This is a genomic window from Bifidobacterium asteroides, assembly GCF_048001765.1.
GTDB classification, from domain to species: domain Bacteria; phylum Actinomycetota; class Actinomycetes; order Actinomycetales; family Bifidobacteriaceae; genus Bombiscardovia; species Bombiscardovia asteroides_K.
Genome location: NZ_CP181447.1, coordinates 1,902,464 through 2,133,149 on the forward strand (window position 1 = coordinate 1,902,464; position 230,686 = coordinate 2,133,149).

Here is a 230,686-nt window from a genome sequence, read left to right on the forward strand (position 1 = left end):
TGGTGGTGGCCGAGGTGGAGCGGACCGGGCCGGTGACCGACCTGACCATCCCCGACTTTTGCGCCACCGAAATAACCGACGACCCGCGGTTCTCCAACGACGGGCTGGCCGACCACCCCTTTGGCGACTGGGCGACCGACTTCGACCGGGAGCTGAAGACCAGCGGACCGCGCTTCCTGACCAACTTCGATGGGAACCGTGAGTCCTGACCCAGGAACGATTCAGTACATCAATGTGGACAGACGGCGACGGGCCTTGGCCAGCCGGGGATCAGTCGGTTCAGGAATGACGAAGTACTCCAGCAGACGGCGACGGATGGGATCGGTCTGATCCCGGTGTCCGGCCAGAAAGTCCAGCAGGCGATCAAAGGCATCCTGAATCTGGCCGCCAATCATGTCCACATCAGCCACATCCAACTGGGCCTGCAGATCATCAGGGGCATCTGCAGCCGCCTGACGGACCTTGCGGACATCGGCCTTGGCTGAACGGGCCATCAGCAGGCACTTGGCCTGTTCACGCTTGGCCAGATCGTCGGTCGAGTCGGCCTGGACCAGCTTGCCGTAGGCCTCGGCTGCAGCTGCATAGTCGCCCTCCTGGGCCAGCCGATGGGCCTCCTGATGGGCAGGAGGAATGGCATCAGCAGCTGCCTGGCCAGCCTGCTCGTCCTGTCCCTGGTCGTTGGTCTCCTGGTAAGGGGCGCTGCCGGTGATACCGGCCTTCTGCGCCATCTGAATCACCTGGGGAATGAGCTGATCGGTGATCTGGTTCATCTCCTCATCAGTGGGCAGCCCCTGCAGAATCGGCATGGGTCTGCCGGCCAACAGGGCGAAGAGGGCCGGGGCACCCTGCACCTGGAAGGTCTGGGCAATCTGCGGATTGGACGCGATGTCGATGCGGGAGAGCTGGATGCGCCCCTCCTGGGCGTTGACGGCCTGGGCCAGACGGGTGGCCAGGGGGAAGAGGCGATCGTCGGTGGGCACCCAGAGCAGGACCAGAATGGGGAAGGTGGTCGAGGTCTGGACCATGGCCTGGAAACTGGCCTCGGTGGTATCGATCACGTAGCCACCGGCTGCGGGCGCACCTCCCTGCTGGCCTGGCTCGGCATCAACCTGGTGCTTGAGCGCGCCCAGGTCAACCGCTCCTGCCAGCGAGACGCCCGGCTGCCCCTGCCCGTTCTTGTTCGCCATGTCAGTCCTCCTTAACCCCGCGGTCGCCGACTGCAGCTTCGGCCCGCCATCGAATGCAAACTCCTGGAAGCCAATCTAGTCCAAGGCACGGGCGTTCACCCAGCGCAATCCCGCCCCTCAGACCGCTTCCACCTTGATGGGCTCACGTTCGGCACCCACGGCCCTGATGGGCTCATGCGAGTCCGCAGAAGGCACGTAGAGGGCGATCACGTTGACATAAGTGACCTTCATAGTGCTGGTGGGTTTGCCCTGTCCGAAGAGGGCCGTCTCGGCATCCGAGGCCGGGGAGGATTCACGACCCTCACCTGCCTGCCTGGTCCAGACCGAATCGATCCGGGCCACGACCAGGTCGCCTCCATCGGAGGAGTGCATGACCCGCAGCTGCCCCTGTGCCGGGGTGAAGGTCTGCGACTGGCTGCCCTTGTTGGCCTCGATCCCCTGCTGGACCACCTGAGTCAGCGTGCCCAGGGAGTTGCGGAAGTCATCCTGGGCAAATTCCTTGGCATACTTGCTGCCCTGGGGATTCTGCAGGAGGTCGGCATAGCGGCGCACGGCCTCCACCGGCGTAGCCTTGAGCCCCTGATCGTCGCCCTGCCCCATCCTGGCCCCGATGGTGGCCACCGGGAACTTTGGCAGCTGGGCTCCTTGGAAGAGCCGCGCAACACCCCAGAGCTTGTAGTTGTCATGCGCGGACTCCTGGTCCAGAACCAAGAGGCGCTTGGACTGCTGATCCTGCGTAGTAGTGGTAATCGAAAAGACCGAACGTGGCCAGCCCGGATCGCCGGGAATGACCGTCTGGGCGATGGTGGTAGGAATGGTCGTCTTGGGATCCAGCTGCCCGGTAGCCCGGGCTATGGTCAGCTCGCTGGTGCGGATCTCCAGCTGAGGGCCGCTGACCCGCTGGTCCAGCCCGGCCGGGTCCTTGGCCTCGTTGGCCTGATCCAGAACAGCCCCGATGTTCTTGCGGATGCGTGCCTCCTGGGCCGGGGTTAGGTTGGGCGCGGGAGCAGTGGTTGCAGTACTCTGAGGCTCGGTCCGGCTGGCCTGGGGAACCTGCCCTTCGCAGGCTGACAGAACCGGCAAAAGAGCCAAGGACAAGGCCAGCGCCGCTGCAACCCCTACCTTGTTCATCGGTTTGTTCATACTCATTGGCGCTCCTCCTCCCCCTCGTGGGCAAGCCTGGCCAGGTAGGAGGCCATCTCCTGGCTACTGATGACCCTGGTGGACGACGCATCGTCGGCTCTTCGGTCGTCACCCTCCTGTTGGTCAGCAACCAGGTTCCGATTGCGCGGATCAATCACCACAGGTGGCCTGGGCGGGGGTCCTGGATCCCCCTGCCGCGCCTGGCCGCGAGCGTGACGCAGGCGTCGGCCGGAAGCCGGGCTACGCCGATTTCCGAGACCAGGCAGAATGGCGCTGCCCAAAGCCTGGGCCACGCTGACTTCGGGGGTCTCTTCAGCCTCCTGTTCAGGATCGGTCTGCTTACGGCGTTTGACCGGATCCATGGCGAAGACCGTAGCCGAAAGAACAGCCAGCAGGGCCAGAAGCCCACCGGCAAAGTAGAAGGGCATGGCAAAGTTGGGCAGTTTGTCACGCTGCCAGAGCATCTCCAGCCCCAGGGAATGAGAGCCTTGGGGAACCGCCACCAGCAGAACAGCCTGCGGATCGTCGGTCTTCAAGGACATGGACACGCTGCTGTCGGAGCAGGTGACCTGTTGCCACATATCCGAATCCTGAAAGGCCACGCCCTGATCGCTTTTGACGGCCTTGCCAGGACTGGTGTCCTTGCCGACAGACAGGGTCTGCCAATTATCCAAGCCGCGCACACGGGCCACATCGTTTCCAGCCGTCCAGCCAGCTGCATCCTTGGCCGTGGTCAGGGCCATACAGACGGTAGGCTTTTGTGAATTCTGATCTGCTGACGCAGCAGTCCCGGTCGATGCCACATCCACTCGCATGGTCACTTTGCTGTCCACCAGGGGAAGCACGCCTGGATCGGTCACTACATAGGCCGCCTTCGTGCGCGCATGCGCATCCACATGGGCGGAAGGCTTCCAAACCGTGGCGTTGAGAATACCCAGCACAATGGCCGTTACAGCCAGCAGTCCGAAGATGGGGGTGACGATGCCGCGCATGATCATGCTGTGACGCGAGGGCTTGTCAGGCCGCGTCATCTCATCTTTTTCCTCGGGTACTTGCTCCATATTATCCACATTCTACCGTCGGCACCCTATGAGATGGTTTCCAGCACCGGGAAATCACCCATAAGCCCTAAACTGGTCTTCCATGACCATCATCACAAGAAAATCAGGCAGCAAGCGTCTGCTGGGCGCCATGACCGCTCTGGCCCTATGTCTCGGACTGTCAGCCTGCAGCGGGAAATCCGACGCAGGTGGCCACTCGGGCGACACCATGCAGGGCGTATCAGCCAGTGGCAAACTCGGCAGCAAGCCCGACATCAGCTTCAAGACCCCCTTCAAGGTCGAGAACCAAACCCATCAGGTCATCCAGGAGGGCAACGGTGAGGTCATCCGCGACGGGGATCGCGTATGCACAAGAAGCCTGGCCCTGGACGCCAAGACTGGCAAGGTGATCAACTCCACCTGGGATAAGAGCAGCCCGGAGTGCTCCATCGTCATCAGCAAGAAATCCATCCCGGCCTACTACGACACCTTCAAGGGCCTCAAGGTCAACTCCACCGTGGCCGTGGGCATCGATGAGTCAGGCTCCGGCAGCAGCCAGTCGAGCGACTCCTATATCATGGCCCTGACCTTCGTCTCCCGGTCCAAGAACCTGACCCGCGCCCAGGGTCAGAAGGTGACCGACCTGCCCAGCGACCTGCCCAAGATCAGCCTGGACGACAAGGGCAAGCCCTCCTTGGATCTCAACGGGTACAAGCCCAAGGGAGGACTGGTCGTCCAGCCTCTGATCAAGGGCGAGGGGGCCAAGGTCGGCCAGCATCAGAGCGTCAGCGCCAACTACACCGGGTGGCTGGCCTCCGACGGCAAGCAGTTCGACTCCTCCTGGGACAGGGGTGAGGCCAGCGACTTCAGCCTGGACCAGGTGGTCAAGGGCTGGCAGCAGGGTCTGGCAGGCCAGACGGTGGGCTCTCAGGTTCTTCTGGTCATTCCGCCTGAACTAGGCTATGGCAGCCAGAAACAGCAGAGCATTCCGGCCAATTCGACCCTGATCTTCGTCGTCGACATTCTGGCCGCCTACTGACCAGCCAATCCACCAACTCAGACAGACAGGGGCCCGTACCCATCCAATCGCATTCGGATGGGTACGGGCCCCTGTCATGAACCAGATGGTCGAGTCAGTCCTTGCCACCCTCGACCACGATCTCATCGGGGTTGGCTGCGCTGCCGTAGACCGGCTCCAGGGTCTTGCGGTAGTCCTCATGGAAGAACTGCTCCTGGCCCAGCTTGACCAGCTCCTTGTTGATGTAGTCCAGCAGGGGCTTGTTCCCCTTGCGCACGGCCGGGGCGATGACCGCCTCGTCCCCGAGCTTGGTGATGCCCACCGAGAAGCCTTTGTTGGCCTTGGCCCAGGCCAGCACCTCGGTGTTGTCGGTGCTCATGGCATCACCACGGTGGTCCAGCAGAGCGTTGTAGGCATCGGCGTACTGGTCGTACTTCTGCAGCTTGACTTCCGGATAGTGCTGTTCGAAGTAGGGTTCGGCCGTAGTCCCCTTGGCGATGATCAGGGTCTTGCCGTTGAGTTCCTTGACATCCTTGATCGGCGCCGAATCCGGGGAGACCACGCCCAGGAAGACCTTCATATAAGGCTTGGCGAAGTCCACCTTGCGAGCGCGATCATCGGTGACAGTGAAGTTGGCCAGGACCACGTCCACCTTGTTGCTGGACAGCACGTCCACCCGGGCGGCCGGGTCCACCGAGGTGTATTCGGGCTTGACGCCCAGGTCCTTGGCCAGGCGCTCGGCCAGGACAACATCGTAACCTTGGTTCTTGCCGTCCTTGTCCACGTAGCCGAAGGGGGCCTTGTCGGTGAAGACCGCCACCTTGAGCTTCCCGGACTTGGTGATCTGCTCCGGGGTGCGTGCAGAACCGGATGCCGCCGAGGAGCCGGAGCTGCTCCCCGAGCCGCTACCAGCGTCACTGGGGGTGGCCGCCGAAGGGCCGCAGGCCGCCATGGAAGCCATCATCGCGATCGTCGCCCCCGTAGCCAGTGCCGCCCGTATCAATCGGTTCATTACCCTTGCGGTCATGATCCCTCTTTTCCTATTCTCTTTCCTTTGTCCGCCCCTGGGGACGGTTCCGGCGAATGCCGCCGGACGAATATGCGGAGTCCTCATCGGGACTCCTGATTCTGGTCCTGATCCCGTCTGCGCTCATAGGTGAAGGTGGACAGGAAGCGTTGCGCCCGGTCAGTGGCCGGGTGGCTGAAGAAGGCCTCCGGATCGTCGGACTGCTCGACCAGGGTGCCTCCATCCAATAGGACGATATGGTCAGCGATGCCCCTGGCGAAGGCCATCTCATGGGTGACGATCATCATGGTCAGCCCCTGGTCGGCCAGCTCCAGAATGACCTGAAGGACCTCGCGTACCATCTCCGGATCCAGAGCCGCGGTCACCTCGTCAAAGAGCATGATCTCGGGATGGAGGATGAGCGCCCGGCAGATGGCCACCCTTTGCCGCTGACCGCCCGAGAGCTGGCTGGGCCAGGCATCACGACGGTCGGCCAGACCAACCCGGTCCAGCAGCTCCAGAGCCTCCTGACGCGCCTGGTCCCGCTTGCGCTTCTGAACCAGGACAGGCGCCAGGGTCACGTTGTCCAGCACGGTCCTGTTGGGGAAGAGGTCATAGCTCTGGAAGACCATCCCGATCCTGGTGCGCAGGTCGGAGCTGCGGCTACCCGACATCAGGCCTCCAGGACCTCCGCTGCGCTTGCCCAGGGGGTGACCGGTCTCCACCACCTGACCGTCCAGAAGGATGCGGCCGCCCTGTATGGGCTCCAGTCCGGCTATGGTCCGCAGCAGGGTGGACTTGCCTGAGCCCGAGGGACCCAGAACCACAAAGACCTTGCCCTTGGGCACCTGGAAGGAGATGTCGTTGAGCACAGGGCTCTGAGCCTGCGGATACTGCTTGACCAGATGCTCGACGGTCAGCACCGCCCGCTCCTCCTGTTCGTCCTGTGGCTGGTTCGCCGTCGTCTGCCCCTCAGTCATGGGCCCACCTCTTTTCCAGATGCCGGGCCACCAGGGACAGAGGCCAGCAGATGAAGAAATACATGAAGAAGATCACCCCGTAGATCCACAAGGTTGCCTGCGGATAGGCGAAACGGTTGGCATCGATGATCTGCTGACCGACCTTGATGACCTCGATGACGCCCAGCAGGGCGGCCAGGGAGGTGGTCTTGACGATCCTGGTGGCCAGGTTGACACTGGCCGGCAGCAGTCGGCGCAGGGCCTGCGGAAGGATGATCCTGGAGAAGGTCTGCCAGGACCCCAGCCCCAGAACATAGGCCGACTCCACCTGGGTGCGGGGAATGGACTCCAGGGCACCGCGGACCAGGTCGCCCAGCTCGGCCCCACCCCAGAGCACAAAGACCAGCAGGCAGGCGCCGGTGGCATCCAGATTCAGGTTCCATGCCCTGGACAGTCCGTAGAAGGCGATGAAGAGCAGGGCCAGCTGGGGCATGATGCGGATGAAGTCCAGGTAGATCCTCATCAGGAAGCGAATCAAGGGGTTGCGCAGAGTCATCAGCCATCCGACCACCAAGCCCAAGGGCAAGGAGAGCAGGACCGAAACACCGGCTATCCAGACGGTCACCCAGAGCCCCTGGAAGAGCCTGGGCATGACCCCTGGCTGGAAGAGCACCTCAACGCCGTGCATAGTCGAACCTCCGCTCAAGAACCGTTCCGATGACGGAGATGGGCAACAGGATAACCAGATAGGTGACGATGAGCAGAGTCAGGGACTCGTAGGTGTCATAGGAGGTGCCCATCAGGTCCTTGGTGACATACATGACGTCGGCCAGAGCGATGGCCGAGACCACCGATGACTCCTTGATCAGGAAGATGATGTTGGCCACCACGCCCGGTATGGCGCTGCTCAGGGCCTGGGGCAACACGATTCTGGACAGGGTCTGGGCTCGCGTGAATCCCAGGACGCGGGCTGACTCGATCTGCACCCGAGGCACCGCCTCCAGTCCGCCACGCATGGCCTCGGCCATGTAGGAGCCACCCAGGAAGGTCAGCCCGACGATGGCGCAGGTCTGGGCGCTCCAGTTGACCCCAAGCTTTGGCAACCCGAAGTAGAGGAAGTAGAGCTGAACCAGGAGCGGGGTGTTTCTCGACAGTTCAATGTATACCCTGGCCACCTGCGAGAGCAGGGGAATCCTGAAGACCTCCAGCCCGGCGCAGACCAGCCCGATCAGCATGGAAAACACCACGCCGAAGAAGGAGATGAAGACCGTGACATAGGCCGCGTTGACGAAGAAGTGCAGATTCTGCGCCATAAAGGTCCAATTCATGCCCCCACCCCCCTACTTGCTTGAGTCCTGTTCATCGTCTCCTCTTCACTGCTTCTCGCCCGCTTCCCGCCGCCTGCGGCATATAGTGGACCATCCTAGGGAACGCGAGCCGGTTTCCTCTGCTTTTGGATATACGAATACCGGATACCGCGTTATCATCCGCTCTCACAGCAACTTCGACGGCGATTCGTATTCATACCGCAAGCAAAGGGCACCAATGAGATGACCACTGGTCGGCAAAGGCCAACCGACACCTGCAAATCATGCCTTATGAAACTGTCGGATACACTCCAAAACCACAGATGGCCTCTCTGTCATTGCAACACATATCAAGTAGGCAGTGCCCAATCAAACAAGTCCAACTGATTCAGCACTTGCAGAACAAAATCAGCCAATTACTTACCTACCAAGCATCTATTAACCAAGTAGGCGCACAACACGATTTGCACTAACCCGACTGCTGGCCAGGCTATGAAAAAAAGCCCGGTCCACATATTCGTGAACCGGGCTCCGAGTGTTTTGATCAGGCAAAGACCTTGGCGCTCTGTGCTACCTTCCTGATCAGATCGGGGCGATACCCGCTCCACGTCTCCTGGTCAGTGACTACGATGGGGGTCTGCTTGAATCCCTGGGCGATAAACTGGTCGATCAAGGTCTGATCCTCGGTCAAATCCACCTGCTCGAACTCCAGCCCCTGCTTGGTCAACTGACGCTTGGTGGCATCACACTGGGGACAGTGCGCCTTGGTGTAGACCGTGATGGACATAATCGCCTCTCCCTTAAATGTAGCCGTGACATTCCAAGCCCTATAGCCCTCTGCTTGGAACCTGTTGTTTGCACTCTACACAATCCCAGACGCGATCACAATACCACCTGTAGTGGCGTGTCAGGCCATAAACCCCAATATCTAGTAGCTTTTCGGGTCTTATAGAGCCAAATGAGAATCCATGTGAGCTGCCTGACATATTGACTATGCAAGACGATACAAGACTGAAAACTGTCTCAGAAGAGGGTCAGTTCATCGCTGTCAGCGCCCTTCATGGCCTCGTAGTCCAGGATCAGGCACTCGAATCCCCTGTCCTCGGCAAGAACCCTGGCCTGGGGTGTGATGGTCTGGGCCGCGAAGATTCCGCGGACAGGAGCCAGCAGGGGGTCGCGATTGAGCAGGCGGCAATAGCGGGTCAGCTGTTCCACCCCGTCGATGCCCCCATGCCGCTTGATCTCGATGGCCACATGCCGTCCCTGGCCATCCATGGCCATGATGTCCACCGGGCCGATGGGAGTGGGATACTCCCGGCGGACCAGGGTGGCTCCCGGGCCAATGCGGTCAATCTGCTCAGCCAGGTAGCGCTGCAGATGCGCTTCCACGCCGTCCTTGACCAAGCCGGGATCCGTCCCCAGGTCGTAGCTGTCATCGGCATAGACCTGGTAGAGCCTGATGGTGAGTACATCGCTGGATTTGACCGCCGAAACACGCAGAACCTTACGAACAGGCCGAGCCTGGTCCTGATCCTGCTCCTGGGCGATCAGCGCATCGGGCGCGGCAGCTTCGACTACCTCCTCCGGACCGGTCCCGGCCACGGAACCAGCCTTGACACCTGTGCCGTCCTTGCCCGCCTCCTCGGGTTCGATCTCCCTGATGGTACAGGGAGCGCACATCCAGTTCAGGGGCTTGTAGGAGCCCAACTCCGAAAAAATCAGACAGCTCATGTCGGCCTTGATCAGCAGAACGCGTCTGGCCGGCGGCAGACTGGCATTGAGACGCCCGGAGTATTCGGCGGAGCAGTCGGCAACAATGATTCGCACAGGTGCCAATATATCAGTCGCTGTTCCAGGCGAAAAAGAAAAACCCGGCCGATGCAAGTGCACCAGCCGGGCAGAAGAGGAAAGGAAGTCAGGACTGTTGTCCCTGATCAGCATCCTCCAGGTAGTGGTCCACAGCCACAGTCAGCTTGTTGCTGTCGAAAGAGGCGAATCCGCTGTCCACATGGAAGGACTGACGACCGCCATCGGTGGCCTGAACCCGGATGTTGCCCTCCTGCAACAGGGCCAGCACCGGCTCATGATCGGGCATGATGCCCATGGACCCCTGGGTGCCGGGCACGGTGACCGACCGCGCCTGACCCGACCAGATGGGCCTGTCCGCCGAGACGATGTTGACCTGCATGGAGGCCTTGCCTGTGTCCGCCATGACTACCGGTATTCCTTCTGCATGTCGTGCCACTTGTGCTCAAGGTCGTCGATTCCGCCAATGCCGGAGAATGCCTGCTCGGGCACATCGTCGTAGGCGCCGTCGCAGATGCGGGTGAAGGCCTCGATGGTCTCGTCCGCAGGCACATAGGAACCCTTACGGCCGGTGAACTTTTCTGCCACGTAGAAGTTCTGACCCAGGAACTGCTCGATCTTGCGGGCGCGGTTGACGGTGGTCTTGTCCTCCTCGCCCAGCTCGTCGATGCCGATCAGTGCGATGATGTCCTGGAGCTCCTTGTTCCTCTGCAGGATGGCCTTGACCCGGTTGGCGCAGTCGTAGTGGGCCTGTCCCACATAGCGCGGGTCCAGAATCCTGGAGGTGGAGGCCAGCGGGTCCACAGCCGGGTAGATGCCCTGGGAGGCGATGTCACGGCTGAGCTCGGTGGTGGCGTCCAAGTGGGCAAAGGTGGTCGCAGGCGCCGGGTCGGTGTAATCATCGGCCGGCACGTAGATGGCCTGCAGGGAGGTGATGGAGTGGCCCCTGGTGGAGGTGATCCTCTCCTGCAGGGCACCCATCTCGTCGGCCAGGTTGGGCTGGTAGCCCACGGCCGAGGGCATGCGGCCCAGCAGGGTGGAGACCTCGGAGCCGGCCTGGGTGAACCGGAAGATGTTGTCGATGAAGAGCAGCACATCCTGGTTCTCCACATCGCGGAAGTACTCCGACATGGTCAGGGCGGTCAGAGGCACACGCAGACGGGTCCCCGGGGGCTCGTCCATCTGGCCGAAGACCAGTGCGGTCTTCTCCAGAACGCCAGCCTCGTCCATCTCGCCGATCAGGTCGTTACCCTCACGTGTACGCTCGCCCACGCCCGCGAAAACCGAGACGCCGCCGTGGTTCTGTGCCACGCGCTGGATCATCTCCTGAATGAGCACGGTCTTGCCCACGCCTGCGCCGCCGAACAGGCCGATCTTGCCGCCCTCCACGTAAGGGGTCAGCAGGTCGATGACCTTGATGCCGGTTTCGAACATCTGGGTCTTGGACTCCAGCTGATCGAAGGCAGGCGGGTTGCGATGGATTGGCCACCGTTCGGTGACCTTGATCTGCTCACCCTCCTTCTTGTTGAGGATGTTGCCGGCCACATCGAAAACGTGCCCCTTGGTCACGTCGCCCACGGGCACCATGATGGGCCCGCCGGTGTCGGTGACTGTAGCGCCACGAACCAGGCCGTCGGTGGGCTTCAGGGCCACGGTGCGGACCGTGGAGTCGCCCAGATGCTGCTCCACCTCCAGCATGATGGTGGTCAGCGACTCGCCCTCGGTGTCCGAGGACTTGCTCAGATTTACGGTCAGGGCATTGTAGATGTCCGGCAGGTGACCTGCCGGGAACTCCACATCGATGACCGAACCCTGGACTCGGGTGACGCGCCCCTTGGAGGCCGAATCCGGCTTGCGGCTCGCTGTGGTCGGCTGTTCTTGCTGTGCAACCATTGGCGTTCCTACTCTTCCTCTTTGTTGAGCGCATCGGCGCTGCCGACGATCTCGGTAAGTTCCTGCGTGATAGCCGCCTGACGGGTGGCATTGAGCTTGCGGGTCAGGTCGTCGATCAGCCCCTTGGCGTTATCAGTGGCGGTATGCATGGCGTTCTGCCTGCTGGCGGTCTCCGAGGCGGCCGAAGTGAGCAGGCATTCATGGATGCGCGACTGAATGTACTTGGGCAGAACGGCATCCAGCACCTCCTGGGAGCTGGGCTCGAAGTCGTAGAGGGCCGCATAGCGGTCGCCCTGGCGTCCATGCTCGTCGTCCGGTACGGGGGCATCAATGGCCTCCTCGGGCTGCTCCTGGTCAGGTCTGATCAGCTCCAGGGGCAGCATGCGCAGCACCCGAACCTTCTGCACCACCATATTGATGAATTCAGTGAAGACGATGTAGAGCTCGGAGACGCCCCCCTTGGCTGCTGGAGTCATATAGGTCTCCAGCAGCGCCTGGGAGATCTCCCTGGCCACATCCACACCGGGCCGATCGCTGTCGCCCTCCCAGGTCTTGACGATGCTGCGGTTGCGGTAGCGGTAGTAGGAGACGCCGCGACGGCCGTAGACGAAGAGTTGGGGCTGTCGACCCTGCTGGTCAAGGCGAGTCAGCAGAGACTCCGTCTCGCGGATGACCGAGGAGGTATAGGCCCCGGCCATGCCACGGTCGGCCGTCAGCGCCAGCACAGCCACGCGCGGGTTCTTCTCGTCCTTCCTGACAATGGGGTGGCGGATGTCGTCAGTGTGGGCCACCAGGGCCTGGACTGCATCGAAGATCGCATCGGAGTAAGGCTTCGCCTCCAGGGCCACGGTCCTGGCCTTGGCTATATGCGAGGAGGCTATCATCTCCTGGGCATTGAAGATCTTCTCCAATGCCGATGTGGAGGCGATCCTTGACTTGAATGCGAGTTGTGAGGCCATGGTCTACCGCTTCCCGGCCTTGCTGCCGCTCTTGCCCTCGGCCACCAGCTTCTCCTGCTGGACGGCCACCGGCTGCTCCTGATCCTGATCGGCCTTGTGACCATCCAGGGTCTCGCCCTTGTGGGTCACGAAGGTCTTGGCGAACTCGTCCACGGCCTTATCCAGGGCCTTTTCGGTATCGTCGGTGAAGTCCTCCGTGTCGCGAATGGTCTTGAGGATGTCCGTGTTGTGGTCCAGGTAGTCCAGGAGCCCGGACTCGAAGGGCAGCACGTCCTCCAGGTCCAAATCATCCAGCTTGCCGTGGGTGCCCACCCAGACGGAGACAACCTGCTTTTCCATGGAGTAAGGGGTGAACTGAGGCTGCTTGAGCAGCTCGGTCAGCCTGGCGCCACGGGTCAGCTGGGCCTTGGAGGCCGCATCCAGATCCGAGGCGAACATGGCGAAGGACTGCAGAGAGCGGTACTGGGCCAGGGAGATCTTCAGGGTCGAGGAGACCTTCTTCAGAGCCTTGGTCTGTGCGGCGCCGCCCACTCGGGAGACGGAGATGCCCACGTCCACGGCGGGACGCTGGTTGGAATTGAACAGATCGGACTGCAGGAAGATCTGGCCGTCGGTGATGGAGATCACGTTGGTCGGAATGTAGGCCGAGACGTCGTTGGCCTTGGTCTCGATGATAGGCAGTCCGGTCATGGATCCGCCGCCTAGGTCATCGGAGAGCTTCGCGCAGCGCTCCAGCAGACGCGAATGCAGGTAGAAGACATCGCCAGGATAAGCCTCGCGCCCCGGCGGACGACGCAGCAGCAGGGAGATGGACCGGTAGGCCTCGGCCTGCTTGCTCAGGTCGTCAAAGACAATCAGGACGTGCTTGCCGCCATACATCCAGTGCTGGCCGATGGCCGAACCGGTGTAGGGGGCTATGTATTTGAAGCCTGCGGAGTCGGAAGCCGGGGAGGCCACGATGGTGGTGTACTCCATGGCGCCGGCTTCTTCCAGGGAGGAACGGACCGAGGCGATGGTGGTGCCCTTCTGGCCGATGGCCACGTAGATGCACCGTACCTGCTTCTTGGGGTCTCCGGACTCCCAGTTGCGCTTCTGGTTGATGATGGTGTCGATGGCGATGGCCGTCTTGCCGGTCTGCCGGTCGCCGATGATCAGCTGGCGCTGACCGCGGCCGATGGGTGTCATGGCGTCGATGGCCTTGATGCCGGTGGCCAGGGGCTCATCGACGGGATGCCGGTGCATGACGTCGGGGGCCTGAGCCTCCAGGATTCTGCGGCCCTCGCTCTTGATTTCGCCCAGGCCGTCGATGGGCTCGCCCAGAGGGTTGACCGTACGCCCCAGATAGCCGTCACCGACAGGCACTGAAAGCACCTCACCGGTCCTGTGGACTTCCTGGCCCTCTTCGACACCTGCGAAGTCGCCCAGGATGACCACGCCGATCTCTCGGGCGTCCAGGTTGAAAGCCAGACCCAGCGTGCCGTCCTCGAAGGTCAGCAGCTCGTTGGCCATGCAACCAGGCAGTCCCTCCACATGCGCAATGCCGTCACCGGCCGTACGGACGTAGCCCACCTCCTGGGTGGGGGTGTCAGTCGGCTTGTAGGACTCGACGAATTGGTCGAGCGCCTTGCGCACCACGGCGGGATCAATGGTCATTTCTGCCATGATCACTCCTTATTTCTGTTCTTGTTCAAGTCTGTTGGTCCCCTGCTTATCCTGCCACGGCCATTCGCCGCTTCAGGTGCTTGAGCTGGGTGGCCACCGTGCCGTCGGTGGAGACCGATCCATACTGGACCTTCATGCCGCCTAGGACCGAGGGATCGACCACCGAGTTGATGTGAACCGGTTTGCCCAGCTTGCGCCCGTAGACCTCCTGCAGGCGGCTGACCTGCTCGTCCTTCATGGAGACCGCCGTGGTGACGGTCACCATGACTTGGTCCATGTGCTCGGAGAAGCGATCCACCAACCAAACGATGGTGTCGGGGAAGCGCCGTCCGCGCAGATCGATGGTGGCGTTCAAGGCCATCTGCTCAGTGACCGGATGCATATGCTGCCCGTCAAGGAGCGTCCTGAGCAGGTCAGCCCGGGCTTTGGAATCACTGTACTCGTCCGAGAGCCGGAAGAGCACCAGAGGCATCCCGAGCAGGGCCGAATGAATCTCAGCCAGCTCGCCGGCCACCTGGTTGGTGATGCCCAGCGCATCGGCGTAATAGGCGGCGGCATCCACTGACATGTCCTCGGCCGCGTTGGCGATGTGCACCACGCGACTCCACTGATGATCGGTCAGATCATGGAGGATATCCACGGTCAATGGGTCGGCCTTATCAGCCAGGATAGTGTCGATCACACTCCACTTGTCCTCTGCCGGACGGGAGGGGTCGGTCAGCGCACGCTCCAGGGGTCTGTTGGCATCAAGCAGGGTCACGAAGGTATAGAGCTCCATGGCCACGCGGAGGGCATCCTTCCCCTTGCTCTTGAGCAAAGGGGCATACTTGGCCCTGGTCTCCTTATCGGAGCTCAGCGAAGTCTCTCCTCGCATGTCACCTCCCCTTTCGCGGAATCAACGTACCCATCGTCCGCCAATCAGTCATCATGCCTGCCGCTTGTCAGAAGACTGGCCGCCCTGGTCCGCAATGATCGAGTCAATCATGGAAGACTGCACGGCATCATCCTGAAGCTGCGAGCCCAGAATTTTACCGGCAAGAGCCGTAGCCAGCGTGCCCACCTCGCCCTTGAGCGAGACCAGCGCCTGCTGCTGCTGGGACTTGAGTGATCGTTGGGCGTTCTCGGTGATCTGGTTGGCCTCGGTCTCGGCCCGGGTCCTGGCATCGGCCACGATCCTGGAGGCCTCAGCGCGGGCATCATCCCGGATCTGGGATGCCTCCACACGAGCCTTGCTCAGCTGATCCTGATACTGCTTACGGGCCTGATCCGCCTCTTCACGAGCCTTGGCGGCCTTCTGGATGTTGCCCTCGATCTTGGACGAGCGCTCATCGAAGATGGCCTGGAACTTGGGCATGAAGAACTTGTAGAAGAAGACGGCCAGGATGACCAGGATGACCAGCGACCAGAAGATGTCGTAAATCGGAGGAATAAACAGCTTGATCCCTTTGCCTGCCGCTAGAGCGTACATTGGCTCCTCCTTTCCTTTATCGAAGCCGGATCATGCAAGAATCGCACGGCTCAGGCGATGAAGAGCGCCACGAAGCCCAGCAGGGCCAACACCTCGATCAGAGCCAGGCCGATGAACATAGTGGTGCGCAACTGCCCGCTGATCTCAGGCTGGCGAGCCATGCTCTCGACGGTCTTGCCGACGGCGATGCCCAGACCCAGCGCAGGGCCGAGAGCTGCGATGCCGTATCCCAAGATGCTCAGATTGCCGGAGACCGCAGCAAGTGTAATGATGTCCATTTATTTTCCTTTCCTCCACCGTTGCCGGTTCTTGGATTATGGTTCAGCCCCGACCCCCGTCTACTGGTCGGGACCAACGAATATGTGGGCTGCGACCGCTTAAAACACCGACCGCGGCTTGTTCTTTTCGCTCAACCTTCTTCAGGGTAACTCATAGAGATGTAAACCGTGGTCAGGATGGCGAAGATGTAGGCCTGAAGGGCCGCCACAAAGATTTCAAAGGCCGTCAGGGCGAAGCCCAAAACGAACCAGCCCACGCCAGCCAGGGCCAAAGCCTTATTGCTGACCTCAACAATGTAGAACTGGGTAAAGGCTAAGGTGACCGCCACCAGCAGATGGCCGGCAATCATGTTGGCGAAGAGTCGAATGGTCAGAGAGGCCGGCTTGACGATGACCATCTCCAGAAGCTGGATGGGCGTCAGAATGATATAGAGAGGCCAGGGCACGCCCGCCGGGAAGAGCTCCGACTTGAAGTAGCCCCAGACGCCCTGCTCCCGGAATCCCGTTACCATGTACTGGCAGAAAGTCCAGATGGCGAAGACCAGAGGCATGGTGATAGTGGCCGTGGCCGCTATGTTCATGCCTGGCACGATGCCACAGAGGTTGAAGACCAGGATGGTCAAGAAGATGGTCGTGATCATGGGCACGTAGCGCTTGCCACGAATCTCGCCCAAGGTGTCATAGACGACCGAGTCACGGATGAACTCGATAACCCACTCAATTGCCCCCTGCCAACGGGATGGAATCAGCTTGGCCCTTGCGGCAGTAATCCCCAGCACCAGAAGAATGATGACCATGGCTACGAACCTGATCAGGATGATCCGGTTCATGGCAAAGGGCGTTCCCTGGAAAAGAATCTCAGGAGGCAGGAAATCATCGATGGAAGGCAGCTCACTCGGCTTGGCCATGGCCAGACTGAAAGCTTCACTTCCCATTGCCTCTAGCATCTATCGCCTCCTGAACGACACAGTGAACACTATAGCGCGCATGCGACTCATGGCTGCACCGTATGGGTAGTGTAGCCCACACCAAGAGCCACGGTAATCATAGATTCATCCAGTGTGTCACAAATAGTGGCCGCAGGTCCAATCCGCACCGCGACGTGGACAAGTTGATGATGAACTTAATGCAATCGTTATTAACTCTTAACAGCACCCGGAATAAGCCCGTACCCGTCACCCATCAAGGGCCGATAACCGTCGGTGCGTGGGCAGCCAGGGGCGTGTCTGATGGATCGATCGGTGCCTAGCCGACCAGCAGCCCGCAGAGTCGGCACCTGGTCCAGGTCGTAAGGAGTGGTCTCGTAGACCCAGTTCAGCCAGTTGCGCCAGAGCAGGTTGGCGTGGGCTCGCCAGGAGAAGACCGGCTCCAACGTCGGATCATCGTGAGGGTAGTAGTTGACCGGGAAAGGCACCTGATCCAGGCCCTTGGCCATGTCACGCTGGTACTCGTGGGCCAGAGTGTCACGGTCGTACTCCCAGTGACCCAGCACGAAGATCTCTGAGAAATCCTGGGTGCTGATAAGCCCGGGACCGGACTGGGGACCCCAGGTGAGCACCTGTAGATCCGGACAGGCCCGCACCTGGTCCTCGTCCACCCCGGCCCAGCGGGAGTGGGGCTGCAGGGCGATCTCGTCGAAGCCATTGGTGATGAAGCAGTACTCGTCCTGCAGATACTGAGGAAAGACCCCGAAGACCTTGCGATCCAGGTCGCGCTTGGCGATGCCGTGGCGGTAGTAGAGCCCGGCCATGGCCCCCCAGCACAGATACATAGTGGAGAAGACGTGGGTAGAGGCCCAGTCCAGAATGCGGGTCAGTTCATCCCAGTAGTCGACTTGCTCGAAGTCCATCTGCTCCACTGGAGCGCCCGTCACGACAAGACCGTCATAACAGTTGTCCTGGAAGGAATCCAGATTCTCGTAGAACTTGACCAGGTGATCCATGCTGGTGTGCACGGCCTGATGGGTGGAAGTCTTCATGAAGTCGATCTCCACCTGAAGCGGCGACTTGGAGATCAGCCGCAACAGCTGGGTCTCGGTCTCCACCTTGGTAGGCATCAGGTTGAGGATGACCAGCCTAAGCGGACGCATCTCCTGGCGCTCCGCCTCGTGGCTTTCCAGGGCGAAGATGCGCTCCGAATCCAGGATGGATCTGGCCGGCAATCCGGTGGGGATGGTGATAGGCATGACTCTATTATGGCCCAGCGCAGGCCTTCCCACACACGGACTTGACAAGTGCGCTGGAATCCGTAACATAGATAACTGCTGTGTTGAACAGCCGACGCGGGGTGGAGCAGTTCGGTAGCTCGCTGGGCTCATAACCCAGAGGTCTCAGGTTCAAATCCTGACCCCGCTACCAATAAGGCTCGGAATCGTTTGAATTTTGAGCCTTTGTTAGATTTGGCATTTTCCGTTTAAACACAAAAGGGGGCCTGACCAGGTCGCCAGACACAACTAAATGGACAGTTTTCCTGACGCTAGACAGTTTTGGTTGTGTACGGCTTGCATGATCATCGACCAGGTAATAATATGCCTTATCGCGCCGCAGGCCCGTCGACAGTCTTTTTCCTTCTTTGCCTCTTCGAAAGCTTCGGCAACTTTTGATTTGCAAATGCCGACTGTCTCGGCAATCCAAAGCAGGGATGCAGCATTTTTCAGATTACCGAAGCACCTTTTCGCACTGTAATTCGGTTCCTTCCTTGAAAAGGGCTCTGAACCGAGAGTTGAATTGTCGATGAACCATGGCACCATAACTTGTTTCTGCGTTTTTCCACGTGTATTCTGCGATTGGTGCACTTGCTGGTCATACATGGCGGAATATTTATAGGGATCGCACGATTTCTTAGTGCTCATCTTATTCTTAGCGCTCATCTTAGCACTCGCCATAGTGTTCAATAGATTCGAAAATTTACTGCAAGTCATATCTTTTTGACACATCGTATAAACCCCTTCAACAAAGGATATTTTGATTCGATTACAATCATATCATTGGCGAAAAGCTCGAACAACCGATTAAGATCCAGCAAAGAATCATCGGCATAGGCATAGCTAAACTTGAAAGACCCCAGAGTTAAAACCAGGGCGTTATCACCTCAATGGAACCGGACAACAATCAACCGGCTAAGCCAATTGAAGTGAATCAATGAACCCGTAAACTCACATTGCTGATTATGCCGTCATATATCGGTTTCATAACCAGAGCACTATCGTGGGCGAGGCAAACAGCCATGTCTTGAGACCGCTCAAGCATGTTGCATCCGATAACTGCTAAAAATATGAACAAGGAATGTACCACAGATACCAGCGACGTGCTCATTTAAACAAGATATCAGCCTGCAGGCGCGCACAGCCGACTGGAACGCAGTCACATATTAAAGCAGACAGCATTGCAATATCTGAGAAATATCAATGAACTTACCTGAATCAAAAACCCGACGCGCTTGATACTTAATATTAGAATCCTGAAGTTCTATACGGAAGAGACTACGATCCCGGGGATTAGAGAGTTCTTATCTCCTGGCGTATCCTCGATTGCTGTATCTGCAATCTTCAATGAGTTTGCATTCCCAGACAAGAGGCCAGAATCGTGAGAAATCCGCCGATTCGATAACGCAGCTTGACCAATCCTATTTTCCGCAGATGCTACAAGAAGTCCCATAGATGGAAGACATGATAATCGTTCATTGTATGTTACGCCAAAGCTCTATCGCGCTAATGCACGCAGAAGATAAGGATCAGCAGTCATTGGACTGCCGGATGGATTCTTGCTTGCTATCCTATTTCTGGCTGAGTGCGGTGGAATGTCGGCATTTTCAGCGGTGTCATCCTCGGGAAGGATACACATGGGGACAATACTCTGGGCTTTGTTCTTCATAGCTCGGGTAATTATCTGGTGAATATGGGCAGCCTCAACTTTGCTCGCACGCTGCATGGCACCTATAAGCTCGTCCTCGAAGTAGTAGTGAATGCAGTTGTTGGCCTGGCTTACAGGGTCATCTATGGAGGTAGACCTGCTGTGGTTTTCTCTACAATGGTATTTGTATGTATTTGCAGCCCCGTTATTCCATACCATTCAAGCTTTGCCTGGATTCGTCACAAATGAACAACTGTATTAACGCGCGCCTGGTGTCAGTGGCAAATTCACAACAACAGTCACAGCTTTGACCACCATATCCGACCATCGGTCTGATCATGCTGATGGCCGAACCTCTATACCCATCAGCCGAAAATCTTCGAATTCAAATACGAGAACCACATGAACTCAAACCGGTAAACCAGTATCCGAACCCAAAAGCCACTCGCTCAGAGTCGTAACCACCACAGCTACCTGATAAGTAGACTTCCACCGACTCGAACTTGCTAGCATGATTGCATCAGCACCAAGGAAGGCCGAGGGGGCTCATCATGCAATACACACAACTGGGTAAAACGGGCATCAACATATCGAAAATCTGCGTGGGGTGCATGAGTTTCGGCAAACCAGGCACCATGCACGACTGGACATTGGATGAGGAAGGGACTGACGCGGTCGTTGCGCACGCACTGGATCTGGGCATCACCTTCTTCGATACGGCCAACGGCTACTCCGCCGGGACCAGTGAGGAATATCTGGGAAAGGCGCTTAGAAAGCATACAAGCCGCGACCGGGTGGTCATTGCCTCCAAGGTCTATTTCAATGAAGGGCGACTTTCATCCAAGGCCATCCATCGGGAGATTGATGGGACGCTCAAGCGACTGGGCACCGACTACCTGGACCTCTACATCATTCACAGGTTCGACTATGAAACCCCCATCGAGGAGACCATGGAGGCGCTGAACGATCTGGTCCAGGCCGGCAAGGTGCGAGCGCTGGGCGCCTCAGCCATGTACGCCAGCCAGTTTCAGGACATGCAGAAGGTCGCCCAAGACAACGGCTGGACCCCTTTCAGCGCCATGGAAAACCATTACAACCTGCTCTACCGGGAGGACGAGAAGGACCTGATACCCTTCTGCAGAAAGACGAACGTATCGCTCATGCCTTACAGCCCTCTGGCCGCCGGACATCTGACAAGGCCTACCTGGACCGCCGACACTCTGCGCAGCGCCACTGACAAGGTCTCGCGCGGCAAGTACGACCGGGCCGAAGACAACGACCTGACCATCATTAACCGCGTACAAAAAGTGGCGGAGCAGCACAATGTTCCTATGGCCCAGGTAGCCATAGCCTGGCAGTGGGCCAAAGGCGTTGCTTCACCGATCATCGGAGCCACCAAAGCCCGGCACCTTGACGATGCGGCGGCTGCGATGGATTTGGAACTCACACCCGAGGAAATCGCCTCCATGGGGGAGCCCTACCTGCCACATGAGACCGTAGGAGCCATCGACAGCAATCCTCCCCAGGGCGTGGTGTTGCTGGATGCAGAGGAGAATTGACTCTGCCGACCTCCCTCCGCGTCAGGACTTTCTCCGGCAAACGCTTCGAGGTCGGCTTCCCCAGCTGTGCGCAGGTCTGACGGACTGCAGAACCAACAGCTTTGGTGCCAAACATGATGCGGACACCTCACTAAGGGTCCGATCCCGCAGAAACGCGATGAGCCGGAATCTCCGTCCAATGCGCTTTTGTAAGGTACAAGGCCATAGCATGTCCTTTCTTCATCAAGTGGGATACGAGACGCCGAAAGGATAGGCTCGCTAACGCTGGAAACCGGACCAGACGGCCTGCGGCCGGATTCTGAGCAGAAACTCCGACACTGGTCAGGGTAAGAAGAAAATTTGTTAAATAAAAAGATTTCTGGCAGTTAAAGAGCGAAAGACTCGCTTGTGTCGGTAAGGTCGCGACTGTATGACCCTCTGAAATCTGCCGACGGACTGCTTCACAACGGCATTCTGGTAGAGGCTCGCTGGACTAGCGTGCCCTTGACACATTCGACGCCCTGGTGATCTCGGCCGTCCATCATATCTGCCAGGCAACAGGCCGCCCTGGTACCGATGGCCTTCAGGTTCAGGTCAACGCTGGTTAGCGGGGGACGCGAGTTGCCGACAATGACCTGCCGATTGTCAACCCCAACCACCGATACTCTATCCGGAACGGCAATATGCCGATCATGCAGGATATCCAGACATCCCCGGGCTATCTCGTCGTTGCCGCAAACCACCCCATCGAAGTCGATACCCTCATCCAGCAAGCCAACCATGGTGCGGCGTCCGGTCTCTTCGTTCCAGCCTCCATATCGAACCGTACGCACGGCAGCCAACCCACGGCTATCCAGTTCGGCCATCTCACCCTTGAGTCGCCTGACTGAGGACTGAAAGGCCGGATCGCCGGCAATCAGCACGATTTTTCTGGATCCACCCTCGACCAGATGCCGTACCATCAGCCGCCCGATATCCTCGTTGTCAGTGACGACCGAGCAGTCATGGGGATCCAGGGACGCCTGGTTGGCATAGACAACCGGCACCGGGCAACTAGTCAGCGCAGGCCGCGGATCGGTACGCCATCCGACCATCAGCAGACCTTTGACGCCGTAGGCCAGCAGATTATCTATATGGTGCTGTTCAAGAGCCGGATCCCTGCCGGCGTTGCAGAGAAAAACAGGAATGGACTCGACTCCGAAGTAACTTTCCGCGCCGATCAGGATGGGCATGGAAAACTGGCCGTCCAGGTCCGAAGTGACCAGGCCTACCGATTTGGGCAGGCTTGGGGGCTGGGACTGCTTCTGACGCTCATTGAGTGAAAAGGAGAGTTCTGCGGCAGCCTTGAACACCTTGGCCCTCGTCGGGCCGCTGACCTGTGCGCTGTTGCGCAGCGCCTTGGAGGCCGTGGACACAGCAACCCCCGCCTTGGCAGCAACGTCGGCCAGCGTCACTTTCTTGCTCATCGGATCGCCTCCCGGCTCTGCTGTACTGTAAGCGTCTCCAACCATGGTAACGGAATGAAGCGGCGGTCATGCTCTCCCAGTCACGCTTATTTTTCCTCATTGAAAATTTTCCTAATCCGGTGTTAGCCTATGGGTGTCCGAACACGGGCGGCAGATCAACCGCCTGATCAGCAGACAGTGGGAGCGCCACCATGGTCACCTTATTTCACCCCCAGCCCGGAACCATACCAGTGACCACCGAGTCGGGCGCAGTTCTGGCCGATTCAGGGGTCCGGCCTAATTGGCTGCTGGATCATGGGGAGGATTCTGCCGTGCAAATTGCGGTCGGCAATCTCATGAGGGATTTTGCGACTGTGACTGGCCGGGCACAGAGGTCAATCAACCAGATTGATGAGAGCAGCCCGACCATCCGCTTGGGCACTCTGGACCATTCCAGCTGGATCGATTCAGCTGTCTGCTCCGACAAGATTGATCTGACCCCGCTAAAAGACCCCCAAGGAGGGTATCGCTGGGAAGGCTTCACCTTGCAGGTTGTCGACGGCACCCTCTATGTCGTCGGAACCGACCGACGCGGAACAATCTACGGAATCTACGCCCTAAGCCGGGCCATCGGCATCTCACCCCTGCACTGGTGGGGGAACGTGCCGGCACGTCACCATGAACGGATATGCCTGCCTGATGATCTGCGCGTCTTCGACTGGCCCTCGGTCCGATACCGAGGCTTCTTCATCAACGACGAGGAGGAGCTGGATGACTGGGCCCGCCTGCACACTCCGGACGGAACCATCGGACCGACGACCTACGAAAAAGTCTTCGATCTTATTTTGCGACTGGGTGGTAACTATCTGTGGCCGGCCATGCACGTCAACGCCTTCAACGCCGATTCGCGCAACGGTAGGCTTGCCCAGAGCATGGGGGTGGTCATCGGGAGCAGCCACTGCGACATGCTCCTGCGGAGCAACCAGCATGAATGGGACCCCTGGGTAGCCTCGCAGGGCAGGCATGTGGACTATGACTATTCGCTGCCCGGGCGCAACCGGAATATGATTCGGCGCTACTGGTCACAAAGCGTGGACATGAACCGGAACTACGAGGTCACCTGGACCCTGGGCATGCGAGGCATTCACGACACGGGCCTGACAACGCGTACCATCGACGAGGATCCGAACCTGGACCAGGAGGGCCGCCTGCAAGCGCGGGTCGATCTGCTCGGTCGGATCATTCATGACCAGAGAGACATCCTGCGTCAGCACCTGGGCCGACCTCCACAGGAGGTCCCCCAGCTCTTCATTCCTTACAAGGAAGTACTGCCCCTCTACGACGCAGGCCTGGACCTGCCTGAAGACGTGACCATCATGTGGGTCAACGACAACTATGGGTATATGCGCCGCTTCCCCAATCAGGACGAACGGGCACGCAGCGGGGGCAATGGGGTCTACTACCACAGCTCCTACTGGGCGCCGCCGAGGACCAGCTACCGGTGTACTTCATCCACTCCCCTGGCTCTAATGAACGACCAGCTGGGCAAGTGCTGGGATCGGGGCATCCGCCGGGTATGGGTGGATAATCTGGGAGCCATCAAACGCCTGGAGCTGGAGGGGTCCTACTTCCTCCACCTGGCCTGGAACGCGGACGAGGATCACCACAGTCTGTCAGCCCGGGACTTCGTGGCCGCCTGGTTCAATCAGACCTTCGACGACGATCGCGGATCTGAGGCTGCCGACCTGTGCATGAGCTACTACCGGATCAACAATCAGACCAAAATCGAACACCTGCACGAGGACTCCTTCACCCAGACAGGCTACGACGACGAGGCAGGCGGCCGCCTGGCAGCCTTACGGGAACTGGCTGAACGCTCGCACAATCTTGGCAGGAACTTGAAACCAGAGTTTCACGAATCCTACCGGTCGTTGGTTGATCTGAAGATTGCCATGGCCTACTACGTGAACGCCCAGTTCTACCATGCGGACCGCAGTCGTCTCGAGGCCGCCCGGGGCGCCATGCCGGCCGCCGACAGACAAACGAGAATCTCCCATCTCTTCCAGGGGATGATTCGGGCCCTGCTCCATTGGTACAACAAGGAGCTTGCCCAGGGTGGCTGGGACGGCATCCTCACTCCTAACAGGTTCCCTCCTCCTACGCTGCCTCAGTACCCGGCTTGCAGACCGGTGAAGGTCCAACCGGACCAGGGGCTGATCCTGACGCCACAGAGAGCAGAGGAAAGCGTTAAGATCGCCGGCAATAACGATCACGCCAGGCTGGTCTTTGACCCCTATGGCATCGACGACCGGTGGTTTGATCTGGACCTTATGGGCACCCCTACGCAGGAAGTGTGCGTCAGCGCCGATCAGGACTGGATCCGTCTGCCAGAGCAGCGGAGGATCGTCAGGGACGAGTGGCGAATCCATGTACAGGTCGAGAACGCCCCAACCCATGCAGGCCGTCAAGGCACGTTGACCATCATCACTCGTCCCTGCAACCCGGAGGCAACCGAAGAAGCCTGGTCTACCCCGATCAGGGTCGATGTTCTGGTAGGCGAGGACCCTCGTCTCGAGCGAGGATTCACCGGCTACGTTGAGGCGGATGGCCACATCAGCATGGACCCCTCACGCGGACGCGTCAGCCCCGACCTCACGGAGGCCACTACTTGGCTGGCGACCCAAGACCTGGGCCGTTTCGGCCCGGACCTGATGCAGACCAAGGGCTGGAGCGACCCGGAATCGGGAAGCGGGGCCTGTCTGAGCCTGGACTTCTGGCTGAAGACCCCCGGCCGTCATCGTCTGGTAGTTCACCGGCTGCCCACCCTGAACTCACGTGGACGAATTCGCCTGCGTGTCAGCCTTGATGGCAACCGGGGCAAAATCCTGGAATCGCCCACCATTGACGAATTCCGTGGCAACTGGCAGGAAACCATCGTATACAACGCCGAGCAACTGACCATGATCCTGCCCTATTTGGAGGCAGGACCCCACCGGCTGCAGCTGATTGCCGTGGACGACTCCTTCGGCATCGACAAAGTCGTGATCAACACCGGTCTGGAACGACCCAGCCGGCTAGGACCGGCCTTCAGTACCTGGATGGCAAATGACCGGCCCCCCGAACAGGCTGATAACAGTAGTTCTCACGCAACCCACATAGACAGGGCTCAGACCAGCAATCAGATTGCAGACCTTCAGCCAACGCCCACGGTCGAGACCTTGGACCGCCCTCTGCGGAACCTGGCCATCAAGGATTACGGAATCGACCCGGACTGCACTCCGGACGAACCTGTACCCTACTTCGATCAGGACTACTGGCTGCACGGCGGTTTGTATACGCGGCCGAAGCTGGTCTGGCCAGACGAACATCAGCACAAGCAGGACCCCAGCCAGAACAGCGACATCAACAAGACACCAGATCGCATCTACCTTGAGGCCTCCGACTGCCTGAGACAGGATGAGAACGCCTGGCTGTCACAGGATGGGCCACACAATGGCAAACCTCGGAGGGGCTGTTGGGTCCCCACCGATGCCCCCACTCACAGGGGCCGTGGACTGGCCATGCGGACCGAGCCGAGGCAACGGCTCTGGCCCGATCCCGGTCAGGCTCCCGGCATGAACATGGCTTTCCAAATTAGCAAGCCAGGCAATTACCGGATCTGGCTCCTGACCCAGTTCGCCTCCGACCTGGAGGACTCCTGCCATTTGATTCTGGACGGCGATCCGCTGGCCCGGACCGACCTCTTCCCCCGAGGAGGAAGACTGATGACCTTTGCCACCGAGCATGTCTGGGAATGGTCGGAGATGACCGACGTCCAGCTGACCGACGGTCGACACGTTCTGACCTTGGAGCCGGAACGGGCCGGCATGCGCATCGCCCGTGTCTACCTGGCCTGCGATGGATCACGGCCACCTTTGGATGAGCAGTGGCCCCGTTAGAAAGACCACAGACCAGGGGACACGAATGGGCTGGACGCCTGAGATCAGCGGTCAATGCCGACTCCCATGACCCTTAGACACCCGCCTGACCAAGCCGGAGAGAAGCGAGCCGGTCCCGACCGCCGCTGCAACGATGGCCAGCGGAAGAGCCACTGCTGCCCCGGTTTCGGGCAGTGCTTCCCCAAGGGCGTTCCAATCGTCGCTATTGGAACGGACGGCCCGATCCGAGCACAGCAGATGACCTTCGACCATCACGCCCCGAGAATCAGGCTGCAGAGAAGCCTTGCCGGTATCTTCCCGTTCAGGAAGGGACGCCTCCTCTTCTACCGGACAGGGCACCAGCGGACTGCCGATCACCCTGGCCCTGTCGGTGTGCCGACCTGATATGCCCGTCACCGTAGCATGCACGTCCACTGACTGGCCAGGACGGAGCATAAGGGTCGACCAATTATCCGGATAGTGGATCCCGGTCACACGTCCCTGACCCACGATTGTCTGATCCTCCAAATGCAGTTGCCGTGCGGGGAAGATTGCTCCAATCCCATCGCTGGGGTCACGAGGAGAATCATTGGTGATCCGGAAGACAATGGGAACATCGTCATGAGTCCGGAGGGCCTGTTCCGGCTGGTCCCGATCGCCCTTGGGCATACCGCCAGTCTGATCAAATTTCTCTATGTGCAGAGCCGGTGTCATATCGGGCGTTCTGGTCCAGACCGTGTTGGAGACCAGTGTCTTGTCCTGATAGAACTCAGTGAATCGGTTCTCATGATGTTCCACGTTCTTCAGACGCCTGCACTGCAGATAGGCCCTCCAACCGACCGGGCGGTCGCCTGAAGCGCCGACCAAGGCCAGATACCGCGGTGTAGCCTCCACTTTGACAAGACCTGCAGGGTCTGCGGTCATCGTAAACAAAGGACCGCCATGGACATCTGCGGACATGCCCGAACCAGCCATAATCCGTCCATGATGAATCAGGATGCGTCCGTTCTCGTAGAGATCCTGGGTTGCGTAGACGGCCCAATGGCCAGTGAACCGATCCACCGCTGGGTCCAGCCGATCCTCAATCCGCCAGGTTTTCACCTGCGGATAGGCACGTCCGGCCGGCAGCAGACTGGAGTCCAGACGGTAGAGGAAGAGCCGGTCACGGTAGATACTGCCACCATGAGCGCTTCCTCCACCCACGGCGACCACCACATCCTTGGCAGGATTGAGCGGCTTGACCGGATTGGTGACCACGTTGGTCGCTTTGTGCAGGTCGTTGACGATCTGGGTCGCCTGGTTGCGAACCACGTGACCGGTTTCCGCACGGATGACCGTGTAGGGCAAGGCCAGATCGTAGGTGCGTCCCAGCAACCCTTGGTCAATAGACGGTTCTAGGAGGGGATTATGGCCTCGGGCAGCGGCATAGGCAGCCAGATCGGCAGGCTGGGGATACCCTTTGAGGGTCACGCCTGTGGCCGGAACATAGGTATCCACGGTTTTGGCGAAGACCAGGACTGTACCGTTTTTTACCTGAATGTTGAAAGCCTTGGTGTAATCGCGGCCATCGGAACCCAGAACCTCGATGCCCTTGGGATCGATATCCAGGTGACGAGCGTCGTAGCCATCCGTCATGCCCAACCGCCAGACCGGATAGGCGGTGTCTTTTCGGCGGGCGTCCAGACTGATCCGATAGACACCACGGTCGCCCACAAGAAGCACCTTGCCATCGATGCTGATGCCTGGATCATGCGTGCTGACATCGCTCTTTGAAGGATGGAAGTCAGCCGGCGGATTGCTCACCTGGTTGGAGGGAGTCAGCGAGTTGTTCAGCGTCAGCACCCATTGATTGTCCACACGATGATCCGTTGGGGCCTTGGGATCAACCCTGCCCTCGAAGCGCAGGCGGATTCTGGGTTTGCCCCCGGCCCGCCACTGTCTGATACGGGCGGGATCGGTAATGGTTACCCGCAGAATATGATCCTTGTCCTTCCACTTTGTGGCATATCCGGTCTTGGCGATGACATCGCCGCTCTGCAGGTCAGTCACCTCAAGAGTCTGTTTGTCGGGCAAAAACCAGCGGTCATAGACATCCGTCAGGATGATTGATTTGACTGGATAGGCCAGATTGTCAGGCAGGCTGGGCTGGGTATCCAACTGATACTCCAGCCGCTGACCAGGAAAGACCACCTTGCCGTCAACACTGGCCTGCTCCCCGCCCTGACCGGCCTCCGAGATGACATCCTTGCGCAGCGGAGGCAGATACCCGCAGATGCCTGGCTTGTTGGTCTGTACACTCTGCCTGTTGACAGTTTGGGAGCCTGAGTTGGTCAGGGCCTCGCCTTGGTTTCCATGGCCGTCTGGCGCCTTGCAGAAGGTCAGCTCCTGGTCGGGTGTTCTGCCCAGATCCTTGCGAACCTGGGCCGCGCCACCGCCGTTGGCGAATCGGACCGTGAAGGGAACCAGCATGGTGACCTGCATAGGGTCCTCCATCCCCTTGAGACCGCTCAACCATCCGCTCTTGGCCTGGGCCCGCGCGCGAGTGCCTGTCACGCTGATCTCAAAACGGTCGGTCACATCCCTGCCTTTGGTCACGATGTCTCCGACGCTGCTGCGGCGGTAGTGCCCGTCTGCATCCGCCTTGGCCTTGGACACAAAAATGCGGATAGCCCCAGCCCCATCCTGATCAACCAGATAGTCGGCAGCGCTCCAGTCGTCAGTCAAGGCGAAAACCTTAGGGGCCTCAATCAAATGGGCTTCGACAGTAGCGTTGACCACCGACCCCACCCGGTCGCCGTCCAAAAAGACATGTCCGTCAGCACCAGTCCCGTTACTCCATTGGGGGTCTATTACGCTCTTCCACGCCCCCGTGGCAGTGTCTCGTAGGATCCAGGATTTGTCCGGCCTGGGCTTCCAGGTGGGCGTACGACGCTCCGGGGTCGACTGGTCAACCTGCCGGGCAGCGCCCTTCCAGTGGATTCCTCCCTGGTCCAGGATCACCCCGGTCTCCGGCCGGTCGACAGTCACATCCAACTGCCATGCCCAGCGGTGTTCCTCCGGCAGAGCCCCGCCCTTCCAGGTGGCTGTGGCCCGGTCACCAGGCGGCCTGGTCCCTTCGGCGGTGTTGAAAACGAATTGGTCGGTCAGGTCTTCGCCGCTGGTCTGGTCTCTGACATGCTGACCACTGATACGGTACTGCTTGCCCTGAGGGTTGAAGACATCGCTAAAAGTCAATTCGCGACCGCCCCGACCGGTTCCAGTGACGATATGGGTGCGATTGGTCATCCCATCCGCGCTGGTGCCCCTATCCACTTGCTTATCGGGTGGATCCGGTGGCAGATCGGCCGGCTTGGGCTCGTAGTCGTTGAGCATGATCACTACAAGGGAGATGCCCTTTTCGTCGCCTGCATACTCCTCAGCGAATTTGTCCAGATTGTCGTTGGACTGATCCCAGAAGGAGTCGCTGGTCCGGTAGGTCACCCCACGGTTGCTGAAGGTGCTGTTGGCCACCTGGCTACGCCAGTTATCCATCCAAAGCTTGTGAATAGCCACGGAGATTCCATCAAAGATACGTTGGGATCCACGGTAGCCGGCAACCACGCCCACGCCGGTCACCCGGCAGTGGCCCTGTCCGGACTGGTCGGCATGGGCCTCGTTAAAGCGCGCCTGGCAATTGCCGTTGGCCTCATCCAGAGCCTGCCGCTTGACCCGGGCCGTAGTGGCATTTCCTCCGTCCACCACCCCCATCTGGGAGAACGCCCTGTCTACGCTGCCTATCTCATAGCCGCCAAAAGCCCCCTGGTCGTCATCTTTGTAGGCCCAACCCTGCCAGAGCCGGACCTTTTGGCCGCCGGGGGGCACTGGTCTGCCGCCGGCATGACCTGATCCTCCGCCAGCCATGGCAGGAGCAGCCGGCCCGGCAAGGGTCGCCAGGGCAGCCAGAGCCGCCAAGAGGCCGATCCATCTATACTTGTTCATACTCGTCCTCACTCTTCGCCCGCCCCATGCCTTGAGTATGAGCGGCCGCTGGGCATATAGGTGCGTGAGCGGGAGACTGTGGTCGAATGTGCCGCGGGACGGTTATGCTGTGTATGAGACATACCTATGCCGTCCAGACCGAAAAGGAGACAGGACAATGGCAGAGACATTCGACGTGTTGGTCGAGATCCCCCGGGGCTCCCGCAACAAGTACGAGATGGACCACGACAGCGGCCATATCAGGCTGGACCGCACCCTCTTCACCTCCATGGGCTACCCCGATGACTACGGGTACATCGACGGCACCCTGGGCGAGGACGGGGATCCCTTGGATGCCCTGGTCATGATTCCCGACTCGGTCTTCCCGGGCTGCATCATTGAATGCCGCGCCGTAGGCCTCTACCACATGGTCGACGAGGCCGGCGGGGATGACAAGGTCCTCTGTGTGCCCGCCGACGTCCGCTTCGACGCCATCAAGGACATCGACGATGTCTCCGATTTCCACAAGCAGGAGATCAAGCACTTCTTCGAGCAGTACAAGGCTCTGGAACCGGGCAAGGAGGTCATGCCCGGCGACTACTGGACCAACGCCGAGGCCGCCGAGACCCAGATCAGGGCTGCACGCGAGCGCCTGGCCGCCCAGCACTGACCACTCAAGACTGGTCAGCAGTCATAACCACCCCGGCAAGGGCCCAACCGAGCGCCCAAACCGGGGTTTTGCATGCCCAAATCCTCCCAAATTGCGTCTGGCCGTCTACGATTGCGAATTGCGGGTGTGCGCGCAAGGGCAGGAGCGGCTATGACTTTCTATACGTACCAATACCTCAAGGGCGGGCAGACCAACTGGACCATGATCAGGATCATCGTGGTCGTCGTTCTGGCCCTGGCCTTCCTCTTCTTCCTGTTCATGTACTCCCGCCATCGCTGGAACCACAAGTACAAGGATCTGTCCATCATCCTGGCCACCCTGCTCCTCTTGGCTGCGGCCATCCAGTACAGCGACTACACCAATCTGCGCACGGCCAGCCTGCAGAGCGGACAGCTGACCACGGTCATCGACAAGTCCGCCGCCAAGCTCAAGGTCAACCCTGAACAGATCAGCATCAACGACACCTCGCGCAACAACGACATGATCATCAAGACTCCCAAGGGCTACTACACCTTGGTATTCAACAGCTCCGGCTCCGAGTTCCTGCTGCAACGCGCCGACCTGTACCACCCAGACATCACCGTGATCGGAGAGTGACCCATGGATATCAATTTCTACGTCAACGTGGCCCTGAAGCTGATCGTCGGGCTGCTCTTCATCACCCTGCTCATCAATGTGACCGGCAAGGGGAACCTGGCGCCCACCTCGCCCATGGACCAGCTGCAGAACTATGTTTTGGGCGGCATCATCGGCGGCGTCATCTACAGCGACAGCATCTCAATGGCCCAGTACATTGTCATCCTGCTGATATGGGCGGCGCTGATTCTCATCACCCGGTACGCCAAGACCCACATCCATGCAGTGGGCAAGTACATCGACGGTGAACCGGTCACCATCATCAAGAACGGCAAACTGCTGGTCCAGAACTGCCTCAAGGTCAACCTGACCGCCAAGGAGGTGGACTTCAAGCTGCGCACCAAGGGCATCAACGACATCCGCGACGTCAAGCGGGGCATCGTCGAGCAGAACGGCAGCCTGACCATCATCTCCGAGGGTGACAAGGACGTGCGCTATCCGGTGGTCATGGACGGGCGGGTCAATCCCGACGTTCTTGACACCATGGGACGGGACGAGGACTGGCTCGACGAGCAGCTGGCCAAGCAGGGCATACACAAGGTCAGTGATGTGTACATGGCCCGATACCAGAACGGTGAGTTCTACGCCGTCACCTACCAGGACCAATAGCTCCATCCACGCATCAGGAGACAGCCTGACGGCGACCATGGCCCATTGGGCAGGGCCGCCCGGCCTCATGTCATGCTTGATTGTTCCAGCGCTGACAGGTAAAATCTATGTCCATATTGTTATGGCGTAGCATGTGAACGGCATTCGACGAATTCAAAGCCGACTCCAATCGGCAGTTCCGCGCTCGACGCTCCCGAGGCGTAGGCGGGTTTGAGGAGACCTGGTCGAGGCCCATCCCACCGGGGATGAACCCTTTCAAGGAATGCCGTGTTTTTGAAATTGCTGTTTATCGCTTTAGGTGTATCTTCTGACGCTTTTGCCGTCTCCATCAGCAAGGGACTGTCCGTGGACCGACTGCGAGCCCGACATCATTGGCTGGTCGGACTTTGGTTCGGCGGGTTCCAGACTCTGCTGCCCCTGCTGGGATACTTCGCCGCCTCCATGTTGCAGGACTCCCTAGCGGCCGTGGATCACTGGATCATCTTCGCCATACTTGCAGCCATCGGGGTCAATATGATTCGCGAGAGCGTCTATGGCGAGGAAGAAGGAGCGAAGGGCGAGGAAAGCTTTTCCTGGCGACAGATGCTCCCTGCAGCCATCGCCACCAGCATCGACTCATTCGGCGTCGGCGCAGGCCTTGCCTTGTTGGGAATCAACATCTGGCTATCCGCATTGGTCATCGGGCTGGTGACGGCTGCGGCCTCCATTCTGGGGCTGCGCATCGGATACGCGGTCGGGTCCCGCTGGCGCAAACCTGCCAGAATCGCTGGCGGCATCATTCTGATTGTCCTGGGCATCCAGATCCTTCTGGATCACCTGATGAATGCCTGACTCAGAACGTCGTCTGCAAGACCATAACGGCCAGAACCACGATGGAGCCGGCCAGAAGAACCGACATCAGCGCCAGGCCAACGGCCCCACGCCGATCAGCTGCCTCTTGAGTCCAGCGATAACCGGAGGTCATGAGCCCACCCAGCAGCAGCAAGGCCACAAGCACCACCAGAATCGGCATCAGGTCAGGATGCAGGCTTCTGACCAGCTCCGGCAGAAAGACCCACCCCGAGGCGGCGACAGCGGTCACACCGCCCATGGCCGTTGCAGAAATGCCTCGGATAACCATCCGCCGGTCCCGACGCAACATCTGACGAACGAACATAAACACGGCCAGGAGGGCCAGCAGGAATGCCGCAGTCGACAGCCAGGCCCAGAGGGCACCAGGCCCCTGCACGACCAGGGACGGCACCAGAGCGACCAAGACCAGCAAACCAGACACAGCTCGGTCAGGACCGGGTCGGATGCCCCGGCCCACCAGAGGCCAAGAGACCAGCATGGCCAATGCCAGCACCAGGACCAGAACGGCCTGCACCCATCGAGCGACCCGGGGCTCGACCAGCAAACCCGCCGCCACGCCCGGCAGAATCAGGGCCGCCAGGGCCAGCAGCTGCGTCAGGGCGGGCACGCGTCCATCCCGGGTTTCGTTTGAGGTCTGCGCCATGGGTCCTCCTGCCTGTCCCCGTCGGGGAGCCATACGTCACCATCCTAGGGCAAGGCCAACCTGTGAACTCAGAGCCCTGGTGACGGCCCGATTGTACAATGATGACGACTGTTCAAGGAATCCACCCCCGCTATGGACGAACGGACAGGGAAGAAGGTACCGCCGTGACGGATCTGACCTTGATGACCTGCGCCGAGGACCCGGCATCGGTTCTGCCAGCCTTGGCCCTGCTCTCCCATCGAGTGCGCGTCCTGCCCCTGGATGCCGCCTCCCTGGTAAGAATGCCCGAGGACACCGTGCTGCTGATTGACGCCAGCGACGACCTGGCCGAGGCCAAGACCCTCTGCAACCTGACCCGGGCATCGGGCCTGTCCACGCCCATCATCCTGATTCTGAGCGAGGGCGGTTTCACCGTGGTCAATGCCGGCTGGGGCGTGGCCGATGTGATCATTCAGTCCGCATCCCCCGCCGAGGTCGAGGCCCGACTGCGGCTGGTCTGCCAGCGTGTGACACCGACACGCAAGCCGGATGTCCAGCCGGAAGAGGTGGAAGATCAGGTACCCACCGGTCAGGTCCGCTCGGGCGATCTGGTCGTGGACACCGAGAGCTACACGGCCCGAATCCACGGCCGTCCCATCAACCTGGCCTACAAGGAGTTCGAGCTGCTCAAATATCTGGTTCAGCATCCCGGCAGGGTCTTCACCAGAGCCCAGCTCCTCCAGGAGGTCTGGGGCTATGACTACTACGGCGGCACCAGGACGGTGGATGTGCACGTGCGGCGGCTCAGGGCCAAGCTGGGCAGCGAGTACGAGCACCTGATCGGCACGGTCCGCAACGTTGGCTACAGGTTCGACCCGCCCTCCTCGGCAAGGACGACCTCAGCGCCTAAACCGGAGTCGGATGCCGGGACCAATCCAGACCCAGCCGCGCAAAAGGACAGCCAACCCGAACAACCCCAGGATTCCAAGAAGAAGAAAACCAATCAAAGTGACTGATGCATCATCAAATCGAAAGCGCCCCCAGGGCAGGGAAAGCAAGGCCCGGCGCCTGGCCCGCATGCACGAGGAGTACCGCATACTCTGCCAGGTCTTTCCCGAGGCGGTCTGCGCCCTGCACTTCCGCAACCCCTTCGAACTGCTAGTTGCCACGGTCCTGAGCGCCCAGACCACTGACAAGAGGGTCAACTCAGTGACCCCCGAACTCTTCGAGCGCTACCCCGACCCTGCAACCATGGCCCAGGCTCAGCCGGCCGAACTGGAGGCCATCATCCACCCGGTGGGCTTCTATCATGCCAAGGCCCGACACCTCTTGGGGCTCTCCCTGATGCTGACCGAAGACTACGGGGGCGAGGTCCCCCAGACCATGGAGGAGCTGACCAGCCTACCCGGCGTGGGACGCAAGACCGCCAACGTGGTCCTGGGCAATGCATTCAACATCCCCGGATTCCCGGTGGACACCCACGTCACCCGTGTCACCGGTCGTCTGCGCTGGCGGACTGACTGGCGCAGCGCCCACCCCGATCCTGTGAAGATCGAGCATGAAATTTGCGACTGCTTCCCGCCCGAGGACTGGACCAATCTATCGCACAGGCTGATTCTGCACGGCCGGGCCACCTGCCACGCCCGCAAGCCCGACTGCCTCCACTGCCCCTTGGCTGAAACATGTCCCAGCGCCGAACTCCTGGCCGGACCAGCCTCTCGGTAGAATCAAAACCATGGCACGCGGCAGACACAAACAAATCAGATCCGGAATCATCTTTTTCCTGGTACTGGCGGTCCTGACCGCGGGCACCTACATGGCCTGGCCCCTGGTGACAGGCCAAGGAGGCTGGCGGCTGCCCTGGGCCCAGGAGGGTTCAGGCCGAATCGTACGCATCCGGGCGCGCCAGGCCCCCATTTCCCTGGACATCCGCACCGAACCAGGACACGCCACCGACCAGGCCCTGATGGGCAACGTCTACCAGACCCTGACCAGGCCCGACGCCAAAGGTCGGCCGACGCCCGGCCTGGCCCAGAACTGGGAGGTCTCCGCTAACGGCCTGCTCTATACCTTTCATCTTCGCAATGACGCCCGCTTTGCCGACGGGCGCCGCCTGACCTCGGAGGATGCCCTCTGGTCCCTGCACCAGATCATCGACCACCAGTACCAGGGCCATCGGGACTTGGACGGACTGGCCAGGGTCACCAACCCCGATGATGCCACACTGGTGATCGGTCTGAAGAGCCCGAACGCCAGACTGCTGACCGCCCTGAGCGGTCGGGCGGGCATAGTCTACGACCGCCAGGCCCGGGTAAACTATTCCACTCGATCAGCCGGCTCAGGCCCCTACCAGGTGGATGACTGGCAGCCGGGCACCAGCCTGACCCTGACTGCCAACAAATCCTACCGAGGCCCGGACAAGGCCGCCATCGGCAAGGTGATATTCACCTATACCGGCAGTCCGCAAGAGACCGTCAAGGATCTGGACCAGGGACGCCTGGACGCCGTAGTGGACATGGATCCTGCCACCGCCGCACAGGCCCACAAGAAGCCGACCGCCACGCCCAGTACAGACAATGTGGTCCTGGCCTTCAACAACATAGCAACCAGCCCGCTGTCAGACCAGCATATGCGTGAGGCCGTCCGCTACGCCCTGGACCGGGAAGCCATTGCCAAACTGGAGGGAGGCGGAGCCAAGGCGCTGGGCGGACCGCTCAACCAGCTGAGCCCTGGCTACGATCCGGCTCTTCAGGCCTTCCCCTTCGACCGGGCCCAGGCGATTCATCGGTCCTCCTACTACCGCCCCTCCTTCTTTAAGAACGGACTGCGTCTGGTCTATCCCAGCGAATTCGGCAGCCAGGTGGGCGAGCTGATGCGCACACAGCTCAAGGCAGCAGGCATCCCCACCCAGGTCTCCATGGTGGATCAGCCCACCTTCCGTGACCAGGTACTCAACCGCCGCGACTACGACATGGCCCTGATGGTCATGGACAATGATGAAATCGACCGCTTCGCCGACCCCGACTCCACCATGCTCTTCGACAACATCGATGTCCAGAACTCCTGGAAGCAGGTGACGGACTGCACCGACCAAAACACCTATGCCGAGCGACTGAAGGCCTTTGCCCGACAGGTCAGCGACCTCTCCCCCAGCGACTGGCTGTATCAGCGCACGCCCCTGGTCCTCACCGCCCCCCGCCTCCAGGGCATGCCCAGCTCTCTGCTGGACCGCTACCTGCCCCTGTGGAACCTGCGCATCCAGAGGTGAAAAGGCCGGTGCCCCTTGTCACTGTTCGTCCATAAAATGCTGGTATGTCTGCTGAACACCAAGGAATCGTCAATGCCCATCTGACCCCCCTGCCCGACAGGGTGGGCGTGGATGGCCTGGAGGAAAAGTGGTGCCGCGACTGGGATGAGTCCGGCGTCTACCGCTTCCGCAACACCCGCGAGCGCTCCGGCGTCTACTCCATCGACACCCCGCCGCCCACGGTCTCCGGGCATTTGCATGTGGGACATGTCTTCTCATACACCCATACCGACGTGATCGCCCGGTTCAAGCGGATGCAAGGCTACGATGTCTTCTACCCCATGGGCTGGGACGACAACGGGCTGCCCACCGAGCGGCGGGTCCAGAACTATTACGGGGTCCGTGTGGATACCTCGCTCAAGTACGATCCGGACTTCAAGCCCCCCTTCCACGGGACCAAGGGCAAGAAGATCAGCGCCAAGGATCAGGTGCCCGTTTCCCGCCAGAACTTCATCGAACTATGTGAGGAACTGACGGCCGAGGACGAGAAGCTCTTCGAGCAGCTCTGGCGGTCGCTGGGCCTGTCGGTGGACTGGTCGCAGACCTACCACACCATCGGCGAGCATCCCCGACGGGTGGCGCAGAAGGCTTTCCTTCGGAATCTGGCCCGGGGCGAGGCCTACCAGAAGGAGGCCCCGGGGCTCTGGGACGTGACCTTCCAGACCGCCGTGGCCCAGGCCGAGCTGGAGTCGCGCGAGTATGACGGCTTCTACCACAGGGTGGCCTTCCGGTTCGCTGACGGCACGCCAATATACATCGAGACCACCAGGCCTGAGCTGCTGGCGGCCTGCGGCGCTCTGATCGCCCACCCGGACGACAAGCGCTACCAGAAGTATTTCGGGCAGAAGGTCTACTCCCCCCTGTTCAAGGTGGAGGTGCCCATTCTGGCCCACCCCGCCGCAGAGATGGACAAGGGCGCCGGCATTGCCATGTGCTGCACCTTCGGCGACGTGACCGACGTGCAGTGGTGGCGGGATCTGAACCTGCCCACCAGGTCCATCATCCAGCGCAACGGACGAATCATCATGGACGTGCCGGATTGGATCACCGATGAGGGCGGGCGGCGCATCTTCGAACAGACCGAGGGCAAGACCACCTTCTCAGCCCGCAAGATCATCGTGGACGCCCTGCGCGAGTCCGGCGACCTGGACGGTGAGCCCAAGCCCACCAAGCGCATGACCAACTTCTACGAGAAGGGCGACAAGCCCCTGGAGATCGTCACCTCCCGCCAGTGGTACCTGCGCAATGGCGGCACCGACCAGAAACTCAATAAGGAGCTGCTGGAGCGCGGCAAGGAACTCAACTTCCACCCGGACTTCATGCGGGTGCGCTACAACAACTGGGTCGAAGGACTGAACGGCGACTGGCTGATCTCCCGCCAGCGCTTCTTCGGAGTCCCCTTCCCCCTCTGGTATCCCGTCAAGGAGAACGGGGAGACCGACTACGGTCATCCAATCACCCCGACCGAGGACAGGCTCCCCATCGACCCCAGCAGCGATGTGCCCGAGGGCTTCGAGGAATCCCAGCGTGACCAGCCCGGCGGCTTCACAGCCGAGAAGGACATCATGGATACCTGGGCCACCAGCTCCCTGACCCCCCAGATCGTGACCCACTGGGCCGAACCGGGCGAGCAGGACCAGGCCCTCTTCAAAGCCACCTTCCCTATGGACCTGCGTCCCCAGGGCCAGGACATCATCCGCACTTGGCTCTTCAGCTCCATGGACCGCGCCCACTTGGAAAACGGCTGCCTCCCCTGGAGTGATACCACCCTGTCGGGGTGGATCCTGGACCCGGACCATAAGAAGATGAGCAAGTCCAAGGGCAATGTGGTGGTGCCGGACGAGCCCATCAAGAAATATGGTGCCGACGCCGTGCGCTACTGGGCATCCTGCGCCCGGCTGGGCCTGGACGCCACCTACGATGAGGGGCAGATGAAAATCGGCCGCCGTCTGGCCGTCAAACTCCTCAACGCCGTCAAATTCGCCCTGGCCATCGGGCGAGAGGACGAGAACCACAAGGTCACCCAGACAGCGGAGGCCACCTGGAACCCTGCCGACGTAACGGTTCCCCTGGATCGCTCGGTCCTGGCCGGCCTTGCCCAGGTGATCGACCAGGCCACCAGGGCCCTGGAATCCTACGAGCACTCCAAGGCCCTGGAAGTGACTGAGTCCTTCTTCTGGGACTTCTGCGACAACTACATCGAGCTGGCCAAGAACCGGGCCTACGGGACCGCGGATGCCACCGGCAGGACCCCTGACGAGGCCCAGGTGCTCAGTGCCCGCACGACCCTGGGATTGGTCCTGGACGCCCTCGACCGTCTCTTGGCCCCCTTCCTGCCCTTCGCCACCGAGGAAGCATGGCAGTGGATGCACCAGGGGGACGGATCGGTTCACCGGTCCTCTTGGCCACGTTCGGAATCCTATCGTGCAGCTGCCCAGGGTCAGGATCCGGCTCTTTTGGCCTGGGCAGGCATGGCCTTGGCCTCACTGCGACGGATCAAGTCCGAGGCCAAGGTCTCCATGAAGACACCCATTCTCTCCGCCTCCTTGAGCGTGGCGCCGGAGGGCCTGGAAGCCGTCAAGGCCGCCCTGGACGATATAGCGGAAGCAGGCAGGGTCACCGGAGATTTGGATCTGGTCGAGGAGGCCCCCCAGCCTGAAGCAACGGAAGCCGGCGAGGATGAGTCGGGCATCCGGGTGACCGCCAGCCAGCTGGGCGAGCCCCCTGCCAAGAAGCCTCGTAAGTAGGCTCTATAATTCCCAATACAACCGGGGCGGTTCAGCCATAGGCACCGCCCCGGTTTTCTATCCGTGTCACTGGTGACAAGGGTAATCTGCAATGTCAATCGAACCATCGTCGCTCATGTGAAAAGTGCGACTTCCATAATCAACAGCATGCCGCTTGCAACGAATTTGCCCTGCAAGAGCCTGATCACGTCACTATGAATTGCCCGAAGAGTGTAATGCTATAGTAAAGGTCATAGAGGGACTTTATTTTAGTGTGCATCGACGCAGATTTTGGGGCCACGATCTGGGGAATCGGCACGCTTGGGGAGGAAGAATCGAATGGGGAATGCTCATGGCATACGCAGACTGGTGACGTTGACAGCCATGATTGGGCTGGCGCTGATCGGAGCATCAACAGGCGCATACGCAACCACCGGCGACATGACACCTGCACCTACCACAGGAAGCAACGACGCAGCTGAGCCGGAGGCTCCCTCTCCCACGCCATACAACAGTGCGAGTCCATTGCTCAGGACGGGCGGCGAGGCAAAGACTGGAGCCGTTGCTCCGACTGCCTCACCATCGCCGCTGGTCACCAACAATCCCTCGCCGTTCAAGTCCATCCAACTGTTCAACAGCAAAAGGGCGGACAAGCCGTTCAGGGACACCTCACCGAGAGCCAAGTCACCGCAGACCAGGGATTCATCCTCATATACCCTGACCTTCGAGCCCGACGGGGGCTCGCTGGTATCCGGCTCGCCTGCCCTGAGCCAGACAGTAACCTCAGGTCATCTGGCATCCCCACCTGCTGTCAACAAATCAGGCTACCTGTTTGACGGATGGTTCCTCAAAGGTTCCAACGTCGCTTATGATTTCGGTAAGCCGGTCACCAGCACGCAGTCGCTTACGGCCCATTGGTCATCGGTCAACGATAGTCAGTGGACGACAACCGACGTCAGCGGCGACGACACCGGCGGCTCTGCTATCACCCTTACACCCCCCAAGCCAAGAGGGGTCAGGTTCGCACAGGTCAGCGCCGGCCATGACCACACCCTGGCCGTAGGCTCGGATGGCCACGTCTATGCCTGGGGCGACAACAGCAAGGGCGAGCTTGGCGACGGCACCACAACCAACAAAAACACGCCGGTGCGGATCACTGAAAACGAGGCCATCAAGGGAAAGACCTTCATATCCGTCAGCGCGGGAACCACATTCTCCATGGCCCTAGCCTCGGACGGCACCGTCTACACCTGGGGCGACAACAGTCGCGGCGAACTCGGCAACGGGTCCACCACGAATTCTTCAGTACCGGTAAAGGCGAATCTCAACGCCACCATCACCGCCATCAGCGCCGGATACTGGCATGCCATGGCCCTGTCCTCCAGCGGGACGATCTACACATGGGGAGACAACGAATACGGCCAGCTCGGCAACGGGCACACGGGCGTCAACGTCAACTCTTCACCAGCAGCGGTCTCTTCATCCGGCGTCACCTTCACCACCATCAGTGCCGGATACGATTTTCAAACGGCGCTGGACAGCCAAGGACATGCCTACGCCTGGGGACGCAACCAGGGCGGCCAGCTTAGCATCGGCACCATGGACGACACCAGCAGCGGTTCCAATGTCTACAAACCAACGCGCATTTACGGCGACTCGACCGGCAACCCAGACAGCACTGTCTACACCGACATCGATGCAGGGTACCTGCACGTCCTGGCACTGAGCAATACAGGCAAGGTGTACTACTGGGGTTATCCCCTGACCAAGGGCAAGGACGCCAATACCGACAGCGTTCACTCCTTCTACCCCAGTCTGTTAAGCCTGCTCCCGGGAGCGGCGACGCCTGTTTCAGTCAGCGCCGGGGACTACTCCTCTGCGGTGGTCGACTCTGCGGGCAGTCTGTACATGTTCGGCAGCAATTCCAGCGGTCAGCTGGGCGACGGAACCACAATTCCTAAATCAAAAATGACCAAGGTGAGCCTGACAGGCGTCACAGTCGCCGCATTCGATGTCTGCCGGCACAGCTTGGCCATCGGATCGGACGGGCTCCCCTACAGCTGGGGGGAAGCGAAAAACGGCAAGCTGGGACAAGGCAGCAAGGGACCTCAAAGCGGTTCGCAGACCAAGCCTGCAGCGGTCGGCCCACCCCAGATAGACCTGGCCAAGGTAACCTTCGGTAGGACGGATGTAGCCAAGACCGACACCAACAGCCCGATTAACCGAACTACAGCAGGCGACGACACCTGGAGTTCAAATACCCCATGGACGGTCACTACCCCGCACCACACTTACGGAACCACCAAGATCAGGATCAACGACGGTCAATGGTCCATTGGCGGTGCTGCACAACAGGGGCAAAGCATTGGCAACTATACATTCGCACCCACTGCCCAGAAGATCACCTTTGATTCGGACGGGGGTTCATCGACCCCGGACCAGTCCGTCACCGCAGGCAAGCAGGCCTCGCCTCCCACCGTCACCAAGGCAGGCTTCCTGTTCGACGGCTGGTTCATCAAGGAGGCAGACGGCAGTTCCAATGTGGCCTACGACTTCAGCAGTCCTGTCACCGAGCCACTGAATCTGAAAGCGCATTGGTCTTCGTCAGATATGAAATGGAAGACCTCGGATGCCCTCCATGGCGACGACACCGGGGGCTCCAAAATCACCCTGACTCCCCCCAAACCCAGAGCAGTGAGGTTTGCCCAGGCCAGCGCCGGGCGCTACCACACCCTGGCTGTGGGTTCTGACGGACACGTCTACGCCTGGGGAAATCAGGCCAGCGGAGGACTGGGGAACAGCAAAGACTCAGGCACGTCGGCCACACCAGTACGGATCACCGAAAATGAAGCCATAAAAGGAAAAATCTTCATAGCCGTCAGCGCCGGGGATGCTTATTCCATGGCCTTGGCCTCGGACGGCACGGTCTACACCTGGGGCAGCAACGGCAAGGGACAGCTCGGCAACGGCACCACCGATAATTCCAACGAACCAGTAAAAGCGCAGACAGACAATGCCAAAATCACCGCCATCAGCGCAGGACGGGCATACGCCATGGCCCTGGCCTCGGACGGCACGGTCTACACCTGGGGCAGCAACGACAAGGGACAGCTCGGCAACGGCAGCTCAGACCGTGTCAGCCACTCCTCCCCCGCCAAGGTCGCGGCGCTGTCCGACATCACCGCCATCAGCGCAGGATTCACCTCGGGCACGGCCCTGGACAGTCAAGGCCATGTCTGGACCTGGGGCGAAAACAGCAAGGGGCAGCTCGGCAACGGCACCCTTGCTGGCAATCCGACCCCGACACGTGTCCAAGACCTAGGCACCGGACAGCCTGATACCCGGTTCTATATCGCCATCAGCGCGGGCTACCAGCACGTGCTGGCGCTGGATACGAATCATGACCTCTATGGATGGGGTTCCGGCACCGCCATCGGCTCCACCACAGATACCAATGTCAGTACGAGAGGATCCACCGCGATCAGTTTCGGAACCGATGCTGTCAACATCACCGCCATCAGCGCAGGCGACGATGGATCGGAAGCCATAGATGACAGCGGAAGGATCTATACCTGGGGCAAGGAGGGTTACGGCCAGCTGGGCAACGGCGTGAACGATAATACGGCATGGCAGACCAATCCGAAAGCCATCACCCTGGCTCAGTCAATAAAGGCTTACGCAGTGTCCACCTCCAGCCATCACCAGACGGCCATCGGGTCTGACGGATTGCTCTACACCTGGGGATACAGCTACTACAAACAACTCGGACGAACCGGAGCGACCTCAGTGCCGGGCACCACACAGTCGCCGCAGATCACCCTGATTAAGGTCGTCTTCGGCACCATGGCCAGCAGTACTAAGCCAGCCACGAACCTGACCCGGACAGGCACAGACACCTGGGATGCAAACCAGGATTGGACCTTCGTCACGCCCGCGTACCCGTACGGCCCCTCCAGTTTCACCATCACATGGACTATTGCCGACGATACCGGAGACTCAAGGCAGACACAGCAATTCGACTACACCTTCGATCGGACCAAGAAACGCATAACGCTTGACCCTGAAGGAGGTACTGGAGCTGCATGGACAAGCAAGGACATCGAGGAAGGCGAATTGGTACCCCGACAGACCGTGGCCAAGACGGGCTTCCTCTTTGACGGGTGGTTCGTCAAAGCGGATGACGGCAGTTCCAATGTGGCCTACGATTTCGGCAAGCCGGTCACGGACCCGTTGACCCTGGTCGCGCACTGGACGACTTCGGCTCCAACTACTGTCGACCCAACCGTTAGTCCATCTACTGGCGGATACCAGGTCACCATCACTCCGCCCTCGCAGCGCGGCATCCGCTTCGCCCAGGTCAGCACAGGCAAAAACCATACCCTGGCTGTCGGCAGTGACGGCAACGCCTACGCCTGGGGAAACAACAGCACGGGACAGCTCGGCAACGGTAGCAAGGACAGCAGCAAAACGCCCGTCCAAGTGAAGAAGCCATCCGGTGCAGGTACCGACTTCGCCTACACCCAGGTAAGCGCAGGATATGGATTCTCGTTGGCCCTCGGCAGTGACGGCAATGCATACGCCTGGGGAGACAACGGCAGGGGGCAGCTTGGCAAGGGCGCTGCAGGCGGCACCAATACGACGCCCGTCCAAGTGAAGAAGCCATCCGGTGCAGGTACTGACTTCGCCTATACCCAGGTAAGCGCAGGAGGCTATCATTCCCTGGCCGTCGGCAAGGATCACCAGGCCTATGCCTGGGGGGACAGGAGCAACGGCGGACAGGTAGGCGACGGTAACACGACCGGGAACGCCCCTGCTCCTGTAGCCGTCAACGCAAGCGCCACCAGCCCTGGGTTCCAAGTCAGACAGGTCAGCGCGGGATATCAGCACTCTCTGATCATCGGCATAAGCGGGCAAACCTACGCTTGGGGATACGGCGACAGCGGCAGACTGGGCAACAATGCCAAAGTCTCAAAGGCCACTCCTGTGTCGGTGTCGTCACCCATGCAATACGAGGACGGATCGACAGGATTCTTCGCCACCCAGGTCAGCGCGGGAGGCTCGCACTCCCTGGCCATTGGCAGAGACGGCAAAGCCTACGCCTGGGGTGCGAATACCGACGGGCGACTGGGTACCGGAGACACCAATGATGCCGCAATACCAACCCTGGTGGCCGATCCCGACGGAGGCAGCGATGGATTCAAACCCACCGAGATCAGCGCCGGAGGGTGGTTCTGCGCAGGAATCGACGACAAAGGGAAGATATACACCTGGGGAAACAACGGTCAAAACGCCCTGGGCAATGTCTCCGTCACGGGATCCATCAGCGCATCCCCCGTTCTGGTGAGCAAGGACGGCAGCACCATACAGATCAGTGCAGGCGAGCGCCAAGTCCTGGTTATCGACTCCAACGACATGGCCTATGGCTGGGGCGACAACAGCAGCAGACAGCTAGGAACCAATTTGGACAGCACTTCCGTCAAGGCAGCCACCTTGGTCTGCCCGCCACAATTGACCATCAGCTCGGTCACAGTCGGCACGGATCCGGATACTGCCGCAGTTCTTGAACTGACCCGGAGCGGCACAGCCGACGCATGGGGATCGTGGAATACCTGGACCTTCTATACCCCAGCGTTCAAGGCGGGCCGGACAACAGTCAACATCACCTGGAATGTAGGCCAAGGCAGCTCTCAGACCGAGAGCCTGCCTTTTACCTACAGGGATATTCTGCCCCTGACCGGCAGCCAGGGTCTGCTCGTCATACTGCTTGTAGGACTTTTCGTGACGGTGACAGTCCTGGCAGCGAGGCGACATTACATGGAAACAGCCCATCAGACTCTAGCCAGTACTCACTGATACTTCATGGCCGATGGCATAGGAGTTGACCCGAGCCATCGGCCATAAGAGCAGGTTTTCTTGTAACTTCGTACTTGAAAAACTCTTTATAATGATGATCCGCCAAACAGGATCCTTCCTGACCGCTATCTACCCCTTTGAGGTGACAGACGGCCAGCTAACGCCTTATTGATATAAGCGCAGGTGCTCTGCTAAACTATTTAATGTAATGCCTGTTTCGCAGGCGGCACATTTTAAGCTCCAATCGGGGATTTTGGGCTGGTCTGTGCCTTGGAGGAGGAACTCATGGGGAAGCAACAGCTTATTCGCGGCGTTTTCACGGTATTGACCACGCTCGGCCTATGCACTGTTGCTGGTTTGACCTGCGCTAACGCGACTCAGGATTTTGCTCCCGCTTCCCAAGAACTAAGTTCATATGAGAATCAGGGGGGGGGGGGGGTCGAAGTTAAATATACCTTATTATCCTAATAATATTGAAGCAGGAACTAACGATAAAACCCCCAATTCATCTCCTATCCCCTCACCATCCTCCTCGCCGCTGAACTCGTATTCGCCGTTTCCATCATCCCCGACTCTATCGTCTCCCTCGCCTCTGAGTATCCAATCTGCTCCAGTCTCGCAAATCGAATCCAACTACCAAGTATCGTTCAATACGGCAGGCGGATCACCTACTCCGGAAACACAAAATCCACAAAGCGGGCAAAATGCCCAACGACCTGCTGACCCCACCCGTCAGGGCTTCTCCTTCGATGGCTGGTTCAATGGCGATGTCGCCTATGACTTCAGCCAGCCTGTGACATCAAATCTTGCTCTGACGGCTCATTGGACACCAGTTCAGGGCATCTGGAGCATGAATCCAGACCACGGAAGCACCCAGGGAGGCACCGAGGTGACCCTGACACCTCCTCAGCCTCGAGGCATACGCTTCACCCAGATCAGTGCAGGAGCTTACCACAACCTGGCCTTGGCGTCCGACGGAAGCACCTGGGCCTGGGGACTCAACGGCTCCGGGCAACTAGGCAACGGTCAACACGCTACTGGGAATAAGAACATAAGCTATACGGACAATAGCGCCAGTAAGGCAACACCTGTCAAGATCCAGTCACCAGCCAATATACGTTTTACGAAAGTCTCCGCCGGCTTCTACCACTCCTTGGCCTTGGATGACGACGGTAACGCCTGGGCCTGGGGACTCAACGGAACAGGACAGCTGGGTATCGGCGTTGATCCCGGAACAAGTGCCACCAGCAATTTCAACAATACCGCAGACAAGGATCAGCCCACCAAGGTAGTCATGCCAACTGGAGTTCACTTCACCCAAATCAGCGCCGGAGGGGTAGAATCGCTGGCCCTGGACGATCAGGGCAGAGTCTGGGCCTGGGGACTCAACAATGCCGGGCAACTTGGAACAGGGGCGGGAGACAAAAACAATCCGGTACAAAACAAACCTGTTCAGATACGGATTCCCGACGACTCCCGAATAATTGCCATCAGCACCGGTTGGTTCCATTCCCTGGCCTTGGATGAACAGGGCAGGGTCTGGGCCTGGGGACTGAACGGATCAGGCCAAATCGGCAACGGAAAGAATGGCACCAGCTATATGGATGGGAGCGTCAACGCCCCCACTCCCACCCTTTCGCAGTTACCGAATACTGTCGTCATAAAGCGGATCAGTGCCGGAGCCTACTATTCCCTAGCAATCGACAACACAGGACAGGCTTGGGCCTGGGGACTGAATAGTTCAGGCGCACTAGGCAACGGCGCTAAGGGCAGCAAAGGAATCTGGGATGCGGAAAGCACAAGCGCGGATACAAACAAGCCAGTTCAAGTTCAGGCACCAATCGGCACCAAGTTCGTGCAAATCAACGCCACCGCCTACCACACCACAGCCATTGACGAGACAGGTCAAGCCTGGGCCTGGGGACTCAACGGCTCTGGACAACTAGGCAACGGACAAAGCGGGAGCAACTATATCGACAATTCAGTCAGCGCCGCCAAGCCGAACAAGGTGGAGATGCCCAATAACATCCATGCCGTCCAGATATGTGCTGGATACTCACACTCTATTGCTCTTGGCAGCGATGGGCAGACATACTCATGGGGGTACAATGCCTCTGGCCAATTAGGCAATGGAAATACGATTCAAGGCGGGATCTGGGATGATACCAGCGAGGAAGAGGACACTTCCCATCCAAATCCAGTGCTCTTCCCGGAACCAGCACGTATCACCGGCGCCAAATTTGACGGGATACCCAGTACGACCATCCCATCCAGGCAAGCCGATGGGACGTGGAAGATAACATCACCTGCCCACCCCGAGGGACTGGTGAAGCTGGATGTTGACTGGAGTATGGAGGGAACCCGCCCAACCGAGCAATTCGATTATCGCTACCTCTCTGCCACCAAGCACAAGGTCACCTTCATGACCAGCGAAGATTCATCCGCGCCTCCATCCCAGTGGGTTGACGATGGCGGGCAGGCAGTTCGCCCTGTTTCCGATCCCGTCCGAGCAGGCTGGCTATTTGACGGATGGTTTTTAAATGAGGTCGCATACGATTTCGCTGATCCTGTGGTCAGTGATATGACCTTGGCCGCGCATTGGACTAAGGGGGATGGATCATGGAGCACAGATCGCAAGCAAGGGGCAACAACTGGCGGTGACAATGTGATCTTGACACCTCCGGCTGCCCGAGGTATCAAGTTCAGCCAAGTCAGCGGCGGTGATGCCTTCTCCTTGGCCCTTGGCAGCGATGGAGCCTTGTACTCGTGGGGGTCGAATGCTAAAGGCCAGCTTGGGATCGGCAGTGCTGGTTCAAAAGACAATTCCGCATTGAGGGACACTCCTACCAGGGTTCCAGCACCCCAAGGGGTACGTTTCATTGCTGTCAGCGCGGGAGGTTTGCATTCTTTGGCCTTGGACAGTTCTGGACAAGCCTGGGCTTGGGGCATGGACGGTTCGGGGCAGCTAGGGGATGGCCGAAACGGCTCGGGTACCACAGATGATTCCGTCAACAGTACTGCTCCTATAAAAGTCCAGATGCCAACGGGTGTCCGATTCACACGAATTGCCGCTGGCTACTATCACTCCCTGGCCTTGGACGAACAGGGCGGGGTTTGGGCCTGGGGACTGGATGGTGCAGGTCAGCTAGGCGACGGACATCTGGGATCAGACCGAGATGACAATACGGTCATTGCCAATGTCCCAACTAAGGTGAAGTCACCCACCGGAGTCAAATTCACGCAAATCACCGCTGGAGCATACCACTCACTGGCATTGGATGACACTGGCAAGGTCTGGGCCTGGGGACTGAACGGAGTAGGACAGTTGGGCAATGGCGAGAATGCCGGTGCTGTTGGTCTTAACTCAAAAAGCAAGAGCCTGCCGACGCGCGTTTCAATGGATGGGAACACCCGAATCACCCAGCTCGCCGCAGGGGCCTACCACTCACTGGCCTTGGACAACACAGGACAGGTCTGGGCCTGGGGACTCAATAGCTCAGGTCAGCTGGGTATGCGCACGAGCGCTTCCTCCATATGGGACTATACCAAGGCAAGCTTGAGCAAACCCACAGCGGTCAAGCTGCCTTCCGATGTCACCGCGACCCGCATTGCATCTGGCTACTATCATTCCACGCTCGAAGGCACCGACGGGAAGTGGTACACCTGGGGACTGGACGCGTCAGGCCAATTGGGCGATGGGAGAAACAGTACCTCGTGGCGGGCTAACGATGTCATTACTACCAGCCCGTCATCTCCTCAGACTCTCGCCGGACACGCATTTAACAGACTGGAAGCAGGCGGATACCACACCGTGGGGATCGGTGAAGATGGCGAGCTGTACGCTTGGGGACAGAACAGCTCCGGACAACTCGGCAACAAAAAGCATGGCGACCCATCTGTATGGGACGACCCTTCCACCTATATGAACACCCCCGTAAAGGCTATCTTCCCTGGCGAGCCCAAAGCTGAGAGCGTCACTTTCGGACAGACCCCCAGCCCAGGCGCTCCGACCGATCTTCACAATGGCACCTGGCTGGTCACCACTCCCTGGCATGCACCTGAGGAAGTCACCGTCACCATTGCATGGAGCCTGAACGGTTCAGCGGAACCAGACGACACCACTAACACTTACAAATACATACAGTTAGGGGTTCTTCCCCTGACTGGTCAGCAAGGCATCATGACCGCTCTTCTAGTCGGACTCATGCTTGCTAGCAGCGGACTGGCCGCCAAACGACATCGCATGAGCCAAAAAGTCCACGGTATCATGTGAACCTCAAGCCGTCCCACTACCATTCTTGACACGAGTAAGGAAAGTCGGGAGCACACTCAACAATCCCGACACGGGGGTGGTCCCGCCAACCCCCAAATACAACGGGATCACCCCATTACTCCACTATGAGTAAGGCCAAATCCCTCCCAAGCTTCATAATTCCACAGACAGCAAGGGCAAGCGTGACACCTTTATCACTATCGGCCAAGAAGCTCAGGCGCTGACTATTCCGCAGAGCCGGAGGCTATGCATTTGAGTCACCTCAGCGTGAGTTGGCCTGACTAGCCAGCCGTTCGTGGTCGCGCTTGGCGGCATCGGCCACCAGATGCAGATAGGCCTCAGCTAGATCAGGATCCAGCCCGTAATCTTCAGCCCTGCCTCGCAGGACCGCTATTTGTGCGCTCTCCCGATGCATATCCGCCGAGGCGAATCCTGCCTGAGCCTTGAGCAGCCCGATGCGGCGGGTTACCCGGAACCGTTCGGCCAGCATGGCGACAACGGCGGCATCGATGGTGTCCACATCGGCACGCAGCTCCTCCACCTGGCGGGCGGCCTGGGCCTGCGGACCCCCGCTCTGCGCCTGGTCATCGATCACTGTTTCCATCTTTGCATCGCTCATAAAATACCAGTCTAATCAAGCACCCTAAGCGACTATGCAGGGCTCCTCTCCACCTTGCCAGTGGTGTTATTGTATTGGATGGGATTATTGACTCTTGGGGAGAGTCTCGTACGCCTACACCTGCCTATGCAAGTGCCGGACGCATGGGGGAGGATGCCTTCACATGAAGATGGTACGTAGTCGTCGCGTCACAGTGCTCGTCAGCCTATGCTGTGTCTTGGTCGCATGCAGCATGCTCGGCCTGCAGATTGGTCAAGCAGCGCCGGAATCCAATGGGACCACAGTCGCAACTCAGGGAACTGGAGCAGTTGGTACTGGAGCCAATACTCCCGGACAGATTCCTTCGGTTTCCCCCGGTCCGTCATCATCACCGTCGGGTATGCCCACCCTGTCCAACGGCACTCATGCGACGGCAACAGAACAATCAGCGCCTGCCGCCAGCACATCGCCGACCTCGCCGTCCTCATCATCACCCGGCACCGCAGGTTCCCCGGAGCCGACTTCAACCGCCTCTTCCCCAGCGAATGCCACCAGCCACACAGTCACTTTCGACTACAACATGCAGTCTGCAACTCCGACAACCACGACTGTGGCCGATGGTGCCCAGGTTGCGCGCCCCAGTCCTGAACCCACCCGCCGAGGCTTCGTTCTCGAAGGTTGGTTCGCGGGCAAGGTAGCCTACGACTTCTCCGCTCCTGTGCACGCGGACCTGACCCTGAAAGCCAAGTGGGCCCGCGTCGACCAGACCTGGACCATGCAGCCGCAAGAGGGACCCGAATCAGGAGGCACCGGGGTGACACTTACCCCGCCCCCGCCCTCCGGTGTCCGTTTCAGCCAGGTCAGTGCGGGCATCCGGTTCTCCCTGGCTTTGGGATCGGATGGCAACGTCTACGCCTGGGGCTTTAACCGTGCTGGCCAGCTGGGCGATGGCACTATTGTCGACAGGTCAACGCCCATCAGGGTGCCCCGACCCGAAGAAGTCCGCAATGACAAGGATTTTCGGTTCGTCAGCGTCAACGCTGGTCAGTTCTTCAGCATGGCCCTGGACAACCATGGCACCCTCTGGTCCTGGGGTTACAACTATCTGAAGACCTTGGGCAACCCCAATGTGGCCGACAGTGGCATGCATAACTACTCGGAATACCCGGTCAAGGTGATGTTGCCTGAAGGGGCGCCGGCCGGATTCACCTACAAGGCCGTCAACGGCAATTACACCCACACCTTGGCCATAGGATCGGATGGCAACGTCTACGCCTGGGGCACCTGCGGCGACGGAGAGAGCGGCAGAGATGACTGCAACGGCATATGCGACTACAGACCCAACCTCATCAAGGGATTCGACCAAAACCATAAAATCGTAGCAGTGCAGACCGGACTGGACTACTCAACGGCTCTGGACGACGCTGGCACCGTATGGTCATGGGGAAGCAATCTTTTCCACCAGTTGGACCCATCCGCCGGTGCGACCGTTGGCAACTATAAGCCGATCAAGATCCACGGCCTTGACAAGGTCCACGTAGTGGCTATCGCAGACGGCTTCGAGAACACCCTGGCCCTGGATGACCAGGGAAGGGTCTGGACCTGGGGAATGAATGAAACCGGCCAAATCGGCAATGGGTCAAGTGCCAACAAGACCGACGTGTTCAAAGACCCCGTCCAGGTCAGCTTCCCCCAGGGGACCAGAATCACCGCCATCACTGGCGGCGGCCATTACCATCTCAGCCATGCCATGGCTCTGGATTCCAATGGCGATATCTGGACCTGGGGCGACAACAGCTACGGACAAATGGGCGACGGCAAAACCCCTGCAGCAGACAGCCCTCAGACCACTCCGGAACGCCTGGAGGATCCGAAGCTTGCCGGTCGACACTGGATCAGCATCGATGCTGGCGAGGATTATAACCTGGCTATCTGCGACGACGGCCAGACCTACAGCTGGGGACGTGACGATTTGGGTCAGTTGGGTCAGGGCACCAGCGGCGACGCCGGCCATAACCGGCCCTCCGCGGTCGCCTTCCCCTGGCCGACAAAACTGACCGGACTCAAATTCGACACTACGGATATCACCACCGGAATGCAGACGCAAAAGAACGGGACCTGGACGGCTACCACCCCGCCGCACGCCCCAGGGCTGGTGGATGTGACCCTGACATGGACCTTGAACGATCAAGAACAGACCGAGGTCCATCTGCCCTTCCGTTACCTTTCGGGCGGGGTGAGCGTAACCTTCCAGTCGGAGAGCGATTCACCAGCGCCACCCAGCCAGAGTCTGGAAGCAGGAGAGCGGGCAGTCCGTCCCGGCACTGATCCGACCAAGGCAGGCTACCGCTTCGATGGCTGGTTCCTAGGCAAGACCGCCTACGACTTCTCCAAGCCAGTCACCAGCTCCGTGACGCTCAAGGCCCACTGGAGCCCTGAGAGTCAGAACTGGAGCATGACACCAGACCATGGAACCGAGTTGGGCGGAACGAAGGTCACCTTAACGCCGCCAGCCCTGCGGGGCATTCGCTTCAGCCAGGTCAGTGCCGGTTCCCACTGGTCCCTAGCCCTGGGATCCGATGGGATGGCTTACGCCTGGGGCAAGAACAACAACGGCCAGCTGGGCAACGCGAACATTTCCAAGGGCAGCGCCAGCACTATGCCGATCCGAGTGGATAGGCCCGAGAAGGCGGAGACCGACTTCGTCTTCACTCAGGTCAGCGCAGGCGGTGACTATGGCCTGGCCCTAGGCTCCGATGGAAAGGTCTATGCCTGGGGCAACAACGATGTCGGCCAGCTGGGCGACTCCACCTTGGACGCCCAAAGCAGGCCCCACCTGGTACCCGGCCTGCCAGCCAAGATCCAGTCCATCAGCGCCGGCGGCGGACATGCCCTGGCCTTGGATTCCCAGGGACGAGTCTGGTCCTGGGGCGCCAACCAATACGGTCAGCTGGGCTTGGATAATGCCGGCGGCGATGCCGTCTCGCCAGACGGGCGAACCAGCCCTGCCATGGTGACCGGAATCCCGACGACCACAACGGCAATCAGCGCCGGAAGCCGGTATTCACTAGCCATGACCGTGGATGGACAAGTCTACGCCTGGGGCAGCAATGATTGCGGCCAGCTGGGCGATCCCGCTCTGCCGGTCAAGGCTGACGGCGCCAACCCCACGCCATCTGCGGTTCAAGGACTGACGGGCGAGATGAGCGCCATCAGCGCCGGAGACCACCAGGCTCTGGCCCTGGATTCCCAAGGACGCATCTGGACCTGGGGACAGGTCAAGGGCGAGAGCAAGAAAGTCCCCGCCCTATTGGCCCTTCCCGACGGACTGCCGACAGGGTTTGCAGTCACGCAGATCAGCGCCGGCACTGGAGCATCCTCCGCTCTGGGCTCCAACGGGCGGATCCTGACCTGGAGCAATGCCGCAGAGAGTGCAGACCCCACATTCTTGACCGAACCCAAGGACGTGCCTGCAGATTTCAACTTCACTGCCGTCAGCACGGGTGACTCGAGCTCACTGGCCCTGGGCTCCGACGGCCTGACCTACGGATGGGGCACCAACGATGCCGGTCAGCTGGGTGACGACCAGTCCGGACCGGACCTGAACAGCAAGACGCCACAGGCTGTCGTGATCAGAAGCCTGGTTAAGGCGGTCACCTTCGCTGGACTGTCTGCGGAGGGAACACCGCAGTACCAGAATGGCACATGGTTGGCACTCACTCCACGCTACAGGCCCGGACAGGTGGACACCGTCATTCAATGGAGCCTGGTAGGCGTAGATCAAAAGGATCAAACCCTGCCTTACACCTATGATCAGTTGGCCGTACTGCCCCTGACCGGCAGCACTGGCATGGTCCTGCTGGTCTTAGCTGGCTTGCTGGCCATGGGTGCGGCCATGGCTGCCAGATTCCAGCGGCGGGAGAAGAGGATGGCAGCGTGACAGAATGGCGACGATACTATGAAAAACCAGGGCCGACAGGCTTCGAATGGATCATCGTCCTGAACGGCTGTCTTGTTTCGTAGCTGCCTATGCATTGGGCCCCATCCGTGAACTGAATCGCGGATGGGGCCCAATAAACGTGTCAGGCGTCAGACCCGAGTCACTTTTGTGCCAACATGGACTGGTTGATGGCCGCCAGGAAGTCCCGGTTGGTGGCCGTCTTCTTCAGCCTGGGTACCAGGGTCTGGTAGGCCTGCTCGGTCTCCATGCCGCCCAGGAGGCGACGCAACCGGTAAACCACAGCCAGCTCCTCGGGCGCAGTGATCAGCTCCTCGCGCCGGGTGCCGGAGGCATTGATGTCGATGGCGGGGAACATGCGCTTGTCGGCCAGATCCCTGGTCAGCCTCAGCTCCATGTTGCCGGTGCCCTTGAACTCCTCGAAGATGACCTCGTCCATCTTGGACCCGGTCTCCACCAGGGCCGAGGAGATGATGGTCAGGGAGCCGCCGTTCTCGATGTTGCGGGCGGCGCCGAAGAAGCGCTTGGGCGGATAGAGGGCCTGCGCGTCCACACCGCCGGAGAGGATGCGACCGGAGGCGGGGGCTGAGATGTTGTAGGCACGTGCCAGGCGGGTCATGGAATCCAGAAGGACCACCACATCCTGCCCCAGCTCCACCAGACGCTTGGCTCGTTCGATGGCCAGCTCGGCCACGGTGGTGTGATCACTGGCGGGACGGTCGAAGGTGGAGGAGATGACCTCGCCCTGGACCGTGCGCTCCATGTCGGTGACCTCCTCGGGCCGCTCGTCCACCAGGACCACCATCAGGTGCACCTCGGGGTTGTTGGCGGTGATGGAGTTGGCGATGGACTGCAGGGTCAGGGTCTTGCCGGCCTTGGGCGGCGAAACGATCAGACCGCGCTGACCCTTGCCAATGGGGGCGACGATGTCAATCAGACGACCAGTGATGTTCTTGGGCTGAGTCTCCATCCGCATGCGCTCCTGCGGGTAGAGGGGGGTCAGCTTGTTGAAGTGAGGACGCCCCGCGGCATCTTCCACACTCATGCCGTTGATGGTGTCGATGGCCTGCAGAGGAACGAACTTCTGCCGCTGGTTGCGGTGCTCGCCCTCGCGAGGGGGACGAATGGAGCCGTGCACGGCATCACCCTTGCGCAGACCGTACTTCTTGACCTGGCCCATGGAGATATAGACGTCGTTGGGACCGGGCAGGTAGCCAGAAGTGCGCACAAAGGCGTAGGAGTCCAGCACATCCACAATGCCTGCCACGGGGACCAGATCCTCGGGCTTGAAGTTCTCCCTGGGCTCATAGTCACGATCCCGGCCGCTGCTGCGATGGTTGTTGCGGTTGCGTCGGTCATTGCGATCATTACGGTCATTACGATCGCCCCGGTTTCGACGATCATAGCCGTTGTGACGGTAGTCACGCCCCTCTTCACCGCGATCCTCATAGCTGCGCCGACGGGGCCGGTCATTTCGTGAGGGCAGTGCTGCCAGAATGTCGTCCAAATTGCGCACTGAACCGGAGCCGGAGCCTTCGCGCTCCTCATCATGCTCACGCTCGCTCCGACCACGGTTGGTGTGGGAGCCTCGGGATGAATCCGTGTTACGGTGACGGCGACGGGATATGACCACGTTCTCCTCGTCGGCCACGGTATGCGGGAAGCGGTTCCGGCGCTCGCTATGGCCGCTCTTATGATCGTCAATACCCAAAACATCGAAGAGGTCGCCGACAGGACGATCGTCCTTGGACCCCTCGGATTCCTTGGTATCTATGGACTCCTGTCCACCTTCCGCGGAGGAGTTCGCCTCCTGCTTCGTCGGCTGCCGTTGATCTGCGGCCTGGCCCCCCTTGGCCACGGCGGCCGCAGCCTTGGGCTTACCAACGGTTACTCCCTCAGGAGCCTTGCCGCCCGAGCGTGCCGCCTCGATCGTCTCGATCAGGACCGGCTTGCGCATGCCGGAAATACCGCGCAACCCCAGCTGCCTGGCCAATTCCTTGAGTTCGGGCAGCTTCATGGAATGAATATCTTGGCTTGTTGCCACTGTTGTAATGCCTTTCCTTCGCTATGCCTAATTAGGCTAGGCAAATAGCTTGAGAATAGTGCGGGGGTACCGCTCATGAAAATTCGATGCCGACTCGGCTTATCGAACTTCCATAAGCCTACAACGAGTGCCCGACCGGTGCAAGAATCGGCCTGCGTGTCCAGAAATTCATGGGTAAACCTTTAGACTGGGCATATGAATGACCGATCATCTCTGCGTGAGCAACGGCGGAGCGAATTCGTAACCACCGCCATGCGGGTCTTCGACCGGAAAGGCGCTGCGAACACCTCACTGCGTGACGTAATCCATGCCATGAACCACGGCAAGGGCGTGGGCATGAGTGTTTTCTATTACTACTTCAAATCCAAGGACGACCTGGTAGATGCCTGCGTGCGTACCTACCTGGCCTCCTACGTGGACCATGTAGTCGACATTCTGCAGAATCCTGACCTGAGCGTTCAAGAGGCACTGGACGACATATGCCCGCATCTGATAAGGGCCATCTGGAAGATGGACGTCATCTTCGCGGATAAGGCCAACTGGTACAACTACCTAAGCACCAACAGCAGTGTGATGGAGGGCTTCGTCAGGCAGATCATCGACCCTTTGGACAAGGCCCTGGACCGCTGGCTGGATCGGGGCGACCTGCCGCAGACCCAGCTGATCCAAACAGCGGGCACCCGCACTGTGGCCTGGCTGATGGCCGACGGGCTCTCGTCCATCGTCAGCAATGGCAGAGGAGCCGCCGGACATCCGCAAATCAGAGAGGTGGTCCGCCAACGTGTCCGCGAGAGCGTGGCCTTCTTCTCGCAGCTGTTGGGCTTGCCCCTGAAGGCACCCGCCATCGCCCTGTCGTAAATGACAAAGCCCCCGACCCTGCGGTCAGAGGCTTGAAGCGAAACAAAGGCTGAGGTTTGCTTACTTCTCCTCGTGGTAGGACTTCTCGGTGTTGACGTTCCAGACATTGGTCTTGTCGGTACGCCCCGATTTGATATTGGCCACGGCCTCCATGGATGTGGCCATGGAGTGGTCCTGGTTGTTGTAGTGGTGCTGCCCGTTGCGGCCCACGCAGTAGAGGTTGCCGAAGGAGTCCAGCCATTTGACCAGCTCAGGCATCTGGGCGTAGGTGTCGAAGTAGGCCGGGTAGGCCTTAACCACCCGCTCCCGGTGCGAGTCCAGCACGTCGGCAGGGCCGTTGATGATGCCCATCCGGGTCAGCTCCTTGATGGCGAAGTCGGTTGTCTCCTGATCGCTCATGCTCCAGAAGTCATCGCCCTCCTTGCAGAAGTACTCCAGACCGATCCAGACAGTGCCGTCCACATTCTTGACCATGTAGGGGCTCCAATTGTTGAAGATCTGGATGCGGCCCATCTTGTAGCCGGGATCCTGCACATAAATCCAGCAATCGGGAACGATGGGCGGATCGCCCAGGGTCTTGATGGAGGTGGTATTGCGGATGCGCAGGTGGCGGACCAGCAGGCCAACGGTTACGAAGTCGCGGTAGGGCAGGCCCTGAGCCACCCTGACCATCTCCTTGTCAGTGGAGGGCTCCTCGTGGGCGATGGCCTCCACCAGGTCCTTGATGGGCATGGAGGAGATGATCTGGTCAGCCTGCAGGGTCACTTCCTTGCCATCAGCATTGCGATAGATCACACCGGTCATGTGGCCTTCGCTCTGGGTCAGTCCAATCACGCGGGCATCGGTGATCACGTGGACTCCATGCTCCACATTGCGCCGCTCTACGGTCTCCCAGAGCTGTCCTGGACCAAGCTTGGGGTACCAGAACTCCTCGATCAGGCTGGTCTCGACCTGGTGGGCGTCGCGCTTCTTGGGCAGCAGCTTCTGGAAGGCGTTCTTGAGCACGCCCATGATGCTGAGCCCCTTGACACGCTGGGCACCCCAGTCGGCGCTGATCTCACGGGGATGGCGACCCCAGAGCTTTTCGGTGTAGCCCTCGAAGAACATGGAGTAGAGCTTGCGGCCGAAACGGTTGATATAGAAGTTCTCCAGGTTGTCCTCAGGCAGCTTGTGGACGACGGACTTGAGGTAGCTGAACCCGGCCTGCATGGTCAGCTTGAAGCCCATGGCCCTTAATGTGTTGAGCGTCAAAGAGATGGGATAGTCGAAGAAGTGGTGGTTCCAGTAAATCCTGGAGACACGATGACGCTTGAGCATGACCCTGTCGGTCTTCTCCGGGTCGGGGCCGCCGGGCTCCAGGTCGTGGTGGCGGCCAAGTTTTTTATCGTCATAGGAGGGCGCGCCCTGCAGAGGCAGGACCTCCTTCCACCAGTCCATGATCCGGTCATCCTTGGAGAAGAACCGGTGTCCACCAATATCCATGCGATTGCCGTTGTGCCGAACTGTGCGGGAGATGCCGCCAAAGGCATCAGTGGCCTCCAGCACAGTGACGTCATAGCGCTCGTCGCCGCCGTCCTTGACCAGTTCCCATGCCGCTGTCAAGCCGGCGGGCCCTCCGCCGATGACGATCACGGACTGCTTGCGCTCCATGCCAACCTCCTGAAAACCGTATGAAATCATCACCACTGTACCCGGCTCGTCCCCAGTCAGATGCTGCCGAGCGACTTCCCACACGAATTCCCGCCATTGCGTGGAACAAACGTGATGATGCTCGCCCCTGGGCGCTGTTTAGCCCAGCGAGTCAGGGATATCGATGTCCGTTTTCTGCACTTCTTCTACATTGACGTCCTTGAAGGTGACGATGCGGACGTTCTTGACGAACCGGCTGGATCGGTAGACGTCCCAGACCCAGGCATCGGTCAGCCGAACGTCAAAGTAGACATCCTGCCCGGCGGATCGAACGTTGAAGTCCACCTTGTTGGCCAGGTAGAACCGCCGTTCGGTCTCGACAACGTAGGTGAACAGCTTGATCACGTCCCGATACTCGCGATACAGGGCCAGTTCGGCGTTGGTCTCGTAGTTGTCGAGATCCTCAGCACTCATCGACTACCTCCATTCGCACGATCGCGGCCATGGCCAAGCGTACGCCACCAGGCGCGCTTGGATCGCTTGGCCTCAGCCGACCCATAGGCCCAATCCGACGCTGTATGCTCCTCGTCAGACTGCTCGGCAGCGGATTCTGCGGAAGCAGACTCCTCACCCGCATCCTCGGCGTTCGTCTGACCAGGGCCCGCCTTCTCATCCTGACTGCTGTTGGGACCTGCATGGCCATCGGCAGATTTCTCTGAATGTGAACCACTCTTCGGGGTCAGATTAGCCTGGTCGTCTGATGGCTGCGAATCCTGAACCACTGGAGTGGACTCCTCAGACTTGGCTTCGCTGATACCGCCATCCTCATCCGCAGCGTATCCGTGTGCAACAAGGGCTTCAGCCACACCGGGATTTTCGCGGATGACATGCATGCCGAAAGCGTTCAAAGAACGGATGGGATCATACTCGTCGACCAGAGCGTCCATGACGATCTGATCCTGATACTTGCCGTTCTCGGCATCCCAGAGGGCATCACGAGAGGTGCCCGAGATCATGAATCCAAGGGACTGATAAACGGAGATTGAGCGTGTGTTTTTCTCTGGTACAGCCACCCAGATCCGGTGCAGGCCCAGACCCGTAGGAGCAGCCGCGTACCCGTAGGTCATGATTCTAGGCATGGCATCCCGGGAGTAGCCGCGCCCGCGGAAATGTCTGCCCAAAACCACCTGGATCCTGGCCGAGCGGGACCAGCCGTCCACATCAATCAGGAAGATCATGCCGATGACTCCCTTTGTGGCATCGGCATCGGGCGAGCCGTCCTGGTCGGTATCCGCATCTGTGACCATGGCCCAGGCCAGGGTGCGACGGGACTCTGGATCGCCCACGCCTGAATCACGGGCAGCCAGACCCTTGGACCAGGCCACCGACCGACGCACCCAGGCGTTGACCACTGCTCGTTCGGCGTTAGGTCCCTTGCCGGTGATGCCAGTGGAATTGTAGAAGGCCTCCAGCTGGTCCATTGCCGTCAGATCGGCGATGACAGCCGGCCGCAGGTGCAACATTTCGCCCCTGATATAGGGAATCTCAATCCGATCGGGCAGCTGTCTGTTCGCCGCTTCTTCGGATCCCTCGGATTGCGTTTGCGGTCGGTCATTGCCCCTGCCGCTCATAGACATCACGTCACCTCCATGATCGCCACCTTGCGATGGCAATCAATTGTAATCCCTCGCCCCTGGGAAAACCATGAGAAGCCGGGCAGGTCCGCCGGTCCGAACCCGATGGAATCAGGCCGACGGACCGGGTGCGGTCAGGACTTGGCGATGCGCTCCATGACGATCTTGCTGACCGCCTTGGCATCGGCCTGACCCTTGGTGGCCCGCATGACCGCTCCAATAATAGCGCCCATGGGCTTCATATTGCCGCCCTTGAGTTTGGCCACGATGTCCGGGTTGTCCTTGAGGGCCTGATCGACGGCTGCGTCCAGAGCCCCGTCATCCGAAACCACCTGATAGCCGTGCTTCTTGACGACCTCGGCTGGCTTGCCCTCGCCTGCCAACACGCCGGAGACGGTCTGCTTGGCCAGCTTGTCGTTGAGCTTGCCATCAGCGATCAGCTGCTCAACATCAGCGACATCCTGAGCCGAAATGGACAGCTCCTGCAGGCTGACACCACGAGCGTTGGCCTCACGGGAAATCTCGCCCAGCCACCACTTACGGGCTCCGGCGGCCGTGGCTCCGGCCTTGACCGTATCCTCGATCAGATCCACGGCATCGGCGTTGACCGCGTCCTGCATCTGCCGGTCGGTGAAATCCCACTCCTTCTTGAGGCGGGCGCGGCGTTCGCGAGGCATCTCCGGCATCTGGGCCTTGAGCTCCTCGATATGATCCTTGGTCACATGGACCATGACCAAGTCAGGATCGGGGAAGTAGCGGTAATCATTGGCATCGGTCTTGACCCGGCCGCCGGCAGTGGTCTGCGTGGACTCGTCCCAGTGACGGGTCTCCTGCAGCACCTCCCCACCGGACTCCAGCAGGGCGGCCTGACGACGGATCTCGTAGGTGAGGGTCTTCTCGATGCCCTTGAAGGTGTTGACATTCTTGGTCTCCGACCGGGTTCCCAGAGGGGCATCCGGCCCGGCGTGCAGGGAGACGTTGACGTCGGCACGCATGTTGCCCTGCTCCATCCGGGCGTGGGAGATGCCCAGAGCGCGGACGATGTCGCGAATGGCCCGGACATAAGCCCCGGCCACCTCGGGGGTCCGTGCCCCGGCGCCCTCGATGGGCTTGGTCACGATCTCGACCAGTGGAACGCCGGCACGGTTGTAATCCACCAGGGAGTGATCGGCGCCCTCGATGCGCCCGTCAGCCCCACCCACGTGGGTGTTCTTGCCGGCGTCGTCCTCCACATGGGCACGCTCGATGGGCACGCGGAAAATGCTGCCGTCGTCCAGCTCCACATCCAGGTAGCCCTCGCCATTCAGAGGCTTGTCATACTGGGAGATCTGATAGTCGCGGGGCATGTCCGGGTAGAAGTAGTTCTTCCTAGCGAACTGGCTCCACTCGTTGATCTTGCAGTGCAGGGCCAGACCCAGCTTTACTGCATAGTCGATGGCGGTCTTGTTGACCACGGGTAGGCTGCCGGGCAGGCCCAGGGAAACCGGGGTCAGCTGGGTATTGGGCTCGCCGCCGAACTCGATATGGGCCGGGCAGAAGAGCTTGGTGTTGGTGCAGAGCTCGACATGGACCTCAAGGCCGAACACCGGGTCGTACTTGGCCACGGCATCGGCGTACTTCATAAGTTTTTCAGCCATTGTGATTCCGTTTCCTTCCGATGCCTATTTGGTCGATCCTTGAGCCGGGCCATCCAGCCAGGGAGTGGACAGCTTCTTGGAGATGGGCCCGCCCCACTGCTCCTCCAATGCCGCCTCAAGAGCCGCGGCAGGCCGGTACATGACCTCGTCGCGCATCTGGGGGGCGAAGAACTGGAAGCCGACAGGCAGCCCATCGTCACTGAGCCCAGCGGGAATCGACATGGCCGGAGTGCCGGCCAGGTTGGCCGGAATGGTGGCTACGTCGTTCAGGTACATGGCCAGTGGGTCATCCATCTTCTCGCCGAAGCGGAAGGCCGTGGTCGGCGAAGTCGGCGATACCAGGACGTCAGCCTGCTCGAAGGCCTTCTCAAAGTCGCGGATGACCAGGGTGCGGACCTTCTGGGCCGAGCCGTACCAGGCATCGTAGTAGCCGGCAGACAGGGCATAAATGCCTAGGATGATCCTACGCTTGACCTCGTCGCCGAAACCGGCCTCACGGGTGGCAGCCATCATGTTGGCAGCCGTCTGGGGGACGCCCTCGGGGGGCATGACCCGCAGTCCATAGCGCATGCCGTCGTAACGGGCCAGGTTGGAAGAAACCTCGGAGGGCATGATGATGTAGTAGGCGGCCAGCGCGTAGGGGAAGTGCGGGCAAGAGACCTGGACCACCTCGGCGCCCATGGATTCCAGCAGCGATACAGCCTCGTTGAAGCGGGCCTCGACGCCGGGCTGGTAGCCCTCGCCGCCCAACTCCTTGACCAGACCCACCTTGAGGCCCTTCAAATCGCGATTCTGGCCCTGACGAGCGGCCTGGGCCAGAGGGGGAACCGGCTTGGGAATGGAGGTGGAGTCTCGGCGGTCATAGCCACCGATGACCTCCTGCAGCAGGGCCGCATCCAGCACGGTCCGGGAAACCGGACCAATCTGATCCAGGGAGGAGGCCATGGCGATGGCCCCGAACCGGGAGACGCCGCCATAGGTGGGTTTGACACCCACGGTGCCGGTCAGGGATCCAGGCTGGCGAATGGACCCGCCGGTGTCGGTGCCCAGGGCCAGCGGGGCCTCAAAGGCGCCGACAGCCGAGGCCGAACCGCCGCCAGAGCCGCCTGGGACCCGCTCGGTGTCCCAGGGATTGTGTGTGGGTTTGAAGGCCGAGTGCTCAGTGGAGGATCCCTGAGCGAACTCATCCAGGTTGGTCTTGCCCAGAATGGGCATCCCTGCGGCCTTGAGCTTCTTGATGACGGTGGCATCGTAAGGAGGTACCCAACCCTCGAGGATCTTGGAGGCAGCCGTGGTGGGAATGCCCTTGGTGACGATCATGTCCTTGATGGCAATGGGAACGCCGGCCAGTTCCGGCAGCCCTTCGGCACCTTCATGGGCCAGACGCTGGTCGAAGGCGTCGGCTTGTTCCAGGGCCTGATCAGCACTGACCTGCAGAAACGCATCAATGCTGGGCTCAGCAGACTCAATCACATCCAGATGAGCCTGGACCAGTTCACGGCTTGAGACCTGCCCCGACCGCAGCTGCGCGGCCATGTCGGAGGCGGACTGCTTGACCAATTCTTCCTGTGCGCTCATCGTCTCACTCCTCACCCAGAATGCGCGGGGCCACGAACATACCCGACTCGGTGACCGGCGCCCCCGAAAGGGCGGCCTCCTGGGTCAGCGGTTCCTCAGCCTCATCAGGACGCAGGTAGGCCTCCAGGGGAATAGGATTGGCAGTCGGGGGCACGTCGTCGCCTGCCACTTCCTGGACCTTGGTGATGGAATCGGCGATCACGTTGAGCTCGCCCTTGAGGCGGTCAGCCTCCTGATCGGTCAAGGCAATCCGGGCCAGATCGCCCAAGTGCTTGATCTCTTCACGTGTAAAAGTTGGCATACCACTTATCATATGGGTGCTCTATGACACGCAAAAGACAGGGTCAATCGATGTCTGCGCGCCGGAAGACCAGGGTTCCCAGAGCACAGCATAGGGCCGTCCAGACCATCATGATCAGGCCCGCCTGCCACCAGGTAGGCCACCATTCGATACCTGTCTCTGCCACCCGGCCAAGGTCCAAAAGGAAGGTGCTCAGCAGGCTGGCTGGTGTCAGCTTGAAGGAGACCTGCAACCAGTCAGCATGAGGGACCAATCCCCCCAAGAGCCCCAGAAGCAGTGGCAGGATCAAGGTCAGCCCAAGGAACAGGCCGATCCCGCCGGCCTTGGATCGGCTCAATGCCCCCAGACCCAAGCCCATCCAAGCAAAGAGGACCAGCATGAGTGGTCCGCCCAACAGATCAATCAGAGCCAGCCCGGGCTTGGAGGCAGGCAAGGTGCTGTATCTGCCCGGCAGAAGCAGGGCTGCCAGGATCCAGCTGAGCAGCAGGCCCACCTGCGCCGCCAACCAAGTCAATAAGGCCAAGGCAAGGCCCTTGGCCCGCAGGACCATGCCCCGACGAGGATTGGCCGTCAGCGTGCTCTCAATGGTGGCGCCGGAAAACTCGCGGGTAAGGACCAGAACACCCAGAATGCCCGCCACAATCATGGCCGGGAACAGGCCGGAAACGACGGCCGACCAGAAAACGTCAGTGGATGCAGGCGGCAAGTGCGCCAGAAGGTGGTTGGTCTGCCAGCCCAAGGCAGCCAGGACCCGGGTCGCGCAGGCCATCAGGCCGGTGCTCAACGGCTGCAGCAGCATGACGATCAGGAGCAGGACCCAAGTCGATCGCAGGGAGAGCATCTTGCGCAGCTCTCCTCGAACCGCCCCGAAAAGGGTCAGCTGACCGGATGGACGACGCGAATCCAGGAAGGACAGCCCCGAGGTCCGACGCAGCCGAGTGAAGGCGGAACCATGCCGCGGAGTTGCCTTATCAGGTCCTGTGGATATCTCTCGCCGACTTCGGCGGACCCGGCGACCGCTGTCGGCACTCATGGCCGTGCCCCCTCTCTTCCGTGGATGATGTCCTTGTAGGCCTGTTCCAGGGAAACTTCCTCCGGCTGGAAGTCATAGAGAACCACTCCCTCCTGGGCCAGAATCGAGGCTGTGGAAGCCAGGGGCGCACCCTGGATGCGGAAACGGGCAGTATCAGGCGGACAGCTCTCGTCTGGCGGCAAACGGGTGATGCTGATTCCGGCAGCCGTGGCCAGGGCGGCTTTTAGTTGGTCGGGCTGCGGCGTCACCGCATAGATGGAGTCACGGGAGTGCTCGCCAATAAACCGGGCCACAGTCGTTCTCTCCAGGATCCGTCCCTTGGCGATGATGACCAGATCGTCGGCGATTTGAGCCACCTCGTTGATCTTACGGGAGCTCAGGAGGACTGCCCTGCCCTGTGAGGCAAGACCGCGCCAAATGTCCCTCACCCGCTCGGCTCCACCCGGATCCAGACCATCAAGGGGATCATCCAGAACCAGGTTGTGCGGGTCGCCCAGAAGGGCTGCGGCCAGGGCCAGCCGCTGACTCATCCCGAGGGAAAGGGATCCCGTCAACCTGTCGGCGACCGATTGCAGACCAACCATCTCAAGCACCTGGTCCACCCGACGTCGATCAATGCCATTGACTGCGGCCAGGGCCAGCAGGTGGTCCCTGGCCTTGCAGGCAGGATGGGCGTTGCGTGGATTCAGTACCGCTCCTGCTGTCCGCATGGGCGATAAGAGCCGGACGAAAGGCTGGCCATCGAACAGGGCCTTTCCTGCATCAGGGCGAACCAGCCCCAGAGCAGTGCGCAGTGTGGTCGACTTGCCGGCGCCTTTAGGCCCCACAAACCCGGTCACCCGACCATCCGCGGCCGTAAAGGAGACGCGGTTCAGTACCTTGCGGGAGCCAAAGCGCTTGGTCAGCGAGTCGATGACAATCATGGCCCCGCCACCTCCGCGTGCTGGCAGATCCAGGAATGCATGGCCACGGCAGCCGCGGCACCGGCGTTGATGGAGCGCACCGATCCGAACTGGGAGATGTAGACCACATCGTCCGCCAGCTCCAAGGCCTTCTCGGACAGGCCCGGCCCCTCGGCGCCGAACATGAGCAGGCAGCGGCGAGGAAAGCGATAGGTCTCCATGGGAACAGCCCCTGGGACGTTGTCGATGGCGATCATACGGGGGGCGGACTTCCCCTGCCCGGCTGCCTCTTCTCGCAGGGTGGTCGTCATGGTCGCTATGTCGGGGTCGTGGACCACGTGCTGGTAGAGCTCGGTCATCAGCGAGCCCTTGCGATTCCATTTGTGAGGACCGACTATATGGACGCGGCGGGCGGCGAAGGCGTTGGCGGTTCGGACCATGGAGCCGATGTTGAAGTCGTGGGTCCAGTTCTCCACAGCCACTTCGAAATCGTGACGGCCCCGGCGATCCAAGTCGTCCCGAATGGCCTCGACCTTCCAATAGCGGTACCGGTCCAGGACGTTGCGCCGATCCCCCTGCTCCAGCAGTTCGCAGTCATAGCGCTGGTCCGTCGGCAGGGGCTGCTCAGGATGCTCTTCCTGCCAGGGGCCGACCCCCACCTGGCGGAAGACCGGCTCATCTGAGGCCATGGCCGCTCGGGTCACCGGATCAGGCTCCCTCATGATCGCTCCGGAGAATCGTCGGCCGCACCGACGAATTGATCCTCCTGGTAGGCACAGATGAAAGGCAGCCTTTGCCGAGAGCCGTCCACTGGATCGACCACCTGAATGCTGCCATCGGTCCGGCCACCCACCAGCGAGGCGATGGCCAACGTCTTGGCACCCTGACGCTGGATGATCCCGCAGTCAAGATTGAGTTCGTTATTCTTGCCCAAGGTAACCAGGGACGAGGTCTGCACGTAGGATTTCCGGCCCAGCCAGGCATCCAGCAGGATAACCCGCCTACCCTTGATGGATGGGCCTTTGATGGAGGGGTAGACGAAGTCCATAACGAAGGCGTCCAGATCCTGCCCACGCGAGGCTGCGGCATGAAGCACGGCATCAGCCAGTGGCACGGCAGCGGAGGTCAGGGCCCCGACCGCATCGAAGTCGTCGACTGAATAGCCCGCATCCTCCAGGGTGTCCAGAAGCACATGACCGGCAAGTTCGGCCCCGCGATGATGGAAGGTAACCCCGCTCAGCTCGGTGAAGGGACGCCCGTCGATCTCCTGGGCCAGGAGTTTACGTAGCTGATCGATCGGCTCAGGCAGATCCGCGTCGGATTCGCGCCCGACCAGATCAGGCGACCCAGTGGGCCTGAAGAATGAACCCTCTTGTCTCTTCGTTGCCTCGTTCATGCTTATCAGACTAGCGCCGGAGGCCCCTAAGCGGCACTCACTGCCCTTGGTCAGGCAAAACTTCCGGAGCGGTCAGCTCCCTGATATTGCCCTTGTCTGAATCGATCATATCGACCGAATCGATGACCTTGGAGGGATCCATCTGCTGCAGCTTACGGGCGGTGACCAGAACGCGCGACTCCAAAGAGGAGGCGAATTTGTTGTAGGCGGTCACCGTGGCAGTGATGGAACGGCCCAGTTTGTTGGCCCGATCACCCAAGACCACAAAGCGGTCATAGAGCTCGTGGGTGAGCGTAAAGAGGGTGCGGGCGTCCTCGGACAGATTCTGCTGCTGCCAGGCGTAGGCCACCGACTTGAGCACAGCCCAGAGGGTCACCGGCGAGGTCAGGGCCACCTTTTGGGCAAAGGCATCATCCATCAGGGTGGGGTCCACCTCCAAGGCGGCCTGCAGAAGGGAGTCGTTGGGAATGAAGGCCACCACGAAGTCCGGGGCTGTTTCGAAGGCGTTCCAGTATTCCTTGTCGGCCAGGGCCTTGACGTGCTCTCGCAGGGCCCGGGCATGCGCCTTGAGCAGTTCGTCCCGGCGGCGCAGCTCGTCGTCCGAGGCGGTGTCGGGGATCTCGCAGGCGCGTTGGTAGTCGGAATAAGGGGCCTTGGCATCAATGGGAATGGTCTTGCCACCGGGCAGGTGGACCACCATATCGGGGCGCAGGACGCGGCCATCCGAGGCGGTGACCACAACCTGGGTGTCGAAATCCACATGCTCCAAGAGCCCAGCGGACTCGACGATGTTCCTGAGCTGGGCCTCTCCCCAAGCACCGCGCACCTTGTTATTGCGTAGGGCCGAGGCCAGGGAGCTGGTCTCCTTGTCCAGCCTCCCCTGCTGCTCGCCCAGACTCTTCAGCTGCTGGCCCAGGGACCCCATCTCCTGCTTGCGGCCCTCTTCGATCTGGGCCACCTTGTGTTGAAGGGCATCCAGATTCTTCTGCACGGGGGCCAGGGCCGAGAGCACCTTGCTCTCCTCCTCCATGCTCTCAGCCTGCCTGCGCCGCTTCTCTTCCTCCTGAGCCTGGGCGCGACGGCGCTCCTGCTCGATTCTGATCTGTTCGGCCTGCTGGGCCTGGGCCAGCTGGGACTTGACAAAGGAGAGCTCGCGGTTCAGACCGTCCACCTTGGTCCGTGCCTCAACAAGAGCCGCATCGGATCCATGGAGTCGTTCCTGGGCCTGATCCAACTGCGAGCGCAACTCATCCACCTGACCGTCGGACCCCATGCCGACGGCCGTCCGTCCCTGGGTGCGACCCAGCACATACCCGGCCAGTCCTCCCAGGACTATACCGATCAGCAGGAGAAGGACCACCATGACCACTGATGACGTAGAATCGAACACATGTTCTAGTAAACCTCCAAGACTGGACCCGCGAACCAGGTCGGCATGACGGAATGTCGGCGATAGTTCGAGAATTCGTTTTTTCCGCAAGGAATCGGCCTTAAGACCGGTGCCGGGCCACGATAAAGGGCAGAATAGGAAATACTAGGGGTTGGAGCAAGACCGAAGGAGATCCGTGGGTATCGATATCTTCCTGGCGATAGCCGATCTGGTCGTGGCCTGTGCGGTCACCTGGCTGATCATCTGGTACTTTCTGATGCCGCCGGCTCACGTCAGTGACCAGGATGCAGGTGCGGACTTCCCGGCCAACCGCCCTTGGCGCGATCCCGAGGATTGGGACAAATGGGGAGCCGACCTGGACTCCCGCAGCCACCGCCTGCTCAGGCCTACGATCATTAGTGCCCTGCTGACCGCACCCGTTCTGGTTCTGGATTTGTTCGACCGTTTCGGCCCTGATCTGATTCCCTCCTGGCTGGCCAGCCCCTGGGTCCAGGCTATTCTGATAACCCCGGTCATCTTCTACTGCGGCCGTGGAATACTCATGGATGGCTGGAAGTCCATGACCGAGCACCGCTGCAGCCCCGATCTCCTGGCCATGCTGGCCACAAGCCTGGCCTACCTGTACAGCCTGGCCACCTGTCTGGCCGGATCCCTGCTGCCGGAGGGATCACGATCCCCATACTTCGATCTGATTGGCGTGGTCATCACCCTCCTCTTGCTGGCCCGGGTCATCGGCACCAAAATGGAAGCATCCTTGGTGGCCTCTCTGAACCATCTGACGGAGATCCGGCCAGCTTCTGGGTTAGTGGCCGATTCCGAGCATCCGCAGACAGTTCCCGCCCAGATGCTTGCACGCGACCGGATCCACCCAGGCGATCTGCTCCTGGTACGCACAGGAGAGCGTCCAGCCGCCGATGGGGTTGTGGAGTCAGGGTCGGCCCTGGTGGACGACAGCGAACTGACCGGCGGCGACCGACCCCGGTCATGCGGACCCGGCGACCGGATCCTGGCCTCCAGCAAAGTCCTGGAGGGTCGACTGTCCATCCGCGTGGATGCCGCCGGCGATAATACCTATGCAGCCAGGCTCGTGAAGATCATTCCTCAGGCCCTGGTCGAACGCTCCCCCGAGATGCGCAGGATGGATCGAATCATCCACACAGCCATCGCCCTGATCATGATCCTGGCTGTCTGGACCTTCATGCTCTGGCTCATGCTGGGACCACAGCCCCACCTGGCCCATGCTGTAGGCAATGCCGTCTGTGTGCTGACCATCGCCTCTCCCGCCGTCGCAGCCATGACCATCCCCATGGCCTTTCGAACCAGCCTGGAGACGGGCCTGGCCCATGGTCTGCTCTTCACTTCACCGCGGGCCATGAACCACCTGGGGCGGGTGCGCACCCTAATTCTCGACGACTCCTCTCTGCTGGCTCCCGACGACTCGGAGGGCCAAGGTGTCCACACGGAATCCCTGACCAGGACCGCCACCCATCTACGCTCCCTGCGGGTGAGCAGCCTGATCCTGGATGGAAGCCACCAGCCGGACGACAGGATTGAGCGGGCGGCCCGTCAGGCGGGTGTGGATATGCTGATCACCCGGCTGACCCCCGAGCGCAAGCGCGAGTGCATGGATCGGCTCAATCACGACCTGACCCGGACCAGCAGGGGCGTACCAGCGGATCGAACTGGTCAAGACACCACATCAGGCTCAAAGCAGGACCGCACCAGCCTCGTGGCTCTGGCGGCTGGAACCGCAGCGGATCCCGAACTGACGGCCAGGGCTCAGGTGGGTATCACTTTGGGTCCAAAACTCCAAGCCGACAGGGACCATGCCGAGGATGACACCGATCCGCCGCAGCCGGACCTGATCCTGCACCAGGGCGACCTAGACGGGACCAGTAGGGCCATAGAACTGAGCCGAGCCACCACCCAGGTCATCAGGCAGAACCTGACCTGGTCCACCGTCTACAACATCATCGCCCTGGTCATTGCCACCGGAATCTGCCAACCTTTCCTGGGCTGGATGCTCAACCCCATGATCGCAGCAGTAACAGGGGCCTTGTCAACCATCCTGGCCATGCTCAACGTTCGTCGTCTGCACCGGCTGCGGCACCTGCGCCGCCGCTGGCTGCACCTGGCCCTGATCGACACGGATCAACTCCCGACAGTCGCTGCACGGCGCCCTCAGATCATCGTCGACAGCCAGTGGGAGTCCATGCAAGAGGGCAAGGACCCGGCTGCAGCTATGGACTGAATCCACAGAACACAGTAGGTGATACAAAAAGGGCCGGTGCCCGGGGAACATCCCGGGCACCGGCCCCAATTGATCTCAGCGAGACTGGGACTGACCCTGATCGTCGCCGCGAGCGGCATGACGGCCACGACCACCATCGCTTCCGCCATCGCCTGCATCAGCATCGGCGTCGCCATCAGCCGTCACATCATCGACCGTGACCGAGTCATCGACCAGATTCTCGGTGGGCCAAGCGGTCAACTCCAGGTGGTCGCCGCCGGTCTGGTCCACCAGGACCGTGTCGCCATCGTGGACCTTGCCAGCCAGCAGCATCCTGGCCAGCTGATCGCCAACCTCGGTCTGCACCAGCCGACGCAGGGGACGAGCGCCGAAGGCCGGGTCATAGCCCATGTTGGCCAGCCACTCCCTGGCAGAGTCGGTGACATCAAGGGTGATGCGCCGATCGGTCAGCCGCTGGGCCACCTGCTTGACCTGGATGTCCACAATGGAACCCAGCTCGTCGCGGGTCAACGGATGGAAGATGACCAGATCGTCCAGCCGATTGATGAACTCAGGCTTGAAGTTGGCGTGCACCGCATCCATAACGGCCTTGCGCTTGCCCTCCTCGTCCAGGTCGTCACGAACCAGGAACTGCGAGCCCAGGTTGGAGGTCATGATCAGGATGGTGTTCTTGAAGTCCACCGTCCTGCCCTGGCCATCGGTCAGCCTGCCGTCGTCCAGAACCTGCAGGAGCAGGTCGAAGACCTCGGGGTTGGCCTTCTCCACCTCATCGAAGAGGACCACCGAGTAGGGCCGCCTACGCACGGCCTCTGTCAGCTGGCCACCCTCCTCGTAGCCCACGTAGCCAGGGGCAGCGCCAATCAGCCGGGAGACCGAGGCCTTCTCCATGTACTCTGACATGTCGATGCGGACCATGGCCTTCTCGTCGTCGAAAAGGAAGTCGGCCAGGGCCTTGGCCAGCTCCGTCTTGCCCACGCCGGTGGGGCCCAGGAACATGAAAGATCCTGTGGGCCTGTCAGGGTCGGCGATGCCGGCACGCGAGCGACGTACTGCGTCGGAGACTGCATGGATGGCCTCCTGCTGGCCGACCACCCGCTTGCCCAGGTAGTCCTCCATATGCAGGAGCTTTTCGTTCTCGCCCTCCATGAGCCGCCCCACAGGGATACCGGTCCAGTCAGAGACGATCTCCGCCACGGAATCCGCATCCACATGGTCAGGGACCATGGGCTCCTGGGCCGGACCGCCGGCGATATCAGCTCCATCGGGGCCGGCGTCATTGGAGGCGTTCTTGGCCTGCTCGGCAGCATTCTCTGCCTGGGCCAGCTGCTTGCGAATGCCGGGGATCTCCCCGTAGAGAATGCGGGAGGCCTTCTCCAGGTCCCCTTCGCGGGTGGCCTTGTCGGCCTCGACCCGCTTGGCATCCAGCTGGGCACGAAGGTCGCCGACCTTGTTGTGGCCAGCCTTCTCATTCTCCCAGCGAGCCTTGAGGCCGCCCAACTTCTCGCGGGAGTCCGCCAGCTCGGCCTGCAGCTTGCTCAGACGGTCCTTGGAAGCCGGATCATCAGCCTTCTTCAGCTGCATCTCCTCCATTTCCAGACGGGTGACGCGGCGTTGAAGCTCGTCAATCTCCTCAGGCTGTGAGTCCAGCTCCATCCGCAGATGGGCAGCGGCCTCGTCAACCAGGTCGATGGCCTTGTCAGGGAGCTGACGACCAGAGATGTACCGGTTGGACAGTGTGGCCGCAGCCACCAGGGCGTCATCACCGATGGTCACCTTGTGGTGGGCCTCGTAACGCTGCTTGAGACCACGCAGGATGGCCACAGTGTCCTCCACGGATGGCTCACCCACGAAAACCTGCTGGAAGCGGCGCTCCAGAGCCGGGTCCTTCTCGATGTTCTCGCGGTACTCGTCCAAGGTTGTGGCGCCGATCAGGCGCAGTTCACCCCTGGCCAGCATGGGCTTGAGCATGTTGCCCGCGTCCATGGATCCCTCGGCGGCACCAGCACCGACGATGGTATGAATCTCGTCGATGAAGGTGATGACCTGACCGTTGGCACTCTTGATCTCATTGAGGACGGCCTTGAGTCGTTCCTCAAACTCGCCACGGTACTTGCTGCCGGCCACCATGGAGCTTAGATCCAGGGAGATCAGCCTCTTGCCCTGCAGGGTTGTGGGTACGTCACCGGCCACGATACGCTCGGCCAGACCCTCGACCACGGCTGTCTTGCCCACGCCAGGCTCGCCGATGAGGACCGGGTTGTTCTTGGTGCGCCGGGACAGAATCTGCATGACACGACGAATCTCCTGGTCCCTGCCGATGACCGGATCCAGCTTGCCCTCCTTGGCTTGGGCGGTCAGATCGGTGGAGTACTTCTCCAGGGCCTTATAGGTGCCTTCGGCATCCGGGCTGGTCACCTTGGCGCCGCCACGCACCTGGGGTACGGCCTTGCGCAGGGTATCGGCCTGCAGACCGTTCCGGTTCAGAATATCGGCGGCCTGCGAGGGACCTTGGGCGATGGCGATGAGCAGGTGCTCGGTGGAGACGTACTCGTCCCTCATGGCCTGCATTTCCTTCTCAGCCTGGGCCAGGGCCACGCTGAGCTGACGACTGGCGTCGGGCTGTGAGGCCGTGGATCCGCTGGCTGACGGCAGAGCCACCAGAGCCTGACGGACCTCGGCGCCGACTCTTTGGCTGTCGCCGCCTGCGGCCTGGATCAGTCCAGGAACCACGCCGGACTGCTGACGCAGCAGGGAGTCCAGCAGATGGAGCACATCCACCTGGGGGTTGCCGGCTGCCGAGGCCGACTGGATAGCATCGCCTATGGCCTGCTGAGCCATGGTGGTGAAGTTTTCGTTCATAGAGCATCCTCCAACATTCTTCGACGGGGTCAGCCGAATCCCTCGACCAGACCCCGTCACGGGTTCATCTGTCTTCTACAACAGCGAAAGAAGGACACCTATTCCCAAACTTGAGCCTAAACGACTCAAGTTTTTATATCGTTTGTTTTCCTGCTACTTGCTACTCGTCGATGACCACATTGCGCAGGTAGCCGATTCCTTCTATCTGGACTGTGGCCTCGTCACGGTTTTTCAAGGAACCCGTGGCGTGCGGGGTACCGGTCATGATGACATCGCCGGGCAACAGGGTGGCGAAGCTGGAAATGAAGGCAATCTGCTCGGGAATGGAGTGGATCAGATTAGCAGTGGTGCCGCTGGCCTCGGGCACCTCTTCCCCGTTGAGCTTGAATGAAATCTTCGCATCCCGATAGTCCAGGTCGGTCTCAATCCAGGGCCCGAGGGGGCAGGCGGTGTCAAAGCCCTTGCAACGGGTCCACATGGGATCGTTCTTCTGCAGATCGCGCAGGGTCACATCGTTGACGCAGGTGTAGCCCAGCACATAGTCCATAGCCTCATTGACGCTCACCTTTCGGGCCATCCTGCCCATGACGACGGCAACCTCGGGCTCGTAGTTCATGTCCTTGCTGTAAGAGGGCTTGACGATGGGGTCGTCAGGGCCGATGACCGAGGTGGAGGGCTTCATGAAGAGCATGAGCTTCTCTGGTGGCTCCGGGTCCGAGGACTGGCCATGCTCGGCCATGTAGGCGGCGTGAGCTCGGTAGTTCTTGGCTGCTCCGTAGATCTTGGAGGGGATGACCGGGGCCAGCAGCCGCACATCCTCGTCGTCCAGAGGGTAGCGCTTGCCGGTGGGTTCGACCTGCTGGCCGGTCAGTGGGTAGCCGCTCAGCTCGACCAGGTAGTCCTTGCCGTCCTTCTTGTCAGTTTGGACGAAGGCATATCGTGGGGTGTCCTTGTAGGAAAAACGCGCGATTCTCATAGGGCACAGTCTAGCCCCAGCCCGAGCCCCTTGACAGAATCGGGTTCCAAAACAGACAGTGGCTGGTCAGATAAAAGCCCGTGGGCCGAAGATGGCTGTGCCTACACGGACCTCGGTCGACCCTTCAGCAACCGCATACTCCATATCTCCGGTCATTCCCATGGACAGCATGGTGCAGGTGTCAGTGCCCCGCTCCCCCGAATCCCTGATATGGTCGCGCAGGCCTCGTAAATGGGCGAATCCGCTCCTGATGACGGCCTCGTCGTCCACGTGTGCACCGACGGTCATCAGGCCCTTAAGCCGAATCCCCTTCATAGCGGCCAGCTCATAGGCCAAGTCCAAAGCCTGATCGGGGGCACATCCCGACTTGGCCTGCTCGCCGGACTCGTTGACCTCCAGAAGTATGCCCACGGTTCTGCCGGCAGCCAGTGCCCGCGTGGCCAGCTTTCGGGCCAGCGAGGGCCCATCGACAGACTCGACAGTATCGACATACGGCAGGATCTTATTGATCTTGTTGGATTGGAGCTGCCCAATAAGGTGGAAGCCCAGGCTGGCGCTTGATGAATCACTGTCTACAAGGTCGGCGCCAAGAGCCAGTCCCCTGTCCCGACAGAGCTCCAGCAATCCCTGGGCCTTGGCGGTGACCTCCTGGGGACGGTTCTCGCCGATCCGACGCACTCCTGCATCAATGGCTGCCATGATCTCGCCCACATCGCGGGTCTTGGCGGCCGCCAGCAGCGTCACTGAGCCTTCTTTTCGGCCGGCGGAGTTCTCCGCCTTGGCGATCCTGTCAGCCACACGCTTGACCCCATCCGCAATCTGCACGGCCCGTTCCCTGCTGATCTGCCGATTGCCCAGATTCTTGTGGTCCATATAGGCGACCATGACCCGCTACCTCCTTAAAAATCCGGAAGCCCTGACTGAGGCCATGGTAGCCAGTGGCTCATACCGGCAAACCCACAAGCCCGGGAGAGAGCAGATATCGGAAATCAGCGACCAAATTCAGAATCGAAGAGCTTACAGACCCGGCTTTGCGTCAGAAACGTTCAGCTCACTCAGGTCCAGCTGCCGGTCCCTGCAGTCAGCAGCCAGAGTGTTCCACGTGAAACCATCCAGCAGTTCCTGCGCACTGGCAGGTCTGGGACGGTCCAGGAGTCCAAGGAGCCAGCCGCAGACTCCCAACACCTGCCTGGACGACCAGCCGTCTCTTCTCAGTGATCCCAGGTCCGGCGATCCGAAACGCTTGGACATCCTCCTGCCGTCCGCGCCGTCGATCAGCGGCAAATGCGCATATTGAACGCGAGGAGCCTGTGGCTGAAGATGATTCCGGATCCATATCTGAATGGCCGTGGACCTCAGCAGGTCCCGACCGCGCACAATCTGATTGACACCCATGGCCAGGTCATCCACCGTCACCGCCAGCTGGTAGGAGACCAAGCCGTCCGAACGTCTGACGACCACATCGCCGACCTGTCTGGGCAAATTGAAGGACTGCGCGCCAAAAATCAGATCGTCGAAACGGCAGATGGCATCCGACTCGTCGGGCTGATCAGGGACTGCGATCCGAAGGCTGTGCCGCTGCCCTCGAGCCATCCTTTCACTAACCACCTCAGGGGAAAGTCCTCGGCAGGTACCCGGATAGACGATGAACCCGTCGCCTTCATTAGGCGCCGATGCCGCACGGATATCGGCACGGGAGCAGAAGCAGGGATAAATCAGAGGCTGCCCACCGACCAATTGCTGCGATTCCAGCAGCTTCAATGCATGGGTGTAGGCATCGGCGCGCTGGGACTGGTAGACCACCTCGCCATCCCAATCCAATCCCAGCCAGGCCAGGTCATCCATGATCCAATGATCAGCGTCCTTGACCACCCGTGGCGTATCTATGTCTTCGATGCGAAGCCGCAGAACCCCGCCAGGCCCTTGCGACCTGACACCCAGCCAGGCCGCCAGACAAGCATAGATATTGCCCAGATGCATCCGCCCAGTCGGCGAAGGCGCCAACCTTCCTACGACCTTTACCTGGCCGGCCTGGTCCGCTCTCAGTTCTCCCTTGTGCATACCGACATGCTTGCATACCATCCGGTCATCACGGAACCATCAGTGAGCCAAACTCTTGCAAGCCCTTGAATGGCCCCAAGGCAAATGCTCAGAAGCTGTCGAGCAGGCGATCAATCTCCTCGAAGTGCTTGACCTCAGGCCGCCATACCGGCTTGCCGCGGACGATTACCAGCTTGGGATCAGCCAGGGTCCGCACATTCTTGGCAGGGTCCTCGTCAAGGACGATCAGATCCGCATCCTTGCCCGTGTCGACCGAACCGGTGACATTATCGAAGCCCAGGTTTCGTGCATTGACCTGAGTGGCGGCGTGGAAGGCCTGCGCCGGGGTGAAGTCAGCATACCGCACCAGATAATCGAGTTCTCGCCAGGTACCGTACTGGGGCACGAAGGTCATGCCTGTGTCGGTGCCGACTCCGACGGCAATGCCGTTCTCATGAGCCTGCTTGGCGCTCTTGACCATGCCGTCAACGACCAGCTCAGAATTGCCGCGAACTATATCGTTGATCCCCAGCTCCTGCTGACTGATCTTGACCAGAGGCAGTCCGGCGGACAAGGTGGGGTCCAAAGCCGAGAAGCCACGAAGCGAGCGCGGATTGTCAAGGAAGAGACCGATCATCTCGTCATCCAGAGCGCTGCCATGCTCGATAGTATCCACACCTGCCTTGAGAGCGGCCTTGACACCCTCAGGGCTCTGGGCGTGTGCTGCGACCAACACACCAAACTCATGGGCCTCATCGCAGACGGCGGCCATCTCCTCCTCGGTCATCTGCGGGCTGCCGGCCTCGCCAAGCTTGGTGGCATCGGTTACGCCGCCGGTCGCAGCCACCTTGATGGCATTGACCCCATGGTCCAGGTTCTCTCTGGTCCGACGCCTGGCCTCTTCTGGAGAGGAGCAAGAGAGGGCGATGAAGGGATCGCCATGCCCTCCTGGAGTCGCCAGGAGTGGACCGGCAGCCAGCATGCGCGGACCGGTCAGTTCATCGGCATCGATCTTGTCGCGCAGACGAACAGCCTCATAGCCCACATCGCCCAGGGTACGAATGGTCGTGACGCCCGACTTCAACAGTGTAGAAACGTTGCCTTTGATCCTGGCATCCATGAGGACTCTGCCGGCAGGGCTGTGCACTACCTTCAAGCCGGCACTGACCACACGCGGAGACAGGTCGGTTCCCCCAGACAGCGGCTTGCCGTCAGCAAAGAGATGAGTATGCGCATTGATAAGTCCAGGCGCCACAAACTTGCCCGTAGCGTTGACCCGGCGATATCCGGAAGGCACATAGGCCAGTGGCGTGGGACAGACCTGCTCTATCCGGCCATCCGTGGACACTAGAACAGACATATCCTTCTGGACCGTGCCTTGTTCGTCCCCAGTCGCGATATTGGCATGCTCCAGCACAAACGGCTCGCGCTTTGTCCTGCCTAGAAGACGCCCCATGGTCGTACCTGCCTTCCCATCTCCGATGTACTCATTGCGAGAAATCGGGCATATATGGTCAATAATATCCATGGCAGGACGAACCATTCAAGCTTGACTACACACAAGCTTGACAACGCAATAAATAAGGTCCTGAACCTCCATGATGAAGCACGGGACCTTGTTATCAAGCTGCCGATCAGGCAGCGAAAAGACTCTTGAAAATCACGGCTCCGACGATGGCGCCGATGATGGGCGCCACTACGGGGATCCAAGCCTCGCCCCAGCGTGAGTCTCCCTTATTGGGCACGGGCAGAATCCAGTGCAGGAAGCGCGGCACCAGGTCTCGTGCAGGGTTCAGACCAGGGCCGGTTGGGCCGCCCAGAGAGGTGACCAGCCCCCAGACGATCAAGCCGACGACGATGGAGGCGGCAGCCAACCCCTTAGACCCCCATGGACCCTGCAGACAGCAGAGGGCTCCCAAGACCAACACCAAGGTGCCAAAGAACTCATTAACGAAATAGTTGACAAGCGAGCCCGAGGCATCAGTTGTACAGAAGGTGCCCAGAATCGGCGCTGGCTCCTTGGTCATGCGGTAGTGCGGGAAGTAGCAGACATAGACAACCAGCTGACCCAGGGCTGCTCCAATCAACTGCGCAAGAATATAGGGCAGAACCTGACTCCAGGGGAAGATGCCGATGACGGCTTGCCCCAGAGTCATGGCCGGGTTGATGTGGGCTCCGGATACCCCGCCGAACATGAGCACTGGAAACATGACTCCGAACCCGTATCCCATGGCGATGGTGAGCCAGCCGGAATGGTGGCCCTTGGTGCCCTCCAAATCCACGTCGGCGACCGCGCCGTTGCCGAAGATCATCAATATGGCAGTGCCGACACATTCAGCGGCCAGCTTGGTCATGAGCGAATATTCCATTCGACCCTTCACCCCTCTCTCGATGCCGCCTTGTGACCAAGGCACGGGCATCATTCAATAGAAACAGGTGATGACACTAGACCGAGAAGCGCTCATGATCTCCATTGATTCAAGTAATTCGTTGAAATCCCATATCGCGCCAGCCCCAACCGCGTGTCACCATCAACACGACTGCACTTAAACCGGCATAAATATTCTATGCCAGTCACTGCTGATTTTGACGCATTGAGAATCGCATGGAATGCACCGCCTCTGAGCGAAACCAGCAGAATCCCACTCAACCCAGTCCCATAGACTGCATTAACCTCAGGAACATTATCCCTGGGGGGGGGGGGGGGGCAGTGTCACTGATTTGTCAGTAACGATGTCTGCGGCAGGACCGCCATGAAATCCTCAGAGGTGAGCACGTCATGGAAGCCCCAAGCCTGTGCCAGCTGTGCCAGGTAAGGACGTGCCAGATGAGCCTGTTCAAGCAGATCATCGTCCCCGAAGATCCGAGCGATGGGTCCATCCACGAGGATCTGTCTGTCGGCCATGACAATGCCCCGCTGGAAATGACGAGTGACGAACTCCATGTCATGACTGATGGTGATGACCGTCTTGCCCATTGCCGTCACCTGCTGGATTATCCCTGCCAGCAGGTCCGTAGCGACCCTGTCCTGACCGGCGGTAGGCTCGTCCAGAATCAACACCTGGGGGTCCATGACCAAAGCCGAGGCTATGGTGACGAACTTACGCTGCGAGAAGGGAAGATCATAGGGATGGGAATCCAGACTGTCTTCCAAACCGCAGACTTCAGCGGCCCAGGCGACCCGCCCCCCGATACGGTCCCGGGCAACATGCTTTTTGACCAACCCATAAGCTATTTCCCGACGGATGCTGTCCTGGAAGATCTGATCATCCGGATTCTGAAAGACATAGCCGACTTTGGCTGCCACATGGGCGGCATCCTCTTGATCGGTCGCGGTCCCGTCCACCATGACGCGACCATGAGTGGGCTTGAGCAGTCCATTCATGAGTTTGACCATGGTGGTTTTGCCGGCCCCATTGCGGCCGATGATGGCAACAGCTTCCCCGAGCTCGCAGGACAGGCTGACCTCCCGAAGAGCCTGATACCCATTTGGATAGGTATATCCGACCTTGTCCAACTCAAGATAGGCCATCTTCAGGCCCCTTTCCGTCCGTAACGTTTTATGGCATCCTCGACCGAGAGTGGCACAGGATCATTCAACCCCAGCTTCTGGTTGCGTTCCAGGAAGAAGCGGGTGACCTCGGGCAACTGACCGCCGTGATCCAAGACCTGCGGATTGGTCAGCACACGACGCGCTGGCCCACTCATGGCCACCCGGCCATCTTCCATGAGGATGACCAGGTCACAGTAACGGGCCACCAAATCAATCTTGTGCTCAACCAGGATGACGGTCTTGCCCTGGCGCTTGAGCAGAGCGATGATGTTGAATACATCCTCGGTGCTCTGCGGATCCAGCTGAGAGGTGGGTTCGTCCAAGACAACGATGGGCGGGTCCGTCACCAGCACCGCGGCAATGGCCACTCGCTGCCGTTGACCCCCGGATAGCTCCAGAGGATTGGCATCGGCGATGTCGCCCAGGTGAAGCAGATCAATCATGGCGTCCACGCGCGCGGCCATCGCCTCCCTCTCCACGCCGAGGTTCTCCAGCGCATAGGCGATCTCCTCCCGTACATTATCTTTTACGCCAGACATCTGCGTAAAAGGATTCTGAAAGGAGTAGCCGACGGTTTCGGTCAGTTCCGCGTCGTCGTATTGCTCCACAGGCCGTCCGGCCAACTGAACCTGACCCGTCGGCTCTCCCCGGTAAAAGCGCGGTATGAAGCCGCGGATCAGATTGCAGATAGTGGTCTTCCCTGACCCATTGGCACCCAGAAGCGCACAGACCTGCCCCTGCTCCACCTGGAAGGAGACATCATGCACGGCATCCTCACGGCCCAGAGGATAACGGTATCCCACATGTTCCAGACTGATGACACTCATTTCCAGACCCTCCATACGACGAACAGGATCAACAGCAGCAAGCAGATCACCTGAATCACCCGGTCGATCGTGTGTTTGTCCAGGCGATAAAGGGAGGTCTTGGGAACAGGCGCCAGAAAAGCCCGTGACTGCAGTGCCAGAGCGTGTTCCTCGGTTTGCTGAATCAGGGAGAAAATCAATGGTCCCAACATGGGCACGAAGGACTTCACCCGCGCCCAGGCGTTGCCCTCGGTCTCGATGCCACGGGATTTCTGCGCATCCATAATGGTCCTGGAACGATTGATCACCTGAGGGACCATGCCAATGGTCGACATAATCACGAACGTGACCTTCTTGGGTAGATGCGCCTGTTCCATGGCGTAGACCATGTCCTTGGGCGTGGTCACCTGGAAGTACCACATGATGGCCGAAGCGCTGGATACGATCTTGGAAGTGATTCCCAGGCTCTTGTCCAGACCGGTAGGAGACAAGGCAATGAATGCCCATACATGCGCGCTGTCTGGGTAGCGGACGATGAAGACCTGCACCAGGAAGATCACCAGGACGACCGTGCCGACGGACGAGAGGAAGGCTTTGAAGAACCTCATACCGTTACCAGCCATGATTGCCAGCAGCAGGAAGACCGGGAACATGGCATATTGCAGAATGTACCCAGGGGTGAAGATGCCGACAATGATGGCAAGCAGCACCATGGCCGCCTTGGAGGAGGGATACAGTCGGTCTATGAAACCAGTCATGATGCCACGGCAACCTTCCTGACATAGGGAGATCCGTAATTGAACTTGATCAGGAACCTGTCGGGCAATTTGCGCAGAATCACCCAGCTGACCGAGACATCGATGGCTGTGGAGGCCACTGCGGTAAATATACTGGTCGAAAAAACCGACTTGATCAGGCTGGTCCCCGTCACCAGCAAGGCCGCTGTGAGCAGATCGCTGCCGGCGCCAGTGACTCCGCCAAAGACAGCTATGGTGACCGGTGCCTTGACTATGGCCGCCGCAATGCTAATCACGAAGCAGGCGGCCACTGCGCCGACGATGTTCGTATACCACCGCCAGCGGGAGAGGAGCCCAGCCACAAACCCTGTAGTCATGGCGACCAAGGCGTAGGGGAAGGCCACAGGATTGAGCATGCCGTTGATCACATTGCCCATGAGTCCCGTCACCAAGCCCACCCAAGGGCCGCCGAGCATTGACACAAAGAGGGTGCCTATCTGGTCGATGAAGATAGGGAATTTCAGAATCGAGGACAGCTGATAACCCACCACGTTGACCGAAACGCCTACTGGTATGAGCAGGAGGGCCAGCAGCGAGAAGTCATATCGCAAACCACGTTTCATCATGGTTCCTTCCCGCGCCAAGAGATACACTCCCGGCGCTACGGGTCCATGCCAGGTTCCCCACCGGTCCAAAGGACAGCAGGGAACCAGTCATGGAATGCCGATGAATTCGCAATATTCCCGTCAGGCCTGCTGCTTGTCCTCTTTCACGTTCTTGAAGACGAAGTAGTAGGACACCATGCCTATGACAATGACCACCGCAAAGATGAAGCAGACATTGGAATAGATGAATGACTTATCTGTGTGGCCCATGGTCGGCACCAACCGCTTGCCCAGAGCAGAGCCAGAAATGAGCACACCTGAGGCGGCAATCATAGCCGTAAGCACCAGTCGCTTTAGCAGATTGTTGACCGCCATACCACGTCCGACTACCTCATTGGGCAACGCATTAGGCAGGATTGAATTGTAGGCAGGATAAATGATGGTGTACCCAACACCGAAGAGCACCAACGCCACCCACATAAAGGCGATATTGCCACCCATGAAGAAACCAAACATTAGCTGCGAGAGCAGAATAACCGTGCACCCGATCTGGAAGCCTTTCTTGGCACCCACCTTATTGGTGATAAAACCTGAGGACATGCCTGACAAGAAGGCACAGATATTAGCCGGTAGATACATCATGCCGACTGTAGCGCTGCTGACATCATAATTGGCCTGCATCAGGAACGGGAAGACGAAGAAGAAAGCCGACTGCGTCCCATAGACGATGGCACCTACCAAAGAACCCGTTACCAGCTTGGGCACCTTGAACAGCGCAATATCAATAATGGGATTGGAAACAAGTTTCGAGCAAATCACGTAAACAACCACACCCAGCACGGCTATTCCCCACCATAGAAGAGTGTTCTTGTTAATGGCCAGCAAGATCAATGCAAACGCTGCAGAGAAAACAACGACCGATGGAATATTGATTCGCTGGGCCGTATGTCCCTCATCAGCTTTGGCTGTGTCAGGCAAATACTTGCGCAAAGCAGGAAGTGCAACCAGCACCAGAACAGGGATGATCATCGTAACCTGCCAAGACATGTACTTGCTGATCATCCCGCCAAACACAGCGCCCAGAGCGGCTGAAAGCTGGAACATGGCTGTATTGAAGCCTAGATACTTCGCTTGTTTATCAGCAGAGAGATACTTGCGCACAAAAACCACGAAGCAACCCGGTATAACCGCTGCGCCCACTACTTGGATGGATCTAGCGACGATAATCAGCCAGAAGGAGAACTGCAAGGCCACCATCAACAGAGACCCCAAGCCGAACATCACAGTTCCAAAAGTAAATAATTTCCGGGGTGACACATCATCTGACAGAGTCGAGTAAATTGCTCCTCCGACTCCGAAAACCAGCGAGGCGATAGTCGTCAACCAACCTACCTGAGCCGGCGTCAGTGCAAAAGTTTTTGCGATATCAGGCGACACAATCCCAAACATCTGATCGCTGAACACCTGCATGAAGCAGAGGAAAATCATAAAAGGCATCGCCTTGAGAATCAGCGACTCCTCACGCTGCTCTTGAGTTGTCTCGTTCATTGCATTCCCTCTACTCACTGCAGGGCCGCGTTGACGTGGCCATAGAAATCCTTCATGAACCGGTCAGCATCGACCAGCAGTGCGACTTTGGTCGTCGGCTTTTCCGCGACCTTGTCGAGATTTTCAATAGTGTTCCCAGTCGCTTCACCGGTCGTAGTCACAGTCATATTCATGGGAATTGTGGTGACAAGGCTCGGATCGATGGCCACACCGACGGCCAGGGGATCGTGTAATGCGCATCCAGCCAGATACGGATGATACTTCTTATACTCAGCTAGGTAGAACTCAACAGCCTTGCTCAGCACATGCGCCATGGGCGTATCGTAACCTTGCCAGACTTCCAGATTTTCCTTGGTCAGCAGAGTCTTCCTAGTGACGTCCAAACCAACCATGGTGAGGTTTACACCAGACTCCAGCACGATTCTAGAAGCCTCCGGATCGGCCTTGGCGTTAGCCTCACCATAGGGACCGCTGTTACCGGGCGTAATAGCCGCCCCCGCCATACTCACTAATGTAAAAGTTGGTACGGTGCCTTCGGGAAAGCGCATGAGCACCTTGGCCATATCAGTCATGGGACCTGTGGTGATAATCTGCAGATCATCACCATACTGTTTGATGCTGTTGATGATGAAGTCTATGGATTCTTCGGGTTGGGCGCCACCACTGATATCGGGCAGATTCTGATTACCCAGACCATCCATGCCATGAAACATGCCGTTGTATTCACGGGTACGGCTCAAGGGCTTCTCACTGCCCATATAGACTGGGATGTCTTCTCGGCCCATCATGTTCACAATGTGCTTGGTGTTGGAGTAGGTCTTGGGGACAGTAGCCATGCCATAGGAGGCACAGATCCCGATTAGGTCAAGATCCTCGTGAGACAGGGCATAGCAAAGTGCGAGGGCATCGTCCACACCCGTGTCAACGCATAGAATTGATTTCTTCCGGCTCTCCATTGATTTCCTCGTTTCCGTTCCTCTCGGAACTCCCGTCAACCGGAATCAGACGAGCAGCCACGCGACATTCTCGTCAGCATCGATTCCCGCATCAGCGGTCATCCACCGCCCGGTCGCCGTGACCGTGAGGTTGATGGCCGGCATTACTCTCCCCCGCAATTCCACGGAAAATCGACGCTTCATCATCATCCGGTGTACAGCGTTCACGCCATTGGTTTAACGTTTTATCGCTGTCGTAAGATTACGATAAAACGTTAAATCATTGCTGTCAACAGAGGCGTGTCAATACCAGATTTCCGATATCAGGGATGGTACAGAGCCCTGCAATCAGTCGCGATGCAGTGGGCCGACCGAATCCCTGGCAATGAAGATGGTAGGAATAGCTACCATGTGCCGCTCCCTGCTGTCATTGGCCTCTTGTGGCGAAGCGGCCTTCCCGTCGTCGTCAGCGGCTTCCTCGCGGGCCCCGATCAGATCCAGCACTTCCCGAACACCTCGGCGACCCATCTCCTGAGCCTGTTGGGATATGACCGACACCTGCGGGGTCATAAGCCGAAAGACCTCGATGTCATCAAAGGAAACTACCGAGATGTCCACGCCAATGACGAGCTGACGCTTCTGCATCAACCCGATCATGGTGATGGCATCCGGCGAGTAGCCGAAGATGACAGCCGTGACGTGGTGGGCCATCAGCACATCCAGCCCCGCCACACGCGAGTCATACTCCCCCTGGCAATCCACGACCGGGCAGTCACAATCCGGCATCATCTCGGCAGTCAGCTCACGGAAGGCGCTCTCCCGCTCATAGAGGGTGGTCGAAGCCAGTGAGGAATGCGAGACGAAGCCGACGCGTCGATGACCTTTCCGGAAAAGGGCCTGCAGTGCCTGACGTATACCCTGGCTGGGGTCCGAAACGATGTAAGGCACCGAAGTCAGACCAGGCACCCGTCGGTCCACAAAGACCAGAGGCAGCCCCCATCTGACTACGTCCTCGATGCCATGGGTGGGCACCCCCTTGGGCACAACGATGGCCCCGTCGATCCGCTGGCCCATGATATTGCGCAGAAAAGAATCCTGTCGGGCCGAATCCTCGCCGAAAGAACCAATCAGCGTCGAAATGCCGCGGGCATAGAGCTCCTCCTCCATGGAGGCAACCATGTCGGCGAAATAGGCGTTGCGCAAGTCCGGCACCAACAGCCCCACCGTCTTGACCGGATCAGAGCGCATGGCCCGGGCCCGGGAGTCGGGCACGTAACCCATGGACTTGACCATACTCAGCACAAAGTCTCTGGTCTTGCTTGAAAAGCGGCCTTTGCCGTGCAGGATCTGCGAGACAGTGGTAGGCGATACCCCCGCCCGCTCGGCCACATCGCGAATGGTCACATACGTCAACGCCAGCCCCCTTATGCCTGCCCAGGAGAGCAGGCTCCCTGCCCTTCTGCCATCATTAAGATACCTCACGACCATCGCCGTGCCCGTGAAAGGATGCAGACAGGCGAAGCGAGGAACACGCCACCCGATTCATCGTCAGACCCCAGTGTGTCCCGTTTCGGCAAGGTCTCGTTTTAGGCCGAGAGTGCCGGAATTCCCTGATGCTATTTGGTATACATTTAGCATACATTTTGGGTTCATCGAGGATTGCCACGATATGAAGAAAGCCCCGCAGCCTTTGCGGCTGTAGGGCTTTGACTCTGTGCCCCCACGGGGGCTCGAACCCCGGACACGCTGATTAAGAGTCAGCTGCTCTAGCCAACTGAGCTATAGGGGCAAGGCACTTTCAAGAGCCAAGTAGATACTATACACGGTTTCGGCAGGCCCGCAACACGGCGCGTCACAGACCTGTCGAATCCATGCATAGTCTGCTCAGACGATCTTGGGCATGGGCGTGGTCAGGGAAGTGGTCAGGTTCACCTGCAGGAGGCCGGCACCCGTATGGGCCTCGACCTTCTTCAAGGTGACTGTGCGCTTGTCCTGGTCGGCCCGGTCATCGTCAGTCATGGTAGCCGGCGATTTGACCGCCACCACCACCAGATCCTCGAGGGAAATGCCCGCCTTGCTGCACAGGTCGGAGGCCGCCTGGAGGCTGTCCCGGAAGCCTTCACGCTCGACGACCCGATCAGCCGGCACGCCGTAAGCGCTCTGGGCAATCCAGCGGATCCGATCCGGCACGGACATATCATGCAGGCTGGCTGTATCCGCCTGGGCGTTCGTGGGCTCCTGCAGGGCCTTGATCAGATCGTCCAGCTGAGGCTCAAGGGCCTTACCCCCGTCGCGGAAGAGGTTGCCCGCGATGGGCCTGCGGAAGCCCAGACCATCGGCGGTCTCCCGCAAGGAATCCACCTGGTCGTCCTCGCCCTCCCAGAGGTTGATCAGCGGGAAGGTGGGGATGCCCAGTCCCTCCAGACGATGCACATGGAAGGGATAGCGCCAGCTCAGCTTGGGATCGTCCTGCCAGGTAGTGGCACGCGTGACGACCACGGCGGCGGCCGGCCACTGGGCCCCATACTCGCGGGCGGCGATGTCCAGCCATTTCTGGGCACCGGCATCGGCTCCGTAGCCCGCCTCGACGACGACCACGTCATGCCGGGCGCAGGCCATCTCCACGGACACCAGGCTGGGAATGCCGATGGAGACGTTGGCGAATGGCCCGCCATGCACGTAGACCGGGGAACCCTCCAAGGTCTGAGTGAAGGCTGGCTTGACAGCATCGGTCAGAATGCCGGTAATACGCCAGAGATCCACAAATTCTCCGAAGGTGACCGGGCGGCCATCCAGGGTTCCCGCGACCATGGCAGCCACGCGCCGTTCAATCTCCTCCATACTCCTGGAGAGCACCACGATCTGCATGAGCTCGCAGGTGGGCGTCAGCACGGTCCGCTCAGGCAGGTCGCCCTTGCCTCGGTCCACGGTGATCTGCCGCAGGGACCGCGAGGGCACCTCGCTGACCCGGGGCACCAGGACGGTATCCAACCGACCCTCGTCCACAGCCTTCTCAGCAAAGGAAACCAAGAGGTTCTGGGCGGATTCGATGGCCGCCATCTCCCCGCACAGACCCCAGTCCACCAGCTCAGGATGAGTCAGGGAGGACTTGCCCCCACCCGAGGCGCCACCCTTGGATCCGGCAGCGGTAATGCCCATGCTGGGCTGGCGCAGGACGGCCGCAGCATCCACTCCCCGGGCGCGCAGGGCATCGATCAGGGCGATGGTGGTAGTGGTCTTGCCCTCCCCACGCGATGCCTTCAGCGGGGTGTCTGCGGTAACCAGCAGCACCTGGCCATGCTTGCGCGGCATATCCGGATGATCCTGCAGACCCTTCAAGTAGCCGAAGGCATCAATCTTGTCAAACAGGCCATATGGCCTGACGTAATCGTCGAAGCCTGTCATGTGGCTCTCCTCCTTTATGATCCTTGTCGATCGGATGACTCAGTTGTCGGACAGGTGGTATCCGTTGCGCATGCCCATGCTGACCGTATAAAGCACCTGGCCCAGCAGATCATCGGTCTCCTTGCGCAGACGGTCGGCCATGTCCTGGTTTGCAGCTTCCAGAACCTGACGGACCTCGGGGTTGTCCGTACCCTTATCGGCGCCCTCCAGCCTGGCCACCTGTTCGTCTGCAGCAGCAATCAGACGATGGCCCTCGCCTCCGACGCTCTGCTGGTAGCGTTCGACTGCAGCTAAAGTGCCGGCGAAGGCCGAGTCGCACAGTGCGGCGATCAGCCGATCGGACCAATAGAGGCTGTCGGTGGAGACACGATCCGTAGCGTTGGCGAGATAATCAGGCGTTCTTTCCACATTGACATAGAAGGGAACCAGGGCATTGAAAGCGTTGGACCCGTAGGACATCCACTGGATGGCCCGGCAGGATTCAGGCCGGTAGGGGCGCAGCTGAATCAGGGCCAGCTGGTCATTGCGGTTGATGCCGATGGGCCGATAGAGCCCCTTGGTGTGCTCATCGCCGGTCCGCCCATAAGGATCGTAGGGCGTGCCCTGATAGTGGGAGCTGAGCAAGTATTTGACATCCTCCACGGTAATCAGACGCTCGGGCTGGCGGCACCAGGGGATGTTGTCGCTGGTGGGGGCATGGTCAGCGTCCGGCCCGTCCCAGATCTCGTCATAGGGATTGAGGAAACGCTGCATGTACCAGGCGCGAGGCGTGTTGTATACATGGTCTGAATCGCTATGGGAGCCAAAGGCATCACGGGGGTTGAAGGGCGAGGCCGACTCCACAGCCAGGTTCAGGTGGTTGTCGGCAATGAACTCCCGCAGGTCGGCCGAGCAGAGGTGGTCGGTTTGGTCCCCGAAAGCGTCGTCCAGATCGAACTCGTCGATGCCCAGCTGGTTGGGCATAGTCACATAGGAGTCATCGGGCACCCGCTTGGCTATCCAATGGTGGCCGCCCACGGTCTCCATCCACCAGATCTCATCCACGTCGCTGAAAGCGATGCCGTTCATCTCATAGGTGCCATAGCGCTCCAACAGAGAGCCCAACCGCTGAACACCCTCCCGTGCCGAGTGGATATAAGGCAGGACGATGGTGACCAGATCCTCCTCGCCGATACCTCCGGGCACCTCGGCCAGGTAGTCCTCATCGCCGGGACGGCCCTGTGCAGGGGTGAACTCCACCAGCGGATCGGCACCCAGAACACGCTCGTTGGTAGTTATGGTCTCGGTGGCTGACATGGCCACGTTGTCGCTGTTAACGCCCGCTTCAGCCCAGAGCCCCTGATCGAGCACGGCGTTGGGCACCGAAGTGTAACGCATAGGATCCTTGGGCAGATCCATCTCCAGGTGGCTGATCACGCTGCGGTAGTGCTGGGGTTGCTGGTCGGGAGTGACCAGAACGAAACGCTTGGGACGGAACTCTCCGTTGGCTGAATCCTCATTCCGAGCGATGATGGTGGACCCGTCGTAACTGGCGTTCTTGCCTATCAGAAGCGTGGTGCAGGGCATGTAAGCGTCTTCCTTTTATCTGGTCGCGGTCAACTGTCATCACCAGCCCGGAGGTCGGAGGATGCTTATCCAACCGACTGCGTGTGTAGACAGGGATGACGTCCATCTGCGCACTTGGGGCATGGCCTCACTCTAGTGCCAGACAACCCCAATATCAGCCCCAATATCAGCAGATGTGTGCTAAATCAAATCCTCATGCATCGGCAGGCAGCCAGGCCCGGGCTGCCGCGGCCACCGGCTGGGCGGAATGGATGGCATGGGCCAGGGCGTTCAGCCAGAATCCCTCTTCCAGATCAGGAAGAGCCTCCTGCGTGGCCCAGACCGAGAGCACATAGTCATGGGCCTGGTCAGGAGGGGTGGGGCCGTTGTAGCGCATGAGCACGGCGGGATCGTCGGCGATCTCCTCCTCCATGACCAGCGGCGAGGCGGCCGAAGTCCGGCCCTGAGGCACACCAGGAATTAGATTGGGCAGGTTTCTGGAGAAGTCCTCGGGAATGGCCAGCACAGTGCTTCCGGCTCCCTCAGGCTGCAAGTTAAGCAAATCCTCGAAGGGCAGATTGGCCAAGGACCAGTGAATCCAGGGGAAGCCACACACGGGCACGGAGTCAGGATCCACCAGCATCCAGTGCAGGTAGCGGGCCTCCCGAGGCACATCCTCGAGCCGGAAGGGGAAGGAGACTACAGGACGTCCCTTGCGCGTGAGGGACTGAGGGGCGCGCTTGGCGTACCGATCGGGAATAGTGCCGAAATCAGTGATAATCATCATGATTCGATTCTCGCCCGCCCACCTGACGAGGTCAAGTTCGTCCTTGGCCGACAATTGCGGCAATTGTGTCATACTCAGACCAGCAGGTTGCAGAAGAGGGCCTCGAAGACCAAGAGCGGGGAACCGTTGGCAGCCAGCCTCTTGCGAGCCCGGGCGATCATCTGAATGCGGTCAATGGCCCCCTGCCTGGAGAGTCTGACAGACAGATCGGCAATTGCCGCCCGATTCTCCAAATTGACCAAGCCGGCCTTCTCCTCGGCGCCGTTCTGCAGGACGCCCACATCCCGGTAAACGCTGGACAGAGTGCTCAGGTTGCGGTCCAGCACATCCCGGGTCAGTCGGGTGACCCGACGGCGGACCTGGTCCTTGCCCCCCAAGGCATGATAGGCCCCACGAAGCTGCCGGGGAATACGTTCCTTGTCCCTAAGCCCGTTGATCTGCCGAAACTCCCGCTCGTCCCTTGCCACCTCATCGTCCACGGTGGCGGTGGCCTGATCCCGGGCCGCGTCCACCACCCGGCCGGCCAGAATCACGGCATCTGAAGCACGTCTAAGGCCCAATAAGCCCACGACCAGCTCATCACGGTCGGCCAGAACCTGATCCCTGGTGGCATAGAGACGGGCGATGCCGATGTGCCCCTGGGCCAGACGGGCAGCCTTGGCGGCCAGGGGCGGGTCCACCCCCACCTGATTAGTCAGGAAATCGGCCACTGCAGTGTTGGATGGCACCGCCAGGTTGAGCACCCTGGTTCTTGAACGGATGGTGGGCAACACGTCCTGAGCGCTGGGTGCGCACAGAAGCCAGATGGTATGCTCGGCCGGCTCCTCGATCTCTTTGAGGAGCACATTGGTGGTCCGCTCCAGCATCCGGTCCACATCTTCAATGATGATGACCCGCCAACGCGAGGTTGAGGGCATCTGCTCGGAGGTCATGATCAGCTCCCTGACCTCGTTGATGCCGATGGTGACCTTATTGGTGGACAGTATGGTCACATCCGGATGGGTTCCGGCCAGAACCTGCTGAGTGACGCGGGTAGGCTGGTCGCTCAATCCCTGATCCGGACTGATCAGGGCTGCCGCGAAAGCCCGGGACAGATTGGAGCGACCTGAACCAGGAGGGCCACAGATCAGCCAGGACTGTGCCACCTGGTCATGGCCCTGCGCCTGAGCGGCCACCGTCCGCTTGAGTAGCTCGACCGTGGGCTGCTGGCCCACAATGGCATCCCAGACGCTCATCGGCTCTTCCGCAGGAGCCGGGACCGGAGCAGCCAGCGAGCGCGGGAACCTACAGGAACCGAATCATCATCTGCATCACCGCCGACTGCCCCTGCCTCCATGGACTGGTCGTCCTGGTCAACTTCAGCCTCCGGTGCCTGATCGGAGGTATCCGCAGCCTCGGTCCAGTCCGGCTCGGCACCTTGCGCATCGTCCTCATATCCTGCCGTCGATTCATCTTCGTCGGCATCATCCTGGGCATCAGCGTCGTCAGTGTCATCATCGACATCCGGGAGTTCATCGTCGACCTGAGGCAGATCTGGCTCGCGTCCTTCGACCAACTTGTCCAAATCGTCCTGGATGATCTGCCAGACCCGGTCGATGGATTGGGTGGCGTCGATAACCAGGAACCGGTCGGGCTCCCTCTGAGCCAGCTGCAGAAATGCCTGACGCACATGCTGCTGGAAGTCATCGCCAGCCGACTCCAGCCGATCGGGCTCATGATCAAGACGCAACTTGGACTGAGACGGATCCGCGTCCAGCAGATAGGTGCGCCTGGGCAGAAGGCCCTGACTCGCCCATAGGCTCAGCCGACGAATCACATCCACTGACAGATCACGACCTCCGGCCTGATAGGCCACTGAGGAATCCAGGTAACGGTCGCAGAGCACAATATCTCCACGATCCAGAGCCGGACGAACTACCTGGGCCACATGCTCAGCCCGATCCGCCGCATAGAGCAGAGCTTCGGTCCTGGGAGCCAGATCATCAGAGGCATCAACCACATCGGTACCTCCGGTCACGGCGACCGAGGGAAAGGCGGCCAAGCCATGAAGGACGAGTTCTCGGATGGTCAATCCGACAGGGGTGCCGCCTGGCTCGCGGGTGACCAGGGATCGCAGGCCACGCTCCTGCAGATAGTTGTGTGCTTGTTGGACCTGGGTGGTTTTGCCTGCACCATCCACGCCCTCGAAGGAAATGAACAAACCATCGCTCATGCCTGATGCTCCGTAGTCTTGGAAGTCTTGGTAGTTTTAGTCTTCTTTGTGGTTTTGCGGGCGCGAGTGGCCGACTTGGCTGCTGTAGATTTGCTGGACGTCGACTTCCGTGTTGCCGACTTTCGTGCGGTCGACTTGCGAGTGGTCCGGCCGCGCCGCTTGGCGGGCCCGGCAGCGCGCTTCTCTGCCAGCAGACGGAAGGCCACCTCCGGCTCGATGGACTGGGCCGTGTACTGCTTGGGCAGGGTCCTGTTGGTCTGCCCGTCGGTGATGTAGACACCATAGAACCCGTCCTTGATGGTGACGGGTTTACCGCTGTCAGGGTCCGTCCCCAGCTCACGAAGAGGAGGCTTGGCGGCGCTCCGGGAACGCCGCCCGTACTTGGGCTGGTCAAAGAGGGCCTTGGCCCCGGCCTGGTCAATAGTAAAAATCTGTCCCTCGTCGGTCAACGAACGCGTCTCGGTGCCGCCGTCGGACTTGGTGGCCGTCAGATAGGGACCATAGCGGCCGTTGCTGGCTGTGACGGTAGCCTGGCTGGTTTCTCCCGTCTTGGCATCAGTCAGTTCGATGCTGCCCACCGTCCTAGGCAGGCTGAGCAGCTTCAGAGCATCCTCCAGGGTGACCGTGTCTGGATCCATGGTCTTGAAGAGCGATGCCATCTTGGGCTTAGGACCAGTAGTTTGTTTGGTTGTCCGCGCAGACTTGCCAGTCGGCTTTTTCTGCTCGGCAGCTTCTTCCGCGGGGCTGATCAGGGCCACATAGGGCCCGAATCTGCCCTTGCGCACCTCGACCCGACCGCCGGTCTGCGGATCCTTGCCCAGCTGACGGGGGCCGCCGGCGTTGGCGGCAATCAGTTCATGGCCCGCCGCCACGGTCAGCTCGTCCGGAGCCATGGTAGGCGGCAAGGAGGCCCGCTTGGGATTGCCGTCGGCATCCAGGTCAGCCGTATCCTCAAGATAGGGGCCATAGCGGCCGACCCTCACCTGCAGACCATCGCCTATCTCGATGGTGTTGATCTTACGGGCGTCGATGTCTCCCAGCTGGGCCACCTGCTCCTGCAGGCCCTGATGAGCCTGGTCAGCGTTTTGAGCGGCACCCGGGCCCGAGCCGAAGTAGAACTGTGTCAGCCAGTCCTTGCCTCGCTCCTTGCCATGGGCAATCATATCCAGGCCGTTCTCCATTTGCGCCGTGAATTGATAGTCCACATACTTGGGGAAATTGGTCTCCAGCAATCTGACTACCGAAAATGCCAGCCAGGAGGGGATCAGGGCACGGCCGCGCTCGTAGACGTATCCGCGATCGATGATGGTCGAAATGATGCTGGCATAGGTGGAAGGCCTGCCGATCTCCTTGGCCTCCAGGGTCTTGACCAGAGATGCCTCGGTGTAACGGGCCGGCGGCTGGGTCTCATGACCCTCGGGATCGACGGAGACAGCACGAAGCACGTCCCCTTGCTGGACCGGGGGCAAGGAAGAACCCTCATCAGTCTGCTCAGAGCCTGCGCCCATGGCCTTGAGGAATCCAGGGAACTTGATGACAGTGCCTGAAGCCTGGAAGAGGGCCGTACCTTCCTTGCCCGCCTGCGCCGACAGACGGATGGTGGCTGTGGACCCGGTGGCGTCGGCCATCTGCGAAGCCAGGGTGCGACGCCAGATCAGGGTGTAGAGCTTGAGCTGGTCAGGGGCCAGACGGTCGGCCAGATCCTGGGGCCTGTGGAAGGTGGAACCGGCGGGCCGGATGCACTCGTGGGCCTCCTGGGCACCGGCCGTCTTGGTCACATACTGCTTGGACTCCGCCGAAAGGTACTCGGCCCCGTACTCACGCTCGACCCCCTTGCGGGCAGCGGCAATGGCCTCCTGAGAGAGGGTGACCGAATCGGTACGCATGTAGGTGATGAACCCGTTCTCATAGAGCCCCTGGGCAGCGCGCATGGTGGCCCGCGAACTCATGCCCAGCCGGTTGCCCGCCGTCTGCTGAAGGGTAGACGTGGTGAAGGGGGGCTGGGGGCGCCGCCGATATGGCTTGGTCTCCATACCCGTCACCGTGAAGTCCCTATCCTTCAGCGTCTCAGCCAGTTTCCGGGCCTGCTTCTCATCCAGCTGCAGGACCTGCTCCTTGGCGGCCGCTTCCGTCAGCTGACCCTTGGAGGTGAAGTCCTTGGAACCCGCCAGCCGCTGCTCCCCCAGGCTGATCATCCGCGCCTGAAAACCGCCAGACGACGCCGATTCCCCGGTATCCTCCTGCACTAGATGCGCCAGCAGATCCCAGTAGGAGGCCTTGACGAAGGCCATGCGCTCACGCTCGCGCTCCACAATCAGCCGGGTCGCCACAGACTGGACACGCCCGGCGCTCAGCCCCGGACCCACCTTGCGCCAGAGTACCGGTGAAAGCTCGTAGCCATAGAGACGGTCCAAGACCCTGCGGGTCTCCTGGGCATCGACCATGTGGGCATCCACGTCCCTGGTGTGCTTGAGCGAATTCTTGATGGCCTCTGGGGTGATTTCATGGAAGACCATGCGCTTTACCGGCACCTTGGGTTTAAGGGTCTGGACCAGATGCCAGGCGATGGCCTCCCCCTCACGATCCTCATCAGTGGCCAGGTAGAGCTCGTCGGCGTTCTTCAGCGCCTTTTTAAGCTCGGACACCGTGTGCTTCTTCTTGTCGTCCACAATGTAGTAGGGCTTGAAGCCATCGTTCACGTCTACGCCGAACTTGCCGTAGGCCTTCTTCTGGGAGGCCGGGATCTGCGACGGTTGAGCCAGGTCACGGATATGGCCCACCGAAGCCATGACCGTATAGCCCTTGCCCAGGTACCCGCCGATCTTCTTTGCCTTGGTTGGCGACTCAACAATGACGAGCTTATTGCCGGATGCCATGGCCTCTCCTTATATTGTGGTCTTTCGCACGCCATCTTACTCACGAGGTTCCGTCACCGTGCAAATCAAGGGGCCATGTGCACGGGTGTGGATCCCCGAGTTTGATGGTGGATGAATCAGGTGTGTTCAGTACGCCAAAAAACAATCTCAGTCATTTTGGGGCGGAGCCGGAGGCCGACCGACAAGGCCCATCCTGGTCAGAGGCGAAGCTGTGATCTGTCTCATCGCCAGAACCAGTCCCAAGGTCAGCGACAGAACCGAAGCCATCATTATGACAGCCGAACAGTGAACCCCGTAGGCCGTCCACCGGGCGCCGATCTCCAGACCGGGGCTGACCTGCCAGATGACATAGCAGGCATAGAGAATCCCCAGGAACCCTGCTACCAGCATCAGAGTGGAGACAATCTGAATCGAAGCTGAGGACATTCTGGTCCCAGGAACATCCATCCCGGTGCCACGGGTGGCGGCCAGAGCAATAAGGCAGAGACCAGCCGGAATAAGAATGCCCATGACCACGTCTGAGGGGCGGTGCCAGCCGCCCTGTACCAGCGAACAGCCCACGGACAAATCAAAGGCGAACCCCACCAAGGCGACCGGGGCCCTCCAAATGCGCGGCACCACACAGAGCAGGGCCAGTACCACCGCCAGAGCCAGGATGGTGTGTCCCGAGGGAGCTGAGTTGGCTGCAGAAGCCTGAGCATGGATCAACACAGGGCGTGGCAGGAAGCGTTTGAGAATGCGTGCCGCCCCGTAGACCACCAGAGCATAAACTGCAACCTGACCGAGCAGCCACCGCCGGCGCCGGGCCAGTACCACCGCCAGGGCTGCAAGACCCAGCACCACACAAATCGCCACGGTCACATAAGGAATGGTAAACAGCCCCAGATAAGACTTGACCAGGGGCGCCTGGTCAAGAAAACCTCGGAAGTTCGCTAGGGCCATGTCGTCGTAGGTCTGCCCGGGAACAGTCCAGACGGCCGCCCACCAGACCAAGGCCGCCAGACCCAGGCAGACCAGGCCGGAGACCAGGCACAGGACCAGGGCTGAAATCCGTGGGCGAGAAGTCAAGGGATCCCGGTCAACATGACTGCCATCCTCTTCGGTTTGCTCATTCGGGCTCCGGTACCAGGTCTGTTGTGCTTCGCCCTGCTCGCGCTTGTTGGTCATACCTCAAGACTCTATCCAACCCCTGGGTCGACAGCCGACACCCCGTCCGACTAACGTGTTCAATTCACCATCTTTATGATATTTCAGCGGGCAAAATGGCAATATACAAGGAAACCAACCCTGCCAATCAACCGTCTCCTTGATTCCGCTGTCTAAGAGAAATCTTCAACTCGTCCCAATTTGTGTATAATGTTAACAAAAAGATATTGGCATGGCAGTTATTCGCCAGCATCGGAGCCGGGGGCGGTCAGCGCGGTGTTGGCGTATTCCAGCAGACTCTAAGGAGCGTCATGTATCTCAACGTGGAGCGAGAACTTACCAAGTGCGAACGCGTAATTCGTCAACGCGTCAGCCCTTATGTGGACACGGCCCTGTCAACATGCCAGGTCCGCAGCCACGAAAATCCCGGAGAACCTGTACCGCCGGCGCTCTTTCTGGAGGACGCACGCAGCGGAAGAGCGGAATTCCAACCATTTAGGCTCGGAACCACCTGGGGAACCACCTGGGGAACCACCTGGTTTGAGCTGAAGGGAAAGATACCCGTCGACATGCTTAACCCTGTGCCCGACCGGCCCATTGAATTGAACATCGATTTGGGCTGGCATCCCGATTTCGTAGGCGGGCACATAGAAGGGATGGTCTTTCGACCTGACGGGACGGTCATCAAGGCCGTCCATCCGCTGAACACCTGGGTACCTCTGATAGGCCCAGCCGGAGTCGATTCAGCCATTGCTGCCGATGGCTCCTTCACCCTCTACCTGGAAGCAGCCTGCAACCCTGTCATTTTGGGAGTACCGTCCTTCGCCAGGACTGAACTCGGCGCTGGGCCTACAGGCAGGCCCGATCAGCCCTATACCTTCCGAAAAGCAGATGTCTGCCTGCATGACCGACAGCTGGATGCCTACAGGGCCGACTTGGATGCAGTCAGCCAACTCATCGGCATCCAGGATAAGGACTCTCTTTGGTACTGGACGCTGGCCAAATCCCTCCAGGCATCCATGAACCTCTATGACGACCAGAACAGAGCCCAGACCGTAGGCCCAGCCCGTCAAGCCCTGGCCAAGGTGCTGTCGACTCCTGCCGAAAAAGTTGGGCTCAGGCACACAGCCATAGGCCACGCCCATATAGACTCCGCCTGGCTCTGGCCCGTCAGGGAAACCCGCCGCAAGGTGGCAAGAACCGTCTCAAATGTCTTGGCTTTGATGGACGAGGATCCGGAATTCACCTACGCCATGAGCTCCGCCCAGCAATATGCCTGGCTTGAGGAAGGCTACCCGGATCTGTTCGCCAGGGTCAAGGCACGAGTAGCCGAGGGCAGGTTCATTCCCGTGGGAGGAATGTGGGTTGAATCCGACGGTATGCTGCCCAGCGGTGAATCCCTAATCCGACAAATATCCTACGGACAACGGTACTTCCGGGACAGGTTCGGACTTAGCCCCAAGGGAATCTGGCTGCCTGACAGCTTCGGCTACACCGGCGCTTTCCCGCAAATCGCCCGGCGCAGCGGCTACCAGTGGTTCCTTACGCAGAAGATCGCCTGGTCAGACACCACCCGCTTCCCCCATCACTCCTTCCTCTGGCAAGGAATCGATGGGTCGCAGATCCTCACCCATTTCCCGCCCTCCGACACCTATGGGGCCCAGGTCAGTGCCAAGGAACTGCAGTACTCAGAGCACAATTTCAAGGACAAGGACCTTTCGGACCAGGCCATGATTCTGTACGGCTACGGCGATGGCGGCGGGGGTCCTACAAGGCAGATGCTGGGCCGGGTCCACAGATTCGCTGATCTGCAAGGGGTGCCGCCGGTGACCATCGGCACTCCGGATGAGTTCTTCGAGTCTCTTGGCCGGAAAATGCCGGCAACCGCCAGAGCGGAGATGCCGGTCTGGAAGGGCGAGCTCTATCTGGAACTCCACCGGGCAACGTTGACCTCTCAACAGGACATGAAGCGGGAATGCCGCCAGGAGGAGTCCCTTCTGCGCATGGCCGAGTATCTATGCGCCATGGCGGCGCTGGACGGAGGGTCATACGTCTATCCCCGCCAGGACCTCGACCGGATCTGGAAGACCCTCCTGCTCAACCAGTTCCATGACATTCTGCCCGGATCAGCCATCGCCTGGGTGCATCGCCAGGCCCGGGAGGCCTACAAGCGAGACCTAGCCAAGCTTGAAACCCTGATCCAATCGGCCTGCGACGCTCTGACGGCAAACCATCCCGACCTTCCGATCCTGCCTCAGGCGCAATTGCTTCCCTTTGCGCAGACAGGCGGCTCCTGGATCCCACAGTCCCCAATCCGTCAAGGTCGGGCAGTCAACCTCACCCAGACCGAAGAAGGCTGCTTGCTAGACAATGGGTTCCTGCGGGTTCGGCTGAATGCCGCCGGGGCAGTCACCTCCTGCGTGGATACAGCCCGAAACCTAGAAATGGTCGCCGAGGGCGAGGCCATGGGCGTCTATGAGCTCTTCATCGATCAACCCTCCATGTGGGATGCCTGGGATATCGAGCGCGATGCGCTCCTGACCGGGAAGACCGTGACCGACTCCAGAATCGTCCAAGCGAAAGTCAATCAGAACGGTTCGGCCGAAGTCACTGTAGAGGCCGGATACGGAACCAGCAGCTTCCGCACCATGATCAGCCTGTCTCCCGGGTCAAGCTCCCTGGACTTCTCAGCTCGGATCGACTGGCGCGAGAAGGAGCGCTTCCTGAAGGTCCGCATGCCGGTCTCAATCATCGCAGACCAGGGCCAGTTCGAATGCCAGTATGGGTATGTGAATCGGCCTGTGACCAAGAACACGCCTGGAGACGAGGCCAAGTTCGAAAGCTGCACACATCGATTCGTCCGAATCGCGGATTCGCGCCAAGCCGTGTCGGTGGTCAACGCCAGCACCTACGGGGCCGATGCCTACCCGCTTCGGAATGATTCGAACGAACCATCCGGCACCATGGTCAGGCTGTCTCTTCTGGAATCGCCGATTTTCCCCGACCCGGACACGGATACAGGCATTCACGACTTCCACTGGACCGTCTCGGCCGGTAACAACCTGGCCGACACCCTGGACGAGGCCAATCGGGTCAACGCGCCGATCCTGAACGACGTGCCCGGAATCGAGCCGCCGGTGACCCTGGACACCCTGGAAGGAACCGTGGTCATCGATTGGATCAAACTGGCTGACGACGGGAGCGGAGACCTGATCCTACGCCTCTACGAGGCGGCTGGATCCACCGCCAAGGTCCGTTTGAAACCCTCCTCGACCTTCGCCGGGGCCGTCGTGCGCGAAACGGACACTCTTGAGGGTGATAACCTGCCCGCTGACGAACATAAAGCCCTCACCTGCCCTAACGGTTCAGCAATCAGTTCAGCCGAACTCGTCTTCTCCCCCTTCCAGCTCGCCACCCTGCGAGTGACCCGCTGACCAAGTACCTCACCTCATATACCGATAGTTAGGAAAGGAAACGCAATCATGAATGCGACCAGAATCACGAAACTCATAGCAGCCTGCGGGGCTCTTGCCATGATGACAGGACTGGCATCCTGCGGATCGTCAGACAAGAGCGCCGACAAGGAAAACAGCACGATCAGCTTCCAGACCAAAAACCTTGAAAGCGTCTACAAGGACTACTTCAACGGGCTCATTGCCAAGTTCGAAAAGCAAAACCCCGGCATCAAGGTCAAGTGGATCGATCAACCCGGCGACGGATACGCCAACAAACTCTCGACCGATGCCGCTGCTAACCAGCTGCCTGACGTAATGGACATGATGCCCAAGGATGCATACATCCTGGCCAAGTCCGGAGCCATCGACAATGTCTCCAAAGCCAATCCGGACATCGAAAAGGAGTACACCAAGGGGACTTGGAAGAGTGTGACCTTCAAGGGCTTCGGCGACGACGGAGCCTATGCATACCCCTGGTACCTGACGCTTGGTCCGACTTTCTACAACAAGAAGATCCTGACCGAATGCGGCATGGACACAGCCAAGCTTCCGGACTCCTGGGAATCCTACTTCGAGGCCTCCCATCAGATGGCCGCGACCTGCAAGGGCAAGTACCAGTGGTCCGCAGCTCTGCCCACCATCGGCACCTTCGGCGAGTACGGCGCTGAAATCATGAACAAGGACCAGACCAAGTTCACTTTCAACTCGCCCAAGGGCGTGGAGCTGGTTCAGCACTACGTCGATATGTACAAGGACGGCATGATGAGCAAGGAGGCCGTCGCCGCGTCGGGATCGCAAACCACTGACTTGTTCAAGCAAGGATCTGTAGCCACCCGCAGCGGTTTCATGTACGACCTGAAGGACTTCAAGCAGAATGCGCCCGAAATCTATAAGAATCTTGCCGTGGCTCCAGCCATCACACGCGGGCATCAAAGCCTCAATGCGGAGGTTCTGGCTGTGAGTTCACAGTCCAAGCACAAGGACGCCGCCCACAAGTTCGCTGCCTTCGTGACCAACAACACCAACCAGGTGGACTTCGCCAAGAGCTCCCAAACCTTCCCCTCCACAGCCAAGGGCGTGGATGACCCCTACTTCCGGAAGGATGATGGGAGCCTCGAGTCCAAGACCCTGGTCATGCTGGCTGCCAATATCAAGAACGGCGAGGTCATGGATCCTCCACAGTTCATCCAGTCCGACCTGGATGAACTGGGCGAGCAGCTTCAGCAGGCCGTCATCGGGCAGATTTCTGCCAAGCAGGCCCTGGACACCGCCGTCAAGGACGCCAACGACAGGCTGGCCCAATGAGCCTGGCCGCCAACCAGAAAGCGGGGGCCCGTGTGACCCCCGCCCATGATGCTGATCAGCATCAGCCAGAGAAGGGCAAGGGCTCCAGGTCCATTTCGACCATGAAGCCTTGGTCCCCCTGGCTCTTCCTGATCATTCCCATCATCTTTACCCTGGTTTTTACGATTTATCCGTTCCTGAACACGATCCGGCTCTCTTTCACGAATTCGACGCTCCTGCGTACAGGGAAATTCGTGGGACTTAGCCAGTACTCGGCCGTTCTGGCTGACACCAAGGTTCACACAGCCCTGCTGAACTCAACAATCTACGCCCTATGCATGGCTCCCTGCATGGTAATACTGCCTCTTATCCTGGCTGTACTGGTCAATAAGAAGACTAAGATCATGAGCTTCTTCAGGACGGCCTTCTACGTGCCCGCAGTAGCCGGATCGGTCATATCAGGACTGATCTGGACCAATATGATGAGCGCCAAGGGCCTGGTCAACGCAATCTTCATGGGCCTGAAGTGGATCAAAGAACCCATTCCCTTCCTCCAGGATCGTTGGCTGCTCCTCTTCAGCGCCATGCTGGTCACCATTTGGGGAGGCCTGGGATACTACATGGTCATCTATCTGGCGGCTCTTGCCAACATCGACGACAGCCTTTACGAAGCTGCCTCCATCGACGGAGCCGGTCCGGTTCGCCAGTTCATTTCGGTGACCATGCCCGGCTGCAGGATGACCATGGTGCTCATCCTGCTCCTTTCATCCATCGCAGCCTTCCGAGTCTTCAATGAGGTCTACATGCTTACCGGTGGCACCGGAGGAATGGGCGGGAAGGACGTTACCATGTCCATGCTGATCATGCGCGAGGGCACGGGTCTGACCGCCAGAACCGGCTATGCCAGCGCCCTGAGCATCATCATGTTCTTCATCCTGGGCATCATCACCTCAATCGAGTTCTATGTGCAGAGGAAGGCGGACAACTGATGCGCGCGAACAGAATCACCCCGGGGACCGTTATCCGGTACTTGGCATGCACCGTCTTGTTCATCCTTCTGGTGGGTCCCATCATCTGGCAGGTCTCATTGGCCTTCAAAGGACGCGGAGACAACATCTACGCCATCCCGCCCTATTTCATCCCCAAGGACTTCACCTGGGACAACTTCATCAGGGTCTTTCATCAGATCCCGATTCTGCATTATGCCCTCAACTCGCTGATCGTCACCATCATCAACGTCGTAGGCAATCTGGTGACGGCCACACTGGCGGGATATGCCCTGGGCAGGCTCAAGTTCCCCGGCAAGAAGCTGGTGGCCGGATTCATCTTCGGATGCATGCTGATCCCCGGCGAAACCGTTCTGGTCTCGCAGTTCCTGACCATTCGGGGACTACACCTGAACAACTCCCTGCTGGGAGTCGTCCTGCCCGGACTGTGCGGAGCCATGAACATCCTGCTGATGATGACGGCATTTGCTTCGATCCCTCACGAACTGGAAGAGGCGGCCGAGGTGGACGGCGCCAATGTCTGGCAGAGGTTCATCCACATCTGCCTGCCCCAGGTCAGAGGCACGGCGATGGTAGTCGCCATCTTCTCTTTCGTGGGAGCATGGAACGACTTCATGTGGCCTCTGGTGGTCATCGGAGACGAGTCCAAGTACACCCTGACCATAGGGCTGAACAAGCTCAAGGGCGCCTTCGTCACCGACCCGCGGTTGATTGCAGCCGGAGCCGTTATTGCCCTAATCCCAATCATCATCTTCTTCGTGGCCTTCCAACGCTACTTCTTCGACGGCGTGGAGACCGGCGGAGTCAAGGAGTAAGCAGGGATGAGATTCGGCGTCAACTACACACCCTCACACGGATGGTTCCATACCTGGCTGAACCCTGACTGGCAGGCAATCGGCCGAGACCTGGACCAGATTGCCTCTCTGGGGGCAGACCACATCAGGGTCTTCCCCCTCTGGCCAATCCTTCAACCCAACCGAACCTTGATCAATCGTCAAGGGTTGGACGACCTGCATCAAATGGTCGACATGGCCGGGCAACGAGGTCTTGACTCCTTCGTGGACGTAATCCAGGGGCACCTGTCAAGCTTCGACTTCCTGCCTTCTTGGGTAACCACATGGCATGCCAGGAACATATTCACTGACGAACCGACCGTCCAGGCCGAAGCCGACCTGATCTTCCAGGTCTATCGGAGCCTCGAAGACCTGGACGGGTTCCGGGGGCTGACAGTGGGCAACGAGTGCAACCAGTTTCTTGGAACAGCCCACCCGCTAGGCATGACGGCGACCAGCGAGCAGATTGAAGCCTGGATTGACGCCTTGATCAGCCCTTTGGCTGCCCGCGCTGAGCAGGACCATCGCATTCTGGTCCATAGCGAAGACGATGCGGTCTGGTACCTGCCCGGCCATGCTTTCAACCCGGTTCAACAGGGGCATATCGGCAGCCTGTCTACGGTCCATGCCTGGGTATTCAACGGCGTCGCCAGCAAATACGGGCCCGTCAGCCCGGAGTGTCTGAACCACGGCCGCTACCTGATTGAACTGGCCAAAGCCTACGAGGATCAAGCCCATCGGCAAGTTTGGGCCCAGGAGATCGGTGCCCCGCTCAACGTCATGACCGCCGCCCAGGCACCAACCTTCATGCAGGAATCCGTCAGAAGGATGGCGCAGGCCGAGGATCTGTTCGGCATCACCTGGTGGTGCTCCCACGACGTGAACCGTGGCCTGGCCGACTTCCCGGATCTGGAGTATGACCTGGGGCTGATTGATCAGGAAGGACAGGTCAAGGAGCTCGGACGACTCTTCGCCAGTCTGGCCGAGGAGATCCACAGCCTCCCGAATGACCGGCAGGACGATGGCGACGCAAATCGGGATCGCGTCGCCATCGTCCTTCCCTCGGACCCAGAGGGAATGTCGCAAATCCGAAGTGCTTGTGCACCTGGCGGGCGTATTTTCGAAGCCTGGATGAATGACGCAGACTCGGGCGAATCCCCCCTCTTCACTAACCAGGATCGCGCGAACGATACTGCATACCTGGCAGAACGCAGGATTGCCAGGCTGGTCCCGGCCGAATCGCTCTAGCAGCGGTCTGAGCCGAAGCTACTGCTCGACCCGGATACCGAAATAGTCCATGGCAAGTTCGCAGAACATCATATTGGCCCAGCTGAACCAAGGACGGGTGTACTTGCTCGGATCGTTGACGTCGAATCCCTCATGCATCAGATGAGTGCCGGCATCAGTTTGAACCAGGATGTCTAATATTCTGCCCTGTTCATCACGGTCCTTGGTTGTCAGTCCCTCCATGGCCAGCGCTATAGGCCAGACGTAGTCGGCTGGAGTGTGAGAGGATCCGATTCCCCTGGCCCAGGATCCTTCGTAGTAGTATGGATTCTCCTGGCTGAGCAGGGTACGGCGCGTCTCCAGATAAATCGGATCGTCATAGGTACAGAACCCTATATAAGGAGCCGAAATCAGGTTGGGAACATTGGCGTCGTCCATGACACTGACCCCGCCCAGTCCATCCACCTCATAGGCATAAATGGCTTTCCCGGCCGTATTCCGGGTGATCCCATGCTGTTCAATACCCAGGCGGATGGCCCGTCCGAGCCTGTCTGCACGGTCTGCCAACCCTGCATCATCCAAGGGGCCAGTAAAGATTCGTTTCAGGAGTTCCATGGCCACTGAGGCGAACATATTGGATGGAACAAGATAGTTGTAGGTGCAGGCATCATCGCTGGGGCGGAAACCTGACCAGGTCATCCCTGTCGGAGCCACCGGATGGCCACGACCCTCTTCGGACGAAGTATCCTGGGCAAGATCGGTCTTCCTGATGAAGAAATAAGGCGAGCGGGCATGATCCTGTTCCAGCTCGAAGACATCCAGAATTCGGCGGACCCCCTTGATGAAGTTGGCGTCAAATTGGTCCGTCCGTCCCGTATTGCGATAGAGCAGCCAGGCCAACTGAACCGGATAGCAGAGGGAATCCACCTCATACTTGCGCTCCCAAAGCCAGGGGCTGGCAAAGTCCGACCGGTCATCGGGATCCCAGGCAGCCCCTGAGGGGGTCTCATTGAAGGCGTTGGCATACGGATCTATGCAGATGTAGGCGAATTGCCTTCTGACCAGGCCCGATATCATGGCAGCCATATCGTCATCGTCGCGCGCGATGACCAGATAGGGACGTACCTGCGCCGTGGAATCTCGCAGCCACATGGCCGGTATGTCTCCAGTGAGCAGGAAAGTAGTGCCGTCATCCTCCCTCCTGACCGTGGTTGAAAGCGTGTTGGCGAAAGCCTCCTGGAAAACCCTGGCCCAAGCCGGATGCCGGTCCCCGCATAAATCGGTCATCCGCTCGATGAATGACGACACTGAAACGGGAATCTTCTGATCGGTCATAGTCGCGCCCTTGCCTCTTGCGTGGCAGTGGATGCCGCCGATGCCAACCACGCATCAGGACAACCCCTAGCCAAAAGCCAAACATGGAAAACTCCCACGCACCCGCCAGAGGCCACTTACCCTTGCTGCATTCCTGCCCTGGGGGGATTGGGTGACATAACGCCACGTGAGAGCAAGTCACCATGATAGCAGATGGGCTCCACTTGTCCACTGGAAAGCACCGACCCATCCATGTCAGGTGCGCATTCGGTCGATATTGCCGCCCGCGGCTCCCCTGACCAGACCTGTCCGCTAACATGTAGGCAACAGGATCGCCGTACTCCAGCGGTCGATCACGGATCATGCCGGACGATGGCAATAGATAGTGAATAGTCCGGCATCACAGCGACAAGGGATGGATGGCTGAAGACGAATGGCTGATATGGATGCTGATTTGGTGATTGTGGGCGCTGGCCTATTCGGTCTGACCGTGGCCCAGCAGGCGGTCGAGCACAGCGGGGCCCGGGTACGGATCATCGACGTGCGCGACCACATCGGCGGCAATGCTTACTCCTACATGGACGAGGAGACTGGGGCCGAAATCCACAAGTATGGGGCCCACCTCTTCCACACCTCCAACCGCAAGGTCTGGGAATACGTCAATCGCTTCACCGAATTCACCGACTACACCCACCGCGTCTACACCACCCACAAGGGCGAGGTCTACCCCCTGCCCATCAACCTGGGCACCATCAACCAGTTCTTCCACGCCCACTACACCCCCCAGCAGGCCCGGGAACTGATCCGGGAGCAAGCCGGCGAGCTGGCCGGGACCGACCCGGGCAACCTGAACGACCAAGGCATCTCTCTGATCGGTCGCCCCCTGTACGAGGCCTTCATCAAGAGCTACACGGCCAAGCAGTGGCAGACCGACCCCTCCCAGCTGCCCGCCTCAATCATCAAGCGGCTGCCTGTGCGATTCAACTACGACAACCACTACTTCAAAGACACGTGGGAGGGCCTGCCCAAGGACGGCTACACCGCCTGGTTCGAGCGGATGATCGACGATCCCCGCATCCAGGTGAGCCTGAAGACCGATTTCTTCGACAACTCCCAGCCCTGGAATCGGGATGCTTTGGTGGGACAGGTTCCCGTGGTCTACACCGGCCCGGTTGACCGCTACTTCGACTACCGTCTGGGCGAGCTCAAGTGGCGGACCGTGGACTTCAAGGAGCGCCGCTACGACGAGGACGACCACTTCGGCTGCCCGGTCATGAATTTCTCGGATCCTGACGTGCCCTACACCCGCGCCATCGAGTTCAAGAACTTCAACCCCGAACGTTATGACCGGCAGAACCATGAGCGCACCGTGGTCTGGGAGGAATACAGCCGCTTCGCCGGCAAGGGCGATGAGCCCTACTACCCCATCAACACCAGCGACGACCGGGCCCTCTACACCCAGTACAAGCAACTGGCAGCCCAGCAGCCAAAGGTGATCTTCGGCGGCCGCCTGGGCACCTACGCTTACTACGACATGCACCAGGTCATCAACTCAGCTCTGGATGCCTGGGACAAGCGGATCGCTCCCCTGGTAGGCCCCACCAAGGACTGAAACCGAACCCGATTCCTGTCGACCCTCTAGCGGCAATCATCCCACTGGGGTGACGGGAAGAGGATGGGTTCCGCCTTTGCCCAAAGGGCGATCATGTCGTCGTCGGGATTGGTCAGTGCCTGGATCTGCACTCCATCCATGGTGCAATAAACGGTTCTAATCAACCGATGGAAGGCCGACCGATCCCGATAGGGCTCAGGCAGCTTCCAATGGATCCCATCCATAAAGTCAATCATCCGGGCATGGCGATTACGGTAGTACTCGTGTGCGGGATGAGCCGGATCGTGAGCCTCAACAGCCAAATGCATGAAGAGCATGACCAGGACCATACGTTCGGCGTTCTCCTTGACCAGACGACGCAGATAACCCGGCAGCGAATAGAGGGGATGCCCCTCCTGGTCTCGACCAATGGCCAGCTCATCGCGCTCGCCGGGCTTGGACCCAAAGGTGAAGGAACCCTGGTCGTAGTAGACCTGGATGACCAGGGAGAGCAGCTCCTCGCGCGTGCGGACGTAATGACGCAATCCCGGCAAGGTCAGACCGACGGCATCCGCAATGGCCTGCATGGAGACACCGTAGGTGCCGTAGTAGGCGATCATCTGGGCGGCGACCTGGGCTATCTGTCTGCGGCGTTCATCAGGGGCCATCCGCTGACGGGTGCCGATCGGGCGGCCCGGAAGGCGTCCGACCTGGTCTCCGCCCGCCCTACTGGTGGTCTTCCTATTCGCATCACTCATCAGAATCATCATACCGTTGGCCGACAGACCGTCCTAGGCCGTACATAGCCTCTTTCCCTAAACGTTCCCATGATGGGAACCGCCCACAAGGACCTGCCCTCTTGCTTATTTCATATATTTAAGATATAAAACGATACAGGAAGCACGGCGCTTCCCCACTGTGCACAGACGCACCGAAAGAGAGGGAGTCGGATAATGACACAAGCCGATTCAGCAGGCAGGCAGGAGCTCGGCACCGCAGCTAAAAGTCGATACTGCATTGCCTTCTTCGTTTTCAATCTGTTCTGGATGATGGCCCTGTCCATCGTCGCCTCGGTCCTGCTGCCCCAACGCCTGACCGACATCGCTCCGGGGTCCAAGGTGGCCATATCCGGGGTCTTCAACGCCACCACGGCTCTGACCTCCCTGGTGTCCAACCTGATCGTGGGCAACCTGTCCGACAGGACCCGTTCCATCTTTGGCCGCAGAACCCCCTGGGTTGTTTCCGGCGGCCTCATAGCCGGCATCTCACTCTTCCTCATGGGTGTCATTGCCAATGTCTGGGCCATCGGCATCTTCTACTGCCTGGCCATGGTCGGCCTGAACATGATGATCTCGCCAGTGGTCGCCTCCCTGTCAGACCGTGTTCCAGAATCGCAGCGGGCCACCATGTCGGCATTCATATCGGCAGGCAATCTGGTGGGCAACTCCCTGGGCACCCTGGTCGGCGCCCGCTTTATCACCATGCAGATTCCCGGCTGGATCATGTCCGGCATAGTCATGGGCGTGGCCGGACTGGTCACAGTGGTCATCTGGCCCAAGGAGCCCTCCTCAAAGGACATGCCCGCCTTGAGCAGCAGCCTGCGCTCCATCCTGGAATCCTTCCGTCCGCCTCGCCACGCGCCCGACTTTTGGATGGCCTTTGCAGGACGTTCCCTGCTCCTTTTCAGTTATTACATGATTCTCAACTACCAACTCTTCATCCTTCAGGACTACATGGGCCAGTCCGTCAAGGACTCGGCAGCCACCATGTCGACCATGTCCCTGGTGCTGATCGTGGTCTCCATGATCGCAGCCCTGGGAGCAGGCCCGATCTCCGACAGGATCGGCCGCAGAAAGATGCCCGTGGTCATCGCCAGCCTGCTTCTGGCCCTGGGCTATGCCATGCCTTGGATCATCCACAGCCCCCTGGGCATGATTCTGTTCACCGCCATCGGCGGCTTCGGCTACGGAATGTACGGGTCGGTCGACCAGGCACTCAACGTTGACGTTCTGCCCAACGCCGAGGAGGCCGGCAAGGATCTGGGCATCCTCAACATCGCCACCACACTGGGCCAGATGGTGGGACCCATGGTGACCTCGCTGATCGTCTCGGTGACCAAGTCCTACCAGTTGGTCTTCCCCACCGCCATCGTCCTGGTGCTGCTGGCCTGCATCTTCATCAGCCGCATCCGCACCATCAAGTAAGGAGTCCAAACAGTGAGTATCCACATCGACCCGCGTCTGACTACCGGCACCATCAGCCCCTACCTGCACGGCCAATTCATCGAATTTCTCGGCGAATGCATCGATCAGGGACTATGGGTGGGCACGGATTCCCCCATCCCCAACACCGATGGCATCCGCACGGACGCTCTCAAAGCCCTGAAAGCTCTGAAACCTCCCCTGCTACGCTGGCCCGGCGGCTGCTATGCCGACACCTACCACTGGCGTCAGGGGGTCGGGCCCCGCAATCAGCGTCCGGTGGGATACAACGAGAATTTCGGCACCTATCAGCCTGACGGGCATGGTTTCGGCACCGACGAATTCCTCCGCCTGTGCCAGGCCGTTGGCGCCGAACCCTGGATCAACGTGAACATGCTGAGCGGATCCGTGGCCGAGATGCGCGACTGGATGGAGTACTGCAACCGTCCATCGGGCACGGCCATGTCGGCCATGCGGGCCTCCAACGGCCACCCCTCCCCCTATGACGTGAAATTCTGGGGTCTGGGGAACGAGCCCTGGGCCGGCGGGGGGACGATGACCCCGTCCACGTACGCGGACCGCTATCGGATGTTCGCCTCGGCCATGCCCACCTTCGCCGAGAACGGGGACCAGCCCCCGATGATCCGGCCCATCGCCTGCGGCCCAGACGGAAACAAGCCTATGGAACGGGTGCGCTGGACCAGGGACTTCTTCCAGGCTTTGGCCCAGTACCGCCAGCCGCCCATCGCCGCCTACGACCTGCACTTCTACAACTGGAACATCGACCACCCCGACGACACTTCCACTCAGTTTGATCAGGATGGCTGGGAGCGGGTGATTCGAGGCGCCCTCGAGCTCGGTGAGGTCATCGACCAGCAGTGGAATCTGATGCAGGACTGCCTGGCCACCATGCCCCACCCTGAGAGCACCCTGGATTCCAGGCTGACAAGGGTCGATCTGGTCATGGGCGAATGGGGCAACTGGCATGGCGATGCCTTCACGGCCCGTCCGGCGCTCCGGCAGCAGGTGACCATGCGCGACGCGGTCACCTCGGCCCTGACGCTGGATATCCTCCAGTCCAGATGCGACAAGGTGTCCATGGCCTGCAATGCCCAGACCCTGAACGTCCTCAACTCGCTGATCCTAACCGAGGACGACGCCACCATCCTGACCCCCAACTACGACGTCTTCATGATGTACCGGTGCCACCAAGGGGCCCGCGCGATTCAGAGCCTGCCGGAGGCCGACAACCCGGCCCTGCACGTCTTTGCCTCGGTCAAGGACGGACACATCATGGCGGACCTGGTCAACGCCGACATGGCCTCTGCCACCGAAGCGACGCTGACCTTGCCCGAGCCCGTGCGTCCTGCGGGCATGCAAAGCCTTTCCGCACAGGATCCACATGCCTGCAATACCCGATCCGACCCGGACCAGGTCAGGGCTCGCCAGGTCGATGTCTCGGACATCTCCGAAGGACGTGAAATTACGGTCCGTCTGGAACCGGCCTCAGTGAATGTGCTTGACCTGGCCATGGTCTGAAAATCAAGAGCAGCGATCGGCGGGCTGGGCACTATGCCTGCAGCCCGCCGGTTCAAATCCAGGATCCAACTCTATAAACCAAACCAAACATATAAACAGCATGTGGCCGATCCCCGAAGGAGGGACCGGCCACATGCTCATATCAGATGCCTGACGACAACTGGCGGAATTCTACTCAGGCGTGCCAGACGTCCTTGCCGTTCTCCTTGGCGGCCTTGACATCGGCATCCAGGGCGCTCTCGTCACCCTCCACCTTGCCGGCGATATAATCCTCGACCAGTTGGCGGGCCTCGTTGTCCTCATGCTGGACAGCGGGCGACTTCATGAAGTATGAGCTGGGTGCCAGCACCGGGCCGGCCAGGTGGCGGTCCAGGGCGATCTTGGCGGCGCGCAGGGCATCGATGACGATGCCGGCCGAGTTGGGCGAATCCCAGACCTCCAGCTTGTACTCAAGGTTCAGCGGAACATCACCGAAGGTGGTGCCCTCCAGACGCACGAAGGCGAACTTGCGGTCATCCAGCCAGGCCACATAGTCGGAGGGACCGATGTGGACGTTGTGGGGATCCATGTCGTGAGGAACGATGGAGGTGACTGCACGGGTCTTGGAAACCTTCTTGGACTCCAGACGAGTACGTTGCAGCATGTTCATGAAGTCCATGTTGCCGCCCACGTTCAGCTGATAGGTGCGGTCCAGACGCACGCCGCGATCCTCGAAGAGGCGGGCCATGACCCTGTGGGTTATGGTGGCGCCCACCTGGCTCTTGATATCGTCACCCACGATGGGCAGGCCGGCATCGCGGAACTTCTGGGCCCACTCGGGGTCGGAGGCGATGAAGACAGGCAGGCAGTTGACGAAGGCGCAACCAGCCTCAATCGCGGCGGCGGCGTAGGCCTTGTCGGCCTGCTCCGAACCGACGGGCAGGTAGGAGACCAGCACATCGACCTTCTTGTCGCGCAGAACCTGGGCCACATCCACGGGCTCGGCATCCGACTCGGTGATCATCTTGCGGTAGTACTCGCCCAGTCCGTCGCCGGTCGGCCCGCGCAGGACCTCCACGCCCTTGTTGGGGACGTCGCAGAACCTGTAGGTGTTGTTTTGCGAGGCGAAGATGGCCTCGCTCAGGTCCTTGCCGACCTTGAGTGAATCCACATCGAAGGCGGTCACGAACTCCACGTCACGAATGCGGTAGCCACCGAAGTTGGCGTGCATGATGCCGGGGATCTTGTCATCATCCTTGGCGTCCTTGTAATACTCGACTCCCTGTACCAGCGAGGAAGCGCAGTTGCCCACGCCCGCTATAGCTACACGGATGCTCATACAAACTCCTCTGATTTACTGAGTTATTCCAACCTAAGCATACCTTCTCCCGGTAGATAGCATGGTGGAATGGGCCTCATATGCGCGCCCGCGGGCAGTACAAACCTCCAAAGATGGCGCAAAAGTACGAAAATGATGAACGTTCAGCCTTAGGTCGAACAGTTTTCAGCCCCGCCGGATAGCGTGGTTGGCATGGCCAATCAGACTCGTTCAGTCAGTTCGACCTCGCCCACACGCAGGACCCAGTCCGGAGCGCGCAGAAACGGGAATCGCGCCGACAGACTCACCTCGCGGCACGCCGACCGGAATCCCCGGGGCGGCGGACCCCGTCGCGGACGGCCCCACAAGTCGCATCGTGTGCTTAAGTGGACCCTGGCCCTGCTGGGGCTGGTGCTGGTGGCCGGGGCGGCGGCCTTCGCATACCTGTATCTGACCACTGAAATCATCCCGCCGGAGAAGCAGGCCCTGGCGCAAAAAACCACTGTCTACTATGCGGACGGCACCACCCCCATCGGAACCTATGCCAATCAGAACCGGGAAATCATCGACTGCTCGGTCCTGCCCAAGTATGTGGGCAACGCGGTCGTCGCCTCGGAGAACCGCACCTTCTACAAGGACAACGGCATCGACCTGAAAGGCATCAGCCGAGCGCTCTTCAACAACGTGACCAAAGGCACCCGTCAGGGCGGATCCACCATCACCCAGCAGTATGCCGAGCGCTACTATCTGGGCGAGACCACCACCTACAAGGGCAAGCTGCGCGAGGCAATCCTCTCCTTGAAGATTTCCAGGACAGAAGACAAGGACACCGTCCTTTGCAACTACCTGAACACCATCTACTTCGGCCGTGGCGCTTACGGGATCCAGGCCGCGGCACAAAACTACTTCGGCAAGGACGCCAAGGACCTGACCTTGCCTGAGTCAGCCATGCTGGCTGGCATCATCCCCGCCCCAGCCTCCTGGGACCCGGCGGTCAACCCCAAGCAGGCCGAGTCGCGCTTCCGCCGCGTGCTGGCCATCATGGAGGAGGACCACTACATCAGCCACCAGGACCGGGCCAGCGCCCAAATGCCGCAGACCATCAAGTACATGCCACAGAACGTCTACCAGGGACCCAACGGCTACCTGCTGCGCATGGTCCGCAACGAACTGTCCTCCGGCAAAAAGGCCCCCTTCACAGCCGACGACCTGGACACAGGCGGCTACCGGATCATCACCACCATCCAAAAGGACAAGCAGGATCTGATGTTCCAAGTGGCCAGTCCGTCCACAGGCAACAAGCATCTACCGGCCACTCTGCAAATCGGGGGGCTCTCGGTCGACCCCAAGACCGGGGCCATCATCTCCCTGTACGCCGGTGACGACTACCTGACCCACCAGCTCAACAATGTTGATCAGGCGACCTTCCAGGTCGGTTCGACCATGAAGGCCTACACGCTCCTGGGCGCCATCCAGGATGGGGTCAGCCTGAACACGGTCTTCAATGGCAATTCACCGCGTACCTTCTCCAGCGTGGGTAAGTCCGTCGCTAACGCCGGAAATGTCAGCTATGGGTATATCAACCTCTACTCGGCTTTTGCCAACTCGGTCAACACGGTCTTCATGGATCTAGGCGAACACGTGACCTCGCAAAAGGTTGCCCAAGTGGCCCACACGGCCGGCATCACGGGAAAGATCGACGATACGACCACTTTCGACACCCTTGGTGTGGACGCTCTCTCGGTCTACGACGTGACCCAGGGCTATGCCACCCTGGCCAACGGAGGGCAACGACCCAAGTTGCACCTGGTGGCCCAGGTCAAAGACACCAAGGACCAAGAGCTCTACACGGCTGCAATCCAGTCGGATCAGGTCTTCAACGCCGATCAGGTGGCCCTGCTGCAGAAGGCCATGACCACCACGGTCCAGCGCGGCACCGCATCCTATGCCCGTTCCCTGGGACGGCCCATCGCTGGTAAGACCGGCACGGCCAATGACCAGACCGCCATCTCCTTCATCGGATTCACCCCCTCGCTCCTGACCACCTTCGCCGTTTGGAACCAGGGACAGGACGGCGGCGCCCTGAAGGTGCCGGATCACTATCACGACAACTTCTATGCGGTCCAGCTGTTCACCCAATATATGAAGTCGGCCCTGGGCAACAGTCCAGTGGAGCGTTTCCCGGATGCCGAGGACCACGGCAAGATCGGTGGCCCGGAAGGCAACTGGGGCACTGGATCCAGGCAGAGTAGCTCGTCCACGCGCAACCGTGAATACTCATACGCGCCCCAGCAGCGCTCCCAGCGCCAGAACTCCGAGCAGGGGCAGTCCGGTTCCGGCAGTGGTTCGGGCGCTGGCACTGGAGGCGGAACGGAGAACGACAGCGGCAGCGACACCAGCGAGGGCGGCAACGAAGGCAGCACCCAGGGCAACTCCGGGGCCGATTCATCACAACAGTAAACCAGCCAGCTGTGAACCAGTTCAGACAATTTGGTCCGACCCGGGCGTAGTTGTGCGTCCGGATCGGACCTACAGGACTGGTATTGGATCTTCTGACCTTCAGCCGCGCTGGAAGCGGTTGAGCGCCGAGATGATGGCCTTGAGTGAGCTGGTAGAGATGGACGAGTCGATGCCCACACCCCAGATCACCCGGGACCTGGCCGGTTCGCCCACCTGGCATTCCACGTAGGAAGCCGCCAGAGCATCCGTACCGGCGGTCATGGCGTGCTCGGCGTAATCGAGGACCGAAACAGTCTGATCCAGCGACTTGAGTGCATCCAGGAAGGCTGCAATAGGACCGTTCCCATGTCCCTGAACACGACGACGCACCTCAGGATCGCCTGGAGCAAGCCCCCGGTCCAGCAGGGTGGCATCGAGAACCGTGTCGGAGCCGTCCTCGCCGGAGGTGACTGCCACATTCAGCAGCTTGAAGCGTCCCCACTGATGCAGGGTCTCGTCGCGCTGATCGGCCATGGACTCGCCGCCGACCACGCTTCCACCGGCCTCCACGGGCAGGTACTCGTCCTTGAAGAGCCGCCAGATGTCGGCATCCTTCACCTCGCGCTTGGTCCTGTCGGCATAGCTCTGGACCAGCCGATCGAACTCAACCTGGAGGCGCTTGGGCAGATCCAGATGATGGTTGGCCTTGAGCAGGTAGGCCATGCCACCCTTGCCCGACTGGGAGTTGACCCGAATGATGGCCTCGTAGTTGCCGCCCACATCCTTGGGATCGATGGGCAGGTAGGGCACCAGCCAGAGGAAGTCGTCGGGGTTGGCGTTGGCACGCAGAGCCGCCTGCTGCCGGGCGTCCAGCCCCTTCTTGATGGCGTCCTGGTGGGATCCTGAGAAGGCTGTGAAGACGAAGTTGCCCACATAGGGGTGCCGCTCGGAGACGGCGATCTGATTGCAGTACTCCACCGTCCGACGGATGCCGGGCATGTCGGAGAAGTCCAGCTGGGGATCGATTCCCTGGACCAGCAGATTCAGTCCCACCGTGCAGATGTCGACATTGCCTGTGCGCTCGCCATTGCCCAGCAGGCAGCCCTCCACCCGGTCAGCCCCAGCCAGCAGGCTGAGCTCGGTGGCGGCCACGGCCATACCCTCGTCGTTGTGGGGGTGCAGGGAGAGCACCACCGCGTCCCGATCCTTGAGGTTGGTGGATATGTACTCCACCTCGTCAGCGAAGACATTGGGTGTGGTCATCTCCACGGTGTTGGGCAGGTTGATGATCATAGGGTGCTCCGGTGTAGGCCGGATCACGTCGATGACCGCGTTGCAGACCTCCAGGGAATACTCGGGCTCGGCACCAGAGAAGGACTCGGGCGAGTACTCATAGGAAAGATCCGTGCCCCCGGCATCGGCCTCCAGGGAGCGGCAAAGTTCGGCGGCGTCGGTGGCCAGCTTCTTGATCTCGGCCTTGTCCTTGTGGAAGACGACCTCCCGTTGCAGGACCGAGACCGAGTTGTAGAAGTGGACCACAGCCCGCTTGGCCCCACGCAGGGCCTCGTAGGTACGGCGAATCAGATGCTCGCGGGCCTGGGTCAGGACCACGATGGTCACGTCGTCGGGAATCAGCTCGCGCTCTATCAGGAGGCGGATGAAGTCGTAATCGGTCTCAGAAGCCGAGGGAAAGCCCACCTCGATCTCCTTGAAGCCCATGGAGATCAGCAGATTCCAAAATCTCAGCTTGCGCTCGGAATCCATGGGGTCGACCAGGGCCTGGTTGCCGTCACGAAGATCTACCGAGCACCAGCGGGGCGCCCGCTTCAGGGTCTTGCCCGGCCAGGTGCGCTGCGGATAGTCAAAGGGAACCTGCTTGTTGTAGGCCACATATTTGTTGTAGGGCATGTCACTGGGCTTCTGCGGCGAACCCACGAATCTGGGGGGAGGCAGCAGCAGGTCGTTATTCCCTCCATTGGACGCCGCAGCCTGGGCCGCAAGATCAAACACGGATGCACGATCCTGATCCATCTCTCCTCCTTCTTTCGTTCGTCGGAAACCACAATGTCGCCCGGCCATAGGTGTTCGGGCAGGCCGAAACCGTACCGGGGGTGCCATTATCTTACCGGAGGAGAGCCAGGACATGCGGTCCGGGTCCGCATTCCGACGCAGAGGAAGGCGAACACACAGGGTCTGACTTAGTTCGCAAGGTTGCCCAAGTTGCAAACACCAGACGATGCAAGCACTGACAGAGTGCTCACTGGAAGAGGGAGACGCCGCGACGGCCCTCGCAGTAGGCGTTGCCCAACCATGTGTGGCGCGAGTTGGGCCAGACCGAGCCCAGCCGGGGAGCGTTCTGGCTCATCCAGATGCTGGGAACGCGCCCATCGGCGCTGTGGGAACCCAGCAGATTGAAGCCGTTCTTGACCGCCAGCCAGTCAGGATGCTGTGTGGCGATGGCCAGCCCTTCTTCAAGGGTCAGAGGGAGGCGGTCGTCTGAGTCAATCAGCTTGCGGGCCACGTCAGGCTCGCGGTTGGTGTAGCAGGTGCCGGTGTGCGGCTCCAGGACGATGTAGAAGGGCCCCTCGGGCGGCTCGAACCCGTTCTGGGGCAGGAAACTGGCGATGTCGCGCGGTGGCATAGTGGTAAAGCCAGCCATGCGATTGATGCTGGTCCGGGCAATCAGCGACTCAGGCGAGACCAGCTCCCGTGTGGGGATGAGCAGGATCTGCTCGCCCAGCTCAGTGGATTCCAGAGCGGAGATCAGGGGCTGTGCCAGGGCTCTGAAAGCAGCGGCGCTGATGTCCGCCACATCCGGATAGCCCAGGGCCACGATCCGATCCAGTTGCCGCTGCACTTCTTGGGAAGATCTGGTCATGGTCTCCAGTCTAATCGGTGCCCCGCAGACGAACCTGTCATCTCAGATTCTGTCGGCAAAGTGCTTGCGGGCGATCAGCTCGGCGATCTGCACGGCGTTGAGGGCGGCTCCCTTGCGCAGGTTGTCGTTGGCCACGAACATGGACAATCCCCTCTTGCCTTCCACGGCCTGGTCCTGGCGGATGCGACCCACGAAGCTGGGATCCTTGCCGGCTGCGTCCAGAGGAGTGGGTATTTCCGCCAGACTTACTCCGGGGGCCTTGGACAGCAGGTCGCGGGCCTGGTCAGGGGTGACATCGTGCTCGAACTCGGCATTGATGCTCATGCCGTGGGCTGTAAAGACCCCTACCCGCACGCAAGTGCAGGAGGCGGCCAGATCGGGCAGGTGCAGGATCTTGCGGCTCTCATTGCGCAGTTTCTGCTCTTCGTCGGTCTCCCCGCTGCCGTCATCGACCAAGTCACCTATAAAAGGAACAGCGTTGAAGGCGATGGTACGCACCACCTTGGTGGGCGGGGGGAACTCAATGGCCGATCCGTCGAAGACCAGCCGGTCAGCGCCCTGCTCCACAGCTGTCCTGGTCTCGTCGCGCAGCTGGAGGACGCCGGCACGACCAGCTCCCGACACGGCCTGATAGGAGGAGACGATCAGGCGGCGCAGACCATATGCCTTGGCCAAGGGGCTCAGCACCGGCATGCAAGCCATGGTGGTGCAGTTGGGATTGGCTACGATCCGCCGGGGGATAAGATCCAGGTCCTCAGGATTGACCTCAGACACCACCAGGGGGACCTCGGGATCCATCCGCCAATGAGAGGAGTTGTCGACCACGTAGGCTCCGGCCTCGGCGAAACGCGGGGCCCAGGTTCCTGAGGTCGAACCGCCGGCGGAGAAGATGGCCAGATCGATCCCGCTCAGGTCGGCCTGCTCTACATCCTCGACCGTGATGGTCCTGTCACGCCAGCGCAGCTGCTCTCCGGCAGACCTGGAAGAGGCCATGAACCGCAGATCGGCCACAGGGAAGTCCCGTTCGTCCAGCATACGGCGCATGACCATGCCTACCTGGCCAGTGGCGCCCAGAATGGCTACATTGATGCCGCAGCGACCATCATTCGCAGAATCGACCTTATCCGTCATTGCTCTCTCCTCTCCACTCAGCGACCCGTGCCGCCGTAAACGACCGCCTCGACCTGATCGGCATCCAAATGGAAGGCCGTATGGATGGCCCGTACCGCCTCGTCCAAGTCCTGAATAGGCACCAGAGCGGAGATGCGGATCTCGGAGGTCGAGATCATGAGCACGTTGATATGCCGGTCGCTCAAGGCCCTGAAGAAGGTGGCGGTGATGCCCGAGTGGGTCTTCATGCCCACCCCTACCAGGGTCACCTTGCCCACCTCAGGATTGATGTCGACCGAGCGGAACCCCAGTTGCTCGCGGGAGTCATCCAGCATGGGGACCACCTGATCAGCCTGAGCGGACGGCAGCGTGAAGGAGATGTCCACGGTTCCTGTGGCCGCCCCAGCCTGGACGATCATGTCGATGTTGATGCCGCCCTCGGCAAGGATGGTAAAGAGCTGTGCGGCTACGCCGGGGCGGTCGGGCACAGCCCGCAGACTGACCTGGGTCTCGCTGCGGTCGTGGGCAACCCCTGAGATGATGGGTGACTCGGGACCGTTCAGGTCCGGGAACAGGTCGCCCATGGATTCGCCGTTGGTCATGACTTTCCTTCCGTCATATCCCGTTGCCTGTCGGTGTGTGCAGCGGGGCGATCCGGCAGCTGGCCGGTCTCCAGATTGGGAATCTTGTCAACATCGACATCGTCAGGCATGATCAACGTGCCCGGACGATGAGAAAAGGAACTACGCACGTGGATGGGCATATGAAAGCGCTGCGCATATTCCACGCAGCGCAGAGCCAGCACCTTGGATCCGCCGGCCGCCATCTCCAGCATCTCTTCGTATGAGATGCGAGCGATTCTTCTGGCGGTGGGCACAATGCGCGGATCAGCGGTAAAGACGCCATCCACATCGGTATAGATCTCGCAGACATCCGCCTTGAGGGCCACAGCCAGGGCCACAGCCGAGGTGTCCGAGCCGCCGCGGCCCAGGGTGGTGGCATCGCCGTCAGCGTTGACCCCCTGGAAGCCTGCCACAATCCCCACTTCGCCTCGGTCCAGGGCCTTCATGACCCGTTGGGGTCGAACATGGCGGATATGGGCTGCGCCGTAACGTGCATCAGTCATGAAGCCCGCCTGCGAACCGGTGAAGGAATGGGCGTGCTCGCCTTGCGCATGGATGCTCATGGCCAGCAGGCTCATGGAGATGCGCTCCCCCGCCGTCATGAGCATGTCCATCTCACGGGCCGGAGGATTGGAATCCACATCCATGGCCTGATCGATCAGATCGTCAGTAGTGTCCCCCATGGCGGAAACCACCACTGCGATGTCATTGCCAGCGCGCTTGGTATCAATGATGCGCTTGGCCACACGCTTGATGGAGTCCGAGTCCGCCACTGAGGACCCGCCATATTTCTGAACGATAAGTGCCACTGCTGTTCCATCCCGCGACGGTTAAGCCACTAGACCATCATCTGCAACATATTGATTATATGGATTATACGAACGACACCGTTTTATCAGACCCTCTCCACCAACATGCGAAACCATGATTGCAGGCCTTACAGATCACGGCGGCCGGAAATCGCCCGGCCAAGGGTGATCTCGTCAGCATATTCCAGATCACTGCCGACAGGCAGACCGCTGGCCAGCCTGGTGACCCGAAGATCCAGAGGACCCAGCAGCCGTCCCAAGTAGGTGGTGGTGGCCTCGCCTTCGATGTTGGGATCCAGGGCCAGCATGACCTCTTTGACCTGATCAGTGCCCAACCGTTTCAAGAGCTCGGGAATGCGCAGATCGCCGGGCCCAACGTTGGACATAGGATCGATGGCCCCACCAAGCACATGATAAAGACCCCGGTATTCTCCGGTACGTTCAATGCTCATGACGTCCTTGGGTTCCTCGACTACACAGATGATGCTGCGGTCACGCCTCGGATCCTGACAAATGGGGCATGGGCTGGTCTCGCAGACATTGCCGCAGATCTCGCAAAACCGGACCTTCTCCTTGGCGGCGACGATGGCATCGGCCAGATCCTGAGCACTACGCCGATCGGCCCCCAGAATGTAGAAGGCGATGCGCTGTGCCCCCTTGGGACCAATGCCCGGCAGTTGAGCAAAAGCATCAATCAGCTCTTGAATGGCTCCATCATAGGTAGCAGCCATCATTCACCTCCCTGTCGCTGCGCCTGTTCCTGCCGGCGCTTTTGGACATTGATCGGATTCTGGGGATCATCGGCGGCAAAATCCTCCACCTTGGTCACGTCAAATAATTTGGTCAGTTCATCCTGATTCATGGCATTGTCCGCCCCGAGCCTGGCATCGTCCATGGAATAGACATCGTCCTCGGGATCCACGGAAGGCCCTGAGGCCTGGGAGGAGCTAGAGGCTGAACTAGCGAAGCCAGCTGCCATTCTCCTGTCATCAGATCCGGATGCATCTGCCGTTACTCGGGAACCATCCGAGCCGCCGGCGGTACCCGAACCGCGATCGTCATTCCGCACATCTGACGAGATTGAGATGCCAGCTGCCATGGCTCCGTCAGCGGAAACCGGTTCGGTCCCCAATGCTGGAGCCGAGGTTGCACCCGATGCGCTTCCCTGGCCGGACGAATCAGCCGACTTCGAAACAGCAAGCCCTTGATCCGCAGTTTCATGGCCCTGACTGTTGGAGGACTCTGCAGAGGCTGGGGCACTGGTCCCGGAATCGGGCACGGCCCAAGGATCCGTGTCATCGCTCATGTCCGGCAGAGCTACTTTTTTGGACTCATGGTCCTTCTGGCCATCGGCTTTCCGGCCATCGGATCCGTCGTTGCCCTCACCGGGCTGCCGGACCTTTTGCTGCGCATGAGTCGCTGGCATGGGGTGGGCCCAGGGATCATCGTCCGGCAATACCGTAGAAGCAGTTGAGCCAAAGCCCGCCGTCGGCAACGGTTCCGGCGACGATTGGACCGGACCGCCGACCGGGTGGTGGGCGTCGTCGGAGTTCTCGTCGCCTGCAGCTTTCCCAGGGGCGGATCTTCCCTCCGATGCCGATGCTCCGGTCTCACCTTGATGACCAGTCGAAGCCGTCATCTCCCTAGGGGCATGCCCCTGCTCCGTGGCCGCATGAGGCATGACCGCCGCTCCAAGATTCATGGTGGCTAAGCCAGCACGTGCCAAAGCCACTTCCTTCTTGACCTCTGCCCGGCGCTGGGGAGACATCTTATTGACGGACTCTACCGTCTCGCCATTGGCAGCTGTCCCCGATGGAGCGATCATGGTGGCCTGTCCAAACTCCTGGCGAGCGCGGACCATGACGATACGCGGCACCTTGGTCTCCCCGTCAACCGACTGCGCAGCCACGGCCATGGCGAAGGCATGCTGGCTGAGTGGACGGTCGAAGGTCATAGACAGTCGCTTGCGGCCGGAAGGGTCTGCTTTCATGGCCACGGTAGGCACCCGGTCCCGCACCACATACTGGCGTACCTCATCCGGCAGGGCAGCTACCAGGGCATCCCAACGCTTGTCCAGTTCCGTGCCGGTCGGAATCCCTGTTTCCTGTCCCCGCGTAGCCTCTGGCTGTGCAGGCCGAGGCGGTTCTGTAGATCGGACGGGTGCGGAAGAACCGGGTGATCCGGCCTGCCCCGCCGGCGAGGAGGGGGCTTGCTTGCGCTCGGGTTGGGCAGAGCCTGAGCCGGAATGGGTGGGCCGTCCTTCGCCCTCCTGCTGTCCACCAGCGGAGGAATCGGGATGGGGCCCTGACATGTTCTGCGGCCTAGCAAAGGTGGCGGGAGCTGCAGCAGATGACGAACCTGCCCTACCAGGGTGTTCATGGCGATCAGCCCCGCCGGCACTTCCAGATTGGGATGCACTGGACGGCCGACCGTTCTGCTGAGACCTGTTAGCGCCAATGAACCCGCCGCGGGCGGGCGACGGGGTCGCGCCAGCGGTGGAAGCTGCTGCTTCAGCCGGTGCCTGCTCCATAGGCTCGCAGCCAATTGCCAGCAGCCTGGCGGCCAGCAGCTCCAAGCGCATCCTGGGCGAGGTGGCCCCATTCATTCCTGCCAGCGCATCGTTGATGATGTCAGCCATTCTGGTCAAGACCTGCAGATTCAAAGCATTCGCCTGACGATGCAGATCGGCCACCTGGTCGTCGTCCGCATCCTCGCTAAGCACGCTTTCGGCCCGTTCTCCCGCCAATTTGAGAACCAGCAGGTCGCGGACATGGGCCAGCAGATCCTCGACGAAGCGCTGGGGTTCGAATCCGCCGACGACAACCTTTTGAATGACCCCATAGAGGCCAGCCCCATCGTGGGCGATTAGTGCGTCCACGGCTTCGCCGATCAGTTCGGCAGGAGTGAATCCCAGCAGAGCTACAGCCGCATCATAGGTAATGGTTTGCTCGTCAGCGCCTACCATGAGCTGGTCCAGCACGGAAAGGGTGTCACGCACCGATCCGCCGCCAGCCCGCATAGCCAGCTTGAGCACACCGGGCTCGGCCTTAATGCCCTCCTTAACGCAAATCTGCTCCAGGTAGGGCCCCATGACTTCCTGGGGAACCAGACGGAAGGGGTAATGGTGGGTGCGGGAGCGGATGGTGCCAATCACCTTCTCCGGCTCTGTGGTGGCGAAGATGAACATGACGTGTTCCGGTGGCTCCTCGACGATCTTCAGCAGGGCGTTGAATCCTTGCTGGGTGACCATATGAGCCTCGTCCAGAATGAAAATCTTGTAGCGGTCACGCACGGGGGCGAAGCCTGCCCGCTCCCTGAGTTCCCTAGCATCGTCAACTCCATTGTGGCTGGCGGCGTCAATCTCCACCACATCGATGGAACCAGGGCCTCCTGTGGCCAGATCCTTGCAGCTGTCGCATTCGCCGCAGGGATGGCTGGTCGGTCCTTTGGCGCAGTTGACGCAACGGGCGAAAATCCTGGCACTGCTGGTCTTGCCGCATCCCCTGGGACCAGAAAAGAGGTAGGCATGGGTCAGCCGGTTCTCATCCAGAGCTCGGGTAAGGGGCACCGTGACCTGCTTCTGACCGATGATGCCGTCAAAAGTGTCAGGCCGATACCGCCGATAGAGTGCTAGTGCCATGGTTCAAGGCTATCCATTTCTTTAGACACGTTCGCTTTCCTTCCTAAGGCTTTCGCCCCGCTTCCTCCTCTCATCCACAGGGCTCTGGACCTGCCCGGGCAGACTGGACCAAGCGGGACATCATCGGGACTCCGGTGTCTACTCCCACCGATACCCTCACGTCGCCTCCATCCACCTGACAATCCGTTAGGACACCACGGTTGAGACGGGCAACCCGGGAAGCCAGAGTACAGGGCTTCGTCTGTCCTTCGTCCAGGGCAGAAGCTGCGGCAAGAGCCGAAACATCGGCGCCGGTGCGTGCGCGTGTCCGGCAGATCATGAGATTGCCCAGTAGTGCTGCAAGAATCAGACCCAGGCTAACCAGAGCCATCAGCATGATGCCCAAAACCGTGCCGGAGCCCGGATCCGAACACCTTATCCATGAATCGGCACGCTCGACGCGCGTCTTTCCGACATGTCCGTGCATGACTCATTCCTCCAATATGGCCACGGCATCGCCATGAACCTGTGCAGGCAGCACGCCCATGGGGCCGGAAACCACTGGGCATGACACCCTGACTGCCGTCTGCCCCGCCGATGGACTCAACCTCACCTGGGCATGTGGACCGGCCATCCGGTGCACCAGCTCTTGGGAATCGCCCTCGCCTCGGGTGACGATCAGGTCTCTGGCAGCCGCGTTGGCCGCATCCTGACAGACCATGCCGATCCTGATCGTCTGAGTCAACGTCAGCAGTATGAGAGCCAGAACCATGACAGCGGGAAGAACGATGGCGAACTCGGCCGTTACAGTACCGTTGTCCGATCGCCACCGTCGTCTCCACTCGGACCGTCTCTCAGCCGACGGCACTGAGCGCCTTCTTAACCAGCCCCATCAGCAAGGTGCGTGTGGAAGATGATTTGACAATGGCAAGGAGCACACCAGCCAGCGTGGCGGCCACCACCATGATCACGGCGTATTCAGCGGTGATGGCCCCCGATTCAGGCCTGGCCAGCACCACGCTCAGCCGCCCATGCAGGGCACGCACTCCTGCATCCATAGCCTGGCTGACGCGAACGTACAAAGCCGTCATGAACCGGTTGGAACGCTGCCTTATTCTTTGCAACCACCCGGATCCGGCACCTGCAGCAGGCCATGTCGCAGCCTGCACCAACTGACCTCCTGCCTGCCCGGTCTGCAGATGGAAGACCGTCGCAACTTCTTGTGAATATGTCATCGTTCTCACCTTTGCCTTTTCTTGTCTTCCCCGCCCCAGCGAATGGCCGTTCCCCAGGGAATCGGCATCCGGTACCTTTCACTGTGCCCGTTCCGGTCCGTCTCTGTCGCCTTGTCCGATACATGTGGACGAGCGAAGCTGAATCGTCAACCTGTGGACAACTGTGTCCGCGAGAGCTCCATACCCTCAGGACATCCCACCCGCAAAAGCCGCAATGCAGGGGATGACTCCGATCAGTACGAAGGCCGGCAGAATACACAGCCCTGTCGGCACCAGCAGCCTGACGGTGATCGTCGCCGCGACCCGGGCAAGCACGCTGCGGGCATGGCGATGCAGCTGGCGCATAGTCGTCTCGATACGTGCCAGGGGCGATGATCCCAAACGCCAGGAGGGCTCCAGACAGTCAGCCAGGACCTGCATGGACTGCCCGTAATCAGGATCGCCGATCGCTCCTGACCAGGACAGATCCCATCCGTTGCCCCGTCCGAGCAGATGAGCCACGCGAACCATTCGAAGCCCATAAGGTCCTGGCAGCAGGCCGCCAACCACACTCATGGCCCTGGGCAGTGAGGCTCCCTGACGAACAGCGACTCCCAACAAGGCCAGCACCAGGCTTAAGGACGGCGCAGAGATCTGCTTACCAACAAGTCGCTCACCCGAAACGTCGAACTCTATGAGCAGGAGGGCCAGTATACTCGACAGAGCGGCAATCAATGGTTTCAAATCCATAGGTCCTCCCTGCCCAGATTGTTCATCAGCAGATGTATCCAAACCAGACCGAGAACGTAGAAGACCGCTCCAAGGATCAGGCAGATGATTCCCGGGCCTGGGCTACATAGAAAGGCCAGCGGTCGCGCACCCATGAGCTCTCCCATGATGATTGTCAACGCCGGCAGGGTCGACAGGAGACGGATCGTGGCCTTGGGCACCGCAAAGGCCTTTTCTCGGGCCTCATCCAACGCTGCCCACCGCCTCTGCATAGCTGCAACGGTTCGCAGCCCATCCGAAGCCCGGCACCCCAGGATGGCGCTGAGCCCGTAGCAAGCCACGAGAGCCTGGGCCATAATCGTCAGAGTCGCCCCCCGTTCCTGGGGCAGGCATCGGCTCTCCAGCATGGCCATGACACGTTCCGGCGTGACCTCCCGAGTGGCGAACCGCCGCCCGGATGCCTCCTCGAAAGCCTCTACCAGACCACCCCCGTTGTCGACATATGCGAGCAGAGAAGTAATCAGCACCGCAAGACCGGGCCGATCTGACTGTGCGAGGGGCCTGACTGCCATGGTCTTCAGTCTTGCGGCTACGCCGCCTCTCAGCGAAAACACGGCCAGACAGGCAAGAGTCGTCATTATCGCAGCCACCCAGGCTGCAGTCTCGTCATTCATAATCCACCTCGACTACGGAGTGTTCGCCGAGTCGCTTGTCACAATGCCCCACCGCCTGGCAAACTTCGACCAAGCCGTTCCATAAGTAGCGGCCCCTCGGCCCTCCCAGGTACAAACAGCCTCTCCAACAAGCCGACCGTCGGCGGCCGTTGCCAGTCGGCCAATCTGTGCGATATGTCTATGGCCGCCGGAACGTTCCAGATGGACAACAACGTCAAACGCCCCTTTGGCCAGAGCCGCCAGTGCCTTCGGCTGCAGCCCCGCCAGCAAACCCAGAGTCGCCAGTCTGGTAGGGACGCGTTCCACGCTGTCGGCATGTAGTGTCGCCATGCCACCCTGATGACCAGAATTGAAAGCCCGCAGCAGATCAGCTATCTCCTCGCCCCGGCACTCGCCCAGGATGATTCGATCGGGCCGCATGCGCAGTGTGGCCTTGACCAGATCGACCAGCCCCACGCCCCCTGCCCCTTCAACGTTGGACTCTCTGACAGCCAGGGAAACCATATTCCTATGTCCGGCAATACGACCAAGCTCACGGACTTCCTCCACGATGACCAGCCGTTGCTCCTGTGGGCACATGCCAAGCAACGCCCGCAGAAGTGTGGTCTTGCCGGCACCCGTGCCACCAGTTACCAGAATGCTGGCCCGATTGACCACCAGCGCCCGGAGGATGAACAACCAGCTTGCGGGACACAGTCCGGCAGCAGCCAGCTCCTCCAGACCGGGCGGGTGCCTGTTGGGCAGTCTGATGGAAATGGCGGCACCCTCGGGAACGAGCGGAGCCAGCACGGCGTGGACTCTGATCCCCTCCCTGCTGGAAGCGTCGGCCATGGGACGAGCATCATCCAGGCGACGCCCCAACTGAGCGCATAACTGGACAGCGAAGTCCCTCACTGCCCGAGGGCCTGTGAACCCAGGCCGAAGCAGAACCTCCTCCATGCCCGAGCCCCGGTCGATCCAGACATCACCCCGGCCCGTCACTGCGATGTCAGTCACCGCAGGGTCGCTCACCAGCCCATCCAAATAGCCGAAAGTGGGCGGCTGAGCCAAATCGTCATCAAGGAATGAACCCCCAATGTTGTCCTCGCACCCCGTAATCATTTGACAGCCTCAGACCAGGTCAATCCGCGAGAAGAAACCCGCTCTTCTTTTCTTTCGCCGACAACGACCATCCCCACGATCCGCTCCACCAGGGGTTGAAGGGCCCGGGCGTAAGTGCGTGGCACTCGTTCCAGGCCACGCCCATCCAGGACGGATGCCGACAGTTTCGTCTGTGGCTTGAGAACCACGTCCAACGATCGGCCCAGAAACTCCTCCGCTTGCTCCGGGTCGACACCATGACTGACACGGTGCTGAGTGGGCATCATTCCAATCAAAGCCATGGGGGGCCTACATGAAATCAATGGACTGTCTTGAGCTCGATCACCATCATCCCTGCGGCCGTTCAGGGCATGGAGAAGCGCCTTCGCCCGCGCAAGGCCCAGCACAGTCATGTCCACCATCAACAGCGAGGGCAGACCCTTCAGTGAGCGCAGATTACCCAGATGCCTGCCTCGACCGGCATCGATTAGCAACAGATCAGCCAATCCAGCCATTGCACTGACGGCTGCGTCCACGTCCCACCAGCCCTGTGGCGGGGCGGTCCAAGGATCATTGCTGAGCAGCGGAATGCCATCCCAGACCGGCAGCTCTTCACCGAGGGCCTGAGGATCCACCCGACCCAGGGGAGCGCGAATCCTTCCCAGCCGCATGCCAGGCGCCCCCTCGATGCCGACCAAGACATCCATCCCTCCGCCATCCAGGTCCAGATCCACCAGAGCACATGACAGAGCCATGTCCCGAAGCTGTTTTGCCATCAGGGCCGTCATGGTAGTCAGCCCAATCCCTCCGGAAGCCGAGAGAAAGACCAAACCGGCCACAGCGGACTCATATTTAGGTTCTGATGCACTCCGCCCGATGCCGGCATCTTCGCCCGCCATCCTCCCCGGTCGAGGCTCCGGAGATAACCCGACTGAACTAAAGGAGTGAGGTGTCAATTCGGGCTCCCGCCCTTTCATGCCACCTTTTATCTTCGACGGCAGTCTGCCTATGCTCATTCCAGTCATGGCTACCAGTACATCCGCGCCCCGGCATCAGCACCAGTCCCCGGAGCTGATGTGGTCGGATGACCCTTTGTATCCACACCGCTTCGCCCTACCTATGCACAAATGCATCAACACCACGACACGCCTCGAATTGCAGCGTTTTTAAACCTCTGTCCATGAAAGGACACAGATAATCACATGGAAGCAACAGATTCCTTCAAACCTGGCGTATTCGACCTGCCACAATGCACGCAATCGCACAAAAAACCAAGCCGGGAACCTCCTCCGCTCAAACACGATCAGCATGCTTGCCGTCGGCCTCAAAACTGGCATAATAGCTTATACAAGGACGGTTCAAGAGCACGGAAGCCCACAAAGTGTATGGCCACCAGGACCGATACGTTGGACGGGTGTATAAGACTTGACCGTTGCAACGATGATGTTGTGCAGAGATTCCATCTGGACCGACCTTGTGGGAACGGCCTCCTGCGGGGGGCCGTTCCTATTTATCCACAAGCTTTATCAACGATTGCAGAGGACGGCACCTGCGAATAAAGTGCTATGGTATGGTTCAGAAATTTGACGCACCCTCCAAGGCCTTGCTACGCAGCCAGATCGCGGAGCATATTGCCGAGACCGACGGCCAGGCACGGCATGTATCCAGGCACTCGGATCATCCGGTCTCGCCCTTGCCTGAGGACCGCTATTTCGACCGGGAACTGAGCTGGCTCAAGTTCAACAAACGCGTGCTTGAACTGGCCGAAGACGAGAGCGTGCCCCTGTTGGAGCGTGCCAACTTCGCCGCCATCTTCGCCAGCAATCTCGATGAGTTCTTCATGGTTCGCGTGGCTGGTCTGAAGCGTCGCGTAGACACCGGCATCGCTGTGACAGCTGCCAGCGGGATGAGCCCTCGCCAGCAACTGAGAGCCATCTCCGAGCAGGCGCACAAGCTTCAGGACGAGCATGCCCACTACGTCATCAACCACATCCTGCCGGATCTGGCCGCCGAAAGCATCATCCTGCTGAGCTGGACACAACTGAGCAGCCAGGAGCAGGAACGGCTCACCAACTTCTTCCGCAACCAGGTCTTCCCAGTCCTGACCCCGCTGGCCGTCGACCCGGCTCACCCCTTCCCCTATATCTCAGGCAACTCACTGAATCTGGCGGTCCTGGTGGAGAACCCGACCTCGGGCAAGACCCACTTCGCCCGCGTCAAGATTCCTGACAACCTCTCCCGTCTGGTTCCTGTGGACGATTTGACCGACGAGGAGGGCCGGGAGGAGCGCTACGGGTTCATCACCATGGAGAATCTGATCATCGCCCACCTGGAATACCTCTTCCCAGGCATGATCATCAAGGAGGCCCGCTCCTTCCGTGTCACCCGCAACGAGGATATTGATGTCGAGGAGGACGATGCCGAAAATCTGCTCAACGCCATGGAAAAGGAGCTGCTGCAGCGGCGGTTCGGACCGCCCATCCGCTTGGAGATTTCCGATTCCGCCTCTCCCTTCCTCTCCCAACTGCTGGCCAGCAAGCTCCGGGTCAACCAGGAGGAGGTCTATCGGCTGCCTGCCCCCTTGGACTGCACGGTCCTGTTCGAGCTGCAGTCCATCGACCGGGCCGACCTCAAGTTTCGCCCCTTCATTCCCACCACCAACCGGCAGATAGCCGAGGTGGAATCCAGCCAAGCCCAGGACATCTTCGCCGCCATCCGCGAGCATGACATCCTCCTTCACCACCCCTATGACTCCTTCTCCACTTCGGTCCAGGCCTTCCTGGAACAGGCGGCGGCCGATCCGCGAGTGCTGGCCATCAAACAGACCCTCTACCGAACCTCGGGCAACTCGCCCATCATCAATGCTCTGGTGGATGCCGCACACGCCGGCAAGCAGGTTCTGGCTCTGGTCGAGATCAAGGCCCGGTTTGATGAGGAGGCCAACATCGCCTGGGCTCGTCAGCTTGAACGGGCTGGCGTCCATGTGGTCTACGGGATTGTGGGGCTCAAGACCCACTGCAAGCTCTCCCTGGTGGTCCGTCAGGAGCAGGACGGCCTGCGGCGTTACTGCCACGTGGGCACCGGCAACTACAACCCCAAGACCGCCCGCCAGTATACCGACCTGGGTCTGCTGACCTGCGACCCAGTGGTGGGACAGGACCTGACACGGCTCTTCAACCAGCTATCAGGCTATGCGCCCAAGTCTTCCTTCCACCGCCTGCTGGTAGCCCCGCGCACGGTTCGCTCCGGGCTTCTGCAGCGGATTGCCCGTGAGGAAGAGACCGCCCTGAACGGCAAGCCTGCATGGATACGAATCAAGGTCAACTCCTTGGTGGATGAAAAAATCATTGATGCCCTCTACCGGGCCAGCCAGGCCGGGGTCCGCATTGACATCGTGGAGCGCGGCATCTGCGCCCTGAAGCCAGGTGTGCCCGGGCTGAGCGAAAATATCCGAGTCCACTCCATCCTGGGGCGGTTCCTGGAACACAGCCGTATCTTCGCCTTCGCCAACTCACAGGGTCCCCAGATCGGCGAGGGCCCCCTGGCCGGGCCGGAGGTCTGGATAGGTTCTGCTGACCTGATGCACCGCAACCTGGACCGCCGTGTGGAGGCGCTGGTCCGGATCACTGCGCCCGAGCAGGTGCAGGGACTGATCGACTACGTGGATTTGCAGATGGCTGACACCACCAGCTCCTGGCACATGCAGCCCGATGGCACCTACGTTCGTCACAGCCGCGATGATCAGGGTCGGCCTCTGGTCGACTCGCAGGAGTACCTGATCGACCGTCACACCCGAACACCCAGGGCCAGGCGATAATGATGCGCCTCCAGGCCGGCGAGTCCGCTGCCGGGGCGGACGATCGGGATGGCATTCGGCCATGAGCAGGACGGTCGAGGCAGCGGGAGCCATCCTTTACCGGTGGCGTACTAGCTTCCAGGGATGGATGAAATTCAGCGACGACGGCCGGGCAGCCCCAGGAGCCGACCCACGCTCCGACCTCGATGACCTGGAGCTCTGTTTGGTGCATCGTCCCAAGTACGACGACTGGAGCTGGCCAAAGGGCAAGCTGGAGAACCGTGAGACCCACATGCGGGCGGCCGTGCGCGAGGTTGGCGAGGAAACAGGCTGTCTTGTCCGCCTTGGGCCCTACCTAGGGGATGCCGAATATCCGCTGAACAACGAGGGCCGACGCCGGGGCGGCAAAGGCGGCAGGCTCAAGCATATCTGCTACTGGATGGCTACGCAGACTGATTCGGAACACGCCGCCGGTCAGAGCACACTGCTGGGACCCATCCACCGGCCTGATTCCAGGGAAGTCGACCAGATACGATGGGTAGGAGCCTCTGAAGCCCGCAAACTATTGACCCATCCAAGCGACAGAACCATACTGGATGCCTTCGTGGATCGGGTAGAGCAGGGTGGCATCCGGGCTCGTCAGCTGATCATCGTCCGCCACGGCAAGGCTGTGGCCCGGAAGGAGTGGACAGGCAAGGACGCGGATCGTCCTCTGACCCCCAGGGGTGCTGGCACCTCCTACGCGCTGGCTCGGGAGCTAGCCTGCTTCGCGCCCGACCGTCTCCTGTCCTCCCCTTGGATCCGCTGTGTGCAGACGTTGCGACCCTACGCCGATGAGGTAGGCCTGCCTATGGAGATGGTGGCCTGCCTGACGGAGTCCTCCTACCACCGACGCCCAGACCAGGCCCACACCTGGCTGGACGGGCAGATGGCCGACCTGCTGACAGGTAACAGAACCATCATGATCTGCATGCATCGCCCTGTCCTGGGAGGAGTCTTCGAGAAGCTGCGCGGGCTATGCTCCAGCGGATCGTTGTCCAAACGGCTGCCCGATGACTCCCCCTTCATGCCCACCGGCAACGCCGTCGTCCTCAGTCTGACCGGCGACCCCAATCATCCGACCATCATCGACATACAGAAGGTGACTCCCATTGTCTACTGACAGCAACTCCAGAATCGGTTCATCCTCAATCCGCTCCTCCCGCACGGGATTCATAGCCTCCGGCACCGGAGCATCGCGTCCTTCACGCCCTGGCCAGCTGGATCCGGCCATCGCCGACCAGTTCTCCGGAGGTATGGACCCGCAGCAGATCAGCGAGATGAGCCATGTGTCAGCAGCCTCCCTGCTGGACCGAGTCCACCACAGCGCCGACCCGGCCATCGTCAAACGAGTCCTGACCCTGGTCGACCGCGAGGGCGTGGATATAGTGGCCGAGCTCTGGAGCGACAGTGACCCCGACTCTCTGCCTGGCATTCTTTGGCGGCTCTACATGCTTCGCAGCTGGATGCGTAAGGACGCTGATGGAATCAGCCGCCTGTGGCGGCTGGGCGAACCCACTGACACCGCTGCATCAGCCATCGCCGGCGTGGATCAGGCCCCGGAGGCCGACGACATCATCCGAACCGCCGATTCCATCCTCTCAGGAGCTTTCACCGGCGACTTCGCCATAGCTCTGGAACGGGCCGGAGCATTCTGCGACGTTATCGCCCGCGGCATCAAGACCACCATCCGGGACGCCCAGAGCCGACAGCTGGACGGTCAGGAGGCCAAGGAGGTCGACGCTGCACAGCGCACCGTCAACTCCCTCAATCAGACGGCCCGCGACTTCATGCGTGGCGCCTCACTCTGGCGACGGGGACGACTGGAGTAGAACCCGCCACCCTTTCAAGCCGGAAGCGTAAGCGCGTCGTGAGCACAGATCAGACTCCGGCATGCCCTACAATGGGGACTGCGTCGGACCATGGCTAAGCCCCGGGCTCCGTTTGTTGCCGCTGCGAGCGGCGTTTGCGCCGACAGGCGCTTGCATGGTTCGGCGTTTTCATTTTCATTCCCAAATCGCAGGCAGCATGGCTTGCCGGTCGCTACCAGAAGCCGACCCGCTGAGCTACGCTGAGAGGTATGGAACTTCACGTACTGGAACACCCGCTGATCGAGCACAAGCTGACCGTACTGCGGGACAAAAACACCCCTTCCAACACCTTCCGCGAGCTGATCAGCGAACTGGTCATGCTGGAGGCCTACGAGGCCACCCGCAATCTGGACATCGAGGACCACCCCATCGAGACCCCAGTCGCTCCCATGGTGGGCAAAAAGCTCTGCTCCCCCCGCCCCATGGTGGTTCCCATTCTGCGCGCCGGACTGGGCATGCTTGACGGCATGACCCGGCTGCTGCCCACCGCCGAGGTCGGATTCCTTGGTCTCAAACGCGACGAGAACACCCTGGACATCATCACCTACGCCAACCGCCTGCCAGAGGACCTCTCCGGACGTCAATGCTTCCTGCTGGATCCCATGCTGGCCACCGGCGGCACCCTGATCGCCGCCACGAAATATCTGGCTGAGCGCGGAGCCAAGGACGTGACCTCCATCAACATTCTGGCCGCTCCCGAGGGCCTGAACCGCCTCAAGGAGGAGATGGACCCCTCCATCAACCTCAAGGTGGTGGTCTGCGCAGTCGATCAGAAACTGAACGAGCACGCCTATATCGTGCCTGGTCTGGGCGATGCGGGCGACCGCCTTTACGGCGTCATCGACTAATCCGACGAACTGACGGGGCACGAACCCCATACCTGACTAGGACCCGAACCCACACGATTCGGGTCCTTTTTTCAACGGTGTTTGATGGCCGTCTCGGCGGATGCCGTGCAAGATGGACTAGGCTTCCCTCCCCTACCCCGTCAGCGAGGATAGGTTCGCTATGAAGTCGTCTCTATAGAAACTGCCGGCTCTGCAATGCCATGGAGCTTAGCGAACCAGTCATCATGTCTGTAATCCTCCCGACCTCTATTCTCAACCGTCTATCCCTCGACTTCCACCCTCTCACTCTCTGTCCTCTTGCCCACCTCTCGCACAAGAGTGCCTAATCGCTGATCGCCACCCCGGTTCTCCCCCTGGTCTGACCCTGAAAACACCCTGAGTGGGCCTTCACCCGGTGTTGCAATAAGAACAGCAGCATTCAAGGGCGAGAAAGGAGCACACCATGGAGGGCAAGTCCCTTTCCCTAGGTGGATCAATCACAGGAACCGGTGCCTCAGGACCGGTGGGCGGGGGCAGCTCGCAAACGGCAGGTCGAACCAAGACACGCACTCCTGGCCTGGCCTCCCTGGTGCGATCCTTTCTGCATGAGCATCGGTCCTCCTATACGGTCATGGTCCTGGCGGTCATGGCCGCTTCGGTCCTTACCAGCGCCTGGGCCCAGGTAGCCATTGCCGCTCGGAAGGGCGACGGAATACCGGATACGCGCGCAATGAATTCCTACGACCGCGCTATGACCCTGTCCTTCCAAGACGGCGCTTCACAGATATCCATTGGGTACGCCTGCATATGCGGGTTCGTCTCCATCTTCCTGGTCATCACTTCCGTGGGGTTCCTGATCGAGCGCCGCCGTCGCGAGTATGCCATGATGCGGCTTTCAGGTGCCTCTCCCAGGATCGTGAGATTCATCTCCCTACTGGAATTCATGATTCCGGTAGGTTTGGCCGCCCTCTTGGGCAGTTTGGCGGGATGCCTGCTGGTGCCAGCATTCGCTAGGTCCCTGATCAACTCAGGCCTCGAAGCGTTGGAAATGACCGCGCATCCCCACCCCGTGGGAATTATCTTCACTTTCGCGGGGATACTCCTGGCAGGTCTCTTAGGAACCTGGTTCGCCGCCAGGAGGATTACCGCGATCTCTCCCATAGAGGCCCTACAGGACACCGAGAACCGATCGGGGACCAAGTCAATCGGCCCTCTTCGCCTGATAATCGCCCTGGCTGGCCTGGCTGGAGGACTGGCCATGGTCTATCACCGATTCAACGGCATGGACATTGAAATCCAGATCATTGCCTCGACCGGCTGTCTGCTCGTTATCATCGGTGCCCTGGCCCCTGTCCTGGTTCCAGCCTGCGCCAACCTGATCGGCTTCCCCTTCCAACTGGCCTTCCGAGGCGCCGGTCTTCTAGCACGTCAAAGGGCGCGGAAGGAAAACCGGAGCTCCACCGCCGTAGCAGTGCCGATCATACTGATGCTGGTCATCGTAACCGGATTTATAGCCCTGGGACGATCCGGCTGGGCACAAGAAGCCATAAGCCGGTATAAGCCGGTCGCTGCCGAAACCATGATCAACGCAGAGACCAATGATCCAAGAGACCTGGATCGCCGACTTCGGTCCATTGCAGACATCGAATCCGCAGTCACCTATAGCGAGGGATCCTGGACAACTGCGGACAAGGAAGATAATGGCGGCAACAACGAACCTTCCGTCATGGCTATGCACGTCAACAAAGCAGGCAAGAACGTCAATACAATTAGCCCAATCTTCATCAAGGGCTCCGCTGCTGACCTGGGGCCGGGCAAGATAGCCGTTATAGCAAATGGCCGCACCCAGGAGAAAAACCCTATTGGTCGCAAGCTGACTCTGATCGACAGGTACGACAAAGGCCATACGCTGACCATCACCGCCGTAGTCGATATGACCCCGACAGGGCAGACGGGCGAATACCTGATGACAGATACAGACCTGTCGCAACTGGCGCCCTACAACAGTGGATCGACCACCCTGGCCAGGACCGCCCCAGGAGTTCAGACGGACAATCTGATCAGTCAACTCAATGCTTCATGGGACAGGAAGGGCATCAAGGCCTGCACCAAGAAGGAGTACATTCGTTCCAGCATCCAAAGGTCACAGAAAGTGCAACGGGCCATGCCCCAGATAGCGAACGGGGCCATCGTCCTGACGGCCATATTCCTGATCCAGGCATGCGCCATCGCAGTCAATGAACGCCGCCAGGAGAACAGAAGGATGCAGGCTGCCGGTGTTTCACGTGGAACATTGATCTGCTCCTCGATTTGGGAGTCAGTAATCGATGCCCTTTCGGCCATCCTTCTTTCAGCCCTGGCCATGGCGGGGGTGCTTGCCGTCATCTTCCACCAGTTGTCCGGCCAGATAGACATGAGCGTTGTGCCTCTCCCCTACGGCTACTTCCTGACCATGGCACTCTGGGCAATAGGCCTGGCCGCTGCAGCCTCCGGGCTGTATAGCTGGTTCAGCTCTCGGGCAGATACGACTCGAAGATGATCCCGTCGAAGTCAGGGCTGGCCGCCTTTTCCGCACGCTCGGAACGAACCGTCCAGGCGATGGGCGTTCCACCCAGGAACCGATAGAGACGCATGGGCAGCGAATGCCCGCTGTGCCACTCGCAGGCCACAAAGTCCGGCCGCCCCAGCCAATTGAAGAGGAGGGACCCGGCCATCCAGCGCACAGCCGAGGAACAGGTGTCCACCCGGCCGTGGTAAGGGGCGACCAGTTGTCCCCTGGTGACACCTGGGTGGTGAATCCGATACCAGGCAAGGGCCAGGACGTTGAATGATTCCATCACATAAGGGCCCTGGTACCTGGACAGGAGGGCATCGGTCCGACGCATAAGCTCCCGATCCAAGCGCCTGTCCATCTTGATCTCGACGACCAGGGGCACCCGGCCATCCACCAGAGCGAGCACCTCGGACAGAAGAGGCACATGCTGCACCTCGGGATTGTTGAGGTCCCGGTCCTCGCCCTCCATTTCGGGACCACCATCGTGGTCGGCAGAGCCCGAAATCCCTTCCATGGACTCGAGAGCCTGAGCAGGGCTTGGGCACAGGGGAATCCTCCTCAACTGATCGTAGGTCAGGTCCGCCACTGCTCGATTGACGTCAGCCACCCGCCGCAAATCTCCATCATGGATGACCACCACCTGGCCATCCCGAGTGAGATGGACATCCAGCTCGATTCCATAGCCGGCCTTGCAGGCCGCCTCAAAGGCAGCCAGCGAATTTTCGGGCGCCACCACCCGACGGGGGTTGGCCGGAGCCGAGGCGTGCTTGCCCAAGGGCCTGTCGGACGCAACCTTCAGGCAGTCATGAATACGGTGCAGGTAGGCGGCCTGTCCAGGATTGGGATTGGTCGTCTCCATCCCCGAGCCAGCATCATGCAGACCCCTATGGGCATATGGATGCAGCGACAGGCCTATAGGCTTTCTTCGGCCCGCAACCACCGAAAGGCCAGGAGCCAGGGCCCAGCACCAGGCCCCCAAAAACCCGAATCCCAGCCCCAGTGCGACCTTGCCGGCCAATCGTGCTTTGGACCCCATCATCGCCTCCAGCCATCAGCTACTTCACTACCCACGCTAGCATCGCAGGAGCCCGGACGCGCTTTGCCGGCTTGACTTCAGGCTGCTTCAAGGCCTTATCCTTGAACAAGCAGATTAGAGAGGCATGCCCCGCCTTTAACCAACTCCGTCAAGCCATCTGCCAAGAAAGAAGCACAATACCATGCAGAATGATTCATCCACTGCCGTCCCGTCCGTCAAGCTCAACAACGGCGTCCTCATGCCCATGGAGGGCTTCGGCGTCTACCAGATCGCCGACCTGGACGAGTGCCGCCGCTCGGTTCTGGATGCCTTGGAGACCGGGTACCGAGCCATCGACACGGCCCAGGCCTATGGAAACGAGCAAGCCGTCGGAGATGCCCTGGCCCAGAGCGGCCTCGACCGCGACCAGGTCTTCCTGACCACCAAGGTCTGGATCACCAACTATGGATACGACAAGACCAAGGCCTCGGTCGAGGAGTCCATGAAGAAGCTAGGCACGGACCACCTGGACCTGGTCCTCCTCCACCAGCCCTTCAACGACTACTACGCAGCCTGGCACGCCCTTGAGGATCTCTATGACCAGGGTGTTCTGCGGGCCATCGGCGTCTCGAACTTCTATGCCGACCGCTATGTGGACCTGGTCAAGTTCAACAGAATCGTCCCGGCCGTCAACCAGCTGGAGACCCACGTCTTCCACCAGCGCCCCCAGGAACGCACCTACATGGACAAGTACGGCACCCGGATCGAATCCTGGGGACCCTTCGCCGAGGGCCGCCAGGGTATGTTCACCAACCCGACCCTGACCGAAATCGGACAAGCGCACGGCCGGACCGCAGCCCAGGTGGCCCTGCGCTTCCTGGTCCAGGACGGGGTCATCATCATCCCGAAGACCACCCACCGCGAGCGCATGCGCGAGAACCTCGACATCTGGGACTTCCAGCTCAGCGACCAGGAGATGGACCGGCTGCGTGCCATGGACACCGGCAAATCCGCTTTCATGAACCATGAGGATCCTGAAACCGTTGAGGACTTCGCCGGCTGATTCAGCATCAGAGAGTATCTGTATCTATCCAGGATGGATGGGCTCTCAGCCTAGGCTTCGCCGTTGCGTCGCCGACGCTTGAGGGCCCGGTGCTTGATCAGGATGTCCAGAACTATCCAGACCGAAAGAATGAAGGCCACCACGTATCCCAGCATGCTGACCACCGGGATGCCGAAGACCACCGGCTTGATGCGGGCAAAATAGACGATTGAAGAGCCCACATAGAGCCCGACGACAATGAGGGCCATGGTCAACCTGTTGACCATATCGGACAGCTGCTGCAGGGGCTCCTCGGAGCCTACCAGCTGTACATTGGCCCGCAGTTGTCCCCGTGTCAGCATCTTGGTTGCGGTCTGGGACTCAGCCAGGGCCCCCAGAAGGCCATGCAGGGCCAAGTCGCCCTGGATGCCCAGCTTCCGGGTCTCCTCCTTCAGGATGGATTCCGTACCCTGGCTATAGACGACATGGTCGGTGATGATCTGCACGATATTGGCCTCCGGCAGGAACTCATCCAGAAGCCCTTCCAGGGTGACCAGACACCGCGCCACCATGGTGACCGAACCCGGCACCTTGATGCCATGCCGGGCGGCCAGCTTCATAACGGCATTGACGTATTCGGCGATGTCCAGATCGGCCAGATCCAGCTTGCCGAAACGCTGGACGACCGCATCCAGGTCGGCCAAAAGATAGGGGTAGTCCTCGGCCCTGGCCTCGCCCGTGCCAGCGAAGCGGAGCAATCCCTGGGCAAGGGCCGGCGAATCCTCGCGGCCCACTGCAAAAATCATGTCCTTCAAGGCCGATTTGGTCACCTTGTCCAGGCGGCCGACCATTCCAAGGTCTATCAGCACTATGCAGCCATCGCGGATGATGATGTTGCCGGGGTGCGGATCGGCGTGGAAGAAGCCCCGGTCCATGATCTGGGTGGCATAGTTGTCGACCAGCTTGGTGCCTATTTCCTTCAGGTCATAGCCCTGAGCCACCAGCTGGGCAGGGCGTGAGAGGGATATCCCGTCGATGTATTCCATCACCACCACATGCCTGGTACACAGTTCGGGATAGGGCTTCGGGCAGTCGATGTAGGCGTAGGGGTCGCAGAAATCCTTGAACTCCGCCAGATTCGCAGCCTCCTGCTGGAAGTCGACCTCGGACTGGAAGGTCTCCCAGAGCTCCTCGACAACCCCGCGGATGTCAATCACCTGCGTACTGCGGACGAACCGGGAGGCCCACTTGACCATGCTGCGCAGAATGTCGATGTCCTGGGCCATGGTCTCTTGTATCCCTGGTCGCTGAACCTTGACGGCCACGTCCTCACCGCTGACCAGGCGGGCACGATGCACCTGCGCTAGGGAAGCCGACCCCAGCGGAACAGGGTCTATGGAGGAGAAGATCTGGTCGAGCGGACGGCCATACTCGGCGGCCAGGGTGCTGGTCACCACGGAATACGGGATGGGATCCGCATCGGCGCGCAGTTTGGAGAGCTCACGGCAGAAAGCCTCCGGCAGAATCTCCGAACGCATGGAGAGAATCTGACCCACCTTGACGAAAGTGGGTCCCAGGGCCTCGAACATGCGACGCATGGTGACCGGGGTCAGACCGTGAATGATGTCGAACCGGTTGGCGATGCGGATCATCTCGGCCAGTCGGCGGGCCCTGCCACGCCTGTGACGGATCCTTCCTGCTACCCCCTGACGCTCTCCCGTGCCGACCCCGAAGAGGCCAATAGTCTGCACCGGGGCATCATGTCCGTTCATGGCATCCATACTCACCACTCACCTGCGTCCTTTATCCGCATGGCCGACCAGCGGCAGACATTCCGGTGCAGACGACCGACGCTGACAGTAATTGACCGCCTTCAGCCCTGCTGACCCGCAATGGGATCATTGGAGGTGATGGGGATGGACCCGGACCGACGATTCGGCATTGGCGCCAGGGGCTCATGGTCGGGACGACGGGGATCAGGAGCAACGTGAGTCGCAGGCCTGGGCGCGCCAGCAGCCGGGGCCGGAGCAGCCGGTGCAGCCGGTGCAGGAGCAGGAGGGTTCTTCCTGTTCCGCTTGAGCTCAGTGTTGAGAATCTTCCCCTGCTCGACCGTCAGCTCACCCTTCTTGACCAGGTTGTCAATGACCTCCTGGCCTTTCTCCACGCCTGTGGCCAAGGCTCCGATGCCAGCCAGAAGCACCTTGTGCAATCCGTCACCGATATGCAAATCCGACATGATATGCCTCCCAGCATTCATACGCCCTTGAAGTACCGGGCTCTTTAGACAGCCAAGAGACGAGCGGCCGTCTCTCTTTACAGTCTAGCTGGTTATCAGTGACCGATCCGATTCGACACCATGGCAGGAGGAACCGCAGCGCCTTGCCTCCTTGACACAACCCTCTACACGCTGATCAGAATCTGTGCCACAACCGAGGGAACCGCAGGCTCCTCTTCACCTGGGTCTGGAGGCAGCGATACGACTGGCCTGATCAGCCAGGGAGTCCAGACGCTCCAGTTCGCTCCGGTTCTTCTGGTCCATGACAGCCTTCATCTGGGCAAAGGTGTCCTGGCCGTACCGCCTTTCGGCTGCGCCCTCGATAAGGAAGTCCGTAATGGCCGGGTTCTTCGGCAGCAGCGATCCATGCATGTAGGTGCCGATGACCTTCTTCCATCGGGCCCCCTCGGTGTGGTCCTTGCCGTTGTTGCCGCGGCCATCCTCAGTCACCATGCCCAGGGGATGGGCCCCTTCCCCCAGGTAGGTCAAGCCCGAGTGGTTCTCGTAACCGACCACCCTGCCGAAGTCCTCTGCCTGCTCCACCAGGTTGCCGATCATCCGTTCGGGCTTGGCAATGGTATGCACGTCAAGGATGCCGACCCCCTCCAGGCGCTCATGGTCGGAGGTCTCGAAGTAATGGCCGAAGAGCTGATAGAGCCCGCAGATCATCAGCATGGGCACATCCTGGTCGGCCAGATCGCGCAGAAGCCCGCCCCGCTCCCGCAGGTCGTCGATTATGCGCTCCTGGCCATGGTCCTGGCCCCCGCCGCCCAGAATCATGTCGATTTGCTCCGGCCAGGCATCGCCTGGATCGTAATAGCGGACCATGGGGCGGAACCCGTACAGCTCGGCCCTGCGGGTCACGCTGAGTATGTTGCCCGAATCCCCATAGATGTTCATGTCACGATGGTAGAGGGAGAGAATCAGCAGCGGCGGATGGTCTCCCACGGCCTTGGCCTTATCCTGCGTCTGAGGCATTCCTGCGCTCCTTTTGGTTCGCTCGCTCATGCGCCCACCCCGGCATCGTCCACGCTCGTGATCCTGCCGAGGGCAGACCGGAGCCGAAGCATTGACGTGTAAGTGCAGTAGATCCGCTTGGGTCGCCCTGGGTGCAGCTCAAGGAAGGCTGTCAGCGCCCGTTCCAGGTCGGTCTCGATCGCATCCGTGGGCACCTGGTCATAGGCCAGACGCAGGGCCATGTCATAGGCCCGGGTGCCGGAGACCATGGCCACGCCGGTATCCCTGAGCGAGGTGAAGTCCACATCCCAGAGCCAGCTCATATCACGCCCGTCCGCATACTCGTCGCGGATGGCAATCATGGTGTCCTGGCCGGCAGGGTTGAAGGAGGACAGGGCCAGTCGGAAGCCCATGGGGTTCTTGACCAGGACCAGCTCAACCGGCGCGCCCTGGTAGGTGATGACCTCCCCGCGGCCGAAGGCGGGGGTCACCTTGGACAGGGCATCCATGAGCGCTGCATCCTTGGGTTCCCTGTCCTCCAGAACAACCCTGACCAGTGCCAGGGCAGCGGCCGCATTGTAGAGGTTATAGACACCCTCCAGACGCAGATCGGTCTCCAGGAGCCGACCGTCCAGTCGGAAGGCGGCCCTGTGGTCCATGACCCGTTCCAGGGTCACCTCGGCTGGCAACCGATGACCGGGGCGGACCGGGCGAGGAGCACTACCCACACCGGCGCCATCAGCATCTCGGTCCGAGGCATGCATGTCGTCATCGGTTGGGAAATAGGTAAGCAGATCGTCTGATAGGCCGAAGTAGACCACACCGGTCTGGGCCGGCGTCTGGGCGGCCAGTCTAACAATGCGCGGATCCTCACGGTTGAGGACCACCGTGCCCGTGGTGGCCTGGGCCACCTGACCCAGCAATCGGGCTGTAGTATCGATTTCACCAAACCGGTCCAGCTGATCACGCATGACATTGAGCAGGAGGGCGTAGCGGGGCTTGACCTGTCGCACAAAGTGAACCGCATAGGCCTCGTCCAGCTCCAGGACGGCAATATCGGCATGCAGGCGGCCGGAGAGCCCCAGTGTAGAGACCAGGGCCGAGACCACGCCGCGGGTGAAGTTGGACCCGGTCGGATTGGTGAAGACCTTGAGGCCCAGGGATTCCAGCATGGAGGCCACCATCCGGGTGGTGGTGGTCTTGCCGTTGGTTCCTGAGACCAGAACCACACCACGGGGCAGCCCCGACAGGGTCCTGGCCAGGAAGCCCGGGTCGATCCGCTCCACCACCTTGCCAGGCAGGGCCGAACCGCCATGATGGGACAGACGTGAAACGAGACGCACCGCCTTGCCGACCAGAAGGGCCAGGAGCGAACGCCAAGGCCGACGGGGACGACCAGGCTGATCGGCAGGCTGCGCCTTGGAAGTCGTGGACCTCATGATCAGACCCCTCCCTGCTGGTAGTCCTGGGGCATGTCCTGGAACCTGGACTTCTCGCCTACGAAGGCCAGCTTGAAGGTTCGGGTGGGACCGTTGCGGTGCTTGGCCAGGATGATGTCGGCCTCCCCCGGGCGGTCATCCTTGTCGTAGAAGTCCGGCCGGTGGACCAGAAAGACTACGTCAGCATCCTGCTCGATGGAACCGGACTCGCGCAGGTCGGAGAGCATGGGCTTCTTATCGTTGCGCATCTCGGGGCCACGGTTGAGCTGGCTCAGCGCCACCACCGGGACCTCCAGCTCCTTGGCCAGCAGCTTCAGGGCGCGCGAGAAGTCGGAGACCTCCTGCTGGCGGGATTCGACCCGCTTGCCGGAGGTCATCAGCTGCAGGTAGTCGATGACCACCAGCTTCAGGTCGTTGGTCTGCTTGAGCCGGCGGCACTTGGCCCTAATCTCCATCAGGCTCATGTTGGGTGAATCGTCCAGGAAGAGCGGGGCATCCTGGAGTCTGCTCCAGAAGGTGTTCAGGGTGTTCCAGTACTCGGGGGTGATGTCATCCGCCCGGCGCAGAGCCACCAGAGGAATATTAGTCTCAGCCGAGATGATGCGCTGGGCCAGCTCGGTCTTGCTCATCTCCAGGGAGAAGACCACCGTGGTCATGTTGTTGTGGAGGGCTGCGGCTCGGGCAAAGTCGATGCCCAGGGTGGACTTGCCCATGGCGGGACGGCCGGCCACCACAATCATCTGCCCGGGCTGCAGGCCCTGGGTCATGTCGTCGATGCTCTTGAAGCCTGTGGGCACGCCCCGCTCCAAGCTGCCGTTCTGCAGCTTGTCCAACTGGTCCAGGGTGTCATGGACGACCGGCCCAATGGCCTCGTAATCCTGGCGGATCCTGCCCACGCTCATCTCGTAGACCTCGGCCTGGGCCAGGTTGACTATGTCCTCGGCCTGGGAGCCCTCGGCCGAGTATCCCAGCTGTGCGATCTTGGTGCCGGCCGCAATCACATTGCGCAGGATGGCCCGCTGGTGGACGATCTCCGCATAGTAGGTGGCGTTGGCGGCTGTAGGAACCGAGGCCACCAGGGAGTGCAGATAGTCGGTGCCCCCCACCTTCTCCAGGTCGCCGGACTTGAGCAGCTCGTTGGCCACCAGGACCGCATCCACCGGCTGGGAGGCCGAGAAGAGGGTGACGATGGCCTCGTAGATGGTCTGGTGCTTGGGCTGGTAGAAGTCGGATACATCGATCATCTGGCTGACCTCGCCGATGGCATCCTTGCTCATGAGCATGCCGCCCAGCACGGCCATCTCCGCATCGTCGTCATGCGGGGGCACCCGGTCGAAGAGCATGTCGCGGCCGGTCTGGGCATGATCGGTTGGACGCTGTTCGGGATGGGTGTAGTCGGTATAGTCGTCGGAAGCCATAGCCACGATTCTACGAAGAGGACCGTCCTTGACAGCTTTAAGAGGAGGATTTCACCCAAGGCATTCACCAGGGCGCGCCGACCGTACTGGACGGTAGCGGCCTCTCCTGTATGTGTACAGAAAAATAAGTTATCCACATTCAAGGCGTGTCCTAGAGGACATGTGTGCAACTTATCCACCTCATGGGTATAACTCTGTGCAAAACTTGGGGACAGTCTTCCACATCACCAAACCAGCTTGCACTCGGGCCTGTTTGGTGATACGGCATGCACCGGCAGGACGTCCACGGACTGGCTTTCCGGGGTTGTGTCTTCAGTCCAGAGCATTAGCATGGCGTCCATGCGAAGCCACAGGAACATCCCCGAAACCAAGACCGGATCAATCACGCCGGAAGAACGGCGGGCGACCTACCGGACCATCGCCGGACTGGCCATACCCACCTTCGGTCAGCTGATCGCCTCCCCGCTCTTCGTCATGATCGACACCGCCATCGTGGGCCACATCAGCGACTCGGCCCTGGCCGGGCTCTCCGTCGGATCCACTGTGGTGCTGACCACCGTGGGGCTCTGCATCTTCCTGGCCTACGGAACCACCTCCCAGGTGGCCCGACTCATGGGTGCAGGCCGCCGCAGGGAGGGGATGCAGGCCGGCGTGGACGGTATGTGGCTGGCCTTCGCCATCGGCCTGGTCGTCTGCGCCCTGCTCCTGGCTCTGAGCCGGCCCATCTGCAGCCTGATGGGAGCCCGCGGGCCGGTCCTGCAGGCAGCGCAGACCTACCTGAATGCCCTGGTCTTCGGCCTTCCGGCCATGCTTATGGTGTATGCAGCCAACGGCATCTTCCGCGGATTGCAAAAGGTAAAAATCACCTTGGTAGCCGCCGTGTCGGGCGCCATCCTCAACACCGCCCTGGAGGTCCTTCTGGTCTTCGGCCTGCACATGGACATTCTGGGCTCGGGCCTGGCAACGCTGATCGCCGAGTGGGCCATGGGACTCTTCCTGACCATTCCCGCCCTGGTCTGGGCCCGCCGGGAAGGCGCCCAGCTACGGCCCCGGCTCTCAGGCATGGCTGCCAGCATGGGCGACGGCTTCCCGCTCTTCCTGCGGACCTTGGCCCTGCGAATTTGCCTCTTCATGACCGTGGTGGCGGCGGCCCACCTGGGCGAACAGGTGCTGGCTGCCTACCAGGGGGTCAACTCGGCCTGGAACTTCGGTCTGAACATGCTGGACGCCGTGGGCATCGCCGGTCAGTCACTGGTAGCCACCGAATTGGGCGCCGGCCAGCGGCCGCGGGCACGGATCATGACCGATCTATCAGCCAAGGCCGGTATGGCCATGGGAGTGCTGGTCGGACTGGTCATGATCGCCCTGGGCCTCTTCGCTGCCCCCCTGTTCAGTCCTACGCCGGCCATCCGATCGCTGATTACCGTGGGCATGATCGTCCAGGGTGTCTTCATGCCTGTCGCCGGATGGATGTGGGCCCTGGACGGAATCCTGATCGGGGCCGGGGATTATCGCTACTTGGCAGCCACCTGCTCCCTGACGGCTGTGATCTACGTGATCGGTCTTCTGGGCATGACGGCTCTGGCCATGAGCTGGACACCCACCTGGCGGATAGCCATGCTCTGGGCCGTTCTCAATGTCCTCTTCATCGGCGTCAGAGCCATCTGCAATGGCTTGAGAACGCGCACCGATGTCTGGATGGGGACAATCGACCAGGCCGGCCAAGCCTGAAGAGCCATAGAAAAAGCAGGACCCCGACCGCCGGACCATGAAATTGGCCACAGCGAGGGAATCCTGCGAAACTGGTCAGCAGGAAGACGACCATACAGGCGGCAGCAGGTGGCTGCCTCAGATGGCGTCTACGCCGGTCTCCCCGGTACGGACCCTGACCACCGAGTCCAAGGTCTGCACCCAGACCTTGCCGTCGCCCACGGTGTTGGTGGCGGCGGCCTGGACGATGGTGTCGACCAGCTCGTCGACCCGTTGATCCTCGGTCAGCACCTCCAGGCGCACCTTGGGAACCAGGTCAACCTTGACAGTGCTACCCCGGTAGACCTCCTTATGGCCGCCCTGCCGACCATAGCCCTGGGCTGACGAGACGGTCATGCCATGCACGCCGACCTCGGTCAGGGCCTGTTTAACCTGATCCAGCCGCCCGGGCTGAATGATGGCGGTAATGAGTTTCATGCTGCCTTCCTTTCTGGTCAGTTCAGGATGGACCCGAAGTCGTAGGCGCTCTCACCCTGATCGCTCTGATCGACGCCGATGACCTCCTGATCCTTGCTAACTCGCCAACCGATGGTCTTCTCCAGTGCAAAGGCGATCACACCGGTTACTGCAGCTGCGTAGATGATCGCAATCAGCGCCACTAGGAACTGGACCAGCAGCTGCCGGAAATTGCCACCGGCCAGGAAGCCCGTACCGGTACCAAAGAAGCCTATCAGCAGAGTGCCCAAGAAACCACCCACGCCGTGGATGCCCACCACATCCAAGGAGTCGTCATAGGCGAAACGGAACTTGAGTCCGCAGGCCAGGCAGCAGACGAAACCAGCCAAGAGGCCGATGACCATGGCCCAGAGCGGAGAAACCACGTCGGCCGCTGGAGTGATGGCCACCAGTCCGGCGACCATCCCGGATGCTGCACCCATGGCGGTGTAATGCCCGGTGCGGACCCGTTCAGTAAAGAGCCAGCCCAGGGTGGCCCCGCTGGCGGCTATGGTCGTGGAAACCCAGGCATATCCAGCCGTGCCGTTGGCGGCGAAGGCGGAACCGGCATTGAAACCGAACCAGCCGAACCAGAGCAGGAAGGCGCCCAGCATGACCATGGGCACATTGTGGGGGCGTATGGACTCCTTGGGGAAGCCAATTCGCCTGCCGATGATGAGCACAATGACCAAGGCTGCCACTGCAGCGTTGATGTGAATGACCGTACCGCCTGCGAAATCGTGCGCTTGAGCTCCGATGGCGTTGGAAATAGGTCCATCGGCTGCCAGCAGGCCATGATTCCAGACCATGTGGGCCATGGGCGCGTAATCCAAGGTGACCCAGAGGGCCACGAAAATCATCCAGGTGCTGATCTTGACTCGCTCTGCCAGGGCTCCCGAGATCAGGGCCACGCAAATCATGGCGAAGGCGGCCTGGAAGGCGATGTCGACCGTATGCGGGTAAGCAGCGTTTGCGGAATCAATCGAGGTGAAGACCCCGTCCTTGGCTGTGACCGTGTCCTTGAGCAGGAATCCGGTGATGGGATCACCGAAGACACCGCCAATATCCTTGCCTGCGAAGGAAATCGACCATCCCCAGAGAGTCCAAATAATCCCGGTCACGGCAATGGCCAGCGTGGACATCATCATCATGTTGAGTACAGCCTTGGCTCGGACCATACCCCCATAGAAGAAAGCCACCGCTGGAGTCATCAGGAAAACCAAGGATGCCGCTATCAGCATCCAGGCAGCATTTCCAGAATCCATGCCTACACCTCTCTTTTCCCCATCCGAGCAGGCAGTCCCCAATAAAGAGGACTACCCTCCGGACAGCCTACGTCAGATTCTCTTCCACTTCCCGATTCATCAAACATGAAGAGGATGACGGTCAGGTCACCGCCGCATTACCTCCGAGTGACTATTGGATGACCACCTTATGACCGACTGACCGACCGACTCGCCAGACTACTCGTCTCCCAGAATGCCGTCGACAAAAGACTCGGGGTCGAAAACAGCCAGATCGTCGGGCCCCTCGCCCAACCCAACCAGCTTGACGGGCACGCCCAGCTCTCGCTGGACAGAAACGACGATGCCGCCCTTGGCCGAGCCGTCCAGCTTGGTCAGGACAATGCCTGTGACACCGATGGCCTGGGCGAAGACCTGGGCCTGGATCATCCCATTCTGTCCGGTGGTGGCATCCAGGACCAGCAGAACCTCGTCCACAGGCAGGTTCTTCTCGATCACCCGCCGAATTTTGCCCAGCTGATCCATCAGGTTGGCCTTGTTCTGCAGACGTCCGGCTGTGTCCACGATGAGGACATCTGCATGATCGTTTTTGGCCCGCTCCGCGGCTTCGAAGGCCACCGAGGCCGGGTCGGCACCGTCGCGGTCGCTGCGGACCACAGGCACGCCCACCTTGCCGCCCCAGGTCTCCAGCTGGTCAGCGGCGGCGGCACGGAAGGTGTCAGCGGCACCCATGACCACCGACTTGCCATCGGCCACGAAGAGTCTGGCCAGCTTGCCCGCCGTGGTGGTCTTACCGGTGCCGTTGACGCCCACCATGATGATGACCGACGGCCTGTTGGCCTGAGGTCGGGCAGCCGCCAGAGTTCGGTCCATGTTGGGGTCGACCAGATCGATCAGGCGTTGACGAAGGCCACGCCGCACTGCTGCTGGATCCTTCTGCCCGGTGATCCGGGCATCGTCACGCAACTGTTTCACCAACTGTTCGCTGGCCTCAGCGCCCACATCCGCCATGAGCAGGGTGTCTTCCACATCCTCCCAGTCGGACTCGCTCAGATGATCCTTGGTCAGAATGGCAAAGAGGGCCTTGCCGAAGGGGTTGGGGCTCTTGGCCAGCCTGGCCTTGAGCCTGGTCATACGGGATGCGGATGCCTCCGGGTGAGCCATCTCCTCCTGTGCCGACGGTGCTCTCTGGTCGACCGAGGAAGACTGACTGGATGCCTCTGAATCCGTAGAAACGTCTGGATTATGCGAGACGCTCGATACGGGAGAGGCAGATTGGACAGCTTGATCACCTGATGAAGCTGTTGGGGAGGCACCAGGTTGGCCTTCAGCTTGACCCTCTGCTGCAGCCGTCGCCGATTCCGGGGATGAAGAAGGGTGGCCATTATCAGGCTCTTGCGCCCTGCCGGGGCGTGCGGAATCCCCCTGGGACCGGCGTTTGTGGACCGCCAGAATGCCGACCACCGCCAGCACCAGGACGATCAACACCGCGATAAGAATAAGGAGCAGATGTGTTGTCATAGATACCAGCCTAAAGGCAAAAAGGGACACGGACGGTCATCGCCAGCGGTCACTTTCCGCTTGGATGGCTCTTCCCCGTCTGCGAACCGCTCTTGACTGCAGGCATGACGTCAGAGGTGGTGGTCTGAGGCTCCCTTCGCTGCGGACGCGAAGGCTCAGGGCTGGATGACCGTACAGAGGAGCTCCTAGGAGCTGGAGGCCCAGAGGTCGCAGAAACCGACGGCACGGCATTCTTCTTTTGTCTCGGGCTGACCGACGATGTGGAATCACTGTTTGGCGGCGGAGGCAGATTGATCTCATCTGTGGAATCGGAGGCCAGCAGACCCCGAACCTCCACCACGGAGGAGGAATTGACATAGACCGGATAGGGATGTTCGCCATCTTCAGCTGTTGATACATCCTCGCCCGAGCCAGGAGAGAACGACAGATGCCCGCCTGCTATCCGCGGCAGCTTATTTTCTCGTTCCTGCTGACGGCGTGCAGCCCGGCGCACACGCTCATCGAGAGACTGGGAGAAGGCACGGTCCTGGGACTCGCCAAGCGCCAAGCGCATGACAAATACAACGAATGCCACCACTACCAGCACCCATACCAGGACAATCAGCCAGACCATACATGCCATTGTCTCAGAAGAACCCCACAGACGCGCTAAGACACGAGGAATCTATCGGTCTCTTTCACACTGGCAGATCAGTGGATGCCCTGGACCCTTCTTATACCTACCCAAGTTATACCCAAGGCGGCCAAAGGCAAGAAGAATGGCTTTCGCGCGAATTAACCTCAGCCGAGCCCGCAACTACCATTCAGGAAACCGAGAAATTCCTCGCAATGGCAGTAAAAGGTGTATAGCCATCAGAAGTATCATTTCCAGCGAAAACCGTATATGGAAACAAGCCCTAAGGTAATGCAGCCCACGGTCAGGTATAGGATCCCGAGCCAAGCATGAGGCCAGGTGCCCGATCCGATCAGCATCATCGATAAGGCCTCCCTCATGTGATATAGGGGCGTATACGGGGCGATGGTCTGCACCCAGGACGGCAGCATATTGACAGGCATCATGGCTCCGCCAATGAAGCCCAGGGGCAGAATAATGATGTTCGCAAGGATGGATACCCCTGCGATGGAGTAAATTATCATGGCGATAATGACACCCAGGAAGAAGAACAAAAGATAGCCAAGGACCAGGGGAAGCAATCCCGACACAAATGTCGGTTTCAGCCTCATTCCCATGATCATTCCCAAGATGACAAGCACTACAGCCTGCGCCAGGAGGACGACGATACCCACAACAGCCTGGGAGAGGATAATCACGTTCCAGGATAGCGGAAAATTGCGAACCGTCTGAAGCATGCCATTCTCACGCCAGAGAGCAAGATGCGAAGCACCTGCAAAAATACCCACATAGGCCGCGCCAAATGCAATTACATTGGCGCTGATTTGACTGGCAATATCAACTCCAGGAACGAAATTCTTAAAAGACAGGACCAGAGCCAATAACAAGGCTATCGGAAAAAGAAAGGTGAAAACCAAAGTGGACCAGTCACGAATATCGTAGTGGAACATCAACTTGAATAGAGTTTTGAAGCTGTTCATTTGACGTTCTCCTTTTCGAGAAGGCGAAGGTAGACATCCTCCAGACGTCCATCCTTGACTTGTGCCTGGCTTGTATTAATTCCGGAATCAACCAATTTCGCGAAGGTGACTCCGGTATCCCGGGTGCGTACTGTCAGACCATCGGGCGTGACCTTTACATAGTCGTTCCCCACGAGATGGGCTACGTGATCGGCCTGGTCCAAGGCATTCGGAAGAAGAATGGTCGATTCCATCTCTGCTTGCGCAATAAGCTTGCTTGGACTGGCTGTCACGAGAATATGCTTATCCGCCAAGATCGAGACCATGCTGCACAACCGCTCCGCCTCATCCAGATGGTGCGTCGTATAAAGAACCGTCGCGGCCAATTGCTGATTCGATTTGAGCAGGCTCACAAGATCGTGGCGTGACTCGGGGTCGAGGGCAGCAGTGGGTTCATCCAGAAAGAGCAGGCGAGGATGATGGACGACAGCCGTGGCGATAGCCAATCTCTGCTGTTCGCCGCCGGACAATGTTTCAACCTTGTTGGATGCCACATGATCCAGTTTCAAGGCATCAATAAGATCGTCCACTCGCGACCGGGGCACCTGGTAGATATCTGCCACAGCGGTAAGGTGCTCAAGGAGCGACGTTTTAGGAAAGAAGGACGACTTTTGAGGCTGGATGCCTATTTGGCGGAGCAGGGCCAAGTTGCGTGGATAGGGCGTCTTGCCCAGAACAGAGACCGTTCCCTCAGCCGGTTTTTGCAGTCCTTCCAAGACGGTGAACAAGGTTGTCTTTCCAGCGCCATTTGGCCCGATGACCCCATGGAAAGACCCTTCTTCAACCTCCAATGAAAGATGAGAGAGAATTGTTTTGTTCTTTATTCGAACAGTAAGGTTCGATACGCTTACTTCGATGTTGCCCATTCCAGAGCCTTTCAGCGTCAATACTGATGTGGTAAAGCGCGGGTTATGTCGTCTATTGTTGCTTGCCTATTCATGACTATTTCAATTTGCTGAGTCTGGGCAGGCAGGGGAAAGAATCAGTTCAAATTCCGGCCCAGCATATTCTGGTGATTTTTAGCTCCGACAGTCTTTGCCATGAGACCATCTGCTTCAACTACGATAGCTTATTAATCCATATTCTTTCCTCACCCATGAGCCCAGAATTTCAGACATTTTCTAATAAAATACAAGCTGGATCAGACATAAAACCGCCACCGTCCCACAAATTATGGCGTCCAAGAGCACGTACTGACAAACGCCGATTCCACTACTGGTTTACCTGCAGCTGGAACAGCATATTCCCATTTATCAAGCGAGCCACCAAGGGGCGGCCGGGTACATCTACTTTGTTCCAATCGGCACTTTGGTAAGAGAAGTCATACCAGTATCAGCAAAAGCGGATATTGAGAAAAGTGCGATGCTTGTTCCCCAGGCTCATGCTCACCAGTGGGGAGGTTGACCGCCGACAACAGTAGACCGCGCGAACGAACAGCGACGGCGATGATGCGAAACTCTGCAAGTTATCGACGGAACCCACTATTTCGCCCTTTTCGTGTATTGGCTATCTCGAATGTTGCTAGCCTTCACTGTTTCGCAGCCAGTGTCTTATCACCAAGAAGATGATCATTATCAGCCAAGCTGCTGGGTATGTGCATAAAGCCCAGAACTGTGAACCGGTGGCAAACGATATAACATGAGCGAGAAAAAATGCCAGTGCTAAAAAGCTGACAGCAATGTCTTGCGGCTTATCGGATGGTTTCTGTGTCGAAGCTGTTTGTCTCATGGCGGTTCCTTTGCCGTTTCGCCGCCAGTGTCTTACCATCATGAAGACAATCATCATTAGCCAAGCTGCTGGGTATGTGCATAAACCCCAGAACTGTGAACCGGTGGCAAACGATATAACATGGGCGAGAATTAATGCCAGGGCAAAAAAGCTGACAGCAATGACTTGCAGCTTATCGGATGGTTTCTGCGTCAAAGCTGTTTGTCTCATGGCGGTTCCTTTGCCGTCGTACATAATGCACGGAATGTGCATAAAAACAAAATACACACTAACCGGCATTCGCTCAAAATAAGCTTAAAATAAGTTCGCGTTCTGGATGCGCATATACGTCATAGCCGGAGAAAATCATTGCAGAGACCCTAGCCAGGAAGCAATTACATGAAAGCTGCTTTTGCATCCAAGATTGCGTTTACCGATCTGTTCGTTTCGTAGACAAATCAATCCAATATCGTTCTACTGGCTGACCAGAGCTGCTAGAAAGCACATTCTCCAGTTGCCCGCCACGCGAAAGGATGGTCCGGCGGCTGGCCAGATTCGATGGGGAACAAGTAATCAGGACCCTACTCATGCCCAGAGTGGCAGCTTGTCGAAGACATTCATCCAGCATCAGCCCGGCATAGCCCAGCCGGCGACAATCCGGACGAACTGAATAGCCGATGTTGCCGCTCACTCGCAGAAGCGCCTGCGTAAGCTGCAGCCTCAGCTGAATCATCCCCACCAGTTTGCCGCTGGGGTCCATGGCGGCGAACTGCAGAGCTGGCACAAACCCCGGCGGCAGATCATCGCCGCGCGCCTGACGAGCCACCTCAGGCAGACCAAACCGACGAACCTCATCCAGGCTGTGGCAGTCCTCCAGGGGGCCGAGACCAGCCGCTTCATCCTGAGGCTGAGAACGGCAGGCCTGCAGATATTCCCAGATCATTTCGGCATCCACCACCTCCGGCCGGTCCAACCTCATCAGATGGATTCTCATGGTCCACCTCCTCTGTCGAGTGCTTGGCCACCCATTGTGCTTCAGCTTACAAGAGCAGCATTCAACGGAACTGGGGGTTTCCAAAGCGAACAATCGCCGTCGGCACATCGCGCCCATAAACGAATAGCCGGAACTCAATACAGCAAGAATCATAATGTGTAATGATGGTTCGACAAAGGTTCAATAAAAGTTCGTCCAAACTGAAATTCTGGGCTTTAGTCCTTAGCTCCAGCTTTATCAGATCAACGAAAACGTCACTTTGGAATCTATTGTTCTTTCTGCTCTTCTCCTCGCAATGCCCGGAACAACTGATCAGGGATCATCAGTCAGACATTCCGGCCTGAAACCATGTGATGACAATTTGCGTACGATCTCGCAGACCGGTCTTGTCGAGTATGCGGCTTACGTAGCGCCGGACGGAGGTAGTTTCGAGAGTGAGGCGCTGGGCTATTTCCTGGTTAGAGAGACCTTGAGCGATGAGTCCGGCTATCTCGTACTCCCTTGGGGTCAACTTGTCCAGCTGTTGCTTGGACAGCGGGTCACTGATCTTATGTCGGGCATAGGCTCTGTCGCGGTTGATGAGCTCTGCTGTGATGCGGGGGGGTGAGCACTGCATTCCCATCGGCCACTGCGTGAATGGCGCGGTGCAGGTCTCTGGTAGACATATCCTTAACTCGAGAGCCTAGACTCGTGCCCTGGCAACTGCTCTACAAACAATTCGGTTCATCGAACGTTACGAGAAGTTTTAAACAAAGTTTCAAGAAGGCTGTTGATTGTGTCTATGAAGCTTATCGGGGTGTAGGCATCATCGACGCATGGAAAGCCGGCGAATGGTTCTAGAGCCGCCGTAGCAGATCTTATCGGGTTCGGATATCCCACAGTCCGGCGAAACAGGAATGAGCCTTGCCCCCAAAGCTACGTTTGCTATCCCCAAACAGACGTTTGGTGTGGAACAAAAAATAGGCAGCAAGCATAGTAAATGTGCGTACGAGTCCGTCCAATTACACACTCATGCCGAACAACCGAACCCAATAATTGTGTAGACTTGGCAGATGAATACTCAGGCTCTTGTCGTCGCTGTGAATGCGTCCACCGCCAGACGACGTAGAATGTTCTAGGCAACATTTCAGGTCTTCGCACAATAAGATAAATCTTTAAATAATATTGGAGGTAGTGCATTTTGTCCAGGAACAGTATTGAACAGGACGGCGTTGAAGACTTCTCGGTTACTTTGCAGCATGGAGTAACTGCCCACTTTTCCAGACAGGAAAATACGAGTGACTACGAAGTCACATACGAGAACGTTCCCGTATTCCTCAGGGATTACTTGCATGACGCAACCATAGGAAGAACGCAGCTTGCAGTTCCCAAGCACAAGATGGAACAATTCAATGCACGTCTGATCGAACTGATCAACGAGATTTTCGCTCCGGAAACCACAAGAGAAGATTTAATCGAATCCGCCATTCAGGATATTAACAATGCTGCGAAAGAAGCCGAATAGCGGATTCGATAACATACGACTAGCGTTTGCAGATTACGGAGATTCCTTTCGACCAGCCTCATGCAGCCGGATCTGCGTAGTGCAATAAATCAACATCTACCCATGCCTTATACTTGTACGTTTTACCGACAGGGCAGTTGTACTGAGCGGTTGCTCTTCGACCTTCCCCACCACTAGGTAACGCAACTATGTTGCCCTAAGACCCAACATCAGCCCATTTACCACCACTTAAATCTCATCAAACCGACTTTGCTCTTGCTGTCTCGGTTTTACAGGTAGGAGTTGATCTAGTCCACCAACAAATGACCTCAAGCTGCAATCAATCCAATATCGTTCTACTGGCTGACCAAAGCTGCTGAGGAGCACATTCTCCAGTTGCCCGCCACGCGAAAGGATGGTCCGGCGGCTGGCCAGATTCGACGGGGAGCAGGTGATCAGGACCCTACTCATGCCAAGAGCGGCCGCCCGTCGCAGGCAATCATCCAGCATCAGCCCGGCATAGCCCAGCCGGCGACAATCCGGACGAACTGAATAGCCGATGTTGCCGCCCGAGCGTAGAAGCGCCTCTGTAAGCTGCAGCCTCAGCTGAATCATCCCCACCAGTTTGCCGCTGGGGTCCATGGCGGCGAACTGCAGGGCAGGCACAAACCCCGGCGGCAGATCATCGCCGCGCGCCTGACGAGCCACCTCCGGCAGACCAAACCGACGAACCTCATCCAGGCTGTGGCAGTCCTCCAGGGGGCCGAGACCAGCCGCTTCATCCTCAGGCCGAGCACGACAGGCCTGCAGATATTCCCATATTGCTTCGTCGTCTACCGCCCCCGGCTGGTCCATCCTCACCAGACGGATTCCCATGGTCCACCTCCTCTGCCGAGTGCTTGGCCACCCCTTTGTGCTTCAGCTTACATGAGCAGCATTCAACGGAACTGGGGTTTCCAAAGCGAACAAGTCCCGCCAGAACATCATGCGCATAACTGAATAGTTGTAACTCAATACAGCAAGAACCACACTTTTCAATAAAAATTCAGCAAAGGGTCAGCAAAGGTTCTCCCAAATTGAAGTCCTGGGCTTTAGCCACTGACTTCAGCTTCATCCAGTCAACGAAAGCACGAAACTGGAGTCTATCGTTCTTTCTGCTTTTCTCCTCGCGACGCCAGAAATAACTGCTCAGGGATCGTCAGCCAGACATCCCGGCCTGAAACCATGTAATGACAATTTGTGTGCGGTCCCGCAGGCCGGTCTTGTCGAGTATGCGACTTACGTAGCGCCGGACGGAGGTAATTTCAAGGGTGAGGCGCTGAGCTATTTCCTGGTTGGATAGCCCTTGAGCGATGAGCCCGGCTATCTCGTACTCTCTGGGGGTCAACTTATCCAGCTGCTGTCTGGCCTGCGGATCACTGACCTTATGCCGGGCATAGGCTCTGTCGCGATTGATGAGCTCTGCTGTGATACGAGGGGTAAGCACTGCGTCCCCATCGGCCACTGCGTGAATGGCTCGGTGCAGGTCTTTGGTAGACACATCCTTGAGCAGAAAGCCGTAGGCACCTGCGTGCAGACCGGTGAAGGCGTAATCGTCTTCGTCATAGGTGGTCAGGATCAGCGTGCGAATGTCGGGGAACTCCTTGGCAATGACCGCAGTGGCACTGATGCCGTCCATTACCGGCATGCGAACGTCCATCAGGATCACCCGAGGCAACTGCTGGGCGGCTGCTTTCATCTCTCGCAGCATGGTCACTGCCTCCTGACCATTGGAGGCTTGTCTGACGACCTGTAAATCGTGGTCGGACTCGATCATGCGTACCAACCCCTTGCGGAGGATCGCAAGATCATCGACCAGTATCAGGTCAATCATGGACGTTGCCCTCTTTCTCGCTGGTGCCAGGCAGGACGGCTTCTACCGTCCATCTCCCGCTCTCGCTCGGTCCGCAACTCAGACTCCCTCCCATCAGTCGGCATTGCTCGCCAATCTGCTTGAGACCAACTCCTTGATGATCATGAATGACCGGTTTCCGATCGGCCAAGGTTCGCCCATGCTCATCCCCATGCCCATCGTCGTGGATGCTGATTCGGAGGGTGCCGTCCTGCCCATAGTCGCGGGAGATGACGATGGTGCTCGGGTCTGAAGCGTGCCGGAGCGTGTTGGTGATTGCCTCCCTGCTGACGATGAAGCAGAGGTTGTCCTGTCTGGGGTCGTGCAGCTGATGCCCTGTTTTAGTAGACACGACAGCCAGACCAGCCGCGCGGGCATGGGCAATCACGGTGTCGAGTTCGTCGAGCGTGTGCAGCCTGGAGCCATAGCTGCGCCCATCATCATCGGACTCTTCAGGTAGCGCCTCAGGCTCCTGGACAAGGGTACTGACAGCTTGTCGAGTGTCAGCCAATCCGTTCCTGGCAACCTGATTGATGTCCTTAAGCACCTCCTGCAGCTCTTCGACCTCAACCGAATCAGCAAATCCCTGGGACAGGGCGATGATCGTGGTCAGGTCGTGGCCCACGCTGTCGTGCAACTCCCCTGCCACCTGGGCACGTGATATAGCCTGATCCCTTTGCCTGGCAAGCATCTCAGAGCGGATGCGCTCCTGCTCCTCGCGCTGCTGCATCTCGCGTCGAATCCGATAGGACCTGACAGCTACGGCAGCGGCCGCGACCGCCATGATGACAGCCATCCGGGCCGACCATTCCAGAAAGAGCATGTGCCCGGCATGCATGCTGACGGTGACCAGACTGACGGCCGCAACTGCCTCACCCACGCCTGCCGCAATCCTGGGTGCTGGCGATAAACAGACGCAGAAATAGAGAGCGCCTACCAGGGGTATCAGGAAGCTATCATCCGAGGTGGCAAATGACAGGCCAAGGTATAGCAGGGTCTCCATGGTCGTGATAAGCAGAGGAAGCTGTCTGCTCCAGTACAGCAGGCAGGAAGACAGGAGCCCAATCAGACCGATGACCGTCTTCCAAACAGGCAAAGGAATGTTCTCGGCCCAGACTGGAGGAAACATGGGGACGCTGACATAGAGAAGCGTATAAACCAGGCTCAGCAGAGGCATGACGAACCTGGTCAAGCGTTGATTGCTCAACAACTCGAATAGGTAGGTTGCCATGCCCTTCATCGCGCCCCCTCACGCCGTATGCCGAGGATGCCCAGGTTCATTCGCCAGTGTACTGTGCTATCACACCGGCAGGGGAACGATCTGCTGATTTGCGCACCGTGACCCATGAAGCCAACGATGCCGCCGAAGTCAGAAGCAGGCAGACCAGCGCCCAGTGAGCCCAAGGTATGCCGATGCTGGCAGCCCCGAAAACCTTGCGGAATCCGACAGCGTAGGCCATGACCGGCAGAAGGCTGGAGGTGAAGGATATCAGTACGGCGGTGGTTGCCATGATGAACCCTTCAAGAGCGGCCATGATTTCAAGTTGGTTCGGGTCCGCGCCAGCGATCGAGATAAGGGACAGATCCAGGCTTCGACCATGGGCTGAAATCAGGTATCCTGCGCATACTCCAGCCAGCGTGACGACCAGTGCGGGGCCCAGAAGGGTAATGAGCATGGAGAAATCTGAGTTGCTGACATCCAAGTTGGGAGGCAGCAAGCTACTGGAATCGGCGCTGGTCTGATAAAAGGAATCGGTCATCATCAGCAGGGAAACTCCCACGATCAGCGGTATGACCGTGGAACTGAGACTGCGCATGCGGACGCTGGCTTGCCGGCAAGCAATCAGCCATGAGGGGTTGTGAAGAGCGACGAGCCTGGTCCAGCCGCTGGTGACCGTGCCCAGCAGGGAGGGACCTGCCAAGCAGATTGCGGCCAGCAGGAGCATGAAACCGAAAGTGCTTCCCATGGCGATAGGCAGGATGGGCGCAGCGGTGTGCAAACGGACCAGTTGCTCATCAGGGATGGTCCTAGCCTGCATAATCGGCATCAACATGACCGCCAACGCTGCCAACAGACACAAGGAAGCAGCGATACGACGAACCAAACCCGCTGCTTTTGGAGGGATGATTGCAGCTCGCAGGGATTCCACCGGACTGATCTGGCTGATGGTTCGGATGGTCAGCAGCGCGCCGACCAAGGCCACCAATATTCCGCACAAGGTTCCTACTGCCCAGGAAGCCAGCTGGTGGCTGGCGATAAAAGGCTGCCTGCCAATCAGGAACTGGGAAGTCTCCCAGGCATAGAGGGGGTGGGCCAGCAGAGAAGAAGCCACCAGCGAGACCACACTAGCCGCGAGCGCCAAAATGAGCACGCGCAGACAGGTCAGAGAGGTCAGTTGCCAGGGAGTTGCGCCTTGCAGGGACAGGAGGGCAAGGTTACGTCTGCGCTGGTTGATCACCGACGCAACGACTTGCAGAACAATCGATACTGCGGCAATGAGAAGAGCCACGAAGGGAATCATCAAATTTTGGTAGGCTGTGCGGCCCTGCTCAGCCATACCGGGGAGATTGCCCAGGGCCTTGGCTGAAGAGAGCATCATGGCAAGCAGGCCGACCATGGTTTGCGAGGCGATCAGCACGAGGGTGACGCCAGACCAAGCCAAAGGGGCATCCTTGAAATCTCGCAGAAGCAGTCGCATCAGATGCCCGCTTTCGGCACAGGAACCTTGTCGGCTGCGGCTATGCGACCGTCGCACAGATGCACCAGAGTGTTGCAGCGGGAGGCAACTTCCGGACTGTGGGTGACCATAATCACTGCATGGCCCTGTCGATCGGCGAAGGCAGCGAGCTCATTGACGGCCACATCACCAGTCTCCTGGTCAAGGGCACCGGTAGGCTCATCGGCAAAGATGATATCGGGTTCCGAAATCAGCGCGCGGGCCAGGGCAACCCGCTGCTGCTCGCCGCCTGACAGGAGGGTCACATTGGTCTTGAGTAGCCCCCTGATGCCCAGTCTGTCCAGCAGCTTGAACGCCTGATCCTCCGGCCAGCGAGTCTTGCGCAGAATGAAGGGCAGTTTGAGGTTGTCCTCCACGCTCATCGAAGGCACCAGATTATAGGACTGGAAAACGAAACCCAGGTGCGCACGGCGGAACCGTGCCGACGCCGCAGGCCCCTTGGCAGAGATGCACTGACCCAGGACTCCCACTTGGCCCGAGCTGACGGGTTCGAGACCTGCCAGACAGTAGAGCAGGGTTGACTTGCCGCTACCCGATGGCCCTACAATTCCGGTCATGGCTCTCCAGGAGGCGGTGAATTCCACATTGTCCAGGAGAGTTAAGGTCTCCCCCTTCCTAGGCGATACCTGCTTGCACAGGCCGGATGCATGGATAGCGAAGGGCTCGCTCAGGTCGGGAGGATTGGCGGTACACTTCATGGCAGTATCCAGTGCTCGCAAACGGGTGAACGCCAGTATGAGCCTGTGATGCTCTGTACGTGCGGCGATGCATATTGAGCCGGTTCTTTCATCGGAACTCCCTCCCTCAGCGAACTTGCAAGGGCAAGAGATCGCCTCGCAGGGATGATTCTTTCAATCCGAGTATGGGTAATCAACGTCAATCGCCACTTCGCCATCTGCAGATGGCAGAACAAGGACCAGCCAACGCCCAACGGGGAGGAATGCCTCTCTACAGCCTTGGCAGAAGCTTTGGCACACAGGCTCGTTTATTGTCCCGGCACGGATTCCGTCGCACAAGTTCCGTCCCTGCCACCACCCGCCCTCCACGCATCTCAACAACCTGCCTAAGCGGGCGGAAGGATAACGTTTCATGCTGAGATTCTTCATCGAGCTGTACAGGTTTTCAGTGATGCTTCCCCTGAGAACCGGCTTGCCGCGAACTGGAAAAATCCAAAACAAACATGTAGTGTTGAGATGTTGCCCCTCTGGCTCAATGGTTAGAGCAGCGTCCTTTTAAGTCGTGGGTTGTGGGTTCGAATCCCACGGGGGGCACTTTTTCTGCTGGTTTGCTTTTGGTGGCTCAGCGATGGGCAGGAACTAGCAGCACAAGCACGGTTCAGAGCTCTTCTCGGGGGCAGACTCCGTGAAATAATAGAAGCTCTGTTCCGTGACCAGCAAGATAATCCCGAGCGTTATAAAGATCCTGGAATTTTGACAGCACGATATTTGATAGATGCTGGGATTGTAGATAAAACATATACAGCGGCAAAATTCAACGAGTCAGCTCAAATTCTGCAGACTCATAATGATAATGATCAACGCACTCTTCAAGAAATTTTCGGCTTCCCTGTAACAGGCAAGCAAGTATTCCAGGCGCGGTATTTGTCTTCCTTTGGAAAAGTGGGGGGATGTGAGTCCATTACCATAAGTGATGGGGCCGATAATTCATGAAAAATCTTCCACATTTCAAAAAATCACGTGGTAGGCTCACCTCTGCGCTCATATTGTTATCTGCTGTCATTGTTCTAATAGTAAGGCGTTGACGGCGATCGCATTGTCGGGTCTAGTCGTGGACGTGTTGGTCGGCCCCGCCGATGCAAGGAAGACTACGTCCATGAACGCGCTGCGCCGCTCATGGGAGACATAGCACAGCAGAGGCTCAGGGCCGGCTCAACCCCTCAGCGATCGCGGCGCAGGTGCTCACCGAACGGCAAACCCTCATCGAGCAATGCGCCGCCACGCTCCTGACAAGGCCATCGCAAATCGTGAGCCTTGGACTACCCAACTCGGCCCCAAACCCACCGAGTTAAAACGGCAGGCAACATGGCTCAAAGTTGTACGTACCATCGTCGCCTACCGCCATCGCTACCACATCACCGACAGCCAGCCCCCCCCCCCCCCCCGGGCCAGAGTCAAAAGACGCGGCCATAAAGCAAAAGATCAATGCAGCGCGCATACGAACAGCGCTGGATACAACACGAAGCAATGCGCAGGTTATAAATCCCATTCCGCATATTCTTAGGGATACCCGGACTATGACGCGCAAAGGCAGAAACCTGTGATGGAAAGACGGGCATTAACTGATATTTAAAACCCCAAAACACAGGTCAACGAGAACCGTTAGACCTGTTGCGAACACTCGGCTGTCTAAGTATGGCACCTAAGTTCCAGAATCGAGAAGGTCAATGGCAACTTGGCAAGCAGCTAAGAAAGAAGCAGCGCGTTTCTCGACTTCGAACATTGGCTACTTTTATCCCACTTGCGCCTCTACCTTCAGCATCTGATATCGACGTAAAATAACCGTATTGCGGAGTTTTAAAACCGTGCATGCGAGAGAAGGGCAGATGTCTGACAATAATACATCCAACGATGGTGAGTATCCCGCCCCGCACCTGGATATCCGACAGCTACGAAAGCTATGTTATAGCAAACGACTGAACTTCCTTCTTGGAGCAGGGGCGTCACAACCAGCCATACCAACCTTGACAGATGGGCAGAAGCCAAAAGAACTTATCGACCAAATACGCCAAGTCTCTTCTGATCTTGCCGCCGGGTCGGTCTCGGCTGGTAAGGAAATGGACACTCTAGGGGCATACGTCGGGTTCATATCAATGATCATTTCCATTCTCAGTATGTCCAATTCGAGGGCTGTGCCGAGATCCGCGAACATCTTTACTACGAACTACGACCTTTTCATTGAAGCTGCCATGGACCAAGTTATGCAGGAGAACTATGGTGTCATTTTCAACGACGGCGCGAACGGCTACTTTAGGCGTTACATCAACACTTTCAACTACGACCGATCCACGGCACTCAGGGGTCAGTTCGACAATTACAATCATGAAACCCCGACGATTAGACTCATCAAACCACATGGATCCATTAATTGGGGACAATCCAAAGCAGACAAAGATCAAGAGCTCATTGAGGTGCTCAGCCAGCCCGTAGAAAATCCTTTTCTTGTTCTGCCTGATGCAAATGAGTCGGAGCATACGATGGAGAGCCGCCACTTCTTCGAGATGCTTCGGTTGTTCAACATTGAATTGGATAAACCGCAGTCGATACTGTTCGTCATAGGCTTCTCCTTCCAAGACAAGCACATCAAGGGCATGATGCAGAGAGCTTTGCAAAATCCTGGGCTTCAGGTGTGCATCTTCGCCTACTCTGACGAGACATCTAAACCGGACACTGGCAATGCGAGAGAAGACATCATGCACAATCTCGGAACGATATCGAATCCGAACCTGTTGATTCTCTCACCTAAAGACGTGGCCAATTGTGTGATCAATCTTGGAAAGCATGATCCACCTCACGCAGACTCCAAGGCTACAGAAAACAAGTCGGATAGCATACGACTAAACCTAAAGACCGTGACAAGACTGCTCATGCCCAACAATGCCGACAGCTTTCCCATACTGGCACAAGCAGACAGTGGGATAGGGAGCAAATAGATATGGGCGAGGCGAACTATGTCATTGGTGTTGTCATATCTGTTGACGGAGACCAGACACTGATAGGCACGTATGATCTCATCAATGACGATGAGATCATCCACAACGGTCAAATCCTCTACGGACCGCGACTCGGAGCGTACGTCACGGTCAGGCAGAACGACGTCAAACTCATTGCGAAGATCACTTCGGAAAAGGTCATTGATCAGCAGAACACCATCAGAAGCAACGAATTCGACAATAGGTACAGCAAGAACTCCATCAATCGTCTCATCAGCGTCAAAATGCTTGGAGCGATCGAGGATAATCAATTCATCGTCACCAGCTCATACGCCCCGATGGTAGGCAACGAAGCCTACATCACCACCCAGGCGGAGCTGTCCGCGATCTATGCCACCGGACGAAACACAGACAGCATCCCCATCGGCACAGCCTTGCTCGAACGCTCCACAGTACTTATCCCCATCAACGCGTTCTTCGCCGGACATATCGGCATATTCGGCAACACCGGCAGCGGCAAATCAAATACTCTGCACGCGCTCTACTACAAGCTGCTGCACAGCAAATATCGTGAAGGCATTCTGAAAAAGAGCAGGTTCACCGTCATCGATTTCAACGGCGAATACCGGAGCGAAGGCATCTTCGGATTCCCTGAGGATCGCATAGAACGCTACAACGTGGACACGCGATCACAAAAAGGAATGGCCAAGAAGGTCAAAGTCTCCGAGGATTACATCATCAACCCAGATGTACTTATCATGCTGTTCGAAGCGAAACCAGGAGTGCAAGCGCCTTTTATTAGACGATCTCTGAACGTGTTCGAAGAAGTGAAGGAACCAGAGCCCTTCATGAAACTTTGTATGGGACTGCTGCAAAAGATAATCTTAACGGGCAACGCTACCAATGATGATGCACTAGGTGATTGGGTGGAAGTCACAGAAAACTGTTGCGGTGCCGACTGCCTTTCCCAGCTCAGAGAATTGAGACACTACACTAACGGCAGCTCAACAATACAAGATTCCTCTGGCTCCAGTATATGGTTCAACCCCCAAGATCAGACAATCAGCGACGAAGGCAAGAAGCGACTGGGCTGGGAGGGGATAAGCTCTGCTATTCAAAACAAATATAAAAGCTTGAGCATTCTTGATAAATTGCACATGTTCTTCCGCTACCAGAGAGTGTATTCGACTGCTTGGAATGGCACCGATCCACAATATTTGGGTCCTATGTTTTCACGGATCAAGACCAGACTTGAATCATTGAATAAAGTAGTTGACATTGTTCCAGCCGCTCAGATGGGGAACGCGTACCGAAGTGGGAAGTCTTTGACGATCTATTCCTTTGTCCATGCAAATCAAGAGATCAAGCGCATCCTCCCCATGCTGATCGCGAACATGATTTATGACGAACAAAAAAAGGAACAGTCAGACACCGGGTCGATCACCAGAACATCGCATCTCATTATCGATGAGGCACACAACATACTTAGTGACATCCAACGTGATGATGGCGACAACTGGCAGAACCACCGATTGGATTCCTTCGAGGAAATCATCAAAGAAGGCCGAAAATTCGGCTTCTACCTCACTATCGCATCACAGCGCCCAGCTGACATATCATCAACCATTCTTTCCCAAATACATAACTACATCATCCATCGACTGGTCAATGACAGAGATTTAAGGTCGCTGGAAAATACCATGCCGACGCTCGATCACTCCTCCCTCATGACCATTCCCTCATTGGGAAAAGGCCAAGCCGTGCTGACCGGAACAGCATTCCCAGTACCGCGCTTCACCCAAGTTGACAGAAATAGAGAAGTAGCCCCGGCAAGCGATGATGCCGAGCTTACACAGTTATGGCAAATACATGAAGACAGTGACAGGTCAGATCCAACAGATTCGATGTCAAGAATATCTCTCGACGCTGTCTAGATTCCTGAATCAGGTAGTACTGTTGCCAGATTTCGCGAACATACAGAGTCAGCAATGGATGGCGAGTCCACTAAGGATTAAAGCAGCAATTCCTCCATTTCAGGCTACAGAAATGCCAGCTGTATAATCCCCTAAAAGCCATATCATGCCTCGCGCTCTAGACGCGCAACTCCACAATGTCTCTTAGGTATCTAATGTCCCCAAGTCCGTGTGGCTGAACCATAGAATGAGAACATGACACAGCAACGCAGTGGTTCACTTGGTAAAAAAGATGTTGAGCAAAACCATTTTCAACAGGCTCTCAACCTTCTTGACAGGTCAAGTGCCTACGGACATGCGATGGTGGATCGTATCTTCGGCCCGATCGTAGCCGCTGAAGAAAGTCCCGATTTCATCCTCGAGATGCCTTCTCGACCGAATACTCTCATTGGTGTCGAACATCTCCACACTGATCCGAGCGGTCACTTATACACTAACCCGCGCAGACCCAATAAAAAGCCAACCTATCAGTCAGAGCTCAAACGGATCAAAAGCAGCCAAGATACCCTCCAGCAAGAGGGCAAGCACATCGACTGGAATGATGAGAAACAAGAATCCAGAGTCGTCAAGAAGCTGAGCGAACTACTCACAGATGATGCGCGAATGCTTTCCGAATCGGATACATCCAGCCAAATACAGGACCTAGAATTTACTCTGAAACATCACCTGCAGAAAGCCGACTCTTACCGTAAAACCGTTACCGAGTATGGCAGAGGCATGACGCCGAAACATGAATATGGCGGTCTCGCCGTCTACATTGACATGCAGTGTGACTACTCCTACCTCACCATCAACAAACCAGGCAAGCCGCCTCGCAAATGCCGACAGGGAGAACTCCCCGTGTTCCCCGAAGTCGTTCAGATGATACGTGAATCAGCCGAAAGCCATGTGAGATGGATCCTCATCAGTGCGTCAACAATGATCACTGACGAAATGACCAGTGCCCTGCTCTTCGACACTACGGATATTGAAACAAGCATGCGTCAGCAAGAGCTCGAAGTGTGTCTACGTTTCACCTGCCAGACGCATAAGCCATTCGACGATCAACGACCATTCGTGCACACACATGACATAAATGACGACAAAAGTATTCACTTCACCCTCAACAAACAGCAGCGTGCCGGTACAAAGCGTCAACTGCAGCGCCTCGCCAAAGAGGAAGTATGCAAAGCCATTGGCGCACTAGAGCACAATCAGACTTTCGTTACTTCACCGGCCGTACAACTCATGCTCAACATTTATGGTGATTACCTCCTGAAATACAAGCAACCGGGAGTTCCACTCAATCCGGGCGTGATGGACAGACTGCTAAGACTCGACAAACGGTGAACGTTACGGCCACGCCCAGAAATCAAACAAGCCTGTTCAAAACAGAGAACAATTATGAAAAGAACCCGCAACACCACAGCGAAAGCTAGCTTAGTCGACATCATGGGCCAATAAAACATAGCGGGAAATATGAGCTTCCTCAATATTCAGCAAACATGAATTCATCCCTCCTAGGCGAAGAGGATGTAGGACATAGTTAGTTTGAGCCACCGTTTGTCTAAAGTAATAACGAGTATCGGGCTAACGATCGCGTTCAAAGAGAGGTCATTGTGGCCGAAAAGAATCTACTTAACGAGAAACAGCTGGCTGTTTTGCGGTGGGTCGGTGAAGGGCGACCGAAAGGCGTGTATGAGCATGGGTTCGATCATCGGGTGACGGCGCGCGCATTGGATCGACGTGGGTTGCTATCCGTACAGGGGCATGGTAGGTCCTGGCGTGCGAGCCTTACTGATGAAGGACGTTACTACTTGGAGCATGGCGCATATCCGTCATCCGAAAATCCTGATGCTACCGAAGCGAAACTCGCTACATCCCTCCCTACCTCCGAGCCACCGTACAAGCCTGTTGATGATCTTCTTGATCGTCTTGAGTCTGCGGGCGGCGTGCTTCGTTTCGACGAACCAAGTGATGCGGAGCGAATCGGTTATGTTCGTGCCGTCAGACAGCTGCGTTTTTCAGGAGGTTTGGGTCCTCAACGCCGATTGAAAGTGACCGGGACTAGGCGAGGACCGTTGACCATTGAACTCATACGATCTTCAACGCAGGCAGAGATGCCGCCCCAGATTCCCGTGCCTGCTGAAGCTGATCGCAATCGACCCGAGATACAAGCGCTCATTGAGCACGCTTCGCATCTCATGGTTAATGAGACAACCCGTCCGCGAGCACTGGCACTCGTACAAGGCATTAGTGAAGAATGCGTTCGGCGTGGATGGACGCTGAGTGTGGACACGGATCCGAGCTTTCTCATCAGGGTTGGCCAAGATCACTATCGCTGCAAACTCAGTGAAGAGAGGGTGAAACGCGATGTCTACACGGATGAGGATATGGCTGAACGCAAGTATGAATGGCAACGAGTCAGCCCGACGCGCAAGGAAGTCTGGTCAGGCCGCCTCAAATTGGAGCTCGATCCCGGCTACAATTCCCGATCGTGGGCGGATCGCCAGCGATGGACTCTCGTCTCCAAACTTCCCGAGTTCTTCGACATCATCGAAGAATGGAGCCACGCCGCACAAGATAGACGAAAGAAACTTGAAGCCTATCATGCAAAGCAGGTGAAGGAATGGGAGGAAGCCATTCCCAAGGCCCGCGAGGCCTATTTACTCAAGCTCAATGCTGATCGTGCGAGGCAGCAAGCTGAGCAATGTGAGAACGCGGCACGGCTGCGCTCCTATAGTCAAGCGATCCGGCATCATGTTGAGGAATTCGATGAGCAAGCACAAGAACACGCGCTGGAGTGGGCGACGTGGATCAATGAACATGCAGATCATATCGATCCCCTCAACGACACATCCCAACTGACCATGAGTGAATGCAGCAAGTTAGGAGCAAAAGAACTGGATGCGTACATGCCTCATGGATGGAGTGTTGAGAACCCTCCCGAACCACGCACCTGGTTACCGTGATTTGCGAGCTTGCATAATCGGAACGCCAAACCGACGTTGAATATCATCAGCCTGTGTCGTGAGTTTCGCGGTACGCAGGACACGGATCGCATGAGTCACTAGCTCATCCAGCCGCACTACCTCTTGCCGTAACGCTTTGAGCTCGTCCTGACGCGCGACAGTCTCGGCACCACACCATTGGCGCAACAAGTCACGGCACCGTTTACCATAAGGCTCTTCGAAGTCGCTGGACGCAACTTCTTCCGGTGTAACAAAAATATCTTCGTCTTTATGAAAGTAACTCTTGTACCATCGCCCATGTGTTGATTCCAGTTGGACTTCTGATTCCTGTTTTTCGACCTCATGCAGCATCTTGTCAGAGTAGAGAGTGCAGGCAGTTCTCACGATAAGCTCAGTGGTCGCCCATGGCACAATCCACCCATCTTCGTCATCAAACGATTCGGGAGCATCTCTCAGCAAAGACTCATCAATTTGCAAATATCCAGCGAGACCAGCAACATCCTTTACAGCAGTCACTCCGGTATAGCCATACGCGGGACTAGCCAACTCGTCGTCAATTAGCGTTCTAAAGACTTCGTCGATCGCAAACTCTACTGGCGCGCCTTCCAAACCAGGATGAGTATCGACTCTATCCCAGCGAGCCTCTCGAGCCTCGAACTCCACAGCATCTTTCCAGATCACCTTCAAACGAGCAGGTGGAATCCACTCCTGTCTACCCTCAAATTGTTCATCGATAAACCGGACAAGCGTCCGTGGTGGTTTCTGCGTCCCGATCTTGAGGACTTCGACCTCAACCAACGAGTCAACGCTATGCGCCCGATAACCCCAACGCTCACCAATCTCCATACACAGCATTGTCCCAGACCGGAGCGACCTGCATACTATCTTTCTTTTCTTATACAGGAAGCTGATCACAGCCTCATTCCCACTCAGTCTACAGGTCAAATCCAGTCCAAAACAGCAGAAGTTTGCCAATAGTTCTGCGGATGTGGGTATGTGTTCGTAGGCTTAGGCATATGAGTTTTACTGCTTCCATCCTTCGCGTAGTGATCGCCTCTCCTTCGGATATCACCGAAGCGCGAGATGCTGTTGAAAGAGCACTCCATAACTGGAATGATGCCAACTCTATCTCGAAACATATTGTTCTTCTTCCTTGGCGTTGGGAGACAGCTTCCGTGCCACTTCTCGGAGAACACCCTCAGTCACAGATTAACGAACAGGGCGTCGATAGCGCCGACATTGTCATCGCGCTGTTCGGTAGCCGTCTCGGTTCGCCTACACCAGGCTCGGTTTCTGGAACGGTCGAAGAGATCGAACGTTCCGTCGCCACAGGCAAACCCGTCCACCTGTACTTCTCAACGGCGCCACTACCCCGCGATATTGACACGGCACAGCTTGATGGTTTGAGGGAATTCCGCCGTCAGATCCGTCAGCAAGGGCTGCTGGGAGAGTTCTCCAACGTTGCGCAACTGGAAAATGAAGTGTGGAAAGCGATCGAATTCGACATTGACAAGCTCGACTTCACTGTTCACGACCCTGGTTCGACCGGACCGCATGGAGTGAGTTTTTCTGCACAGCCCCATGAAGAACGAGAACTCAAAGACTATGACAAAAGAGGCAGGGCGAGGTACACAACTCGATATTGGATTGAGATCACGAATTCCGGTGACAAGGATGCCACGGACGTCACATTCGAAGTCTTGGGTGAGAACCCGAGCATGATGCTGATCGGGGATGATGAGCCTACAACAATTCATGCCGGTCAAGCCCGGCAACTTCACGTTATTCACTATTTCCAAAGTGGTGACCCAGATATCGTCCGCATCCACTGGGATGAGAACGGAGAAAAGAAGCAAAAGGACTTCCACGTCGGATGATCATCTCATGAACGGACACTGCCAAAAAATCCAAGAGTCAGTCAAACCAGTAAAGACCGAGGACTGGAATGCCGTGCGCGAAACTTGGTATAACTTGAGGAACGGCTATAAAATTGCCGATGAGAACCATTCTATTACATGCTTGCCTTCTTCATAATCTTTTAGAGCCTCATCAAATGTAAGGTTTATCGAATTACTCATACCGTTGTGAACGAACGAGTTGCGATTACTAAGGATTTGCCCATAACTATTGATTGCATTTATCTTATGTTGTCTTACCAAAATATCGTTCTTCTGCTGGCTAATAGTTTTAAATTTTTGTTCATACTGTTCACCAAAACATTTTAAATACTTCGACGAAAGTTCGGCATATGAAATTCTTCCATTCGTACGTTTCCAGTGTTCGTGCGCAAAAACACTAAATATCTCATCCTCTCTTGAATCGACAAATTCAAACAAAGCATGCCGTATTTCAATTTCGTAAGAGGTGACAGCAGCAACAACAACCATACCTGTAAAGGCAATCTGTTGATCGGGTCTGCTTATGTAAGGATAAGCAACTTTTAACCCACCAAGAACCGTTTCAGCGTGCTGATACATGTTCTTGATCATCATCGTTATATTGTTTCTTACTGAGATATTTAAGAACAGTAAGAATCCTAAGTTGAACTGTTTTCTCGTCGGTCGTATTTGTCGTTGTTCTGTCGATAAACTTCGTATCCTGCTTCAGCCTATTCCAATTCTGGGCAAGGTGCTCGATATCGAGCTCATCGTAATTTCCAATCAGCACGGATAACACCGAATCTAATGTCGCAACGTTCAGTCGACCGCGCGGATGAAATGGTCTTGAACCAAACCTACTGCAGGCGAGCTCTGTCGCTCTCGTAAAGGCAACTTTAAAATGGTACGCAGTTTCAATTGTTGCTTCTCGGTTTTCTTCTATGACTTTATTCAAGAATTCCGTTAAGGGTTTTTCGTATTGGTCTCTATAAAAAGATAGCGCAAACACTCTTAGTACTAGCTCAGTATCTTTTTGTCGTCTATCTTGTGTCGGTTTACCCAACAAAGCTCGCCAATTCGAATCACTATTAAGTTGTTTAAGCCCTTCATTGAAAGGACCTCGATACACAACGTTTCTAATTTCTTGGCTACTTAAGCGGGTGCCCCCAGTGTTTAAGCGTTCGAAGATGTAATAGGCACTGGAGCCATCGTTGTCGGGCTGAATCTGCTGGACATTCATTACACGAATGACACTGGAGCGAAGTTTGCGCTGTTGCTTCTGATCAAGTTCATCGAAAGATTTACCCGCCCAGGGAGCTTTATCACTTAGTCCAGTCAGACGGAATACTTTTCGACTCCCATTGGGTCGTTCTCCACCGAAAAAGCCCTCGAGATAATAAATTATACTGGTAAGCCTTTGCTGCCCATCAATAACTTGGAACTGATTGTTACTATCGAGGTAGAAAAACAGTTGTGGAACTGGCAGCCCTGTAAGAAACGAGTCAATTAATAATGAAGCTTGCTTTTGACTCCATACATAATTTCGCTGGTACTCAGGTATAAATATGTCACCTTGTTTCCACATATCAAGCAAGACTTGAAAGGTCAAATCTGAAGGATATGTCATGACATCATACGTTAAATAAGGTATTTCTTCATTGTCTAAATCTTCTTGACCTTCATACTCCAATTCATCTTCCGCCATATTTCAATTCCCTCATCGATAATCCAGCTTTTGTACGTATGTCAGCTAGCTTACACGGGTGGATGTCCGATAGCGGTATTGTGTTCCCCATTCTTCTTTTTTATCCGCCTTGATATAATGATCCTCTACAAGAAGTCAAACACTGAAGTTCTGCGCCCTATACAGAACGATGCCCGCAGGGCGGAAACATCATCGCTTGTGATGGCCACCGCTCGTACATCCTCGACAACCATCTCCAGACGTTTAAGTCATGAATGTAGGCATAATAAGGGTAATTCCCGAGTTTTTGAGCAAATAGGCTTTTGTCGGCCTGTGTGCGCTTTCAGTTCGCTGTGTTCTAGTGTCATTGAGTCGGAACACGTCCAGGTAGCGGCGGCTGGACCATTGGTTGCTGGCGACGTAGCGGATGCTCGGGTGGTGAGCATCAGAGTGGCAGCACTCTTGAACTAACGGTCATAGCGTTTTCGAGTTAGTGTCATCATGAACACCTTTCACGGTTAAATGGGCGCCCCAAAATATTACCCTCTCCGAATTCCATAACATTCGAGTAAAGGACTTTATATCTTCTGTACCGGCAGAACAGACGCCGAACCGCCCTCACAACCTTATAATGCTGACATGGTCAGAGACCCAGATATTTCTTGAACTCATCATCCGTCATTGGCGTAAAATCCTTCAGAACTTCAGAACGATATTCCTCAACAAGATCACGACCCTGTCGCTTATACTTTACCGCTTGTATGTTGTTAAGTTCCCGTTTATCAGGAAATTCGTCTTTGATTTTTTGTTTAGTCGGTGCAAGCTTTCTACTATCTGATGTGTATGTCGTCCTTTCATCTTGAATAGTCTCAGTAGCAAAACGATTGTAGAACGGTGTCAAATCCATCAAAGATCGCCAGAAAACCCATTTTTTAGGGACCAGCAGAAGGCAATCTTCGCGCATGGTCGATGTCGTAGGATCTATCAGAAGAAATGGTTTGGTTATAAGCTGCCTTGTTCCAGAATTGTAAACTTCTCTATCCTGGTTTCGTGTTTTTGTTTTTAAAGCCGGATACTTATTCAACATTGAATGATTGAATTGAACTAATTCTGGATAAATAATCCTTGTCGTTATATCTGAAATTCGATCTGGTCCAATTCCATCGAAAAACAGCCGAATATCTTCGAGTCTGTGGAGTGCAGCGTACTGAACAACAGGCATCGATAGTTGACGCCATATATCATCTGCATAGTGAGGGCCAACGCCACTCCCTCTCGGGTGTCCTCTACTAAGACCAAGACGAGTTTCGTTCACCTCGCCTAAGGCAGATAGAAGGATCCCGACCTGCTGCCAAACTTGCTGCAGATGTCGATTGTCGGAGACGTATAATTTCCGAGAAAAATGATACAAGGTGTTTTTCAGCTGACCTACCCAAAACTGATGGATCCGCACGAATGGCACTTGGATCGAGAAACACCTCATTGTCACCAGAAATCTCGACATCTACAAATTCTACAGGACTGCTAATTCCATATCGCTTAGTAACTCTCATATGTGTATCTCTTTCCAGAGTGCAACTACGCACAAAACATATTCGTCATGGTACTACGAATTTGTTTTTTCTATGGCTTCCGTGAGCGCAGCAGGATACTTGGACACGTTGTTGTGTTTGCTTGTTCATGCTATCAGACCGAGTGAACGGCGGTATTGATCCTGGGTTCTAGATAGAAGTGCAACAGGGGTGCAACGCCTTGCCTACGGTTGGGATTGTCGACGAATATCTGTTAATACAAGCAACCGGTTGCCCGGCTGTATCTTGGCGCCATGGAGTGACTGCTGGAATTCATACAGGGTCTCCAAATAACATTCGTCGATTGAGACGCTTCGTTGATTCTGTGTATCTATACCACCGCTAGGTTCGGGTTAAGTCCTCGTTCAAGTTGCCATGGTTTTTGATTATTCTTTCCTGCCTTTTCTGACTTGCGAGAAAGCTATGGCGATTGCGTCAGGATCTTCCTGCTTCTTGGAGTCTGCGCAGGATATTTGCCAGGAGAATTACCGAGTCTGCGGCAATTCCTGTTGATGTGCGATCCGCTCTGGGTGAGTGCTTCATCTTGTGTGCAAGTGCCGATGCCTTTTTGACCAGACCACGAAGCTCCTGATTTGAAGCTCCTGGGAGTCTGCGATCAATGTACGCTCCAATGCGGATATCCGTTTTATCTACAGGCGGAGGAGTACTTCCTTCGGGACAATCGGTTTTGGGATCATAGACCGTCGCGCTGAGCGCTTCGAGGACGCCGACGCACCTGTTGCCAACGTCTTTGTAGTCTGCAACGGATAGTGCGGAACGGAACCGTTCCCTCAGCTGTTGAATATATTCGTCTACCATCGGCCAACCGAGAGCATCGCGTGGAGATACTGGCCGCGTCAACTCGTTGGTAATCTCCCGCTCCTGGAGTTGTTCCAACTGCTCCAGGATGGGCTCGAACACCTTGCCGATCATTGCGCGACGTGCCTGCCAACTCCCGTAGCCGTCATGGGCTAGCCAGTATTCCTTGAACGATGTGAAATCGATCCACGGCGGACGGAATCGCACACCGTGGCGCAGGAGCACCAATCGAAGGGATCTCAATGCGTCATGAGACTGCTCGTTAGTGATGGTGACTTGTGCCTCATTCGTTCCGTAGGACTCGTATTCACCGCGTATAGCACGGGTAAGACCGATTGCCGAGTCAAGGTCATTGTCTCCGACGATCGGCTCTTTTGCAAGGTGATCCACAAGCTCCATGTTCAAGACTCGTTTCCCTTCCTCGGCGGCACCCCATCCCGAGTCCGGGTCATGAACTTGTTGAAAAAAGTCATCGAATCTCATATATTCCAGTATTCGAGCAGAGCCCGACCTTCCATCAATCTCGTACGTTAGGCGCATGCTGGTCACTGGCGTCTACGTCCCCGCGGTCTTATGGCACCTCCTGTACTGATAATGGCGGCGCGCGCATTCAACCGGCCCACGCCAAGCTTCTTGGTGATTTCAGCGAGAGTCAGACCGCTCTCGTAAAGCCCTCGGGCCTCTTCCCGAACATCAAGGGAAAGATCATGATTGCGCGTCGGCTGCCCGGCACCGGTGACGATCTTCCAAACGGTGCTGCGGTAGATGTCGAAGCTGCTTGCAATCTCCTTGACAGGCGTCCCTGCGGCATACGCCTCGAGGACTTTCTGACGAGACGGGTAGCTCAAACGAGTTTGAGTTTTGAGCGCCCTGTCCACGACGCGCCCACGAACATCGCTCCGCAGAGCCTTCGACGGACGGGACAGGAAGGCCCGTTTCCCCTGCAACGCCCGGGAAATCAGTGACTTGAGCGCTACCGACTGGTTTGAAAGACCCCTATGCAGGCGCACTTTTTCTGCTGGTTTGCTTTTGGCGGCTCAGCGATGGGCAGGGACTAGCAGCGCAAGCACGGTTCAGAGCTCTTCTCGAGGGCTGATCCCAACGAGAATGGCTCTTGGTGGGTTCCAACGCCAAGAGCCATTCCACCTCAGATGCTGCTGCGCTATTAGACAACAGGCAGCCTGATATTGGCGAAAAGAGATGCTACAATCTTGCTACTGGCAACAGAGTTGTTGTGGCAGTGTATGCCAGTATCGGCAATATAAACGATGTTCTTTGTGTGGAAGAGGACCTTTTAGGGAGGTACTCATGATGCATGTGCAAAAACTCATGAAAAATGTTGTGCTTCTCGCAGTCCTGCTTTCTATGACCATACTTTGCGGTTGTGGCGGCCAGAAGTCTTCTCAGAATCAAGCCCACGAAAAGAGCAGCGCTGAGCACAGTGGGTCTCTGGCCCAAGAGAAGAGCAGCGCTGAGCATGTTGAGTCTCTTGAGAGTATTTTCAAATCATATGCTTCCCGTGAGGATTTGGACGACTTCGAGCGAGATGTGTTGAATCGTGCAGTAAAAACAGGTCATATTGATCCTGCCGACTATGAAGCTGCCCACGACAAATATCTGGAGTGCATGGCTAATGCAGGATATGATGAGCACGACACCAAAATGCCCGATGGGCTTTATCAGAGTTCAGAGAACATGGACCCAAACACTGATAGTAAGCAATGGTTTAAGCAGTCCGTTACATGTTCTGACCATACGATTAAAATAATAGAAGGTCTGTTCCGCGACCAGCAAGATAATCCCGAGCGCTATAAAGATTCTGGAATTTTGGCAGCACAATGTCTGATGGATGCGGGGATTGTAGATACAACATATACAGCGGCAAAATTCAATGAATCAGCCCAAATTCTGCAGACTCAAAGTGAAAATGATGATAATGACCATCGCACTCTTCAAGAAATTTTTGGTTTCCCTGTAGCAGGTAAGCAAGGATCCCAGGCGCGGTATTGTCTTTCTTTGGGGAATGTGGGCATTACCGTAAGTAATGGGGTAGATAATCCATGAAAAATCCTCCACATTTCAAAAAATCACGAGGCAGACTCACTTCAGCGCTCATATTGTTATCTGCTGTCGTTGTTCTAATAGGGGCAGGCTGTGCCGCTGGAATAGTCATGGCATCACGTTTTACCCCTCGGACTTTAGCCCAGGCAGAATCGACTCATAAGGCTCCTGTCACTACGGAGAATTTTTTGGATTCGCATCCAGTGAAAGTTGGTTTTGATGTTGCGGCTGATACTCCTCTGTCATGGAGTGGTTCAGGCATGGTTACCGCGACGGCCATTCAGGGAAGCGGTGAAATTACCTCTGGCAGTTCCCCGTTTTCGGTCAATAATGTACCAGTTCTGGCAATCCATTCCTCTTTGCCCTTCTATCGTGATTTAGGCCCTCAAGACCAAGGAGACGATGTGGCAGCGTTGCGCGAGGAGTTGTCTCGCATGGGGTATGCAGTTCAATCGTCGAAGCCCAAGATCTTTGATAGGTTTATGCGTGCGGCTCTATTAGATGTGCAGACCAAGAAGGGACTGGCGGACGAGGGATTACTAAAACTTGAGCACGTCGTGTGGTTGCCTGCGGAAAAGATTCAAGTTGGAGAGTGGAAGTTAACACTTGGAGCCCAAGCAGAACAAGAATTAGGCCTCGTAAAAGGTCGTTTGAGTGCTGTGCGCGTACAGAAAATGCCTGAATCATTGGCTCCAGGCAATCACGTGATAAACCTCTTTGGTAAGCGCGGTGCCGTATCGCAAGAAGGGTTGTGCTCGGATAAAGCGTTTCTGGATACTATTGCTGCCAGTCCAGAGTTTGCTTCGATCTCCGGCAATCATGATGCCCTCGCAGCTGGAGTTGATGGGAGCATACAACTAGAGAATCCAATAAAAGCCTTTAAAATCCCGGTAGGAGCTGTCTTCGCATACAAAGATGACCATGCATGCATACAAACAGGTTCTGAGGCCAGGCGGATTACAATTGTGGGTTCGAACGGCGGGTTCGTTATGGCATCTTCTTCTAAGCCTTTACAATCTGTCAATCTTGGCTCAGCCATCGATACAACTTCCTGCAAGGTCGCTCAATGAGTAGCAATTCGCGGGGGGTTTTGATAGTACAGGTGAAGGATGTGTCTCACCGATTCCCTGAGACTGATTTACTGTATGAACATGTAAATTTTGAGCTGGAAACGGGTCAGACTTTGGCTGTAACCGGACCTTCCGGCTCGGGCAAATCGACCTTGTTATCTCTTATAGCGTGCTGGGAAAAGCCATACAGCGGGCGAGTAGATATCCGCAAAGGTTCGCGAGTTTGCTGGGTTTTCCAAAACCCTTACGGTCCTAAATACAGGACAGTCAGAGATATAGCCAGTTTCCCTTTCATTGCTCACGGTATGCCAAGGCCACAAGCAAATGAAAAGGCGGAAGAGACTCTTGTTGAGTTCGGTTTGCAAACCAGGATTGAATCTCTCTTCTGCGACCTTTCTGGTGGGGAGGCCCAACGGCTTATGCTAGTTAGGGCAATCTGTTGTGAGCCTGATTTGCTTTTGGTAGATGAACCTACTGCTCAGCTGGATATGAGGTCTGCCCACCAAGTGGCGGACAGTCTCAGACTCCTGGCTGACAGGGGTATGGCCGTTGTGATTGCAACACATGATCCGTTCGTATGGCAATCGTGTGACCGGGTACTCAACCTTGAGGAGTATGTGCCGCTTGTAGAGGAGGGCGTGCATGCGCTTGCGTGAGACCTTCAGAGAAGCTTGGCGGAATATCAACAGCGGAATGTCGCAGTTTTTATCGACTTTATTCACACTCACCTGCGTGATTGCAGCGTGTGCTGGAATCGACGGCCGCCAGGTTATGAGCATTGAACAAGAAGCACGCACATACAGGAGCTCCCTCTCTAACGTCTATGTAATTAAGACAGAGCAGCAGATTGAACCTGCCGCTTGCCTGGCATTACCTCAAAATACTGGAATTGAAGCCGCAGGTGGCCTGCGGAAAGCGACTCCTATACGAGTGACTTTGTCGAAGACAAGTCCGCTTAACACTTATGAGGTATCACAAAGCTTCCTCACTGTTATTACCGGCGGGAAACAATCCTCTGCCACGACTGGAGGTATTTGGCTTTCACAGGCACTAGCTGATAAGTTTTTCTTGCATGTAGGCTCACAAGTAGATACAACTGCTGGCCCTATGAAACTTGCGGGCATCTATCAGTGGCCGGAAGACGGTAGAGACACTAGGCTTGGCTTTGCTGCACTCGTACCGGTAATCACCCCGTCTGCTTATGATGAGTGCTGGGCTTCTGTGTGGCCTCCGAAGAGTATTTCCAGGACTTTAAATCAGGCTGTGCAATATTCTGAAACTTCTAGTAACGCCCAAACCGAGCAAATAAATTACACTATGGGAGACAAGTTTGATCCCAATAGCGAGTTCACCTCACGTTTGACCCGACCCTTAATTTTTGCGCCCTTGCTTCTGTGCTTTGTCTTTGGGGTTGTCTTATGTCGTAGACGCAAGCTGGAGAATTCTGGTTATCTGCATGCTGGTGAGCCTAAATCTTCGATGGTGCTCCGGCTCATGGTTGAATATGGGTTGTGCACGCTCATGGCGGTATGTTTGACTCTTTCAGTCTCAATTATTGTTTTAAAAGTTATTCGAGTTACAGATATATCAGGAGTGCTGGTGGCATCTTTGCTGCCTACGATATGCTCTACTATTCTCGGCATGACAATGGGAACTGCTGTCGGTGCCTGTAGCATAAAGGAAAAATCTCTATTTAAGCATTTCAAAGATCGCAATTAATCGTAGAGATCTTTGGAATGCGTAGATGGCGGAAGAGCGGTGACCGTGACTGAGTTTATAAAAATCTAAGTATCGGTCACCACTTGCGTATTTAGGCTTTTGCCTTCAATTGGGGAGTCAGAATTCGATTCTCTTGGTCGAGAGGGAGCCGTTAGTATCTTTTCCAGGCGGTACGCCGTATCACCACACAAGTGCCCCCCCCCCCGAGTTGACCTGGGGAGATCCACCTTTTCAGCATCCGCTTAAGCTCGTTCTCAAGTGCTGTGCTCAGTGGGACTACTCGATTCTTATCTCCTTTACCCGTAAGATCGTCGAGAATGTTCTCTGTCCTCGCCGTTACTGCTCTGTTCTTCGTAAATCAGCGTCAGCAAATAATCTCACAGGCAATCTGACCCCGGATCTGGGTGTACAAGCACCCTAGACACAGCTTCCACTGGCGTTGGCTGCTGCTTCTTCTTGCGTTTGGCGGCCGACACTATGCCTAATGGACTATCAGGAAGGCTCTTCGATACATGCGACCAGGTAAAGAATGAGCGCAACGCATTCGCCCTTGATCTATGCGTCGGGTTGCTTTTATCTTCCTTTAACCAGGCCCATATCATCTTTGAAGTAATTTGTGAGGGTCCCACTTGAGTTACTCTGACAAACTGGGAAGTCACGTACCATCAGTGCTCTATAGTCCGTGCAGTGTCACCGTGTACACACATATCTACTATCCGCTGATCCAGCCAGTCAATCCAAGATTCTGGCGGCTGCCAGTGAGGCAAAAACTCCATTAACACTCCTTCCGTAAGCGTCCTGGATTGAAGCATAAAAGGCCGATTAAACCGGCCAATATAGCAGCAACAACAGCTATCACCTGAATAACAATATGATAGGAAACCCTTAAATCCCATAAGTCATGGGTTGCGAGTCCGAGTCCCACAGGGGACACTTTGGATTGCCAACTATTCAATAGCGCCGAAAACAGTACTTGATTACTTATTACTTACAGAGTATATAGACCCTTAAACTATCAGGATCCATTCAAGTCATGCTTGTTGCTACAGCAGTTCCAATCATCGACGCAGCAACTCTAAGCGCTCAATTGGAAACTTATTAAGATTCCGCAGGCTTTGTATCTGAAAATGTCCATTTAATTACTGTTCCGCCTGCCTGTTTGTTGGTTTTCGTTTATCGTCGTTAAGAAAAGCTCGAGATATTTTGACAAACAGATCCGTAGTGTCTGTCTGTAGAGCGATCGAGAGATTATAGAGAGTTCTGAGCGAAGGCATGTTCAATCCATTCTCGATGTTCGCCAATGATTTCTCTGTGATCCAATCAGCTGGCAGCCCGAGATCTGAGCCAGCATTAATAAAGCCTTCCCGGGTAGGTGGATTTACATCAGTCAAACTCTTCCTAAGCTGTTTGATAATCCCACCGATCCTGACCATGACCGGCCTATCAATGGAATAGCGAGCATTATTACGATTTCTTACAGTCATAACTCCATTTTAGAGGAACCATGGTACAAAAACACCACCGTAGTTCTTATTGTCTTTTTAACTTCTTTATGCTTTTATCGAATTGTCTTGGATGAACGCAGACGAAGTAACCGGTCAAACAGGCCGGCTCATGAGCACAAAGGAACATATAATGAAAATGACATTCCCTATTAAGGCACTGCGGACCGTCAAATCGCCGTCAGACCCAACCGTTACAACGTATTTCGCTTGGGCAAACATGAGGGAGCTCCCTACAGACATGCCCACCAAAGTTAACCCGCGCGAAGTGAATATGCGCACCACAACAGCGAAGAAGCTACTGGAAGCCGTATCAGGAACTGACCCGTACTTCGACATCCACAACCGCGGAATGGTCCTGTTGGCAAATGAAGTCAAATTCGACGCTCCGAATTCCCTCATCACCATTGATTTCGACCATGATGAAGATAGATATGGCGTCCTCGATGGTGGTCACACCTATGAGGCCATCAAAGAGAGAAGGGACCAGATCCCCGAGGACATAAATAAATATGTCAAACTCGAGATCTTCGTCGGAGCCGACCTAGATGTCGCCGCACTCTCGGATGCCAGAAACACCTCTGTTCAAGTCAGTGATATCGCACTGTTCAACCTCGAAGACCGATTCGACTTCATCAAGGAAGGAATAGCCAACGAGCCGTATGGGCAGGACATCGCATACAAGGACAACGAGGACAAGCGGATACCGATTGCTGACCTGCTTAGGCTGATGTACGCGTTTAACATCTCTCGTTTCCCAGACGACACTTCTGTGCCTGTAGCTGCATACTCTGGCAAAGCCAACGTTTTCAAGGACTATAAGAACGAATGGGACAAACACTCTTCTGGCAACCAACCCACCGCGGACAACATTTACCGCAGGCTGCTACCTCTTGTTCCAAGCCTTGTGAATCTTTACGAGACCATAGAACTGGAAATGGCAGAAAAGTACAGAGACTATAAGAAAATGAACGGTACAGGAGCCAAATTCGGTAGCATTCGTGGCATCGAAAACACCAATAAGGACCGTACTGAATTTTTGCAACGGAAAAAAGACTATAACATCTCTTCTGGATTCATCATGCCAATTTACGGGGCATTCCGTGCTCTTCTTCACACCAAGGACAACGGAGATCTAGACTGGGAATTCGATCCAATCCAAATCTGGCAGGCTATAGGTGTCACACTCGTCCAGACAGTATTTGACACTGACACTAACCCCCAGTCCGTAGGCAAATCCAAAACTCTTTGGCAAGCAACCTACCGCATCGTAGAAAACGAAAAGAATAGACGTCTCATTGCCAAGCTGTCACAGAAGTAACTTAACTCGTGGGTGTCTCACCCGTCTATTCATGTCAGGTGAGACACCAACATCCAGCCTTAGCATGCAGTGCCAAAGCTCGGTGCTTACTGTGCGTCTGTTCAGCTACCGATTGGGAAAATCCAATCGCAACACACAGGCCACGTGCTCTCTATATGCTAGACCTGCAACAGACTTTCAGATACCTATTGGCACTAATCGCTGCATACTTTGCAGGACATGCACCCTATTACACCCCTTTAAAGTGCATACCAGCATTTCAGAGTTTTTGGTTATCAGATCAGGCAAATCTTCGAACTACCTCGACGGAACATATCTGTGAACTATGTTCCCTCAAACATCTCATAGGTATACCAACAGGAACCAGAGCAAGCCTGATTAAAGCCATGACCATCTATTAGTCTAATTCCACCAAGACCTTCCCTGTCCTGCGATCCTTGATGCCTTTCTCCACAGCCGGGTAGTTTGGACTTATCCGCTCTTTCTTCGGCTTAAACCTATGAATTTAAGCTTAGATCCAAGCGGCAACCTCCGATCCCGAATGATTTAGCCATAAACGTCTTGAAGACTGCGGTCATACCAAGACCAAGGGCATTAGCGATATGGTCCACCTGTTGTTAACTTACATTTAACGCCCGTATCATAAACTGACTTATTTCGTCTGAAACCACCTAACCTCTGGAAGGCAACCGGCAATGAACATAGCGGACGCTTTACGATAGCGGCAAACTACGACACAGTATCATTTCGCTACTTCACACTTGACCAAACAACTAACTTCCAGGCACACTGAATAAACACTATTCTGATAGTCAACCTCCCTTACTGTCTCCTTTAGCCCATCGTTTTCTCCACCGGTTGGCATAAGCCGTTTCACCTGCTTCATAGAAACAGGTCGCAACACTTACCCAACCGCCTGACGCGCTGCCGCGCAAGTTGGAGTCATGGGAGCCCTCGCGCGCGATGCCTTCGCAAGATTTCCGCGTTACCCGGAATCCTTTAAGATAACGGATGATCGAAACCAGAATCGCTATGTCGTTCATGCTTCCAATTTTCAACAAGAAAATCCACTTCCCCATTGTCTACGAATTTAGCATGATCGTTGCTTTTGTACGCCGCATCATACGCGGCAAGAAGTTTGATATCTCCTATGGAATCAGGATCGTTATCCCACAACTTTAGAGACGTCTGGATTCTTTCGCGGGTAATGAAGCGTTTCAACAGCGGTGCATCCACAATGCGTCCATCCTCTTGTTCTTGAATCAGCGCATAAAGCACATAATCAACAAACTTGGTCTCGTCCACTAGATCTTGAAAGGCACTAAATGCCTTGTACCTATCATCGTTCTTATTAAATATAAGAGGGATTGCTGAGGCATACCACTGCAGAAGCCATCCACTCAGAGGCGTCTGTAGATGCCTGGAATTTGTGCATTTGAGCTTTTCACACAACGACATGAGGCTCCGTTCCAATCCACTATCCTCAATATCTTCAGAATCTTGGCAGAATGGTAGGCTGTCGAACATTGCCACATGGTTCATGAGGCCAACAGTAGGTTTGGATTCCACTTGTTCTTGTGTATCCTTTTTTGGATTTTTTGCTCTATGGATTGCACGGCGGATCTCATAGACTATGCAAGCGGCAACGATCATCGACACTGGCGAATTCGAGTCTACGATCGCCTGCACAATAGCTTCGCTTCGTTCTCCGGTATAGTCTTTCTTCATGATGGCTGTTGCCACATCGTGAGATATGCAACTTGGATAAACAACGCGGTGCCTCGCTTCAAGTTCCAGGCAGAAACCGACAACTAACGCGCATCTACCTGCATCCGCCACGCCTAGGTATTTCGCCGGCTCGTCGCTAAATCCCTTGCTGGAGATAATGAGCCAATGCTCATCATCCAAGTCTCTCTCACCCAGTGAGTCATCGACCAATAACTTCCTGTACTCTGCTTCATGAATGAGATTATTTCCTATAGAAAGCCGGAAGTAAGTATTGAAATGCTCCGGACGGTGTATAGCTCGCCCCACCTCATCCGGGCGTGTATATAGACTGCCCACGCAATAGGCGACAAAAGGGAACAGGGACTCAACAGCCCGCAAATCCCTGTCTTTAGCGTCAGTGCCATATGTTGGCAGAGTCGACAAATGTGCTTTGACCTCAACTTTGTGATCTGACATCAAACGTCCTATAATGGGTAAGTCGGAATCACAAAGATAGTCTTTGCTCGCCATGATCCAACGGTGCAGATCGGGATTAAACACCTCCAGACTGGTAATGCCAAGCAGATCCATCGGCTCCACATCATCTCTCAGTACCTGATAGCACAGCATGAACTCATTTATCAGACGGTTGGCGTCCCTCATGGTGCGGACGAACGGCTTTACACAAGCGTCATAGATAGGCAGCGATCTGTCACCGAACTGAGACTTTTGGACTTTCTCGTAGATTTGTTCGACTCTCTTCTCGCCGATGATACCTGTCAATCCATCTTTCAATCGGTCGTATACAACTTCCTGGGGAAGCTCCGGCATTCCAATTGGAACCTGGATTATTTTCTTCAAGTATTCGTCGCCCTTGCCATGGCAGCTCTTATCCAGCGACTTGGTAACGGAATCCCTGTCATACAGCAGCACATACGTCATATAGGGCAGATCGCCTACAGCCTTGACAGCTCGCATCACATCCGTGACCTCGTCATCCATCAGACGGTCCAGATCATCAATAAACACGACGATTCTAGTCGCTGATTCTTCCAATTTTTCCTTCAGATCCTTTCGTCGTTCCGAAAGTCTGTCGATGTCTTGGTTGTCAGGCTCCAAGGCTTCCCCAAGGTTCCCGAACGCTTTCGCAATCATCTGCACTCGAGCAGGAGCTAAACCAGAAATAGGTGCCACATCATTTGCCGCACGCTTGCAAAAATTCGCAATGTTATGTCTCACGGGGCCTAACTTCCCTAACAACGTCAGGGAAATCTGATTGAACAACAGAGTTACCAGGCGGCCGCTACCTGAGTATATCCAAGGCTCAAATTCTACAACTATGACCTTTTCTTCTTGCTTTTTCCCTTTTCCTTTTTTAGAAGAAGTCGAGACAAGCTGCTCGACAAGCATGTTTTTCAACGAAGTCTTACCTGACCCCCACGGTCCCTGAATGCCGACAACAAGAGATTCCGACCCCGGGAACCGGCTCAAACTCAATGCAAGGTTCCGCACGTACTTGCTACGATTATACCTATCGTCTGCAGCGGACCCGATAGGCTCATCCTGAAGAAATGAGGGATACAACTCTGAATGTTCACTCATATTCCCAGATTAATACAAACAGGAAATTCCATTGTTCATGCAATTCAGAATGTTAACTACCCAAAGAAGCAACTTTTAGACTTCTATTGAAACGGCAGAGCCTACCTGTCTATTGCTTAGACTGTACTTCCCAGAACAAAGGAAATCGCTGCCGATAAGCCACCATTGGACTCCGTCGCTGTGTTAAATCGAGCAACTAATCACAGATATAAATATTCATTGAATCAGGCATGGGATACAGATAGATGCCCTTGATAATTAAAAATCTATGCACCATCACAAGGTAACTCCTTCTCTATTCTCAAGACGAGTCTCTTTTCAACATCAAAGGGACAGACAGGTATCCGCCCTATAATTAAACGCGAGTGCCACACGATTAAGTACAATTGAATCCCATCCCGCTCAAACTTCCGCATTAGCCTCCACCGGCAAGTTTTTGCGATCCTGGACGTATAGGTTTCATTCTTCCAATCAGCAAGGTTGCCGACTACGTAGACACGGCATTGGGCTCGCGACACAGCGACGTTGAGCAGACCGGGCGACCCGTTAACCCATGAACGAGAGCCTTCTTCACGCTTACCGACTCTGCTGCCGAGGGACTATGAAGACCGCATCGGCTTCCCGCCCCTGGGAGGTGTGTACGGTTTCGGCCTGGCTTGATGCCAGCCAGTTCGCCTCACTGCTTTTGCAGCCAGCGCATTGCCGTAACGCATCCGCAAAGATATTACGTATCTGGTTGGCCACAGCCCTGAACTGAGCGATAACCAGAATATTGGTGGAGTCGATACCGCCCTCGAAAAGCTCGCGCAGACGCTTGTGAAGTTCGCAGTCCTCCTGCGGCCTCCATTACGTTTTTCCGGTTTCACCAGGATTCGGCGGCACATCATACCGGCAGGAGACCGGCAGCTCATCGCCGACATTGGGCCCAGACGGATAAGCACGCGGCTGATGCTACGGCCCTACACGAACCATCCTGCTGGTGTAAGCCATGATTGTTGTGTCAGCACTATCTATAAGCGTTGAAGCGGCACACAGCTGATTCACAATGGCTTTGCGAAAGATGAAGTAAGGCGCAACTGTGCCCTCATTTAATGCAGCGACAACGAGTGCAGCCGCCGCATCAGGAAGAAGCGATGTTATGCCCGTATCCGTCTGACCGCCCAGTTGAACAGCTTGCGCAGCTCCGAGGCCACCAGCACCAGGGAGGCCAGGGCGATGCACTCCAGCCAGGCCTGGGGCTGGAGGGGGACGGTGCCGAAGGCCTCGCCCAGGAAGGGCACATAGATCACCAGGAGCTGGAGTAGGATGGAGACGTCTATGGCGCCCCAAAGCCAGGGATTGCTGAAGAGCCCCTGGAAGGCCGACTTGCGGGAGGAGCGGGAGGCCAGCGCGTTGAACAGCTGGGCGAAGACCAGGATCGTGAAGCCCATGGTCCGCGCCTCACGCATCTGCGCCTCATGGCCGATCGCCTGGACCGACCTGTCAGTGAAGAGACCGCCACTCAAATGCATGTCCATGCCAATCAGGGTCACCAGGGCCATGACCAGGCCGATATAGACGATGTCGACCCACATGTTCCGGTCAATCACCCGGTCGTCGATGGACCGGGGCGGACGGCCCATCAGATCGTCGCTCTGCGGGTCCACTCCCATGGCCAGGGCGGGAGCCGCATCGGTCAGAAGGTTGATCCAGAGCAGCTGAGTGGCCAGGAGCGGCACGGTCACGCCCGCCACGCCGGGCTGCGATATGCCCAGAAGACCCGCAAAGACCACGCCCCCGAAGACCGTGAAAACCTCGCCCATGTTGGAGCTGAGCAGGTAGCGCAGGAACTTGCGGATGTTGTCGAATATGCCCCGGCCCTCTCGTACAGCCTGGACGATGGTGGCGAAATTGTCGTCCGCCAGAATCATCTTGGCCGACTCCTTGGTGACCTCGGTCCCGGTGATGCCCATGGCCACGCCGATGTCCGCAGTCTTGACAGCAGGGGCATCGTTGACGCCGTCGCCGGTCATGGCCACGACCTTGCCCTGGTCCTGAAGCGATTCGACGATCTTCAGCTTGTGCTCGGGGGCCACGCGAGCGTAGACGGAGACCTTGGAGGTGGTCTCCCGAAGCTGGTCCGCGTCCATGGCATCCAGCTGCTCGCCGGTGCAGGCGGGGCCGCCGGGCTCGGTGATGCCCAGGTCACCCGCGATCCTGGCCGCAGTGAATGGATGGTCGCCAGTGATCATGATCGTTCTGATGCCGGCACTGTGAGCCTGAGCCACAGCCTGGCGTACCTCAGTCCGAGGCGGATCGATGATGCCGACCATGCCCGCCCAGATCAAATCGCTTTCCAAATGGGCGCTCTCCTGGAATACCTTGTCCGCAGACAGGAGAACTGCGGAAGCACGCTGAGTCTCCTTAGACAAACGGTCCGTCTGGCCTGTCCCAATCGTGCTTGACGGCCTCTCCCCCTCGTCATCTTCGGTCAGGGACGACAGTTCCTGACCGGATACAGGCCGGAAAGCCTGTCCCAGAGTCCTGTAGGCATCGCCGGACAGATGGCTGACTTGGGCGAGTATCCTCTCCCGGTCAGCGCTAGTCATAGGCCTGACCTGGCTGTCTTCGAGAATCCGGTCGCACCGGCCGAGCAGCACATCGGGAGCACCCTTGCAGAAGAGGCGCGATTGCCCTTCGCTGCCGTCACGCGGAGCGGCCAGGACCGACATGAGCTTGCGCTCGGACGTGAAAGGAATCTCAGCCAGACGACGGTAGCCGTCAGCCTTGGCATCAGCGCCGACTTTGCGAGCGGCGACAATCAGAGAGACCTCCGTGGGATCGCCGACGCTCTGCCAGTGACCCTGCCCGGATCCAGACTGGGTCTGGGAATCAGGTTCGGCCTCGACCGGCTGCCAATGCAGGTCTCCGTCGTTGGCGATGGCCCCGACCATCAGGGTCTCTTCCACTGCCTCAGCCAGAGATGAACCAATGGTATCTGTCAGTTGTTGATCATCTGACCCACTGGCCTCGACCGGCTGCATGGTTCCCTCCGGAGCGTACCCGGTGCCAGTGAGCCTGACCTGCCCCGAGGGGACGACCACCCGTTCAACGGTCATTTCATTGCGTGTAAGAGTCCCTGTCTTGTCGGAGCAGATGACTGATGCCGATCCCAGGGTCTCCACCGAGCTGAGCTTCTTGACGATGGCATGATGCTTGGCCATGCGCTGCACGCCCAGGGCGAGAACCACAGTCAGGATGGCCGTCAGCCCCTCCGGCACAGCAGCTACGGCCAGGGATACGGCCATGAGCAGGGAATCAATCAGATCCTGGGTTGTCTGAAAGCCTTCCATCAGGGCCAAAGCAGCCAAAACCAGGGCGGCAATCAAGCAGACGGCCAGTCCGAGAAGCTTGGAAACCCGGGCCATCTCCTTCTGCAGGGGTGTGGGCTCCTCCTGGGTATCAGCCAGCATGTCGGCGATCTTCCCGACCTGGGTGTCCATACCAGTAGAGGTGACGATCATGCGCCCGTTCCCCTGGGTCACTGCGGTGCCGTTGAAGACCATGTTGGTTCTGTCGCCCAGAGCCTTGGGCTGGTCCAGCCGACCGGGCCGCTTGCCCACCGGCAGCGACTCGCCGGTCAGCGATGCCTCGGCCACGCGCAGACCCGCGGCCTGGAACAGTCTTCCGTCGGCGCCGACCGAATCGCCTTCAGCCAGGACTACTACATCACCAGGCACGATCCTGCTGGTCTCCAGGCTGACCACCCGGCCGCCTCGCAGCACCGAGGCGTGCGGGGCCGTCATGCTCGCCAGAGCATCCACAGCCCGCTCGGCCTTAGCCTCCTGAGCGTACCCCAGGGCGGCATTAAGGATGAGGATGATCATGATGACGATGGCATCAAAGGGTAGGGGCTCCCCGCCTCCTGATGCCGGATGTGAGCGTTCCACCACCCAGGCCACCAACGAAATGGCCGTGGCTGCCAGAAGCAGATAGACCAAGGGGTCCTTGAACTGTTGAAGGAATTTCCTCCATGCAGGAACGGGAGGCGCTCCAGCCAGCTCATTAGGACCGAACCTGTCCAGCCGACGCGCCGCCTCGGCCTCATCCAGGCCCCGGTCGGGGTCCACATTCAGGGCAAGGGCAACCTGATCGACACCTACTATAGAAGGGTCCTTGAGGACGGGGCCATTCACTCTGCGCCTCTGCTCATGGCCCTGCCCTGCAGTCGGGATCACGCCGGTATCTGTCGATTGCTCATGCTTGGGATCGCTGGTCAACCCAGTCATGCCACTCTCCTGCTTATGCCACGGAGTAGTCAACGCTTCAGAGGCCCGTTGGAAGAAATCAGAAGCGGCCAGACCAAAACGTTGCGTGGATGCTTGCCAAGTTGAACCAATAATATACATAAACACGGCCGAAGTCGTCAAGGCCTTTGCTTCAGTATGCATTCTCAGGCCTGTCTCATGACAGAGACGGTATCTTTGCTGCACTTAACTTGGCAGCGCCCTAGTTGCCGAATCCCCCCCCCCCCAAAAATACTAGATCTTCATTAGAAAAGCTTTAATCAATTTGGGCTCATCTGGCATAAAAACCCTTATCTGCCCTGAGAATCCTATTTAAGACCCTCTTGTGATTATTCGACAGGCTCAGCTGGCGTTATCTGAGCAGTAAATAGTCTTATAGGCCAACCATGGTAGTTCTTGCCAGCCGTCTGCCCTAACGATCCTTTCAGTGGAGACACCATTGGAAATAGCACTAAACACGAGAAAGAGAGGAGAGAGACGGACAAAATGCACAACATTATCGATCTGCAGAATAGTAATATCGCCATGAATGATGAAGCCGCTCATCATAGCGGCGTCAGCATATTTGCATGCCACGGCGGTGGGCATGATAATATCTGGAGTTGATGGACCTGCAGCTAATCCACAAAAATATGCCACTGCGATGACGTATTCACCAAAATGGCATGGGCTGTCATTTTTGCCTTGATGATGGCAAGGACAACAGTCATGTAAGTCTATGGGTGCCATCCTTGTATGGCATCCATAGCATTATTCTGATGAAGATTTATAAGTCGCGAGAACGGCGATGATGGGAGAACGGTGATGAGTGGTGCTTCAGTGAGTTCAAATGGATTGACGATGACGGTGACTCCGAGGAAGGATGATTCGATCACCATCCTCGACCATGTCGACTTCCATGCTGAGCCCGGAAGAATCACGGGGATTGTCGGCCCCTCAGGCAGCGGAAAGTCCACCTTGCTGTACTGCCTTTCGGGATTGGAACGTGCGACATCCGGAAGCATCTCCCTTCTAGGGCATGACATCACGCATATGCGAGCGTCCGCGCTCACTCGGTTTCGGCGTCGGCATCTGGGATTCGTGTTTCAGTCCTACAACCTGATCACGAGCATGACGGTGGAGGAGAACCTCGCGCTGCCATTCACCCTGCGCGGCCGTCGACTCCCCAAGCAAAAAGCGGATGAGATGTTGCGGTACTTCGGATTGGCAAACGAGAAAAAAAGGAGCGTGACGATGCTCTCAGGCGGAGAGCAGCAACGTGTCGCGCTTGCACGAGTGCTACTCTCCGATGCAGATATCATTTTCGCCGACGAGCCGACTGGAGCCTTGGATCAGGAATCTGGCGCCAAGGTCATGCAGGTGTTCAAAAGTCTGGCTATGGATGCGGGCAGGACCGTAGTAATAGTGACCCACAGTGGAGAGGTAGCCGGACAGTGCGACCAGATCGTTGAGGTCCGTGATGGCCACGTGCTGAACGCCGATGCGGAGAGCGGGGCCGGTATATGAGGGGCGCACTCTCTGATCTGAAAGCAGCCCCGGCCGTATGGGCAGGCGTATGGCTGTCACTAATCGTTTCCCAGACCGCTGTGTGCACTATTGTCGCCGCGCGCAGGGCTATTGATGCCGCTTACCACGGACCGGATGCCGGGCTAGGCGCCAACCTTTCCGGCCCAGCAATGCTGTTCAGCGTGGTCATAGCCGTGTTCGTAATGCTGTGGGTCGTGACCGCCGCTCTGAACCAGCGTCGGCACCAACTAGCATTGCTGGTCCTTCAAGGCGCCACGCCTTGGCAGCTGCTCTTCGGGAATCTGGCTATCATCATCGTCCTATTCATCTTGGCAGCAGTAGCGTCATCCCTCCTGACGCCGCTGGCAGCACCATATCTGTTCGACCTCCTGGCCAGAGCATTCGAGCTGAAACTGACGTATCAAGCAACCCAGCTGCTGGCATCCATCGGCACTGGGTTGGCCATTGCCGGAGTCGCCGTCCTTGCAGGCACAGTGCTGACCGTGCGCACACTATCCAAGATCAGGCCGATAGAGGCGCTTCGGCAGTCACAAAACCCGCCGAGACAAGTGAACGCATTCCGTGTTCTGCTAGGCGCATCGTTGCTCGTGGGAGCGATATGCGCGCTCATCATCCCGGGGACAGCTACACGCAAGATAGACTCTGGCGAGCTCGCCACGCACATTTCCGGCAGGAATCCCATAGAGTCCAGAGTGACAGGATTCATTGGGTTCTCCATGGGAGGCATGTTCCTCCTGATCTTCGCATTGGCTGTTCTGGCTCCCTATGTCATGCACTGGTTCACCAAAGGATGGACGCATCTTCTCCCCCTGCCATTCAGCACCTGGAAACTCGCTAGGCAGCAGGCCGTTGGGAGGATCCAACGACAGAACGCGACCATCATTCCCATGACGGCCGGCTTGTCGTTGCTCATGACTTTCTCTGGTGTGTTGCATACGCTGACCGACAGCCTCAAGAATTTCGCCAGTAACGGCCATTCCATGAACGTGAACCCACACATGCTGACGAACCTGATGGCCATGCTCGGCCCTGCGCTCATCATCGCTTTGGTGGGCGCAATCTCCGGACTGATGATCACCGCACGAGGGCGACGCCTGGATCTGGCGCTGACATACGTATCCGGTGCCAGTACCGGACAGTTGCGCATTTTGGGAGCCCTCGATGGTCTCATTTCGATGGTCACCTCGGTGCTGCTCGCCTTCGTCATCACACTGCTCAGCACCTGCGGCACCGCCTTCATGCTGCAACGATATCTGGGAAGCGCAAAGATAAGCGTTCAATGGGGATATTGGGCGGTCATCGCACTCCTCGCTATTGTCGTAGGCGCCCTCGTCACAGGCGTGCAGGCGCTGTGCGCGCGTTCCGAGGATTCTGTGAGGGTCATATCACGTGCAGTCGGTGAGTAACCACCCCCAACAAAGGACGAAAATGTCGCCACACAAGCGGAATAGTAATGAGAAAACCGCATCTTTGATAGACGTGCCCCGCCTTTTGAAATCCATAAGGGTGTTTTATTCACGGTTAGTCTGCTAAGTATAGCGAGCGCCCTCTTAAATCTGGCTCAGCCACAGCTTGTCAATGTCATTCTTGGACGCGTGCAGCATAACATGCGATCCGCAGTGCCCCTCTAATAGCGTTGGCAGGAGTGTTTCTGTCCGGCGCAGCAATCACTTCTTTTGACGCTTACCTGCTGTTGAACGATATGAGACGGTCTCTAGTAATGCATATTCTGCATTTGCCGTTCAAAGATCTGGACCAGTCGCATACAGGCAACGTAATTTCTATTATTTCATCTGATACAAATGAACTGAAGCGATTGCTGACCGATAATTGCCAGAAGTGTTTGGCACTTTACTGGTGTTCATAGGCGCGTGTGTGGGAATGGTCATAATCAGTCCCGTCATGTTCGTTATCTCTCTTTCGACCTGTCTTGTTACTGTCGGTTTACTGGTAGTCTTATCCGGAAAATTACGAGACTGCTCCAGAGGGGCTCAAACGGCCATAGGAGATATGACGTCTGCAGCCACTGATGCTTTGATGAGTTTGAAAAGGATCAGGGTTTTCGACGCCACGGAGCGTGAGACCAATAAAATCGGCGAGAAGCCAGGCAAGCGTGCACATCCGGTCGTCTAATTTCAAAGAAGCAGTCACTGATATGGCCATCAGGAATGGCCTTAATGCAGTTGTGCCTGATGGTTGTATCGGGAATCGGCGCTTTCCAAGTGGCCAAAGGAGTGATGACTGTTCAGCAACTGGTAACTTTTCTATGTACCTAGAAATGATGCCCACGCCTATGGCGACACTTTCTTCGACATATAGCAGACTGTTCAGAGCGTTGGGCGCGAACTCCAGCATTCAAGCGATAATGAGAATGCCGACCGAAGATGCGACATCAGCATGAGCAGTATCCAGTAGGGTCCAAAGGAAGGTCACCAACTCCGATCAGATTGACATCGATCTTGACCATGCTGATATTCCGTATGATGACGCACGGAACAATCGTGGCGGGCTCCAACTGAATGAAGCGGGTGTGCATATGAAAGGCGGCGTCGTCTACGCGATAGTCGGACCATCCGAAGCGGGCAAATCAACCATGCTGGCCCTTATAAAGGTATTCTATAAGCCAAATCATGGCCATGTTCTCTTTAATGGCATTGATATTTCAACTCTCAGCTCCTCTTATGTACGTTCTCTGATCGGCTATGTAGAACAAGATGCCCCCATATATTCCGGTTCTTCCAGAACGAATTTGGCGATGAACAAGAACGGCGTATCCGATGAAGGCTGCTGGAATGCCTTAAATAAGGTGAACCTCACGCCAAAGTGAGAGACACCTTCGATGGATTGGATACCCCAGTAGGCAACGCGGTGTATTGCTGAGTAGCGGTGAACGCTATCGCTTGGCCCTGGCAAGGCTGTTGTCCATAAGGCGGCCGATCATGCTGCTTGACGAAACAACGTACCATTTAGACGCTAAAAACGAGGAGCTCGTCGCACAAGTCATTCATGCCAATTCCCCGGAGCAGACAATAGTCATGGCGGCACAGAGAATACAATCAATCGCTTCGTCAAATAGAATCATGGTTTTGGCCAATAGAACTATCAATGGTTTCCTTTGGAAAATATTGTCTGCCAATCCTACTCTCCTATATGTATTGCTGTTAATAAACTTGATACCAATGTGAATAATTTGGCTATATATAAATATGCGCGGAAAATACGATCCACCGGCAGCAAGGTTCTCACCTCAACAAAGGAACAGACGATTCAAACTATCGTCTTGCCCTCTAAAGATATCTTTAATGACATTTATTGGCTGCTTGGTTTCCAGCATGATATGCAGTCATTACTAGACTGACCACGGGATATCTAGCAGTAAAGTTTAGCTGGGAGTACAGCACGTGAACCTTACACAGGGCACGCGGGAATAAATCTTGGAATTGCTCATTGTCAAGACATGACCCTCGCTGTTCCGCACAGTCAATCAGCTATCTGTTTTTTGATGACTATATGATCACGACGATGTTGATCGCCTACGGGCTTAAGGAGCCGGACCGGGCATCAGACCGCTGGTTAATAGCCTAAACGAGTGGGCGTGGGCTGATACATGACGTACGCTCTGAGCTTCTCATACCAGATAGGATGATACAAAAAGAAAGAAGAGGATACGGCACCTATATTCCATGTCGGCCGTGCGTTTTGAACCGTATTACGGTATTTTCATGCCAGGCCCTGACGACGATCTCGAGGCTCCTCCGGTCATCTCAAATAGTTTCAATTTCATACAGCTGCGTAGGCGTCATACGGGCATCGGCATCTCCGATCGGGTATGACTGCCTGCGCTGATGCCTGCTGTCTTGCAGTAGACAGGCCTCTTCGCCTATGTGTCTGCCGTTGATGCAAGCCGAAACCACCGTTTTGCCGTCGATCAGGCTTTCGCTATAGAATATGTTTGACCTCGGGATTCATTTCTTTTTCCCTGTGCTATTATCGCCTACTCCAGCGACAGATCGCTCTGTTCAGCGTCATCTGATTTTTACATGCAGATCCCTACAGATTGATACTTTCTGTTATCTGTAACATACAGATCTGCCAAAGAATGGTGAACTTTAGTAATCAATTACTAAAGCGATTGCTAAACAATTGATGTTTTCATAATTATTGGCCCACGATTAACACTATTTGCTAATCTTTACCACTGTGCAATTCTTAACTGGACACCGAGTTTGCTGTGACCGGTATCAGCTCCGCTGAATTCACTGCACTGGCAAAAATACAGTGACTGCTGCGCCATCGCCACTGGCTGCATTGGCGAGGATTAGGCGGCCTCCTGCACTTTCCACAGTCGACCGCGCTGCAGCCAGGCCGATGCCATGGTGACCGCTGGAGCCGTGCCGACTGCTGTCAGCCTGATAGAGCCATTCCGTGGCATGGGCCAGAGCCCGGCTGCTGAAACCTGGACCCCGGTCACGCACCGTCACCACTAAGGCTCGCCCGCCCTCCTGACCACCCTCCAGCCTCCAGGTCAGCGTCACCAAGCCATGGTCCGGCGAGTAGTCGGCCGCGTTGGCGATGATGTTCATGATCGCTCGGGTAAGGTCAGCCGCGTCACCGGAAACCTGACCGGTGTCGGAACCTAGACGGTCATCCCGCTCAAGCCGCAGACTCCGGGCATTCAGGTAGCCTTGGGCCTGGTTGTTGACCGCATCTTTCAAAGCAACCGCCATGACCCCGGATCGCCCTGAAGCCGTGCCCACGGAACCCTGGCTGATGGCTTGCGCATAGTCAGCCATCTCACGGATGGCATCCTCGATGGAGTCCAGGTAGGACTGCTGCTCCCGGCTGAGCCCGGTCTCCCCCAGCAGGTCTGCATTGCCTCGCATGATGGTCAGCGGCGTCTTCAGGTCGTGTGCCAGGGCCGCCACCTGCCGACGCTGGGACTCCTGGGCCATCCAGGTCTTCTCCAGGGATTCCTTCAACGTGGCGCGCATCCTATCGAAGGACCCCAGCACCCGGTTGATCTCCAGCACGTTGCTGCGGGGCAGGGATGCGTCAAGATCCTGCCGCCCTATGTCGTCAGCCACCTGGTTGAAAACCTTGAGCTTGGACGATATGACATGGGCCGCCCGCAACCCGATCAGCAGGAGGGTGATCAGCAGGACCGCCCCGCAAGACACCAGCAGAAGATTCTGGGGATTGGGATAGCGGTCCCGGGCCTGCCTCGATACCCACTGCGGCTGGATCCGATAGGCCAGGACGCATGGCCGCCCATCGGCTGTGGCATAGACGAGGTAGGTCGCATTCGGCCTTGCACGAGTGGCGAGAGGCCGTCCCGTCTTCTTCTCCCGCTCTTCCGATGGCATGGATGCCCTGTGCTCCCAGTGGTCGGCCGCCAGCTGGTCGGCTTCGCTGGCCATGCCGCCCTTCATATCTCCCCCCGTGGGATGCACCTGATGGTCATAGGTTCGGTACCAGTAAGCAGCGGGAATCATGGATTCGTCAATAGCAGTCGAACGGCCGATGGAGTGCCCCACCTCCTCCAGATGCTGTTCGCCATAGTTGGCCCAGAAGAAGTCACCCCTGGTCCCCAGGTTTATCCAGACCATATACATACCGGCGAACAGCAGAGCCAGAATCAGCAGCACGTAGAGAAAGTATCTGATGATCAGCAGAACGATGGGCATTCCCTTGCGGCTTGGCCGGCCCTTGCCGTCGGGGTTCTGCTCCCCCGGCGCTTCGGGCACGCCGTCGGTCAGGCCGCCCATTGGTAACCCACCGACCAGATGGTCCTGATGGGGTCCACCCCCAGGGCCTTGAGCTTGCGCCGGGCATTGCTCAGATGGACTCTGACCGCAGCCGTGGCATCGCTGTCCGTATCCTCAGCGGCCGGGTCATCCTCAGCGGCCAAGCAGGCCTCCCATATCTGCATGGGCGCGTAGGCCCGCCCTGGATGTTCGGCCAGCAGTGCGCATATGCGGTATTCCGCATCCGTCAGATTGGCGTTGCGCCCGTCCACCCTGATCTGCCGCGCCTGAAGATCCATGTCCAAGGAGCCGAAACGCAGGAGCGGACGCCCACGCCGACTGCCCTGGGACAGCCTCGCCCTGACCTTGGCTCGGAGCTCGGCAATGCCGAAAGGCTTGCGTATATAGTCGTCGGCACCCAGACCATAGGCCAGGACCGCACTGTCCTCGTCGGTCTTGGCCGTCAGGAAGATGATCGGACAGGACACCCGTTCCCTGATGGCAGCCAGGAGGGCAAAGCCGTCCATGTGGGGCATCATGACATCGCAGAGAATCAGGTCGACCGAGGACAGGTCCATGCTTACAACTTTCCGCGACTCGTTGACCACGGTCACGGCATAGCCGTCCTTGGACAGGGCCGCCATCAGCAGGGTGGTGATCCTTGGATCGTCATCCACCACCAGGATGGAGGCCCGATGCCGATCGTCCCCGGGGGAACCTCCGGCGTGCACGTCAGCCACGATTGGCTCCTTTTCTGCGCTTAGCGACCCGGCCCAGCCACTTTTGGGAATGAAGGCCTTGTGGACCAGAATTCTTGCAAGCCCGATTTCTTGCAGGACGGATTTCTTGCTAACCGGGCGCCCTGCGACCCAGTCTAATCGCTGCCCTTGCGCCGATCCTCGAATCTGCCGATCCAGAGCAGGAGGGCGAGGCCCAGGGTCAGGGTGAAGACCAGGCAGGGAACCAGATTGTCGAGAGCTGTCACGCCGATTGCAGCACGCAGACCCTCCCCACCCGGCATGGTCAAGGCCAGGTCCTGTTCGATCCCCAGAGAGCCGAACCTGGTAGGCCAGGTGAAGGGTATCCACCGGCTGATTCCAGGAGTGCTGGCGGCACCGGACAGGGTATGGCCGTAGAGGCCATTGAAGAGGCCTCCGAGGGAACTGATGGATATCCCGGTGCCGAGGACCCCAATAGCGATGGTCGTGTTTCTGCCAAAGCGCAGGGCCAGGGCGATGGAGAAAAGGTAGAGGCAGAGGGAGCCACCGGCCATGCCCAGGGTGGCGAGCGCGACAGCAGAGATCGGCGCGCCCAGTCCACCGGCCAGAGCCATAGGCAGGCAGAAGGCCAGAGCCGCCAGAGCAAGAGCCAACAGACCCAGAAGCCAGAGCACCAGGACCTTGGCCGCCAGGCCCAGACGGCGGCTGGGAATCCCCAGAAGGTTGGCCATGTCGCCGGCCTCACGCTCGGTTTCGATGTTTATGGCAACGACAATGGAGGCCATCAGAGGCATGAAGGCGCCCAGGACCTGAAAGAAGGCGTCGGTCTCCAAACCAGGATCATAGGGGGCTGCAGCGAAGTAGGCACCGCAGACGAGTCCGGCCGCCAGCCCGCAGATGACATGGATGGCGATAAGCACAGATCCGTGCAATCGCACGATTTCCGAGGCGACGACCCGGCCGACTGTCATCCCAGTCATGTCAGTTGGTCTCCTTCCGCGAGAACCAGATTCCCGTCAGGACGGACAGGAGCAGGAACCAGACCATACAGACCACCAAGGCGGTCAGGCTCTGCCCGCCGAAGACAGACAAGGCAGCCTTGATCGGGCTGTTGTCTTCGGTCTCCAGGGGCACACCATCAGGCATGACCTTCATGAAGGGCACCGGCAGGTTGATCATGGCGGCGGGCGGCAAGAAAGGCCATAGTCGTTGGCTTCCCCAGAAGGTGATCGAGGCCAGCAGGTCCGCCATGTAAGGCAGACCAAATCCAATCAGAACACCGAACCGGGTGGTCAGTGCCAGTCCCACCGGTATCATCCAGGAGCAAGCCAGGACCAGCATCAGGGCGCTGATTACGAAATCGACTAGGGAGGGACCCTGAACCCCGGAGACAGCGACCATGACTGCCGAAAGGCCCAGAGCCAGCAGGGTGGCAATGCCGATCAGAAGCAGGCAGTAGACGATCTTGGCCCACCAGACCAGAACGGGCGCGGCAGGCAGGGCCAGAGTGGTCCTCCACCGCTGCTTTCCGTCGATGTTGGCCACGGCAACACTTATCAGGGCGGTCATGGCCGGTAGGAGCAGGACATACCAGTAGTTGACCCAGGAGGGCATCCAGACGTGCAGGCCGAACGCGAAGCAAGCCACGATGACAATGAGCACCAGAGGGAAAGCCAAGGCCATCCGTCTGGGCGCGGCCGACCGGCCTTTCATGATCTCCGCTGCCAGAACCCTGCCGAAGGGGATGCCATTGCCCCTGGTTCCGACTCTTTCAACCGTATCCTGCTGGATGAGTTCGTTGACATTCCTCTTGCTCATCGCGACCTCCTGAGCACGTCCATAAACAGCCCCTCCAGGTCCTCCCCAGCGTGCAGTTCGTTTTCATAGGCCAGGCGACCGTCGGCGATGATGCCGATGTGATCCGCCAGGACCGACACCTCGGAGAGGATATGGCTGGAGACGATTACACTCATCCCCTGCTGCGGAAAGCTGCGGATCATCCCCCTCAGCTCCTCGATGCCCAGCGGATCCAGCCCGTTGGTGGGCTCATCCAGAATCAGCAGACGGGGTTTGGTCAGAATGGCGTTGGCTATCCCCAGACGCTGCTTCATACCCAGGGAGAACTGCCCAGCTTTCTTGGAGCCCGTATCGCTCAGTCCGGCAACGGAGAGCGCCTGGTCGATCCGTTCATCGGGCAGGCCGAAGAGGGTTGTACGCACCTTGAGGTTCTGGCGGGCCGTCAGGTTTGGGTAGATGGGCGGCTGCTCGATCAGGGCGCCGATGTCGTAGAGATCCCGGCGTGACCATGGGTGCCCGTCCAGAATCATGGATCCGCCGGTGGGGTGCAGCATGCCTGTGATCATCTTCAGGGTGGTGGATTTGCCAGCCCCATTTGGACCCAGGAGCCCGTAGACTCCGCCCTCGGGGACATGCAGGGACACCTGGTCGACGGCCCGTTGTCCGTGGCCGAAGACCTTGGTCAGACCCTCGGTCCGCAATATGTAACGCATGGTCAGCTCCTATTCGTTTCCGTGTGACAGGAGCCAGACTAAAGAGCGAAAATAAAGAAAGATAAAGGTAAATGTGCCTAAATGTAGCCTTATACCATCAACCAGTCAATGTAGTCATTCTATGCCTGCAGACTTTACCCGACTGGTTAATTTGAAGTTATCTGCCCTGAGCAATAAACATATACTGAGATTGTAAATACGTGCGGTCTGTCCGGCAGCATGATCTGCCTGCTTGATATCGCACATGCAGGAGCACAAGGAGCACAAAGAATGGCAGATACCAGGGAGACCCAACGCGCGGAATTACACAAGACCATCTGGAAAATGGCAAATGAATTACGAGGCTCTGTGGACGGCTGGGATTTCAAGTCCTACGTCCTTGGGCTACTCTTTTACCGGTTCATATCTGAAAATTTGGCAGATTATCTTAATACAGCCGAACATGCAGCTGGTAATACTAATTTCGATTATGCACAACTGTCCGACGAACAGGCAGAACTAGGACGCGACGACACCGTCGCTGAAAAGGGTTTTTACATCCTCCCTTCCGATCTGTTCGTCAACGTGCAAGCCAGTGCTGCTCAAGACGAGAATCTAAATGAGACCCTTGAGAAAGTATTCAAGAATATCGAAGGCTCGGCTTTAGGAACTGCCAGCGAAGAAAACTTCAAGGGACTGTTCGACGACTTGGACGTCAACAGCAATAAGCTAGGCTCCACCGTAGCAGAGCGCAACAAGAAGCTCAGCAGACTGCTAAACGCCATTGGCGATATGAAACTAGGAATCGACAACGACACGCAAATAGACACCTTCGGCGATGCCTACGAATTTTTGATGAATATGTATGCTTCTCAGGCAGGCAAATCCGGCGGCGAATTTTTTACTCCTCAAGAAGTCTCGGAGCTGCTGGCTAGAATTAGCGTAGTCGGCAAGACACATGTCAACAAGGTATATGACCCGGCCTGTGGATCGGGATCCCTTTTGCTCCAGTTCAATAAAGTACTAGGCAAAGAAAATGTTCAACAAGGATTCTTCGGTCAGGAGATCAACCTGACAACGTACAACCTGGCTAGAATCAACATGTTCCTGCACAATGTGAATTATATGAAATTCAACATCGCTCACGGTGACACTTTAACATCCCCAGCATATGATGACGAGGAGCCCTTTGAAGCCATAGTTTCAAATCCTCCTTATTCCACCCATTGGGAAGGCAAAAACAACTCTAACCTAATCAACGATCCACGATTTTCTCCTGCTGGCGTGCTCGCTCCAATTTCCAAAGCGGATCTAGCTTTCACTATGCACATTCTTTCCTGGCTTGCAGAGAACGGCACAGCGGCCATCGTCGAATTCCCAGGCGTTCTATACCGCGGCGGAGCCGAACGTAAAATCAGAAAGTATCTGATAAGTAATAATTATATCGACTCAGTAATTCAACTCCCACCAAATTTATTCTTCGGCACGTCAATTGCCACCTGTATAATTGTACTGAAGAAGTCCAAGAAAGATAATAATATTGTATTCATTGATGCCTCAGACCAGTTCGAACATTCGGGCAACAAAAATAAGCTATCCTCAGAGAACCGTCAACAAATTCTGAACTGGTATATACAGCGCAAGGATGTCAACCATAAAACTAGATTAGTTGCAAATTCTGAGGTTGGCGAAAATGAATATAACTTATCGGTCTCCAGCTATGTTCAGCCTGAAGACACTGATGAAGCTATTGATATTCATGAACTCAACAAGCGCATAGATAACATCGTGTATCACGAGCAGGAGCTCAGGACCAGAATTAATGCCATCATAAGTGATTTGAAGGGAGGGGAATGACAGCCATACCATCATGGGAACAGTTCAGGCAGCATGTCCCTGAAGTGCTAGCAAGTGGTCAAAACTTGAGTCTGCATGCCTTAAAAGCGAAAACCTTAGACAAGGCTAATCTCAATGATTTACAAAGAGCACAGCTCCTTTCCTCCAGTCAGCTCATTGCAGAAAATAGAATCGCATGGGCCGCATCATACCTGAGCCGTGTAGACGCGCTTGATCGACCTCAAAAGGGTCAATATAAGATTGCATCTAAAGGTCACGATCTTCTTACCCAGCATCCGAACGGAATCAGCGAAAAGGATCTTCGCCCATTGGCTAAGGTTGATGATAAGTGGCGGGCTAAAGGGAAAATCACTGAAACCCTGAGCCTAGATATATCTCCGGTCGCTGATGCCTACGATTCAGCAGTAGACACAAATCTGGACCCCACTGAACAAACTGAACACGGCATAGAACAGATCATTCGTCGTGTATCTACTGAACCTATACGTCGCTTGCAAGGAAAAGACCCGGACTTTTTCGAGAGGGTTGTTATGGATTTGCTGATAGCGATAGGGTACGGCGGCGTCCACGGGAAAGGGGCAGCTACTCAGCATACTAAAGATAAGGGTGTTGATAGAATCATTGATCAAGACGCTTTGGGTCTTAGAAAGGTCTACATTCAGGCAAAACGCTACAAAGATTTCAATTCTGCGGGCAGACCAGAAGTCCAAAAATTTGCTGGGGCTCTGAGAGAAAAGGCCGATGGAGGTTTTTTCATAACCACTAGTTCATTTACCACGGACGCGACAGACTATGCACGAGTAGCGCCAGAACGGGTCATCCTTATTGGCGGGCCGCAGTTGTTAGCCCAGCTCGTAATTAAGTATGGAGTGAGCGTGAAAAATGAGGAAACTATACATACCGTTGATTTAGACGAGGATTATTTCGCATGAACAAGCTAGACGGACTTATTGAAAAACTGTGCCCGGATGGAGTACTCTATCTGCCTTTAAGCGCTTGCACCGAATACACAAATAGACATATTGCCGTATCGGATCTTGATAAAACTTCATTTGTCGGTGTTGACAACCTTCTTCCAAACAAGGAAGGCCGAGCAGATGCCAAATACCTACCTAACATATTGCAAGTCAAGAAATTTTCAGCGAACGATATTCTCATCGGCAACATACGGCCCTATTTAAAAAAAATATGGCTCGCCGATAGATCCGGTGGCTACAGCGGGGATGTGCTGGCAATCCACATCCGTGAGCTATATACGGGAAGGTTGCAACCTCAATTCCTTTATTACTTGCTGTCGTCAGATGATTTTTTCCGCTATGACCAGCTGCATGCAAAAGGCGGAACCATACCCAGAGGTAACAAAAAACAAATTTTAAGTTATTGCATTCCGATTCCACCGATTCGGATCCAAAATGAAATAGTACAAATTCTTAATTCATACACTTTCTCAGAAAAGAAACTGGAAGAGGATCTAGAAAAGGAACTAGAATCAAGGCAACATCAATATATCTTTTATCGCAACTCTATCATGTCACAATTATCACGTAACTCAAAACATGTTCCTTTATCTCAATTCGCTACAGTAGTCCGTGGTCATGGTCTTACAAAGGCAGAGTTCACTAACTCTGGTGTAGGTGCAATTCATTATGGACAGATCTACACGAGCTTCAATACATGCGCTGATACAGTCCTTTCTCATGTCTCGCCGGAAATCGCTTCCAAACTTGTCAAGGTCAATCCCGGTGACGTTATCGTCACTAATACGAGTGAAAACGTCAAAGATGTCGGAAAAGCTATAGCTTGGTTGGGTGACAAGAAGATCGTAACGGGAGGACATGCGACTGTGCTTCGCCACAATCAAAACCCAAAATATATCGCTTATTGGTTTCAAACTCCAGAATTTCAGCAGCAAAAAATCAGATTCCTGACTGGAACGAGCGTGATAGATATGTCAACAAGAGATTTAGCGAATATTACTATGCCCCTCCCTGCGCTTGAAGATCAACAACGCGCAGTGTCTATGCTGGACAAATTCCGGTCTGTATTTACCGATATAGGAACTAGTCTTCAAGCCGAAATTGAAGCTCGTCGCAAACAATATAAGTATTACCGCGATCAGCTTTTGACCTTTAAGGAGTCACAGGCATGAGTAACATAAACACTTCTGAATACAGTCCTATCGCTGTGTCCGAGGAGAGCACAGTCATCGCAAGATACGAGGCACCAGCCTCGGACAAAGCTGGATACCAGTCTGAAGCCGATCTTGAACGAGATTTTATTCAACTCCTTGAATCACAGGCATACGAATATGTGAAAATACATACTGAACAGGATCTTATTGAAAATCTCCGATCCAGACTTGAAGATCTGAATCACATCAAATTCACCGACCAGGAATGGGATCAGTTCTTCACAACCACCATTTCCAACAGCAACGATGGCATCGCCGAGAAAACATACCGCATACAGAAAGACTATGTCCAGGTACTTCACCGTGACGACGGGAGCACCAAGAACATCGCTTTGATTGACAAAAAGGATATTCACAACAACGTGCTCCAGGTCATCAACCAATATGCAGTCCCCGGTGAGGCCCAGGGCGGCAGTGCCCCATATTCGAACAGGTACGACGTAACTATTTTAGTTAATGGTCTGCCACTGGTCCACATAGAGCTCAAGCGTCGCGGCGTTAGTATCCGTGAAGCCTTCAATCAAATAAACAGATATCAGCGCGAATCTTTCTGGGCTGATTCCAGCTTGTTCGAGTATGTGCAGCTGTTTGTCATCAGCAATGGAACTTTGACTAAGTACTATTCCAATACCACACGTCAGAGGCACATTGCCCAGATAGGGTATCAAGGTAAGAAGAGTAGAACCCGGCGCCAGACCTCGAACAGTTATGAGTTTACTAGCTTTTGGGCTGATGCCACCAACGAGCCGATATTGGATCTAAGAGCGTTCACCCGTACATTCTTTGCCAAGCACACTATTCTAAATATCCTGACACGCTACTGTGTTCTTACAGTAGATGGAACACTCATGGTGATGAGGCCCTACCAAATTGCAGCTACGGAACAGATCCTGCAAAGGATATTAGTCTCAACTAATGCTCATACGTTGGGAACTATCAAGGCCGGTGGGTACATATGGCATACCACCGGCTCAGGCAAGACTCTCACGAGCTTCAAAACCGCCCAATTGGCCACGCAGATGGAAGATGTGGACAAGGTGCTTTTCGTAGTTGATCGTAAAGATCTTGACTACCAGACTATGAGGGAATATGACAACTTCGAGAAGGGAGCAGCGAATTCGAATACTTCCACCAAAATCCTAAAACGCCAGCTGGAGGACTCCGATGCCCGCATCATCATCACTACCATCCAAAAGCTATCAAACTTTGTCCAGAAGAATCCGGGACATCCTGTATATCGGAAGCATGTCGTTATTATCTTCGATGAATGTCACCGTTCACAGTTTGGCGGCATGCACAACTTAATTACGGGCTCCTTTAAACAATACAATCTCTTTGGCTTCACTGGAACCCCGATTTTTGCAACGAATTCACAATCTGAGGGCAATTCTCAGTTGAAAACTACCGAACAAGTCTTCGGCGATAGATTGCATACTTATACCATCGTTGACGCTATCCGAGATAAGAACGTCCTGCCCTTCCGGATCGATTATCTAAACAGTGTAGAGGTCGGTCAAGTAACCGACGATAAGGTCTCAGGAATCGATACTGAACGAGCCTTGCTGGATAATCGCCGTATCTACCAGATAGTCAAGTACACGCTTGAACACTTTGCACAGAAAACACGCCGACAAGACAGCTATCAACATACGACGGTAACCAATGTTGCCGAAGTAGTGAAATCCCCTCGCGGAACTGATGAAATTAAGAGGCCACGGCGAGTGAAAGGATTCAATGCTCTCTTTGCCACAGCGTCCATAGAAGCCGCCAAGCGTTACTACATCGAATTCCAGCACCAACAAGCTGATCTGGCGCCTGACCAGCGACTCAAGATCGGAATGATTTATTCATATTCCCCCAATAGTGCTCAATCCGATGGGTTATTAGATGATGAAGATTTCACCACGGATTACTTGGACAACGAAGATAGAGACTTTTTGGAAGACGTGATCGCTGATTACAACGACATGTTCCATACGAGCTACGACACCAGTGCCGATAAGTTCCAAAACTACTATAAAGACCTATCCATGCGGCTGAAAAACCGCGAGATTGACATGGTCATTGTAGTGAACATGTTTTTGACAGGCTTCGATGCCACTACGCTTAACACTCTCTTTGTCGACAAAGATCTGAGAATGCACGGGCTAATTCAAGCCTTCTCGCGCACAAACAGAATACTGAACTCCATAAAAACCTACGGCAACATCGTTTCTTTCAGAAATCTGGAACATCAGACCAACGAAGCTCTGGAATTATATGGCAATAAAGATGTTCAGGGCACCGTAGTCCTAAAACCATATCGTTACTACTATGACCAGTATCAGGCCAAAGTAAAGCAACTGTGCGAATCGTATCCAATCGGCAGACAAATAACTGGCGAAAAAGCACAGCGACACTTCATTATGCTGTTTGGCAATATTCTGCGGCTAAAGAATATACTAGACAGCTTCGATGAATTCAGTGGCCATGAAATCCTATCGGCAATGCAATACCAGGACTACCAGAGCATGTATTTGGACCTGTATGCCGATTATCGAAACAGCAAGAGGGCTGATAAAGAAAGCATCAACGATGATTTGAACTTTGAAATCGAACTGGTCAAGCAAGTTGAAATCAATGTCGATTACATCCTCATGCTGGTCGACAAGTACCGCAAGGCGCACGGCAACGGCGCAGATGAAGAACTACGCACCACGATAACCAGAGCGGTGAACGCCAGCCCCACCTTGCGCGACAAGCGTGATCTGATCGAGCGGTTTGTGAACACCGTCTCCATAACCGGAACTGTGGAGGAGCAATGGCAGCGGTTTATTTCTCAGCAGCAGCAAAAGGAGCTCACCAGCATTATCAACGAAGAGCATCTGAAACCCGAATCCACAGAGCGGTTCATGCATCAAGCCTTCGAAAACGGGGACTTACAGACAGGCGGCACAGCCATCACTCAGATTATGCCGCCCATCTCCAGGTTCACACCAACCGGCGGATACCAGGAGCAGAAACAGCGGGTGATAGATAAGCTCGTATCCTTCTTTGATCGCTTTGTGGACCTAGGACAAAATTAAAGTTCAGTCTTTCTGAGAAACATTGATATATCACGGTGCTCGGCAGGCGGTGTATCTTCCCGCAGAGCACCGTTCCTATTGATTTTCCACTCAGAATCTCCGTAGGATCCGTCGGCATTTCTCTAATCCGCACTGAAGCGATTGGAGATCATCCACAGAGCAACGAAGGGCCCTGAGTTCATTAGATTATCAATGCTCTTGATCACAAATATATCCGGCCCGGTATTCGCCTATCGTCTTTGCAGATGTTTCATTTAACACATGCAGCCGAGGAAATCAACTCTTTTCTTCCCGTCACGCCGATGCTACATCTGGTACCTGGCTCTGGTGCACCATGCCAATTCGACAGCACGATCAAAGGAACCACATGCACATTCGACCATTCCTTTCCCTCACCCGATTCAAGCGCGCTATCGCAGTCATCCTGGTATTGGCAAGCGCCCTGTTCTTCCTCGGCGCCTGCGGATCGGGATCGCAGACAAGCCATTCCAGCCAGTCAAAGGCCTCGGAGGGGCAAGGGGCCTTCCCCGTCAAGATCGATCACGTCTACGGCACCACCTCCATACCCTCCAAACCCAAGCGCATCGCCACCGTCGGATGGGCCACCCCTGACAACCTCCTAGCCTTGGGCGTCGTACCGGTCAGTATCCAGAAGAACGCCTTCGGCAAGACCGTGGATGGAGGATACCTGCCCTGGACCAAGGATGCCCTGGATGCCATGCATGTGGATAAGGCGAACATGCCCAAGCTGCATGACGAATCCGACGGCATCGATATCGAGGCCATCGCCGCGTCCAAGCCCGATCTGATCATCGGCCTGCTCTCCGGCATGACCAAGAAGCAGTACGACACCTTGAGCAAGATTGCGCCCACCATCGCCTATCAGAAGGTCGCCTGGGGCGACCCCTGGCGCAAGGTCATCACGGCCACAGCCCAGGCCATCGGAGAACCCGAAAAGGGCAAGCAGCTGATAACCGACCTGGAGAATCGCATAGCAAAGGCCGCCGAGGCCCACCCGGCCATCAAGGGGAAGACCGGAGCAGTCATGTACTTTGATGCCTCCAAACTCTCCAAGTTCAGCGTCTACACCACCTCCGACGCCCGGCCGCAGTTCCTGAACGACCTGGGCCTGGAGACTCCGGAATCCATTAAGGAGGACTCCAAGAGCACCAAGGACTTCTATAAGGAGATCTCCTCCGAGCACGCCGACAGGTACAAGGATGTCGACATCATCGTCACCTACGGCACCCCGGACCTGCTTGAAGCGATGCGCAAGGACCCCCTCCTCTCCAAAATTCCCGCAGTTGAGCGCGGGTCCGTCGTGGTCATCGACAATGACAGCGAGATGGCCAATGCCCTTGACCCCTCGGCCCTGTCTATCCAGAAGACGACCGACACCTACGCCGGGCTTCTGGGCGAGGCTGCCGCCAAGGTCTAATCAGGCCGCAGGTGAGGGGATGAAAAAAGAGATATGGGGCGCCGATATGCAGCCAGCAATGACACCGCACCCTGATACTCGACAGGTCGTCATGCATCGCAAGGGAACCGGACCCATGGTCTTGTCCGGGCTGATTCTGGCGGCCTGTCTGGTCATGGTCTGCGCCCTGTCCCTGGTTTTCGGATCCCGTTCCGTCAGCCCTTCCGACATCCTCCACACCCTGTCCACCTCCTCGGATGACATTGCGGTCTCGGCCATCCGCCTGAGAATCCCCCGCACCGTCCTCGGCCTCCTGGTCGGTGCCGGGCTCGGGGTGGCCGGGACCCTGATGCAGGGCATATCACGCAACCCGCTGGCGGACCCGTCGATTCTGGGTTTCAACACGGGGGCGGCCCTGGCGATCGTCTGCTCCATAGCCTTCTTCTCCCTATCGACCCCGGCCCAGTATGTCTGGGTAGGACTGCTGGGCAGTGCGACGACCGCACTGGTCGTCTGGGCCATAGGCTCCCTGGGGCCATCCGGTCCATCTCCGCTACGGCTGACCCTGGCCGGTGTCGTGATCAGTTCGGTACTGGGGTCTCTTACCTCCGCCATCCTTCTGCCGCGCGTCAATGTCATCAGCTCATACCGCTTCTGGCAGGTGGGCGGAATCTCGGGCGCCCGGTTCGACCTCATGATGCCGGTCCTGCCTCTTCTCGCTCTTGGACTGATACTCGCCTTCTGCCTGACGCCCGGGATCAACGCCTTGACCCTGGGTGATCAGATGGCCGAAGGACTGGGTATGCACGTCGGACGTGTCCGCAGCCTGGCCTGGCTTGCGGCGATACTCCTCTGCGCCTCCTGCACGGCACTGGCGGGTCCGATTAGCTTCGTCGGGTTGGTGATCCCCCATGTGGCACGACTGCTCATAGGACCCGACTACAGGCGAATCATGGCCCTGAGCATCCTTATCGGCCCCCTCCTGGTGGTTGGCGCCGACGTGGTGGGCAGGATAATCACCCGTCCATCCGATGTGGAGGTGGGCATCGTCACGGCACTGATCGGAGCTCCCGTATTCGTGGTTCTGGCCGGGCGCAGAAGAACCGCGGAGGTATAGGCATGGATGCTAGTCTCCTGCATGCTTCGGGTAAACCCGAAGCCATGACCGACCTACAACGGATACGACGGGCCCATGCCATTCGTTCGCTGATAGTCACCATCCTGCTTGTGATACTCCTGGTCGCTCTCGCGCTGGCCGATCTGGCCCTGGGACATCGCGCCTACTCCCTGAGCGACCTGCTTGGAGCGGTTTGGGGGCGGTCAGACGAAGGAACCAGGTTCGTCATTCTCCAACTGCGCATGCCCCGGACACTGATTGGTTGTGTCGCCGGTATCGCGTTCGGCATGGCCGGGATCGGCTTCCAACACCTCCTGCGCAACATGATGGCCAGCCCGGACATCATCGGCATTACTGCCGGAGCCAACACTGCTGCCATCCTCGGCATTGTCGTATTGGGCTTGTCGGGCATGTCTCTGGCCTGCCTGGCGGTCATAGGTGGTCTCCTGACAGCCCTCCTGGTCATGGCCCTGGCCTGGCGCGGTTCGTTTGACCCGAACCGGCTGATACTGATCGGCATCGGAGTAGCCGCAGGGTTTAACGCACTGGGCTCCTGGCTGATGATTCGTAGCGACCAGTGGGACATCCAGGCTGCGACCAGATGGCTGACGGGCAGCCTGGCCGATGCCCAGTGGACCGATCTGCCGATACTGGCAACGACAACCCTGTTCGGCGCCATGCTCCTGTTGGCACTCGACAGGAATGTCCGCACCCTGCAACTAGGGCGGGAGATGGCCGCAGGACTGGGCGTCAGGGTAAGTCGTGTTCAGTTTCAGGTGATTATCGTGGGCGTGCTGCTCCTGTCTGTCGCGACGGCAACCACCGGTCCCATCTCCTTCGTTTCGTTCCTCTCCGGCCCCATCGCCACGGTCCTGGTCGGCCGGGGAGCATCAGCCCTTATCCAGTCAGGCCTGGTAGGAGGTTGCCTGGTTCTGGGTTCGGACATCGTCGCCCAACATCTGCCCTCGGCCCAGGTGCCGGTCGGCATCATCACCAGCATTGTGGGCGGACCCGTCCTCATCGCGATCATGATCCTCATGACCCGCAGACAGGAGCTCTGAACATCATGACGTCACCCCCGGCAGGCGACTCCTGGAGCAGCGAGCATCGGCTGACCGCCTCGCACCTTCGCCTCACCTATGGCGGGCGTACGGTCATCGAGGACCTGAGTCTGGATATACCCCCACACACGATGGGGTCCATCATTGGACCCAACGGATGCGGAAAATCAACCTTCCTCAAGGCCATGGCCAGGATACTGAAACCAGCCTCGGGGACCGTCACGCTGGACGGAGAGCCCATCACCAGCATGCCCACCCGCAAGGTTGCAACGATTCTGGGGTTACTGCCGCAGAACCCGTCAGCACCCGCAGGCATCACCATCGCCGACCTGGTCGCTCGCGGCCGATACCCCCACCACCACTTCATCGAGCGGTGGACGACCAAGGACGAAAAGGCGGTTGAACGGGCCCTTGCCCTGACCGGACTGACCGATATGGCGGGGTGCCCAATCGACCGCCTGTCCGGAGGCCAACGCCAACGCGCCTGGATTGCCTTGACCCTCGCCCAGCAGACCGACATACTCCTTCTTGACGAACCGACCACTTATCTCGACATCGCCTACCAGCTTGAGGTACTCGACCTGCTGAGCACCCTGAACAGGCAGGAGGGCGTCACGGTGGTCATGGTTCTCCACGACCTGAACATGGCCGCCAGATATTCGGATTGGATCCTGGCCATCAAGGATGGCAGGAGGATCGCTTTGGGCGCTCCTGACGAGGTCATGACCGAGAGCCTGGTCACGGAAGTATTCGACATCGCATCCACCGTGGTGAAGGATGAATCCACCGGCACCCCGCTGATGACACCAGCGCCCCTCCATAGCCTCGAAGCCCACTCTGGCGGGGCTTGTAATGTACACGTACACTGAGATGACTCGGCAGGACGACACCAAACAACCCAATGATGTAAAACCTCTCGTTCCGCTCCCCACATCGCTTACCCCGACGTCCCAAACCACAAAGCCTTAGACCACAAAGTCTCAAACCGCTACAACCTGAACAACGAGAACCTGAAACAAAGGCCAACCCATAAATCCCAACCGAAAGAGAACCGCCATGGAACAACAAGCCACCAATCATCCTGTACCCTTGATCCCCTTCCGTGTCTCCGTAGCCAGAGCGGAAACGCTCTCGCCCCACTTCAAGCGAATCGTCTTCCAGGGACCGGATCTGAAGATTTTTGCAGACGCAGGCTACGATGAACGAATCAAAATCCTCTTGCCCCTCCCCGACGGATCCGTGCCGCCCCCTTCCTTCTTCGAGGCGACACCTGAAGATCCGCTTGCCTGGTACCAACAATGGAGGACCCTGCCCGCAGAGAGCCGCAACCCTCTGCGCACCTATACGGTTCGCAAGGTCAGGCCCGAGAGCGAGCGAATAGATGTGGACTTCGTCATCCACGATCATGCCGGACCGGCAGGAGCCTTCGCAGAGGCTGCCAGACCTGGCGACCAAGCCATCATCATCGGTCCCAACGCACAGGCCGGAGGACCGGTCGCAGGGATGGACTTTCACCCAGGTCAATCCAGACACCTTCTCCTGGTGGGCGATGAGACGGCGGTGCCAGCCATCGCTGCCATAATGGACAGCCTGATCCGAGACCACTGGCAGGGCGACGGGGTGGCAGTGATCGAAGTCCCGACCGAAGAGGATCGTCTTCCGCTGCCCGAGCACGCGGGAATCCGTGTAATTTGGACGACCTGCGACGAATCCGGACATGGACATGCCCTTATCGAAGCCATGCGCAACCTCCTGGAGGACCTGCCAATCCATTCGCCTATGCCGGCTACGGCCACAGCCGCTGAATCTTCCAAGGAATTCACAGAGATCGATATCGACAAAGAGCTGCTCTGGGAGACTGCCGATGCCACCCAGGCGGACGCCTCCATCCATGCCGACGACCTGTACGCCTGGATCGCCGGAGAGGCGGCCACCGTCCGCGAACTGAGGCGCATGCTGGTCAGAGATCGGGGAATGGACCGGCGCAGTGTCTCTTTCATGGGATATTGGCGTCAGGGCCGTAGCGAGATGTCCTGACCGCCCGACCCAGTGAGCGGGCGACCTGCCATGTGCGGACAACCCACCCCCGTCTTTCTTGACCTACGAGTCAGAGAGTAATCACACGAATCCCTCTGACTATGTCAGTATCAGGTCATGGGTTGCCGAGTTGAACCTCGCCACAGCATCTTGCAGGACCGCAGAACCGATAAGGAGAGACTACAGCCCTGCTTGCTATACGGCGGATTATGCGGAAAGGAACACGGCCCGGCCTGATGAGTCAGTCCCCGTCAGACGAGCCACAGTACTCCCGGAAGAAATTGGCGATTACCTGGTGACCATACTGGCTACCGATGCTCTCGGGGTGGAACTGGACGCCCTCCATGAGCGACCGGTCCCGCCTCAGACCCATCACATAACCATCCAGAAGCGAGCGCGCGCTGATCTCCAGGTCGGCGACCTGACTGACCGAGACCTCGTCGGCAACCAGGGAATGGTATCTGGTCACATCGAAGGTATCGGGTAGGCCCTTGAAGCAGCCCTTCCCGTCGTTTCTTATCCCGCTCACCTTGCCATGCTGACGACTGGAGGCCCTGACCACCCGAGCTCCGGCGTGCACCGCGATGGCCTGCATGCCCAGGCAGATGCCGAATACCGGCTTCCGCCCTGCCACTTGGTCCAAGAGCTCCAGGTAGCCGCAGTCCTCCGGGCGCCCCGGTCCAGGACCCAGAACGACCGCATCAAAGGCGAGCGGATCCACCTGTGCAAGACGGTTCACCCGGATGATGGTCGTATCGACACCCAACAGGTCCACGTAGTTCTTGACCACATAGACGAAACTGTCGAAGGCATCAACCAGCAAGACTTTCATGGGCCAGCTCCTTTCCGGTGATGGCCAGGTAGGCCGAACTCATCTTCTTCATGGTCTCCTGCCACTCGCTCTCCGGCTGGGAGTCCTCGACAATCCCCGCCGAGGCACGCAGGTGATAGCTGCCGGAATGGTAGGAGGCCGTCCGTATGCACAGCGCCGTCAGGACCTGACCGTCAAATCCGAGGAAGCCCACCGCTCCGGCATACACCCCGCGCGAACTGACCTCGGTCTCCTCAATGATCTCCACGGCGCGCACCTTGGGGGTTCCCGTCATGGTGCCGGCAGGGAAGGCGGCCGAGAAGACATCGTACTTGTCCAGACCAGACCGAATCCGGCCGACCACATCCGAGACCATGTGAATGACGTGGGAGTAGACCTCAGTGGTCATCAACCGGTCCACCTCCAAGGATTCGGGTGTGCAGCACCTGGCTACGTCGTTGCGGCCCAGGTCCACCAGCATCAGATGTTCGGCCCGCTCCTTGGGGTCGCCGGCCAACTGCCTGATGGCCGCCTGTCGGGCCTCTCCCTCTCCGGGATTGCCGACCGTTCCGGCGATGGGCCGCAGGGTTATGCCACCATCTGGGGTCAGCCCAATGAAGAGCTCAGGGCTGGCTCCGATGACATGCACCCCTTGGGGAGTCACGAAATAGTACATATAGGGGGACGGATCCTGCAGACGCAGCCGCTGATAGACCTGGAAGGGCGGAATGCGGGAATCCACTTGAATCTCATGCCCGAGCTGGAGCTGATAGACATCGCCCTGGGCTATGTGCTCCTTGCCCTTGGCAAACCACCGATAGAAACAGTCCCGATTGATCGTGTCATGGGCCTCGTATGGATAGTCCGGCCCGATGCCACCTTGGACAGCATCCGATTCAGGAGATTGCCCCGGTGATGCGTCGGATTGGAGCAGTCCCAGCACCTCTTCCAACGACTCGAATCCATGCCCATGCCCGCAGCTCCCGATTGCCACATGCTGGACCTGTGGACCAGATCGTGCAGAAGATCCGCGTTCTCGCAGATTTTCCCCGCCTTCTTGAATGCCACCCTCGGCAGAGGCCTCTTCGACATGAACCAGAGTGGCGCAGTGCCCGCCGGCCTTCAGATCCAAGGTGATGATTCCCCGATAAAGCGTCAACGAGATGACAGGCAAGGCCGCGTCCCTTGGTATGCGCTCCTCCAGATCCTCAATCATGAAGATGGTGTCATACCCGAAGTAGCCGAACCAGCCCATCCCGAAGGGGCCTTCATGGTCGCCGCTGACGGCAAAGGAGGATTCCAGCCGCCTCAGCACTGCAAAGACCTCCTGGATGTCGGGGACCGGATAGTGGACCACCCCCTGCTCAATTTGGCCGAAGGGCTCCAGAATTCCTGTCAGCTGAGCACTGCCCAAAGGTTCGATGGTCATGACATGGTCTGTCACGCTCAGTGTCAGCATCGGCTCGAACCCGATCGCCGAGCGATTCCGGTCCTTATCAGGACCACTCAGAGATTCCAGGAGGAAGAGCTGATCCTCCCGGTATCTGGTGCGCAGCCGCCTGTAGATGGCCAGGGCATCGAGGTCGCTGGAGAACCGGCGGGATTCCATGGTTACGTTGATAGTCATTAGGGCACTTCCTAAGTCAGATACTGCGGTTGGGAAACGGCGGTGGAACCTTACTAGATGCCGATTCACCAGGCCAGGGGTATGGATTTCCTGTGGCAGCATGTCCGCAGATAATTAAAGAGCAGCCTCAAGCATCGAGGCAGATATAGGAATCAGAAGATGAACCGGCTAAAACATCAACGCCATCGGGCATCGACATAGAAAAAGACACCCTTGGGCAACCAAGGCTTCAGTGATGTCGTTTTCTCCATGGCCACGATGCTAGAGCACCAGAATGCAAACGCCCAATCAGCATCCATAATCCGGACATTTGTAGACCGAATACTATTCATCCACCAACTCAGGTGCGGAAGATATGACCATCATGCCCAGCAGAATTCTGTCCACATCCTTATGGACAGGAACCGGGCCCAGGAGCAAATCCCCAGACCCGGTTTCCTCAATTAGCAGCTCGGAAGATCAATCCTCGTCCTCAGCCACGCGGGAGTGGCTGTAGATCATCTTCATGGAGCAGATGAAGAGCACCAAGCCCAGCAGGATGATCACGCCGCCGATCATGAAAACATTGGCGTAGGTCGAAGCCAGGCCCTGCGCAGTGCCGGCCAGACTGCCCGAACCCATGGATCCGTTGGCCATGAGCTGGCCGAAGAGGGCGACACCGATGGAGCCGGTGATGGCTTGCAGGAGGTCGTTGAAGCCGAGCACACGGCCGGACTCCTCAGGAGCCACGGTCAGGGTCGCGGTGTCAACGATGGGCTGGTAGAAGAAGGATGTGCCGAAGTAGTAGATGCAGGGCGCCACAGCCAGGGCCCAGATCTTGCCAGCGGGGATCAGGAAGGCGATGGCGATCAGGCCGCCGCCCATGCAGGCCAGAGCCAGGATGACCGAAGCCTTGCGCCCGATCTTCTGAATGATGGGCCCGGCCGCGAATCCCATGATGCCGGCCAGGATGATGGACCAGACCAGCAGGTTGGAGACCTTGGAGGAGTCGATGCCGTACACGTTCAGACCAATGGCGTTGACGCCCGCGTTCAGGGTGTAGCTGAAGAAGTAGCCGACGAAGATGACGGTCATGGTCATGGCGAAGGCCGGGTTGGTCAGCATCTTCGGAGTGATGAAGGGATTGCTGGCCTTGTTGACATAGACCAGGAAGGCCGCCAGGGTCACGATGCAGGCAATGCCCCAGCCCAAGTTGATGTCGGTGAAGAACATGGTCACCGAAGCGGCGAACAGCCCGATCAGCGTGAAGCCGATTCCGTCGATCTTGACGCCAGCGGCATGCTGGTCGGGCAGGTTCTTGGCCAGAACAGGAATGAAGAAGACAGCCAGGATGCCCACGCCGAAAAGCCAGCGCCAGTCAAGCAGGGTCATGTAGCCGGCCAGGAAGACTCCCAGGGCGGCGGCGAAGCGGAAGACCGCGACGAAGACGCCGTACCAAAGCACACGCTTCTTTTTCTCCACATACTTGGAGACCAGAACCAGGAAGATGGAGCCGGAAACCTGCCAGCCGGCCGACTGCACCACGCGGGCGGCGATGACGATCCAGATGCTGAATGTGCCGAAGCAGCCCAGAATCGACCCCAGCACGAAGACGATCGTGCCCAGGATCATCATCTTCTTCAGGGAGACGAAATCGCCCAAGGAGCCGTAGATGACGCAGACGATTCCCAGGATGATGCCGGGCAGTGAGGTGATCAGCGGAGCCAGATTGGCCTGGTTGAGCTGCTTGCCGATGTTCACGTAGATCATGCCGAAGGCCTGCTGCTGGAGCACGCCCAGGGTGAAGATGATCAGGACCACCGGGATGGCCACGCGGGCCATCTTGTTCATTTTCGCGAACTCGGGAGTCCCCTCCTCGGGAACGGGTATGCCGTTCTTCTGCTCCTCGGAGACAGTTGACTCACTCATTTTTTCCTTAGTTTCCTTTCGGTTCTTCTCAATACGGAAGCTACTGGCGGCGGACCCGGCCGACCCTGTCGACAAAGGCGGAGCGGAATCCGTCCACATCCACGTCCACGCAGACGCTGGCGTTGGCCTTGCCCCCCAGGATGCCGTCGTAATCGACCACCGTGGCGCCCAGGGTGAGCGGACTGGAGATTTCGACATCCACGAAGGCCTGGCTCATGGTGAACAGATCGGGCTGGATCAGGACCATGGCGGCCGAAGGGTCGTACATCTTGATCCCTTCCTCGATGTGTCCGCCATCGTAGGACCGGAAGAGGGAGGCGACCATGCCGCCCACTTCGCCGGCTGCGTCCAGATCATCCAGGTCACCGGCGACCAGATGGGCCTTGCGTCCGATGTCCAGGCCGACCATGGTCACAGGCAGCCCGCTACGGAAGACCATCTTGGCAGCCTCCGGATCCACAGAGATGTTGAACTCGCCGTAGACCCCGATATTGCCGCGTCCGGTGGAGCCTCCCATCATGACAATCCGGTCAATGTGGTCCTTGACCTCTGGGAAGGTGGCCAGCAGCAGGGCGATGTTGGTCAGAGGGCCCAGGGTCAGGATGGTGACCGGCTCATCGCTCTCCAGCAGCACCCGCCGCTCCTCCAGGACCGCATTGCTCTCGGTCAGCAGGCTGGCGTCCGGCTCAGGGAAGACGAATGATCCCATCCCCGACTTGCCGTGGGCTTCGGTGGCGAACCTGTTGTCACGCATGAGCGGGGCCGCAGCGCCACGGGCCACGGGAATGCGCCTGCCCAGGAAGGTCAGCAGCTTCAGGGCATTGTTGGTGGTGTGGCCGATGCCCACATTGCCGGACACCGAGGCTATCAGCCTGATGTCGAAGCCGGGTTCGTCGACCAGCATCGTAATGGCCGCAGCATCATCGATGCCAGGATCCGTGTCGATGATCAGAGGTCTGGTCATTGCTTCACTCCTTTTGCTCTTGTCGTATCCAAACTCAAATTCCTGCCCCCTGCTTTGGCCCGCTGGGCTGCATTGACAAAGCCGGAAACGGTAAAGACCGGGCCATCCAACCCGACCTGTCGGGCCACCCGGGTGATGGGCGGAGGCGTCACATAGGCCTGCTTGAGCACATCCTCCCGGGCGAAGACCTCCTCGCGGCTGCCATCCAGCAGGACCCGGCCATGCTGCATGAGCACAACCCTGGGGAAGTTGCGGGTAACGAACTTCATGTCGTGGGAAATCGTGATGCAGAGCCTGCCTTGGTCCCGCAGACGGGCGATGATGGCAGCCAGCCGATCATTGCCGGCCTTGTCCTGTCCGCATGTGGGCTCGTCGAAGACCACGGCACCCGTATCCATCATGAGAACGGAGCCGATGGCGCAGAATTTCTTCTGGGTGGGGCTCAGGTCAAAAGGATGATCGTCCAGCCGGTCCGCCAGGCCTACCAACTCAGCCACCTGCTCCATACGTCGCCCTATCAGATCCTGATCGAACCCAAGCTGACGGGGACCGAACTCGAATTCCTTGCGGACGCTGTCCAGAAAGAGCTGATCGTCGGGATTCTGAAAGACGTACCCTACCTTCCGGGCCCACTGGGCTGTGTCCGCCGTAGCCAGATCGACGCCGTCAATCAAGATCCGGCCACTGGTCGGTCTCAGGATGCCGTTCAGATGCTTGGCCAGGGTGGTCTTGCCGGCGCCATTCTGACCGATCAGCGCCACGGGCCGGTCACCTTCAAGGGTCAGATCCACTCCGTCCAGGGCACGATGACCGTGCGGGTAGACGTACTCCAGATGCTCCAGGTCAATCCTCATCGCAGCGTCTCCCGAATCATGTCTACTGCCTGGTCCTCGCGTACAGGCAGATCCGACAGATCAAATCCCGCGTCCTTCAGACCCCTGCCGAGCTTGACGTAATCCGGTACGTCAATCCCCCACTTCTCGGCCTCAGAATCAGTGAAGACCGCCTCGGGTGTGCCCAGGGCACGAACCCGACCAGCGCCCAGGACCATGACCTGGTCAGCGCATCGGGCGACCCGCTCCATATCGTGATCGACCATGACTACGGTGATCCCCTCACGGTTGAGCCGCTTGACGATGTCGAAGATCTCCTCGCTGCCGAGCGGGTCCAGCTGGGCCGTGCATTCGTCCAGAACCAGAATGTCCGGTTCCATGATCAGGGTCGAGCCCAGGGCCACCCGCTGCACCTGTCCACCGGAAAGTTCCAGGGGGTTCTTGTCGAGCAGATCCTCGATATGCATAAGATCCGCCACCCGGGCCACCTTGGCATGCATGGTTTCACGTGAAACCCCATGGTTGCCCAGCCCGAAGGCCAGTTCCTCGGCCACGGTCCCGGCCGTATAGGAAAGCTGATTGAAGGGATTCTGAAAGACCAGGCCCACGTGTCTGGACAAATCGGCAATGGTCGAAGTGGCTACGTCACTGCCTTCGATGCCGACGCTTCCCTTGGATTTACCTACGAAATAGTGCGGAATCAGACCGACCAGGGCGTTGCACAGGGTCGATTTGCCCGACCCGTTGGCTCCGACGATGCAGAAGAAGCTGCCCTGTTCGACGCTGAAGCTCACGCGCTTCAGGGTGGTCCGATCGGCATCACGGTATCTGAAGGAGAAGTCCTCCACTCGTATGACCTCGGTCATGCCCGACCTCCCCACTGGATTGCAAAGGTGATCAGACCCGCGCGAGAGAGGCAGCCGAGCACCAGGGCCAACACCAGGAAAACAGTGAACAGGATGGTCATCACAGTGTCACTGCGTCGCCAGACCACCTCTAAGTAGCTGGTCTGCCGTACCCCCCGGATGCCGAATCCGCGGGTCTCCAGGGTCATTCCGCGCTCCTGTGAATCCGTCAGGGAGGAAAGAACAACTGGTCCGAGCAGGGGCAGGAAGGCCCGCGCCCGGGAAATCAAGCCGCCACCGGTCTCCAGACCACGTGCATGTTGAGACTGCTCGATAATCGCAATCCTGCGCTGCATCTGCGGGACCACATTCAGGCTGGCCAGGATCAGGTAGCCAATCTTCGATGGAACACCGATCTGTGTCAAAGCTGCAACCAGGCGACCCATGTAGGTAGTTTTATTGGTCAGGTAGAAGGACCCCAGGAAAACCAAAAGCGTCACTACGATTTTGGCCGCATAAAGGCTACCTTCGAGGCCCAGTTGGGCGAATCCCAGGTCAAGAACGACCTTGGTATTCCTCGGGCTGTAGCACCCCTGAATGAACAGCAGCATGAGCGTAACGGGAATGCCGAACCCCAGCACGACGCCAGAGAAGGGCCTGAGCACCCGAGCCAGTGCCGCTGCGATAAAGAGCATGACGATGATCCCCAGGCCCAGAGTGAAGTCCGGCCAGGCCAAGGTCGCCAGGCCCAAGGAGCACACGCCGGCAATCTTGGCCATGGGATGCATGCGGGCCAGCGGGGAATCAGGAATCCCGTTCCTTGCAGGACCAGGCATCAGCGTTCAGACCTTTGGGTACGTTCACAATCCGGGTCCGCTGGGTCGCCTGTCGATGAGCCACGATCAGATTCTGCCGCGCCGCCAACCTTCACCAGTCGTGCTGAACTCTCCTGGCTGGACGATCCAGCCGCTTCGTGCCCATCCTCGTCTTCGTCCTCATCCAAATCGTCCAGCTCAACCTGGTCATCGCTGCCGTCCAGGGCGTACTGGCTCAGGAAACGTTTGGGGATTCGACGCACGATCACATAAGCGATCAGGACGGTGATGCCTTTGTCGATCAAATTCTCCAGCATGGAGGAGGAGAGCACCGAGATGACGATGTTCTTGACAGCCACCACCAGTGCAGCTGTGAGGACCGAGGTGCCATTGACTCCGGTGGCGCCCCCGTAGACGAACACGGTGATCAAAGAGGCGGTGACCGTGTTGACCAGGGCGCAGGCCAGCCAGACCAGGACGACTCCCCATATCCGTTTGAAGAGCCCCGCCTTGACCATGTAACCGATTACCAGGCCGCACAGAACGCTGGAGAGCGCATAGGGCAGATAGACCGGATTGGCCACCAAGGCGAGGAAGACGTTGGTCAGCAGTCCGCACAGGGCAGCCACCCAGGGGCCGGACAGGCAGGCGATGACCGTAGTGCCGATCATATCCAGGAAGAGCGGCAGTTTGAGGGTGGAGCTCAGGGTCCCACCGATGAGGTTGATGCCCACCGCGATAGGTATCAGCACCAAGGATTTCGTCGAGAACTGCGCAGTGATCCCTCTCCACACCGGTCGCGCGCTCATAATCCGTACCGCCTTTGGTCCTTGAATGTCGATTTCTGCAGATGGCCGTCGCTCACAGCCAGATCCGCATCACCGCTTTGAGAAACCACTTTAGTAAACAACTTTCATTGACAGAGACTATCAACAGCCGCATGGGGTGTCAAATGCGAAACCTCCGACGACCATCTCTCAGGTAAGCTTGATTCGCTAGATCCAACAGGTCGACAGAGCCGTTCGCCGGAGCGTCAGAGATGAGGAGGACAGGAAACCCCATGAACATCAAGGACATTGCTCAGCTTGCCGGCGTATCCACATCAACGGTTTCCAAGATTGTGAATCACAAGGACGCCAGCATCACAGCCGCCACGCGCGACAGGGTCCTTGAACTGGTCAGGAAGTACCACTACACGCCCTACGGATCCTCCAAGCCCAACACCACTACCTGGAGAATCGGGGTCCTGCTGAGCTCATCCATCTCCATGGACTCCACCTTGGACGGGATCATCCAGCAGGCGCAGAAGTCGGGGTACGGCACCCTGGTTTTCAACAGCTACGGCGACCATGACCAGGAGGAACGCAACATCCTAACCGCTCTGGAGCATCGGGTGGATGGCGTGGTCTGGGAGCCAATCGACCGCACAAGCCTGGCCTTGAAAAGCAGGATCGAGGCAGGAGGGATTCCCGAACTGACCATTGGACCCCTAGGAGACGACCGGGCAGCGCTCATGCCCTACGAAGACGCTGCTTACAGTCTTACTGAAGAGCTGATCAAGCGCCACCACACCAGCATCGCCTGTCTGCTCTCGCCGGGCAGGCGGACCCAGAGCTTCCTGCACGGTTATCGTCGTTGCCTGTTCGACCACAACCTCCAATACCACACTGATATGGTCCTGGAAACCATCGGCGAAGACCTGACCCAAGTCCTGGAGAACCGACACGTCACTGGTGTCGTGGCATCCCACTACCACCATGCCCTGGAATTCCTTCAGTTCGCCGAATCCATGCATTACCGTCTACCCCAGGATCTCTCCCTGGTCTCCCTGATGAACGACACCAACGTGCACCTGCGTTACCCTGGCAGCCCGGAAATATCGTCCTACGTCATGCGCAACGCCGACTTTGGCGCCTACCTGTGCCGACGGATCATCCATGCCATCGAGCATGAATCCCATCCGAGCGAGACCTTCGAGCATGTCTTCGCCCTGGACGGCGAGAAGACCGTCGGCCGGCCCCCGGATCAGCAATGCAAGAAGATCGTGGTGGTCGGCAGCATCAACGTGGACACCTACCTGACCGCCCCCAGCCTGCCCAAGGCGGGTATGACCACCACGACCAGAAACTTCGCCTCCACACCGGGGGGCAAGGCCACCAACCAGGCGGTGGGCGTGGCCAGGCTGGAGCATCAGGTTTCCCTGATTGGCAATGTCGGCAGTGATCCGGCCGCAGACTACATCTACAAAACCATGAGGCAAGCCCATGTGGATGCCACTGGTGTGCACAGGGTCAGCGGGGCGGACACGGGCAAAGCCTACATCTTCGTCGACAACAAGGGCGAGTCGATGATCTCCCTGGTGGCCGGCGCCAACGAATTTCTGACCCCGGACGACATCACCGAGCGCGACCAGATCTTCCGGAACACCGGCTACTGCCTGATCCAGACAGAGATCCCCATGGACACCGTCATTGAGGCCTGTAGAACAGCCAAGCGCCACCATGCCACCACCATCGTCAAACCGTCATCCTGTGGCCACCTGCCTGAAGACCTGCTGGCTTCGATCGACATCCTGATCCCGAATCTCAACGAGCTGAACACCCTGATACCAGGGCCAGGATCCGTGGTGGACAAGGCGAAGCAGTTCATCGACGGCGGGGCGGGCAAGGTCATCATCACCCTGGGCGAGCGCGGCTGCACCCTGGTCACTGCCAGCGGACACAAGGATTTCCCAGCCCACGAGACCCGAACGATCGACGACACCGGCGCCAGCGATGCTTTCATCAGCGCCCTGGCCTCCTATCTGTGCAGCGGATGCTCCCTGGACAAAGCCGCTCATATTGCCAATCTGGCCGCCGGCTTCAGCGTCGCCCACGAAGGTGTCATCCCCTCCCTGATCAACCGCCGCCAGCTGGAAGGCCTGATCGACTGAGCGTTCCAGGCGCGAATATGGTCGGAGGGCTGTGAGCGTCCACGGCCTTTTAGGACCTATACATGCTCTGATCACTGCGAATTCCACAGCAGCTATGCCATTTGCCGACATGGTCTGACTTCATATTTGCCTCAACGCTGGATTCCGACAGGCCCGCATGCGTCCCTCACGATGGGCCTTTATAATTTCATAGGGCACAGAATCAGGAATGGGGGCCATTGATGGCTTCAGCCGTTCCGGCTTCGGCACCAATCGCAATACCGCAGACGGTCGCACAGGAATATGCCATTACGGGAGTTGCAGCAGGTGCGAAAAGGACTGATCTCAAAGGTGAATCAACCAGTTGAAAGGTACCGAACCAATGCAACATTCAACATTTACCACCGACGGCCAAGCACTGAAGTGGACAGGCAACGGCGAATACCTTCGCATCGAGCCCTGGGGATCAGATTCCATACGCGTCCGATCCTCGCTGATGCACGAACCCGAAGATCCGGACTGGGCGCTTTTACACGATCACCACGAGCCTTCCGACGCGGTGCAGATAAGCATCGATGACCAGCCGGGACAGGCCACCATAATCAACGGGTCTCTCATGGTCAAGGCGCAGGCTTCGGGCGGCATCGACACAGGCAACGGCTATACCGACAAGTGTCTGCTCAGCTTTTGGCGCACTGACGGTACGCTGCTCTTCAGCGAGATGAGGGATGGTGGCTCCCTGAATTTAAGGGCGCGTTCTTTCGCTCCCATCGTGGGAGGCGACCACCAGGTCAAGGTAACCTTCGTACCTCCGGTAAACGAACATCTGTACGGCATGGGCGAATATCAACAGAACATCATGGACCTGAAAGGCTGCACGCTCGAGCTGGCCCATAGGAACTCGCAAATCTCCATACCATTCGTCGTCTCCAGTTGCGGATACGGATTCCTATGGAACAATCCAGCCGTGGGTTCCGTCAGTTTTGGGAAGAATAAGACTCAATGGTCGGCGGACAGCACTCGACAGATTGATTATTGGATTACAGTCGGTACCGATTATCGCTCGATTATGTCCCATTACGCAGACGCTACCGGCCATACTCCCCAGATGCCTGAATGGGGTCTTGGATTTTGGCAGAGCAAGCTTCGCTATTGGAACCAGGATCAATTGCTGGAGGTTGCCAGAGAATTCAAAAAGCGCAAGATCCCTCTGGACCTCATTGTCATCGACTTCTTCCATTGGCCTCACATGGGTGATTTCAGATTCGAAGACGAATTCTGGCCAGATCCCGTCAGCATGAGCAACGAATTGCACAAGATGGGAATCCGACTCATGGTGTCAGTCTGGCCGCAGATAGCACTGACTTCTGAAAACTATCCAGAGATGAAAGCCAAGAATCTGCTGGTGCGAGCAGACCACGGCGAAGATATCGGCATGATGTTCGAGGGACCCAGCCAGTTCTTCGATGCCACCAACCCTCGAGCCCGCCAATATGTATGGGAGAAATGCCGAGAGCACTACGCCGATGTCGGTGTCGATGCCTTCTGGCTGGATGAGGCCGAACCAGAGTACGGCACTTACGATTTCAGCAATTACCGCTACTGGGCCGGACCCGCTCAGCAGACGGCTAATCTGTATCCGCGGGAATACAACAAGGGATTCTACGAGGGGCAGCTGGCCTACGGGCGCCAGGGACAGATCGTTAACCTCACCAGATGCGCATGGGCCGGATCCCAACAATATGGGGCTCTTGTATGGTCGGGCGATGTCGCATCCACCTTCGAGGCGTTCAGAGCACAAATTACCTGCGCTATCCATATGGGCATGGCTGGCATTCCTTGGTTCACCACCGATCTGGGAGGATTCCACGATGGCGATATCGACGATCCCACGTTCCGTGAACTGCTGTTGCGATGGGCGCAATTCTCCTGCTTCTCGCCCGTCATGCGCAACCACGGTGACCGTAGCCAGCATCACCCAGACGGGACCACCAAGATCGCCATCACTACAGCGCAGGGAGAACGGCGATTACCGTCCGGAGCGAACAATGAACCGTGGAGCTATGGAAAGTCCGTCGAAGACATCTATGTCAAGTTCATCAAGATCCGAGAGCATCTTCGCCCTTATCTGCGTGAGCTGTTTGCTCAAGCGCATGAGGATGGGCAGCCGCTCATCAGGGGGCTGTTCTACGAATTCCCCCATGACGACGCTGCTTCCGACATCGCCGACGAGTATATGCTCGGACCTGATTTGTTGGTAGCTCCAGTGACAGAGGAAGGAGCCAGATCTCGACAGGTCTACTTGCCTGGGGACGCGACTACGCAGTGGCAGGATCTTCGCGACGGGGCGATGTACGACGGGGGTAAGACGATCACCGCAGAAGCCTCACTGGATACCCTGCCGGTATTCGCCAGGGACGGCAGAAACCACGAGCTGCTGGGCATACTCTGATATATCCGTCATTCGCATCGGGTCAGGACCGCTCGTCCTGACCCGACTTCTTATTCAAGGCATGATTCATCCGGTTTCTAGTTTCGTTTAACTTTCATGCTCATATTCCACCCTGTGCAACGTTCACTCAGAAAGTTTGCCAAGTCATCGGGTAGCGAATCACCGAGTGACGAACCGTAAAGAGTTCATCTTCTGGAAGGCGGTTGTAACGTAAACGATAAATGGAGCAATAGGCCAATAAACGGATGCCGATGACCACGATTTCTGCCAGCATCAATTCCAACCGGCCTGGTCAGCAACTGGCACCGGAGCCCCTGATAGGCTTGCTCATAACCTCAAAGAGCGAATAATGATGTCCAAAGTGCTCTGCGAAAATGACTAACTAACACGCAATAGCCGTACCTATGGCCAGGTAGGATTCGAAATACGGAAAGGGGAACGATGGCTCAAACAGTACGCGTCAATGTTCCCCGCACCATTCTCGATTAGGTCATATCCATAGGCGCCGAAGACCGTCTAGGTGAAGAACAACGTCAGAATATTGACGCATGGAAACAGGGCACCAAACGGCCTACTGTGTCTCAGCTACATGACATCAGTGACAAGTTGCACGTGCCATTCGGCTACTTCTTCATGGATGAGCCCATTGATGATACGCCACCCGTCTATGCCAAACGCACTGTCGGCAGTCAGCAGCCACAAGGACGTCCTTCCCGAGATCTTGTGGACACCATTGACCAGATGACTGCCATTCAGGACTGGGCGAGGCAAGACCGCATCGACAATGAGGGCACCCGACTGGAACAGGTGGGTTCCCGGACCATCAATGACGACAGCAACCTTATCGCCGAGGATATTCGTCGAGCTCTGAAGATTGATGAACATTGGTATCGCAAATCCGACCTGCATAGACCAGCTAAGGCTTTCAAGCTACTGCGCGAGCGCGCTGAGGGCACCGGGATTCTCATCATGCAGAACGGAGTGGTCGGTAACAACACCAGCAGACCACTCGACCCCAAAGAATTTCGTGCTTTTACACTCATTAATCCATACGCCCCATTGATATTTATCAACAAGACTGACGAACACGAAACCGCTCGCCTCTTCTCCCTGGTGCATGAGCTGGCACATGTTTGGCTGGGAGCTGATGAATTATACAATGACACCGCGCTGCCCACCGGAGTCACCAAGCTTGAGCAGGTCTGCAATGAAGTAGCGGCAGCCATATTGTTGCCAGACGGAGACTTCCTGGAAGCATGGCGGAGTGTTCCAGACGACACCACATTGGACGAACGGATGAAAGAACTGAAGGAGTGCTTCCCTGTCTCCCATACCGCTTTGGCCCTTCGCGCCATGAAACATAAGCTGATCAGCCAGGAAACCTTCCAGAAATGCAACCAGGCCGCCCAAACCTGGTCAGAAGAAACTGAAAATAAGCAAGGTTCCCCAACCTTTTATAACACCGAACTGAGCAGATTCGATTCCCGATTCCTGGAACGACTGGCAAGCAGCGTGGCCAAGGGAGGAACCACGTATTTAGATGCCTATCGTCTCACAGGTATCACAGGCGACACTTTCACCAAGCTCATGAAGAGGATCGTCTCATGATGCAGCCATCGTTCATGGATTCGCCTTTCTTATTGATGCAAACTGCCTGATCGAACCATACAACCGGTACTACAACCCCCAGTCTGCTTTGTCGAAACCGTTCTGGACACATCTACATAATCTGGTCAACAAGGGCCAAGTGGCAATCATCGACAAAGTTCGTGACGAGGTATATGGTCACAACTGCCCAGAAGTCGATACCTTGTTGGACGAAGTAAAAAGCATTATGGTCACCTGCGAGAAAGAGGATGGCATTGTAGAAGCGTATGGGACAGTGCCCAACCAGATCGCCCGCCCTGAAAACGGTTATCAACCCACAGCAATACGTGATTGGGCTGACAAGCATGTCGCCGACCCCTGGTTGATTGCTACGGCCAAGTTTTACGATGCCACCATCGTCACTTTCGAGCAACCCCAAGCTGAATCGGATCGCCCGTGGAGACATCCCAAGATTCCGACTGTCGCCTCCCAGCTCACGGTTAACACTGTGGGCCTATTTGCTTTCATGCAGGACGATGGAGGCTTCTGAAGATTCAGACGACAAAGCCTGTTCCACTTTCTATCTCGCCCTCATCTCCAGACGCGTCGTCGCCTAGAGTAGATGCAAGGAAGCATCGCAGCATCAAGGTACCAAAGGAGAGGCCATCATGAGACCAATGTCGGACTATGCCAAGGACCTGCAGCACTCGGGCATGGTCGCCCGCGATCTGGACGAGACCATCGACTTCTACACCAACAAACTCGGGTTCGAGCTGGTCGGCATCTACCCCAACGGAGAGAATCGATGCGCCTTTCTGCGCCTGGGACATCTGACCATCGAGACCTGGGAGGGCGAGCCTGCGCCCATGCGCACCGGGGCCATCAACCACTGGGCGCTGGATACGCCAGACATCGATGCCGCTTACGAGCATGCCCTGGAGATGGGGTTGACCATCAGAGAGAAGTCCATCCAGGCCATTCCCACTTTCTGGCAGCGGGGAATCCGCTACTTCAACGTTATCGGCCCCAACCAGGAGACCATCGAGTTCTGTCAGATTCTCTGACTGTCCTCCTAAGGCCGGCGACTCTTCCCTCTCGTGTATAGCAAGGAATGCAGATGGCCAATCGGGTTATATGGCAGCTCTCAACCCCACCCCCAACGACGAGTGCCACAGAACACTCATGTGAGCAAAGCGACAAAATTCTCAGTGTTTCACCCACTTGATTGAACGGCCGAATAAACCCTGATTTATCCACTTATTCCAGCCTTTCAGCAACATAGGAACACCCAGAATAATCCCAGGTACTGCCAGTAATATGGAATAAGTATCCAAAGACGGATGCATTGCAATGAAAAGAGGTTTCTATGACGAACATTCATAATGTCACGGTTGCCGGCGGTGGGGTGCTTGGCAGCCAAATCGCCTATCAATCAGCCTTCAAGGGTAAGAAGGTAACAATCTACGATATCAACGACCAGGCTGTGGCGGCCGCCGAGGAGCGCGTCAAGAACCTGCGCGATTCCTACAAGCACGACATCAATGCTACTGATGAGCAATTCGACGCCGGACTAAACAACATGTCCTTTACCGCCGACATGGCCGAAGCCGTCAAGAACGCTGACTTGGTCATCGAAGCAGTCCCGGAGAAGCCCTCAATCAAGCATGACCTTTATCAGAACCTGGCCAAGATGGCTCCCAAAGATGCCATCTTCACCAGCAACTCCTCCACCTACGTGCCCAGCACCTTCGCAGCCGACACAGGCAGGCCGGACAAGTTCCTGAACATGCACTTCGCCAACCAGGTTTGGCTGTACAACACGGCTGAGATCATGGGCACCGATCAGACCGACCCCAAGGTCTTCAATGAAATCGTGGACTATGCCAAGGAGATCGGCATGGTTCCCATCGTCCTGAAGAAGGAACAGCCTGGATACGTCCTGAACACCCTCCTCATCCCCCTGCTTGAAGCCGCCTCCTACCTTTGGGGTCAGGGCATCGCGGATCCGGAGACAGTGGACAAGACCTGGATGATCGCAACAGGCGCACCCATGGGACCCTTTGCCATCTTTGACGTTGTGGGGCTGCGGACCGCCTTCAATATC

At 57.8% G+C, this 230,686-nt stretch carries 177 protein-coding genes, 3 tRNA genes, 1 other RNA gene and 4 pseudogenes (2 of these 185 cut by a window edge); 67 read left to right on the forward strand and 118 right to left on the reverse strand.

Translation table 11 applies throughout. The features are described from left to right. On the forward strand, positions 1 to 209 hold the end of the coding sequence (locus ACNAOV_RS07845; protein WP_416518185.1) for a hypothetical protein. The gene continues 421 nt to the left of window position 1, outside the view; only the last 209 of its 630 coding nucleotides appear in the window; its start codon lies beyond the left edge, outside the window; its stop codon occupies positions 207 to 209. Positions 210 to 221: 12 nt separating this feature from the next. Here the strand turns inward: ACNAOV_RS07845 and ACNAOV_RS07850 are convergent, their stop codons facing one another. The 3 genes from ACNAOV_RS07850 to ACNAOV_RS07860 all read right to left on the reverse strand — a co-directional run bounded on the left by ACNAOV_RS07850 (position 222) and on the right by ACNAOV_RS07860 (position 3,391). Then, complete coding sequence (locus ACNAOV_RS07850) at positions 222 to 1,187, reverse strand: tetratricopeptide repeat protein (protein WP_416517249.1); 966 nt, start codon at positions 1,185 to 1,187, stop codon at positions 222 to 224. 117 nt (positions 1,188 to 1,304) lie between these two features. After that, positions 1,305 to 2,330 (reverse strand): hypothetical protein, encoded by a 1,026-nt coding sequence (locus ACNAOV_RS07855; RefSeq protein ID WP_416518186.1) that lies wholly within the window; start codon positions 2,328 to 2,330, stop codon positions 1,305 to 1,307. Between the two features lie 2 nt (positions 2,331 to 2,332). Then, entirely contained in the window at positions 2,333 to 3,391 is a 1,059-nt protein-coding gene (locus tag ACNAOV_RS07860; protein WP_416517250.1) for a hypothetical protein, read from the reverse strand. 82 nt (positions 3,392 to 3,473) lie between these two features. Between ACNAOV_RS07860 and ACNAOV_RS07865 the strand changes: the two genes are divergently transcribed. Then, on the forward strand, positions 3,474 to 4,409 hold the full coding sequence (locus ACNAOV_RS07865; RefSeq protein WP_416517251.1) for an FKBP-type peptidyl-prolyl cis-trans isomerase: 936 nt from the start codon (positions 3,474 to 3,476) through the stop codon (positions 4,407 to 4,409). A 94-nt stretch (positions 4,410 to 4,503) separates the two neighbouring features. Here ACNAOV_RS07865 and ACNAOV_RS07870 read toward each other — a convergent pair whose 3' ends face one another. From ACNAOV_RS07870 to ACNAOV_RS07940, 15 genes are all read right to left on the reverse strand, one after another. Next, entirely contained in the window at positions 4,504 to 5,415 is a 912-nt protein-coding gene (locus ACNAOV_RS07870) for a cysteine ABC transporter substrate-binding protein (RefSeq protein ID WP_416517252.1), read from the reverse strand. An 83-nt stretch (positions 5,416 to 5,498) separates the two neighbouring features. Further along, the gene (locus tag ACNAOV_RS07875; RefSeq protein WP_416517253.1) at positions 5,499 to 6,374 is read right to left on the reverse strand and encodes an amino acid ABC transporter ATP-binding protein; all 876 of its coding nucleotides are present in this window, start codon (positions 6,372 to 6,374) and stop codon (positions 5,499 to 5,501) included. After that, positions 6,367 to 7,041: an amino acid ABC transporter permease gene (locus tag ACNAOV_RS07880; RefSeq protein ID WP_015022476.1), complete on the reverse strand. Its 675-nt coding sequence runs from the start codon at positions 7,039 to 7,041 to the stop codon at positions 6,367 to 6,369. Before ACNAOV_RS07880 ends, ACNAOV_RS07875 begins: the two co-directional genes overlap by 8 nt. After that, positions 7,028 to 7,681 carry an amino acid ABC transporter permease gene (locus ACNAOV_RS07885; protein WP_416517254.1) on the reverse strand — a complete coding sequence of 218 codons (654 nt, stop codon included), beginning with the start codon at positions 7,679 to 7,681 and terminating at the stop codon, positions 7,028 to 7,030. Before ACNAOV_RS07885 ends, ACNAOV_RS07880 begins: the two co-directional genes overlap by 14 nt. Before the next feature lie 523 nt (positions 7,682 to 8,204). Next, on the reverse strand, positions 8,205 to 8,447 hold the full coding sequence (gene nrdH, locus ACNAOV_RS07890) for a glutaredoxin-like protein NrdH (RefSeq protein WP_015022478.1): 243 nt from the start codon (positions 8,445 to 8,447) through the stop codon (positions 8,205 to 8,207). 236 nt (positions 8,448 to 8,683) lie between these two features. After that, positions 8,684 to 9,487: an endonuclease NucS gene (nucS, locus tag ACNAOV_RS07895; RefSeq protein WP_416517255.1), complete on the reverse strand. Its 804-nt coding sequence runs from the start codon at positions 9,485 to 9,487 to the stop codon at positions 8,684 to 8,686. Positions 9,488 to 9,575: 88 nt separating this feature from the next. Continuing rightward, entirely contained in the window at positions 9,576 to 9,872 is a 297-nt protein-coding gene (locus ACNAOV_RS07900) for a F0F1 ATP synthase subunit epsilon (RefSeq protein WP_015022480.1), read from the reverse strand. 2 nt (positions 9,873 to 9,874) lie between these two features. After that, positions 9,875 to 11,359, reverse strand: coding sequence for a F0F1 ATP synthase subunit beta (gene atpD, locus ACNAOV_RS07905; protein ID WP_029678175.1), 1,485 nt, complete (start codon positions 11,357 to 11,359; stop codon positions 9,875 to 9,877). 8 nt (positions 11,360 to 11,367) lie between these two features. Then, positions 11,368 to 12,318, reverse strand: a complete 951-nt coding sequence (locus tag ACNAOV_RS07910) for a F0F1 ATP synthase subunit gamma (protein WP_416517256.1) — start codon at positions 12,316 to 12,318, stop codon at positions 11,368 to 11,370. 3 nt (positions 12,319 to 12,321) lie between these two features. Continuing rightward, positions 12,322 to 13,980, reverse strand: coding sequence for a F0F1 ATP synthase subunit alpha (gene atpA / locus ACNAOV_RS07915; RefSeq protein WP_416517257.1), 1,659 nt, complete (start codon positions 13,978 to 13,980; stop codon positions 12,322 to 12,324). Positions 13,981 to 14,026: 46 nt separating this feature from the next. Beyond that, positions 14,027 to 14,854 carry a F0F1 ATP synthase subunit delta gene (locus tag ACNAOV_RS07920; protein ID WP_416517258.1) on the reverse strand — a complete coding sequence of 276 codons (828 nt, stop codon included), beginning with the start codon at positions 14,852 to 14,854 and terminating at the stop codon, positions 14,027 to 14,029. A 51-nt stretch (positions 14,855 to 14,905) separates the two neighbouring features. Further along, entirely contained in the window at positions 14,906 to 15,448 is a 543-nt protein-coding gene (locus tag ACNAOV_RS07925) for a F0F1 ATP synthase subunit B (protein ID WP_144178334.1), read from the reverse strand. A gap of 50 nt (positions 15,449 to 15,498) precedes the next feature. Further along, on the reverse strand, positions 15,499 to 15,726 hold the full coding sequence (gene atpE / locus ACNAOV_RS07930; protein WP_416517259.1) for an ATP synthase F0 subunit C: 228 nt from the start codon (positions 15,724 to 15,726) through the stop codon (positions 15,499 to 15,501). 131 nt (positions 15,727 to 15,857) lie between these two features. Next, positions 15,858 to 16,673 (reverse strand): F0F1 ATP synthase subunit A, encoded by an 816-nt coding sequence (atpB, locus tag ACNAOV_RS07935; RefSeq protein WP_154312856.1) that lies wholly within the window; start codon positions 16,671 to 16,673, stop codon positions 15,858 to 15,860. A 191-nt stretch (positions 16,674 to 16,864) separates the two neighbouring features. Continuing rightward, a complete protein-coding gene (locus ACNAOV_RS07940) occupies positions 16,865 to 17,911 on the reverse strand; it encodes a homoserine O-succinyltransferase (RefSeq protein WP_416517260.1) in 1,047 nt (348 codons plus the stop codon). A 95-nt stretch (positions 17,912 to 18,006) separates the two neighbouring features. Between ACNAOV_RS07940 and ACNAOV_RS07945 the strand changes: the two genes are divergently transcribed. Further along, positions 18,007 to 18,083 (forward strand) — tRNA-Met (locus ACNAOV_RS07945). Between the two features lie 95 nt (positions 18,084 to 18,178). On the opposite strand, the gene ACNAOV_RS07950 is transcribed toward ACNAOV_RS07945, so the two are convergent. After that, complete coding sequence (locus ACNAOV_RS07950; RefSeq protein ID WP_416517261.1) at positions 18,179 to 18,595, reverse strand: hypothetical protein; 417 nt, start codon at positions 18,593 to 18,595, stop codon at positions 18,179 to 18,181. A gap of 1,533 nt (positions 18,596 to 20,128) precedes the next feature. On the opposite strand from ACNAOV_RS07950, the gene ACNAOV_RS07955 reads away from it, so the two are divergent. Then, positions 20,129 to 21,136 carry an aldo/keto reductase gene (locus tag ACNAOV_RS07955; protein ID WP_416517262.1) on the forward strand — a complete coding sequence of 336 codons (1,008 nt, stop codon included), beginning with the start codon at positions 20,129 to 20,131 and terminating at the stop codon, positions 21,134 to 21,136. A gap of 440 nt (positions 21,137 to 21,576) precedes the next feature. Here the strand turns inward: ACNAOV_RS07955 and ACNAOV_RS07960 are convergent, their stop codons facing one another. Beyond that, positions 21,577 to 22,581, reverse strand: a complete 1,005-nt coding sequence (locus tag ACNAOV_RS07960) for a LacI family DNA-binding transcriptional regulator (protein ID WP_416517263.1) — start codon at positions 22,579 to 22,581, stop codon at positions 21,577 to 21,579. Between the two features lie 191 nt (positions 22,582 to 22,772). Here ACNAOV_RS07960 and ACNAOV_RS07965 point away from each other — a divergent pair, with 191 nt between their 5' ends. Beyond that, positions 22,773 to 26,498 carry a glycosyl hydrolase 115 family protein gene (locus tag ACNAOV_RS07965; RefSeq protein ID WP_416517264.1) on the forward strand — a complete coding sequence of 1,242 codons (3,726 nt, stop codon included), beginning with the start codon at positions 22,773 to 22,775 and terminating at the stop codon, positions 26,496 to 26,498. 51 nt (positions 26,499 to 26,549) lie between these two features. Here the strand turns inward: ACNAOV_RS07965 and ACNAOV_RS07970 are convergent, their stop codons facing one another. Next, positions 26,550 to 30,455 (reverse strand): LPXTG cell wall anchor domain-containing protein, encoded by a 3,906-nt coding sequence (locus ACNAOV_RS07970; RefSeq protein WP_416517265.1) that lies wholly within the window; start codon positions 30,453 to 30,455, stop codon positions 26,550 to 26,552. 157 nt (positions 30,456 to 30,612) lie between these two features. Here ACNAOV_RS07970 and ACNAOV_RS07975 point away from each other — a divergent pair, with 157 nt between their 5' ends. From ACNAOV_RS07975 to ACNAOV_RS07990, 4 genes are all read left to right on the forward strand, one after another. Continuing rightward, positions 30,613 to 31,104 (forward strand): inorganic diphosphatase, encoded by a 492-nt coding sequence (locus tag ACNAOV_RS07975; protein ID WP_416517266.1) that lies wholly within the window; start codon positions 30,613 to 30,615, stop codon positions 31,102 to 31,104. A 150-nt stretch (positions 31,105 to 31,254) separates the two neighbouring features. Then, a complete protein-coding gene (locus tag ACNAOV_RS07980) occupies positions 31,255 to 31,701 on the forward strand; it encodes a DUF3290 family protein (protein ID WP_015022498.1) in 447 nt (148 codons plus the stop codon). 3 nt (positions 31,702 to 31,704) lie between these two features. Further along, positions 31,705 to 32,349 (forward strand): DUF421 domain-containing protein, encoded by a 645-nt coding sequence (locus tag ACNAOV_RS07985; protein ID WP_416517267.1) that lies wholly within the window; start codon positions 31,705 to 31,707, stop codon positions 32,347 to 32,349. Positions 32,350 to 32,616: 267 nt separating this feature from the next. Beyond that, positions 32,617 to 33,180 carry a manganese efflux pump MntP family protein gene (locus ACNAOV_RS07990; RefSeq protein ID WP_416517268.1) on the forward strand — a complete coding sequence of 188 codons (564 nt, stop codon included), beginning with the start codon at positions 32,617 to 32,619 and terminating at the stop codon, positions 33,178 to 33,180. Position 33,181: 1 nt separating this feature from the next. Here ACNAOV_RS07990 and ACNAOV_RS07995 read toward each other — a convergent pair whose 3' ends face one another. Beyond that, the gene (locus tag ACNAOV_RS07995) at positions 33,182 to 33,844 is read right to left on the reverse strand and encodes a hypothetical protein (RefSeq protein ID WP_416517269.1); all 663 of its coding nucleotides are present in this window, start codon (positions 33,842 to 33,844) and stop codon (positions 33,182 to 33,184) included. Between the two features lie 164 nt (positions 33,845 to 34,008). Here ACNAOV_RS07995 and ACNAOV_RS08000 point away from each other — a divergent pair, with 164 nt between their 5' ends. The 7 genes and pseudogenes from ACNAOV_RS08000 (at position 34,009) to ACNAOV_RS08030 (ending at position 49,982) form a co-directional block, all read left to right on the forward strand. Then, on the forward strand, positions 34,009 to 34,839 hold the full coding sequence (locus ACNAOV_RS08000; protein ID WP_416517270.1) for a winged helix-turn-helix transcriptional regulator: 831 nt from the start codon (positions 34,009 to 34,011) through the stop codon (positions 34,837 to 34,839). A gap of 61 nt (positions 34,840 to 34,900) precedes the next feature. Continuing rightward, positions 34,901 to 35,548, forward strand: coding sequence for an endonuclease III (nth, locus tag ACNAOV_RS08005; RefSeq protein WP_198203518.1), 648 nt, complete (start codon positions 34,901 to 34,903; stop codon positions 35,546 to 35,548). Positions 35,549 to 35,558: 10 nt separating this feature from the next. Further along, positions 35,559 to 37,091, forward strand: a complete 1,533-nt coding sequence (locus ACNAOV_RS08010; RefSeq protein ID WP_416517271.1) for an ABC transporter substrate-binding protein — start codon at positions 35,559 to 35,561, stop codon at positions 37,089 to 37,091. A gap of 44 nt (positions 37,092 to 37,135) precedes the next feature. Beyond that, a complete protein-coding gene (gene valS / locus ACNAOV_RS08015) occupies positions 37,136 to 39,877 on the forward strand; it encodes a valine--tRNA ligase (protein WP_416517272.1) in 2,742 nt (913 codons plus the stop codon). A 318-nt stretch (positions 39,878 to 40,195) separates the two neighbouring features. Further along, positions 40,196 to 45,709, forward strand: coding sequence for an InlB B-repeat-containing protein (locus ACNAOV_RS08020; RefSeq protein ID WP_416517273.1), 5,514 nt, complete (start codon positions 40,196 to 40,198; stop codon positions 45,707 to 45,709). 415 nt (positions 45,710 to 46,124) lie between these two features. Continuing rightward, positions 46,125 to 46,532: pseudogene (locus tag ACNAOV_RS08025) on the forward strand (InlB B-repeat-containing protein); the annotation flags it as partial. 27 nt (positions 46,533 to 46,559) lie between these two features. Continuing rightward, entirely contained in the window at positions 46,560 to 49,982 is a 3,423-nt protein-coding gene (locus tag ACNAOV_RS08030) for an InlB B-repeat-containing protein (protein WP_416518187.1), read from the forward strand. Positions 49,983 to 50,244: 262 nt separating this feature from the next. Here ACNAOV_RS08030 and ACNAOV_RS08035 read toward each other — a convergent pair whose 3' ends face one another. Beyond that, complete coding sequence (locus tag ACNAOV_RS08035; protein ID WP_416517274.1) at positions 50,245 to 50,601, reverse strand: chorismate mutase; 357 nt, start codon at positions 50,599 to 50,601, stop codon at positions 50,245 to 50,247. A 379-nt stretch (positions 50,602 to 50,980) separates the two neighbouring features. On the opposite strand from ACNAOV_RS08035, the gene ACNAOV_RS08040 reads away from it, so the two are divergent. Next, positions 50,981 to 54,520 (forward strand): InlB B-repeat-containing protein, encoded by a 3,540-nt coding sequence (locus ACNAOV_RS08040; RefSeq protein ID WP_416517275.1) that lies wholly within the window; start codon positions 50,981 to 50,983, stop codon positions 54,518 to 54,520. Positions 54,521 to 54,680: 160 nt separating this feature from the next. Here the strand turns inward: ACNAOV_RS08040 and rho are convergent, their stop codons facing one another. After that, positions 54,681 to 56,582, reverse strand: a complete 1,902-nt coding sequence (rho, locus tag ACNAOV_RS08045; RefSeq protein WP_416517276.1) for a transcription termination factor Rho — start codon at positions 56,580 to 56,582, stop codon at positions 54,681 to 54,683. A gap of 195 nt (positions 56,583 to 56,777) precedes the next feature. Between rho and ACNAOV_RS08050 the strand changes: the two genes are divergently transcribed. Then, a complete protein-coding gene (locus ACNAOV_RS08050) occupies positions 56,778 to 57,440 on the forward strand; it encodes a TetR/AcrR family transcriptional regulator (protein WP_416517277.1) in 663 nt (220 codons plus the stop codon). Positions 57,441 to 57,500: 60 nt separating this feature from the next. Here ACNAOV_RS08050 and ACNAOV_RS08055 read toward each other — a convergent pair whose 3' ends face one another. The 11 genes from ACNAOV_RS08055 to rmuC form a co-directional block, all read right to left on the reverse strand. Next, positions 57,501 to 59,090, reverse strand: coding sequence for an NAD(P)/FAD-dependent oxidoreductase (locus tag ACNAOV_RS08055; RefSeq protein WP_416517278.1), 1,590 nt, complete (start codon positions 59,088 to 59,090; stop codon positions 57,501 to 57,503). Between the two features lie 138 nt (positions 59,091 to 59,228). After that, the gene (locus ACNAOV_RS08060; RefSeq protein WP_015022511.1) at positions 59,229 to 59,543 is read right to left on the reverse strand and encodes a DUF2469 domain-containing protein; all 315 of its coding nucleotides are present in this window, start codon (positions 59,541 to 59,543) and stop codon (positions 59,229 to 59,231) included. Continuing rightward, positions 59,540 to 60,592 (reverse strand): GNAT family N-acetyltransferase, encoded by a 1,053-nt coding sequence (locus ACNAOV_RS08065; protein ID WP_416518188.1) that lies wholly within the window; start codon positions 60,590 to 60,592, stop codon positions 59,540 to 59,542. Before ACNAOV_RS08065 ends, ACNAOV_RS08060 begins: the two co-directional genes overlap by 4 nt. A 245-nt stretch (positions 60,593 to 60,837) precedes the next feature. Then, positions 60,838 to 62,340: an Asp-tRNA(Asn)/Glu-tRNA(Gln) amidotransferase subunit GatB gene (gene gatB, locus ACNAOV_RS08070; RefSeq protein WP_416517279.1), complete on the reverse strand. Its 1,503-nt coding sequence runs from the start codon at positions 62,338 to 62,340 to the stop codon at positions 60,838 to 60,840. 24 nt (positions 62,341 to 62,364) lie between these two features. Beyond that, positions 62,365 to 63,918, reverse strand: a complete 1,554-nt coding sequence (gene gatA / locus ACNAOV_RS08075; RefSeq protein WP_416517280.1) for an Asp-tRNA(Asn)/Glu-tRNA(Gln) amidotransferase subunit GatA — start codon at positions 63,916 to 63,918, stop codon at positions 62,365 to 62,367. A gap of 4 nt (positions 63,919 to 63,922) precedes the next feature. Continuing rightward, positions 63,923 to 64,219, reverse strand: coding sequence for an Asp-tRNA(Asn)/Glu-tRNA(Gln) amidotransferase subunit GatC (gatC, locus tag ACNAOV_RS08080; protein WP_015022515.1), 297 nt, complete (start codon positions 64,217 to 64,219; stop codon positions 63,923 to 63,925). 43 nt (positions 64,220 to 64,262) lie between these two features. Then, positions 64,263 to 65,252 carry an ABC transporter permease subunit gene (locus tag ACNAOV_RS08085; RefSeq protein ID WP_416517281.1) on the reverse strand — a complete coding sequence of 330 codons (990 nt, stop codon included), beginning with the start codon at positions 65,250 to 65,252 and terminating at the stop codon, positions 64,263 to 64,265. After that, positions 65,249 to 66,175, reverse strand: a complete 927-nt coding sequence (locus ACNAOV_RS08090; RefSeq protein WP_416517282.1) for an ATP-binding cassette domain-containing protein — start codon at positions 66,173 to 66,175, stop codon at positions 65,249 to 65,251. Before ACNAOV_RS08090 ends, ACNAOV_RS08085 begins: the two co-directional genes overlap by 4 nt. After that, on the reverse strand, positions 66,172 to 66,876 hold the full coding sequence (locus ACNAOV_RS08095) for a TrmH family RNA methyltransferase (protein WP_416517283.1): 705 nt from the start codon (positions 66,874 to 66,876) through the stop codon (positions 66,172 to 66,174). The genes ACNAOV_RS08090 and ACNAOV_RS08095 overlap by 4 nt, the downstream gene beginning before the upstream one ends. Next, on the reverse strand, positions 66,873 to 67,550 hold the full coding sequence (locus ACNAOV_RS08100; protein ID WP_416517284.1) for an orotate phosphoribosyltransferase: 678 nt from the start codon (positions 67,548 to 67,550) through the stop codon (positions 66,873 to 66,875). Before ACNAOV_RS08100 ends, ACNAOV_RS08095 begins: the two co-directional genes overlap by 4 nt. 37 nt (positions 67,551 to 67,587) lie before the next feature. Further along, a complete protein-coding gene (gene rmuC / locus ACNAOV_RS08105) occupies positions 67,588 to 68,940 on the reverse strand; it encodes a DNA recombination protein RmuC (protein ID WP_416517285.1) in 1,353 nt (450 codons plus the stop codon). Positions 68,941 to 69,115: 175 nt separating this feature from the next. On the opposite strand from rmuC, the gene ACNAOV_RS08110 reads away from it, so the two are divergent. Further along, positions 69,116 to 71,191 (forward strand): hypothetical protein, encoded by a 2,076-nt coding sequence (locus ACNAOV_RS08110; RefSeq protein ID WP_416517286.1) that lies wholly within the window; start codon positions 69,116 to 69,118, stop codon positions 71,189 to 71,191. Between the two features lie 75 nt (positions 71,192 to 71,266). Here the strand turns inward: ACNAOV_RS08110 and clpB are convergent, their stop codons facing one another. From clpB to ACNAOV_RS08215, 21 genes and pseudogenes are all read right to left on the reverse strand, one after another. Beyond that, on the reverse strand, positions 71,267 to 74,050 hold the full coding sequence (clpB, locus tag ACNAOV_RS08115) for an ATP-dependent chaperone ClpB (protein WP_416517287.1): 2,784 nt from the start codon (positions 74,048 to 74,050) through the stop codon (positions 71,267 to 71,269). 160 nt (positions 74,051 to 74,210) lie between these two features. Beyond that, positions 74,211 to 75,026 carry a fumarylacetoacetate hydrolase family protein gene (locus tag ACNAOV_RS08120; protein WP_416517288.1) on the reverse strand — a complete coding sequence of 272 codons (816 nt, stop codon included), beginning with the start codon at positions 75,024 to 75,026 and terminating at the stop codon, positions 74,211 to 74,213. Positions 75,027 to 75,092: 66 nt separating this feature from the next. Further along, positions 75,093 to 75,911 carry a YggS family pyridoxal phosphate-dependent enzyme gene (locus ACNAOV_RS08125; RefSeq protein WP_416517289.1) on the reverse strand — a complete coding sequence of 273 codons (819 nt, stop codon included), beginning with the start codon at positions 75,909 to 75,911 and terminating at the stop codon, positions 75,093 to 75,095. A 132-nt stretch (positions 75,912 to 76,043) separates the two neighbouring features. Next, positions 76,044 to 77,087: a tRNA glutamyl-Q(34) synthetase GluQRS gene (gene gluQRS, locus ACNAOV_RS08130; RefSeq protein ID WP_416517290.1), complete on the reverse strand. Its 1,044-nt coding sequence runs from the start codon at positions 77,085 to 77,087 to the stop codon at positions 76,044 to 76,046. An 88-nt stretch (positions 77,088 to 77,175) separates the two neighbouring features. Beyond that, complete coding sequence (locus ACNAOV_RS08135; RefSeq protein ID WP_416517291.1) at positions 77,176 to 78,522, reverse strand: amidohydrolase family protein; 1,347 nt, start codon at positions 78,520 to 78,522, stop codon at positions 77,176 to 77,178. A gap of 178 nt (positions 78,523 to 78,700) precedes the next feature. Continuing rightward, positions 78,701 to 79,435, reverse strand: coding sequence for an MIP/aquaporin family protein (locus ACNAOV_RS08140; RefSeq protein WP_416518189.1), 735 nt, complete (start codon positions 79,433 to 79,435; stop codon positions 78,701 to 78,703). A 344-nt stretch (positions 79,436 to 79,779) separates the two neighbouring features. Beyond that, the gene (locus ACNAOV_RS08145; RefSeq protein ID WP_416517292.1) at positions 79,780 to 80,598 is read right to left on the reverse strand and encodes an energy-coupling factor ABC transporter ATP-binding protein; all 819 of its coding nucleotides are present in this window, start codon (positions 80,596 to 80,598) and stop codon (positions 79,780 to 79,782) included. Between the two features lie 2 nt (positions 80,599 to 80,600). After that, on the reverse strand, positions 80,601 to 81,446 hold the full coding sequence (locus ACNAOV_RS08150; protein WP_416517293.1) for an energy-coupling factor ABC transporter ATP-binding protein: 846 nt from the start codon (positions 81,444 to 81,446) through the stop codon (positions 80,601 to 80,603). Further along, the gene (locus tag ACNAOV_RS08155) at positions 81,443 to 82,183 is read right to left on the reverse strand and encodes an energy-coupling factor transporter transmembrane component T (RefSeq protein ID WP_416517294.1); all 741 of its coding nucleotides are present in this window, start codon (positions 82,181 to 82,183) and stop codon (positions 81,443 to 81,445) included. Before ACNAOV_RS08155 ends, ACNAOV_RS08150 begins: the two co-directional genes overlap by 4 nt. Beyond that, positions 82,180 to 82,785, reverse strand: a complete 606-nt coding sequence (locus ACNAOV_RS08160; protein WP_416517295.1) for an ECF transporter S component — start codon at positions 82,783 to 82,785, stop codon at positions 82,180 to 82,182. The genes ACNAOV_RS08155 and ACNAOV_RS08160 overlap by 4 nt, the downstream gene beginning before the upstream one ends. Positions 82,786 to 82,908: 123 nt before the next feature. Beyond that, positions 82,909 to 84,315, reverse strand: a complete 1,407-nt coding sequence (locus ACNAOV_RS08165; RefSeq protein WP_416517296.1) for an MFS transporter — start codon at positions 84,313 to 84,315, stop codon at positions 82,909 to 82,911. Positions 84,316 to 84,329: 14 nt separating this feature from the next. Further along, positions 84,330 to 85,271, reverse strand: a complete 942-nt coding sequence (locus tag ACNAOV_RS08170) for a nucleoside hydrolase (RefSeq protein WP_416517297.1) — start codon at positions 85,269 to 85,271, stop codon at positions 84,330 to 84,332. A 327-nt stretch (positions 85,272 to 85,598) separates the two neighbouring features. Continuing rightward, a complete protein-coding gene (locus ACNAOV_RS08175; protein WP_416517298.1) occupies positions 85,599 to 86,654 on the reverse strand; it encodes a LacI family DNA-binding transcriptional regulator in 1,056 nt (351 codons plus the stop codon). Between the two features lie 311 nt (positions 86,655 to 86,965). Beyond that, positions 86,966 to 87,039: transfer RNA gene (locus tag ACNAOV_RS08180), tRNA-Lys, on the reverse strand. A gap of 95 nt (positions 87,040 to 87,134) precedes the next feature. After that, a complete protein-coding gene (locus ACNAOV_RS08185) occupies positions 87,135 to 88,655 on the reverse strand; it encodes a formate--tetrahydrofolate ligase (RefSeq protein ID WP_416517299.1) in 1,521 nt (506 codons plus the stop codon). A 39-nt stretch (positions 88,656 to 88,694) separates the two neighbouring features. Continuing rightward, positions 88,695 to 90,221: a C69 family dipeptidase gene (locus ACNAOV_RS08190; protein WP_416517300.1), complete on the reverse strand. Its 1,527-nt coding sequence runs from the start codon at positions 90,219 to 90,221 to the stop codon at positions 88,695 to 88,697. A 193-nt stretch (positions 90,222 to 90,414) separates the two neighbouring features. Continuing rightward, positions 90,415 to 90,987: a YbhB/YbcL family Raf kinase inhibitor-like protein gene (locus ACNAOV_RS08195; RefSeq protein ID WP_416517301.1), complete on the reverse strand. Its 573-nt coding sequence runs from the start codon at positions 90,985 to 90,987 to the stop codon at positions 90,415 to 90,417. A gap of 74 nt (positions 90,988 to 91,061) precedes the next feature. Further along, the gene (locus ACNAOV_RS08200; RefSeq protein ID WP_416517302.1) at positions 91,062 to 92,222 is read right to left on the reverse strand and encodes a DNA polymerase III subunit delta'; all 1,161 of its coding nucleotides are present in this window, start codon (positions 92,220 to 92,222) and stop codon (positions 91,062 to 91,064) included. A 323-nt stretch (positions 92,223 to 92,545) separates the two neighbouring features. Then, positions 92,546 to 93,199, reverse strand: a pseudogene (gene tmk / locus ACNAOV_RS08205) (dTMP kinase); the annotation flags it as partial. Then, positions 93,196 to 96,075, reverse strand: coding sequence for a type I DNA topoisomerase (gene topA, locus ACNAOV_RS08210; protein ID WP_416517303.1), 2,880 nt, complete (start codon positions 96,073 to 96,075; stop codon positions 93,196 to 93,198). The pseudogene tmk and the gene topA, both read right to left, overlap by 4 nt. A 147-nt stretch (positions 96,076 to 96,222) precedes the next feature. Then, positions 96,223 to 97,242 (reverse strand): phosphatase PAP2 family protein, encoded by a 1,020-nt coding sequence (locus ACNAOV_RS08215; protein WP_416517304.1) that lies wholly within the window; start codon positions 97,240 to 97,242, stop codon positions 96,223 to 96,225. 290 nt (positions 97,243 to 97,532) lie between these two features. On the opposite strand from ACNAOV_RS08215, the gene ACNAOV_RS08220 reads away from it, so the two are divergent. The 5 genes from ACNAOV_RS08220 to ACNAOV_RS08240 all read left to right on the forward strand — a co-directional run bounded on the left by ACNAOV_RS08220 (position 97,533) and on the right by ACNAOV_RS08240 (position 105,048). Then, positions 97,533 to 100,655, forward strand: a complete 3,123-nt coding sequence (locus tag ACNAOV_RS08220; protein WP_416517305.1) for an alpha-mannosidase — start codon at positions 97,533 to 97,535, stop codon at positions 100,653 to 100,655. Positions 100,656 to 100,703: 48 nt separating this feature from the next. Further along, a complete protein-coding gene (locus ACNAOV_RS08225) occupies positions 100,704 to 101,981 on the forward strand; it encodes an ABC transporter substrate-binding protein (protein ID WP_416517306.1) in 1,278 nt (425 codons plus the stop codon). A 101-nt stretch (positions 101,982 to 102,082) separates the two neighbouring features. Beyond that, positions 102,083 to 102,949 carry a carbohydrate ABC transporter permease gene (locus ACNAOV_RS08230; RefSeq protein ID WP_416518190.1) on the forward strand — a complete coding sequence of 289 codons (867 nt, stop codon included), beginning with the start codon at positions 102,083 to 102,085 and terminating at the stop codon, positions 102,947 to 102,949. After that, positions 102,949 to 103,782 carry a carbohydrate ABC transporter permease gene (locus ACNAOV_RS08235; RefSeq protein ID WP_154312899.1) on the forward strand — a complete coding sequence of 278 codons (834 nt, stop codon included), beginning with the start codon at positions 102,949 to 102,951 and terminating at the stop codon, positions 103,780 to 103,782. Before ACNAOV_RS08230 ends, ACNAOV_RS08235 begins: the two co-directional genes overlap by 1 nt. 6 nt (positions 103,783 to 103,788) lie before the next feature. Beyond that, on the forward strand, positions 103,789 to 105,048 hold the full coding sequence (locus ACNAOV_RS08240; RefSeq protein WP_416517307.1) for a glycoside hydrolase 5 family protein: 1,260 nt from the start codon (positions 103,789 to 103,791) through the stop codon (positions 105,046 to 105,048). A gap of 18 nt (positions 105,049 to 105,066) precedes the next feature. On the opposite strand, the gene ACNAOV_RS08245 is transcribed toward ACNAOV_RS08240, so the two are convergent. Together ACNAOV_RS08245 and ffs are read right to left on the reverse strand one after the other, a co-directional pair. After that, positions 105,067 to 106,362, reverse strand: a complete 1,296-nt coding sequence (locus tag ACNAOV_RS08245) for a glycoside hydrolase family 125 protein (RefSeq protein WP_416517308.1) — start codon at positions 106,360 to 106,362, stop codon at positions 105,067 to 105,069. 85 nt (positions 106,363 to 106,447) lie between these two features. Continuing rightward, positions 106,448 to 106,538, reverse strand: an RNA gene (ffs, locus tag ACNAOV_RS08250) — signal recognition particle sRNA small type. Between the two features lie 236 nt (positions 106,539 to 106,774). Between ffs and glf the strand changes: the two genes are divergently transcribed. Continuing rightward, positions 106,775 to 107,953: a UDP-galactopyranose mutase gene (glf, locus tag ACNAOV_RS08255; RefSeq protein WP_416517309.1), complete on the forward strand. Its 1,179-nt coding sequence runs from the start codon at positions 106,775 to 106,777 to the stop codon at positions 107,951 to 107,953. Between the two features lie 26 nt (positions 107,954 to 107,979). On the opposite strand, the gene ACNAOV_RS08260 is transcribed toward glf, so the two are convergent. Continuing rightward, complete coding sequence (locus ACNAOV_RS08260; RefSeq protein ID WP_416517310.1) at positions 107,980 to 108,690, reverse strand: TetR/AcrR family transcriptional regulator; 711 nt, start codon at positions 108,688 to 108,690, stop codon at positions 107,980 to 107,982. A gap of 195 nt (positions 108,691 to 108,885) precedes the next feature. Between ACNAOV_RS08260 and ACNAOV_RS08265 the strand changes: the two genes are divergently transcribed. Continuing rightward, positions 108,886 to 110,136 carry an MFS transporter gene (locus ACNAOV_RS08265; RefSeq protein WP_416517311.1) on the forward strand — a complete coding sequence of 417 codons (1,251 nt, stop codon included), beginning with the start codon at positions 108,886 to 108,888 and terminating at the stop codon, positions 110,134 to 110,136. A 12-nt stretch (positions 110,137 to 110,148) separates the two neighbouring features. Then, positions 110,149 to 111,672, forward strand: coding sequence for an alpha-N-arabinofuranosidase (locus tag ACNAOV_RS08270; RefSeq protein WP_416517312.1), 1,524 nt, complete (start codon positions 110,149 to 110,151; stop codon positions 111,670 to 111,672). A 175-nt stretch (positions 111,673 to 111,847) separates the two neighbouring features. Here ACNAOV_RS08270 and ACNAOV_RS08275 read toward each other — a convergent pair whose 3' ends face one another. Further along, on the reverse strand, positions 111,848 to 112,990 hold the full coding sequence (locus tag ACNAOV_RS08275) for an inositol-3-phosphate synthase (protein ID WP_416517313.1): 1,143 nt from the start codon (positions 112,988 to 112,990) through the stop codon (positions 111,848 to 111,850). Between the two features lie 192 nt (positions 112,991 to 113,182). On the opposite strand from ACNAOV_RS08275, the gene ACNAOV_RS08280 reads away from it, so the two are divergent. After that, the gene (locus ACNAOV_RS08280) at positions 113,183 to 115,429 is read left to right on the forward strand and encodes a transglycosylase domain-containing protein (RefSeq protein WP_416517314.1); all 2,247 of its coding nucleotides are present in this window, start codon (positions 113,183 to 113,185) and stop codon (positions 115,427 to 115,429) included. Between the two features lie 99 nt (positions 115,430 to 115,528). Here the strand turns inward: ACNAOV_RS08280 and leuA are convergent, their stop codons facing one another. The 14 genes from leuA to ACNAOV_RS08350 all read right to left on the reverse strand — a co-directional run bounded on the left by leuA (position 115,529) and on the right by ACNAOV_RS08350 (position 128,920). After that, positions 115,529 to 117,439: a 2-isopropylmalate synthase gene (gene leuA / locus ACNAOV_RS08285; protein WP_416517315.1), complete on the reverse strand. Its 1,911-nt coding sequence runs from the start codon at positions 117,437 to 117,439 to the stop codon at positions 115,529 to 115,531. A gap of 226 nt (positions 117,440 to 117,665) precedes the next feature. Then, positions 117,666 to 118,286, reverse strand: coding sequence for a DUF5701 family protein (locus ACNAOV_RS08290; protein WP_024626962.1), 621 nt, complete (start codon positions 118,284 to 118,286; stop codon positions 117,666 to 117,668). A gap of 42 nt (positions 118,287 to 118,328) precedes the next feature. Next, the gene (locus tag ACNAOV_RS08295; protein ID WP_416517316.1) at positions 118,329 to 119,417 is read right to left on the reverse strand and encodes an aspartate-semialdehyde dehydrogenase; all 1,089 of its coding nucleotides are present in this window, start codon (positions 119,415 to 119,417) and stop codon (positions 118,329 to 118,331) included. A 17-nt stretch (positions 119,418 to 119,434) separates the two neighbouring features. After that, positions 119,435 to 119,998 carry an ACT domain-containing protein gene (locus tag ACNAOV_RS08300; RefSeq protein WP_015022547.1) on the reverse strand — a complete coding sequence of 188 codons (564 nt, stop codon included), beginning with the start codon at positions 119,996 to 119,998 and terminating at the stop codon, positions 119,435 to 119,437. Continuing rightward, a complete protein-coding gene (locus ACNAOV_RS08305; RefSeq protein ID WP_416517317.1) occupies positions 119,995 to 120,828 on the reverse strand; it encodes an aspartate kinase in 834 nt (277 codons plus the stop codon). Before ACNAOV_RS08305 ends, ACNAOV_RS08300 begins: the two co-directional genes overlap by 4 nt. A 128-nt stretch (positions 120,829 to 120,956) precedes the next feature. Next, positions 120,957 to 121,559 (reverse strand): recombination mediator RecR, encoded by a 603-nt coding sequence (recR, locus tag ACNAOV_RS08310; protein ID WP_015022549.1) that lies wholly within the window; start codon positions 121,557 to 121,559, stop codon positions 120,957 to 120,959. Next, entirely contained in the window at positions 121,559 to 124,468 is a 2,910-nt protein-coding gene (dnaX, locus tag ACNAOV_RS08315; protein ID WP_416517318.1) for a DNA polymerase III subunit gamma/tau, read from the reverse strand. Before dnaX ends, recR begins: the two co-directional genes overlap by 1 nt. 70 nt (positions 124,469 to 124,538) lie before the next feature. Then, positions 124,539 to 124,934: an Rv3654c family TadE-like protein gene (locus ACNAOV_RS08320; protein WP_416517319.1), complete on the reverse strand. Its 396-nt coding sequence runs from the start codon at positions 124,932 to 124,934 to the stop codon at positions 124,539 to 124,541. Between the two features lie 3 nt (positions 124,935 to 124,937). Then, on the reverse strand, positions 124,938 to 125,315 hold the full coding sequence (locus tag ACNAOV_RS08325; protein WP_416517320.1) for a TadE family type IV pilus minor pilin: 378 nt from the start codon (positions 125,313 to 125,315) through the stop codon (positions 124,938 to 124,940). Next, positions 125,302 to 125,682: a DUF4244 domain-containing protein gene (locus tag ACNAOV_RS08330; RefSeq protein ID WP_416517321.1), complete on the reverse strand. Its 381-nt coding sequence runs from the start codon at positions 125,680 to 125,682 to the stop codon at positions 125,302 to 125,304. Before ACNAOV_RS08330 ends, ACNAOV_RS08325 begins: the two co-directional genes overlap by 14 nt. A 186-nt stretch (positions 125,683 to 125,868) precedes the next feature. Further along, positions 125,869 to 126,411, reverse strand: a complete 543-nt coding sequence (locus ACNAOV_RS08335; protein ID WP_416517322.1) for a pilus assembly protein — start codon at positions 126,409 to 126,411, stop codon at positions 125,869 to 125,871. Next, positions 126,402 to 127,064, reverse strand: coding sequence for a pilus assembly protein (locus ACNAOV_RS08340; protein ID WP_416517323.1), 663 nt, complete (start codon positions 127,062 to 127,064; stop codon positions 126,402 to 126,404). The genes ACNAOV_RS08335 and ACNAOV_RS08340 overlap by 10 nt, the downstream gene beginning before the upstream one ends. Before the next feature lie 12 nt (positions 127,065 to 127,076). Next, entirely contained in the window at positions 127,077 to 128,165 is a 1,089-nt protein-coding gene (locus ACNAOV_RS08345) for a CpaF family protein (RefSeq protein WP_416517324.1), read from the reverse strand. Next, the gene (locus ACNAOV_RS08350; RefSeq protein ID WP_416517325.1) at positions 128,162 to 128,920 is read right to left on the reverse strand and encodes a hypothetical protein; all 759 of its coding nucleotides are present in this window, start codon (positions 128,918 to 128,920) and stop codon (positions 128,162 to 128,164) included. Before ACNAOV_RS08350 ends, ACNAOV_RS08345 begins: the two co-directional genes overlap by 4 nt. A 794-nt stretch (positions 128,921 to 129,714) precedes the next feature. Here ACNAOV_RS08350 and ACNAOV_RS08355 point away from each other — a divergent pair. The 5 genes from ACNAOV_RS08355 (at position 129,715) to ACNAOV_RS08375 (ending at position 137,216) form a co-directional block, all read left to right on the forward strand. After that, positions 129,715 to 131,961: an RNA degradosome polyphosphate kinase gene (locus ACNAOV_RS08355; protein WP_154312916.1), complete on the forward strand. Its 2,247-nt coding sequence runs from the start codon at positions 129,715 to 129,717 to the stop codon at positions 131,959 to 131,961. A gap of 61 nt (positions 131,962 to 132,022) precedes the next feature. Beyond that, on the forward strand, positions 132,023 to 133,102 hold the full coding sequence (locus ACNAOV_RS08360) for an NUDIX hydrolase (RefSeq protein WP_416517326.1): 1,080 nt from the start codon (positions 132,023 to 132,025) through the stop codon (positions 133,100 to 133,102). A gap of 13 nt (positions 133,103 to 133,115) precedes the next feature. Further along, positions 133,116 to 133,811 (forward strand): thymidine phosphorylase, encoded by a 696-nt coding sequence (locus tag ACNAOV_RS08365; protein WP_416518191.1) that lies wholly within the window; start codon positions 133,116 to 133,118, stop codon positions 133,809 to 133,811. A gap of 248 nt (positions 133,812 to 134,059) precedes the next feature. Then, entirely contained in the window at positions 134,060 to 134,698 is a 639-nt protein-coding gene (gene upp, locus ACNAOV_RS08370) for a uracil phosphoribosyltransferase (RefSeq protein WP_015022561.1), read from the forward strand. A 442-nt stretch (positions 134,699 to 135,140) separates the two neighbouring features. Next, entirely contained in the window at positions 135,141 to 137,216 is a 2,076-nt protein-coding gene (locus ACNAOV_RS08375) for an FtsX-like permease family protein (protein ID WP_416517327.1), read from the forward strand. On the opposite strand, the gene ACNAOV_RS08380 is transcribed toward ACNAOV_RS08375, so the two are convergent. After that, a complete protein-coding gene (locus tag ACNAOV_RS08380) occupies positions 137,185 to 138,267 on the reverse strand; it encodes a glycerophosphodiester phosphodiesterase family protein (protein ID WP_416517328.1) in 1,083 nt (360 codons plus the stop codon). The two genes, ACNAOV_RS08375 and ACNAOV_RS08380, sit on opposite strands and share 32 nt — an antisense overlap. A gap of 181 nt (positions 138,268 to 138,448) precedes the next feature. On the opposite strand from ACNAOV_RS08380, the gene ACNAOV_RS08385 reads away from it, so the two are divergent. After that, a complete protein-coding gene (locus ACNAOV_RS08385) occupies positions 138,449 to 139,309 on the forward strand; it encodes an aldo/keto reductase (RefSeq protein WP_416517329.1) in 861 nt (286 codons plus the stop codon). Positions 139,310 to 139,359: 50 nt separating this feature from the next. Here the strand turns inward: ACNAOV_RS08385 and ACNAOV_RS08390 are convergent, their stop codons facing one another. The 5 genes and pseudogenes from ACNAOV_RS08390 to dnaB all read right to left on the reverse strand — a co-directional run bounded on the left by ACNAOV_RS08390 (position 139,360) and on the right by dnaB (position 145,302). Next, positions 139,360 to 141,069 carry an ABC1 kinase family protein gene (locus ACNAOV_RS08390; protein WP_416518192.1) on the reverse strand — a complete coding sequence of 570 codons (1,710 nt, stop codon included), beginning with the start codon at positions 141,067 to 141,069 and terminating at the stop codon, positions 139,360 to 139,362. Between the two features lie 212 nt (positions 141,070 to 141,281). Next, positions 141,282 to 141,524 (reverse strand): annotated as a pseudogene (locus tag ACNAOV_RS08395) (hypothetical protein); the annotation flags it as partial. Positions 141,525 to 141,740: 216 nt separating this feature from the next. Further along, positions 141,741 to 142,541 carry a type 1 glutamine amidotransferase gene (locus ACNAOV_RS08400; RefSeq protein WP_416517330.1) on the reverse strand — a complete coding sequence of 267 codons (801 nt, stop codon included), beginning with the start codon at positions 142,539 to 142,541 and terminating at the stop codon, positions 141,741 to 141,743. 26 nt (positions 142,542 to 142,567) lie between these two features. Further along, positions 142,568 to 143,962: a MurT ligase domain-containing protein gene (locus tag ACNAOV_RS08405; RefSeq protein WP_416518193.1), complete on the reverse strand. Its 1,395-nt coding sequence runs from the start codon at positions 143,960 to 143,962 to the stop codon at positions 142,568 to 142,570. Further along, positions 143,962 to 145,302 (reverse strand): replicative DNA helicase, encoded by a 1,341-nt coding sequence (gene dnaB, locus ACNAOV_RS08410; protein ID WP_416518194.1) that lies wholly within the window; start codon positions 145,300 to 145,302, stop codon positions 143,962 to 143,964. Before dnaB ends, ACNAOV_RS08405 begins: the two co-directional genes overlap by 1 nt. Before the next feature lie 414 nt (positions 145,303 to 145,716). Here dnaB and ACNAOV_RS08415 point away from each other — a divergent pair, with 414 nt between their 5' ends. Next, complete coding sequence (locus ACNAOV_RS08415) at positions 145,717 to 147,108, forward strand: MATE family efflux transporter (protein ID WP_416517331.1); 1,392 nt, start codon at positions 145,717 to 145,719, stop codon at positions 147,106 to 147,108. A 117-nt stretch (positions 147,109 to 147,225) separates the two neighbouring features. On the opposite strand, the gene ACNAOV_RS08420 is transcribed toward ACNAOV_RS08415, so the two are convergent. The 9 genes from ACNAOV_RS08420 to ACNAOV_RS08460 form a co-directional block, all read right to left on the reverse strand. Then, positions 147,226 to 147,564: a P-II family nitrogen regulator gene (locus tag ACNAOV_RS08420; RefSeq protein WP_416517332.1), complete on the reverse strand. Its 339-nt coding sequence runs from the start codon at positions 147,562 to 147,564 to the stop codon at positions 147,226 to 147,228. 17 nt (positions 147,565 to 147,581) lie between these two features. Then, positions 147,582 to 148,847: an ammonium transporter gene (locus ACNAOV_RS08425; RefSeq protein ID WP_416517333.1), complete on the reverse strand. Its 1,266-nt coding sequence runs from the start codon at positions 148,845 to 148,847 to the stop codon at positions 147,582 to 147,584. 198 nt (positions 148,848 to 149,045) lie between these two features. Beyond that, positions 149,046 to 150,347 (reverse strand): signal recognition particle-docking protein FtsY, encoded by a 1,302-nt coding sequence (gene ftsY / locus ACNAOV_RS08430; protein WP_416517334.1) that lies wholly within the window; start codon positions 150,345 to 150,347, stop codon positions 149,046 to 149,048. Between the two features lie 49 nt (positions 150,348 to 150,396). Beyond that, positions 150,397 to 150,960 (reverse strand): hypothetical protein, encoded by a 564-nt coding sequence (locus ACNAOV_RS08435; RefSeq protein WP_416517335.1) that lies wholly within the window; start codon positions 150,958 to 150,960, stop codon positions 150,397 to 150,399. Between the two features lie 248 nt (positions 150,961 to 151,208). Next, a complete protein-coding gene (locus ACNAOV_RS08440; protein WP_416517336.1) occupies positions 151,209 to 151,940 on the reverse strand; it encodes an ABC transporter permease in 732 nt (243 codons plus the stop codon). Beyond that, positions 151,937 to 152,845, reverse strand: coding sequence for an ABC transporter ATP-binding protein (locus ACNAOV_RS08445; protein ID WP_416517337.1), 909 nt, complete (start codon positions 152,843 to 152,845; stop codon positions 151,937 to 151,939). Before ACNAOV_RS08445 ends, ACNAOV_RS08440 begins: the two co-directional genes overlap by 4 nt. Positions 152,846 to 153,500: 655 nt before the next feature. Continuing rightward, positions 153,501 to 153,917 carry a hypothetical protein gene (locus ACNAOV_RS08450; protein WP_416517338.1) on the reverse strand — a complete coding sequence of 139 codons (417 nt, stop codon included), beginning with the start codon at positions 153,915 to 153,917 and terminating at the stop codon, positions 153,501 to 153,503. Positions 153,918 to 154,116: 199 nt separating this feature from the next. Further along, positions 154,117 to 154,680: a GNAT family N-acetyltransferase gene (locus ACNAOV_RS08455; protein ID WP_416517339.1), complete on the reverse strand. Its 564-nt coding sequence runs from the start codon at positions 154,678 to 154,680 to the stop codon at positions 154,117 to 154,119. Between the two features lie 322 nt (positions 154,681 to 155,002). Then, entirely contained in the window at positions 155,003 to 155,302 is a 300-nt protein-coding gene (locus tag ACNAOV_RS08460; protein ID WP_416517340.1) for a response regulator transcription factor, read from the reverse strand. Between the two features lie 558 nt (positions 155,303 to 155,860). Here ACNAOV_RS08460 and ACNAOV_RS08465 point away from each other — a divergent pair. Continuing rightward, positions 155,861 to 156,184, forward strand: coding sequence for a hypothetical protein (locus ACNAOV_RS08465; protein ID WP_416517341.1), 324 nt, complete (start codon positions 155,861 to 155,863; stop codon positions 156,182 to 156,184). Between the two features lie 228 nt (positions 156,185 to 156,412). On the opposite strand, the gene ACNAOV_RS08470 is transcribed toward ACNAOV_RS08465, so the two are convergent. The 5 genes from ACNAOV_RS08470 to ACNAOV_RS08490 form a co-directional block, all read right to left on the reverse strand. After that, complete coding sequence (locus ACNAOV_RS08470; RefSeq protein WP_416517342.1) at positions 156,413 to 157,039, reverse strand: GNAT family N-acetyltransferase; 627 nt, start codon at positions 157,037 to 157,039, stop codon at positions 156,413 to 156,415. A gap of 322 nt (positions 157,040 to 157,361) precedes the next feature. Next, positions 157,362 to 158,036, reverse strand: a complete 675-nt coding sequence (locus ACNAOV_RS08475) for a response regulator (protein ID WP_416517343.1) — start codon at positions 158,034 to 158,036, stop codon at positions 157,362 to 157,364. After that, entirely contained in the window at positions 158,029 to 159,294 is a 1,266-nt protein-coding gene (locus tag ACNAOV_RS08480; RefSeq protein ID WP_416517344.1) for a sensor histidine kinase, read from the reverse strand. The genes ACNAOV_RS08475 and ACNAOV_RS08480 overlap by 8 nt, the downstream gene beginning before the upstream one ends. A 37-nt stretch (positions 159,295 to 159,331) precedes the next feature. After that, entirely contained in the window at positions 159,332 to 160,717 is a 1,386-nt protein-coding gene (locus ACNAOV_RS08485) for an FtsX-like permease family protein (protein ID WP_416517345.1), read from the reverse strand. Between the two features lie 35 nt (positions 160,718 to 160,752). Further along, a complete protein-coding gene (locus ACNAOV_RS08490; protein ID WP_416517346.1) occupies positions 160,753 to 161,490 on the reverse strand; it encodes an ABC transporter ATP-binding protein in 738 nt (245 codons plus the stop codon). Positions 161,491 to 161,990: 500 nt separating this feature from the next. Between ACNAOV_RS08490 and ACNAOV_RS08495 the strand changes: the two genes are divergently transcribed. The 6 genes from ACNAOV_RS08495 (at position 161,991) to ACNAOV_RS08520 (ending at position 169,386) form a co-directional block, all read left to right on the forward strand. After that, positions 161,991 to 162,063: transfer RNA gene (locus ACNAOV_RS08495), tRNA-Lys, on the forward strand. Next, positions 162,037 to 162,462, forward strand: a complete 426-nt coding sequence (locus tag ACNAOV_RS08500; RefSeq protein WP_416517347.1) for a hypothetical protein — start codon at positions 162,037 to 162,039, stop codon at positions 162,460 to 162,462. Before ACNAOV_RS08495 ends, ACNAOV_RS08500 begins: the two co-directional genes overlap by 27 nt. 893 nt (positions 162,463 to 163,355) lie before the next feature. After that, entirely contained in the window at positions 163,356 to 164,462 is a 1,107-nt protein-coding gene (locus ACNAOV_RS08505) for an SIR2 family protein (protein ID WP_416517348.1), read from the forward strand. Between the two features lie 2 nt (positions 164,463 to 164,464). Continuing rightward, positions 164,465 to 166,396, forward strand: coding sequence for an ATP-binding protein (locus ACNAOV_RS08510; protein WP_416517349.1), 1,932 nt, complete (start codon positions 164,465 to 164,467; stop codon positions 166,394 to 166,396). A gap of 234 nt (positions 166,397 to 166,630) precedes the next feature. Then, entirely contained in the window at positions 166,631 to 167,764 is a 1,134-nt protein-coding gene (locus ACNAOV_RS08515) for a hypothetical protein (protein WP_416517350.1), read from the forward strand. Positions 167,765 to 168,033: 269 nt separating this feature from the next. Continuing rightward, a complete protein-coding gene (locus tag ACNAOV_RS08520; protein ID WP_416517351.1) occupies positions 168,034 to 169,386 on the forward strand; it encodes a hypothetical protein in 1,353 nt (450 codons plus the stop codon). Here ACNAOV_RS08520 and ACNAOV_RS08525 read toward each other — a convergent pair. Beyond that, on the reverse strand, positions 169,378 to 170,232 hold the full coding sequence (locus tag ACNAOV_RS08525; protein ID WP_416517352.1) for a hypothetical protein: 855 nt from the start codon (positions 170,230 to 170,232) through the stop codon (positions 169,378 to 169,380). The two genes, ACNAOV_RS08520 and ACNAOV_RS08525, sit on opposite strands and share 9 nt — an antisense overlap. Before the next feature lie 170 nt (positions 170,233 to 170,402). Here ACNAOV_RS08525 and ACNAOV_RS08530 point away from each other — a divergent pair, with 170 nt between their 5' ends. Beyond that, positions 170,403 to 171,263: a DUF4062 domain-containing protein gene (locus tag ACNAOV_RS08530; RefSeq protein ID WP_416517353.1), complete on the forward strand. Its 861-nt coding sequence runs from the start codon at positions 170,403 to 170,405 to the stop codon at positions 171,261 to 171,263. A gap of 105 nt (positions 171,264 to 171,368) precedes the next feature. On the opposite strand, the gene ACNAOV_RS08535 is transcribed toward ACNAOV_RS08530, so the two are convergent. The 5 genes from ACNAOV_RS08535 to ACNAOV_RS08555 all read right to left on the reverse strand — a co-directional run bounded on the left by ACNAOV_RS08535 (position 171,369) and on the right by ACNAOV_RS08555 (position 176,215). Continuing rightward, a complete protein-coding gene (locus ACNAOV_RS08535) occupies positions 171,369 to 171,878 on the reverse strand; it encodes a HEPN domain-containing protein (RefSeq protein ID WP_416517354.1) in 510 nt (169 codons plus the stop codon). Next, positions 171,847 to 172,968 carry a DUF262 domain-containing protein gene (locus ACNAOV_RS08540; RefSeq protein ID WP_416517355.1) on the reverse strand — a complete coding sequence of 374 codons (1,122 nt, stop codon included), beginning with the start codon at positions 172,966 to 172,968 and terminating at the stop codon, positions 171,847 to 171,849. Before ACNAOV_RS08540 ends, ACNAOV_RS08535 begins: the two co-directional genes overlap by 32 nt. A 622-nt stretch (positions 172,969 to 173,590) precedes the next feature. After that, the gene (locus ACNAOV_RS08545; protein ID WP_416517356.1) at positions 173,591 to 174,451 is read right to left on the reverse strand and encodes a hypothetical protein; all 861 of its coding nucleotides are present in this window, start codon (positions 174,449 to 174,451) and stop codon (positions 173,591 to 173,593) included. Between the two features lie 502 nt (positions 174,452 to 174,953). Beyond that, positions 174,954 to 175,820, reverse strand: a complete 867-nt coding sequence (locus ACNAOV_RS08550) for a hypothetical protein (protein WP_416517357.1) — start codon at positions 175,818 to 175,820, stop codon at positions 174,954 to 174,956. Between the two features lie 62 nt (positions 175,821 to 175,882). Next, positions 175,883 to 176,215, reverse strand: a complete 333-nt coding sequence (locus ACNAOV_RS08555; RefSeq protein ID WP_416517358.1) for a helix-turn-helix domain-containing protein — start codon at positions 176,213 to 176,215, stop codon at positions 175,883 to 175,885. A gap of 430 nt (positions 176,216 to 176,645) precedes the next feature. On the opposite strand from ACNAOV_RS08555, the gene ACNAOV_RS08560 reads away from it, so the two are divergent. From ACNAOV_RS08560 to ACNAOV_RS08575, 4 genes are all read left to right on the forward strand, one after another. Next, entirely contained in the window at positions 176,646 to 177,401 is a 756-nt protein-coding gene (locus tag ACNAOV_RS08560) for a hypothetical protein (RefSeq protein ID WP_416517359.1), read from the forward strand. 107 nt (positions 177,402 to 177,508) lie between these two features. Then, a complete protein-coding gene (locus tag ACNAOV_RS08565; protein ID WP_416517360.1) occupies positions 177,509 to 178,468 on the forward strand; it encodes a hypothetical protein in 960 nt (319 codons plus the stop codon). Beyond that, positions 178,465 to 179,124 carry an ABC transporter ATP-binding protein gene (locus ACNAOV_RS08570; RefSeq protein WP_416517361.1) on the forward strand — a complete coding sequence of 220 codons (660 nt, stop codon included), beginning with the start codon at positions 178,465 to 178,467 and terminating at the stop codon, positions 179,122 to 179,124. Before ACNAOV_RS08565 ends, ACNAOV_RS08570 begins: the two co-directional genes overlap by 4 nt. Then, on the forward strand, positions 179,111 to 180,187 hold the full coding sequence (locus tag ACNAOV_RS08575) for a hypothetical protein (RefSeq protein ID WP_416517362.1): 1,077 nt from the start codon (positions 179,111 to 179,113) through the stop codon (positions 180,185 to 180,187). Before ACNAOV_RS08570 ends, ACNAOV_RS08575 begins: the two co-directional genes overlap by 14 nt. 1,139 nt (positions 180,188 to 181,326) lie before the next feature. Here the strand turns inward: ACNAOV_RS08575 and ACNAOV_RS08580 are convergent. Then, on the reverse strand, positions 181,327 to 181,671 hold the full coding sequence (locus ACNAOV_RS08580; RefSeq protein WP_416517363.1) for a hypothetical protein: 345 nt from the start codon (positions 181,669 to 181,671) through the stop codon (positions 181,327 to 181,329). Between the two features lie 151 nt (positions 181,672 to 181,822). Between ACNAOV_RS08580 and ACNAOV_RS08585 the strand changes: the two genes are divergently transcribed. Then, positions 181,823 to 183,010, forward strand: a complete 1,188-nt coding sequence (locus tag ACNAOV_RS08585) for an AIPR family protein (protein WP_416517364.1) — start codon at positions 181,823 to 181,825, stop codon at positions 183,008 to 183,010. A gap of 999 nt (positions 183,011 to 184,009) precedes the next feature. Here ACNAOV_RS08585 and ACNAOV_RS08590 read toward each other — a convergent pair. The 3 genes from ACNAOV_RS08590 to ACNAOV_RS08600 form a co-directional block, all read right to left on the reverse strand. Further along, the gene (locus tag ACNAOV_RS08590) at positions 184,010 to 186,319 is read right to left on the reverse strand and encodes a KAP family P-loop NTPase fold protein (protein WP_416517365.1); all 2,310 of its coding nucleotides are present in this window, start codon (positions 186,317 to 186,319) and stop codon (positions 184,010 to 184,012) included. 1,136 nt (positions 186,320 to 187,455) lie between these two features. Then, positions 187,456 to 190,494, reverse strand: coding sequence for a cation-translocating P-type ATPase (locus ACNAOV_RS08595; RefSeq protein ID WP_416518195.1), 3,039 nt, complete (start codon positions 190,492 to 190,494; stop codon positions 187,456 to 187,458). Positions 190,495 to 190,947: 453 nt separating this feature from the next. After that, complete coding sequence (locus ACNAOV_RS08600; protein WP_155804679.1) at positions 190,948 to 191,334, reverse strand: hypothetical protein; 387 nt, start codon at positions 191,332 to 191,334, stop codon at positions 190,948 to 190,950. A gap of 75 nt (positions 191,335 to 191,409) precedes the next feature. Between ACNAOV_RS08600 and ACNAOV_RS08605 the strand changes: the two genes are divergently transcribed. From ACNAOV_RS08605 to ACNAOV_RS08620, 4 genes are all read left to right on the forward strand, one after another. After that, positions 191,410 to 192,111: an ABC transporter ATP-binding protein gene (locus tag ACNAOV_RS08605; RefSeq protein ID WP_024627009.1), complete on the forward strand. Its 702-nt coding sequence runs from the start codon at positions 191,410 to 191,412 to the stop codon at positions 192,109 to 192,111. Beyond that, positions 192,108 to 193,538 carry an ABC transporter permease gene (locus ACNAOV_RS08610; RefSeq protein WP_024627010.1) on the forward strand — a complete coding sequence of 477 codons (1,431 nt, stop codon included), beginning with the start codon at positions 192,108 to 192,110 and terminating at the stop codon, positions 193,536 to 193,538. Before ACNAOV_RS08605 ends, ACNAOV_RS08610 begins: the two co-directional genes overlap by 4 nt. Before the next feature lie 433 nt (positions 193,539 to 193,971). Continuing rightward, positions 193,972 to 194,265 (forward strand): ABC transporter transmembrane domain-containing protein, encoded by a 294-nt coding sequence (locus ACNAOV_RS08615; RefSeq protein WP_024627011.1) that lies wholly within the window; start codon positions 193,972 to 193,974, stop codon positions 194,263 to 194,265. 397 nt (positions 194,266 to 194,662) lie between these two features. Next, positions 194,663 to 194,959: an ATP-binding cassette domain-containing protein gene (locus ACNAOV_RS08620; protein WP_198217313.1), complete on the forward strand. Its 297-nt coding sequence runs from the start codon at positions 194,663 to 194,665 to the stop codon at positions 194,957 to 194,959. Between the two features lie 1,429 nt (positions 194,960 to 196,388). On the opposite strand, the gene ACNAOV_RS08625 is transcribed toward ACNAOV_RS08620, so the two are convergent. The 5 genes from ACNAOV_RS08625 to ACNAOV_RS08645 form a co-directional block, all read right to left on the reverse strand. Continuing rightward, positions 196,389 to 197,897, reverse strand: coding sequence for a HAMP domain-containing sensor histidine kinase (locus ACNAOV_RS08625; RefSeq protein WP_024627014.1), 1,509 nt, complete (start codon positions 197,895 to 197,897; stop codon positions 196,389 to 196,391). Further along, positions 197,885 to 198,616 (reverse strand): response regulator transcription factor, encoded by a 732-nt coding sequence (locus ACNAOV_RS08630; RefSeq protein ID WP_416517366.1) that lies wholly within the window; start codon positions 198,614 to 198,616, stop codon positions 197,885 to 197,887. Before ACNAOV_RS08630 ends, ACNAOV_RS08625 begins: the two co-directional genes overlap by 13 nt. 134 nt (positions 198,617 to 198,750) lie before the next feature. Continuing rightward, positions 198,751 to 199,575 carry an ABC transporter permease gene (locus ACNAOV_RS08635; protein ID WP_416517367.1) on the reverse strand — a complete coding sequence of 275 codons (825 nt, stop codon included), beginning with the start codon at positions 199,573 to 199,575 and terminating at the stop codon, positions 198,751 to 198,753. A 1-nt stretch (position 199,576) separates the two neighbouring features. Then, on the reverse strand, positions 199,577 to 200,413 hold the full coding sequence (locus ACNAOV_RS08640; RefSeq protein ID WP_416517368.1) for a hypothetical protein: 837 nt from the start codon (positions 200,411 to 200,413) through the stop codon (positions 199,577 to 199,579). Then, a complete protein-coding gene (locus ACNAOV_RS08645; protein ID WP_416517369.1) occupies positions 200,410 to 201,105 on the reverse strand; it encodes a lantibiotic protection ABC transporter ATP-binding protein in 696 nt (231 codons plus the stop codon). Before ACNAOV_RS08645 ends, ACNAOV_RS08640 begins: the two co-directional genes overlap by 4 nt. Positions 201,106 to 201,375: 270 nt before the next feature. On the opposite strand from ACNAOV_RS08645, the gene ACNAOV_RS08650 reads away from it, so the two are divergent. The 9 genes from ACNAOV_RS08650 to ACNAOV_RS08690 all read left to right on the forward strand — a co-directional run bounded on the left by ACNAOV_RS08650 (position 201,376) and on the right by ACNAOV_RS08690 (position 213,829). Further along, positions 201,376 to 202,941, forward strand: coding sequence for a type I restriction-modification system subunit M (locus tag ACNAOV_RS08650; protein WP_416517370.1), 1,566 nt, complete (start codon positions 201,376 to 201,378; stop codon positions 202,939 to 202,941). After that, on the forward strand, positions 202,938 to 203,873 hold the full coding sequence (locus ACNAOV_RS08655; protein WP_416517371.1) for a restriction endonuclease: 936 nt from the start codon (positions 202,938 to 202,940) through the stop codon (positions 203,871 to 203,873). The genes ACNAOV_RS08650 and ACNAOV_RS08655 overlap by 4 nt, the downstream gene beginning before the upstream one ends. Continuing rightward, positions 203,870 to 205,090 carry a restriction endonuclease subunit S gene (locus ACNAOV_RS08660; RefSeq protein WP_416517372.1) on the forward strand — a complete coding sequence of 407 codons (1,221 nt, stop codon included), beginning with the start codon at positions 203,870 to 203,872 and terminating at the stop codon, positions 205,088 to 205,090. The genes ACNAOV_RS08655 and ACNAOV_RS08660 overlap by 4 nt, the downstream gene beginning before the upstream one ends. Then, on the forward strand, positions 205,087 to 208,197 hold the full coding sequence (locus tag ACNAOV_RS08665) for a type I restriction endonuclease subunit R (protein ID WP_416517373.1): 3,111 nt from the start codon (positions 205,087 to 205,089) through the stop codon (positions 208,195 to 208,197). The genes ACNAOV_RS08660 and ACNAOV_RS08665 overlap by 4 nt, the downstream gene beginning before the upstream one ends. 367 nt (positions 208,198 to 208,564) lie before the next feature. Next, entirely contained in the window at positions 208,565 to 209,635 is a 1,071-nt protein-coding gene (locus ACNAOV_RS08670; RefSeq protein WP_416517374.1) for an iron-siderophore ABC transporter substrate-binding protein, read from the forward strand. Positions 209,636 to 209,654: 19 nt separating this feature from the next. Next, complete coding sequence (locus ACNAOV_RS08675) at positions 209,655 to 210,731, forward strand: FecCD family ABC transporter permease (RefSeq protein WP_416517375.1); 1,077 nt, start codon at positions 209,655 to 209,657, stop codon at positions 210,729 to 210,731. A gap of 2 nt (positions 210,732 to 210,733) precedes the next feature. Beyond that, positions 210,734 to 211,792 carry a FecCD family ABC transporter permease gene (locus ACNAOV_RS08680; RefSeq protein WP_416517376.1) on the forward strand — a complete coding sequence of 353 codons (1,059 nt, stop codon included), beginning with the start codon at positions 210,734 to 210,736 and terminating at the stop codon, positions 211,790 to 211,792. A 5-nt stretch (positions 211,793 to 211,797) separates the two neighbouring features. Then, a complete protein-coding gene (locus ACNAOV_RS08685) occupies positions 211,798 to 212,661 on the forward strand; it encodes an ABC transporter ATP-binding protein (RefSeq protein WP_416517377.1) in 864 nt (287 codons plus the stop codon). A gap of 187 nt (positions 212,662 to 212,848) precedes the next feature. Next, complete coding sequence (locus ACNAOV_RS08690; RefSeq protein WP_416517378.1) at positions 212,849 to 213,829, forward strand: siderophore-interacting protein; 981 nt, start codon at positions 212,849 to 212,851, stop codon at positions 213,827 to 213,829. A 241-nt stretch (positions 213,830 to 214,070) separates the two neighbouring features. Here the strand turns inward: ACNAOV_RS08690 and ACNAOV_RS08695 are convergent, their stop codons facing one another. From ACNAOV_RS08695 to ACNAOV_RS08730, 8 genes and pseudogenes are all read right to left on the reverse strand, one after another. Next, the gene (locus ACNAOV_RS08695; RefSeq protein ID WP_416517379.1) at positions 214,071 to 214,661 is read right to left on the reverse strand and encodes an anthranilate synthase component II; all 591 of its coding nucleotides are present in this window, start codon (positions 214,659 to 214,661) and stop codon (positions 214,071 to 214,073) included. Further along, a complete protein-coding gene (locus tag ACNAOV_RS08700; protein WP_416517380.1) occupies positions 214,642 to 216,267 on the reverse strand; it encodes an anthranilate synthase component I family protein in 1,626 nt (541 codons plus the stop codon). The genes ACNAOV_RS08695 and ACNAOV_RS08700 overlap by 20 nt, the downstream gene beginning before the upstream one ends. Before the next feature lie 459 nt (positions 216,268 to 216,726). Further along, a complete protein-coding gene (locus ACNAOV_RS08705; protein WP_416517381.1) occupies positions 216,727 to 218,175 on the reverse strand; it encodes an MFS transporter in 1,449 nt (482 codons plus the stop codon). Positions 218,176 to 218,215: 40 nt separating this feature from the next. Further along, positions 218,216 to 219,139 carry a nucleoside hydrolase gene (locus ACNAOV_RS08710; protein ID WP_416517382.1) on the reverse strand — a complete coding sequence of 308 codons (924 nt, stop codon included), beginning with the start codon at positions 219,137 to 219,139 and terminating at the stop codon, positions 218,216 to 218,218. Next, positions 219,136 to 219,993, reverse strand: coding sequence for an energy-coupling factor ABC transporter ATP-binding protein (locus ACNAOV_RS08715; protein ID WP_416517383.1), 858 nt, complete (start codon positions 219,991 to 219,993; stop codon positions 219,136 to 219,138). The genes ACNAOV_RS08710 and ACNAOV_RS08715 overlap by 4 nt, the downstream gene beginning before the upstream one ends. After that, complete coding sequence (locus ACNAOV_RS08720; RefSeq protein WP_416517384.1) at positions 219,990 to 220,838, reverse strand: energy-coupling factor ABC transporter ATP-binding protein; 849 nt, start codon at positions 220,836 to 220,838, stop codon at positions 219,990 to 219,992. Before ACNAOV_RS08720 ends, ACNAOV_RS08715 begins: the two co-directional genes overlap by 4 nt. Next, positions 220,835 to 221,653, reverse strand: a complete 819-nt coding sequence (locus ACNAOV_RS08725; protein WP_416517385.1) for an energy-coupling factor transporter transmembrane component T — start codon at positions 221,651 to 221,653, stop codon at positions 220,835 to 220,837. Before ACNAOV_RS08725 ends, ACNAOV_RS08720 begins: the two co-directional genes overlap by 4 nt. A gap of 146 nt (positions 221,654 to 221,799) precedes the next feature. Then, positions 221,800 to 222,441 (reverse strand): annotated as a pseudogene (locus ACNAOV_RS08730) (ECF transporter S component); the annotation flags it as partial. Between the two features lie 251 nt (positions 222,442 to 222,692). Between ACNAOV_RS08730 and ACNAOV_RS08735 the strand changes: the two are divergent. Together ACNAOV_RS08735 and ACNAOV_RS08740 are read left to right on the forward strand one after the other, a co-directional pair. Beyond that, on the forward strand, positions 222,693 to 224,564 hold the full coding sequence (locus ACNAOV_RS08735) for a PfkB family carbohydrate kinase (RefSeq protein WP_416517386.1): 1,872 nt from the start codon (positions 222,693 to 222,695) through the stop codon (positions 224,562 to 224,564). A gap of 343 nt (positions 224,565 to 224,907) precedes the next feature. Further along, complete coding sequence (locus tag ACNAOV_RS08740) at positions 224,908 to 226,995, forward strand: TIM-barrel domain-containing protein (protein WP_416517387.1); 2,088 nt, start codon at positions 224,908 to 224,910, stop codon at positions 226,993 to 226,995. A gap of 127 nt (positions 226,996 to 227,122) precedes the next feature. Here the strand turns inward: ACNAOV_RS08740 and ACNAOV_RS08745 are convergent, their stop codons facing one another. Then, the gene (locus tag ACNAOV_RS08745; protein WP_416517388.1) at positions 227,123 to 227,269 is read right to left on the reverse strand and encodes a hypothetical protein; all 147 of its coding nucleotides are present in this window, start codon (positions 227,267 to 227,269) and stop codon (positions 227,123 to 227,125) included. Positions 227,270 to 227,571: 302 nt separating this feature from the next. On the opposite strand from ACNAOV_RS08745, the gene ACNAOV_RS08750 reads away from it, so the two are divergent. From ACNAOV_RS08750 to ACNAOV_RS08765, 4 genes are all read left to right on the forward strand, one after another. Beyond that, positions 227,572 to 228,603 carry an ImmA/IrrE family metallo-endopeptidase gene (locus ACNAOV_RS08750; protein ID WP_416517389.1) on the forward strand — a complete coding sequence of 344 codons (1,032 nt, stop codon included), beginning with the start codon at positions 227,572 to 227,574 and terminating at the stop codon, positions 228,601 to 228,603. A gap of 31 nt (positions 228,604 to 228,634) precedes the next feature. After that, complete coding sequence (locus ACNAOV_RS08755; RefSeq protein ID WP_416518196.1) at positions 228,635 to 229,132, forward strand: DUF4411 family protein; 498 nt, start codon at positions 228,635 to 228,637, stop codon at positions 229,130 to 229,132. A gap of 118 nt (positions 229,133 to 229,250) precedes the next feature. Beyond that, positions 229,251 to 229,646 (forward strand): VOC family protein, encoded by a 396-nt coding sequence (locus ACNAOV_RS08760; protein WP_416517390.1) that lies wholly within the window; start codon positions 229,251 to 229,253, stop codon positions 229,644 to 229,646. Positions 229,647 to 229,948: 302 nt separating this feature from the next. Further along, positions 229,949 to 230,686 carry the 5' portion of a 3-hydroxyacyl-CoA dehydrogenase gene (locus ACNAOV_RS08765; RefSeq protein WP_416517391.1) on the forward strand. Its footprint extends 156 nt past the window's final position, so only the first 738 of its 894 coding nucleotides appear in the window; it begins with the start codon at positions 229,949 to 229,951; its stop codon lies beyond the right edge, outside the window.

Coding starts and splice junctions, on each gene's coding strand:
- ACNAOV_RS08170 (WP_416517297.1), bottom strand. CDS start 85,271: ATGGAGAGCCGGAAGAAATCAATTCTATGCGTTGACACGGGTGTGGAC.
- ACNAOV_RS08345 (WP_416517324.1), bottom strand. CDS start 128,165: ATGATTACGGGGTGCGAGGACAACATTGGGGGTTCATTCCTTGATGAC.
- dnaB (WP_416518194.1), bottom strand. CDS start 145,302: ATGCTCTTCGACCGGGTGCCCCCGCATGACGACGATGCGGAGATGGCC.
- ACNAOV_RS08185 (WP_416517299.1), bottom strand. CDS start 88,655: ATGACAGGCTTCGACGATTACGTCAGGCCATATGGCCTGTTTGACAAG.
- ACNAOV_RS08510 (WP_416517349.1), top strand. CDS start 164,465: ATGGGCGAGGCGAACTATGTCATTGGTGTTGTCATATCTGTTGACGGA.
- dnaX (WP_416517318.1), bottom strand. CDS start 124,468: ATGGCACTAGCACTCTATCGGCGGTATCGGCCTGACACTTTTGACGGC.
- ACNAOV_RS08435 (WP_416517335.1), bottom strand. CDS start 150,960: ATGGTCTGGCTGATTGTCCTGGTATGGGTGCTGGTAGTGGTGGCATTC.
- ACNAOV_RS08460 (WP_416517340.1), bottom strand. CDS start 155,302: ATGGGAATGCAGTGCTCACCCCCCCGCATCACAGCAGAGCTCATCAAC.
- ACNAOV_RS08515 (WP_416517350.1), top strand. CDS start 166,631: ATGACACAGCAACGCAGTGGTTCACTTGGTAAAAAAGATGTTGAGCAA.
- ACNAOV_RS07975 (WP_416517266.1), top strand. CDS start 30,613: ATGGCAGAGACATTCGACGTGTTGGTCGAGATCCCCCGGGGCTCCCGC.
- ACNAOV_RS07925 (WP_144178334.1), bottom strand. CDS start 15,448: ATGTACGCTCTAGCGGCAGGCAAAGGGATCAAGCTGTTTATTCCTCCG.
- ACNAOV_RS07965 (WP_416517264.1), top strand. CDS start 22,773: ATGGTCACCTTATTTCACCCCCAGCCCGGAACCATACCAGTGACCACC.
- ACNAOV_RS08675 (WP_416517375.1), top strand. CDS start 209,655: ATGAAAAAAGAGATATGGGGCGCCGATATGCAGCCAGCAATGACACCG.
- ACNAOV_RS08330 (WP_416517321.1), bottom strand. CDS start 125,682: ATGACATATTCACAAGAAGTTGCGACGGTCTTCCATCTGCAGACCGGG.
- ACNAOV_RS08095 (WP_416517283.1), bottom strand. CDS start 66,876: ATGAGGGAGCCTGATCCGGTGACCCGAGCGGCCATGGCCTCAGATGAG.
- ACNAOV_RS08120 (WP_416517288.1), bottom strand. CDS start 75,026: ATGAGAATCGCGCGTTTTTCCTACAAGGACACCCCACGATATGCCTTC.
- ACNAOV_RS08380 (WP_416517328.1), bottom strand. CDS start 138,267: ATGGGGTCCAAAGCACGATTGGCCGGCAAGGTCGCACTGGGGCTGGGA.
- ACNAOV_RS08710 (WP_416517382.1), bottom strand. CDS start 219,139: ATGACCAGACCTCTGATCATCGACACGGATCCTGGCATCGATGATGCT.
- ACNAOV_RS08240 (WP_416517307.1), top strand. CDS start 103,789: ATGAGATTCGGCGTCAACTACACACCCTCACACGGATGGTTCCATACC.
- ACNAOV_RS08190 (WP_416517300.1), bottom strand. CDS start 90,221: ATGCCCTGCACCACGCTTCTGATAGGCAAGAACGCCAGTTACGACGGG.
- upp (WP_015022561.1), top strand. CDS start 134,060: ATGGAACTTCACGTACTGGAACACCCGCTGATCGAGCACAAGCTGACC.
- ACNAOV_RS08580 (WP_416517363.1), bottom strand. CDS start 181,671: ATGACTGTAAGAAATCGTAATAATGCTCGCTATTCCATTGATAGGCCG.
- ACNAOV_RS08650 (WP_416517370.1), top strand. CDS start 201,376: ATGGCAGATACCAGGGAGACCCAACGCGCGGAATTACACAAGACCATC.
- ACNAOV_RS08695 (WP_416517379.1), bottom strand. CDS start 214,661: ATGAAAGTCTTGCTGGTTGATGCCTTCGACAGTTTCGTCTATGTGGTC.
- ACNAOV_RS08660 (WP_416517372.1), top strand. CDS start 203,870: ATGAACAAGCTAGACGGACTTATTGAAAAACTGTGCCCGGATGGAGTA.
- ACNAOV_RS08195 (WP_416517301.1), bottom strand. CDS start 90,987: ATGATGATTATCACTGATTTCGGCACTATTCCCGATCGGTACGCCAAG.
- ACNAOV_RS08420 (WP_416517332.1), bottom strand. CDS start 147,564: ATGAAACTCATTACCGCCATCATTCAGCCCGGGCGGCTGGATCAGGTT.
- ACNAOV_RS07865 (WP_416517251.1), top strand. CDS start 3,474: ATGACCATCATCACAAGAAAATCAGGCAGCAAGCGTCTGCTGGGCGCC.
- ACNAOV_RS08225 (WP_416517306.1), top strand. CDS start 100,704: ATGAATGCGACCAGAATCACGAAACTCATAGCAGCCTGCGGGGCTCTT.
- atpD (WP_029678175.1), bottom strand. CDS start 11,359: ATGGTTGCACAGCAAGAACAGCCGACCACAGCGAGCCGCAAGCCGGAT.
- ACNAOV_RS07955 (WP_416517262.1), top strand. CDS start 20,129: ATGCAATACACACAACTGGGTAAAACGGGCATCAACATATCGAAAATC.
- ACNAOV_RS07995 (WP_416517269.1), bottom strand. CDS start 33,844: ATGGCGCAGACCTCAAACGAAACCCGGGATGGACGCGTGCCCGCCCTG.
- leuA (WP_416517315.1), bottom strand. CDS start 117,439: ATGGATCAGGATCGTGCATCCGTGTTTGATCTTGCGGCCCAGGCTGCG.
- ACNAOV_RS08705 (WP_416517381.1), bottom strand. CDS start 218,175: ATGAGTGAGTCAACTGTCTCCGAGGAGCAGAAGAACGGCATACCCGTT.
- ACNAOV_RS07980 (WP_015022498.1), top strand. CDS start 31,255: ATGACTTTCTATACGTACCAATACCTCAAGGGCGGGCAGACCAACTGG.
- ACNAOV_RS08100 (WP_416517284.1), bottom strand. CDS start 67,550: ATGAACGAGGCAACGAAGAGACAAGAGGGTTCATTCTTCAGGCCCACT.
- nrdH (WP_015022478.1), bottom strand. CDS start 8,447: ATGTCCATCACGGTCTACACCAAGGCGCACTGTCCCCAGTGTGATGCC.
- ACNAOV_RS08645 (WP_416517369.1), bottom strand. CDS start 201,105: ATGCGTTACATATTGCGGACCGAGGGTCTGACCAAGGTCTTCGGCCAC.
- atpE (WP_416517259.1), bottom strand. CDS start 15,726: ATGGACATCATTACACTTGCTGCGGTCTCCGGCAATCTGAGCATCTTG.
- ACNAOV_RS08585 (WP_416517364.1), top strand. CDS start 181,823: ATGAAAATGACATTCCCTATTAAGGCACTGCGGACCGTCAAATCGCCG.
- ACNAOV_RS08525 (WP_416517352.1), bottom strand. CDS start 170,232: ATGGAGATTGGTGAGCGTTGGGGTTATCGGGCGCATAGCGTTGACTCG.
- ACNAOV_RS08715 (WP_416517383.1), bottom strand. CDS start 219,993: ATGAGGATTGACCTGGAGCATCTGGAGTACGTCTACCCGCACGGTCAT.
- ACNAOV_RS08355 (WP_154312916.1), top strand. CDS start 129,715: ATGGTTCAGAAATTTGACGCACCCTCCAAGGCCTTGCTACGCAGCCAG.
- ACNAOV_RS08670 (WP_416517374.1), top strand. CDS start 208,565: ATGCACATTCGACCATTCCTTTCCCTCACCCGATTCAAGCGCGCTATC.
- ACNAOV_RS08490 (WP_416517346.1), bottom strand. CDS start 161,490: ATGAAGTGTACCGCCAATCCTCCCGACCTGAGCGAGCCCTTCGCTATC.
- ACNAOV_RS08635 (WP_416517367.1), bottom strand. CDS start 199,575: ATGACTGGGATGACAGTCGGCCGGGTCGTCGCCTCGGAAATCGTGCGA.
- ACNAOV_RS08385 (WP_416517329.1), top strand. CDS start 138,449: ATGCAGAATGATTCATCCACTGCCGTCCCGTCCGTCAAGCTCAACAAC.
- ACNAOV_RS08440 (WP_416517336.1), bottom strand. CDS start 151,940: ATGAACAGCTTCAAAACTCTATTCAAGTTGATGTTCCACTACGATATT.
- ACNAOV_RS08530 (WP_416517353.1), top strand. CDS start 170,403: ATGAGTTTTACTGCTTCCATCCTTCGCGTAGTGATCGCCTCTCCTTCG.
- ACNAOV_RS08050 (WP_416517277.1), top strand. CDS start 56,778: ATGAATGACCGATCATCTCTGCGTGAGCAACGGCGGAGCGAATTCGTA.
- gatC (WP_015022515.1), bottom strand. CDS start 64,219: ATGCCAACTTTTACACGTGAAGAGATCAAGCACTTGGGCGATCTGGCC.
- ACNAOV_RS08140 (WP_416518189.1), bottom strand. CDS start 79,435: ATGGAATATTCGCTCATGACCAAGCTGGCCGCTGAATGTGTCGGCACT.
- ACNAOV_RS08220 (WP_416517305.1), top strand. CDS start 97,533: ATGTATCTCAACGTGGAGCGAGAACTTACCAAGTGCGAACGCGTAATT.
- ACNAOV_RS08065 (WP_416518188.1), bottom strand. CDS start 60,592: ATGTTGCACCTGCGGCCGGCTGTCATCGCCGATCTGACGGCAATGGAC.
- ACNAOV_RS07850 (WP_416517249.1), bottom strand. CDS start 1,187: ATGGCGAACAAGAACGGGCAGGGGCAGCCGGGCGTCTCGCTGGCAGGA.
- ACNAOV_RS08720 (WP_416517384.1), bottom strand. CDS start 220,838: ATGACCGAGGTCATACGAGTGGAGGACTTCTCCTTCAGATACCGTGAT.
- ACNAOV_RS08035 (WP_416517274.1), bottom strand. CDS start 50,601: ATGAGCGATGCAAAGATGGAAACAGTGATCGATGACCAGGCGCAGAGC.
- ACNAOV_RS08215 (WP_416517304.1), bottom strand. CDS start 97,242: ATGACCAACAAGCGCGAGCAGGGCGAAGCACAACAGACCTGGTACCGG.
- ACNAOV_RS08480 (WP_416517344.1), bottom strand. CDS start 159,294: ATGAAGGGCATGGCAACCTACCTATTCGAGTTGTTGAGCAATCAACGC.
- ACNAOV_RS08245 (WP_416517308.1), bottom strand. CDS start 106,362: ATGACCGATCAGAAGATTCCCGTTTCAGTGTCGTCATTCATCGAGCGG.
- ACNAOV_RS07870 (WP_416517252.1), bottom strand. CDS start 5,415: ATGACCGCAAGGGTAATGAACCGATTGATACGGGCGGCACTGGCTACG.
- ACNAOV_RS07855 (WP_416518186.1), bottom strand. CDS start 2,330: ATGAACAAACCGATGAACAAGGTAGGGGTTGCAGCGGCGCTGGCCTTG.
- ACNAOV_RS08375 (WP_416517327.1), top strand. CDS start 135,141: ATGGAGGGCAAGTCCCTTTCCCTAGGTGGATCAATCACAGGAACCGGT.
- ACNAOV_RS08390 (WP_416518192.1), bottom strand. CDS start 141,069: ATGGATGCCATGAACGGACATGATGCCCCGGTGCAGACTATTGGCCTC.
- gluQRS (WP_416517290.1), bottom strand. CDS start 77,087: ATGCACAAGGGAGAACTGAGAGCGGACCAGGCCGGCCAGGTAAAGGTC.
- ACNAOV_RS08605 (WP_024627009.1), top strand. CDS start 191,410: ATGAGTGGTGCTTCAGTGAGTTCAAATGGATTGACGATGACGGTGACT.
- ACNAOV_RS07860 (WP_416517250.1), bottom strand. CDS start 3,391: ATGGAGCAAGTACCCGAGGAAAAAGATGAGATGACGCGGCCTGACAAG.
- ACNAOV_RS08400 (WP_416517330.1), bottom strand. CDS start 142,541: ATGCCTCAGACGCAGGATAAGGCCAAGGCCGTGGGAGACCATCCGCCG.
- ACNAOV_RS08040 (WP_416517275.1), top strand. CDS start 50,981: ATGCCCACCCTGTCCAACGGCACTCATGCGACGGCAACAGAACAATCA.
- ACNAOV_RS08475 (WP_416517343.1), bottom strand. CDS start 158,036: ATGATTGACCTGATACTGGTCGATGATCTTGCGATCCTCCGCAAGGGG.
- atpB (WP_154312856.1), bottom strand. CDS start 16,673: ATGCTAGAGGCAATGGGAAGTGAAGCTTTCAGTCTGGCCATGGCCAAG.
- ACNAOV_RS08725 (WP_416517385.1), bottom strand. CDS start 221,653: ATGCCTGGTCCTGCAAGGAACGGGATTCCTGATTCCCCGCTGGCCCGC.
- ACNAOV_RS08700 (WP_416517380.1), bottom strand. CDS start 216,267: ATGACTATCAACGTAACCATGGAATCCCGCCGGTTCTCCAGCGACCTC.
- ACNAOV_RS08735 (WP_416517386.1), top strand. CDS start 222,693: ATGAACATCAAGGACATTGCTCAGCTTGCCGGCGTATCCACATCAACG.
- ACNAOV_RS08665 (WP_416517373.1), top strand. CDS start 205,087: ATGAGTAACATAAACACTTCTGAATACAGTCCTATCGCTGTGTCCGAG.
- ACNAOV_RS08280 (WP_416517314.1), top strand. CDS start 113,183: ATGGCCAATCAGACTCGTTCAGTCAGTTCGACCTCGCCCACACGCAGG.
- ACNAOV_RS08300 (WP_015022547.1), bottom strand. CDS start 119,998: ATGACCAACGGCGAATCCATGGGCGACCTGTTCCCGGACCTGAACGGT.
- ACNAOV_RS08295 (WP_416517316.1), bottom strand. CDS start 119,417: ATGACGGATAAGGTCGATTCTGCGAATGATGGTCGCTGCGGCATCAAT.
- ACNAOV_RS08565 (WP_416517360.1), top strand. CDS start 177,509: ATGGCATCACGTTTTACCCCTCGGACTTTAGCCCAGGCAGAATCGACT.
- ACNAOV_RS08455 (WP_416517339.1), bottom strand. CDS start 154,680: ATGAGAATCCATCTGATGAGGTTGGACCGGCCGGAGGTGGTGGATGCC.
- ACNAOV_RS08760 (WP_416517390.1), top strand. CDS start 229,251: ATGAGACCAATGTCGGACTATGCCAAGGACCTGCAGCACTCGGGCATG.
- ACNAOV_RS08680 (WP_416517376.1), top strand. CDS start 210,734: ATGGATGCTAGTCTCCTGCATGCTTCGGGTAAACCCGAAGCCATGACC.
- ACNAOV_RS08415 (WP_416517331.1), top strand. CDS start 145,717: ATGCGAAGCCACAGGAACATCCCCGAAACCAAGACCGGATCAATCACG.
- ACNAOV_RS08625 (WP_024627014.1), bottom strand. CDS start 197,897: ATGGGCGGCCTGACCGACGGCGTGCCCGAAGCGCCGGGGGAGCAGAAC.
- ACNAOV_RS08560 (WP_416517359.1), top strand. CDS start 176,646: ATGATGCATGTGCAAAAACTCATGAAAAATGTTGTGCTTCTCGCAGTC.
- ACNAOV_RS07880 (WP_015022476.1), bottom strand. CDS start 7,041: ATGCACGGCGTTGAGGTGCTCTTCCAGCCAGGGGTCATGCCCAGGCTC.
- ACNAOV_RS07970 (WP_416517265.1), bottom strand. CDS start 30,455: ATGAACAAGTATAGATGGATCGGCCTCTTGGCGGCTCTGGCTGCCCTG.
- ACNAOV_RS07950 (WP_416517261.1), bottom strand. CDS start 18,595: ATGAGCGCTAAGAATAAGATGAGCACTAAGAAATCGTGCGATCCCTAT.
- ACNAOV_RS08145 (WP_416517292.1), bottom strand. CDS start 80,598: ATGGCCTATCTTGAGTTGGACAAGGTCGGATATACCTATCCAAATGGG.
- gatB (WP_416517279.1), bottom strand. CDS start 62,340: ATGGCTGAAAAACTTATGAAGTACGCCGATGCCGTGGCCAAGTACGAC.
- ACNAOV_RS08085 (WP_416517281.1), bottom strand. CDS start 65,252: ATGAGTGCCGACAGCGGTCGCCGGGTCCGCCGAAGTCGGCGAGAGATA.
- ACNAOV_RS08540 (WP_416517355.1), bottom strand. CDS start 172,968: ATGGCGGAAGATGAATTGGAGTATGAAGGTCAAGAAGATTTAGACAAT.
- ACNAOV_RS07960 (WP_416517263.1), bottom strand. CDS start 22,581: ATGAGCAAGAAAGTGACGCTGGCCGACGTTGCTGCCAAGGCGGGGGTT.
- ACNAOV_RS08445 (WP_416517337.1), bottom strand. CDS start 152,845: ATGGGCAACATCGAAGTAAGCGTATCGAACCTTACTGTTCGAATAAAG.
- ACNAOV_RS08340 (WP_416517323.1), bottom strand. CDS start 127,064: ATGAATGACGAGACTGCAGCCTGGGTGGCTGCGATAATGACGACTCTT.
- clpB (WP_416517287.1), bottom strand. CDS start 74,050: ATGAACGAAAACTTCACCACCATGGCTCAGCAGGCCATAGGCGATGCT.
- ACNAOV_RS08360 (WP_416517326.1), top strand. CDS start 132,023: ATGAGCAGGACGGTCGAGGCAGCGGGAGCCATCCTTTACCGGTGGCGT.
- ACNAOV_RS08335 (WP_416517322.1), bottom strand. CDS start 126,411: ATGGATTTGAAACCATTGATTGCCGCTCTGTCGAGTATACTGGCCCTC.
- nth (WP_198203518.1), top strand. CDS start 34,901: ATGCACGAGGAGTACCGCATACTCTGCCAGGTCTTTCCCGAGGCGGTC.
- ACNAOV_RS08320 (WP_416517319.1), bottom strand. CDS start 124,934: ATGCACGGACATGTCGGAAAGACGCGCGTCGAGCGTGCCGATTCATGG.
- ftsY (WP_416517334.1), bottom strand. CDS start 150,347: ATGACAACACATCTGCTCCTTATTCTTATCGCGGTGTTGATCGTCCTG.
- ACNAOV_RS08155 (WP_416517294.1), bottom strand. CDS start 82,183: ATGACTGGTTTCATAGACCGACTGTATCCCTCCTCCAAGGCGGCCATG.
- ACNAOV_RS08275 (WP_416517313.1), bottom strand. CDS start 112,990: ATGAGCATCCGTGTAGCTATAGCGGGCGTGGGCAACTGCGCTTCCTCG.
- glf (WP_416517309.1), top strand. CDS start 106,775: ATGGCTGATATGGATGCTGATTTGGTGATTGTGGGCGCTGGCCTATTC.
- ACNAOV_RS08685 (WP_416517377.1), top strand. CDS start 211,798: ATGACGTCACCCCCGGCAGGCGACTCCTGGAGCAGCGAGCATCGGCTG.
- ACNAOV_RS08690 (WP_416517378.1), top strand. CDS start 212,849: ATGGAACAACAAGCCACCAATCATCCTGTACCCTTGATCCCCTTCCGT.
- ACNAOV_RS08545 (WP_416517356.1), bottom strand. CDS start 174,451: ATGTCGAGATTTCTGGTGACAATGAGGTGTTTCTCGATCCAAGTGCCA.
- ACNAOV_RS08590 (WP_416517365.1), bottom strand. CDS start 186,319: ATGAGTGAACATTCAGAGTTGTATCCCTCATTTCTTCAGGATGAGCCT.
- ACNAOV_RS08160 (WP_416517295.1), bottom strand. CDS start 82,785: ATGAAACGTGGTTTGCGATATGACTTCTCGCTGCTGGCCCTCCTGCTC.
- ACNAOV_RS08150 (WP_416517293.1), bottom strand. CDS start 81,446: ATGAGTGTCATCAGTCTGGAACATGTGGGATACCGTTATCCTCTGGGC.
- valS (WP_416517272.1), top strand. CDS start 37,136: ATGTCTGCTGAACACCAAGGAATCGTCAATGCCCATCTGACCCCCCTG.
- ACNAOV_RS08165 (WP_416517296.1), bottom strand. CDS start 84,315: ATGAACGAGACAACTCAAGAGCAGCGTGAGGAGTCGCTGATTCTCAAG.
- atpA (WP_416517257.1), bottom strand. CDS start 13,980: ATGGCAGAAATGACCATTGATCCCGCCGTGGTGCGCAAGGCGCTCGAC.
- ACNAOV_RS08535 (WP_416517354.1), bottom strand. CDS start 171,878: ATGATGATCAAGAACATGTATCAGCACGCTGAAACGGTTCTTGGTGGG.
- ACNAOV_RS08745 (WP_416517388.1), bottom strand. CDS start 227,269: ATGCTGGCAGAAATCGTGGTCATCGGCATCCGTTTATTGGCCTATTGC.
- ACNAOV_RS08600 (WP_155804679.1), bottom strand. CDS start 191,334: ATGGCACCCATAGACTTACATGACTGTTGTCCTTGCCATCATCAAGGC.
- ACNAOV_RS07900 (WP_015022480.1), bottom strand. CDS start 9,872: ATGGCGGACACAGGCAAGGCCTCCATGCAGGTCAACATCGTCTCGGCG.
- ACNAOV_RS08575 (WP_416517362.1), top strand. CDS start 179,111: ATGCGCTTGCGTGAGACCTTCAGAGAAGCTTGGCGGAATATCAACAGC.
- ACNAOV_RS08610 (WP_024627010.1), top strand. CDS start 192,108: ATGAGGGGCGCACTCTCTGATCTGAAAGCAGCCCCGGCCGTATGGGCA.
- ACNAOV_RS08505 (WP_416517348.1), top strand. CDS start 163,356: ATGTCTGACAATAATACATCCAACGATGGTGAGTATCCCGCCCCGCAC.
- ACNAOV_RS08640 (WP_416517368.1), bottom strand. CDS start 200,413: ATGAGCAAGAGGAATGTCAACGAACTCATCCAGCAGGATACGGTTGAA.
- ACNAOV_RS07885 (WP_416517254.1), bottom strand. CDS start 7,681: ATGAATTGGACCTTTATGGCGCAGAATCTGCACTTCTTCGTCAACGCG.
- ACNAOV_RS08260 (WP_416517310.1), bottom strand. CDS start 108,690: ATGAGTGATGCGAATAGGAAGACCACCAGTAGGGCGGGCGGAGACCAG.
- ACNAOV_RS08125 (WP_416517289.1), bottom strand. CDS start 75,911: ATGGTCGCCTATATGGACCACAAGAATCTGGGCAATCGGCAGATCAGC.
- ACNAOV_RS08060 (WP_015022511.1), bottom strand. CDS start 59,543: ATGAGTGCTGAGGATCTCGACAACTACGAGACCAACGCCGAACTGGCC.
- ACNAOV_RS08550 (WP_416517357.1), bottom strand. CDS start 175,820: ATGAGATTCGATGACTTTTTTCAACAAGTTCATGACCCGGACTCGGGA.
- ACNAOV_RS08425 (WP_416517333.1), bottom strand. CDS start 148,847: ATGGATTCTGGAAATGCTGCCTGGATGCTGATAGCGGCATCCTTGGTT.
- ACNAOV_RS08470 (WP_416517342.1), bottom strand. CDS start 157,039: ATGGGAATCCGTCTGGTGAGGATGGACCAGCCGGGGGCGGTAGACGAC.
- ACNAOV_RS08290 (WP_024626962.1), bottom strand. CDS start 118,286: ATGACCAGATCTTCCCAAGAAGTGCAGCGGCAACTGGATCGGATCGTG.
- ACNAOV_RS08055 (WP_416517278.1), bottom strand. CDS start 59,090: ATGGAGCGCAAGCAGTCCGTGATCGTCATCGGCGGAGGGCCCGCCGGC.
- topA (WP_416517303.1), bottom strand. CDS start 96,075: ATGGCATCCGGCAATAAGCTCGTCATTGTTGAGTCGCCAACCAAGGCA.
- ACNAOV_RS08450 (WP_416517338.1), bottom strand. CDS start 153,917: ATGAGACAAACAGCTTTGACGCAGAAACCATCCGATAAGCTGCAAGTC.
- ACNAOV_RS08020 (WP_416517273.1), top strand. CDS start 40,196: ATGGGGAATGCTCATGGCATACGCAGACTGGTGACGTTGACAGCCATG.
- ACNAOV_RS08200 (WP_416517302.1), bottom strand. CDS start 92,222: ATGAGCGTCTGGGATGCCATTGTGGGCCAGCAGCCCACGGTCGAGCTA.
- recR (WP_015022549.1), bottom strand. CDS start 121,559: ATGGCTGCTACCTATGATGGAGCCATTCAAGAGCTGATTGATGCTTTT.
- ACNAOV_RS07940 (WP_416517260.1), bottom strand. CDS start 17,911: ATGCCTATCACCATCCCCACCGGATTGCCGGCCAGATCCATCCTGGAT.
- gatA (WP_416517280.1), bottom strand. CDS start 63,918: ATGAGCGCACAGGAAGAATTGGTCAAGCAGTCCGCCTCCGACATGGCC.
- ACNAOV_RS08230 (WP_416518190.1), top strand. CDS start 102,083: ATGAAGCCTTGGTCCCCCTGGCTCTTCCTGATCATTCCCATCATCTTT.
- ACNAOV_RS08350 (WP_416517325.1), bottom strand. CDS start 128,920: ATGGCAAAACAGCTTCGGGACATGGCTCTGTCATGTGCTCTGGTGGAT.
- ACNAOV_RS08030 (WP_416518187.1), top strand. CDS start 46,560: ATGAATCCAGACCACGGAAGCACCCAGGGAGGCACCGAGGTGACCCTG.
- ACNAOV_RS08655 (WP_416517371.1), top strand. CDS start 202,938: ATGACAGCCATACCATCATGGGAACAGTTCAGGCAGCATGTCCCTGAA.
- ACNAOV_RS08265 (WP_416517311.1), top strand. CDS start 108,886: ATGACACAAGCCGATTCAGCAGGCAGGCAGGAGCTCGGCACCGCAGCT.
- ACNAOV_RS08570 (WP_416517361.1), top strand. CDS start 178,465: ATGAGTAGCAATTCGCGGGGGGTTTTGATAGTACAGGTGAAGGATGTG.
- ACNAOV_RS08010 (WP_416517271.1), top strand. CDS start 35,559: ATGGCACGCGGCAGACACAAACAAATCAGATCCGGAATCATCTTTTTC.
- ACNAOV_RS08090 (WP_416517282.1), bottom strand. CDS start 66,175: ATGATTGTCATCGACTCGCTGACCAAGCGCTTTGGCTCCCGCAAGGTA.
- ACNAOV_RS08235 (WP_154312899.1), top strand. CDS start 102,949: ATGCGCGCGAACAGAATCACCCCGGGGACCGTTATCCGGTACTTGGCA.
- ACNAOV_RS07910 (WP_416517256.1), bottom strand. CDS start 12,318: ATGGCCTCACAACTCGCATTCAAGTCAAGGATCGCCTCCACATCGGCA.
- ACNAOV_RS08135 (WP_416517291.1), bottom strand. CDS start 78,522: ATGGGGCGTCTTCTAGGCAGGACAAAGCGCGAGCCGTTTGTGCTGGAG.
- ACNAOV_RS07875 (WP_416517253.1), bottom strand. CDS start 6,374: ATGACTGAGGGGCAGACGACGGCGAACCAGCCACAGGACGAACAGGAG.
- ACNAOV_RS07920 (WP_416517258.1), bottom strand. CDS start 14,854: ATGCGAGGAGAGACTTCGCTGAGCTCCGATAAGGAGACCAGGGCCAAG.
- ACNAOV_RS07985 (WP_416517267.1), top strand. CDS start 31,705: ATGGATATCAATTTCTACGTCAACGTGGCCCTGAAGCTGATCGTCGGG.